The organism is Pseudomonas fragi (genome assembly GCF_900105835.1).
In the GTDB taxonomy this organism is placed as follows: Bacteria; Pseudomonadota; Gammaproteobacteria; order Pseudomonadales; family Pseudomonadaceae; genus Aquipseudomonas; species Aquipseudomonas fragi.
Window position 1 is genome coordinate 111,429 of sequence record NZ_LT629783.1, and the last position, 230,686, is coordinate 342,114.

Annotated in this window: 190 protein-coding genes, 4 tRNA genes and 3 pseudogenes (2 of these 197 only partly in view); 100 read left to right on the forward strand and 97 right to left on the reverse strand. The window is 59.5% G+C overall.

Annotated elements, in window-relative coordinates:
- Positions 1-413, forward strand: partial view of a hypothetical protein gene (locus BLU25_RS00570; RefSeq protein WP_016780405.1) — the 3' portion only. 37 nt of this gene lie to the left of the window's left edge; only the last 413 of its 450 coding nucleotides appear in the window; its start codon lies beyond the left edge, outside the window; its stop codon occupies positions 411-413.
- Here the strand turns inward: BLU25_RS00570 and BLU25_RS00575 are convergent.
- From BLU25_RS00575 to BLU25_RS00590, 4 genes are all read right to left on the reverse strand, one after another.
- On the reverse strand, positions 407-1,993 hold the full coding sequence (locus BLU25_RS00575; protein ID WP_016780407.1) for an aldehyde dehydrogenase (NADP(+)): 1,587 nt from the start codon (positions 1,991-1,993) through the stop codon (positions 407-409). The two genes, BLU25_RS00570 and BLU25_RS00575, sit on opposite strands and share 7 nt — an antisense overlap.
- 317 nt (positions 1,994-2,310) lie before the next feature.
- Positions 2,311-2,949: a pyroglutamyl-peptidase I gene (gene pcp / locus BLU25_RS00580; protein ID WP_016780408.1), complete on the reverse strand. Its 639-nt coding sequence runs from the start codon at positions 2,947-2,949 to the stop codon at positions 2,311-2,313.
- A 7-nt stretch (positions 2,950-2,956) separates the two neighbouring features.
- Positions 2,957-3,907, reverse strand: coding sequence for a DUF979 domain-containing protein (locus tag BLU25_RS00585; protein ID WP_016780409.1), 951 nt, complete (start codon positions 3,905-3,907; stop codon positions 2,957-2,959).
- Positions 3,904-4,635 (reverse strand): DUF969 domain-containing protein, encoded by a 732-nt coding sequence (locus BLU25_RS00590; protein ID WP_016780410.1) that lies wholly within the window; start codon positions 4,633-4,635, stop codon positions 3,904-3,906. The genes BLU25_RS00585 and BLU25_RS00590 overlap by 4 nt, the downstream gene beginning before the upstream one ends.
- Before the next feature lie 306 nt (positions 4,636-4,941).
- On the opposite strand from BLU25_RS00590, the gene BLU25_RS00595 reads away from it, so the two are divergent.
- Positions 4,942-5,862, forward strand: coding sequence for a LysR family transcriptional regulator (locus tag BLU25_RS00595; RefSeq protein ID WP_016780411.1), 921 nt, complete (start codon positions 4,942-4,944; stop codon positions 5,860-5,862).
- A gap of 457 nt (positions 5,863-6,319) precedes the next feature.
- On the opposite strand, the gene BLU25_RS00600 is transcribed toward BLU25_RS00595, so the two are convergent.
- The gene (locus BLU25_RS00600) at positions 6,320-7,507 is read right to left on the reverse strand and encodes a methionine gamma-lyase (RefSeq protein ID WP_016780412.1); all 1,188 of its coding nucleotides are present in this window, start codon (positions 7,505-7,507) and stop codon (positions 6,320-6,322) included.
- A 124-nt stretch (positions 7,508-7,631) separates the two neighbouring features.
- Here BLU25_RS00600 and BLU25_RS00605 point away from each other — a divergent pair, with 124 nt between their 5' ends.
- From BLU25_RS00605 to BLU25_RS00615, 3 genes are all read left to right on the forward strand, one after another.
- On the forward strand, positions 7,632-8,102 hold the full coding sequence (locus BLU25_RS00605; RefSeq protein WP_016780413.1) for an Lrp/AsnC family transcriptional regulator: 471 nt from the start codon (positions 7,632-7,634) through the stop codon (positions 8,100-8,102).
- Between the two features lie 503 nt (positions 8,103-8,605).
- Positions 8,606-9,286 (forward strand): glycoside hydrolase family 19 protein, encoded by a 681-nt coding sequence (locus tag BLU25_RS00610; protein WP_016780414.1) that lies wholly within the window; start codon positions 8,606-8,608, stop codon positions 9,284-9,286.
- A 64-nt stretch (positions 9,287-9,350) separates the two neighbouring features.
- Positions 9,351-9,884, forward strand: coding sequence for a DUF3087 domain-containing protein (locus BLU25_RS00615; RefSeq protein WP_016780415.1), 534 nt, complete (start codon positions 9,351-9,353; stop codon positions 9,882-9,884).
- A 76-nt stretch (positions 9,885-9,960) separates the two neighbouring features.
- Here the strand turns inward: BLU25_RS00615 and ppnN are convergent, their stop codons facing one another.
- Positions 9,961-11,334: a nucleotide 5'-monophosphate nucleosidase PpnN gene (gene ppnN / locus BLU25_RS00620; RefSeq protein WP_016780416.1), complete on the reverse strand. Its 1,374-nt coding sequence runs from the start codon at positions 11,332-11,334 to the stop codon at positions 9,961-9,963.
- A gap of 233 nt (positions 11,335-11,567) precedes the next feature.
- Here ppnN and BLU25_RS00625 point away from each other — a divergent pair, with 233 nt between their 5' ends.
- Entirely contained in the window at positions 11,568-11,888 is a 321-nt protein-coding gene (locus tag BLU25_RS00625) for a YbjQ family protein (protein ID WP_016780417.1), read from the forward strand.
- Between the two features lie 47 nt (positions 11,889-11,935).
- On the opposite strand, the gene BLU25_RS00630 is transcribed toward BLU25_RS00625, so the two are convergent.
- Positions 11,936-12,481, reverse strand: coding sequence for a DUF1269 domain-containing protein (locus tag BLU25_RS00630; protein ID WP_016780418.1), 546 nt, complete (start codon positions 12,479-12,481; stop codon positions 11,936-11,938).
- A 298-nt stretch (positions 12,482-12,779) separates the two neighbouring features.
- Positions 12,780-12,974: a carbon storage regulator CsrA gene (gene csrA / locus BLU25_RS00635; protein WP_016780419.1), complete on the reverse strand. Its 195-nt coding sequence runs from the start codon at positions 12,972-12,974 to the stop codon at positions 12,780-12,782.
- A 251-nt stretch (positions 12,975-13,225) separates the two neighbouring features.
- Between csrA and BLU25_RS00640 the strand changes: the two genes are divergently transcribed.
- Entirely contained in the window at positions 13,226-13,582 is a 357-nt protein-coding gene (locus tag BLU25_RS00640; protein ID WP_016780420.1) for a hypothetical protein, read from the forward strand.
- 122 nt (positions 13,583-13,704) lie between these two features.
- A complete protein-coding gene (locus BLU25_RS00645; protein ID WP_016780421.1) occupies positions 13,705-14,325 on the forward strand; it encodes a TetR/AcrR family transcriptional regulator in 621 nt (206 codons plus the stop codon).
- A 169-nt stretch (positions 14,326-14,494) separates the two neighbouring features.
- On the opposite strand, the gene preA is transcribed toward BLU25_RS00645, so the two are convergent.
- The 3 genes from preA to hydA are packed head-to-tail and all read right to left on the reverse strand — an operon-like array spanning position 14,495 to position 18,632.
- On the reverse strand, positions 14,495-15,766 hold the full coding sequence (preA, locus tag BLU25_RS00650) for an NAD-dependent dihydropyrimidine dehydrogenase subunit PreA (protein WP_016780422.1): 1,272 nt from the start codon (positions 15,764-15,766) through the stop codon (positions 14,495-14,497).
- Entirely contained in the window at positions 15,767-17,134 is a 1,368-nt protein-coding gene (locus tag BLU25_RS00655) for an NAD(P)-dependent oxidoreductase (RefSeq protein ID WP_016780423.1), read from the reverse strand.
- Positions 17,135-17,192: 58 nt separating this feature from the next.
- The gene (hydA, locus tag BLU25_RS00660; RefSeq protein ID WP_029611352.1) at positions 17,193-18,632 is read right to left on the reverse strand and encodes a dihydropyrimidinase; all 1,440 of its coding nucleotides are present in this window, start codon (positions 18,630-18,632) and stop codon (positions 17,193-17,195) included.
- A 597-nt stretch (positions 18,633-19,229) separates the two neighbouring features.
- Here hydA and BLU25_RS00665 point away from each other — a divergent pair.
- The 6 genes from BLU25_RS00665 (at position 19,230) to BLU25_RS00690 (ending at position 26,312) form a co-directional block, all read left to right on the forward strand.
- The gene (locus BLU25_RS00665) at positions 19,230-20,717 is read left to right on the forward strand and encodes an NCS1 family nucleobase:cation symporter-1 (protein WP_016780426.1); all 1,488 of its coding nucleotides are present in this window, start codon (positions 19,230-19,232) and stop codon (positions 20,715-20,717) included.
- Between the two features lie 36 nt (positions 20,718-20,753).
- On the forward strand, positions 20,754-22,025 hold the full coding sequence (locus tag BLU25_RS00670; protein ID WP_016780427.1) for a Zn-dependent hydrolase: 1,272 nt from the start codon (positions 20,754-20,756) through the stop codon (positions 22,023-22,025).
- Between the two features lie 541 nt (positions 22,026-22,566).
- Complete coding sequence (locus BLU25_RS00675; RefSeq protein ID WP_197676917.1) at positions 22,567-23,286, forward strand: cysteine synthase family protein; 720 nt, start codon at positions 22,567-22,569, stop codon at positions 23,284-23,286.
- 229 nt (positions 23,287-23,515) lie between these two features.
- On the forward strand, positions 23,516-24,079 hold the full coding sequence (locus tag BLU25_RS00680) for an adenine phosphoribosyltransferase (RefSeq protein WP_016780428.1): 564 nt from the start codon (positions 23,516-23,518) through the stop codon (positions 24,077-24,079).
- Between the two features lie 68 nt (positions 24,080-24,147).
- Positions 24,148-25,062, forward strand: a complete 915-nt coding sequence (locus BLU25_RS00685) for a DMT family transporter (protein ID WP_016780429.1) — start codon at positions 24,148-24,150, stop codon at positions 25,060-25,062.
- A complete protein-coding gene (locus tag BLU25_RS00690) occupies positions 25,059-26,312 on the forward strand; it encodes an ATP-grasp domain-containing protein (protein ID WP_016780430.1) in 1,254 nt (417 codons plus the stop codon). The genes BLU25_RS00685 and BLU25_RS00690 overlap by 4 nt, the downstream gene beginning before the upstream one ends.
- Positions 26,313-26,444: 132 nt before the next feature.
- Here BLU25_RS00690 and BLU25_RS00695 read toward each other — a convergent pair whose 3' ends face one another.
- The 3 genes from BLU25_RS00695 to BLU25_RS00705 are packed head-to-tail and all read right to left on the reverse strand — an operon-like array spanning position 26,445 to position 32,233.
- Positions 26,445-27,872: an efflux transporter outer membrane subunit gene (locus tag BLU25_RS00695; RefSeq protein WP_016780431.1), complete on the reverse strand. Its 1,428-nt coding sequence runs from the start codon at positions 27,870-27,872 to the stop codon at positions 26,445-26,447.
- Positions 27,856-29,022: an efflux RND transporter periplasmic adaptor subunit gene (locus BLU25_RS00700; RefSeq protein WP_016780432.1), complete on the reverse strand. Its 1,167-nt coding sequence runs from the start codon at positions 29,020-29,022 to the stop codon at positions 27,856-27,858. The genes BLU25_RS00695 and BLU25_RS00700 overlap by 17 nt, the downstream gene beginning before the upstream one ends.
- Complete coding sequence (locus tag BLU25_RS00705; RefSeq protein ID WP_016780433.1) at positions 29,012-32,233, reverse strand: efflux RND transporter permease subunit; 3,222 nt, start codon at positions 32,231-32,233, stop codon at positions 29,012-29,014. The genes BLU25_RS00700 and BLU25_RS00705 overlap by 11 nt, the downstream gene beginning before the upstream one ends.
- A gap of 189 nt (positions 32,234-32,422) precedes the next feature.
- Between BLU25_RS00705 and BLU25_RS00710 the strand changes: the two genes are divergently transcribed.
- Positions 32,423-32,833 (forward strand): PA0061/PA0062 family lipoprotein, encoded by a 411-nt coding sequence (locus tag BLU25_RS00710; RefSeq protein ID WP_016780434.1) that lies wholly within the window; start codon positions 32,423-32,425, stop codon positions 32,831-32,833.
- 182 nt (positions 32,834-33,015) lie between these two features.
- Here BLU25_RS00710 and mapR read toward each other — a convergent pair whose 3' ends face one another.
- The 3 genes from mapR to BLU25_RS23520 form a co-directional block, all read right to left on the reverse strand.
- A complete protein-coding gene (mapR, locus tag BLU25_RS00715) occupies positions 33,016-34,428 on the reverse strand; it encodes a GntR family transcriptional regulator MpaR (RefSeq protein ID WP_016780435.1) in 1,413 nt (470 codons plus the stop codon).
- A gap of 148 nt (positions 34,429-34,576) precedes the next feature.
- Positions 34,577-35,998 (reverse strand): cytochrome c oxidase accessory protein CcoG, encoded by a 1,422-nt coding sequence (gene ccoG / locus BLU25_RS00720; RefSeq protein WP_016780436.1) that lies wholly within the window; start codon positions 35,996-35,998, stop codon positions 34,577-34,579.
- A 248-nt stretch (positions 35,999-36,246) separates the two neighbouring features.
- Positions 36,247-36,393, reverse strand: a complete 147-nt coding sequence (locus BLU25_RS23520) for a hypothetical protein (protein WP_016780437.1) — start codon at positions 36,391-36,393, stop codon at positions 36,247-36,249.
- Between the two features lie 283 nt (positions 36,394-36,676).
- Here BLU25_RS23520 and glgB point away from each other — a divergent pair, with 283 nt between their 5' ends.
- Positions 36,677-38,896, forward strand: coding sequence for a 1,4-alpha-glucan branching protein GlgB (gene glgB, locus BLU25_RS00725; RefSeq protein WP_016780438.1), 2,220 nt, complete (start codon positions 36,677-36,679; stop codon positions 38,894-38,896).
- A gap of 128 nt (positions 38,897-39,024) precedes the next feature.
- On the opposite strand, the gene BLU25_RS00730 is transcribed toward glgB, so the two are convergent.
- The 7 genes from BLU25_RS00730 to BLU25_RS00760 all read right to left on the reverse strand — a co-directional run bounded on the left by BLU25_RS00730 (position 39,025) and on the right by BLU25_RS00760 (position 47,858).
- On the reverse strand, positions 39,025-39,828 hold the full coding sequence (locus BLU25_RS00730; protein WP_016780439.1) for an endonuclease/exonuclease/phosphatase family protein: 804 nt from the start codon (positions 39,826-39,828) through the stop codon (positions 39,025-39,027).
- 94 nt (positions 39,829-39,922) lie between these two features.
- Complete coding sequence (glgX, locus tag BLU25_RS00735; RefSeq protein WP_016780440.1) at positions 39,923-42,076, reverse strand: glycogen debranching protein GlgX; 2,154 nt, start codon at positions 42,074-42,076, stop codon at positions 39,923-39,925.
- A 143-nt stretch (positions 42,077-42,219) separates the two neighbouring features.
- Positions 42,220-42,447: a DUF2934 domain-containing protein gene (locus BLU25_RS00740; RefSeq protein ID WP_016780441.1), complete on the reverse strand. Its 228-nt coding sequence runs from the start codon at positions 42,445-42,447 to the stop codon at positions 42,220-42,222.
- A 26-nt stretch (positions 42,448-42,473) separates the two neighbouring features.
- Positions 42,474-44,555: a 4-alpha-glucanotransferase gene (gene malQ / locus BLU25_RS00745; RefSeq protein ID WP_016780442.1), complete on the reverse strand. Its 2,082-nt coding sequence runs from the start codon at positions 44,553-44,555 to the stop codon at positions 42,474-42,476.
- Between the two features lie 61 nt (positions 44,556-44,616).
- Positions 44,617-46,188, reverse strand: a complete 1,572-nt coding sequence (glgA, locus tag BLU25_RS00750) for a glycogen synthase GlgA (RefSeq protein ID WP_016780443.1) — start codon at positions 46,186-46,188, stop codon at positions 44,617-44,619.
- 590 nt (positions 46,189-46,778) lie between these two features.
- A complete protein-coding gene (locus tag BLU25_RS00755) occupies positions 46,779-47,225 on the reverse strand; it encodes a DUF411 domain-containing protein (RefSeq protein ID WP_083369467.1) in 447 nt (148 codons plus the stop codon).
- 102 nt (positions 47,226-47,327) lie between these two features.
- Positions 47,328-47,858: a DUF4946 domain-containing protein gene (locus BLU25_RS00760; RefSeq protein ID WP_016780445.1), complete on the reverse strand. Its 531-nt coding sequence runs from the start codon at positions 47,856-47,858 to the stop codon at positions 47,328-47,330.
- A gap of 228 nt (positions 47,859-48,086) precedes the next feature.
- Between BLU25_RS00760 and BLU25_RS00765 the strand changes: the two genes are divergently transcribed.
- The 6 genes from BLU25_RS00765 (at position 48,087) to rfaD (ending at position 55,649) form a co-directional block, all read left to right on the forward strand.
- The gene (locus BLU25_RS00765; RefSeq protein WP_016780446.1) at positions 48,087-49,364 is read left to right on the forward strand and encodes a serine/threonine transporter; all 1,278 of its coding nucleotides are present in this window, start codon (positions 48,087-48,089) and stop codon (positions 49,362-49,364) included.
- A 149-nt stretch (positions 49,365-49,513) separates the two neighbouring features.
- Positions 49,514-50,038: a sigma-70 family RNA polymerase sigma factor gene (locus tag BLU25_RS00770; RefSeq protein ID WP_016780447.1), complete on the forward strand. Its 525-nt coding sequence runs from the start codon at positions 49,514-49,516 to the stop codon at positions 50,036-50,038.
- On the forward strand, positions 50,035-51,018 hold the full coding sequence (locus tag BLU25_RS00775; RefSeq protein ID WP_016780448.1) for a FecR domain-containing protein: 984 nt from the start codon (positions 50,035-50,037) through the stop codon (positions 51,016-51,018). The genes BLU25_RS00770 and BLU25_RS00775 overlap by 4 nt, the downstream gene beginning before the upstream one ends.
- A gap of 273 nt (positions 51,019-51,291) precedes the next feature.
- Complete coding sequence (locus tag BLU25_RS00780; protein ID WP_083369468.1) at positions 51,292-53,736, forward strand: TonB-dependent siderophore receptor; 2,445 nt, start codon at positions 51,292-51,294, stop codon at positions 53,734-53,736.
- Positions 53,737-53,803: 67 nt separating this feature from the next.
- Entirely contained in the window at positions 53,804-54,580 is a 777-nt protein-coding gene (locus tag BLU25_RS00785) for a class I SAM-dependent methyltransferase (RefSeq protein WP_016780449.1), read from the forward strand.
- A 70-nt stretch (positions 54,581-54,650) separates the two neighbouring features.
- Entirely contained in the window at positions 54,651-55,649 is a 999-nt protein-coding gene (gene rfaD, locus BLU25_RS00790) for an ADP-glyceromanno-heptose 6-epimerase (protein WP_016780450.1), read from the forward strand.
- 142 nt (positions 55,650-55,791) lie between these two features.
- Here the strand turns inward: rfaD and tal are convergent, their stop codons facing one another.
- The 3 genes from tal to ccoN form a co-directional block, all read right to left on the reverse strand.
- Entirely contained in the window at positions 55,792-56,715 is a 924-nt protein-coding gene (gene tal, locus BLU25_RS00795) for a transaldolase (protein ID WP_016780451.1), read from the reverse strand.
- Between the two features lie 155 nt (positions 56,716-56,870).
- Positions 56,871-57,101 (reverse strand): hypothetical protein, encoded by a 231-nt coding sequence (locus BLU25_RS00800; protein ID WP_016780452.1) that lies wholly within the window; start codon positions 57,099-57,101, stop codon positions 56,871-56,873.
- Positions 57,102-57,157: 56 nt separating this feature from the next.
- Positions 57,158-58,585, reverse strand: coding sequence for a cytochrome-c oxidase, cbb3-type subunit I (gene ccoN / locus BLU25_RS00805; protein WP_020467784.1), 1,428 nt, complete (start codon positions 58,583-58,585; stop codon positions 57,158-57,160).
- 338 nt (positions 58,586-58,923) lie between these two features.
- Between ccoN and BLU25_RS00810 the strand changes: the two genes are divergently transcribed.
- On the forward strand, positions 58,924-59,592 hold the full coding sequence (locus BLU25_RS00810; protein ID WP_016780454.1) for a DUF3313 domain-containing protein: 669 nt from the start codon (positions 58,924-58,926) through the stop codon (positions 59,590-59,592).
- Between the two features lie 172 nt (positions 59,593-59,764).
- On the opposite strand, the gene BLU25_RS00815 is transcribed toward BLU25_RS00810, so the two are convergent.
- Both BLU25_RS00815 and BLU25_RS00820 read right to left on the reverse strand, forming a co-directional pair.
- Complete coding sequence (locus tag BLU25_RS00815) at positions 59,765-61,183, reverse strand: DUF1254 domain-containing protein (RefSeq protein WP_083369469.1); 1,419 nt, start codon at positions 61,181-61,183, stop codon at positions 59,765-59,767.
- Between the two features lie 9 nt (positions 61,184-61,192).
- Entirely contained in the window at positions 61,193-61,984 is a 792-nt protein-coding gene (locus BLU25_RS00820) for a hypothetical protein (RefSeq protein ID WP_016780455.1), read from the reverse strand.
- A gap of 273 nt (positions 61,985-62,257) precedes the next feature.
- On the opposite strand from BLU25_RS00820, the gene tpx reads away from it, so the two are divergent.
- The 5 genes from tpx to BLU25_RS00845 all read left to right on the forward strand — a co-directional run bounded on the left by tpx (position 62,258) and on the right by BLU25_RS00845 (position 71,926).
- Positions 62,258-62,758 carry a thiol peroxidase gene (gene tpx, locus BLU25_RS00825; RefSeq protein ID WP_016780456.1) on the forward strand — a complete coding sequence of 167 codons (501 nt, stop codon included), beginning with the start codon at positions 62,258-62,260 and terminating at the stop codon, positions 62,756-62,758.
- A gap of 228 nt (positions 62,759-62,986) precedes the next feature.
- Positions 62,987-64,291, forward strand: coding sequence for an MdtA/MuxA family multidrug efflux RND transporter periplasmic adaptor subunit (locus tag BLU25_RS00830; RefSeq protein WP_029611356.1), 1,305 nt, complete (start codon positions 62,987-62,989; stop codon positions 64,289-64,291).
- Complete coding sequence (locus tag BLU25_RS00835; protein ID WP_016780458.1) at positions 64,288-67,389, forward strand: MdtB/MuxB family multidrug efflux RND transporter permease subunit; 3,102 nt, start codon at positions 64,288-64,290, stop codon at positions 67,387-67,389. Before BLU25_RS00830 ends, BLU25_RS00835 begins: the two co-directional genes overlap by 4 nt.
- Complete coding sequence (locus BLU25_RS00840; protein ID WP_083369470.1) at positions 67,386-70,493, forward strand: efflux RND transporter permease subunit; 3,108 nt, start codon at positions 67,386-67,388, stop codon at positions 70,491-70,493. Before BLU25_RS00835 ends, BLU25_RS00840 begins: the two co-directional genes overlap by 4 nt.
- A complete protein-coding gene (locus BLU25_RS00845) occupies positions 70,490-71,926 on the forward strand; it encodes an efflux transporter outer membrane subunit (protein WP_016780460.1) in 1,437 nt (478 codons plus the stop codon). Before BLU25_RS00840 ends, BLU25_RS00845 begins: the two co-directional genes overlap by 4 nt.
- A 110-nt stretch (positions 71,927-72,036) precedes the next feature.
- Here BLU25_RS00845 and BLU25_RS00850 read toward each other — a convergent pair whose 3' ends face one another.
- The 3 genes from BLU25_RS00850 to BLU25_RS00860 all read right to left on the reverse strand — a co-directional run bounded on the left by BLU25_RS00850 (position 72,037) and on the right by BLU25_RS00860 (position 74,386).
- On the reverse strand, positions 72,037-73,113 hold the full coding sequence (locus BLU25_RS00850) for a GGDEF domain-containing protein (protein ID WP_016780461.1): 1,077 nt from the start codon (positions 73,111-73,113) through the stop codon (positions 72,037-72,039).
- 125 nt (positions 73,114-73,238) lie between these two features.
- Positions 73,239-73,955, reverse strand: a complete 717-nt coding sequence (locus tag BLU25_RS00855; protein WP_016780462.1) for an HPP family protein — start codon at positions 73,953-73,955, stop codon at positions 73,239-73,241.
- 161 nt (positions 73,956-74,116) lie between these two features.
- Positions 74,117-74,386: a hypothetical protein gene (locus BLU25_RS00860; protein ID WP_016780463.1), complete on the reverse strand. Its 270-nt coding sequence runs from the start codon at positions 74,384-74,386 to the stop codon at positions 74,117-74,119.
- 630 nt (positions 74,387-75,016) lie between these two features.
- Between BLU25_RS00860 and BLU25_RS00865 the strand changes: the two genes are divergently transcribed.
- The 3 genes from BLU25_RS00865 (at position 75,017) to BLU25_RS00875 (ending at position 77,282) form a co-directional block, all read left to right on the forward strand.
- On the forward strand, positions 75,017-75,421 hold the full coding sequence (locus BLU25_RS00865) for a TraR/DksA family transcriptional regulator (RefSeq protein WP_016780464.1): 405 nt from the start codon (positions 75,017-75,019) through the stop codon (positions 75,419-75,421).
- A gap of 170 nt (positions 75,422-75,591) precedes the next feature.
- Positions 75,592-76,932: a phospholipase effector Tle1 domain-containing protein gene (locus BLU25_RS00870; protein ID WP_029611357.1), complete on the forward strand. Its 1,341-nt coding sequence runs from the start codon at positions 75,592-75,594 to the stop codon at positions 76,930-76,932.
- Positions 76,933-77,063: 131 nt separating this feature from the next.
- Positions 77,064-77,282, forward strand: a complete 219-nt coding sequence (locus tag BLU25_RS00875) for a hypothetical protein (protein WP_016780466.1) — start codon at positions 77,064-77,066, stop codon at positions 77,280-77,282.
- Between the two features lie 9 nt (positions 77,283-77,291).
- On the opposite strand, the gene BLU25_RS00880 is transcribed toward BLU25_RS00875, so the two are convergent.
- Positions 77,292-77,525: a hypothetical protein gene (locus BLU25_RS00880; protein ID WP_016780467.1), complete on the reverse strand. Its 234-nt coding sequence runs from the start codon at positions 77,523-77,525 to the stop codon at positions 77,292-77,294.
- Positions 77,526-77,901: 376 nt separating this feature from the next.
- Between BLU25_RS00880 and BLU25_RS00885 the strand changes: the two genes are divergently transcribed.
- The 4 genes from BLU25_RS00885 to BLU25_RS00900 all read left to right on the forward strand — a co-directional run bounded on the left by BLU25_RS00885 (position 77,902) and on the right by BLU25_RS00900 (position 84,274).
- A complete protein-coding gene (locus BLU25_RS00885) occupies positions 77,902-78,372 on the forward strand; it encodes a hypothetical protein (protein ID WP_029611358.1) in 471 nt (156 codons plus the stop codon).
- A gap of 298 nt (positions 78,373-78,670) precedes the next feature.
- Positions 78,671-81,049 (forward strand): efflux RND transporter permease subunit, encoded by a 2,379-nt coding sequence (locus BLU25_RS00890; protein WP_016780469.1) that lies wholly within the window; start codon positions 78,671-78,673, stop codon positions 81,047-81,049.
- Positions 81,050-81,188: 139 nt separating this feature from the next.
- Positions 81,189-82,571 carry a DUF1329 domain-containing protein gene (locus BLU25_RS00895; protein WP_016780470.1) on the forward strand — a complete coding sequence of 461 codons (1,383 nt, stop codon included), beginning with the start codon at positions 81,189-81,191 and terminating at the stop codon, positions 82,569-82,571.
- Between the two features lie 89 nt (positions 82,572-82,660).
- On the forward strand, positions 82,661-84,274 hold the full coding sequence (locus BLU25_RS00900; RefSeq protein ID WP_016780471.1) for a DUF1302 domain-containing protein: 1,614 nt from the start codon (positions 82,661-82,663) through the stop codon (positions 84,272-84,274).
- Between the two features lie 127 nt (positions 84,275-84,401).
- Here the strand turns inward: BLU25_RS00900 and BLU25_RS00905 are convergent, their stop codons facing one another.
- The 6 genes from BLU25_RS00905 to BLU25_RS00930 all read right to left on the reverse strand — a co-directional run bounded on the left by BLU25_RS00905 (position 84,402) and on the right by BLU25_RS00930 (position 91,329).
- Positions 84,402-85,586, reverse strand: a complete 1,185-nt coding sequence (locus BLU25_RS00905) for an acyl-CoA dehydrogenase family protein (RefSeq protein WP_016780472.1) — start codon at positions 85,584-85,586, stop codon at positions 84,402-84,404.
- Positions 85,583-86,755: an acyl-CoA dehydrogenase family protein gene (locus BLU25_RS00910; protein WP_016780473.1), complete on the reverse strand. Its 1,173-nt coding sequence runs from the start codon at positions 86,753-86,755 to the stop codon at positions 85,583-85,585. The genes BLU25_RS00905 and BLU25_RS00910 overlap by 4 nt, the downstream gene beginning before the upstream one ends.
- Positions 86,756-86,875: 120 nt before the next feature.
- A complete protein-coding gene (locus BLU25_RS00915) occupies positions 86,876-87,367 on the reverse strand; it encodes a CS1 type fimbrial major subunit (RefSeq protein ID WP_016780474.1) in 492 nt (163 codons plus the stop codon).
- Complete coding sequence (locus BLU25_RS00920; RefSeq protein ID WP_016780475.1) at positions 87,364-88,107, reverse strand: hypothetical protein; 744 nt, start codon at positions 88,105-88,107, stop codon at positions 87,364-87,366. Before BLU25_RS00920 ends, BLU25_RS00915 begins: the two co-directional genes overlap by 4 nt.
- Before the next feature lie 93 nt (positions 88,108-88,200).
- Positions 88,201-90,729 carry a CS1-pili formation C-terminal domain-containing protein gene (locus BLU25_RS00925; protein ID WP_029611360.1) on the reverse strand — a complete coding sequence of 843 codons (2,529 nt, stop codon included), beginning with the start codon at positions 90,727-90,729 and terminating at the stop codon, positions 88,201-88,203.
- A 108-nt stretch (positions 90,730-90,837) separates the two neighbouring features.
- Positions 90,838-91,329 (reverse strand): CS1 type fimbrial major subunit, encoded by a 492-nt coding sequence (locus BLU25_RS00930; RefSeq protein WP_016780477.1) that lies wholly within the window; start codon positions 91,327-91,329, stop codon positions 90,838-90,840.
- A gap of 479 nt (positions 91,330-91,808) precedes the next feature.
- Here BLU25_RS00930 and BLU25_RS00935 point away from each other — a divergent pair, with 479 nt between their 5' ends.
- The 16 genes from BLU25_RS00935 (at position 91,809) to BLU25_RS23820 (ending at position 107,871) form a co-directional block, all read left to right on the forward strand.
- Entirely contained in the window at positions 91,809-92,363 is a 555-nt protein-coding gene (locus BLU25_RS00935) for a PadR family transcriptional regulator (protein ID WP_016780478.1), read from the forward strand.
- A 146-nt stretch (positions 92,364-92,509) separates the two neighbouring features.
- The gene (locus BLU25_RS00940; protein WP_016780479.1) at positions 92,510-93,274 is read left to right on the forward strand and encodes an enoyl-CoA hydratase family protein; all 765 of its coding nucleotides are present in this window, start codon (positions 92,510-92,512) and stop codon (positions 93,272-93,274) included.
- Between the two features lie 10 nt (positions 93,275-93,284).
- A complete protein-coding gene (locus tag BLU25_RS00945) occupies positions 93,285-94,439 on the forward strand; it encodes an acyl-CoA dehydrogenase family protein (RefSeq protein WP_016780480.1) in 1,155 nt (384 codons plus the stop codon).
- Between the two features lie 8 nt (positions 94,440-94,447).
- Positions 94,448-95,506, forward strand: a complete 1,059-nt coding sequence (locus BLU25_RS00950) for an acyl-CoA dehydrogenase family protein (RefSeq protein ID WP_016780481.1) — start codon at positions 94,448-94,450, stop codon at positions 95,504-95,506.
- 3 nt (positions 95,507-95,509) lie between these two features.
- Entirely contained in the window at positions 95,510-96,661 is a 1,152-nt protein-coding gene (locus BLU25_RS00955) for an acetyl-CoA C-acetyltransferase (RefSeq protein WP_016780482.1), read from the forward strand.
- 10 nt (positions 96,662-96,671) lie between these two features.
- A complete protein-coding gene (locus tag BLU25_RS00960; RefSeq protein ID WP_016780483.1) occupies positions 96,672-97,550 on the forward strand; it encodes an SDR family oxidoreductase in 879 nt (292 codons plus the stop codon).
- Positions 97,551-97,699: 149 nt separating this feature from the next.
- Entirely contained in the window at positions 97,700-98,485 is a 786-nt protein-coding gene (locus tag BLU25_RS00965) for an SDR family oxidoreductase (protein ID WP_016780484.1), read from the forward strand.
- Positions 98,486-98,495: 10 nt separating this feature from the next.
- On the forward strand, positions 98,496-98,966 hold the full coding sequence (locus BLU25_RS00970; protein ID WP_016780485.1) for a MaoC family dehydratase: 471 nt from the start codon (positions 98,496-98,498) through the stop codon (positions 98,964-98,966).
- A gap of 9 nt (positions 98,967-98,975) precedes the next feature.
- On the forward strand, positions 98,976-100,184 hold the full coding sequence (locus BLU25_RS00975) for an acetyl-CoA C-acyltransferase (RefSeq protein WP_016780486.1): 1,209 nt from the start codon (positions 98,976-98,978) through the stop codon (positions 100,182-100,184).
- 438 nt (positions 100,185-100,622) lie between these two features.
- The gene (locus BLU25_RS00980) at positions 100,623-102,719 is read left to right on the forward strand and encodes a putative bifunctional diguanylate cyclase/phosphodiesterase (protein ID WP_083369471.1); all 2,097 of its coding nucleotides are present in this window, start codon (positions 100,623-100,625) and stop codon (positions 102,717-102,719) included.
- A gap of 66 nt (positions 102,720-102,785) precedes the next feature.
- On the forward strand, positions 102,786-103,532 hold the full coding sequence (locus BLU25_RS00985; RefSeq protein ID WP_016780488.1) for an SDR family oxidoreductase: 747 nt from the start codon (positions 102,786-102,788) through the stop codon (positions 103,530-103,532).
- A 198-nt stretch (positions 103,533-103,730) separates the two neighbouring features.
- Entirely contained in the window at positions 103,731-104,231 is a 501-nt protein-coding gene (locus BLU25_RS00990) for a sigma-70 family RNA polymerase sigma factor (RefSeq protein WP_016780489.1), read from the forward strand.
- A complete protein-coding gene (locus BLU25_RS23665; RefSeq protein WP_016780490.1) occupies positions 104,228-104,368 on the forward strand; it encodes a FecR/PupR family sigma factor regulator in 141 nt (46 codons plus the stop codon). The genes BLU25_RS00990 and BLU25_RS23665 overlap by 4 nt, the downstream gene beginning before the upstream one ends.
- Positions 104,369-104,383: 15 nt before the next feature.
- Entirely contained in the window at positions 104,384-105,205 is an 822-nt protein-coding gene (locus BLU25_RS00995) for a FecR family protein (protein ID WP_016780491.1), read from the forward strand.
- 100 nt (positions 105,206-105,305) lie between these two features.
- Entirely contained in the window at positions 105,306-107,741 is a 2,436-nt protein-coding gene (locus BLU25_RS01000) for a TonB-dependent siderophore receptor (protein ID WP_083369472.1), read from the forward strand.
- Between the two features lies 1 nt (position 107,742).
- Positions 107,743-107,871, forward strand: coding sequence for a hypothetical protein (locus tag BLU25_RS23820; RefSeq protein ID WP_255311538.1), 129 nt, complete (start codon positions 107,743-107,745; stop codon positions 107,869-107,871).
- Between the two features lie 297 nt (positions 107,872-108,168).
- Here the strand turns inward: BLU25_RS23820 and BLU25_RS01005 are convergent, their stop codons facing one another.
- Positions 108,169-109,407 carry a D-mannose isomerase gene (locus BLU25_RS01005; RefSeq protein WP_016780493.1) on the reverse strand — a complete coding sequence of 413 codons (1,239 nt, stop codon included), beginning with the start codon at positions 109,405-109,407 and terminating at the stop codon, positions 108,169-108,171.
- A gap of 92 nt (positions 109,408-109,499) precedes the next feature.
- Complete coding sequence (locus tag BLU25_RS01010; RefSeq protein ID WP_016780494.1) at positions 109,500-110,363, reverse strand: LysR family transcriptional regulator; 864 nt, start codon at positions 110,361-110,363, stop codon at positions 109,500-109,502.
- A 176-nt stretch (positions 110,364-110,539) separates the two neighbouring features.
- Here BLU25_RS01010 and BLU25_RS01015 point away from each other — a divergent pair, with 176 nt between their 5' ends.
- The 3 genes from BLU25_RS01015 to hcnC are packed head-to-tail and all read left to right on the forward strand — an operon-like array spanning position 110,540 to position 113,509.
- A complete protein-coding gene (locus tag BLU25_RS01015) occupies positions 110,540-110,857 on the forward strand; it encodes a (2Fe-2S)-binding protein (protein WP_016780495.1) in 318 nt (105 codons plus the stop codon).
- The gene (hcnB, locus tag BLU25_RS01020; RefSeq protein ID WP_083369473.1) at positions 110,854-112,251 is read left to right on the forward strand and encodes a cyanide-forming glycine dehydrogenase subunit HcnB; all 1,398 of its coding nucleotides are present in this window, start codon (positions 110,854-110,856) and stop codon (positions 112,249-112,251) included. The genes BLU25_RS01015 and hcnB overlap by 4 nt, the downstream gene beginning before the upstream one ends.
- A gap of 1 nt (position 112,252) precedes the next feature.
- A complete protein-coding gene (gene hcnC, locus BLU25_RS01025) occupies positions 112,253-113,509 on the forward strand; it encodes a cyanide-forming glycine dehydrogenase subunit HcnC (protein WP_016780496.1) in 1,257 nt (418 codons plus the stop codon).
- An 85-nt stretch (positions 113,510-113,594) separates the two neighbouring features.
- Here hcnC and BLU25_RS01030 read toward each other — a convergent pair whose 3' ends face one another.
- On the reverse strand, positions 113,595-116,027 hold the full coding sequence (locus BLU25_RS01030; RefSeq protein ID WP_083369474.1) for a TonB-dependent siderophore receptor: 2,433 nt from the start codon (positions 116,025-116,027) through the stop codon (positions 113,595-113,597).
- Positions 116,028-116,275: 248 nt separating this feature from the next.
- Here BLU25_RS01030 and BLU25_RS01035 point away from each other — a divergent pair, with 248 nt between their 5' ends.
- Entirely contained in the window at positions 116,276-117,142 is an 867-nt protein-coding gene (locus BLU25_RS01035) for a pirin family protein (protein ID WP_083369475.1), read from the forward strand.
- A gap of 111 nt (positions 117,143-117,253) precedes the next feature.
- Here the strand turns inward: BLU25_RS01035 and BLU25_RS01040 are convergent, their stop codons facing one another.
- A complete protein-coding gene (locus BLU25_RS01040) occupies positions 117,254-118,435 on the reverse strand; it encodes an acetyl-CoA C-acyltransferase family protein (RefSeq protein ID WP_016780498.1) in 1,182 nt (393 codons plus the stop codon).
- A 39-nt stretch (positions 118,436-118,474) separates the two neighbouring features.
- On the reverse strand, positions 118,475-119,395 hold the full coding sequence (locus tag BLU25_RS01045) for a LysR family transcriptional regulator (RefSeq protein WP_083369476.1): 921 nt from the start codon (positions 119,393-119,395) through the stop codon (positions 118,475-118,477).
- Between the two features lie 133 nt (positions 119,396-119,528).
- Between BLU25_RS01045 and leuC the strand changes: the two genes are divergently transcribed.
- The 20 genes from leuC (at position 119,529) to BLU25_RS01145 (ending at position 139,781) form a co-directional block, all read left to right on the forward strand.
- Positions 119,529-120,962 (forward strand): 3-isopropylmalate dehydratase large subunit, encoded by a 1,434-nt coding sequence (gene leuC, locus BLU25_RS01050; protein WP_016780500.1) that lies wholly within the window; start codon positions 119,529-119,531, stop codon positions 120,960-120,962.
- Positions 120,959-121,603, forward strand: coding sequence for a 3-isopropylmalate dehydratase small subunit (gene leuD, locus BLU25_RS01055; RefSeq protein WP_016780501.1), 645 nt, complete (start codon positions 120,959-120,961; stop codon positions 121,601-121,603). Before leuC ends, leuD begins: the two co-directional genes overlap by 4 nt.
- A gap of 155 nt (positions 121,604-121,758) precedes the next feature.
- Entirely contained in the window at positions 121,759-122,526 is a 768-nt protein-coding gene (locus BLU25_RS01060) for a class I SAM-dependent methyltransferase (RefSeq protein ID WP_016780502.1), read from the forward strand.
- Positions 122,527-122,582: 56 nt separating this feature from the next.
- Positions 122,583-123,665, forward strand: coding sequence for a 3-isopropylmalate dehydrogenase (gene leuB, locus BLU25_RS01065; protein ID WP_016780503.1), 1,083 nt, complete (start codon positions 122,583-122,585; stop codon positions 123,663-123,665).
- Between the two features lie 68 nt (positions 123,666-123,733).
- The gene (gene asd / locus BLU25_RS01070) at positions 123,734-124,846 is read left to right on the forward strand and encodes an aspartate-semialdehyde dehydrogenase (RefSeq protein ID WP_016780504.1); all 1,113 of its coding nucleotides are present in this window, start codon (positions 123,734-123,736) and stop codon (positions 124,844-124,846) included.
- A 585-nt stretch (positions 124,847-125,431) separates the two neighbouring features.
- Positions 125,432-126,442, forward strand: coding sequence for an aspartate-semialdehyde dehydrogenase (locus BLU25_RS01075; RefSeq protein WP_016780507.1), 1,011 nt, complete (start codon positions 125,432-125,434; stop codon positions 126,440-126,442).
- A gap of 61 nt (positions 126,443-126,503) precedes the next feature.
- Positions 126,504-128,885: a FimV/HubP family polar landmark protein gene (locus BLU25_RS01080; protein ID WP_016780508.1), complete on the forward strand. Its 2,382-nt coding sequence runs from the start codon at positions 126,504-126,506 to the stop codon at positions 128,883-128,885.
- A gap of 427 nt (positions 128,886-129,312) precedes the next feature.
- Positions 129,313-130,137, forward strand: coding sequence for a tRNA pseudouridine(38-40) synthase TruA (gene truA, locus BLU25_RS01085; RefSeq protein ID WP_016780509.1), 825 nt, complete (start codon positions 129,313-129,315; stop codon positions 130,135-130,137).
- A gap of 56 nt (positions 130,138-130,193) precedes the next feature.
- Positions 130,194-130,817 carry a phosphoribosylanthranilate isomerase gene (locus BLU25_RS01090; protein WP_016780510.1) on the forward strand — a complete coding sequence of 208 codons (624 nt, stop codon included), beginning with the start codon at positions 130,194-130,196 and terminating at the stop codon, positions 130,815-130,817.
- Between the two features lie 269 nt (positions 130,818-131,086).
- On the forward strand, positions 131,087-132,007 hold the full coding sequence (gene accD / locus BLU25_RS01095) for an acetyl-CoA carboxylase, carboxyltransferase subunit beta (RefSeq protein WP_016780511.1): 921 nt from the start codon (positions 131,087-131,089) through the stop codon (positions 132,005-132,007).
- Positions 132,004-133,311: a bifunctional tetrahydrofolate synthase/dihydrofolate synthase gene (gene folC, locus BLU25_RS01100; RefSeq protein WP_083369477.1), complete on the forward strand. Its 1,308-nt coding sequence runs from the start codon at positions 132,004-132,006 to the stop codon at positions 133,309-133,311. Before accD ends, folC begins: the two co-directional genes overlap by 4 nt.
- Complete coding sequence (locus BLU25_RS01105; RefSeq protein ID WP_083369478.1) at positions 133,295-133,912, forward strand: SPOR domain-containing protein; 618 nt, start codon at positions 133,295-133,297, stop codon at positions 133,910-133,912. Before folC ends, BLU25_RS01105 begins: the two co-directional genes overlap by 17 nt.
- Before the next feature lie 106 nt (positions 133,913-134,018).
- Positions 134,019-134,576 carry a CvpA family protein gene (locus tag BLU25_RS01110; protein WP_016780514.1) on the forward strand — a complete coding sequence of 186 codons (558 nt, stop codon included), beginning with the start codon at positions 134,019-134,021 and terminating at the stop codon, positions 134,574-134,576.
- A gap of 41 nt (positions 134,577-134,617) precedes the next feature.
- Positions 134,618-136,123, forward strand: coding sequence for an amidophosphoribosyltransferase (purF, locus tag BLU25_RS01115; protein ID WP_016780515.1), 1,506 nt, complete (start codon positions 134,618-134,620; stop codon positions 136,121-136,123).
- 64 nt (positions 136,124-136,187) lie between these two features.
- Positions 136,188-137,399 (forward strand): O-succinylhomoserine sulfhydrylase, encoded by a 1,212-nt coding sequence (locus BLU25_RS01120; RefSeq protein ID WP_016780516.1) that lies wholly within the window; start codon positions 136,188-136,190, stop codon positions 137,397-137,399.
- Positions 137,400-137,407: 8 nt separating this feature from the next.
- Complete coding sequence (locus tag BLU25_RS01125; RefSeq protein WP_029611362.1) at positions 137,408-138,175, forward strand: SDR family oxidoreductase; 768 nt, start codon at positions 137,408-137,410, stop codon at positions 138,173-138,175.
- A gap of 98 nt (positions 138,176-138,273) precedes the next feature.
- Positions 138,274-138,349, forward strand: a tRNA-Val gene (locus BLU25_RS01130).
- Positions 138,350-138,404: 55 nt separating this feature from the next.
- A tRNA-Asp gene (locus BLU25_RS01135) sits at positions 138,405-138,481 on the forward strand.
- 101 nt (positions 138,482-138,582) lie between these two features.
- Positions 138,583-138,659 (forward strand) — tRNA-Asp (locus BLU25_RS01140).
- Positions 138,660-138,947: 288 nt separating this feature from the next.
- On the forward strand, positions 138,948-139,781 hold the full coding sequence (locus BLU25_RS01145; RefSeq protein ID WP_016780518.1) for a DUF2242 domain-containing protein: 834 nt from the start codon (positions 138,948-138,950) through the stop codon (positions 139,779-139,781).
- Positions 139,782-140,016: 235 nt separating this feature from the next.
- On the opposite strand, the gene BLU25_RS01150 is transcribed toward BLU25_RS01145, so the two are convergent.
- Positions 140,017-141,057, reverse strand: a complete 1,041-nt coding sequence (locus BLU25_RS01150) for an AraC family transcriptional regulator (RefSeq protein ID WP_016780520.1) — start codon at positions 141,055-141,057, stop codon at positions 140,017-140,019.
- Between the two features lie 4 nt (positions 141,058-141,061).
- Positions 141,062-142,192 carry a carbon-nitrogen hydrolase family protein gene (locus tag BLU25_RS01155; RefSeq protein WP_016780521.1) on the reverse strand — a complete coding sequence of 377 codons (1,131 nt, stop codon included), beginning with the start codon at positions 142,190-142,192 and terminating at the stop codon, positions 141,062-141,064.
- Positions 142,193-142,402: 210 nt separating this feature from the next.
- On the opposite strand from BLU25_RS01155, the gene BLU25_RS01160 reads away from it, so the two are divergent.
- A complete protein-coding gene (locus BLU25_RS01160) occupies positions 142,403-144,439 on the forward strand; it encodes an NADPH-dependent 2,4-dienoyl-CoA reductase (RefSeq protein WP_016780522.1) in 2,037 nt (678 codons plus the stop codon).
- 110 nt (positions 144,440-144,549) lie between these two features.
- Here the strand turns inward: BLU25_RS01160 and BLU25_RS01165 are convergent, their stop codons facing one another.
- The 6 genes from BLU25_RS01165 to BLU25_RS01190 form a co-directional block, all read right to left on the reverse strand.
- On the reverse strand, positions 144,550-145,335 hold the full coding sequence (locus tag BLU25_RS01165) for an amino acid ABC transporter ATP-binding protein (RefSeq protein WP_083369479.1): 786 nt from the start codon (positions 145,333-145,335) through the stop codon (positions 144,550-144,552).
- A gap of 16 nt (positions 145,336-145,351) precedes the next feature.
- Positions 145,352-146,593 (reverse strand): NAD(P)/FAD-dependent oxidoreductase, encoded by a 1,242-nt coding sequence (locus tag BLU25_RS01170; RefSeq protein WP_083369480.1) that lies wholly within the window; start codon positions 146,591-146,593, stop codon positions 145,352-145,354.
- A gap of 48 nt (positions 146,594-146,641) precedes the next feature.
- Positions 146,642-147,352: an ABC transporter permease gene (locus BLU25_RS01175; RefSeq protein ID WP_016780525.1), complete on the reverse strand. Its 711-nt coding sequence runs from the start codon at positions 147,350-147,352 to the stop codon at positions 146,642-146,644.
- Positions 147,349-148,068: an ABC transporter permease gene (locus BLU25_RS01180; RefSeq protein ID WP_016780526.1), complete on the reverse strand. Its 720-nt coding sequence runs from the start codon at positions 148,066-148,068 to the stop codon at positions 147,349-147,351. The genes BLU25_RS01175 and BLU25_RS01180 overlap by 4 nt, the downstream gene beginning before the upstream one ends.
- Positions 148,069-148,172: 104 nt before the next feature.
- On the reverse strand, positions 148,173-148,928 hold the full coding sequence (locus BLU25_RS01185) for a transporter substrate-binding domain-containing protein (RefSeq protein WP_016780527.1): 756 nt from the start codon (positions 148,926-148,928) through the stop codon (positions 148,173-148,175).
- Between the two features lie 13 nt (positions 148,929-148,941).
- Positions 148,942-149,817 (reverse strand): MurR/RpiR family transcriptional regulator, encoded by an 876-nt coding sequence (locus tag BLU25_RS01190; RefSeq protein ID WP_016780528.1) that lies wholly within the window; start codon positions 149,815-149,817, stop codon positions 148,942-148,944.
- A gap of 132 nt (positions 149,818-149,949) precedes the next feature.
- On the opposite strand from BLU25_RS01190, the gene BLU25_RS01195 reads away from it, so the two are divergent.
- Positions 149,950-150,960, forward strand: a complete 1,011-nt coding sequence (locus BLU25_RS01195) for an Ldh family oxidoreductase (protein ID WP_016780529.1) — start codon at positions 149,950-149,952, stop codon at positions 150,958-150,960.
- Positions 150,961-151,097: 137 nt separating this feature from the next.
- Here the strand turns inward: BLU25_RS01195 and BLU25_RS01200 are convergent, their stop codons facing one another.
- Positions 151,098-152,132 (reverse strand): AraC family transcriptional regulator, encoded by a 1,035-nt coding sequence (locus BLU25_RS01200; protein ID WP_016780530.1) that lies wholly within the window; start codon positions 152,130-152,132, stop codon positions 151,098-151,100.
- Positions 152,129-153,049 (reverse strand): GGDEF domain-containing protein, encoded by a 921-nt coding sequence (locus BLU25_RS01205; protein WP_016780531.1) that lies wholly within the window; start codon positions 153,047-153,049, stop codon positions 152,129-152,131. Before BLU25_RS01205 ends, BLU25_RS01200 begins: the two co-directional genes overlap by 4 nt.
- Before the next feature lie 469 nt (positions 153,050-153,518).
- On the opposite strand from BLU25_RS01205, the gene BLU25_RS01210 reads away from it, so the two are divergent.
- The 6 genes from BLU25_RS01210 to BLU25_RS01235 all read left to right on the forward strand — a co-directional run bounded on the left by BLU25_RS01210 (position 153,519) and on the right by BLU25_RS01235 (position 161,740).
- Entirely contained in the window at positions 153,519-156,053 is a 2,535-nt protein-coding gene (locus tag BLU25_RS01210; protein WP_016780532.1) for a TonB-dependent receptor, read from the forward strand.
- A gap of 83 nt (positions 156,054-156,136) precedes the next feature.
- Positions 156,137-158,053 (forward strand): phytase, encoded by a 1,917-nt coding sequence (locus tag BLU25_RS01215; protein ID WP_083369481.1) that lies wholly within the window; start codon positions 156,137-156,139, stop codon positions 158,051-158,053.
- A 48-nt stretch (positions 158,054-158,101) separates the two neighbouring features.
- Entirely contained in the window at positions 158,102-158,812 is a 711-nt protein-coding gene (gene tolQ / locus BLU25_RS01220; RefSeq protein WP_016780533.1) for a protein TolQ, read from the forward strand.
- A 14-nt stretch (positions 158,813-158,826) separates the two neighbouring features.
- Positions 158,827-159,273: a protein TolR gene (gene tolR / locus BLU25_RS01225; protein ID WP_016780534.1), complete on the forward strand. Its 447-nt coding sequence runs from the start codon at positions 158,827-158,829 to the stop codon at positions 159,271-159,273.
- Complete coding sequence (locus BLU25_RS01230; protein WP_016780535.1) at positions 159,270-160,055, forward strand: energy transducer TonB; 786 nt, start codon at positions 159,270-159,272, stop codon at positions 160,053-160,055. The genes tolR and BLU25_RS01230 overlap by 4 nt, the downstream gene beginning before the upstream one ends.
- Positions 160,056-160,249: 194 nt before the next feature.
- Positions 160,250-161,740 (forward strand): DASS family sodium-coupled anion symporter, encoded by a 1,491-nt coding sequence (locus BLU25_RS01235; protein WP_016780536.1) that lies wholly within the window; start codon positions 160,250-160,252, stop codon positions 161,738-161,740.
- Positions 161,741-161,850: 110 nt separating this feature from the next.
- Here BLU25_RS01235 and BLU25_RS01240 read toward each other — a convergent pair whose 3' ends face one another.
- The 7 genes from BLU25_RS01240 to BLU25_RS01270 all read right to left on the reverse strand — a co-directional run bounded on the left by BLU25_RS01240 (position 161,851) and on the right by BLU25_RS01270 (position 168,965).
- Positions 161,851-162,204, reverse strand: coding sequence for a Na+/H+ antiporter subunit G (locus BLU25_RS01240; RefSeq protein ID WP_016780537.1), 354 nt, complete (start codon positions 162,202-162,204; stop codon positions 161,851-161,853).
- Entirely contained in the window at positions 162,201-162,479 is a 279-nt protein-coding gene (locus BLU25_RS01245; RefSeq protein WP_016780538.1) for a K+/H+ antiporter subunit F, read from the reverse strand. The genes BLU25_RS01240 and BLU25_RS01245 overlap by 4 nt, the downstream gene beginning before the upstream one ends.
- Positions 162,476-162,964, reverse strand: coding sequence for a Na+/H+ antiporter subunit E (locus BLU25_RS01250; RefSeq protein ID WP_016780539.1), 489 nt, complete (start codon positions 162,962-162,964; stop codon positions 162,476-162,478). Before BLU25_RS01250 ends, BLU25_RS01245 begins: the two co-directional genes overlap by 4 nt.
- Entirely contained in the window at positions 162,961-164,646 is a 1,686-nt protein-coding gene (locus tag BLU25_RS01255; RefSeq protein ID WP_016780540.1) for a monovalent cation/H+ antiporter subunit D, read from the reverse strand. Before BLU25_RS01255 ends, BLU25_RS01250 begins: the two co-directional genes overlap by 4 nt.
- The gene (locus BLU25_RS01260) at positions 164,643-164,987 is read right to left on the reverse strand and encodes a Na+/H+ antiporter subunit C (protein ID WP_003446102.1); all 345 of its coding nucleotides are present in this window, start codon (positions 164,985-164,987) and stop codon (positions 164,643-164,645) included. Before BLU25_RS01260 ends, BLU25_RS01255 begins: the two co-directional genes overlap by 4 nt.
- Entirely contained in the window at positions 164,987-167,929 is a 2,943-nt protein-coding gene (locus BLU25_RS01265) for a monovalent cation/H+ antiporter subunit A (RefSeq protein WP_083369482.1), read from the reverse strand. The genes BLU25_RS01260 and BLU25_RS01265 overlap by 1 nt, the downstream gene beginning before the upstream one ends.
- A 178-nt stretch (positions 167,930-168,107) precedes the next feature.
- The gene (locus tag BLU25_RS01270) at positions 168,108-168,965 is read right to left on the reverse strand and encodes a DMT family transporter (protein ID WP_414860515.1); all 858 of its coding nucleotides are present in this window, start codon (positions 168,963-168,965) and stop codon (positions 168,108-168,110) included.
- A 165-nt stretch (positions 168,966-169,130) separates the two neighbouring features.
- On the opposite strand from BLU25_RS01270, the gene BLU25_RS01275 reads away from it, so the two are divergent.
- The 3 genes and pseudogenes from BLU25_RS01275 to BLU25_RS23525 all read left to right on the forward strand — a co-directional run.
- Positions 169,131-169,694, forward strand: a complete 564-nt coding sequence (locus tag BLU25_RS01275; RefSeq protein WP_016780543.1) for a helix-turn-helix domain-containing protein — start codon at positions 169,131-169,133, stop codon at positions 169,692-169,694.
- A 193-nt stretch (positions 169,695-169,887) separates the two neighbouring features.
- A tRNA-Cys gene (locus BLU25_RS01280) sits at positions 169,888-169,961 on the forward strand.
- 255 nt (positions 169,962-170,216) lie between these two features.
- Positions 170,217-170,507, forward strand: a pseudogene (locus BLU25_RS23525) (DNA adenine methylase); the annotation flags it as partial.
- A gap of 69 nt (positions 170,508-170,576) precedes the next feature.
- On the opposite strand, the gene BLU25_RS01290 reads toward BLU25_RS23525, so the two are convergent.
- Positions 170,577-170,906, reverse strand: a complete 330-nt coding sequence (locus BLU25_RS01290) for a hypothetical protein (protein WP_016780545.1) — start codon at positions 170,904-170,906, stop codon at positions 170,577-170,579.
- A gap of 44 nt (positions 170,907-170,950) precedes the next feature.
- The gene (locus BLU25_RS01295; RefSeq protein WP_016780546.1) at positions 170,951-171,517 is read right to left on the reverse strand and encodes a DJ-1/PfpI family protein; all 567 of its coding nucleotides are present in this window, start codon (positions 171,515-171,517) and stop codon (positions 170,951-170,953) included.
- 376 nt (positions 171,518-171,893) lie between these two features.
- Between BLU25_RS01295 and BLU25_RS23340 the strand changes: the two are divergent.
- A pseudogene (locus tag BLU25_RS23340) lies at positions 171,894-172,067 on the forward strand (nucleotidyltransferase family protein); the annotation flags it as partial.
- 79 nt (positions 172,068-172,146) lie between these two features.
- On the opposite strand, the gene BLU25_RS01300 reads toward BLU25_RS23340, so the two are convergent.
- The gene (locus tag BLU25_RS01300; RefSeq protein WP_016780547.1) at positions 172,147-172,986 is read right to left on the reverse strand and encodes a hypothetical protein; all 840 of its coding nucleotides are present in this window, start codon (positions 172,984-172,986) and stop codon (positions 172,147-172,149) included.
- A 1,072-nt stretch (positions 172,987-174,058) separates the two neighbouring features.
- Between BLU25_RS01300 and BLU25_RS01305 the strand changes: the two genes are divergently transcribed.
- Complete coding sequence (locus BLU25_RS01305; RefSeq protein ID WP_139803910.1) at positions 174,059-176,644, forward strand: right-handed parallel beta-helix repeat-containing protein; 2,586 nt, start codon at positions 174,059-174,061, stop codon at positions 176,642-176,644.
- Positions 176,645-177,739: 1,095 nt separating this feature from the next.
- On the opposite strand, the gene BLU25_RS01320 is transcribed toward BLU25_RS01305, so the two are convergent.
- The 4 genes from BLU25_RS01320 to BLU25_RS23675 all read right to left on the reverse strand — a co-directional run bounded on the left by BLU25_RS01320 (position 177,740) and on the right by BLU25_RS23675 (position 181,251).
- A complete protein-coding gene (locus BLU25_RS01320; RefSeq protein WP_016780552.1) occupies positions 177,740-179,056 on the reverse strand; it encodes an undecaprenyl-phosphate glucose phosphotransferase in 1,317 nt (438 codons plus the stop codon).
- Between the two features lie 345 nt (positions 179,057-179,401).
- On the reverse strand, positions 179,402-180,067 hold the full coding sequence (locus BLU25_RS23670) for a helix-turn-helix domain-containing protein (RefSeq protein ID WP_139803909.1): 666 nt from the start codon (positions 180,065-180,067) through the stop codon (positions 179,402-179,404).
- A 94-nt stretch (positions 180,068-180,161) separates the two neighbouring features.
- A complete protein-coding gene (locus tag BLU25_RS01330) occupies positions 180,162-180,866 on the reverse strand; it encodes a winged helix-turn-helix domain-containing protein (RefSeq protein ID WP_081481033.1) in 705 nt (234 codons plus the stop codon).
- A 109-nt stretch (positions 180,867-180,975) separates the two neighbouring features.
- The gene (locus BLU25_RS23675; RefSeq protein WP_228795870.1) at positions 180,976-181,251 is read right to left on the reverse strand and encodes a VanZ family protein; all 276 of its coding nucleotides are present in this window, start codon (positions 181,249-181,251) and stop codon (positions 180,976-180,978) included.
- Here BLU25_RS23675 and BLU25_RS23680 point away from each other — a divergent pair.
- On the forward strand, positions 181,246-181,470 hold the full coding sequence (locus BLU25_RS23680; RefSeq protein ID WP_156883328.1) for a hypothetical protein: 225 nt from the start codon (positions 181,246-181,248) through the stop codon (positions 181,468-181,470). The genes BLU25_RS23675 and BLU25_RS23680 overlap by 6 nt on opposite strands.
- On the opposite strand, the gene BLU25_RS01340 is transcribed toward BLU25_RS23680, so the two are convergent.
- From BLU25_RS01340 to BLU25_RS01405, 14 genes are all read right to left on the reverse strand, one after another.
- Complete coding sequence (locus BLU25_RS01340; RefSeq protein WP_029611365.1) at positions 181,440-183,527, reverse strand: YjbH domain-containing protein; 2,088 nt, start codon at positions 183,525-183,527, stop codon at positions 181,440-181,442. The genes BLU25_RS23680 and BLU25_RS01340 overlap by 31 nt on opposite strands.
- A complete protein-coding gene (locus BLU25_RS01345) occupies positions 183,524-184,291 on the reverse strand; it encodes a capsule biosynthesis GfcC family protein (protein WP_016780558.1) in 768 nt (255 codons plus the stop codon). The genes BLU25_RS01340 and BLU25_RS01345 overlap by 4 nt, the downstream gene beginning before the upstream one ends.
- Complete coding sequence (locus BLU25_RS01350) at positions 184,288-184,947, reverse strand: YjbF family lipoprotein (protein WP_081481034.1); 660 nt, start codon at positions 184,945-184,947, stop codon at positions 184,288-184,290. The genes BLU25_RS01345 and BLU25_RS01350 overlap by 4 nt, the downstream gene beginning before the upstream one ends.
- Positions 184,948-184,960: 13 nt before the next feature.
- Positions 184,961-186,073 carry a polysaccharide biosynthesis/export family protein gene (locus tag BLU25_RS01355; protein ID WP_029611366.1) on the reverse strand — a complete coding sequence of 371 codons (1,113 nt, stop codon included), beginning with the start codon at positions 186,071-186,073 and terminating at the stop codon, positions 184,961-184,963.
- Between the two features lie 86 nt (positions 186,074-186,159).
- The gene (locus BLU25_RS23685) at positions 186,160-186,342 is read right to left on the reverse strand and encodes a hypothetical protein (RefSeq protein WP_228795869.1); all 183 of its coding nucleotides are present in this window, start codon (positions 186,340-186,342) and stop codon (positions 186,160-186,162) included.
- 656 nt (positions 186,343-186,998) lie between these two features.
- The gene (murB, locus tag BLU25_RS01365) at positions 186,999-188,105 is read right to left on the reverse strand and encodes a UDP-N-acetylmuramate dehydrogenase (protein WP_050901285.1); all 1,107 of its coding nucleotides are present in this window, start codon (positions 188,103-188,105) and stop codon (positions 186,999-187,001) included.
- Between the two features lie 71 nt (positions 188,106-188,176).
- Positions 188,177-188,920, reverse strand: coding sequence for a WecB/TagA/CpsF family glycosyltransferase (locus BLU25_RS01370; protein WP_016780562.1), 744 nt, complete (start codon positions 188,918-188,920; stop codon positions 188,177-188,179).
- Positions 188,907-189,905, reverse strand: coding sequence for a glycosyltransferase (locus BLU25_RS01375; RefSeq protein WP_016780563.1), 999 nt, complete (start codon positions 189,903-189,905; stop codon positions 188,907-188,909). The genes BLU25_RS01370 and BLU25_RS01375 overlap by 14 nt, the downstream gene beginning before the upstream one ends.
- Entirely contained in the window at positions 189,886-191,154 is a 1,269-nt protein-coding gene (locus tag BLU25_RS01380) for a hypothetical protein (RefSeq protein ID WP_169716053.1), read from the reverse strand. Before BLU25_RS01380 ends, BLU25_RS01375 begins: the two co-directional genes overlap by 20 nt.
- 57 nt (positions 191,155-191,211) lie before the next feature.
- Positions 191,212-192,276: a polysaccharide pyruvyl transferase family protein gene (locus tag BLU25_RS01385; protein ID WP_016780565.1), complete on the reverse strand. Its 1,065-nt coding sequence runs from the start codon at positions 192,274-192,276 to the stop codon at positions 191,212-191,214.
- Positions 192,273-193,538, reverse strand: a complete 1,266-nt coding sequence (locus BLU25_RS01390; RefSeq protein WP_016780566.1) for an oligosaccharide flippase family protein — start codon at positions 193,536-193,538, stop codon at positions 192,273-192,275. Before BLU25_RS01390 ends, BLU25_RS01385 begins: the two co-directional genes overlap by 4 nt.
- A gap of 145 nt (positions 193,539-193,683) precedes the next feature.
- Positions 193,684-194,802, reverse strand: coding sequence for a non-hydrolyzing UDP-N-acetylglucosamine 2-epimerase (wecB, locus tag BLU25_RS01395; RefSeq protein ID WP_083369484.1), 1,119 nt, complete (start codon positions 194,800-194,802; stop codon positions 193,684-193,686).
- A gap of 315 nt (positions 194,803-195,117) precedes the next feature.
- The gene (locus BLU25_RS01400; protein ID WP_016780568.1) at positions 195,118-197,346 is read right to left on the reverse strand and encodes a polysaccharide biosynthesis tyrosine autokinase; all 2,229 of its coding nucleotides are present in this window, start codon (positions 197,344-197,346) and stop codon (positions 195,118-195,120) included.
- Between the two features lie 39 nt (positions 197,347-197,385).
- Complete coding sequence (locus tag BLU25_RS01405; RefSeq protein WP_016780569.1) at positions 197,386-197,826, reverse strand: low molecular weight protein-tyrosine-phosphatase; 441 nt, start codon at positions 197,824-197,826, stop codon at positions 197,386-197,388.
- Between the two features lie 1,311 nt (positions 197,827-199,137).
- Between BLU25_RS01405 and BLU25_RS01410 the strand changes: the two genes are divergently transcribed.
- The gene (locus tag BLU25_RS01410) at positions 199,138-201,342 is read left to right on the forward strand and encodes an OsmC domain/YcaO domain-containing protein (protein WP_016780571.1); all 2,205 of its coding nucleotides are present in this window, start codon (positions 199,138-199,140) and stop codon (positions 201,340-201,342) included.
- A 1-nt stretch (position 201,343) separates the two neighbouring features.
- Here BLU25_RS01410 and BLU25_RS01415 read toward each other — a convergent pair whose 3' ends face one another.
- Positions 201,344-201,865 (reverse strand): DUF2938 domain-containing protein, encoded by a 522-nt coding sequence (locus BLU25_RS01415; RefSeq protein ID WP_016780572.1) that lies wholly within the window; start codon positions 201,863-201,865, stop codon positions 201,344-201,346.
- Between the two features lie 79 nt (positions 201,866-201,944).
- On the opposite strand from BLU25_RS01415, the gene BLU25_RS01420 reads away from it, so the two are divergent.
- Entirely contained in the window at positions 201,945-202,373 is a 429-nt protein-coding gene (locus BLU25_RS01420) for a helix-turn-helix domain-containing protein (RefSeq protein ID WP_016780573.1), read from the forward strand.
- Positions 202,374-202,502: 129 nt separating this feature from the next.
- On the forward strand, positions 202,503-204,293 hold the full coding sequence (locus BLU25_RS01425; RefSeq protein ID WP_016780574.1) for a putative bifunctional diguanylate cyclase/phosphodiesterase: 1,791 nt from the start codon (positions 202,503-202,505) through the stop codon (positions 204,291-204,293).
- Positions 204,294-204,361: 68 nt separating this feature from the next.
- On the opposite strand, the gene pdxR is transcribed toward BLU25_RS01425, so the two are convergent.
- The gene (gene pdxR / locus BLU25_RS01430) at positions 204,362-205,759 is read right to left on the reverse strand and encodes a MocR-like pyridoxine biosynthesis transcription factor PdxR (protein WP_016780575.1); all 1,398 of its coding nucleotides are present in this window, start codon (positions 205,757-205,759) and stop codon (positions 204,362-204,364) included.
- Positions 205,760-205,870: 111 nt separating this feature from the next.
- Here pdxR and BLU25_RS01435 point away from each other — a divergent pair, with 111 nt between their 5' ends.
- The 6 genes and pseudogenes from BLU25_RS01435 (at position 205,871) to BLU25_RS23355 (ending at position 213,593) form a co-directional block, all read left to right on the forward strand.
- Positions 205,871-206,320, forward strand: a complete 450-nt coding sequence (locus tag BLU25_RS01435; RefSeq protein ID WP_016780576.1) for a carboxymuconolactone decarboxylase family protein — start codon at positions 205,871-205,873, stop codon at positions 206,318-206,320.
- 162 nt (positions 206,321-206,482) lie between these two features.
- Positions 206,483-208,195: a ShlB/FhaC/HecB family hemolysin secretion/activation protein gene (locus tag BLU25_RS01440; protein ID WP_016780577.1), complete on the forward strand. Its 1,713-nt coding sequence runs from the start codon at positions 206,483-206,485 to the stop codon at positions 208,193-208,195.
- An 84-nt stretch (positions 208,196-208,279) separates the two neighbouring features.
- A pseudogene (locus BLU25_RS01445) lies at positions 208,280-211,513 on the forward strand (hemagglutinin repeat-containing protein); the annotation flags it as partial.
- A 303-nt stretch (positions 211,514-211,816) separates the two neighbouring features.
- Positions 211,817-212,110, forward strand: coding sequence for a DUF5629 family protein (locus tag BLU25_RS01450; RefSeq protein WP_016780579.1), 294 nt, complete (start codon positions 211,817-211,819; stop codon positions 212,108-212,110).
- Between the two features lie 16 nt (positions 212,111-212,126).
- Positions 212,127-213,278 (forward strand): lactonase family protein, encoded by a 1,152-nt coding sequence (locus BLU25_RS01455; RefSeq protein WP_016780580.1) that lies wholly within the window; start codon positions 212,127-212,129, stop codon positions 213,276-213,278.
- Between the two features lie 66 nt (positions 213,279-213,344).
- The gene (locus BLU25_RS23355; RefSeq protein WP_139803974.1) at positions 213,345-213,593 is read left to right on the forward strand and encodes a hypothetical protein; all 249 of its coding nucleotides are present in this window, start codon (positions 213,345-213,347) and stop codon (positions 213,591-213,593) included.
- 176 nt (positions 213,594-213,769) lie between these two features.
- Here BLU25_RS23355 and BLU25_RS01460 read toward each other — a convergent pair whose 3' ends face one another.
- Together BLU25_RS01460 and BLU25_RS01465 are read right to left on the reverse strand one after the other, a co-directional pair.
- The gene (locus BLU25_RS01460) at positions 213,770-214,504 is read right to left on the reverse strand and encodes an anti-sigma factor family protein (RefSeq protein ID WP_016780582.1); all 735 of its coding nucleotides are present in this window, start codon (positions 214,502-214,504) and stop codon (positions 213,770-213,772) included.
- A complete protein-coding gene (locus tag BLU25_RS01465) occupies positions 214,501-215,007 on the reverse strand; it encodes a sigma-70 family RNA polymerase sigma factor (protein ID WP_016780583.1) in 507 nt (168 codons plus the stop codon). The genes BLU25_RS01460 and BLU25_RS01465 overlap by 4 nt, the downstream gene beginning before the upstream one ends.
- A gap of 162 nt (positions 215,008-215,169) precedes the next feature.
- On the opposite strand from BLU25_RS01465, the gene BLU25_RS01470 reads away from it, so the two are divergent.
- Positions 215,170-216,252 carry a catalase family peroxidase gene (locus tag BLU25_RS01470; RefSeq protein ID WP_016780584.1) on the forward strand — a complete coding sequence of 361 codons (1,083 nt, stop codon included), beginning with the start codon at positions 215,170-215,172 and terminating at the stop codon, positions 216,250-216,252.
- Positions 216,249-216,788, forward strand: a complete 540-nt coding sequence (locus BLU25_RS01475; RefSeq protein WP_016780585.1) for a cytochrome b — start codon at positions 216,249-216,251, stop codon at positions 216,786-216,788. Before BLU25_RS01470 ends, BLU25_RS01475 begins: the two co-directional genes overlap by 4 nt.
- Positions 216,789-216,904: 116 nt before the next feature.
- Here BLU25_RS01475 and BLU25_RS01480 read toward each other — a convergent pair whose 3' ends face one another.
- The 11 genes from BLU25_RS01480 to BLU25_RS01530 form a co-directional block, all read right to left on the reverse strand.
- The gene (locus BLU25_RS01480) at positions 216,905-217,492 is read right to left on the reverse strand and encodes a glutathione S-transferase (protein WP_016780586.1); all 588 of its coding nucleotides are present in this window, start codon (positions 217,490-217,492) and stop codon (positions 216,905-216,907) included.
- On the reverse strand, positions 217,489-221,130 hold the full coding sequence (locus tag BLU25_RS01485) for an AAA family ATPase (protein WP_016780587.1): 3,642 nt from the start codon (positions 221,128-221,130) through the stop codon (positions 217,489-217,491). The genes BLU25_RS01480 and BLU25_RS01485 overlap by 4 nt, the downstream gene beginning before the upstream one ends.
- Positions 221,127-222,368, reverse strand: a complete 1,242-nt coding sequence (locus BLU25_RS01490; protein WP_083369486.1) for an exonuclease SbcCD subunit D C-terminal domain-containing protein — start codon at positions 222,366-222,368, stop codon at positions 221,127-221,129. The genes BLU25_RS01485 and BLU25_RS01490 overlap by 4 nt, the downstream gene beginning before the upstream one ends.
- A gap of 66 nt (positions 222,369-222,434) precedes the next feature.
- Positions 222,435-224,069 carry a BatD family protein gene (locus BLU25_RS01495; protein WP_016780589.1) on the reverse strand — a complete coding sequence of 545 codons (1,635 nt, stop codon included), beginning with the start codon at positions 224,067-224,069 and terminating at the stop codon, positions 222,435-222,437.
- On the reverse strand, positions 224,066-225,799 hold the full coding sequence (locus BLU25_RS01500; protein WP_083369487.1) for a vWA domain-containing protein: 1,734 nt from the start codon (positions 225,797-225,799) through the stop codon (positions 224,066-224,068). The genes BLU25_RS01495 and BLU25_RS01500 overlap by 4 nt, the downstream gene beginning before the upstream one ends.
- Positions 225,796-226,872 carry a vWA domain-containing protein gene (locus BLU25_RS01505; RefSeq protein ID WP_016780591.1) on the reverse strand — a complete coding sequence of 359 codons (1,077 nt, stop codon included), beginning with the start codon at positions 226,870-226,872 and terminating at the stop codon, positions 225,796-225,798. Before BLU25_RS01505 ends, BLU25_RS01500 begins: the two co-directional genes overlap by 4 nt.
- Complete coding sequence (locus BLU25_RS01510) at positions 226,865-227,359, reverse strand: DUF4381 domain-containing protein (protein WP_016780592.1); 495 nt, start codon at positions 227,357-227,359, stop codon at positions 226,865-226,867. Before BLU25_RS01510 ends, BLU25_RS01505 begins: the two co-directional genes overlap by 8 nt.
- Positions 227,356-228,300, reverse strand: a complete 945-nt coding sequence (locus tag BLU25_RS01515) for a DUF58 domain-containing protein (RefSeq protein WP_016780593.1) — start codon at positions 228,298-228,300, stop codon at positions 227,356-227,358. The genes BLU25_RS01510 and BLU25_RS01515 overlap by 4 nt, the downstream gene beginning before the upstream one ends.
- A 3-nt stretch (positions 228,301-228,303) precedes the next feature.
- Positions 228,304-229,263: an AAA family ATPase gene (locus BLU25_RS01520; protein ID WP_016780594.1), complete on the reverse strand. Its 960-nt coding sequence runs from the start codon at positions 229,261-229,263 to the stop codon at positions 228,304-228,306.
- 356 nt (positions 229,264-229,619) lie between these two features.
- A complete protein-coding gene (locus tag BLU25_RS01525) occupies positions 229,620-230,366 on the reverse strand; it encodes an amidohydrolase family protein (RefSeq protein ID WP_016780595.1) in 747 nt (248 codons plus the stop codon).
- A 37-nt stretch (positions 230,367-230,403) separates the two neighbouring features.
- Positions 230,404-230,686 carry the 3' portion of a hypothetical protein gene (locus BLU25_RS01530; RefSeq protein ID WP_016780596.1) on the reverse strand. It continues 71 nt past the right edge of the window, so the window shows 283 of its 354 coding nt (coding positions 72-354); the start codon falls outside the window, past its right edge; the stop codon is at positions 230,404-230,406.

Consider the following 230,686-nt stretch of genomic DNA (forward strand, 5'->3'; position numbering starts at 1 on the left):
AGAAAATGGTCGATGGCCTGGTGCCTTACGACTTTTTCTGTGAAGACAATCCGGCTATCAACCTGTTTGTATTTACCGGTGCCGGAGCACTCGGTCAAACGGTTGAAGAACAGACGCTGTGGGGGTTTACCCGCCTTGAACGCTTTGAGGCGCTGACCAGTACCCTGGTGGCGAACAAAAAGAACCAGGGCTGGTTTCAAAGCGTCAATGTGCTCACCGGGCCCGCTCAGAACGGCACCCAGACAGTGAAGTTCCAGCAGGTGTCGAAAATCATCAAGCATGTCAGCGTCAACAATCGTGTCGCCAGCAAGGCCGGTTACGAGATCCTGACCGATGAAGGCGACACCTACTTCACCCTCAAGCAGGTGCCGGGTTACAGCGCCCAGACCGTGATTTACGCCGCTGATCAGTGATCCAGCGGGTTACGGCTGTGGCTGCCGTTGACCAGACGTTCGATCCCCAGCGGGTTGGCGTTTTTCAGCGCATCCGGCAGCAGGCTGTCAGGGTAGTTCTGGTAGCACACCGGGCGCAGAAAGCGATCGATGGCCAACGTTCCCACCGAGGTGCCACGCGCATCGGACGTCGCCGGGTATGGCCCGCCATGCACCATCGCGTCACACACCTCGACCCCGGTGGGGTAGCCATTGAGCAGCAGGCGCCCGGCCTTGTGTTCCAGCACTGGCACCACCTCGGCGAAGGCCTCAAGGTCGGCGGATTCAGCAATCAGTGTGGCTGTCAGCTGGCCATGCAGGCTGTGCAGCGCTTGCAGCAACTGTGCCTTGTCCGCGACCTCGACCACCAGGGTGGTCGGCCCGAATACTTCCTCCTGCAACACCTCGGCACCGCCGATCAACAGGCTGGCACTGGCCTGGAACAGCTGCGGGCTGGCCTGGTTGCCCTGTTGCGGCGCACCGGCAAGGTGGCGAATGCCATCGACCTGGGCCAGACGCTGGATGCCTTTGCTGTAACTGGCCAGGCCCCCGGCGTTGAGCAGTGTTTGCGCCGGTTGAGCGCTGAAGAACTGGCCTAGCGCGGTGATAAAACCACTGAATTCAGGGGAGCGGATACCCAGCACCAGACCCGGGCTGGTGCAGAACTGACCCGCGCCGAGCATCACGGAACCGCCCAGCTCCTTTGCGATCTGCTCGCCACGGGCCAGCAAAGCCTGTGGCAATACCAGCACCGGGTTGATGCTCGACATCTCGGCGAATACCGGAATTGGCTGGGGCCTGGCGGCGGCCATATCGCACAGGGCGCGGCCACCGGACAACGAACCGGTAAAGCCGACGGCCTGAATGGCCGGATGCTTGACCAGCGCTGCGCCCACACCCGCGCCGTAGATCATGTTGAATACACCGGCGGGCATTGCGGTGCGTTCGGCAGCGCGCACTATGGCCAGGGCCACCTGCTCAGCAGTTGCCATATGCCCGCTGTGTGCCTTGAATACCACCGGGCAACCTGCGGCCAGTGCCGAAGCGGTGTCACCGCCAGCGGTGGAGAACGCCAGCGGGAAGTTGCTGGCACCAAACACGGCGACCGGGCCTACGCCGATGCGGCACTGGCGCAAGTCTGCGCGAGGCAGGGGCTGACGGTCCGGCAGCGCCTGATCAATGCGCGCGCCATAAAAGTCGCCCCGGCGCAGTACGTTGGCGAACAGGCGCATTTGCCCGCTGGTGCGTCCGCGCTCGCCCTGGATACGGGCGGCAGGCAGGGCGGTTTCACGACAGACGATGGCGACAAAGTCGTCACCCAGGGCGTCGATTTCATCGGCGATGGCTTCCAGAAATTCGGCCCGGCGTGTGGCCGGCAAGCTGCGAAAGGCCGGGAAGGCGCTATTGGCGGCACCGACCGCCGCATTGACTTCGGCCTCGGTGGCCTGGACAAAGGTGTAAGGCAGTGTTTCGCCGGTGCTGGCGTCCACGCTGTGCAGATGAACGCTGCCAGCGCCGCTGCGCTGGCCGCCGATGAAATTCTGGCCGGTGATGGTGGGCATATGGATTTCCTTAGGGTGGACGTAGCAGCTGCCGAAGGAACGAGGCTGCGTCCGAGATGGTGCGCCACTGCGACGAAGCACTCGTAAATGCGGGTTGCAGGATTTAACTGGACTATCGCACAACCTGACTTTACGACGGCTTCGCCGCCGGACGCAGCCTCGTTCCTTCGGCAGCTGCTACAGGGGATGCTGCGCTGCAGCTATTCCGGCAACGAGCCTTCAAGGCCCCTTGTTGCGACCACTGTAGTTTTTGTCGCGGGCACTGCCCAATGACGAATGCTGATTGGCTGATAACCACCGGTCATCTCTCAGGCGCGTCAGCAGACTTGCCCGCCGCTTTCCTGCACATCGTGCTCGCTGTGCAGGGCCGTCACCACGGCAATGCGCAGCCCTTCGACCTGGGTCGAGAGGGCCATGGACGGCCCACCGGCGGCCACCGCCTGTTGCGGCAATGCTGGCACATGGATAAAACCGCTGCGCACCCCCGACCCGGCCAATGCATGTTGCAGGCAATAGAACACCTGATTGCAGACGAAAGTACCTGCCGTGTGCGACACCGACGCCGGAATGCCCGCCGCCCTCAGTGCACGCACCATTGCCTTGATCGCCAGGGTGCTGAAATACGCCGCAGGCCCTTGCTCCACCACCGCTATATCGATCGGCTGATAGCCCAGGTTGTCAGGGATGCGGGCGTCGTTGATATTGATCGCTACCCGCTCGAGGCTGATGTCTGTGCGGCCGGGGCCAAGCCCGACGGCGATCACCAGCGCCGGGGTGAACTCCTCCAGCAACTGATACAGGCGCTCGGGCGCTGCAGCAAACGCGCAGGGCAACTGCCGGGCGACGATGCGAGCATCGCCCTGCACGGTGCCGTCCAAAAGGCGCACGGCCTCCCAGGACGGGTTGACGGTGTCTTGGTCGAACGGTTCAAAACCGGTCAGCAGTACAGTGCGCATCAGGGCCTCACATCAGCGTATAAAGAAGCACAATATTGACCACCAGCATCATCAGCGCGGTGGGCATTTGCGCCTTGATCACCGCGTATTTGTCCGGCAGTTCCAGCAGGGCCACGGGCACGATATTGAAGTTGGCCGCCATCGGCGTCATCAGCGTGCCGCAGTAGCCGGAGAACATGCCGATCGCCGCCATCACCGCCGGGTTGGCATCGTACATGCCCACCAGCACCGGTACGCCGACACCGCCGGTCATCACCGGGAAGGCGGCAAAGCCGTTGCCCATGATCACGGTAAACAGCGCCATGCCCAGCACATAGACCATCACCGCGACCAGACGATAGTCCATGTTGATATAGGCGGTGGTGACGTGGGCAACTGCGGTACCGACCCCGGCGTCGTTGAACAGCAGGCCCAGCATGGCCAGCATTTGCGGCAGCACCATGGTCCAGCCCAGTGCTTCGGTCAAGCGGCGTGATTCACGCAAGCCTTGCAGCGGGGTGTCGCGGGTAAGAATGCAGGCCAGCACCAGGGCCACCATGCAGCCGATGCCCAGGGACACGAACGTGGTGTTTTTCGGGTCAAGCAGCGGTACGCCACCGATCTGGGTGTTTTTCAGCAGGATCGAACCAATCACTGTCACCAGAGGAATCGACAGTGCCGGGATAAACAGCTTGTGCCCCAGACGCCCGGCACTGGCCCGCGCAGCCTTGACATGCAACTCGGCGTGGGTGCCACGGCCAACGCCGCCAATGCCTGCAATGCCGGCCATGACCAGCACGCCGATACCTACCACGAACGGCGAAAGCCGATCGCCAATCAGGAACACCAGGGCGAACAACGCCCAGAACAGGCCACTGGTCCAGCGTTTGGGGTGGGTGCGGTCGGTCAGGATCATGCCCGCGGTGATCAGCAGCAGAACCCCGGCCAGCCAGTAGAAATATTCGATAGAGATAATCATCGTGCCAGCTCCTGAGCAGCGTCAGCGTCTTCGCGGGCTACTTCGGCCATGCTGCGCTCCAGCATCAGGTCAAAGCGATACAGGCGCAGGGCATGCACGATAAAGGCGCAAATCGCCGTCGGAATCCCCCAGAAAGCAATATGCAGCGGCTCGACATCCAGCCCGGAGCCGAGCAGGAAGGTGTGCATCAGCGCGATCGCACCAAAGGCCACAAACACGTCTTCGCCAAAAAACAAACCGATGTTGTCGGTGGCGGCGCACATGGCCAGCACTTTCTGGCGCACGGGGGCAGGCAGTTTGCCGTACTTGTTCTCGGCGGCGCCCTCGGCCATCGGAGCCAGCAGCGGACGGACCATTTGCGGGTGCCCGCCCAGGCTGGTCAAGCCAACGGCGGCGGTAGTCTCGCGCACAAACAGGTACATGATCAGCAAGCGCCCGACCGTGGCGCGCTGGAAACTGGCAATCCAGTTTTGCGCATGCAGGCGCAGGCCATGACGTTCCAGCAGGCCGATAACGGCCAGGGGCAACAACAGGATCAACTGCAGGGCACGGGTTTGCAGAAACCCTTCGCCCATTTCGCTGATGATTTTTTCCAGCGGGAAGTTGGCGGCAAGGCCGGTGACGATGGCGGCCGCGCTGACCACCAGCAACGGATTAAAGCGCAGCACAAAGCCAATGATGATGACGAACACGCCAATCAAGGGCCAGAGGTTTACGGCGGTTTGCATGAGGGGGCAATCCCTTTAGCTGGTTGCTGCAGCACCAGGGCAGGCTGGCGTGAGCAAGTCGAAAGCGGTCAGGCACACTTTCGAAAAATCGGTACGCTGCCGGACTCAGCGTGTTTTTTTATTGTTGAAACCCTATGGGCCTCATTGACCGATAGGGTTGGTGGTTTTGGGGTGTGCGTCCAGTCAATAAAAGTTGTCACCACTGAACAAAAAAGTTTTATCAATCACCTACTTAAGCCGACTGGCCTGCGACTGCGGCAAGGGTTTACAGTGATGCCCTGGTTTTGCTTGGGTGAGGCGTGCTCCATGAATATGCGATTTCTACTTACGTTTGTCTGGGTGGCGCGCCTGGGCAGTTTTCGTCTGACCGCCGAAAAGCTTTCAAGCACCCAGGCAGCCATCTCCAGTCGCATTTCGGTGCTTGAAACCGAGCTGGGCGTGCAGTTGTTCCAGCGCGACTCGCGCGGGGTCAACCTCACCCGCGAAGGCCATCAGGTACTGGGGTATGCCGAAGAAATGCTGGCCACCCAGCAACGCCTGCTGCAATCGCTGGGGCAGGCGGACAGCTTTGCCGGGCGCCTGCGCATCGGGGTGATGGACACCGTGATTCATAGCTGGCTGGGGGACCTGATCAGCGCCCTGAGCCGCGACTACTCTCAGGTTGAAGTCGAGCTGACCGCCGATACGGCGCTGAACCTTAATGAGCAATTGCTTAAAGGGCAGCTGGACCTGATTTTCCAGACTGACTTGCTGCGCGCCGACGGCGTGCGCAATGTGCAACTGGCCAGCTACCCGCTGAGCTGGATTGTCGCCAAGGGGGCTGCCCTGGACCGCAGTTACGTCGACCTGGCGGACCTCTGTGAGGAGCGCCTGCTGACCTTTTCGCGCTTGTCACGGCCGCATCAGGACATGCTCAACTTTCTGCACCAGCAAGGCATTGCCGCGCCGCGAATCAGCTGCATCAACTCGGTGGCGGCGATTATCAAACTGGTAGCCGACGGATTTGGTATCGGCGCCTTGCCGCCGGTGCTGGTCAGCCGCGAATTGCAGAGCGGGGCCATGATTGCCTTGCCGATCGAGACGGCGCCGGGCTTTGCGGTATACGCCAGTTGGCGCACAGGGGCGGGGTTGGAGCTTAATGAAGCGGTGGTCAGCCTGAGCCAGGCCGTGGTGGGCGAATACCAGCGCAGCGTTGTGCCTGAGCATTTTGTGCTGCCGGGCATCTGATCCGTATTTTTTCACTTTAACTGCGCCTGTTATGTATGCAGGCAGCGGCGCAAAATTCTCCTCAACCTTTCGAGACAGACAAGGACGCGAGTACACAGCAGCACCTGTGTGTGCCCGGTTGATGGTCTGCGCCTGTTTTATTACGAACGACTGACGGGAAAACATCATGAACAAGATGGCTTGGTTTTTGGGCGGTTTTTTGGTGCTGACCATTGGCATCGGTATTTTGGCGACCATTCCGCCGGGTTGATATTTCATCCTGTCCTCACACTGCGTTTAGCAGCTGACGAGCGGAGCGAGGCTGCGATCGACGACGCAGTCGTCGTAAACCCTGAGTGTCAGGGTTAACTGACACACCGCAGTGTCCGGTTTTGCGACGACTGCGTCGGGGTGCCGTATCACGCCGAACGCAGCCTCGCTCCGCTCGTCAGCTGCTACGGTCGGGATCAGCGCTGCCCTACAACGCCTGCTCTATATCCGCCAGCAAATCGGCAACATCCTCCAGGCCCACCGCCAGGCGTACCAACCCTTCACTGATCCCGTGCCGTGCCCGCTCCTCCAGGGTATAGGTGGAGTGAGTCATGCTCGCCGGATGCTGCGCCAGTGATTCGGCACCCCCCAGGCTCACAGCCCGGCTGAACAGCTGCAGGGCATTCATAAAGCGCTGGCCCGCGGTCATGCCGCCCTTGAGTTCAAAGGCAATCATCCCGCCCGGCAATTTCATTTGCCGGCACGCCAGTTCGTACTGTGCGAAGTTGGGCAGGCCAGGGTAGGCCACCCATTCCACGGCAGGGTGATCCTGCAACATCTGCGCAATGGTCTGGGCGCTGCTGCAATGGCGATCCATGCGCAAGGCCAGGGTTTTGATGCCGCGCATCAGCAGGTGTGCGTCATGGGGTGACAGTACTGCACCGGTCAAGTCCTTGAGGCCCTGCAGGCGGATCCGGTCGGCCAGCGCCTTGCGCGTGACCACGATGCCCGCGGTGATATCACTGTGCCCGCTCAGGTACTTGGTGGCTGAATGCACCACCACGTCGGCGCCCAGCTCCAGCGGGCGTTGCAGGTACGGGGTGCAATAGGTGTTGTCGATAACCACCAGGACGTCGCTGCGGCGCTGGGCAATGCTGCAGACCGCAGCGATATCCACCAGTTGCATGTTCGGGTTGGCCGGCGTTTCGAAGTAGATCATCCGCGTTGCGGGGCTGATCGCCGCTTCCAGCTCAGCCGGGTTGGCCATGTCCACATGCTTGACCACTACCCCGAACTCACCGATGCCGTGGTGCAGCAGGGCAAAGGTGCAGCCATACAGGGTACGGTTGACGATGATTTCATCGCCAGGGCGCAGCAGGGTCCAGAAGGTGGCGGCAATCGCACCCATGCCGGAGCTGAAGGCAACACCCGCTTCGCCGTTTTCCAGCGCCGCCATGCGTGTTTCCAGCAGGGCCAGGGTCGGGTTGGAGATACGCGTATAAAAATGCCCGTGCTCTTCACCGGAAAAACAGCCCGCACCATATTCAGCCGTGGCAAAGGCAAAAGTTGAGGTCATATAAACAGGGGGGATAACCGCACCGTGGTTTTCCAGCGGGTTGTAACCGTAATGGATAGCGCGGGTAGAAAAGCCGAAGTTGTTGTTTTTATCGTTCATGTTGAACTCTCCGATATTTCCTACAATGCTATGCTTTAAATGAACGCGGTAAATGCCCAATTTGCTGGTAAATACGGCACTTATTAGAACAAAAAACAGCCACGATCGAACCTGGAGGCAATTTATGCCAAACGCCCTGGACAGAAGCGACAAGGCCTTGCTCGTGGCATTGCAGGGCAATGCCCGGCTCACGGTGGCACAACTGGCCGAGAGCGTTGCATTGACCACCTCGCCCTGTTGGCGGCGGGTAAAAATGCTTGAGGACAGTGGTGTGATCACCGGTTACCAGGCGATTCTTTCGCCCAAGGCGTTGGGCTATGGGGTGACGGCATTTGTCAGCATCATGATGGCCTCCCATTCCCAGGAGGTGGCCAGAAGTTTTGAGCAGCGTTTGCTGGATATTCCAGAAATCGTGGCCTGCCACAACATTTCGGGGCGTTATGATTTTTTACTGGAAGTGGTGGCCAGGGATCTGGAGTCCTTCGGCGAGTTTGCCCGCGAAGTGTTGCAAACCTTGCCTGCGGTGAAGGAAATCTATTCGAGCTTTTCATACAAGTCGGTCAAGCCGCAGCGCATGATTCCGGTGGCAGGCTAAAGGTGCCGGGTTGTGGATGGAACACTTTGGCATTACAAATGCCTCGCGTAAGATCCCTGGGTCAACAGGCAAAATCGTTCGGTGAGGCGGGTGGAGTAAAGTGCCTCAAACGAATAGTTGAATGATGGTTGACCTTTATTCGTGGGGATGGAAGGTGTTTGACAGGTTGTGGGCCTCGCTTAGTCTTAATTTATAACAAGATGAAATTGTTAAGGGCGCAAATCATGAGTTTGCGTCTTGGGTGTCCATTGCCTTTTATTCGGCATATGCAGAGGCCTGTTCTACAAGCAGGTATGGGCTGTTTGAGTATAAAAATATCAGGGTGTTGTTTATCCGGTTCTCTATAAGTCAACGGCAGGGACGTTTCTATCAGTGCAGTTTAAGGGTGAGTTGTAAGTGTTTTCCGTAACTCAAGTCGTCTCGGTCTAATACTGTTGTTTATGGCCGCAGGGGCGGGTTTTGGGTGATTCACTTTCAAGTTCATTCAGCAAGAGTAAGTCATCATGTTAACCCGCGAAATCATGCTGCAACTGTTTCCCAAAAGTGCTGGCACCGTGGACCTGTACCTGCCCTTTGTGCAGGCCGCGACGCGCCGGCGACAGATCAACACCCCCCGGCGCCTTGCCGCATTTCTCGCCCAGGTGGGGCATGAAAGCGCAGGCTTCAGCACACTGGTGGAAAACCTCAACTACAGCGCCGATGGCCTGGCGGCCACCTGGGGCGCACGTTTTGCGCAAAAGAATGCGGACGGCAGCTACGTCATGAGCAGCCAGGGCAATCGCTCGCGACGGGTGCCCAATGCCGATGCGCTGGTGCTCCAGCGCAGGCCCGAGGCTATCGCCAATCGGGTCTACAGTGATCGCCTGGGCAATGGTTCGCAGGACTCGGGGGATGGCTGGCGGTATCGGGGGCGTGGCTTGATCCAGATCACCGGCAAGACCAATTACCGGCTGTGCAGCCTCGGGCTGTTTGGCGACATGCGCCTGTTGACCAACCCGCAATTGCTCCAGGAATGGCAATGGGCGGTGGAATCGGCGGGTTGGTACTGGGACTCGCGCAACGTTAATGCGCTGGCCGACGGGGATGACTTTGACCGGGTTACCCGGGCCATCAATGGCGGCCTCAACGGTCAGGCCCAGCGCCTGGCGCTGTATCACCAGGCGCTGGGTTTATTGCGCGCCTGAACACGTTTAACAGGCCATAATGCCGGCGCATGTTGCCCCGTCATTCTGGAGTCATAAAACAGTGATGTTTGAACTAAAACCGATAAACCCTGAAACCTATCGCCAGCAAACTCGCCGCAGCACACTGTATATCGCGCTGACCTTTATCGTGCTGGCGCTGCTGGTGTCCGGGCTGGCGGTGATGGTGCTGGGCGTGGCAGGTGGCGACAATTTTCGCCTGAACCTGGCCGGGGTCATTGTCGCCCTGATCGCGACGGCGTTGCTGGTGCGTTATCTGTTCTGGACACAACCCTGGATGGCCGCGGCGGTCTATGGCTGGCAACTCAAGCGCAGCCTGATGAAGGTGACCAATGTCATGCACCATGTAACGGCAGGGGTGATGGCGGGGAATGTGGCGGCGCTGAAACTGCTGCGCTTTTATCACCTGGGCGTAACCCAGATGTATCAACTGGATGCCAACTCCAGTGCATTAAGCCAGATGGTGCGCGAGATTGACTTGCACAAGGCGCGCCTTGAAGCACTGGGCATCGATCCCGGGCAGACCCGGCTTGACCCGCAGTGGATTGTTGAAGTGAAAAAGTATGCGCCACTGAAGTAACGCCTCAAGGGGCTGGCCAGGCGAGGTGCGCCCTGCGGCGACGCGTTTCGCTTGGCAAGCCCTGCAAGGGTGAAGGTCAGCTGACGACGCGATAGCACGGCTCATAGGCCGCGCCGCCTGGCAGTTTCATGCGGTGTTGCTCGACAAAGGCTTGCAGCAATTTGTCCAGCGGCTTCATCACGGCAGCGTCACCGTGGATCTCGTAAGGCCCGTATTGCTCGATCAGGTGGATGCCTTTCTCTTTGACGTTACCCGAGACAATCCCGGAAAAGGCCTGGCGCAGGTTGATGGCCAATTCATGCGCCGGCATGTCGCTGCGCAGTTTCAGGCTGGCCATATTGGCGTGGGTCGGGTCGAACGGGCGCTGGAAGCCTTCGTCGATTTTCAGTAGCCAGTTGAAGTGGAAAGCGTCGTTGCGCTCGCGACGGAACTGTTTTACTGCCTTGAGCCCGGCAATCATATGGCGAGCCACTTCGGCCGGGTTGTCGATGATGATCTGATACTGCTGTTGTGCTTCTTCACCCAGGGTCGCGCCGACGAACTCATGCAGTTGCTGCAGGTAAGGTTCGGCTTCCTTGGGGCCGGTGAGCACAACCGGGAAGGGTACATCCCTGTTCTCCGGATGCATCAGAATACCCAGCAGGTACAGGAACTCTTCCGCGGTGCCGGCACCGCCGGGGAAGATGATCACCCCGTGACCGACGCGGACAAAGGCTTCAAGCCGTTTTTCGATATCCGGCAGAATGACCAGCTCGTTGACGATGGGGTTCGGCGCTTCGGCCGCAATGATGCCCGGCTCGGTCAGACCCAGATAACGGCCCCCGGTCAGACGTTGTTTGGCGTGGGAAATAGTCGCGCCCTTCATCGGCCCTTTCATCACGCCGGGACCGCAACCGGTACAGATATCCAGGCTGCGCAGGCCCAGTTCGTGGCCGACCTTTTTGGTGTACTTGTATTCTTCGGTATTGATTGAGTGGCCGCCCCAGCACACCACGATTTTCGGTTCGACACCCGGGCGCAGCGTGCGGGCGTTGCGCAGCAGGTGGAAGACGTAGTCGGTGATGCCCGCAGAGCTGCTCAGGTCAATGCGCGGGCTGTCCAGGCCGCTCTGGGTATAGACGATATCGCGCAGGGCGCTGAAGAGCATCTCACGGGTACTGGCGATCATTTCGCCATCGACAAATGCATCGGCGGGGGCGTTGAGCAGCTCAAGGCGCACACCGCGGTCTTGCTGGTGGATCCGCACCTCGAAATCCTGGTAGGCCTCAAGGATGGTCTTGGCGTTATCGACGTGGGCGCCGGTGTTCAGGATGGCCAGTACGCACTGGCGGAAAAGCGTGTAGCTGGTGCCTGAGCCAACCTCACTCAGCTGTTGTACTTCACGTTGGGAAAGTGTTTCCAGACTGCCTTTCGGACTGACCGAGGCGTTGATGACTTGTCTTTGGACCATTGCGAGCTTCCTTGAGCGGGGTCGAAAAATTGCTTGGCGCAGCTTTTGAATTCAGGTCAGCAGCGAGCGAGGCGTCCCAACTCTTACGTCTTTTGGTTGTTCTACTTTAAGCATAGTAGCCCTGGCTGTGTAATTAAAAGCGCCTTCAGTTAACTCCGGTTACAGTAGCAGCAGTGAGCGCGGCAGCGATAAGGTAACCTCGCCCGTCACTGAAAAAGAAAAGGGACAGGCCCATGATCATCACGACCACACACAGCATTGACGGCAGAAAAGCCACTGAATACCTGGGGATTGTCAGTGCCGAATCGGTCCACGGCATTAATGTGGTGCGGGATTTTTTTACCGGAGTGCGCGACTTTTTTGGTGGGCGCTCCCAGACGCTGGAACGAGCACTGAAAGAAGCACGCGCAGAGGTCACGGACGAAATTCGTGACAGGGCAAAAGCCCTGGGGGCAGATGCGATCATGGGGCTGGACTTTGAAATCAGCATGCCATCAGGTCGTGGCGGCATGCTGGTGGTATTTGCCACGGGCACAGCGGTGCGCTTGAACTGAGGCCCGGGGTTTCGACCGCGCGGGGCGGTCGAATGGGCCTGCAGGGGTTAAACCGTTTTCGCCAAAGGCACGCCGGCCGTGGTTTTGGACAGCGCGTCCTGCAGCTTCTGCTCTTGTTCCGGGGACAGGGAGGTGCGCAGGACCTTGCCCTTGAAGTCCGAGTCTTCCAGTTCCTTCAACACTTTTTCCGGCTGGAACTTGCGCAGCAGTACGAACAGGGCCGAGGAGTCATTGGGAATGGTTTCGCTCAATGACTTGATGAAATCGTCATCGATCCCGTAATCGCTCAACGAACCTGACAGGGCGCCAGTGCCAGCACCCAGCGCGCCACCGATGGCAAAGCCTGCAAGGGGATTGAGAAACAGCAGCCCGACCAGCGCGCCCCACAGGCCGCCGGTGACCAGGCCTGAAGTGGCGCCGATCGCGGTCAGGTTGACGCTTTGCTTGATATGAATCTTGCCTTCGGCATTACGCACCACAATCACCGCATCTTCCAGCTCTACCAGGTGCTCTTTGCTTAGCGAAACCATCTTGGTGAGAGCACGGTCTGCTTTTTCGGTGTCTGAAAATCCCACTACGATTAAATCGGACATGTCTTTCATTCCTTGACGGTACAGGTCCAGCCCGACGAAGGGCTGAAGGGTGGAGGAGTTTCTCAAGGCGTCACAATGCAAACACCCTGGCGCGCAGTGGTTCAGCTGTCTGGAGCCTTCTGCGAGGAATGAGCGTGGTCGCTAACCGTGAAACGGTCAAGTCGGCAAGACATATCTCTTGAAAAGGAGAAGGGTGTGGCAAGGGGAGCAGTGCCGTGGCAGGTGCCGGGTGCAGATGCGTTGAGGAGGGCTGGCTGAGCAGCCCTGACCTCAAGCCTGGGGCTGATGCCTCACAGGCTTATGGCTGTTCGTTCTTTTCAGGTGCATTCAAGCCGGCCTGGATACGTTGGTAAATTTCTTCACGGTGAACGGCTACATCCTTCGGTGCATTGATGCCGATTCTGACCTGTTGTCCGCTGACACCTAAAATAGTGATCGTAATATCGTCACCGATGTTTATGCTTTCACCAACTTTGCGGGTGAGTATCAGCATTTTTTTCTCCTTGATGGCTTTGTAAGGCACGTCTCTGAGACGGTGCGGCTTCGGTCATGACTACAGAATACTGCTAAGTACGTATTTTTGCGCCGCTCATTACAGACGACATGGCCAGAGGTTTAATTCCCTTTACGGGGAAAATTCTCGCGCATAAGCCTTAAATTGGGGCGCTTTGGATTTGTTCAAGGAGAGCAAGGCCGCTGCCCCAGTGATAAAATCTACCCATTCAAACAGACAGGGGAAACGCAGTGCGTATAGTCATCGTGATGACAGCAATTTTGGCCTTGACGGCTTGCGGTCAGGAGTCTAACGATAAAATCCAGCGGGCTAAAGCAGCTTCTGAAGCAACAATGGCCCAAGCCCCTGTTGCGCACTGGGCTTTGGAGATTACCGAGGGCCAGAGAGCGACCATTCCTGACACCACCGGTAGGCTTCTTGACAACGGTTTTACTCCTTACATTTACGAGAGCGGCGGTGTGCAGCACTTCCTGATCGGGCCGTTTACCACCCAGGCCCAGGCGCTTGAGGCCCAGGAAAAGATGAAGCTCAAGCCCAAACTGGACGGCATTGAAACCAACGTGATCGAATTGCCCGCCGCGAAATAAACAGATGCAGCGTCGGGTAATCGCCTAAGCGTAGCTGCCACAGGGGTTATTCGGCGCTTTGTGCAGGATTTTTTTGCCCACTCGGCGTCCAACAGAGCAGCACGACGGTAAGGGCAATCGCCATGAGCAATCACAAGATCGAAATTCGACGCAGCAATGTCGAAAAAATCCTTCTGGGGGCCGAACAGGTTTTTGCCGAAAAAGGCTTTGCAGGTACGGCAATGGCGGATATTGCAGCGCATGTGCAGTTGCCGCGCTCCAACCTGCATTATTACTTCAGCACCAAGACTGATCTGTACAGCGCGGTATTGCTGGCGTTGCTCGAGGTGTGGAAGCAGGATGCACTGTGTTTCGAGACTTATGATGATCCGCGCCTGGTATTGAGCAGTTATATCCGCGCCAAGATGAACCACTCGCGTACCCGGCCGCACGGTTCTAAAGTCTGGGCCAATGAAATGATCCACGGCGCGCCGACCCTGGGCCTGGCGCTGGATGCCAGCCTGTACGACTGGGCCAAGATGAAGGAAGCGAAAATTCGCCAATGGGTGCAGGACAAGCGAATTCTGCCTGTGGAGCCGTCCAGTTTGCTGTACATGATCTGGGCATCAACCCAGCATTACGCTGACTTTGACCATCAAGTGATGATCATCAACGATCACCAGCCGTTGTCCGATATCCAGTTTGAGCGTGCGGTGCAGACCGTCACCAGCGTGATCCTGCGCGGGATCGGGCTGGAGCCGTAAGCAACATTGCTTATCGATCGTGTGGGAGCGGGCTTGCTCGCGATGCAGGCGATGCGGTGTGTCCGGTACACCGGGGTGATGCCATCGCGAGCAAGCCCGCTCCCACAATACCTGTGAGAGCTTGCTTGCCTGCGACAGGGGCACTGCGGTCAATCACGCCAGCCACATTTCAAACCACGCAATACGGGTTACGCGGATCATGGTTCCAGTCCAGAAATGGCAGGCCATTGTTATGCGGCACCATCTCGATACAGTCCTGCACCGGGCAGGTGATCTGGCACAGGTTGCAGCCCACGCATTCATCGTCGATTACTTCGTAACGGTGTGTGCCGTCAGCCTGCTTCAAACTGGCAATCGCCTGGTGCGAGGTGTCTTCACAGGCAATATGACAGCGTCCGCAACCAATACAGGTGTCCTGGTCGATCTTGGCGATAACCTGATAATTGATATCCAGATATTTCCAGTCAGTGGTATTGCCTACAGCACGGCCGGAGAAATCATCCAGGCTGGTATAGCCCTGACTGTCCATCCAGCGTGATAAACCATCCTTCATCTCGTCCACAATCCGAAATCCGTGGAGCATCGCGGCGGTACACACCTGAACAGCGCCACAACCCAGGGCGATAAATTCTGCTGCATCGCGCCAACTGCCAATGCCGCCGATACCGCAGATGGGCAGGCCTTTGGTCAGCGGGTCGCGGGCGATTTCGGCGACCATGTTCAGTGCAATCGGCTTGACTGCCGAGCCGCAATAACCGCCATGCGTGCTTTGGCTGCCCACCATCGGCAATGCCACCATGCGCTCCAGGTCGACGCTGGTGATCGAGTTGATGGTGTTGATCAACGACACCGCATCGGCCCCGCCACGGTGGGCGGCCCGGGCGCTAAGGCGAACATCGGTGATATTGGGTGTCAGCTTGACGATCACCGGCAGTGAACAGTAGGTCTTGCACCAGCGTGTGACCATTTCCACGTACTCGGGCACCTGGCCCACGGCCGCGCCCATGCCGCGTTCGGGCATGCCGTGGGGGCAGCCGAAGTTCAGCTCGATGCCGTCGGCACCCGTGGCTTCCACCAGTGGCAGGATATATTTCCACGACTCCTCTTCGCAGGGCACCATCAGGGACACGATCAGGGCCCGGTCCGGCCAGTCTTTCTTGACCTGGGTTATTTCGCGCAGGTTGATTTCAAGGGAGCGGTCGGTAATCAGTTCTATATTGTTGATGCCCATTACTTCGCGGTTGGGACCGAAGTGTGCCGAGTAGCGGGACGACACGTTGACCGCTGCAGGGTCTTCACCCAGGGTTTTCCAGACCACGCCACCCCAGCCCGCCTCATAGGCGCGCACCACGTTGTAGGCTTTATCGGTAGGTGGCGCGGAAGCCAGCCAGAAAGGGTTGGGCGCCTTGATGCCGGCGAAAACAATCGAAAGATCGGCCATTTACGCAGCCTCCTGATCAAGCATGAGTTGGGCATGCATGGCTTCTGCGGCCAGCTTGCCGTGTTGTACGGCCTGTACGGTCAGGTCTTGCCCCAGGGAGGTGCAGTCGCCCCCGGCATAGATTCCGGGCACGCTGGTGCGCAGTTGTTCGTCCACTTCGATGCGATCGCCCACGCGGATGAGCGCTTGCGCCAGTGGATCGCTGAGGGTGGCATCGTCAAAGGTCTGGCCGATGGCCTTGAACACCGCGTCTGCGGCCAGCTCGAAGGTTTCGCCGGTGGTCACCAGGTGCCCGTTCTCCAGACGTGTGCGGGCAAAGCGCATGCCGCGCACCTTGCCGGTGTTGTCCAGCAACACGTCTTGTGGCTGCGCCCAGGTCATCAGCCGCACCTGATTGGCCTTGGCAATGTCCTGCTCGTGCGCGGTGGCGCCCATGTCCTCAAGCCCGCGGCGATACACGAGGTTCACTTCCCGGGCGCCCAGCCGGGCCATTTGCACCGCCATGTCGATGGCCGTGTTGCCCGCGCCCAGCACAATGCAGCGCTCGGCCAGGGGTAATTGGGTCAAGTCGTCGCTCTGGCGCAGTTCGCGGATGTAGTCAGTGGCGGCCAGCAGCCCTGGCGCGTCTTCGTGGGGCAGGCCCAGCTGGCGACTGGCTGCCAGCCCCAGGCCGAGGAATACCGAATCGAATTGCGCATGCAGCTCGCTCAGGCTCAGGTTGTCGCCCAGGCGCTGGCCGTGGCGCACTTCAATGCCGCCGACCTGCAGCACGAAATCCACCTCTCGCTGGGCAAAATCGTCCACCAGCTTATATTTGGCAATCCCGTACTCATTGAGCCCGCCGGATTTTTCCCGGGCTTCGAAAATCACCACCTCATGGCCGTGTAGCGCCAGGCGATGAGCGCACGCCAGGCCAGCCGGCCCGGCACCGACCACGGCGATGCGTTTGCCGGTGGGCGCGGCGCGCTTGAAGGGGTGCTCGCTGAACTGTGCGTGGTCCACGGCATAGCGCTGTAACAAACCGATCAGCACCGGCGCGCACTCTTGCGTGTTGTTGCGCACGCAGGCTTGCTGGCACAGTACTTCGGTCGGGCATACCCGGGCACAACTGCCGCCGAGGATATTGGCCGAGAGAATTTTCTGCGCTGCACCCTGGACGTTTTCCTGCTGAATATTGCGAATAAACGACGGGATATCGATGTCGCTGGGGCAGGCGTTGACGCATGGCGCGTCGTAGCAGTACAGGCAGCGTGAGCTTTCCAGTACGGCCTGGCGAGCGCTGAGGGGAGGGGCCAGATCGGTAAAATGGCTGGCCAGCACCTGCGCATTTTCGTGCGGATGCGGTAAATGATTCAGGGACTTGATCACGGTGATTGCCTCACGGTTGTGGGGATCTTCCTGCCTCTGTCGGGCAGTGCCTTGTGGCTCAGCGCTTAACAGCCACCGGCTGCTGGTGCTCGGCGCGTTTTTTCAACAAGTCGAACACGGCGGGGTAGGCCGCACGTTCGATATAGCGCCCGGCGCCGCGCTCGGCCCGCAGGTCGCCATCGACCCACACCAGGCGACCCTGGCTGATGGTATGGCTGGGCACGCCACGCACGGTTTTACCTTCAAAAATATTGAAATCGACGTTCTGGTGGTGAGTCTTGGCGGAAATGGTGCGCGTGCCCAAAGGGTCCCACAGCACCAGATCGGCATCGGCTCCTACCCGGATCGTGCCTTTGCGCGGGTAGATATTGAAAATCTTCGCGGTGTTGGTGGAGGTCAGCGCGACGAACTCCTGCATCGACAAACGCCCGGTATTCACCCCTTCATCCCACAACAGCGCCATGCGGTCTTCGATCCCCGCGGTGCCGTTGGGGATCTTGCTGAAATCATCGCGCCCGGCGGCCTTTTGCTCGGCACAAAAGCAGCAATGGTCGGTGGCGGTGGTGTGCAGGTTGCCGGACTGCAGGCCGTGCCACAGGGCTTCCTGATGCCCGCGGGGGCGGAAGGGCGGGCTCATCACATAACCGGCCGCCGTTTGCCAGTCGGGGTGCTGGTACACGCTGTCATCCAGCAGCAAATGCCCGGCCAGTACTTCGCCATATACCGGTTGGCCCTGACTGCGGGCGTAGGTAATTTCGTCGAGTGCTTCACGGGTCGACACATGCACCAGATACAACGGCGTGCCAATGGTCTGGGCAATGCGGATCGCCCGGCTGGCAGCTTCGCCTTCCACCTGGGAAGGGCGCGACAGCGGGTGCGCTTCCGGCCCGGTCATGCCCTGGGCCATGAGTTTGCGTTGCAGGTGGTACACCAGTTCGCCGTTTTCGGCATGCACAGTGGGGACCGCGCCCAGTTCCAGGCAACGCTCGAAGCTGGCCACCAGGGTGTCGTCGGCGGCCATGATCGCGTTCTTGTAGGCCATGAAGTGCTTGAAGCTGTTGATGCCGTGATGGCTGACCAGCTCGGCCATCTCTTCGCGTACCTGCTCGCTCCACCAGGTGATGGCGACATGAAAGCCGTAGTCGGCTGCCGACTTTTCGGCCCAGCCGCGCCACTGATGAAAAGCCTCCAGCAGGGACTGCTGCGGGTTGGGAATGACAAAGTCGATAATCGATGTAGTACCGCCGGCCAGACCGGCTGCGGTGCCACTGAAAAAGTCTTCGCTGGCGACGGTGCCCATAAATGGCAATTGCATGTGAGTGTGGGGGTCAATACCACCCGGTATCAAATACTGGCCGCTGCCATCGAGCACTTCGCAGTCTGCAGGAACATCAAGATCAGTACCAATTGCGCGGACTAGACCGTCAGCACAATAAACATCCGCACAATAACTTTCATCATGGGTCACAAGCGTAGCGCCACGGATTAACAGCGACATACGGAGTTCCTCGCAGGCTGACCGGCTTGAGCCGGCTCTAAGTGTTGTTATTAAAATTAGTGGGGAGTTTGCATTCCTGCCACTGGTGACAGGAATAAAATCTAGAGGGTTGTTTGAAAATGATCAAACTTTATTTTTTAAGATGTACGTTTGAGTTAACTGATTGATCTATATATGTTTTTAAAACAAATCACCAAAATGATGCACGCAATCACCATTTTGACGCACTTGACAGGAATCAAATATAAGCGAAGTTTCTTATGCGAAATCAGGCGCTTGAGTGCGCAGGGCGAAGGGGATGAATCGATAAATTAAATAAGCACGCACCGAGTTGTTTCATTTGGCGATATCAAAAAAACAACACCAGGGGCAAACAGGAATGAGAGTCATTTGAATGCGAGGTTAAAACAGTTTTAAACCAGAGAGTTGCAAGTGATAAAAGCCAGTGTGCGGGGAAGGTGCAACTAACACGGCACAGTTCTTGATTGTCGCTGTCATGACCGCGCGGGCCGATGCAGACAAGTGAGTATCCAGGCAAGGGAAACGCTCTGTATCCATGTGCAGGGCCTGACAGCACAAATAAGAGAGTGATCGAACATGCAACCGAGCAGATCAAAAGTCACCGAACGTAACGGCTTGTACGAATTGGACGCCGGGCCTGAAGTCCTCGACAGCCCCCGCTATAACCCAGACATCGCCCCCACCCAGGTGCACGAACGCACCTGGAACAAATGGCATATCACCGCCCTGTGGGTCGGTATGTCCATTTGCGTGCCCACCTACACCCTGGGCGGGGTGCTCACGGCTTACTTCGGGCTGTCAGTCGGCGAGGCACTGCTGGCAATTTTGCTGGCCAATATCGTGGTATTGATCCCACTCACCCTCAACGCTTTTGCGGGCACCAAATACGGCATTCCCTTTCCGGTGTTGCTGCGCTCTTCCTTCGGCATTATCGGCTCCAACGTACCGTGCCTGATCCGCGCCCTGGTGGCGTGTGGTTGGTTCGGGATCCAGACGCTGTTCGGTGGCCTGGCCATTCACCTGTTTCTGGGCTCGGTGTTCGAGGGCTGGAAAAGCCTGGGGGGTACCGGTGAAGTGATCGGCTTCATGATTTTCTGGGCGCTCAACCTGTGGGTGGTGTTGCGCGGCGCCGAGTCGATCAAGTGGCTGGAAACCCTGTCGGCACCGCTGCTGGTGCTGGTCGGTCTGGGCCTGCTGGTGTGGGCGTTGCCCAACGTGTCGATGACCGAACTGCTGGCCCAGCCACCCAAACGCCCGGAAGGCGCCAGTGTGTATGGTTACTTCTTTGCCGGCCTGACCGCGATGGTGGGGTTCTGGGCCACCTTGTCCCTGAACATCCCGGACTTCAGCCGCTACGCCAAAAGCCAGAAAGACCAGATCCTGGGGCAGATTTTTGGCCTGCCGCTGACCATGTTCCTGTTTGCCGCCCTGGGTGTGGTGATGACCGCCGCGTCGGAAAAACTGGTCGGCGTTACCGTGTCCGACCCGGTCAGCCTGATCGGTCATATCCAGAGCCCGGGTTGGGTGGCACTGGCGATGGCATTGATCATCATTGCCACGCTGTCGACCAACACCGCGGCCAATATCGTATCGCCCACCAATGACTTCCAGAACATCGCCCCCAAGCTGATCAACCGCACCACGGCGGTGATATTGACCGGCCTGGTGGGGCTGGCGCTGATGGCCCATGAACTGCTGAAAAAACTCGGCCTGCTGGTCTCGGACGTGAGCCTGGAGACGGTGTATTCCAACTGGCTGCTGGGTTATTCCAGCCTGCTGGGCCCGATTGCCGGGATCATGGTGGTCGACTATTTCATCATTCGTCAGCAAAAACTCGACCTCGCCGGGCTGTACCGCGACGGCGTGTATCCGGCCTGGCACTGGAACGGTTTTATCGCTTTTGGCGTACCTGTGGTGCTGACCCTGCTGTCACTGGGCAGCAACGCTTTTAGCTGGTTCTACGATTTCGGCTGGTTTACCGGGTCGTTGCTCGGGGCCGGGATTTACTACGCGCTGCACCGTCTGGGCAGCCAGCAGGTCGAGACCGTCGAAGGCTCGGTTTGAAGCCGACTCCTATAAAAAATGCCTGAGGAAAACACCATGAACGCTGCACAAGAGCTGCAACAGCAACGCCCGCAATCGATCAACGGCGAGCGCCTGTGGGCCTCGCTGATGGAACTGGCCCAGCTTGGCGCCACGGTCAAAGGCGGCGTGTGCCGCCTGGCCCTGACCGACCTCGACCGTCAGGCCCGGGATATTTTCGTGCGCTGGTGCGAAGAGGCGGGCTGCACCGTCAGCGTGGATGCCGTGGGCAATATCTTTGCCCGCCGCGCCGGGCGCAACCCCGAGTTGCCACCGGTGATGACCGGTAGTCATATCGACACCCAGCCCACGGGCGGCAAGTTTGATGGCTGCTTCGGCGTGCTCGCCGGGGTTGAAGTGCTGCGTACCCTCAACGACCTCAACATCGAGACCGAGGCGCCGCTGGAAGTGGTGGTGTGGACCAACGAAGAGGGCTCGCGATTTGCGCCGTGCATGATGGGCTCCGGGGTGTTTGCAGAAAAATTCACCCTCGAAGAAACCCTGGCCAAAACCGATGCCCAGGGCGTAACCGTGGGTGAAGCCCTGGATGCGATCGGCTATGCCGGCAGCCGCAAGGTCAGCGGGCATCCGGTGGGGGCGTACTTTGAAGCCCATATCGAGCAAGGGCCGATCCTCGAAGACGAGCGCAAGACCATCGGTGTGGTGCTGGGTGCCCTGGGGCAGAAATGGTTCGACCTCAACTTGCGCGGCGTCGAAGCCCATGCCGGGCCGACGCCCATGCATCTGCGCAAGGACGCCCTGGTGGGCGCGGCGGCCGTGGTGGCTGCCGTCAACCAGGCTGCCCTCGGCCACCAGCCCCATGCCTGCGGCACCGTGGGTTGCCTGCAAGCCTACCCGGGTTCGCGCAACGTGATCCCTGGAGAAGTGCGCATGACCCTGGATTTCCGGCATTTGCTGCCCGAGCGCCTGGACTCGATGATCGAACAGGTGCGCGGGGTCATCGAGGCCACCTGCAAAGAGCATGGCCTGAGTTTTGAACTGACGCCCACGGCGGATTTTCCGCCTTTGTACTTCAACCCTGATTGCGTCAGCGCGGTACGCGATGCGGCCAATGAACTGGGCTTGTCGAACATGGATATCGTTAGCGGGGCAGGGCATGACGCCATCTTCCTGGCCGAGTTGGGCCCGGCGGGCATGATATTTGTGCCGTGCGAAGGTGGCATCAGCCACAACGAAATCGAAAACGCCGATCCCAAGGATCTCGCGGCGGGGTGTGCCGTGCTGCTCAAGGCGATGTTGGCGGCTTCGAAAACGGTGTGTAGCCGCTGAGGAGCACAGCGAGGCTGCGACGGGTTGCGCCGCGACCCTGTGCTTTGACCTGAAGCGAAGGGCCTGCGGCCCTTTTCGCAGCCTGCGGCAGCGGCTACAGGATTCGCATCTGAAGCACGCTCCCACCTGTAGATATTCTGTTGCCGGTCAATCCTCCCTGCTCGCTCCCACAGTTGCAGTTTCCTTTGGATCTTGTAGTCGCTGACGCAGCCTCGCTCCGCTCGTCAGTTGCTACAAGGAATCCGTGTCCGGCAGCAGATCCCGTGTTAGCCACTTTATTGGTTCGAACTCCCATGAAGTGGATATGTATTTCTGTTTATTTCATTATGTGAGATATGTCTGAATGGTCTGTATTGAAACTTGGTGAGTTAACAATGGCTTAGAGCTGTCTTAAGGTATGTCTGTAGGCTTGTGTAGGAAATATCCATATATAATTGTTTGAAAAATAGATTTGTACGGGTTTATTGTTTGCTTCGTGGCTTTTTAAGTGTTTGTTCTGCTTTGTCTTGTAAGTGTCGAGTTTTGTGATGTGGAGGTTGTTGTGAGTCTGGATGATATTGGGAATACGTCGTTAGTCGAATTGAAGAGGCTTGCTCGTAATGGGGGGCGTATGTTTTCGAAATGCGAGTTTATGAATCCCTCCGGCAGTCATAAGGATCGAACTTATTTGAATATTATTACCTCGCTAGAGCGCGAAGGTGTTATTCATAAAGGCATGACGCTGGTTGATTGTTCGACCGGTAATGGTGGAGCGGCGCTTGCGTGGATTGGCAAGGAAAAAGGTTACTCCATAAAAATATTCATGCCTGAAGGTATGACGCAAGAGCGCAAAGACCAAATAAGGTCTTATGGAGCACATGTGATTGAAACGCCGAAAGAGAGCTTTTTGGCAGGAGCTGTCGATGCTGCCAAGGAGTATATTAAAGATAATGATTCTCATAAGGTCTATTTTTTAGATCAGTCGAGTACGCTGCTTAACAAATTGGCGTGGCATGCATGTGGGAATGAAATTGTAGAAGCGCTTCGTGATTACGGTGTGGTGCCTGACTATTTTGTGTGTGCCCTCGGTACAGGAGGAACGTTCTCGGGTATTTCTGAAGTGCTGAAGCAGCAATATAAAAATATTCGAACCGTCGGTATTGAAGTGGAAAGTTCAGCTCCGCTGTATGCCGCAAGACAGGGGGGGAGTTCAAGCATTGCCCTCACAATCTCATGGGGTTGGGAGCGGGTGTGTTGTCGGTTAATACCCGGCCTGATTTGATCGACGAAGTTGTAGTTGTAAAGGGCGATGCAGCTTGGGATAGGATGAGGTTGTTTGTATCTGAGGATGAGTATGCTATAGGGCCAACGTGCGGCGCAAACTTGTTAGTCTGTGAGCAAATTGCGAGCATGGAAAGTGGTTTAAATATCCTTACGCTTTTTTTTGACAGTGCATGGAAGTACGAAAGCCGTTGGGATGGCATTTATCCGGAATATACGGAGGTCAAGTGATGCTGCTTAAAGAAGTGTACGAGAGCGCTAAAATAGTAAATATGGGTGCGACACGGATCACAGTAAATGAATTTACGGATCAGTTGCCAGCTTTGAGACCTGAGGTGCTCCTTGAAGCCGCCCGTGGTGTTATCGAAGTTATGGACTGGCATGTTGATAAAATTGTGACAGAAGAGGATAAGGGGGCGCCGCTGGCAACAGCAGTTTCCATATTGACGGGTATTCCGATGGCTATTGCTAGGTGGTACAGCTACAGCCTTGATGAAGTGAATGAGGTCTGTGTGGATTTTGAGTCGGAATATTATCAAGGGCAGCTTTATCTAAATGGTGTTGTCGCGGGTGATAGAGTGATTATTGTGGATGATACGCTTAGCACGGGAGGCGCGATTATTTCATTGGTGGAGGCTGTTCGGAAAAGTGGCGCTGACGTGGTTGATGTAGTGTGCGCAATTGAGAAAGTGCAAAATAAAGGCAAAAAGCATGTTTTTGAAAAAACGGGCATTGCAGTTAAAACGCTGGTCAGGATTGCTCTGTCCGAAGATAAAGTCTCAGTGTTGGACTGAGCGGGAGAGGTTTTGTGGTGTGTTGAGGTCTTGCAGTGTTGTGGGGTGAGAACTAAAAAGGGTTGCCTATGAGTCCTGAGAACTTGGGTGTTGTTTTAGGGTTGTTGTTCTGTTTTATCAGCGCCGCCTTTGATGTTTATGTGGCGTTTATGACGCAGACGCTCAATACTGCGGTGGTCATTTTCTATTGCTTTGTATCGTCTACCGCCCTGTTTTTCATGTATGGCCTCTGGGTGGGCAAGCACGCGTTGACAAGCAAATTTCAGCAAGACTGGTCGCTGGTGGCGTGGATCAATGTTTCGGTTTTATTGAATTGGGGCGGGCTGTTTTATGCCTTGCGCTTTCTCGAGCCGGCCGTAGTGGGAGTTGCTTCGGTGGCCTGCGGCCCGGCCTTGACGTTACTGGTGTCGAGCTTTGTAAAAGGCGCCGGCAAGGCCAACGCCATGGAAACCCTGATTGCAGGCCTGGTATTGCTATCAGTTGCCATGATGCTTTTTCAATCTTTTGTGGGGGTCAGTGGTATTTCGTCAACATCTGTCGAGCAAAGACTTATCGGTATTGTCAGTGTGGTGCTGTGCGCGTTGGGTACAGTGCTTTATACGATTATTTCCAAAAAGATGTTTGCTTGCCACTGGAAAACTTACGAGATCCTGGCTGTCAGGAACATACTGATGGTCGTGATATGCAGTTTGTTCATCCGCTTCGGTGACGCTTCATTCAGTCTCGCCACCCAGTGGGTCTTGCCGCTGTCAGTGCTGGTTGTGGTCGGGCATCTACTGCCTGTTTACCTGATTCAAAAAACGATCTTTCATCTCAGTCCTATAGCGGTGTCATTTATATTGCTGACCCTGCCGGTTTTCACTTTGGTACTTCAATACCTCGATTCGCGGGTGGCGTTTTCAATACCAAGTATTCTGGCGGTCGGTCTTATTGTTGTTCTGCTGGCCTGGCTGGCCATATCCAATAGGCGAGGTGCAAAATGATCAGGGTCGTCGTGGTGGACGGTTTTTCATCGGGCAAATTCTTGGCGAAAAAGTTACATGAAGACGGTTGCGTTCTATTTCATATTGCCTCCAGTCCTGATATCGATGGCTATTACTACGTCGGGTTTGATTCGGCTATTTATGAACGGTCCATCGTTCACACGCAGACAACGTGCACGTTGTTGGAACTTACGCATTTCGATCCCGATATTATTATTGCGGGTGCCGAAAGCGGGGTGCTGTTAGCCGATGTGTTGAATGAACAGTTGGGGCTGGATTACGCCAATGTTTTTTCCCGGAGCCTGGCGCTCAGAAACAAATACCAGATGATCCAGTGCATTACCGAAGCCGGCTTACCCGCCCCGGCCCAGTGCGCAGTTGATACATGGCGCGACGGCAAAATGTGGGTGGCTGCCCATGGCAAATATCCGGTCGTCGTAAAACCTCTGGAAAGCGCAGGGGCGGACGGCGTTTATATTTGCCGCGATCTGGCAGCGTGCAAGGGTGCATTCAAAGCGCTGATGGGTACGCGCAACAAATTGAATCTCGACAACAGCCAGGTGCTGTTTCAGGAGTATTTGGCGGGTACTGAGTATGTCGTCAACATGGTGTCCTTGCATGGGCATCCGTTGGTCACAGAGGTGGTGAAATACACCAAGCGTGTGCTGGAAACCGGCAGCATCGTATATGACATTGATCAACTGCTTGCTTGCACCGACGCGCCCTATGCTGAGTTGGTGGCTTACACCCGCGAGGTGGTGACGTGCCTGGGTATCCGCAACGGCCCCAGCCATGCCGAGGTCATGTACACCGAGGACGGGCCAAAACTGGTGGAAATTGCAGCGCGTACCGACGGGATTCTCAGGCCCGGTGTCTCGGCGCTGACCACCGGCCTGGGGCAGATCGATGCATGTGCACTGTCCATTACCCGGCCCCTTGAATTTGAGCAACTATTGGCGAGCAATCAGGACTACGCCCTGTTCAAGCACACTTACAACGTGTGCCTGATCAATTGCACTGAAGGTGTTTTCTGCGACGAGGCATTTGTGCAGCAACTGCGCACGCTGGCGTCATTTTTCGAGGTGGTGTTCTACGTTAAAAATGGGCAGCGTATTGCGCCGACCCGGGATGTGTTCAGCCAGCCCGGAACGGTGTATCTGATTCATGACGATCTTGCGCAAATTGAAGCGGATTACGCGCGTATCCGTGAAATGGAAGCAGCCGGAATCTACCTGCAAGAGAGCCAATAAAACACACGGTCCAACCCATGTGGGAGCCGGGCTTGCCCGCGTGGGCAACCCCGCGATTTGCCTGTCAGGCCGCAGTGTCGCTTTGACCCAAGGCGTAGGGTCTGCGGCCCTTTTCGCAGCCTGCGGCAGCGGCTACAGGTTTTGTACTGACTGATCCCAACCACCCCCTAGGGCCGTCAATAACCCTACGCTGGCCTGCAACTGCCGGGTGCGCAGGGCTTGTACCTGGCGCTGCGCCTGCAGGGCGGCGGTCTGGGCGGTGACGACGTCCAGGTAACTCACCGCGCCCGCTTCGTAGCTGTGGGTGGCAATGGCCCGGGTGTGTTCGGCCGCGTTGGCCGCGGCCTGTTCGTCGAGGCTTTGCTGTTGCAGGTCGCGCAGCTGGCCCAGGTTATCTTCAACTTCGCGCACCGCGTGCAACACCTGGCTGCGGTAGTGGGCCGAGGCTTCTGCAAATTCAGCCCTGGCCTGGCGCTCCTGAGCATCCAGCCTGCCACCGTCAAAAATCGGCAGGTTGACCAACGGCCCCAACGCCCAGAACCGATTACCGGCAGACAGCAAGTTGCCGCTGCCCTGGGTTTGCCCGCCCAGCAGGCCGGTCAGGCTGAAGTCCGGGTACCAGGCCGCTTTCGCCACGCCGATCCCGGCGTTGGCGGCAAATACCCGGCGTTCGGCTGCGGCAATGTCGGGGCGTCGCTGCAGCAGGGTGCTGGGCAAGGTGCGCGGCGGGTCGGGCAGGCCCAGGGTCTGCTTGCCTGGCGCCAGCTGGAAGCTGCTGGCGGGCTCGCCCACCAGTTCGCCAATGGCGTGTTCGGCCAGGTTACGCTGGCCGCGCACATCGTCCAGTTGCGCCTCGGCTTCAGCCAGTTGGCTCTGGGCGCGGGTCAGGTCAAGTTCGGAGGCGATTTGCCCTTCATAGCGCGAGCGGGTCAATGCCAGGGCCTGGCCGTAATCATCCAGCGAGCGGGACAGGATCTGCTGCTGGGCATCCAGCCCGTCAACTTGCACATACAGGCTGGCCAATTGGTGTTGCAGGCTAAGGCGCGCCACGGCCAGATCGTCCGCCGAGGCCTGGGCCTGGGCATCACCTGCCGCCACTTGATTGCGGATTTTGCCCCACAGGTCGAGGTCGAAATTCAGCGCAACCCCCGCCGTATTGCTGTTGTAGACGGAAGGTTGAGTACTGCCGCGCAACGGTCGGTTGTCTGATTGGCGCTGGCGCAGCGGCTGACCACTGGCGCTAACTTGTGGAAAGAGCCCGGCGTGCAACTGGCTGGCATAGGCCTGCGCCGCATCAAAGTGTGCCAGCGCCGCGGCCAGATCCGGGTTGGCCTTGAGCAACTGCTGTTGCAGGCTGTTCAGGCGTTCGTCCTGATACACCCGCCACCACTGCGGTGACAGCTGGTCGGCCGGTTGCGCGCTGTGCCACGGTCCGTCGCTGCTTTGCTCGCGGTAGTGCTCGGGCAGTTGCAGGTCGGGGGTCTTGTAGGTCGGTGCCAGCGAACAGCCCTGCAACGCCAGGGCCAGTAACAGGGCGCTGCGTTTAAGCCTTGGCTGCATGGGGGGCTCCTGCGTCGGCCAGTTTCACCGAATCACCTTCACGCAAGGCGTCAGGCGGGTTGTCGATGACCGTGTCGGCCGCCTTGAGGCCCTGGTCGATCACCAGTCGCTCACCCAGGTCAAGGCCGATATGGATGGTTTGCAAGTGCACATGCCGGGCGCTGTCGAGCACCGCCACCTGGGTGCCCTGGGCGCGGAAGATCAACGCGCTGGCCGGGATGCTGACGCCGTGGGTATCGGCCGGGATCGACAGCACCGCCTCGGCATAGTCGCCGGGCATCAGCGCGTCGCCGGGGTTTTGCGCGACAAACTGGGCCATCAGGGTGCCGGAACGCTGATCAATCGCGGTTGAGTTGCCGATCAGTGTTGCGTTGAACGTCTGCCCCGGATGTTCCGGTACGTTGAGCTGCACCTGCATGCCGGGGCGGATCACGCTGGCGTAGTTCTGCGGCACCGGCACATACAGGCGCAGCTGGTGGGTGTCGGCGATATCGAACAGCTCGGTATCGCTGTCGGTGTCGGCCTTGATCAACTGGCCAATATCGGTGTGGCGCGCGGTGATGGTGCCGGCGAACGGCGCGCGAATGGTCTTGTAGGCTTCCAGCGTCGACAGGCGTGCGTAATCAGCTTCGGCAGCCTGGGCATTGGCCCTGGCGGCGGCTTCATTGGACAGTTTTTCGTCGGCCTCCTGGCGCGATACCGAGTGGCTGGCCAGCAGGTTTTGCCAGCGCGTGGCCGTGGTGGCCGCCAGCCGGGCGTTGGCCTGCTCCTGGCGCATGTGCGCGCGGGTCTGGGCCAGTTGCTGATCCAGATCGGGACTGTCGATCACTGCCAGAATTTGCCCGGCCTTGACCTTGCTGCCGATATCGGTCTGCCAGCTTTGCAGGTAGCCGTTGACCCGGGCATGGATCGGCGCCTTGCTCCAGGCTTCCAGGTGCGCGGGCAGGCGCAGGGTGTCGCCGTGGGCGTTCTGCAGGGGCTGGAACACGCTGACAATCGGCAGTGCGGCCGCTTCGGTCCATTGGCTCACCGCCTGTTCGTGGCGACTGCGCGCGGCCAGGCCGTTGGCGACCAGCAACGCCGCCAGGGTCAGGCCACCGATGCCCAGGTACATCAAGCGCTTGCGCGAAGGTTTTTGATTAGACGACATGGGAAGTTTCTCCAGCAGCAGCGCGATTTTTTTCACGGCCGTGCACCAGGCTGAACACCACGGGCACGAACAGCAGGGTGGCAACGGTGGCCAACATCAGACCGCCAATAACGGCGCGTCCGAGGGGGGCGTTCTGTTCTTCTGACAAGGCCAGCGGGAGCATGCCGATCATCATCGCCAGTGCGGTCATGCACACCGGTCTGAAGCGTGTGTAGCCCGCTTCCAGCGCCGCCTTGAGGGCATCGCCATGCTCGGCCAGCCGTTCGCGGCAGAAGCTCACCACCAGAATCGAGTTGGCCGTGGCCACCCCCATGCACAGGATGGCGCCGGTCAGGGCGGGCACCGACAGCGAGGTGCCGCTGAGGAACAGCATCCACACAATCCCGGCCAGGGCTGCGGGCAGGGCGGTGATGATCACGAACGGGTCGACCCAGGACTGGAAGTTGACCACGATCAGCAGGTAGATCAGCACCACCGCGCCGAGCAGGCCAAAACTCAGGCCGCTGAAGGCTTCATGCAGGGCGTCGATCTGGCCATGCAGGCTGATGATTGCGCCTTTGGGCCGCAGGTCGGCCGCGCCGTCAATCACCTTTTGCACATCCGCCGCCACCGAGCCCAGATCGCGGCCCTGAATATTGGCGTACAGGTCCAGCGTCGGCTGAATGTTGTAGTGGCTGACCACGGCCGGGCTTTCTACGCGGCTGATGGTGGCCAGCCCGCCGAGGATTTGTGACTGGCCGTTGCTGCCTGTTACCGGCAACGCTTCCAGCGCCGGCAGGCTGTCCAGGCGGTATTGCGGTGTGGCCGCGACCACGCCATAGGACACACCGTTTTGCGGGTTGAGCCAGAACGTCGGCGCCACTTGGGAACTGCCTGCCAGCGATGCGACCATGCTGTTGGTTACGTCACGCTCGGTAATCCCCAGGCCATTGGCGCGCAGGCGATCGACCTTGACCTGCAGCGACGGGTAACCCACTGACTGCTGAATGCGCAGATCGGCAATGCCCGGCACATGTTGCAGGCGCCGTTGCAGTTCCAGCGCATAGGCGCGGTTGGCCTCGTCGTCATGCCCGGAGATCTTCACGTCCAGCGGTGCCGGGGCGCCGAAGTTGAGGATCTGGGTGCTGATATCCGCCGGTAAAAATGCGAACTGGCTGCCGGGAAAGCTCTCTGGCAGCGCTTCACGCAGGCGCTTTACATAGTCAGCGGTAGGGCTGTGGCCTTCCTTGAGGGTGACCTGAATATCGCCGTCCTGTGGGCCGATTGTGCCGCTGCTGCTGTAGGCCATATCGATGCCGCTAAGAGGAATGCCGATATTGTCGATCACGGTGTCCAACTGGTCGGCGGGGATGATTTCACGAATGCGCGATTCGATGCGGTCGAAGTCCGCAGCGCTTTCTTCGATGCGCGTCCCCAGCGGCAAGCGCACATGTAGGGCCAGGGCCCCGGCATCGGTGGCCGGGAAAAAGTCCTGGCCCAGGCTTGGCAGCAAGGCAAAGGAGGCCAGTACGCAGGCCATAAAACCCAGCAAAAAGCGCTTGCGGTTGGCCAGGGCCAACTCCAGCAGGGCGTAATAGGCATCGCGCACCGCCGAGAAACGCCGCTCGAAACCGGCTTGAAAGCTCAATAGCGCACGCACAGGTGCCGAATGCTGCTTGCTGTGCTGGTCGCCCTCGTGATGGTTGATGTAGCCGTCTTCCGGGTGATGCCCAGCACCTTGCTCCGGCACATGTGGCTTGAGCAGAAACAGCGCCAGGGTCGGCACCAGGGTGCGCGACAGAATAAACGAGCTGCCCATGGCGAAAATCACTGACAGCGCCATCGGGCGGAACAGGTAGCCGGCAATGCCTTGCAACATGAACATCGGCACAAACACGATGCAGATACACAGCAGCGACACGAAGGCCGGGCCGACGATCTGCTTGGCACCGTCGAGGATCGCGTCGCGCACCGACTTGCCCTGCTCAAGGTGCCAATTGATGTTTTCGATGGTGACGGTGGCATCGTCCACCAGAATCCCCACCGCCAGCGCCAGCCCGCCGAGGGTCATGACATTGAGGGTTTGCCCGCTCAGGGCCAGCAGTGCGATCGCAGACAGCACGGCCAGGGGGATCGACACGGCAATAATCAGGGTTGAACGCCAGCTACCGAGGAACAGCAGGATCATGGCGCTGGTCAGCAGGGCGGCAATGATGCCTTCCTGGGCCACACTGCCCACCGATTGCTTGACGAACACCGAGGCGTCGCCCAGCAACGAAGTTTTCAGGGAGGGCGGCAGGGTTTCGTTGATGCGCGGCAGCATCCCGCGAATGCCGTCGACAATGGACAGCGTCGAGATATTGCCGTTTTTCAGCGCCGGCATCAGCACCGCCCGGTGGCCGTCGACCCGCACGATATTGGTTTGCGGCGGCGAGCCATCACGCACATGGGCCACCTGGCCGATGGTGATCAGCGCGCCATCGACGGTCTTGATCGGCAGGTCATTGAGTTCGTCGATGGCCTTGGGGCTGTTGTTGAGCAGCACCGTGTACTCATAGGTACCGAGCTTGGCGGTGCCCACCGGGATGATCTGGTTCTGCGCCGCCAGGGCATTGCCCACGTCCTGTGCCGACAGGCCTTTGGCCGCCAGCGCCTGGGGGTCGAGGTCGAGGGTGATCTGGCGTTGCTTGCCGCCCATGGGGGTGGGCATGGCCAAGCCGGGCAGGGCACTCAGGGGCAGGCGGATATTGTTCTGCACCAGGTCGCGGATTTTCGCTTCCGACAAGGTAGGGCTGGAGAACGCCAGTTGCAGGATCGGTACGGTCGAGGCGCTGTAATTGAGGATCAGCGGTGGGGTAATACCCGGCGGCATTTGCTTGAGTACGGTTTGTGACACGGCCGTCACTTGCGCATTGGCGGTACGAATATCGACCCCGGGCTGGAAGAAAATTTTCACGATGCCCATGCCGGGCAGTGACTGCGACTCGATATGTTCGATGTCGTTGACCGTGGTACTGAGCGAGCGCTCGTAGGTGTAGATCACCCGGCCCGCCATATCCGCCGGGGCCAGCCCGGTGTATTGCCACACCACGGCCACCACCGGAATGCCGATATCGGGGAACACATCCGTGGGGGTGCGAACAGCCGCCAGCGGCCCGATGATGCAGATGAAAATCGCCAGCACGATAAACGTGTAGGGCTTGTGCAGTGCGGTCTTTACCAGCCCGAGCATGCCTGGACCTCCGGGGAGTGGAATTGCAAACCTCGGCAGTCTCACCGCTCAAACCTAACGATCCGCTTTCAGCAACGTGAAGGTTCCTTTAGTAACGGGCTGAATTTCCCTTCACTTTCATTCATTTGGCGCAAGGCGCGGGGCGCTGCAAGCTTGAGGCCTACTCCATTGTTTCGAGGCACGCCTGCGATGAACCTTAAACCGCTGTTGCTGATTCCCTCCCTGGGCCTGGTGCTCTTGCTGTCGGCCTGTGCCGGGCCGGTGCCCAAGCAAGACCCGGGCGAGGCGTGGATCGGTCTTAAAGAAGAGGGCAACAGTGACCTGATGGCCGAACGCGTGGATGGCAAAAACATCAACGATGGCCGCTACTTCGAAGTCACTCCCGGTGCCCACCGCCTTGACGTGACCTTGTTTGAAGGGGCCACGGGCGATGAAAACCAGGTGGATTGCCAGGGTAAGGTCAACTACACCGGATTCAAGGCCGGCGAGCGCTACCAACTGATCGAGTCGAGCCTGGGGCCTGAGATCAGCGCAAGGCTGGTGGATGGCCACGGCAAGGAAGTGGCGCACACGGCGGACTTCACCTGTATGCCGGGGTGAGATTGCCCCTGTAGCCGCTGCCGAAGGAACGAGGCTGCGTTCGGCGACGCAGTCGTCGTAAAGCCTGAACCTCGGTCTTTCAGTCAAATCACGGGTGAAGGTTTTACGAGCGCTTCGTCGCGGTGGCGCACCATCTCGAACGTAGCCTCGTTCCTTCGGCAACTGCTACAGGAATGTGGGCATCAACTGAACGACTTGACGATCTTGCCCAATGTTTCCATGGCCTTTTCGCAAGAAGCATCCCACGGGCTGCCATAGTTCAGGCGGATGCAGTTGCGAAAGCGCTGGGTGGCCGAGAAGATCGGCCCCGGTGCAATGCTGATCCCTTGCGCCAACGCCATCTGGAACAGTTTGAGCGAGTCCATCTGCTCGGGCAGCTCCAGCCACAGAAAGTAACCGCCCGACGGCTGGCTGACCCGTGTCTGCGCCGGAAAATACCGGGCAATGGCCGCCAGCATCGCGCTTTGCTGTTCTTCCAGGGCATAGCGCAACTTGCGCAGGTGCCGGTCGTAGCCGCCGTGTTGCAGGTAATCGGCAATGGCGGCCTGGGCCGGCATGGAGGCGCACAGCGAGGTCATCAGTTTCAGCCGTTCGATTTTCTGCGCGTAACGGCCCGCCGCCACCCAGCCAATGCGATAGCCCGGTGCCAGGCTTTTGGCAAACGAGCCGCAATGCATCACCAGCCCTTCGGTATCAAAGGCCTTGGCCGGCTTGGGCGGGTGCTGGCCGTAATACAGTTCGGCGTATACATCGTCCTCTATCAGCGGCACCTGATGCGTGCGCAGCAGCTCGACCAGCGCTTGTTTCTTGGCCTCGGGCATGGTCGCGCCAATCGGGTTCTGGAAGCTGGTCATGCACCACACGGCCTTGATCGGGTGGCGCTCCAGGGTTTGTGCCAGCACCCCGAGGTCGATGCCATCACGGGGGTGCACCGGGATTTCCACGGCCTTGAGCTTGAGCCGCTCCAGTACTTGCAGGCAGGCGTAGAACGCCGGGGCTTCGATGGCCACCAGGTCGCCGGGCTCGGTGACGGCCTGCAGGCACAGGTTGAGGGCCTCCAGCGCGCCATTGGTGATCAGCAGCTCTTCCATCGGCAGCATCAGCCCGCCGACCATGTAGCGCAGGGCTATTTGCCGGCGCAGTTGCGGGTTGCCGGGGGACATGTCGGTGACCACCATGCGCGGGTCCATCTCGCGGCTGGCGGTGGCCATCGAACGGGCCAGGCGCTGCAGAGGAAACAGCATCGGGCTGGGGAAGGCCGAGCCGAAGGGCACGGTGTGCGGGTCCTTGATGGAGTCCAGCACCGAAAACACCAGGGCGCTGACATCCACCTGGGTGGATTCGGTGACATGGCTGCTGAACACCGGTTCACAGAAGGCGCCGGGGGTGTGGGTGTTGACGAAATAGCCCGAGCGCGGCTTGGCCCGGATCAGCCCGCGGCGCTCCAGCAGGTAATAGGCCTGGAACACCGTCGAGGGGCTGACCCCATAGGTCTGGCTGGCATAGCGCACCGAAGGCACGCGCTGCCCGGGGCCGAGCACCCCGGAGCGGATCAGTTCGGCAATATCGTCGGCGAATTTTTCATAGCGTTTCATGGGGTAAGGCTCGGTCCGGCGTTGGGTTGCACGCAGTACAAATGTGTGGGAGCGGGCTTGCTCGCGATAGCCTCACCGCTATTGGTCTGACACACCGCAGCGATCCTGTCGCGAGCAAGCCCGCTCCCACACACAACATATTTGCAGATTAACGGTTCAGCGGTGCAACGAAACGGCTTTTGGCCACGCTGCGGATGTTCGGTTCATCGGTGTCGGTGACCACAAATTCGAGGGTCTGCGAGCTGCTTTTCGGGCGCTCGGCCAGCAATGCGACAGACACCGGCACATCGACAATCTCGCCGGGGGCCAGGGTCAGCTCGGTCTTGCCCTGCAACTGGAAGTCCTCGGCGTCCTGCAACGACACCCGATAGTGCTGCGGTTCCTGGGTCTTGTTGATGATTTTCAGGCTGTAGATGTTCTCGATCTGGCCCTGACTGTTCTCGCGGAACAGGCCACGGTCCTTGATCACGTCCAGGGACACCATGGTACGCATGTTCAGGGCCATCACCAGCGCGCCGATCATCACCACCAGCACCACGGCGTAGCCGATCAGGCGCGGGCGCAGCAGGTGGGTCTTGCCGCCTTGCAGTTCGTGCTCGGAGGTGTAGCGCACCAGGCCCGGGGCGTAACCCATTTTTTCCATCACCGAGTCGCAGGCATCGATGCAGGCTGCGCAGCCAATGCATTCCATTTGCAGGCCATCGCGGATATCGATGCCGGTGGGGCAGACCTGCACGCACATATGGCAATCGATGCAATCCCCCAGCCCGGCCTGCTTGGGCTCCACCCCGCGCTTGCGCGGGCCACGGTTTTCACCGCGGGCCACGTCATAGGAAATGGCCAGGGTGTCCTTGTCGAACATCACGCTCTGGAACCGTGCATACGGGCACATGTGCATGCACACCGCCTCGCGCAGCCAGCCGGCGCTGAGATAGGTGGCACCGGTGAAAAACAGCATCCAGAACAGGCTGATACCGGCGATTTCCAGGGTCAGCAATTCAATGGCCAACGGCCGTACCGGCGTGAAGTAGCCGACGAAGGTCAGCGCGGTAATCACGCTGATGGCCAGCCACAGCGAGTGCTTGGCCGTACGGCGCAAGATCTTGTTCAGGCGCCAGGGTGCGGCTTGCAGTTTTATGCGCTGGTTTCTGTCACCTTCGGTGATCTTTTCGCACCACATAAACAGCCAAGTCCAGGTGCTTTGCGGGCAGGTGTAGCCACACCACACCCGGCCGGCAAATACCGTGATCGCAAACAGGCCGAAGGCGGCAATGATTAGCAGTGCCGAGAGCAGGATAAAGTCCTGCGGCCAGAAGGTTGCGCCGAAGATATGGAATTTGCTTTCAGATAAATCCCAAAGGACCGCCTGGCGGCCGTCCCAATTCAGCCAGACCGTGCCAAAGAACAGCAAAAACAACAGGCCTGCGCCCAGGATCCGCAGGGTGCGGAACAGGCCGGTGAAACTGCGGGTGTGAATCAGGTTGTCGCTGGACTTGTTTTTGATTTTTGCGGCCCTTGGTCGGGGAGCCTCAAATGATTCAAGTATCTGGACGGGAATTTGTTCGCTCATGGTCTTTCGCTCATCAGCCTCCATCAGGCATGAGCACTATGCCCAGCGAACTGTTTGCAGAACAGGCTCAGGTATTTGATTTAAAACCGGATCAGATGCGCTCTGGCGACGGCCTGCGACAATCTGCTGCATCCGGGGCTGTGCCCCGGTTTTACAGGCTTTGCGCGCCTTTAACGCAGTTCTGTGGAACAGAGGGTGATCGGGGTCAAGCAAATCAGCGAATCACCCTCTGTCGTGGCCAGCCAGCTTCACACCTTTCGCGGCACTTGCTCACAAGGCGGGTCACCGATGGGCTGCGGGTCAGGCTCTTGCTCTGGCGGCGCCGGGGGAACGGGTGGCAAGGCTGGCTTGTCGATATTGGGGTCGGGGGTTTCAGGGGCAATGGGGATGCTCATCACGATGACCTCATGGTGGCGGGATGTGAGGGCTGTCGGGTGGTTGACCCGCCGTGGGCAGGTTTGATTCCGCTGATGTGACCGACGGCGCAAAACGCTGTGGGTGCCGCAATCTTTGCATGTGTTTTGCATAAACCAAGGGCAATTAGCCCTCACGGGGAGCCCCACAACAGCTAGTCTTGGTGGGTACTGTGGATTGTAGGACATAGGCCAAGTCGATGACTGAAAAGTATGCACATGCATACACAACCTTTACCGGACGGAGAGCAGCATGAGTTCGAGCATGGATACTGGTAAAGGTAAAGACTCGCTGTTACCCGCCCCTACGGATATCGACGCACTGACCAAGGCCGAGCACCCCGATCCGTTTGCGGTGCTGGGGGCACATGCCGATGGCGGCGGCGGGCAGTTTATCCGGGCTTATTTGCCCGGCGCGACAAATGTCAATGTACTGGCCAGGGATACCGGTGAGGTGCTGGGCCGTCTTGATGATGCAAACGTGCCCGGCCTGTTTGTCGGGCATTTCACACAGGCGCGGCCGTACTTGCTGCAGGTTGATTGGGGCAATGCGGTGCAGACCAGCGAAGATCCCTACAGCTTTGGCCCGCTGCTGGGTGAGATGGATCTGTATCTGTTTGCCGAAGGCAATCACCGCGATTTAAGTAGCTGCTTCGGGGCGCAATTGATGCATGTCGATGGCGTACCGGGGGTGCGCTTTGCCGTGTGGGCGCCGAATGCGCGGCGCGTCTCGGTGGTGGGTGATTTCAACGGCTGGGACGGCCGTCGCCACCCCATGCGCCTGCGCCATGCCAACGGCGTATGGGAGCTATTTGTGCCGCGCCTGCAAGCGGGCGAGGCCTACAAGTATGAAATCCTCGGCGCCAACGGCATCTTGCCGCTCAAGGCCGACCCCGTGGCCCTGGCCACGCAGTTGCCGCCGGATACCGCGTCCAGGGTTGCCGCGCCCCTGGCCATTGACTGGCAGGACGGCGAGTGGATGCAAGCCCGTGAGCAGCGCCAGCGCCATGATGCGCCGCTGTCGATCTATGAGTTGCATGCAGGCTCATGGCAATGTGAGGTCGATGATGTCGGTGATATCGCCCGCCAGTACACCTGGCCGGAGCTGGCCGAGCGCCTGATCCCTTATGTGCAGCAACTGGGCTTCACCCATATCGAGCTGATGCCGATCATGGAGCACCCGTTCGGTGGTTCCTGGGGTTATCAGCCCCTGTCGCAATTTGCGCCGACGGCCCGTTATGGCTCGCCAGATGATTTTGCCGCGTTCGTCAATGCCTGTCACATGGCCGGTATCGGCGTGATTCTGGACTGGGTGCCGGCGCATTTCCCCAACGATACCCACGGGCTGGCGCAGTTTGATGGCACGGCGCTGTACGAATACGCCAACCCGCTTGAAGGCTTTCATCAGGACTGGAATACCCTGATTTACAACCTGGGCCGCACTGAGGTGCATGGCTTTATGCTGGCTTCGGCGCTGCACTGGCTCAAGCATTTCCATATCGACGGGCTGCGCGTGGATGCGGTGGCCTCGATGCTGTACCGCGATTATTCGCGCAAGGCCGGGGAATGGGTGCCCAACCGTCATGGCGGGCGGGAAAACCTCGAAGCCATCGAGTTTTTGCGCCATCTCAACGATGTGGTTGCCTGCGAAGTGCCGGGCGCACTGGTGATTGCCGAAGAGTCCACGGCCTGGCCCGGCGTCAGCCAGAGCACCGATCAGGGCGGGCTGGGGTTTTCCTACAAATGGAACATGGGCTGGATGCACGATTCGCTGCACTACATCCAGCAAGACCCGGTGTACCGCGCCCACCATCACAACGAGCTGAGCTTTGGCTTGGTCTATGCCTGGACCGAGCGCTTTATCCTGCCGATTTCCCATGATGAAGTGGTGCATGGCAAGCACTCGCTGATCGACAAGATGCCCGGAGATCGCTGGCAGAAATTCGCCAACCTGCGTGCCTATTTGAGCTTTATGTGGGCGCATCCGGGCAAGAAATTGCTGTTTATGGGCTGCGAATTCGGCCAGTGGCGCGAATGGAACCATGATCAGCAGCTGGACTGGTATTTGCTGCAATACCCCGAGCACCGGGGCGTGCAGAAACTGGTGGGTGACTTGAACCGGTTGTACCGCGAGCAGCCTGCGCTGTATGAGCAGGATGATGTACCGCAGGGCTTCCAATGGTTGATTGGCGATGATGCGGCCAACAGCGTTTATGCCTGGCTGCGCTGGAGCAAGGATGGCCAGCCCTTGCTGGTGGTCACCAACTTTACCCCGGTACCGCGTGAGGGGTATCGCATTGGCGTGCCGTTTGCTGGCACCTGGCAGGAGGTGATCAACAGTGACTCGGCCATCTATGCCGGTTCTGACTATGGCAACGGCGGTGGGGTGGTGACCCAGCAGGTTACCAGCCACGGCCAGGATGTATCGCTGGCCTTGAACCTGCCGCCGCTGGGGGTGTTGATATTGCGGCCAGTGACAGGGTAAAGCCAAAGCCCCTCTCCCTAAGCCTCTCCCGAAGGGAGAGGGGACTGGCCGCACGCGGACTCAAGAACACCACCCATCAGCTCCCTCTCCCTCGGGAGAGGGTGAGGGCATGGCGGGCTTCCCCTGTATTACAAATGCACCTCAACCGCCAACGGCAAATGATCCGATAAATGGCTCCACGGTTTGTCGCCGAGGATCTTGGGGTCATGGCTGCTGGCATTGCGCAGGTAGATGCGGTCCAGGCGCAACACCGGCCAGCGGGCCGGGTAGGTTTTCGCCACCTTGCCATGATGGCGCTCAAACACTTCATGCAGGTCGTCGCGCTGGCGCAGGGCGGCATTGCCTTGCTGCTTCCAGTCGTTGAAATCACCGGCAATGATCACCGGCTCATGGGGCGGCAAGGATTTGAGCAACTGGTTAAGCAACACAATCTGTAGCTGACGATGGCTTTCCAGCAGGCTCAAGTGCACGCAAATGGCATGTACATTGTCATGCCCGGGCACGTCCAGCACGCAGTGCAGCAGGCCGCGCCGTTCAGGCCCGGTGATCGACACATCGAGATTGCGCGAGGCCTTGATCGGGAACTTGGACAGCAAGGCATTGCCGTGATGACCATCGGGGTAAACGGCATTCTGCCCGTAGGCAAAGTCGCTCCACATGCTGTCCGCGAGGAATTCATATTGTGAGGTGGCAGGCCAGTCTTCGTAGCGCGAGGCGTGTTTACCGTGCTCGCCAAGCACCTCCTGCAAAAACACCAGATCGGCACCGGTACTGCGCACCGCTTCGCGCAGCTCGGGCAGGATGAAGCGGCGGTTAAAGGCGGTAAAGCCCTTGTGCGTATTGACCGTCAGTACCTTGATTTGATGCACGGCAGGCGCTGTTGCCGGGGTGGCAGATAAAAGTGGGTTGCCGACAGCATATTCAGTGGGCATGGTCACTCCTCTGTCAGGGGCAGTTTCAAAGCGGCAAGCTCAAACAACAGCTTGCCGCTTTTTATGGGGGTGCACTTGATGTTTATCAATACTTCTACGACACCTCGGTGTGTTGCAGCTCGAACAACACCAGCGAGCGCCCGGTAACCTCGTAGGGCTTGTTGAAGGGCAGGTGCTGCGGGCCCTTGATGCTCGGGTCGGTGGTGTCGAGCCTGCATGACCAACTGATGCCGTGGGGCACTTTGGGCAGGGTGAAACTGACCGGGTCGTGGTTGGCATTGACCACGATCAGCAACGTGGCGTCAGCACCGGCGCGCTGCACTCCGGACACTTGCGCGCGGCCATCGAGCAGCATGCCCATGCAGCGGGCCTGGGCGTCTTCCCACTGCTCGGTGGTCATCTCGTTGCCGTCGGGGGCCAGCCAGGTCACGTCCTTGAACTCGGGCGTGTCGACAGAGTGACCGACCAGGAACAGGCCACGCCGCAGGATCGGGTACTGCAGGCGCAACTTGATCAGACGTTTGACAAAGGCCTGCAGGGATTTGCCGGCCTTGTCCAGTTCCCAGTTGATCCAGCCGATTTCGCTGTCCTGGCAATAGGCGTTGTTATTGCCGTGCTGGGTGCGGGCGAACTCGTCGCCCGCCACCAGCATCGGTGTGCCCTGGGCCAGGAACAGGGTGGCCATGAAATTGCGCATCTGGCGCTGGCGCAAGGCGTTGATTTCGGGATCGTCAGTAGGGCCTTCGACGCCGTGGTTCCAGGAAATATTGTTGTTGCTGCCGTCCTGGTTGTTTTCCTCGTTGGCTTCGTTGTGCTTGTCGTTGTAGGACACCAGGTCGTGCAGGGTGAAGCCGTCATGGGCGGTAATGAAGTTGACCGAGCTATAGGGCCTGCGGCCTCGCTGGTTGAACAGGTCGGCCGAGCCGGTCATGCGCCCGGCAAATTCAGCCAGCTTGCCTTCGTCGCCCTTCCAGAAGGCGCGCACGGTGTCGCGAAAGCGGTCGTTCCACTCTGCCCAGCCGGGCGGGAAACCGCCGACTTGATAGCCGCCGGGGCCACAGTCCCAGGGTTCGGCGATCATTTTTACCTGGCGCAGCAGGGGGTCCTGGCGGCAGGCCACCAGAAAGCTGTGACGCTCGTTGAAGCCGTCGTGGTAACGCCCGAGGATGGTCGCCAGGTCGAAGCGGAAACCGTCGACGTGCATTTCGCGCGCCCAGTAGCGCAGCGAGTCGGTGACCATCTGCAAGACGCACGGGTGGCTCAGGTCGAGGGTGTTGCCGGTGCCGGAGTCGTTGATGTAATAGCGTTTGTCATCGGGCATCAGGCGGTAGTACGAGGCGTTGTCGATGCCGCGCATGGACAGGGTGGGACCTTGCTCGTTGCCTTCGGCGGTGTGGTTGTAAACCACATCCAGAATCACCTCCAGCCCGGCCTTGTGCAGGTGCGCCACCGTTTCCTTGAACTCGGCAATCTTGCCGCTGGCCAGGTAGCGCGGGTCCGGGGCGAAAAAGGCGATGCTGTTGTAGCCCCAATAGTTGGTCATGCCTTTTTGCAGCAGGTGCTGGTCGTTGACGAAGGCATGCACCGGCAGCAGTTCGACACTGGTCACGCCAAGGTCGGTGATGTGCTCGACCACCTCGTCCACCATCAAACCGGCAAAGGTGCCGCGCAGCGCATCCGGCACGGCCGGGTGGCGCATGCTGATACCGCGCACATGGGCTTCATAGAAGATGGTGCGCTCCCACGGCACGCTCAGTCGGCGGTCATGGCCCCAGGTGTGCGCCGGGTCGACGACCTTGCACTTGGGCACGAAGGGCGCGCTGTCCCGTTCATCGAAACTCAGGTCGGCATCGGGGTGGCCGATGGTGTAGCCAAACAAGGCTTCGGACCATTTCAGCTCACCCACCAGTTGCTTGGCATAGGGGTCGATCAGCAATTTGTGGTGGTTGAAGCGGTGGCCGTTTTCCGGCTCGTAGGGGCCGTAGACGCGGTAACCGTAGACCTGCCCCGGGTGGGCATCGGGCAAATAACCATGAAAGGTTTCGTCGGTGTACTCGGGCAGTTCGATCCGTTCCAGTTCGACTTCACCCGCCGCGTCGAACAGGCACAGTTCGACTTTGCTGGCGTTGGCCGAGAACAGGGCGAAATTGACGCCCAGGCCATCCCAGGTGGCACCGAGGGGGAAGGGCAGCCCTTCGCGGATGCGCAAGGGGTCGCCAGTGGGCGGTGCTGACGTGTGTTTACTCATGACCTGCTCCTGCACAACCGGAATTTAAGACGTAGATGGCCCGTGGGAGCTGGCTTGCCTGCGATCAAGACACCTCGGCACATCAGGTTGGCCGGGTTGATCCAATCGCGGGCAAGCCCGCTCCCACAGGGGGTGGCGGCTACTCAAGACGAGGCAGGCTTGCGCGGTGCCCGGGGTTTTTTCTCGCCAGCAGGTTTTGCTGCGGCCTTGGCCTTGGTGGCCTTTGCCGGCGCCTTGGAGGGGGCCAGGGCTTGCGCCTGGGCCAGTTTGTGAGCCATTTCCCAGTGGCGGGCCTCCTGGCCCTGCGGACGGCCCTCGGATTCCCAGATCTGATAGGCAAATTCACGAATGTGTTTGTCGTCATTACTCATGGTAAAGCTCCTTGCTCTTGGGTGAGTTAGCGGTCTCGTTCGTGGGCTTGCAGGCGGGCGCAAGCCAGTAACTCGAAGCGTTGCGTGGCATCGATGGCGTCCAGCAACAGGCTGCAATCGCCCGGCAGCCTTCGGCACCAGTTGGGGTGGCCACTGACGGTGCCAGGCACATTGGCTTGTTCCTCAAGCCCCAGGGCATCCTCGATCGGCAGCAGCACCAGGGGCGCACGGGTGTGCCCCAGAAAACGGATGCTGGCGTCCAGTGTCGGGGCGTTGCCCTGGACTTCTTCCTGAAAATTCTGCGGGTCCAGGCGCAGGGCCCGATCCAGCCCTTCACATTCTCGCTGGCGCTCCTCGCGCCAGCGTTGCGCGGCAATCGGGTCGATCAGGTTGAGGCGTTCGTTCCAGTCGATATCACGCGCGCGCAGCCAGCCGGTGAGTGTTGGCAGGTCGTGGGTGCTGGTGGTGGCCAGGGCATCATCCGGCCAGTCCAGAATGGGTTTGAAGCGGGCACCGTAGTCCTGCTCGAACAGCAGTACGCGAATGCCCAGGATCGCCCGTTCGCTGAGCTTTTCCCGCAGGCCTTCCGGCACCGTACCGAGGTCTTCACCGAGGACGATGGCCTGATGGCGCACGGACTCCAGGCAGACCAGACGCAGCAAGTCATCGATGGGGTAATACAGGTACGCGCCTTGGTCGGGCGATGCCCCCAGGGGGATCACCCACAAGCGCTGCAAGCCCAGCACATGGTCGATGCGCAGGCCACCGGCGTGGGCAAAGTTGGCGCGCAGCATTTCAATAAACGCGCGAAAACCGCTGCGTTTGAGGCCTTCAGGCGAGAACGCAGAAATGCCCCAGCCCTGGCCTGCGCGGTTGAGGGCATCGGGTGGCGCACCAACGGTCAGTTGCGCGAGTAATTCGTCCTGACGGCACCAGGCCTGGCTGCCAGCGCCATCGGCACCCACCGCCAGATCGGCAATCAGGCCGATGGCCATGCCACTGGCGCGGGCCGTGGCCTGGGCGCGCTCCAGGCAACTGGTGATCAACCATTGGCAAAAAGCGTAATAGGCGATGGTCTGGCGATGCTCCTCGGCAAACTGCAGTAGCGCCGGGCTGTCCGGGTTGCGCCATTGTTCGGGCCAGTCGCGCCAGTCGAGGCTGTGTTGCTCTGCCACGCAGAGTTCCTGCAGGGCTTCAAAGCGGCAGTGATTTTCCAGGGCTTCGCCACCCCGTTGGCGAAAATGCTGGAAGTCAGCGTCAAGCGGATGCGCTTGGCGGATGAAGTCCTGGTAGAGCTGGCGCAGCAGGGTCTGCCTGGCCCGGGTGGCCGCGGGCCAATCGATCAGCGGCAGCTGTTCCAGGCGCTGCAACTCGTCTTGCAAGCCTGTGGCCTCGATGGCCCTGTGCAGCGCCTCCTCGCCGAGGATACTGGCCGGTGCGGCATACAGGCTGTTGAGGAACAGGCGGCTGGACGGAGAGTACGGGCTGTAGTGCTTGGGCGCGCTGCTGAACATGGCGTGTACAGGGCTGATGGCCAAAGCATCGGCCCCCCGTTCTGCCACCCCTTGCAGCAGGGTTTCCAGGGCCCGGGTGTCGCCAAAGCCGCCATCGCCATGACGGCGCAGCGAATACAGTTGCACGCTCAGCCCCCAGGCCCGCGGTGCCGATTGATGCAGGGCGTCGGCAATGCTGAAGCACCTGGCCGGGGCCACGGCCAGGGTGAATTGCTGATCGTCCAGATGCACCCGGTGATAACCGATGGGGATCATGCCCGGCAGCATGGCGTCGGCATCCAGCTGGATTGGCAGTGATTCACCGTTCTCCAGGTGAACGACGCACTGGCGATGGGGGTGGAAATAGCGTGACAGGTCCAGCGCCTTGCCGACATCAGCCGTCAGCAGGGGCGGCAGACGTTTGTTCTGTTGTTCCAGCTGCAGGTTGAGCAGGCTGGTTTCGATGGCCTCGGCACTGTCGGCAGGCAAACCCAGCCCCGCCAGAATGGCTTCCAGTACCTGGGGCGTGACGCGTTGCGGCTGGCCGTTGGCATCAATCCAGTCAACGGCCAGCCCGGCTCGGCCGGCGAGTACTTCTAGTTGCGCTTCACTCATTGGCGGTTCCCTTGCTGGCGATAAATGATCGAACGTCAGACAGATCCGCAGGTTGCATGGCTCATGGCTTTACGGCGCGGAGCAATGACTTGGCAACCAGTTGTTCATACAGCTCGGCATAGGGTTCTACGGCCTGGCACCAGTTGAATGGAGCGGCCATTGCGCGGCAGCGCATGGCATTGAGCAGTTTGGGGTAGCTGAACACCTTGAAGGCACGCTTGAGTGCTTCTTCATAGCTGGCCACGGTGGACTCGTCGAACAGAAACCCGGTCACGCCATTCTCGATGGTGTCGGCCAGGCCGCCGGTGTTGCGGGCCACCGGCAGCGAGCCGAAGCGTTGTGCATACATCTGGCTCAACCCGCAGGGTTCGTAGCGCGAGGGCATCAGCAAAAAGTCGCTGCCTGCGAACATGCGTCGCGCATCGGTTTCATTGAAACCGATGCGTACACCGATCTGACCCGGGAAACGCAGTGCCAGTTCACGCATGGCCTGTTCTTCTTCGGGCTCGCCGCGGCCGATGATGCAAATCTGCCCGCCCGACGCGACGATAAAGGCCGCCACGGCTTCGGTCAGGTCCAGGCCTTTCTGGTACACAAGGCGCGAAACCACGGCAAACAGCGGCCCCTTGGACGGCTTGAGGCCGAACAGGTTGCGCACATGGGCCGTGTTGATGGCGCGGGCGTCCCAGTCGCCGATGGCGAACGGGGCCACCAGGTGCGGGTCGGTGGTGGCTTCCCAGCTTTCATCGATGCCATTGGGGATGCCGCTGAGCAGGCCTTGCTGGGTTTTGCTGGCCAAAAAGCCGTCCAGCCCGCAGCCAAAGGCCGGGGTGGTGATTTCGGTGGCGTAGGTGGCGCTGACCGTAGTGATATGGCTGGAGTAAGCCATCCCGGCCTTGAGAAACGACAATTTGCCGTAGAATTCCATGCCGTCCTGTTGCAGGGCGTGGTGAGGGATGCCCAGCTCCGGGCAGCAGGCACGGCTGAATACGCCCTGGTAGGCCAGGTTATGGATGGTAAACAGCGTTGGCGTGCGTTGGCCGCGCCAGTGCATATAGGCGGGGGTCAGACCGGCAGGCCAGTCGTGGGCGTGGACCAGATCGGGCTGCCAGTGGATTTGCGCCAGGTTGGCAGCCATATCGGCAGCGGCCAGGCCCAGGCGTGCGAAGCGAATATGGTTGTCGGGCCAGTCGCGGCCATTGTTGGCGCCGTAGGGGGTGCCTTCGCGCTCATAAAGTTCGGGGCAAATCAGCACATAGATGACCAGGCCGTCTTTCAAGTCCATGCGCCCGATCTTGCAAGCGGGCAGGGCAGCATGGCCGCCCAGTTCGCCGATGATATGGATCGGGTTGTCGCTGTTGAGCACTTGCGGGTAACCGGGGATCAGCACGCGCACATCATGCAAGTGACGCATGGCCCGCGGCAGTGCGGCCGACACATCGCCCAGGCCACCGGTTTTCACCAGGTCGGCCAGTTCCGAGGTGACAAACAGCACCTTCTTTTTGTTGGGATTGGCGTTGATCACCGCCAGCGCGGGCCTCCCTGCAGGGGCCAGCTCGGGCAGTGAAATAAGCTCATTCACAACTTGCGGGGTCAGACGTTGTTCTTGATGTGGCGCAGCAGCACTGATCATGAATCTCTCCCGTTGTATTTATTGATCTGCCAACGGCCACTGGCGGGTACGCCTCCAATTGCTGATCGGCCCTGTCATCCGTGACAAACATGCTCAAAAGATGATTAGGGCATTGCAAGGAATGCACCAACTGCGGCAACCGGGTCTTGAGTGGACCTACCACGGGCAAATAAGATTTGATTATTCAAATACGACAATTACACGCCGTAGACGCGACAGCGTTGAGTGTAGGAGAGATGGGTCAAGGTGCTAGGTAAAGGCAATGAATTTTTGTAAGACAATGAGAATTGCCTTGTAGGAAAAATATCTAACACGAACAGTGCTTCAGTTTCGTAGCAGCTGACGAGCGGAGCGAGGCTGCGTCCGGCTGCGTAGTGGCCGTAAACCCTGGGAGCCGGGTTTAACTGATACACCGAGGCGTCTGATTTTGCGGCGGCTATGTCGTGGTGCTGCATCGCACCGAACGCAGCCTCGCTCCGCTCGTCAGCTGCTACGGGGATGTGGATGTGGATGTGGATGTGGATGTGGATTTTCGGTTATGCCAAAAAACAGGGCGAGCGCACCGGTTTGGTGCGCTCGCCCTTGACCTCTCAATGGCCAGGGTATTCGGCAATCACCTGGTCCTTGCCGTCGTTGCCCAGGCCGATCACCTGATAGGCGTCCTTGCGATCACCCATTTCCATGCCCGGCGAACCCATTGGCATGCCGGGTACGGCGATGCCCTTGAGGTCGTTGCGCTGGGTCAGGGCAACCACTTGCTCTGCAGGTACATGACCTTCAACGAATTTGCCGTTGATCACGCCGGTATGGCAGGAAGCCAGCCGTGGCTGCACGCCAAGGCGTTGCTTGACGCTGCTCATATCATCCTCTACATGGTCATTGACCTTGAAACCATTGGTTTCAAGGTGGGAAATCCAGGCTTTGCAGCAGCCACAATTGGCATCGCGGTGTACGTCAATGGTCAGCTGCTCAGCTGCTTGTGCCAGCGAGGTCAATAACAGTGCCGACAGAGCGGCAAGGCGCAATGGTGTTTTCATCGTGTACCTCTTTACGAAAAAGCCTCAGCCTGAGCGCCAGGGGCTGTCAGGCAGATGATCACAAGATGACAAAGCTGTCAGGTTGGGGCGCCGGGAGCCCGTTCAAGGGGTCAGGCGCAAGCTGGCGCGAATGCCATTGACCTGGGCTTCGTTGGCCTTGTAGCCCTCTGCGGGGCCGGCGTAGGACAGGGCGTAGGCATTGTTGCCCTGGGTGGCGGCCACTAACGTCTGGGTGATGACGTGGTTACCGTTCTGGGTGATCTTGCAGGTGGTCTGCAGGGCCTTGAGGCCACCCAGGGTACTGTCATGGATCTTGTTGCAGGCGCTCTGGTAGCCACCCTTGGCGAAGTTTTGCTGCAGGGTCTTGCGCATTTGCAGCAACACCGCGTCCATATTGACCTTGTGCTCGGGGGCCAGGGTCGACTGGGTCAGTTCCATGACCATTTGCGGGTCGCCGCTGGCGTCGTTCTTCACCGCTCGCTGGCGCACGCTGCTGTCGTCAGGCGCGGGCGGTACGGCCTGAACTTCCCAGCCACCGGGCCAGGTGATCATCAGACCGTCGGCGCTGGCCACGGGCACGGCAGCCAGCAGGCACAAGCCGATAAAAACAGGGAAACGTCGGGCAAAATGCATGGGTCTCGGGCCTTTTGAGCGATAAATGGATTGCAATAGTGTATCAATAGGTGTCGAAGTATTGCTTTGCAGCGTGACATCAATTTCAACCATTGCTCAGCTAAACCTTTGCTTCTTATGTCTAATCCCGGACAATCGCGCCCCTCTTATGGCCGGGGCGATGTCAGCAAGGTGTTTCTTGTCCGCCCCGGCTGCGTGGTAACGACCGGCTAGCGGAGATTCGACCGGATGAATGACCAGGCTAACAGCGTCGACGAACGCTTCGACGAGACACCAGCGACCCTCACTCGCTGGAACCGTCATGACACCACCTGGATGCTGGGCCTGTTCGGCACAGCGATTGGCGCAGGTACCTTGTTTTTGCCAATCAACGCAGGGCTCGGCGGCTTCTGGCCGCTACTGATCCTGGCGCTGCTGGCGTTCCCGATGACCTTTTATGCCCACCGTGGCCTGACCCGCTTCGTACTCTCCGGCCGCGAAGGTTCAGATATCACTGACGTGGTTGAAGAACATTTCGGCCTGCGCGCCGGTGCAGTGATTACCCTGCTGTACTTCCTGGCCATCTTCCCGATCCTGCTGATCTACAGCGTAGCGCTGACCAACACGGTCGGCAGCTTTATGCTCAACCAGATGCATATCACCCCGCCACCACGGGCGATCCTGTCGCTGGTGCTGATCCTGGGCCTGCTGATTGTGGTGCGTTGCGGCGAGCAGGTGATCGTCAAGGCCATGAGCATGCTGGTCTACCCGTTTATCGTGGCATTGCTGTTTTTGGCGGTGTTTTTGATTCCGCACTGGAACGGCGGCATCCTCAGTACCGCGACCACGCTGCCTGCACCTTCAGTGTTGCTGCATACCCTGTGGCTGGCGATTCCGGTGATGGTGTTTTCCTTTAACCACTCGCCGATCATCTCGGCCTTCGCCGTTGATCAAAAGCGCCGCTACGGTGCCAACGCCGATGAGCGCAGCTCGCAGATCCTGTCCCGCGCCCACCTGCTGATGGTGGTGATGGTGCTGTTCTTCGTGTTCAGTTGCGTGCTGACCCTGTCGCCAGAGCAACTGGCCGAGGCCAAGGCGCAGAACCTGTCGATCCTGTCCTACCTGGCCAACCACTTCAGCAACCCGACCATCGCCTTTGCCGCGCCATTGATTGCATTCGTGGCCATTGCCAAGTCCTTCCTGGGCCACTACATCGGCGCCAGCGAAGGCCTTAAAGGCCTGGTACTGAAAACCGGCAAACGCCCGGGTACGAAAAGCCTCGACCGCATGACGGCCGCCTTCATGCTGGTGGTGTGCTGGGCCGTGGCCACGCTTAACCCGAGCATCCTGGTCATGATCGAAACCCTGGGCGGGCCGGTGATTGCCGCCATCCTGTTCCTGATGCCGATGTATGCGATCCGTCGGGTACCGGCCATGCGCCAGTACTCGGGGCAGATCTCCAACGTGTTCGTGACGGTGATCGGCCTGATCGCGATCTCCTCGCTGGTGTATTCGCTGATCCCTTGATGCATGCCCCTGTCGCCGCCGTCCTGGCGGCGACAGGGCAATGATTGACCCGCGCAAGCCGTCCAGGGCTTGAGTCTGGCCAGTACTGCGAATATGATTGCGACCCATTCCTATTCGCAGTGTGCTGACCGCACGTCCCGAGGGTTCCCGTGTCGCCATCCCCGCCGAACCCACCGCTGCTGCACGCAGACGTGCATGGCCTTTACAGCGATCATCATGGCTGGCTGGTCAACTGGCTGCGCCGGCGCCTGCGCGATACCGACAATGCCGCCGACCTGGCCCAGGACACCTTTCTTTATGTGCTGGGCAAGCCTGAGCAGGTGACGCACTTGCGCGAGCCGCGGGCCTGGCTGAGCAGCATTGCCAAGGGCCTGTTGATAGACCGCTTTCGTCGGCACAAGGTCGAACAGGCCTACCTGCAAGCGTTGGCGCACCTGCCCGAGCAGCAGATGCCTGCCCCGGAAGAACGCTTGATCCTGCTTGAAACCCTGACCCGAATTGATGCGTTGCTCGATGGCCTGAAGCCCAATGTGCGCACTGCCTTTTTGCTCTCGCGCCTTGAAGGCCTTGGCTATCAGGCCATCGCCGAGCGCCTGGGCGTTAGCGTCAGCTCGGTGGAAAAGTACATGGCCACAGCCATCCGCCATTGTTTTTTGGCGCGTCAGGCCCTGTGAGCGCGGGTTCGTCACCGCCTGAATTTGCCCCCCATGTGCTGGACCAGGCGATTGACTGGCTGGTCAAAACCCGGTCCGGTGCAGCACCGCCGCAGGTGTTTGCGGCGTGTGAGCAATGGCGCGCCGCCGACGCCAGCCATGAAGCTGCCTGGCAAGCCCTGCAAATGACCGAGAGCACCTTGCGCCAGGCTTCGGCGCTGCCCGGGCGCGTGGCCCTGGACACCTTGGCCGGCAGTGGCCGCCTGCGTTCACGGCGCCAGGCCCTCAAGGTACTGGGGTTGGGCATGCTGGGGTCGGGAGCGGGGGGCCTGCTGCTGCAACAGCAGCCCTGGCGTAGCTTTGGCGCAGACTATGCGACAGGCGTGGGGGAACGACGCTCCTTCAACCTGCTCGATGGCACGCGATTGCAGCTCAATACCGACAGTGCTGCTGACGTGCTGTTCACGGAGCAACAGCGCCTGATCGTATTGCGCGATGGCGAGATTTTTGTCCGCACGGGTTTGGACCCTGCCGCTGCCAGCGGGCGCCGGCCGTTTTGGGTACACACCCGCGAGGCGCGGTTGCAGGCTATTGGCACCGCATTCGATGTCCGTCAGGAGTCGGGGCGTACTCGATTGATGGTCGAGGAGGGCGTAGTAGCGATTCACTTGCCCGATGCCCGGCCAGTGCTGGTACAGGCGGGCAGCGAGTACCTGATCGAGCCGGGCTCGGCGCAGTTGCAGCCGGCGTCTGTGTTTAATGCTAATGGCTGGGTCAGCGGTGTGCTGGTGGCCAGGCAGATGCGCCTGCAGGATCTCGTGCAAGAGCTGGCGCGCTATCGCCACGGCTGGTTGCAGTGCGATCCGGCGGTCGCTCAATTACGGGTTTCCGGGGTGTTTCAACTCGACCGCATTGACCACGCGCTGGACGGGTTGAGCCAGTCACTGGCGGTACGTGTTGAGCGCCGGACACGGTTCTGGACGCGGATTGTGCAAGCTTAAACCGTAGCAGCTGCCGAAGGAACGAGGCTGCGTTCGGCGGCGAAGCCGTCGTAAAACCTCATAGTCGGGTTTAACTGATACACCGCAGAATCTGATTTTGCGACGACTACGTCGGGGTGCCGCATCACGCCGAACGCAGCCTCGTTCCTATGGCAGCTGCTACGAGGTTTTGCGCAGTTACAAATACGAATAATTATCACATTTCTTTGCGGGTTTTCGGCTGGCCTTCGACAGATAGGCATAAGACTTATCCATTGCAGGAGCCCCGCGCCAATGTCCCGTGTTTTTCCCATCCCTTCATTGCCTCCCCGCAGCCGCCTGGCCATTGCCTTGCATATCGTTTTGCTGGGCTCCGTCGTGCAGCCATTGGCGCAGGTCAGCGCTGCGCCCTTGAGCGTCCAGCGCAGCTTCGATGTACCCGCCAGCAATCTGCAGGATGCACTGAACCGCTTCGCCCAGCAGGCCAATATCTCCCTGCCTTATGATCCGGCGCTGGTGCAAGACAAGCAGGCGTCAGCTCTCAAGGGCAGTTTTGAGGTGGCTCAGGGCTTGCAGCAACTGCTCAGGGGCAGCGGCTTGACCGCCACCGAAGGCGCCGGCGGAGTCTGGACCCTGTACTCGCTGACCTCCGGCAATGCGCAGGGGCAGTTGCAACTGCAAGCTACCAGCGTCACGGGTATGGCGTTGGGCAGCACCACTGAGGGTAGTCACTCCTACACCACGGGTGAAACCAGTACAGCAACCAAATTGCCGCTTTCGCTGCGCGAAACGCCGCAATCGGTCACGGTCATTACCCGTCAGCAAATGACTGACCAGGGCTTGGGCAGTATCGCTCAGGTATTGTCGCAAACGCCCGGTATCACCGTGGTGCATGACGACAGCGAGCGCTACAACTTTTACTCACGGGGTTTCACCCTCGATAACTTCCAGTACGACGGCGTACCGACCTCGGACTTCACCACCAATACCAACGGCCTGGGCATGCGCGACATGGCCATTTACGATCGCGTAGAGGTGGTGCGCGGTGCCACCGGTTTGATGAGCGGTGTGGGTAGCCCGTCGGGGGCGGTGAATCTGGTGCGAAAACGCCCGACCAAGGAATTTCAGGGATATATATCGGGCAGCGGCGGCTCATGGGACCGCTATCGCAGTGAGCTGGACGTGTCCGGGCCGCTGACGGAAAACGCTGCACTGCGCGGGCGTGTGGTGGCCGCCCACGAAGATGGCCGCTCCTTTATCGATCGCTATTCCTCGACCAAGGACGTGTTCTACGGTATCGGCGAAGCGGATTTGACCGACGACACCACTCTTTACGCCGGTATCGACTACCAGCGGATCAATTCCAACGGCTCAAGTTTTGGCCAGTTGCCGCTGTATTACAGCGACGGCAGCCGCACCCACTTCAAGCGCTCGATGAATCCCGCAGCCAAGTGGGCCTATGCCGACAGTGAAAGCACCAAGTACTTCGCCGGTGTTGAACAGCGGTTTGCCAACGACTGGCTGCTCAAGGTCGAGGCCAGCCACTGGAAGGGCAACACCGAGCAGTTGCAGGGCAACCTTGTGGGCTGGGGGCCTTTCCCGGACAAGGCCACCGGCGAAGCGCAGTTTATGAGCGGGACCAAAACCTTCAAGATCAATACCGACACGCTGGACGCCTATGCAACCGGGCCGTTTGAGTTGTTGGGACGTACCCATGATCTGGTGGTGGGGATGAACGTCAGTGACCGGCGCACGGACTATCTGGCGATGAATGCCGATGACCTGACCGTCAATTACCAGAACTGGAACAACGACGCGCCGCGCCCTACAGATTTGAGCCAGGGCTTGAAGCAAAAGTACACGACCAAAGAGTCGGCAGCCTACGCAGCATTGCGCCTTAAACCTGTAGACGATCTGTCGATCATCCTTGGAACCAGGGTGGTGGACTACGATCGCAAGGGCACAATGACCTATAACGCGGCGCAAACTGTGCCAACCACGGATAACAGCAAAAAAACCGGGAAGATGATTCCTTATGCCGGGATCGTCTACGACTTGAGCGAAAACCACTCGGTCTATGCCAGCTATACGGATATCTTCACCCCGCAAAGCTACTTCGACCGCGACGACAAGGTTCTGCCGCCGATGACCGGCCAAAGTTATGAGGCCGGTCTGAAGTCCGAGTATTTCGGCGGTGCGCTGAACACCAGTTTCGCCCTGTTCATGATCAAGCAGGACAACTACGCCGAATACGATGGTGTACGCGATGACGGCCAGGATGCCTACAAGGCAATCAGCGGAACCAAAACCAAGGGTTTGGAGGCCGAAATATCCGGTGAAATCATGACCGGCTGGCAATTGCTGGCGGGCTACACCTACGCCCAGCCACGGGACAAGGACGGCAAGCGGATCAACAGCAACCACCCGGAGCAATTGTTCAAACTGGCCACCAGCTATCAATTGACCGGCGACCTCAAAGACCTCAACGTGGGCGGCAACCTGACCTGGCAGGGCTCGACCTACAGCGAGCTGGATTCCTCGATCAAGACCGAGGCCAAGGAGGGCAGCTTTGCCGTGGTCGGCCTGATGGCCCGCTATGACATCAGTAAAAACCTCAGTGCGTCGGTCAATCTGAACAACGTCTTCGATCGTGAGTACCTCAGCGGTTACGGCCTCTACTCGACTTATTACTACGGTGACCCGCGCAACCTGATGCTGGGTATGAAGTACCGTTTCTGACGAGGTTTTCATCTCGCGTTTGCCCTGCGTCGGCTATGGTTAAAAACCACGAAAACGGAGGCTGGCAATGAGCGATCCCACCATCCATCAGGCAGCAGCAGACGGTTACAAGCAAGGCGCCGACACCTATGTGCGCGGGCGCCCGGATTACCCGGCGGGTGTAACTGCATGGCTGTGCGAAACCCTTGGCCTGGGCCCCGGGCAAACCGTGCTTGAAGTCGGCGCCGGTACCGGCAAGTTCACCACGCGCCTGTTGCAGACGGGCGCGCGGGTGATTGTGGTAGAGCCGGTGCAGGCCATGCTCGACAAGCTCTCGGGCAGCTACCCCGAAGTCGAAACCCATCAAGGCACCGCCCAGGCCATACCCCTGGCCGATGCCAGTGTCGATGTGGTGGTGTGCGCGCAAGCTTTTCACTGGTTTGCCACCTCTGCCGCGCTGACCGAGATGTATCGCGTGCTCAAGCCAGGTGGGCAACTGGGGCTGATCTGGAACCTGCGCGATGCCAGTGTGCCGTGGGTGGCGCAACTGGATGCGCTGGTCAATCAGTGGGAAGGCGATGCGCCGCGCTTTTATACCGGCGCATGGCGTCAGGCATTTCCTCATCCGGGCTTTGGCCCTTTGCGCGAGCAGCAGTTGAGCCATTCCCACGACGGACCGGTAGAGGACGTGATCTTCAATCGGGTGCGTTCGACCAGTTTTATCTCGGCGCTGGCACCGGCCGAGCGTGATCGGCTGGAACAGCAACTGACGGCTTTTGTCGCCTCGCACAGTGTGTTGAATCACGGTGCCACCGTCAGCGTGCCGTATGTCACATCGGCATTTGTCACCCGCAAGGAGCCTTGACCTGCATCAATGCGCCTGACTTGCACAGGCATAGCCTGAGCTCCATCCATGTTCCAGGAGGTTGCCACAGATGAGCATCATCGTGACCGGGGCTGCCGGGTTTATCGGCAGCAATCTGGTGAAGGCGCTTAACCGGCGCGGCGAGCGCGACATCATCGCCGTCGACGACCTGACTGACGGCGACAAGTGCCGTAACCTGGCGGACTGCGATATCGCCGATTACTTCGACAAGCGCGAATTCGTACAGCGTTTTGCTACCCATCAACTGGGCGATGTACGCGCCGTGTTCCATCAGGGGGCGTGTTCCAGCACGGTCGAAAGCGATGGGCGGCTGATGATGGACAACAACTACCGTTACAGCTGCGATGTGCTTCAAGCCTGTGTGCAGCAGACCGTACCCTTGCTGTATGCCTCTTCGGCGGCGGTGTACGGGGCTGGGCGGGACTTTCGCGAAGCCCGCGAATGCGAGCGGCCGTTGAACGTGTATGCGTATTCAAAATTTCTCTTCGACCAGCGGGTCCGTCAGTTGCTGCCCAGGGCGCGCAGCCAGATCGTCGGCTTGCGCTACTTCAATGTGTATGGCCCGCGCGAGCAGCATAAAGGGCGTATGGCGTCGATGGTCTGGCACTGTTTCAACCAGTACCGGGAGCGTGGCCATGTCGAGCTGTTTGGTGAGTACGGGGGTTACCCGGCGGGCGGGCATGAGCGCGATTTTGTTTCGGTGGAGGATGTGGTCAAGGTCAATCTGCACTGGCTGGACCACCCGCAGACCAGCGGCATTTTCAACCTGGGCACGGGGCAGGCGCGGTCATTCAATGATCTGGCGCTGGCGACCATCAACAGCGTGCGCTGTGCCGAGGATCGCCCCCCCCTGACCCTGGAAACGGCCTTGCTGGACGGTGTGTTGCGGTATTGCGAGTTCCCCGAGGGGCTCAAGCACAAGTACCAGGTGTACACCTGCGCTGATCTCGGCCAGTTGCGTGAGGCGGGTTATCGCGAGCCGATGCTGGGGCTGGAGGAGGGCGTGCAGCGCTATTGCGCACAGTTGCTTGGCCGCTGTGACCGCTGATACGGTCGACCTGTTTGGGGGCGGGATCTGTGAGCACATGTTTACTTTGTGGGAGCGGGCTTGCTCGCGATGGCATCGACGCGGTTCAACTGAAACACCGCGCCGCCTGCATCGCGAGCAAGCCCGCTCCCACAGGATGAAGTTATTTAGCTGACAATAGTGCTTCCAGTTTTTCCTGGTCACGGGCGAACTGGCGAATGCCTTCGGCCAGTTTTTCGGTGGCCATTGCATCTTCGTTGGAGGCCCAGCGGAATTGCGCTTCGTTGAGGCTCAGGCGTGGCTCGCCTTTGTGGCCAGGGGCCAGTTTGCGCTCCAGCTTGCCGTCGTCCAGTGCCAGTTTTTCCAGCAGGTCGGGGCTGATGGTCAGGCGGTCGCAACCGGCCAGTTGCTCGATCTGGTTAAGGTTGCGGAAGCTCGCACCCATCACCACGGTGTTGTAGCCATTGGCTTTGTAGTAGTTGTAGATGCGGGTAACGGACTGCACGCCCGGATCATCGGAGCCTACATAATCAATACCGGTGGACTTCTTGTACCAGTCGTAGATCCGGCCCACGAACGGCGAGATCAGGAACACTCCGGCATCGGCACAGGCAGCTGCCTGGGCAAACGAGAACAGCAGGGTCAGGTTGGTTTGAATGCCGTCCTTTTCCAGCTTCTCGGCCGCGCGAATGCCTTCCCAGGTCGATGCCAGCTTGATCAGCACGCGGTCGCGGCCTACGCCGGCCTTGTCGTAAAGCTCGATCAACTGGTGGGCTTTTTGCAGCAGGGCCGGTTCGTCGAACGACAGGCGGGCGTCGACTTCAGTGGAAATGCGCCCCGGAATCACGTTCAAGATACCGCTACCCACGGAGACCGCGAAGTGGTCGCAGGCCTGGCCTACATCGCCTTTGGCGTGGCTAATGGCGTTTTGCAGCAGTTCTGCGTAGCCGGGCATCGCTGCAGCCTTGAGCAGCAGCGACGGGTTGGTGGTTGCATCCACGGGTTTGAGGCGGGTAATCGCGTCGAGGTCGCCGGTGTCTGCGACCACGGTGGTGAACTGCTTGAGTTGTTCCAGCTTGGAAGTCATGAGCGTCTCTGTCGGAAAGGTATTAATGGCAGTACAGATTGAGTGCGTTATCGATCAATAGTTCGTTGAACCCAGAGTGGCAGAATGCCGCTGAATGCGTTCCCAGTGCAACTAATGGTGCGGATTTAATCTGTCGCAGTGCCATTCTCCCGATTTTACAGTTCCAGCTTGCCCCAACCCGGCTTGGGCGGCTCTGGCTCGGCAGTCTGCACGGCATTGACGGTTTTGCCGGTGGCCAGTTCGACCCGGCGCGCCACTTCCGGGTCGTCGGCAAAGGGCATCAGGCTGGCTTCGTCGATATCCTTTGCGGTTTTGTGCTTCAGGCACCAGCCCACCGCGAAGTACAGGCTGATCACGGCGGCGCTGTTGAGGGCGAGGTCGAGCATGGGCAAGGCTCCTTGCGCAAAGGCAACGCAGGCCCTTGGCCTGCGTTGCAGGGGGCTCAGGCGATCCGGGCAGTCAGTTCGGCCTGTTTGAGGTTGCCTACGCGCACCGTGCGCCAGACGTTGTAGGCCATAAGCAGCATGCCGCAGAGGAAAAACACACCGCCCACCAGGCGCACGACGAAGCCAGGGTGGCTGGCCTGCAGTGACTCCACAAACGAGTAGGTCAGCGTGCCGTCATCGTTGATTGCGCGCCACATCAGGCCCTGGGTGATGCCGTTGACCCACATCGAGGCGATATAAAGCACGGTGCCAATGGTGGCCAGCCAGAAGTGCAGGTTGATCAGCGGGGTGCTGTACATCTGCTCGCGGCCGAAGATTTTCGGGATCATGTGGTACAGCGCGCCGAAGGTGATCATCGCCACCCAGCCCAGGGCCCCGGCGTGAACGTGGCCGATGGTCCAGTCGGTGTAGTGGGAGAGGGCGTTAACGGTCTTGATCGCCATCATCGGGCCTTCAAAGGTCGACATGCCGTAGAACGCCAGCGACAGCACCAGAAACCGCAGGATCGGGTCGGTGCGCAATTTATGCCAGGCGCCCGAAAGGGTCATCATGCCGTTGATCATGCCGCCCCAGCTGGGGGCCAGCAGGATGATCGACATCGCCATGCCCAAGGACTGGGCCCAGTCCGGCAGCGCGGTGTAGTGCAAGTGGTGGGGGCCGGCCCAGATATACAGGGTGATCAGTGCCCAAAAATGTACGATGGACAGGCGATAAGAGTAAATCGGCTTGCCGACTTGTTTGGGCACGAAGTAGTACATCATCCCCAGAAAGCCCGTAGTCAGGAAGAAGCCGACGGCGTTATGCCCGTACCACCACTGCACCATGGCATCGGTGGCGCCGGCATACACCGGGTATGACTTGAACCAGTCCACGGGGATCGCCAGGTGGTTGACCACATGGAGCATGGCGATCACCAGGATAAAGGCGCCGAAAAACCAGTTGCCGACATAGATATGCTTTGTCTTGCGTTGCACCACGGTGGTGAAAAACACGATGGCGTAGGCCACCCACACCACGGTCAGCCAGACAGCGCCGGTAAACTCGATTTCGGCGTATTCCTTGGTGGTGGTGTAGCCCAGGGGCAGGGTGACCAGCATGATCACGATCACCGACTGCCAGCCCCAGAAAGTAAAGGCCGCGAGTTTGTCCGAGTACAGCCGTACCCCGCAGGTACGTTGTACGGCGTAATAGCTGGCGGCAAATTGCGCGCTGCCGGCAAAGCCGAAAATCACCAGGCTGGTGTGCAACGGTCGCAGGCGGCCGAAGGTGGTCCAGGGCAGGTCGAGGTTCATCTGTGGCCAGGCCAGTTGTGAGGCGATCCACACGCCCATGGCCATGCCGACTACGCCCCACACTACGGTCATGATGGCGAATTGGCGGACGACCTTATAGTTATAGGCCTGCCCGTTCAGTGCTGTGCTCATGCTCAAGTCTTCCACGGTTCAAAGTCCTGCCAGGCCTCGTGGTCTGGCGCAGGGTGAACTTTAGGAAGTGGGGCAAAAACAAAACAGATGCAGAAAACAAGAATTAATACGGCGCACAAATTTGCGCAGGTTCAGGCGTATTTTGATCAATCTGATCTGGTTTTCGAGTGTTTTATAATCACCATCTATAACTGAGCTGTAAGGCTCATGCCGATATGTATTGAGTATTCGATCACAATCATCGTCGGATAAAACCGGGTTCTGCGGTGATTATTCTATGCTTGGCTATACCTATAGGGGCGCGTTCCTACGGCTGCGCCCCCTACAGGAGCTACAGAATGAAGCTTGGCTTAATGATCGGTACGTTGTGCATCGCATCAATCGGGATGGTCGGTTGTGCGAGCAAGGTCCAGCAGCCGGATGAATATTCCGGTTTTTTAAAGGATTACAGCCGCCTCAAAGAGGCCAAGTCGCCTTCTGGCGCTGAGGTGATGCGCTGGGTCGATCCCAAACTGAAGCCAAAACAGTACACCAGCGTCTATATCGAACCGACCCAGCTGTACCCGGCGCCCAAGCCAACCGAAAAAATCCCGCAAAGCACCCTCAATGGCATCACCCAATACTACGACCAGGCGCTCAAGCGTGAGCTGAGCAAATCATTGCCATTGGCCAGTGCCCCGGGGCCGGGCGTGATTGTGGTGCGTGCGGCCATCACCGCAGTGAGCAGCGAGACCGAAAGCCTGGCGCCGTATGAATACATTCCGGTAGCACTGGTAGCGGCGGCAGTGAGCACCGCGTCGGGGATTCGCGACCAGGAAACCCAACTGGCCACCGAGGCGGTGTTTATCGACGGGAAAAGCCAGGATGTAGTGGCCCAGGTAGTGCGCAAGGGCACCGGCAAGCCATTGGCCAATGCCAGCCAGGCAATGAAGGCCGATGACGTGAAAAACGTGATTGATACCTGGGCCTCGGACTTGCACCAGTCTTATTTGAAGCTCAACAAGTAAGGGTACCCGGTGTAGCCGCCAGACCCCGGATATTGCGTAGCAGCTGACGAGCGGAGCGAGGCTGCGTTCGGCGGCGTAGCCGTCGTAGAACCTGAATCCAAGGTTCTACGACCATACCGTGCACTCTGGCATTACCAAGGCTGCACTACGCGGACGCAGCCTTCGGCAGCTGCTACGGAGGTGTTTGGCTAACCACCGGCGTCAGCAAGGGCATTTTCCATTCTCCGCTGGCAACCTCGGGCTTGGGCATGTAAATGCGCAATACACCATAAAACGGCCCGTCAGGTGCTGGCAGCCAGTTGTTTTGCCGCTCGCTGGCGGGCGCCTTGTGCTGCACATACAGCGTCAAGCTGCCATCGGTATTGCGCTTAAGGTCCGGCAACATGCGTGAGTTGATCAGGTAGCGGTTGATCGGGTTGTCGACCAGCAATTTGTTTTTGCCGTCATACATCGTCAGCGACCAGAACGCATTGGCGGGCGGCAGCGCATCCTTGTTGAAATGCAGGGTGTAGCTGTGTTTTGAGGCGTCGACGGGGTGCTGCTGGTTGTCGACGAAGTAGCCGATGTAATTGGCCTCCGCGGCCGAGTTGCCGAATATCCCCATGTTGGCGCCCGCGTAGCGATACAGGTAGTTGTTGTGCAGGTGTTCGCGGGAACCGAACAGGTCGCCGCTGCTGATTTCATGGGTGTCGACTTTGTCTTTTTTGAACTGCGCGAATTCGGCCTTGCCTGCCGCAATTCCGTCCTCCAGTGCCTTGCGCTGTTCAGCTGTCAGCTCGGTCAGGTTGTAGGGCTGGCCCGGTTCAATGCCGATTTTCTTGAAGCGCTCGCGCAACGCCGTTTCGCTGGGTTGAGGCTGGGCAAATGCGAGCATGAAGTTGAGGTACTTGAACAGTTCGGGGCTGTCACTCATGTCGGCAACGGGCGCAGGCCAGTCCACGGCTGGGGCTGCTGCGGGCTCGGATTTGCCGAGAAACTGGCTCAGGGGCTGGACCTTGTAACCGCGTTGTATCTGCTTGACCTTGGCCAGGTCTTTATCATCGAACAGTTGCGTTCGATACAAGCCGTAGGCAATGGCGCTCTCACTGGGGATCACGGCATCGATACCGGCGGGTTTTTCCCCGCTCCAGCCGGGCCCGCTGATCATGAAATTGCCGCCTTTATTACCTGTTGTACGGGTGCCCAGGTAGGCGAAGTTTTGCGTGTACAGATCGATCAGTTGGGTGGAGTAGTAGCGGCCGTCCTCAATGGCAGGCAGGGTCAGCACCAGCGGTTCTGTGCGCAGGTCCATCCACAGGAACGAGTAGGGCGTGTCCGAGTTGGGGGTTACGAACGCCGTATCCCGGGGGGTGAACACCATCGCGGTGTTGCCGATTTGGTTGAACGGCGCCTTGAAATTATTGCCCTGTGTATCCACGGCCTGGGTGTAGAGGGTTTTGTACATCTCCACCACCGGGAAGCCATACAGGTAGGCTTCCCTGGCGATGGTCGTGGCCTCGGCGGGGGTGGCGCTGAAGTTGATGGCCGCGGCGTTGCCTGCCGCGATGGACAGGCAGACAGCGAGCAGGCTGCAGGGGGGCTTGATGTGCATGGCGGTTCCCTATTTCCCGAAGGTGACGTTGATCCCGGCGAACAGGGTGAACTGGGGCAGGTCGTCGCCCTTGCGTTCCACGGTCCATTGCGGCTCAACGAAGGCATTGAGGATGTTGCTGCCGGCTTTCCAGGCCTTGCCCACACCCAGGCCAATGGGGATGTAGTGGGTGTTGTTTTTCAGGTCGTAAGTCCAGGTGCCGGTAGAGCGCAGGTACCAGCCCTTGGGCAGGTTGTGGATGATAAATGGCTGGAAGGTGGCGCTTTCGACATGCTGGCGGTCGCTGTCCCCGGCAAACGAGCTCTGATACTGCACCAGTGCGCCCAGCAGGCCCCGGGGTGAAGCGTCGATGGCAATGGCCGCGAGGCCGGCTTGCCACTTGCCGGTGCCCAGTTCGTCATGCTCGGCGGTGGGCGCGGTGATTTGCGGGCCGATGCCCAATTGCACGCCTTCGGTCTTGAGCAGGAATATATCGAACAGGTTGAGGTCGCCCATGCCGGTGCTGTAGCCGCCGTGCGGGTCGGGGCGGGTGCTGACCGGCAGCGTGACGCGCAGCAGTTGCGGCACGCCGATAAAGTCATTGGGCGCCACGGGCAGGGCGCCGCGCAACAGGGCGTCGTTGGTGTGGATATTGCTGTCGTAGACCTGCGGTGTGTAGTAGTCCTGCAGGTTGATGCCGGGGGCCAGGTTGAGCGGGTTGTTGCTTTTGTTGGCGGTCTCGGCATTGTCCGCCCATGCATCGGCAATGGGGCACAGGGCGAGGCTGAACAACAGACCTGAGGCAAGGCGAGTGATGGGCATGGCGATCCTGTTCCTTGGGCGCTAGCCGTGAACGCTAGCAGCAGGTCAAGATTTGGCTCATTGCATGTAGGGTTTTTTGGTTGTTTTGCGCACGGGTATACAGAAATACCTGCCTGGGGGCGAAATAGTTAACCTGGGCGCTGGAAGGGTGGATGTAGGAATAGTCTTTTTGTAATGAGAAGCATGAGATTTTATGTTCAGCCCATAGGTGAGCCCGGCTGATTCATGTTTAACTTCGGCCTCTTCAACAACCTGTCAAAAAGGATATCGTTCATGGCTCAAGTGACGCTTAAAGGCAACCCTGTTCAAGTCAATGGCGAACTGCCTGCAGTGGGTTCCATCGCCGCCGCATTTTCGCTGGTTGCCGGTAATCTGTCCGATGTAACGCTGGCCGACTTTGCCGGCAAGCGCAAAGTGCTGAATATCTTCCCAAGCGTAGACACCCCGACCTGCGCCGCTTCGGTACGCAAGTTCAACGCTGAAGCCAATGCGTTGCCAAACACTGTTGTACTGAACATCTCGGCTGACCTGCCGTTCGCCCAAGCCCGTTTCTGCGGCGCTGAAGGCCTGGAAAACGTACAAAACCTGTCGACCCTGCGCGGCCGCGAGTTCCTGGAGAACTACGGCGTGGCAATCGCCGATGGCCCGCTGGCTGGCCTGACTGCGCGTGCGGTGGTGGTACTGGACGAAAACAACAACGTGCTGCACAGCGAGCTGGTTCAAGAAATCGCTGAAGAGCCGAACTACGAAGCAGCCCTGGCTGTTTTGAAGTAAGTCCCAGCGCAAGCCCGAAACGGCCTGGCACTTGAAGTGCCGGGCCGTTTTTTTTTCGTACTACCTGCCCGACCCCGTTGCTCGCGATGATATCGCTGCGGTTTACCTGAAAATCCGCCCATCTTCATCTCAGTGACACGTCTATAACGTAAATAGCGGGTAAAGAACCTTTTCATAACGGTCTGCACTGCTTATCGTTCCACTTCCTGAAAATTCTCGCTCGCGCTAATGGTTGATCACTCCATGCAATCCTCTGTTTCCCACAAATCCCGTTTCTGGCTGTTTGGCCTGCTGGTCTTGCTGATTGTCGTTGGCCTGTGCTGGTGGCTATGGCCGTCTGCCGCTAACAAGGCTGCGACCGATCAGCCCGCCGGGCACGCCGGTCGCTCGGGCATGATGCGCCCGGGCTTTGGCGGCTCGACGCAGCCTGTACCGGTGCGGGTGTCGGAAGTGAAACAGGGTGATTTCCCGATTTACTACAAGGCGCTGGGCACAGTCACTGCGCTCAACACCATCAATGTGCGCAGCCGTGTAGCAGGGGAGCTGGTCAAGGTCTATTTCAAGGAAGGGCAGATGGTCAAGGCTGGCGACCTGCTGGCTGAAATCGACCCACGCAGCTATCAGAATGCCCTGCTGCAGGCCGAAGGCACGCTGCTGCAGAATCAGGCCCAGCTGAAAAACGCCCAGGTCGATGTGCAGCGCTATCGCGGCCTGTACGCCGAGGACAGTATCGCCAAGCAGACCCTGGACACCGCCGAAGCGCTGGTCAGTCAGTATCAGGGCACGGTCAAGACCAATCAGGCGGCGGTCAATGACGCCAAGCTGAATCTGGAATTCACCAAGATCCGTGCCCCGATCAGTGGCCGTGTCGGCTTGCGCCAGCTGGACGTTGGCAACCTGGTGGCGGCCAACGATGCCACGGCGCTGGTGGTGATCACCCAGACCGAGCCCATCGTAGTCAGCTTCACCCTGCCCGAAACCAACCTGGCGCTGGTGCTTGAGCGTTATCGCAGTGGCGCGAAAATGCCGGTGCAGGCCTGGAATCGTGGCGACACCCAGGAACTGGCAGTCGGCGTGTTGAGCAGCATCGACAATCAGATTGATATCACCACCGGCACCCTGAAATTCAAGGCGTTGTTCGAGAACCGCGATCAGGCGCTGTTTCCCAACCAGTTCGTCAATGTACGCCTGCTGGCCGACACCCTGAAAAACGTGGTGCTGGCCCCGACTGCGGCTATTCAGTACGGCACCAACGGCTCGTTCGTGTATGCGATGGACGGCGACAACAAGGTCAAGATTCGCAGCATCAAAGTGGGTGCCACCGATGGCGATGTGACCGTGATCGAAGACGGCCTCAAGCCGGGTGATCGCGTGGTGCTTGAAGGTACTGACCGTCTGCGTGATGGCGGCGCGGTGGAAGTGGTCAACGACACTGCCGAAGTACCTGCCACCCCGGTGCAGCATCTGCAGGGCGGCCCTGAAGCCGATGCCGCACCTGTCGCCGACAAAACCAAGTCCAAGGCCCGCGAATGAACCTGTCGCGCCTGTTTATCCTGCGCCCGGTTGCAACCACGCTGTGCATGCTGGCCATCGTGCTGTCCGGGATCATCGCCTATCGCTTGCTGCCGGTATCGGCCTTGCCCCAGGTCGACTACCCGACTATTCGCGTGATGACCCTGTATCCGGGGGCCAGCCCGGATGTGATGACCAGCGCGGTGACGGCGCCGCTTGAGCGTCAGTTCGGGCAAATGCCGGGGCTGACGCAAATGGCCTCCACCAGTTCCGGCGGCGCGTCGGTGCTGACCCTGCGTTTCAACCTCGACATCAATATGGATGTTGCCGAGCAACAGGTGCAGGCCGCGATCAACGCCGCCAGCAACCTGCTGCCCAAGGATTTGCCGGCACCGCCGGTGTACAACAAGGTCAACCCGGCGGATACCCCGGTGCTGACCCTGGCCATCAGCTCCAAGACCATGCTGTTGCCCAAGCTCAATGATCTGGTCGATACGCGCATGGCGCAGAAAATCGCCCAGATCAGCGGCGTGGGCATGGTCAGTATTGCCGGCGGTCAACGCCAGGCGGTGCGGATCAAGGTCAACCCCGAGGCGCTGGCCGCCAACGGCCTGAACCTGGCCGACGTGCGCACCCTGATCGGTGCGTCCAACGTCAACCAGCCCAAGGGCAACTTCGACGGCCCGACCCGGGTGTCGATGCTGGACGCCAACGACCAGTTGAAAACCCCGCAGGAATACGCCGAGCTGATCCTTGCCTACAACAACGGTGCGCCGTTGCGGCTCAAGGACGTGGCCGAGATTGTCGACGGCGCCGAGAACGAACGCCTGGCGGCATGGGCCAACGAAAACCAGGCCGTGTTGCTCAATATCCAGCGCCAGCCCGGCGCCAACGTGATTGAAGTGGTGGACCGGATCAAGGCGCTGCTGCCGAGCATCACCGATAACCTGCCTGCCGGTATCGATGTCACGGTGCTCACCGACCGAACGCAAACCATCCGTGCCTCGGTGCGTGATGTGCAACACGAATTGCTGATCGCCATCGCCCTGGTGGTGATGGTGACGTTCCTGTTTCTGCGCCGCGCCAGCGCCACCATTATCCCGTCGATTGCCGTGCCGCTGTCGCTGGTCGGCACCTTTGGCGTGATGTACCTGGCCGGGTTCTCGATCAACAACCTGACGCTGATGGCCCTGACCATCGCCACCGGTTTTGTGGTCGATGACGCCATCGTCATGCTGGAAAACATCTCGCGCTATATCGAGGAAGGCGACAGCCCGATGCAGGCGGCGCTCAAGGGCGCCAAGCAGATCGGCTTTACCCTGATCTCGCTGACCCTGTCGCTGATTGCGGTGTTGATCCCGCTGCTGTTTATGGCCGATGTGGTCGGGCGCCTGTTCCGTGAGTTCGCCATCACCCTGGCGGTGGCGATCCTGATCTCGCTGGTGGTCTCGCTGACCCTGACCCCGATGATGTGCGCGCGCCTGCTCAAGGCCGAACCCAAGCCCGAAGAGCAGGGGCGCTTTTACCGTGCCAGCGGCGCGTTTATCGACTGGATGATCGCCGAATACGGGCGCATGTTGCAGTGGGTGCTCAAGCACCAGCCGCTGACGTTGCTGGTGGCCATCGGCACACTGGCGCTGACCGTGTTCCTGTACATGGTGGTGCCCAAGGGCTTTTTCCCGGTGCAGGACACCGGGGTGATCCAGGGCATTTCCGAGGCGCCGCAGTCAATTTCGTTCAGCGCCATGAGCCAGCGTCAGCAGGAGCTGGGCAAGATCATCCTGCAAGACCCGGATGTCGAGAGCCTGTCGTCTTACATCGGTGTGGACGGGGATAACCCGACGCTCAACAGCGGCCGTATGCTGATCAACCTCAAGCCCCACAGCGAACGCAGTGACAGCGCCACCGAAGTGATTGCACGGCTGCAGCCGCAACTGGACAAGCTGTCGGGTATTCGCCTGTTTATGCAGCCGGTGCAGGACCTGACCATCGAAGACCGCGTCAGCCGTACCCAGTACCAGTTCAGCCTGTCGTCCCCGGATGCCGACATGCTCAGCACCTGGACGCAAAAGCTGGTCACCGCGCTGTCCAATCAGCCCGAGCTGGTGGATGTGGCCAGTGACCTGCAGGACAAGGGCCTGCAGGTGTACCTGGTGATCGACCGCGATGCGGCTTCGCGCCTGGGCGTGTCGGTGGCCAATATCACCGATGCCTTGTATGACGCTTTCGGCCAGCGGCAGATTTCGACCATTTACACCCAGGCCAGCCAGTACCGGGTGGTCTTGCAGGCCAAGGACGGCGAAAAAATCGGCCCGCAGGCGCTGGACCAGATCCACGTCAAAACCACTGACGGCGGCCAGGTGCGCTTGTCGAGTCTGGCCAGGGTCGAGGAGCGTCAGGCGCAACTGGCGATTTCCCATATCGGCCAGTTCCCTTCGGTGATGGTGTCGTTCAACCTCGCGCCCGGCGTGGCGTTGGGCCAGGCCGTGGAACTGATCGACCAGGTGCAGAAGGACATCGGCATGCCGGTGGGGGTCAAGACCGAGTTCCAGGGCGCCGCACAAGCATTCCAGGCGTCGCTGTCGAGCACCTTGCTGCTGATTCTGGCGGCGGTGGTGACCATGTATATCGTGCTGGGTGTGCTCTACGAGAGCTATATCCACCCGATCACCATTCTCTCGACCCTGCCGTCGGCGGCGGTCGGTGCCTTGCTGGCGTTGATCCTCAGCGGCAATGACCTGGGCATGATTGCGATCATCGGCATCATCTTGCTGATCGGCATCGTCAAGAAAAACGCGATCATGATGATCGACTTCGCCCTCGACGCCGAGCGCAACCAGGGCATGGCGCCCGAGCAGGCGATCTATCAGGCGGCGCTGCTGCGCTTCAGACCGATCCTGATGACCACCCTGGCTGCGCTGTTCGGTGCGGTGCCGCTGATGCTGGCCACCGGCTCCGGTGCTGAATTGCGCCAGCCGCTGGGCCTGGTGATGGTCGGCGGTTTGCTGGTGAGTCAGGTATTGACCCTGTTTACCACGCCGGTGATCTATCTGTACTTCGATCGTTTGGGCCGTCGCTGGCGCGGCAGTGCGGCCCAGGCTGAGCAGGCGTCGGTATGAACCTGTCCGGCCCGTTTATCAAGCGCCCGGTAGCCACCATGCTGCTGAGCCTGGCAATCATGTTGCTGGGCGGGGTGAGCTTTGGCTTGCTGCCGGTGTCGCCGTTGCCGCAAATGGACTTCCCGGTGATCGTGGTGTCGGCCAGCTTGCCCGGGGCTAGCCCCGAGGTCATGGCCTCCACCGTAGCCACGCCGCTGGAGCGGGCCTTCGGTGCGATTGCCGGGGTCAATACCATGAGCAGTAATTCGAGCCAGGGTTCGACCCGGGTGATTTTGCAGTTTGATCAGGATCGCGACATCAACGGCGCGGCGCGGGAGGTGCAGGCGGCAATCAACGCCTCGCGCAACCTGCTGCCCAGCGGCATGAAAAGCATGCCCACCTACAAGAAGATTAACCCGTCGCAAGCGCCGATCATGGTGCTGTCGCTGACCTCCGAGGTGTTGTCCAAGGGCCAGCTCTATGATCTGGCCTCGACCATCCTCTCGCAAAGCCTGTCCCAGGTGCCGGGTGTGGGTGAAGTGCAGATTGGCGGCAGTTCGCTGCCCGCCGTGCGCATCGAACTGGAACCGCAACTGCTCAACCAGTACGGCGTGTCGCTGGATGACGTGCGCAGCACCATTGCCAATGCCAACGTGCGCCGGCCCAAGGGCGCGGTGTCCGATGGCGAGCGCAACTGGCAGATCCAGGCCAACGACCAGTTGGAACAAGCCAAGGACTACGAGCCGCTGATCATCCGTTACCAGGACGGTGCGGCGCTGCGCCTGAGCCATGTAGCCAAGGTCAAGGACAGCGTGGAAGACCGTTACAACAGCGGGTTTTTCAATAACGATGCGGCGGTGTTGCTGGTGGTCAACCGCCAGGCCGGGGCCAATATCATCGAGACTGTGAACGCGATCAAGGCCCAGTTGCCGGCGCTGCAGGCAGTGCTGCCGGCCAGCGTGCAGTTGAACCTGGCCATGGACCGCTCGCCGGTGATCAAGGCCACGTTGCATGAAGCGGAAATGACCCTGCTGATCGCCGTGGCGCTGGTGATCCTGGTGGTGTTCCTGTTTCTCGGCAATTTCCGCGCGTCGCTGATTCCGACGCTGGCGGTGCCGGTGTCGTTGGTGGGCACCTTTGCCATCATGTACCTGTATGGTTTTTCGCTGAACAACCTGTCGCTGATGGCGCTGATTCTGGCCACCGGGCTGGTGGTGGACGACGCCATCGTGGTGCTGGAGAACATCTCGCGGCATATCGATGCCGGTATTGCACCGATGAAAGCAGCGATGCTGGGGGCCAAGGAAGTCGGTTTTACCCTGCTGTCGATGAACGTGTCGCTGGTGGCGGTGTTCCTCTCGATCCTGTTTATGGGCGGGATTGTCGAGAGCCTGTTCCGCGAGTTCTCTATCACCCTGGCCGCCTCGATCATCGTGTCGCTGGTGGTGTCCCTGACCCTGACGCCGATGCTCTGTGCGCGCTGGCTCAAGCCCCATGTGCCGGGCACCGAGAACGCCATGCAACGCTGGAGCATCCGCCTTAACCAGCGCATGGTCAGTGGCTACGCCCGCAGCCTGGACTGGGTGCTGCGGCACAAGCGCCTGACCCTGCTCAGCCTGCTGGTGACCATCGGGGTCAACGTGGCGCTGTATGTGGTGGTACCGAAAACCTTTATGCCGCAGCAGGACACCGGGCAACTGATCGGTTTTGTGCGCGGTGACGATGGGCTGTCGTTCAGCGTGATGCAGCCGAAGATGGAGATCTTCCGCAAGGCAGTGCTGGCCGACCCTGCGGTAGAGAGCGTCGCCGGTTTTATTGGCGGCAATGGCGGCACCAACAATGCCTTTATGATCGTGCGCTTGAAGCCGATCTCGGAGCGCAAGGTGTCGGCGCAAAAAGTCATCGAACGCCTGCGCGAAAACATGCCCAAGGTGCCCGGCGGCCGCCTGATGCTGATGGCCGACCAGGACCTGCAGTTTGGTGGCGGGCGTGACCAGACCAGCTCGCAGTACTCCTACATCCTGCAAAGTGGCGATCTTGGCGAGTTGCGCACCTGGTACCCGAAAGTGGTCGCTGCGTTCAAGGCATTGCCGGAGTTGACGGCCATTGATGCGCGTGAAGGCCGCGGTGCCCAGCAGGTGACGCTGGTGGTCGACCGCGACCAGGCCAAGCGCCTGGGGGTGGACATGGACATGGTGACCGCCGTGCTCAACAACGCCTACAGCCAGCGGCAGATTTCCACCATCTACGACAGCCTGAACCAGTATCAGGTGGTGATGGAGGTCAACCCCAAATACGCCCAGGACCCGGAAACCCTGAATCAGGTGCAGGTGATTACTGTCGATGGCCAGCGGATTCCGTTGTCGGCCATTGCCCACTATGAAAACAGCCTGCAGAACGACCGTGTTTCCCACGAAGGCCAGTTCGCTTCGGAGAGCATTGCCTTTGATCTGGCCCCCGGTGTGACCCTGGAGCAGGGTACGGCAGCCATTGAACGGGCGGTGGCCAAGCTCGGCCTGCCGGAAGAGGTCATCGTGAAAATGGCAGGTACGGGTGATGCCTTTGCCGCCACGCAAAAAAGCCAGCCGTTCATGATTCTCGGGGCGCTGGTGGCGGTGTATCTGGTGCTGGGGATTCTCTATGAGAGCTATATCCACCCGCTGACCATTCTGTCGACCTTGCCGTCGGCCGGGGTGGGCGCGCTGCTGAGCATTTACCTGACCGGGGGCGAGTTCAGCCTGATCTCGTTGCTGGGGCTGTTCCTGTTGATCGGCGTGGTGAAGAAGAACGCCATTTTGATGATCGACCTGGCGCTGCAACTGGAGCGGCATTCAGGCCTCGACCCGCAAGCCTCGATCCGCAGTGCCTGCCTGCAGCGCTTGCGGCCGATCCTGATGACCACCCTGGCGGCCATTCTCGGTGCCTTGCCATTGATGCTCAGCAGCGCCGAAGGTGCGGAGATGCGCCAGCCCCTGGGCCTGACCATCATCGGCGGGTTGATCTTCAGCCAGATCCTGACCCTTTACACCACTCCGGTGGTTTACCTCTATCTCGACCGCCTGCGCCATCGCTTCAACAAGTGGCGTGGCGTGCGCACTGATGCTGCTCTGGAAACTCCGCTATGACCTCTCGTTTGTTTCTCCTTGCCCCGGCGATTTCCATTGCGTTGCTCAGCGGCTGTGCAATTGGCCCGGACTACCAGCGCCCGCAAACGGCGGCGCCCCTTGAGTTCAAGCAGGCGGCCGGCTGGACCCAGGCCAACCCGAGCGATTCATTGGCCCGTGGCGCATGGTGGGAACTGTATGGCGACCAGCAGCTCAACGCCCTGGTCGAAAAACTCAACAGTGCCAACCAGAGCGTGGCCCAGTCCGAAGCCCAGTTCCGTCAGGCCCAGGCTCTGGTGCGCAGTGCGCGCGGAGCGTTCTTGCCCAGCGCCGACCTGAGCGTGGGCAAGACCCGCTCCAGCCAGGGTACCGGCAGTTCCAACTCCAGCCTGACCAGCTCCAGCAGCGGCATTCGCGACACCTTGAATGCCCAGGTCGGGGTCAGTTGGGAGGCCGATGTGTGGGGCAAATTGCGTCGTGGCCTGGAAGCCAACGAGGCGAGCGCCGAAGCCAGCCTGGCCGATCTCGCGGCCATGCGTCTGAGCCAGCAGTCGGAGCTGGTGCAGAACTACCTGCAATTGCGGGTTATCGATGAGCAGAAGCGCTTGCTCGAAGCCACGGTCGAGGCCTATCAGCGCTCGCTGAAAATGAGCGAAAACCAGTACCGGGCGGGGATTTCCGGCAAGGATGCGGTGGCCCAGGCGCAAACCCAGCTGCGCAACACCCAGGCCAGCCTGATCGACCTGATCTGGCAGCGGGCGCAGTTTGAAAACGCGATCGCGGTGCTCACCGGGCAGGCGCCAGCGGGGTTCAACCTGGCGGAAATAAAAGACGTGCCGAAACTGCCGCAGATCCCGGTCAGCCTGCCGTCGCAACTGCTGGAGCGGCGTCCTGACATCGCCTCGGCGGAGCGTTCGGTGATTGCCGCCAACGCCAATATCGGCGTGGCCAAGGCGGCCTACTACCCCGATTTCAGTTTGAGCCTGTCGGGCGGCTACAGCAGCAGCCAGTACCAGGACTGGATCAGCGTACCCAACCGCTTCTGGTCGGTGGGGCCGAAAATCTCCCTGCCGTTGTTCGACGGTGGCCAGCGTTCGGCAGAAGTGGATCGCAACGAAGCCGTGTATGACCAGACGGTGGCCAAGTATCGCCAGACCGTACTCGACGGTTTGCGCGAAGTGGAAAACTACATGGTGCAGTTGAAAGTGCTGGGGGATGAAACGGTAGTGCAGGAACAGGCACTGGACTCGGCCCGCGAGTCGTTGCGCCTGACCACCAACCAGTACAAGGCCGGGCTGATAGCCTACCTTGACGTGGTATCGGTGCAGACCACCGCATTGAGCACCGAGCGCAGCGTACTGAACCTGCTGCAAAGCCGGTTGATCGCCAGCGTGCAGTTGATCGCGGCGCTGGGCGGTGGCTGGGATGGCAATACCGACCTGAGCGACAAGTAACATCTCCTGTGGGAGCGGGCTCGCCCGCGATGAAGTCCCCGTGGCTTGCCTGGGAGGCCGCGTTGTTTGCATCGCAGGCAAGCCTGCTCCCACAGGTTAGCGGTGTCTTTCTATGAGTAAAAACTGAACCGGTCCTTGCCGCTGTTCTTGGCCCTGTACAGGGCCTTGTCGGCCTTGGCCAGCGCCTGGTTGAGCGTGTCGGCGTCTTCGACCCGAGCCAGGCCGATGCTCACTGTCACCGGGTGCTCATCGGGGTCTTCGCGCACCTGGCGACACAAGCTGGTCATCAGCCCCTCAACGTCTTCGCGGCGTACGCCTGACAGGTACACGGCAAACTCCTCGCCGCCCAGGCGCGCAAACTCATGCCCGACCATCACCGCCTTGATGCTGGCGGCTGTGCGCTTGAGCACCTCATCACCCATATCATGGCCGTAGCGGTCGTTGACCTTCTTGAAGTTGTCGATGTCGATCATTGCCAGGTAATGATCGTGTTCACGCGGCATGGCCCCCAGGAGCAGGCCTGCATGCAGCATAAAGGAGCGCCGATTGGGGATCTCGGTCAGGGCGTCGATATAGGCCTGCACCGACAGCCGCTTGGACATGATGTAGTTGTGCAGCTTGATGCGGCGCAACTTAAAAAAGCTGTAGATCGTCAGGCTGCACAAAAAAGTGAAATAGCACAGGATCAGCAGGCCGCGCAGGTCCATGATCGAGGCTTGAGTCATCAGGAACGGGTTGAGCAGCAGGCAGGTGATCGCGGCAACGCCCAGGAAGGCCCAGCGGCTCAGGGGCAGGACCGAGGCACTGTAAAGGATGCTGGAACTGGCCAGTGCCAGCCAGATGGGCTGCGTTTCGGCCGGCAGGCCAAAGGTGACCAGGCGCAAGCCCAGGGTAATGACCGCGACGAACATCAGGTTGAGTACGTCGAAATGCCGGTAACTGGGAATAAAGCCAAGAATGATGGTGAGCACCGCCATTACGCTGATAAACAGCAAAGACAGACCGGTAAAGCCCTGGCCGCCCTTGAAGCTGACAATCAGGTTGAACAGCAACCAGATGGCAATGCTGGTGATATAGGTCAGGCGGCAAAATTTGCGCAGTTTTTCGAAGTCATGTTGGGCAAATTCAGCTTGCAAGGCAGGTGGCGCAGATTGTTTGGAGATCTCGGATTCAATGGTTTTGAGCATCGCGCGCCTTGGACACTGTCGGATGACGGACTCCGGGCAAAACGAGTTTAAACATCTCCCGCCCGGGTTACACCTGTAACCCTAGCAGGAGTTGGCTGCATATCGAAACGCGCCCGGCGTGCGGTTCAGCCGTTGTGGCTGAACACTTCGCCGATGCTGCGACGGCGCGCCTGTTGCTCACTGGCCCGGATCAGTTCTTCAAGGTCTTCGGGGGTCACGTCTATAAACGCATCCATTTGTTGCAGTGCGTGGTGCAAGTCCTCGGCGGTAATGCCCGGGTCGGTCGGGGCCTGCCCGGTTACCACTACAGGGCTGGGCTCGGCGGGCTTTTTTGGGTAACGCACGCGGGTCAGGTTGTTGTAGGCCAGCGCCGCGAGCAGCATGCACACGGCGCTGAGCATCACCGGCGCCAGCACACCCCAGCCCAGGCTGGCGCTGTCGGGGTCAGCCAGGACCACCAGCAATGCCAGGGCTCCGGCAGGCGGGTGCAGGCAGCGCAGCGGGCACATGCACAGCAGGGCAGCACCGACGGCCAGGCAGGCGCTGTCCAGGCCGCGGCCAAAAAAGTACACCACGCCCAGTGATACCACCGTGGCGCACAGGTAGCCGCCGACAATCGACCAGGGTTGCGCCAGTGCCCCGGAGGACACCGCAAACAGCAAAATGGCCGAGGCACCCAGCGGGCCGATCAGGTGCATGGCCACGGGCAGGCCGAAAAATTGGCTGCATACCCAGACACTGAACAACGTGCCAAGTGATACGCCAATGGCAGCGCGGCTCCATTCGGAGGGACGGGTGTTCGTAGCCGCAGGCAACAGGCGGCTGATCCAGCGGGTTGGCATGGTCAGGGGGATCCGGTTTTGTGGAACGGGCGGGTAAAAAAAGGGCTTGGCGGGTTTACCGGCAAGCCCTGGAAAATGTTCCTTCATTTGGGGGAGGAACCGGTGCAGTCTGCACGCTGAACAAGCAATCAACAAATGCATAATAATGCTTATTAACTGCATTATTTTTGATGATTGACGCTATGGGGGGGTGGCCAGTCGCTGGCGAGCTTGCCCAGTACGCGCTCATAGACGTCATTGTTCAACAGCCGCTGCTCCATGATGCTGCGCACCTCGGGGCTATTGGCCAGCGGGCCTTTCAACACGATCAATGCATCCCGCAGTTTTATCAGTTTGCACAGTTCCAGCAGGCAGGTATCCGCTGCGTGAGCCTGGGCATTGGCGTTTGACTCCGGGCAGGGGGTGGCTTTGGCAATCACTGAGTGACTCATCACGTTGTGCTCCCTATATAAGGGTATGGAAGCCTGTGGCTGATAGCCGCGGTCACGATACAAACAGTGACATCTCGGCCATTTACTCGGCTGGCGATCTAGGCTTGGGGCAGTGATTGTAAGGTGACCCAACAGCGCGGTATTGTCAGGAATTACGCTGCTGTGCAGTAGATTTACGCAGATACTCGCAGGATTGTTCGATAGGCAGAGTGAGTAATTTGAACGCGTCGGTTAACGCTCATATTTGGATATCAAAATCCTGTTGTCGGTTACGCCCTGCGCAAATCGGCATCCGCCTTCACTGTTGAAACGGTCGGGCGAGCAGCGCGTGGTCGGGTGATCGGGTTTTCGCGCGTGAGGTGTGCATTTTCAGCCGGAACATGGAATTTCTTGCTATAAACGCACTCCATTAGCCCCTGTCGAACACGTTTTTCGTCACTTTCCAGGTTTTGCTGGACAAATAGGTGCGTTTTCAGTTGCTGAGTCGATAACTCGGCCTTAGACTGCCGCCCCTCGTAAATTGAGTGCCGGGTGGCGCTTGAAATAGATGGCACCTAACTGGTTGGGATGAAGATCGGTCAGAACGCTCCCTAATTCGCCTTAATGCACGTATTTTTTATAGAGAAATCAATGACAAAGGATAAGTTGCTGGCCATGCCGGCGGATGACTACATGAATGCCGAGCAACATGCTTTTTTCAGCGAGCTGTTGCAGAACATGAAGGTCGAAACCCACGAGCGTATCGAGCAGAACCGCATCGCGATCGAGAGCCTGGACACTCCGGCCGATCCGGCCGACGCCGCTTCGGTTGAAGAAGAGCGCACCTGGCTGGTAAACGCCATCGACCGCGACCAGCGCATGCTGCCCCAACTGGAGCAGGCGCTGGAACGTATCAAGGACGACAGCTTCGGCTGGTGTGACGACAGTGGCGACGCAATCGGCCTCAAGCGCCTGCTGATCAGCCCGACCACCAAGTACTGCATCGAAGCTCAAGAGCGTCACGAACAGATCGACAAGCATCAGCGTCAAGCCTAAGCGCCTGACCTTGCCGCAGCCGCGCCATGCGGCTGCGGCAGCTTTGCTCCCCCCCGTTGTAATTCCCCGCTAAAATTAAAAGTAGACGTTGAGCCAAGTGTTCCGGTTGTGTGCCTTTATATTTGGCACGGCGTATTTACGCCAATTTGCATCAATCGAGGGCCTGGGTCATGAGTCGCTCAAGCAATACGGGACACGTATTGCGTGTCGGTATTTTTTTCGATGGCACCGCCAATAATCAGTACAACAGCCAGCTGGGGCTGGAGCGTCAGGCGCAGGGCCTGAAGGTCGATCCGGGCAGCAGTTATGCCGGTGCCCCGACCAATATCGCTCGCCTGCACCAGCACTATCCCGTGCAAACAACCTTCAGCGATGGCCAGGCGGTGACCTCGCTCTATATCAGCGGTATCGGCACCACCACCGGCGCGGCCGACAGCCCGTTTCCGGGCCTTAGCTATGGTCGTGGCCGTACCGGGGTGCTGGGCAAGGCCGACGAGGCCAGCGCGCTGCTGAGCCAGAGCTTGGGGCGGTTTGTCCATTTGCTGGCGCCCAACACCCTGAACCGCTTGCAACTTGACCTGTTTGGCTTCAGTCGCGGTGCGGCGGCGGCCCGGCATTTTGCCAATCAGGTGCGCACCATGGCCTTGCGCCAACAGTTTGCCCTGGCTCCTGATTTCAAGTGTTCCATTGAATTTATTGGCCTGTTCGACACTGTCGCGGCAATGGGCGGGCTGGAGGACCTGGGGAATGTGGCCGATGAGATCAACCCGGGGCTCAACCTGTATCTGGCGCCTGACTGCGCGCAACAGGTGGTGCAGCTGTGCGCGCGGGACGAATACCGGCGCAACTTTGCCCTGACCCGCATCGCCCCTCAATGGCCGCTGGATATTGCACTGCCAGGTGCCCATGCCGATCTGGGCGGCGGTTACCCGATCGAGATGCTGGAGCAGGTGCAGTTGAGCCGTTGGCAAAGCAATCTGGTCAGCCCTTCCACCCCCGTGCGCCTGACCCAGGCCTGGAAGCTGGCCCAGGCGCAGTTGCAGTTGTGGCAGGACAAGGACCTGATCGACCCGCAGGCAATCGATGATGGTGTGCAGGTGCGCATCGAGGAGCACAAGGCGGGCACCCGCCAGGATCCAATGAAGCGGGTCCAGGCGGCGGTCTTTATGCAGCGCCACCTGCGTGGTCATCTGTCCAGGGTGTACTTGCGTCTTATGCATGCCCTGGCCCGGCAACACGGGGTCCCGTTTACCGCGCTCAGCGATGCCCAGGATGCATTGCCTGCCGAGCTAAGGCCCATCGCCGCCAGGTTACAGGAGCAGTTGGCCAGCCCGGCCAATGGAATAAAGCTGACCCCGACCCAAGAGCGCTTGCTGCGCCAGCGCTATGTGCATCAGTCAGCTAATTTCAATGCCAATGTGGGGGAGGGCCTGGGGGTGCTGGACAAGGCGTTTTTCAATATACCGCAAGAAGGCGGGCGCTTTGTCTACGAGCAACAGCCCCCCGCTTGAGCACGAATAACGGCAGCATTGTTACCGCTGATGCAATGCAGCTATGCAGGGCATAGCTTTTTCCAGCGACCCTAACTCTTTAAGATGGCCGACATCGTTAGGTGACTAACTAAATAGGTGGAGTAACCATCATGTCCAATCGGGTTGATGTTGCCGTGATGATCGGCACGGGCGTGCCTCAGGGGTTGCGGGCCACGGGGCAGAAGGTCTGCTGGGTTGTGCTGGTCAACGGTGAGCAGCGCGGAACGGCGTTCTCCAGCCGCAGTGAAGCTGAAGAGTGTCGCGCTGCCTGGCTGGCGCAGCTGAGCGCCAACGCGTGCGCAATGCAGGTTCGGGCCCAGCGTGCTTGAAAGGGGGTTTCAGGATGGGTTCAGGGCGCCTGCGTCCACGGCGAGTTTCAATTCCTGAGCCGAACCCTTGGCGGCCATTTCAGCCTGCTCGGCTGTCTTGAACCAGCGGTCTTTCTCGACCTGATGGTAAGTCACGGTTTTCAACGGTGGCTTGGCGCGCATCACAATCACGGCCTGAAACTCACCATCGACTTCTTTGGACTCGCCGCGGATAAAAAATTCGCCAATATCAAATTCCGTCACGTGTCGCTTTCCCTTCGAGGTAATGAAGCCGGACAACCCGGCGGCATGGGCCAGGCCGATTTTTCGGGCAGTATGGCAGTTGTTGACAGCCAGCGGCGCAGTTAACGACGAAAGCCTTGTGGAAGCTGGCGCCAATCAAGAAAAAATCAGCGATTCCCTGACCGCAATGCGGATGTGTATACCCAACTTTGGGCATGAGCCGGTAGAATGGTGCTCCGGTTGTATATTTTAGTCTTGATGCCACATGCCACTTCTGACTCGAGCAGTCAGGAGATTTTGTTGTACCCGGTTTTTTAAAATAAGTGGGCCAAGGCCTTTATTCTGCTGCCTGTTATTTGTTCTGGCAGCACCACTTCACGTTTTCGAGGGTTTTTCGTTGGCAGTCAGCAATCTGGAAATGCATGCGTTGTTTGTTCTGGGTGATTTGCGGGCACGTTTGGTAAAACTGTTCCAATCCCGTTTTGTGTACGTCACCGAGCAGAACGCCGAAGGGATTTACATCGCTGAAATCGACACTGAAGAAGCGCTGGTGGTAGATGACAAGCCTGGCCTTGGGCTCAAGGTGGGTGACCACTTTCGCGCTGCCGTCCTGCCCAGCCGTGAAGGTGGCAAGCTCGATATAAAATTCCGCGATATCAAGATGACGATCTACGGCATTGGTGATTACGCCTATGTCAGCTCCCCTCTGGGCGAAGGTATCGTCTTCAAGGAAGGCCAGACCGTGATGCTGATTTTCGCCGCTCACGACCAGCTCAAGGAAGGCCTGAGCAAAACCCTCAAGGCGGTGACCGCCAAAGCGGCCAAATGGCCCAAGGGCGAGCTGACGTTCAAGGCCAGTAAAGAGTGAAACGGCCCGTAGCCGCCTGTAGCCGCTGAGGTGTGCAGCGAGGCTGCGATCGGCTGCGAAGCGGCCGTAAACCCGGAGCACTCGATGTGTCTGGAGTACCGATGTACCAGATTCCACGGCCGCTGCGCGCCCGATCGCAGCCTCGCTGCGCTCCTCAGCGGCTAAAATTTTCGGCGTTTGTATAACGCCCACCTGCTCTCCATCCCTCAAACAGCCTAACCCTTACGGACGATGTTCCAGGCCAGGCCCCGTTTGATGATCGCGATCACTTTCAACCAGTGTGCGAGGGACCGCGAGCATGGGCGCTTTTGTCTTGTCATCGGCTGTGCAGCGCTGCGCCGAGCAATTAATGGCCCGGCGCAAAGTGTTGCTCGGCTTTTTTATGCTGGTGACCCTGGCCCTTGGTTACAGCGCCACCCATGTTCGGCTGGACCCCGGCTTCAACAAGCAGATCCCGGTGCGTCATGCCTACATGCTCAACTTTCTGGATTTCAGCCGCATTTTTACCGGTGCCAACCGCTTGCTGGTCAGCGTGCACTGGAAAGGCGAGGGGGACATTTATAACCCCGAATTCCTCGAAACCCTGCAACACGTCACCGACGATGTGTTCTATATCTCCGGGGTCAGTCGCCCCAGCGTAACATCGCTGTTTACGCCCAACGTGCGCTATATCGAAATCACCGAAGACGGTTATGTCGGTGATCTGGTGGTGCCGCCGCAATACGCCGCCACGCCCGCCGACTTGCAGCAGGTGCGCAGCAATGCCGCGCGCTCGGGGCAGATCGGCCGTTTGCTGGCCAATGACCTGAAGTCAGCGCTGGTGCGCGCCGACCTGCAGGACATCGATCCCAAAACCGGGCAGCCGGTCAGCTATGTGCAAATCGCCCAGCGCCTGGAGGATATCCGCGCCAAATACAGCAGCGCCGACATTGAAATCAATATCGTCGGGTTTGCCAAGCTGGTCGGTGACGTGGTCGAAGGGCTCAATACGGTGATGGGTTTTTTTGCCATCGCGTTCCTGATCACCGGCGTGTTGCTGTGGCTGTACTCGCGCTCGTTGCGCCTGACCCTGGTGGCGCTGTTTGTCGCCTTGCTGCCAGTCGTGTGGTTACTCGGCCTGCTGCCATTGCTGGGCCTGGGTATCGACCCGATGTCGATCCTGGTGCCGTTCCTGATCTTTTCCATCGGTGTGTCCCATGCCGTGCAGATGACCAATGCCTGGAAGCAGGAAGTACTGGCCGGAAGTGATTCCGTGAGTGCGGCCAAGGCGGCGTTCAGCAAGATTTTTATCCCCGGCGCGCTGGCGCTGCTGATGAACGCCCTGGGCTTCGGGGTGATCATGCTGATCGATATCCCCATCGTGCATGAGTTGGGTGTTACGGCCTGCATCGGCGTGATGCTGATGATCATCACCAACAAAATCATGCTGCCGCTGATCATCGCCCACCTGACGCTGGAGCCGCGCTTGCTAACGGCTCAGGCGCGCATTGCCCGTTCACGCCACCCGCTGTGGTGGCGGCTGTCGGCGCTGGCCACGCCCGGCCCGGCACTTTGGGTATTTGCGATTAGTTTGTTGTTGCTGGTGGCCGGCGCGTACAAGGCCCGTGAGCTGGCGACCGGTGATATCGGTTCCGGCGCGCCGGAGTTGCGTGCCGACTCGCGCTACAACCAGGACAACCAGAAAATCATCAGCAATTACGCGATTGGTCTTGATGTGCTGTCGGTGTTCCTGACCATTCGCGATCGCAGCGAGGCCTGCCTGGACCCGGCCGTGATGCGGGCGGTGGAAACCTTCGATTTCAAGATGCGCGAAGTGCCCGGTGTGCAATCGGTGCAAAGCGTGGCGGGGATGAGCAAGCAAGTGATTGCCGGCAACAACGAAGGCAACCCGCGCTGGGCGGCCATCCCCGGTTCCGCCCAGGGTTTGCAGCAGGGCGCCTACGCCTATTCGCCGGACTCGGGACTGGTAACGGACGGCTGCCAGCAAATGCAGATTCTGGTGTTCCTGACCGACCACGAAGGCGCCACCGTGGCCCATGTGCTGGCTGAGGCCAAACGTATCATCGCCAGCATCCATGTGCCCGGTGTGGAGTTCAAGCTGGCGGGGGGCAATATCGGCGTTATGGCGGCCTCCAACGAAGCGGTCAAGCAGGCCGAACTGGTGATGCTGGCGGCGCTGTTCTTCTCGGTGGCGCTGTTCTGCCTGCTGACCTTTCGTTCGGTGCGCGCGGTGCTGTGCATTCTGGTGCCCCTGGCAATTGTCGCGGTGCTGTGCAATGCGTTGATGGCCTTGCTGGGCATTGGCCTCAAGGTTGCGACGTTGCCGGTGATGGCGCTGGGTGTGGGGGTCGGGGTGGACTACGGCATCTACCTGTACGAACGCATCGAGCATGAAATGGCAGCGGGGCATGACCTGCGCGAAGCGTTCTACCGGGCCATGTGCCAGCGCGGCACGGCGGCGGTTTTCACCGCGCTGACCATGTCATTGGGGGTGTGCACCTGGGTGTTTGCGCCGCTCAAGTTTCAGGCCGATATGGGCGTGCTGCTGGCCTTCATGTTTATGGTCAACGTGCTGGGGGCGATCTTCCTGCTGCCGGCACTGGCCGCATGGTTCAACCTGGGCAAGCCGTTGGTGCAGCCCGGGATGCTCACGATTGCGCAACCAGCCAGAGCTTGAGTGGGCGCCGGGTTTCAGGTGGGAGCGGGCTTGCTCGCGATTCAGGCGCCGCGATGTATCAGCCAGACCACGTCGATCCAATCGCGGGCAAGCCCGCTCCCACACGTAAATGTGCAAGACCAATAAAAAGGAGAACTCCATGGGACGCATCACCCACATGGGCGGCTGGCTGTCAGTCGCCCTGGTATTGCAGGGTTACAGTGCGCTGGCGCTGGCCCAGGCCCCGGTCGATCAAATCGCCCGGCTGGGCAAGGATCTGACCTGCGTCGGCGCTGAAAAAGCGGGCAACGCCGCAGGCACTATCCCGGCATTTGGCGGGCAATGGCTGGGCGCGGCCCCGGGGATGAAATTCGAGGGCACGGGCAAACACCCGGTAGACCCCTATCCCAATGAAAAACCGCTGTTTGTGATTACCGCGCAAAACCTCGGTCAGTACGACGCGCACTTGTCCGAGGGGCAAAAGGCCCTGTTCAAGCTCTACCCGCAAACCTTCCGCATGCCGGTTTACCCTGCGCATCGTGACTTTCGTTTTTCTGACACCGTATGCAAGGCCACCCTGGAAAACGCCTCGGTCGCCAAGCTGGTCGACGATGGTGAAGGGGTGGTGGCCCGCACTGGCGGCGTGGCATTCCCCATTCCGCAAAACGGGATCGAGCTGCTGAAAAATGCCTCGCTGTTCACCGTGCGCGCCTGGACCGAGGAATACACCTCGGACAATGCCTATGTGCTCAAGGACGGCAATATCAACTGGGGCCGCGTGCACTCGCGCAACATGGCACCGGGGCTGGAACCGGGCAAGATCGGCGACACGGTGGGCAACTCGTCTTTCTACCTTAACGAAACCCTGCTGCCACAGCGCGACAAGGGTGAAATTAATACCGGTACCGAGTACTGGAACGACAAGACCGAACCGCGCCAGAGCTGGCGCTACGACCCGGGTACGCGGCGTGTGCGGCAGTCGCCGGGCTACGGTTTCGACATGGCTTTCCCGGGTTCCGGCGGTTCGATCACCGTCGACGAAGTGCGCATCTTCAACGGCTCTGCCCAGCGCTACAACTGGAACATCGTCGGCAAAAAAGAGCTGTATATCCCGTACAACACCGCGCGCCTGCATGCCAATGACCTCAAGTACGCGAGCATGCTCACCCCCGGCCATATCAACCCGGACAACATGCGTTACGAACTGCACCGCGTGTGGGTGCTTGAAGGTGTGCTCAAGCCGGGCAACCGCCATTTATATGGCAAGCGCACGCTGTATATCGACGAAGACAGCTGGTTCCCGATCATGGGTGACAACTACGACAACCGTGGCGAGCTGTGGCGCACCTCGATGGTCAATTACTTCTACGCCCCGGAAACGCAAACCTGGCAGGCCGGTGTTGGTCTTTACCACGACTTGAATGCCGGCAGTTACCTGGCCTTCAACCTGATCAACGAACAACGCAACGGTTATGTGCTGAACAAAGGCGGTTTTGCTGCAGGCGACTTCGGCCCTGAAGCGGCACGCCGGGCCGGCAAGTAACGCCCTGACTCCACTCCGCTGTCTGCCACGGGCCTCGCCTGTGCGCAGGTGGCCGGGCGGAGCAAAACAACAATAACAAGGAGCAAGGCATGTTCAAGCACTACTCGCGTTTTGTCGGCACCGGTTTGCTCTCGGGGCTAAGCGGTCTGGCCTTGGCTGCGCCGACCATCGAGCTGGGTGAAAACACCACCCTGGACTCGTCGCTGACCGTCAACTACACGGCCTCGATGCGTACCGAAAAACCGGATCATGAGTACCTCAACAACATCAACTACGACGATGCCACGCGCAACTTCAAGCGCGGTTCACTGATCAACAATCGGGTCAGCGTATTCGGCGAATTGATGCTCAAGCACGACAACCTCGGTGCGGTGATGCGCGCCAGCCATTTCTATGACGAGGTCTACCATCAGCGCAACGACAACGACTCGCCGGACACGGTGAACAAGACCGGGCGCTACAACGACTTCAGCCGGGACACACGCAAACTCAGCGGCAGCAAGGCGCGGCTGCTGGATGCTTATGTGTATGGCGACTTTACCGTCAATGATGACCAGTACCTGTCGCTCAAGGCCGGGCGGCATCTGGTGGCATGGGGCGAGAGCCTGTTCTGGCCCAACATCAGCCAGGGCCAGGCACCGGTGGACTCGACCAAGTTCAACGTGCCAGGTACCGAAGCCAAGGATGCCTACCTGCCGGTGGGGCAGGTATCGGGTTCGTGGTCGGTCAATGAGGATCTGGCCCTGCTGGGCTTCTACCAATACAAATGGGAAGAAACCCAGCTCAACCCGGTGGGTGACTATTTTGGCAGCGACACCTTTGGCCCGGGGGCGGAGTTTTTCCGCTTGGCGCCGGGCATCGTCGACAATCTGCCCAACGGCGCAGCGGTCGGCTACGGTGGCTCGGTCAAGCCGGGCGACAGCGGCGAGTGGGGGTTGGGCACGCGTTACCGGTTGACGCAAAACACCGAGATCGGCCTGTTCCATTACCGTTATCACGACCGTGTGCCGGCGCTGTTTTTCGACTTTACCGGGCAGACCCACTATTCCTCGCTGAGCAAGGCGGGGGGCAGCGGCAATGGCCCGAGCTACCAGCTGGGCTACTTTGACAACATCAAGCTCACGGGCGTGAGCTTCACCACCAAGGCCGGGGACTCGGTGCAATTTGCCGGGGACCTGAGCTACCGCGACGGTGCGGCGGTGTACCTGAGCAACGGTGCCCCGGCGCGCGGGCAGGTGTGGCAGGGCAACTTGAATGCCGTGTACATGATCGGCCCGACGTTTATGGCGCAGCAGACCACGTTGATGACCGAAGTGGTGCACCAGCGCATCCAGGGTGTGGATGATCTGACCATTACCGGTGGCGGGGCGGGTACGGACGGGACTTTCAACAAGTATGTGTACGACGGGCAAACACGGGGCTCAAGCCTGCTGGGGATCGGCGCGTATTTTGATCACCCCAATGTGTTCAATGGCTGGGACCTGACCACCAAGGCGACCTGGACGCAGAATATCGATGGCAGCGCCTATTCGGGGCTGGGCCGTGCTGAAAAGCGCCTGACATTGGGCGGTGATTTCAAGTACCTGGGCAACTTCCAGATGGGGCTGACCTATGTGGCGTACCTGAGTTCGGCCGATATTGCCCAGGGGCGGACAATGGCGGATCGGGATTACCTGTCGTTTAACGGCAAGTACACGTTCTGACCCTGGCCCTCACCCCAACCCTCTCCCGAAGGGAGAGGGAGCTGGTCAGTGGAGATTTTGAAGCCGCGCGCGGTCAGTTCCCTCTCCCTCCGGGAGAGGGTTAGGGTGCTTTTGATTCTCAGCCCGTCTACCGCGCCTCCCGCGGCATTCCCAAGGCCCGTTCGGCAATGATATTGCGCTGGATTTCGCTGCTGCCGCCGTAAATGGTGTCCGCCCGGGTATACAGAAACAACGCCTGCAGCCGGGTCAGTTCATAAGGCCCCCCCGCCAGCAGTTCCGCATCAGGGCCCAACACGTCCATTGCCAACTTGCCCAGCTCGACATGCCAGTTCGACCACGCCAGCTTGTAGATCGTCGCCTCGGGTCGCAGGCTGCCGTCCTGCACGCCTGACAACATGCGCAACGAGTTGTAGCGCAAGACCCGTAGGCCGCTCCAGGCCTGGGCGATGCGCTGGCGCAGCAGCGGGTTCTGTGCCGCACCATTGGCCTTGGCGATATGGATCACTTCGTCCAGCTCATTCTGGAACTGCATCTGCTGGCCCAGGGTCGACACCCCGCGTTCAAAACCCAGCAGGGCCATGGCGATTTTCCAGCCATCGCCCGGCTGGCCAATCAGGTTGTCGGCTGCAGTGGTGGCCTGATCGAAAAATACCTCGTTGAATTCACACGAGCCGGTCAGTTGCCGGATCGGCTGCACCTGTATGCCACTTTGCTGCATGGGTACCAGTAAAAACGACAACCCGCGATGGCCCACGCTGCCTGGCTCGGTGCGGGCCAGTACAAAACACCAGTCCGCTTCGTGAGCCAGGGAGGTCCAGACCTTTTGCCCGCTGATCAACCACTGCCCGCTGTCGCTGTCGAAGCTGGCGCGGGTCTTGATATTGCCCAGGTCCGAGCCGGCCCCTGGTTCTGAGTAGCCCTGGCACCAGAAAGCCTGGCCGGCCAGTATCGGCGGCAAAAACCGTTGCTGCTGCTCTGGCGTGCCAAACACCGCAACCGTTGGCCCCACCAACCCTTCGCCAATATGGCCCATGCGACCGGGGCCGCCAGCGCGGGCGTACTCTTCAAAAAAGATCACCTGGCGGTTGATGCTCAAACCGCGACCGCCGTGCTCCGCAGCCCAGCCTGCGCCAATCCATTGGCCGGTGCCCAACACCTGCTCCCAGGCCTTGCGCAAGGCCGGGGCGAAGTCTTCATCCCCCGGTCCGCCGCGAAAACGCAGTGGCGCGAAATCGCCTGTCAGGTGTTGCTGCATCCACTGGGCCACCTGCTGGCGGAATTGTTCATCAGCCGCACTGAATCCAATGTTCATGACAGTTCTCCGAAGATCTGCTTGGCCAGTTGCTCACGGTGAAAGGCGGGGGAACCCAGTAGCTGTTCGCTGGCACGGGCCCGTTTGAAATACAGGTGCGGGTCATATTCCCAGGTAAACCCCACGCCGCCATGCAACTGGATCGACTCTGCGGCGCAGTGAAAAAAACCTTCACTGGCGTGGATCTTCGCCGTGGCTGCCGCTTCGCCCAGTTGTTGTTGCGCTGCCGGGTCGCCGTCGATGTCCAGGCATTGAGCGGCGATGCAGGCGGCGTAGTAACTGGCCGATCTCGCGCATTCCAGCGCCAGCATCAGATCGGCGCAGCGGTGCTTGATGGCCTGGAAACTGGCGATGCGCCGGCCAAACTGCTCACGGCCGTTGATATAGCTCAGGGTCATGTCCATTGACTGTTGCGCGCCACCCGTCTGTTCGGCGGCCAGGCCGATACAGCCAATGCGCAGCACGTCCCGCAACATTGGCCAACCCTGGCCGGGTTCGCTGAGCAGGTGTTCATCGTGCAACTGCACATCGTTGAGGCTGACAGTGGCTATGCGCCGGGTCTGGTCGAGAGTGGGTTGAGAGTGACGCTCCACCCCGGGGGTGTCGGCGGCTATGGCAAACAGCCTGATCCCAGCCTCACCGACACTGCCCGGGGTGCGGGCAGCGATAATCAGCACATCGCAGTCGGCCCCATCGATCACATGCAGGTACTGACCGTTGAGCCGGTAGCCGCCAGCGCAGCTTTGTGCGTACACCTGCACGGCGGTGTCATCCCAGCGTGGAGCGCTGGCGTAAGCCAGGCTGGCTGTCACTTCACCCGCCGCAATCAATGGCAGCCAATGTGCCTTGAGGGGTTCGTTGCGGCTCAGCAACAACGCGGGCAGGGCGAGGCAGCAGGTGGCGTAGAACGCCGAAGGCAGCAAGCGCCGGCCCAATTGTTCCTGCAGCAGGCACACTTCGACAAAGCTCAGCCCCAGGCCACCATAGGCCTCGGGGATGGCCAGAGCAGGCCAGTACAGCTCACCTGCAATGCGCGCCCAGGTAGCCGGGTTGTAACCCTGTTCGCTGGCCATGGCCGCACGCACTTCGGCGGAACTGGCCACCTGGGCCAGAAAGCGTTCGGCAGACGCTTGAATCATTCGCTGCTCGTCAGACAGGGCAAGCTCCATAGGGCGGCGCTCCTCGCAGGATTACGGATCATGCCGCCAGCATGAAAGCGTGCTGCATGGGTGCAATCCCTGACTCGGACTAGTCCCTTTGAGGGCTTGTGCTGTCGCCTTGCCGGTCGATCAAGGCGCCAGGGTCTCGAACAGGATCAGGACATTGCCGTAATACTTGCCCGCCTCGTACCCTTGAGCCGGTTTGACGGCATCAATGCGCAATGGCACCCGCAGACCGTAGCGCGCTTGCTGATCATTGGCGATGACGCTATCGGTCAGGGTCAACAGCTGGTTGTTGAGCTTGACCTGTAGCGGGATCTCGAACTTGGTACTGGACAGCTTTGGCTCGTAGCCCAACCGTGCGGTTATAGCGCCACCGCTGCTGAGTACGTCGAAGAATGCCTTGATCGGTACAAGGTCCAAATGCTGTGGATTCCAGCCCATTTGATGTTCACGCTCAAGAAAACCCGGGTCAGCAGGCAGGGCATAGAACTCCTGGGTCGGGATAGATACCGTGACCTCAAAATCATGCACTTCGCGCACGGCATGCGCTGTGTAATGAGTCGCCAGTAACCCAGCCGCCAGTGCATAGCTCAGGGTGAGCTTGGCGAGCAGTTTCATCGGCCTTGTACCTCGATGTTTTTCTTAACATGGCCCTCTATCAGATTGAAGCGATAGTGGCGGTCTGCCTCTTTGGTAAATGTCATGAAGCGGCCGGGCAGGACATGATGCAAGGTGACGGGTTTGCAGTCCTGTGCATCCTTGAGCGAGCAGTCCTTGAACGCTTCGAGCACCACCACCGTGTTGCCGTTGTTGCGCAGGGTATACTGCAGCGGGGTGTCTTCTATTCGGGTATCAAACCTGGCGTTTGAAGGTCTGACGATAAAAATCGTGCCGTAGCCAGCCATCACATTGACGCCGGCCGACAGGCTTTTTTTGTACTCACTGACTTCACCCTCGCTGATGGCGAACTGATCTTCCTTTTCAGGCACTACGGGCACAAAACGAACCCGGTAATAGCGCTCTTTGTCGCGGGTGCCCTTGAACAACAGTCGTGTGCCCTGATTGCCCTTGGCTGGCACGATCAGGCGGGCCGGGCTGGCGATCAAGCCATCGCGTGTGGGGGAGTTGCCCTTGCTATTGAGCGGCACTTCTTCGTGTGTGCCGTCCGGCTTGTAGACGATTTCCAGAATTGAAATACGCACAAACGCCGTGCTGCTGCCACCGTTGTACACCCGCTTTAAATACGAGCTGTGCCCGGCGTCCATATAGTCGAAAACGCTTCCGATGTTGATGTTGGGGCTCGCCATTGCGCCCAGTGAGTAAAGGCACAGGCCCAATAACGTAATGACAAGTTTCATGGTTGTTTCCCGCTTTGTGTTTGCTGCCTGGCAGCATTGAATTTCTGAACCCGATGAACTGTTGCAACCCCAGCGCTACTAACCCGTTGTCGCCTACAAGCCTGCTACGTTGTCACCCGTGACCGACCTGGTCAGCGTCTCGGGGATGCAGCGCACGTCGCCAATTTCCAGAACGTTGGCCTGCATTGCTGTTGTGCTCATGTCGATTGCCAGTTGGCAGAGCAATGCTTCGCCCTTGCGCACTTCGAGCGTGGGCGCTCCAGCGTTCATTTCCATCGAGAAGAACCCGTCCACTTCACTGACCCCACGGCTGGCATGGTTGATGATGTGATGGCCCTTGAGCGGTTTGCCCTGCGGGTCCAGCAGGCGCCCAAGCACGGTGACGGTTTTGGCCACATTAATCTTGCGATAGCCCACGCCGCCCTTATTAAGATGATAGCGCGTGCGCGGTGGCTGGATGGCAGCAGCAGGGACGTCGGTGCCCTGGAAGTCGAAGCTGACCGAACTGTTCTTGTAGGCGGTAATGGGGATAAAATTGCGGCCCGGGCGCAGTACCGTACTGCTGCCGCTCAGGTCATCGGCGCGCAGGTCGATATCGGCGACATCGGACTCCACATCAACGATCAGACCGGCCCCCTGGCCCCCGGGCTGGCTGGTCATGGCCAGTTTTGAGCCGCTCAAGGCCACGGTGCTGTCCAGGTTCAGGCCGCCACTGAAGTTGCCGTTGTAGGAGGAACGTTGCAGGAACAGGTCGCCGCCAAAGGCATCGAGCTGGAAGCTGGTGCGCCCGTTGAGCCCTATGCCATACGCATCGATGTTAGCCGTAGCTGCCACGCTTTGCAGGGTATGGTCCTTGAGGTCCTTGCTGTAGCTGAGTGAAGCGTTGTTGTTGCGTTCACCGTCGCGGCTGGTACGCGAGCCCAGGCTGGCTGACCAGCGCTCGCCCGGCCCGCCGAGGGCAAGGCTGAAACTGAGGTCGAAGCCACGGTTTCGCGTGTTGGCGCTGCTGAGGCTAGCCGGGCGGTCAAATACCGACAAACGCCAGTTGCCATCGCTGCCAAACAGATGGGTCATTTGCGTCCAACCTAGATCCAGGCCGTATCCTTGTGTGTAACCATCGCTATGGGACAGACGCGCGCTGAAGGTGTTTCTGACCCCGAAGCGATGGTTCAAGGACGCCGAAGAGCGGCTGACCTGCCCCAAATAAGCCGTCTTTGGGCGCAGATAGGTGCCATCCGGCAGCGTTTCATAGGTGTCGCGGGTATCGAGCCAACTGCGGTTGTGCGTGAAGATGATGCTGCCCGTGCCATAGTTATATTGGCTGTTGAGGTCGACACCCGTGCCGTGGTTTTTGGTCTGGTAGAGGTTGGCGTAAAAGCCGACAGCGCCGCTCAGCGTCCAGTCAATGGAGGTACCCCATTGCACGTTACCCTTGACCTGGCGCCCTGAGACACCCAGTACCACGCGCGGATGCAGCAGGTAATTAACGGCGCCGCCGGCGGTCATCTCGCCGCTGGCCTTATCGTCCCAGTTGCTCAGCAACGTACTCTCACGGCCGGCAAACAGGTTATAGCGCCAGGGGTTGTCGAGGTTGCGCCAGTTGCTCGGCTTGTACACCAATTCCGTGGTGGTACTGCTGACCTGGTCATCCTCGACCAGGCGCACTTGCACTTCGTAGATCCCGCCTGGCAGGGGGCGGGTGTCCAGACTTTGCAAGCCAGCAGCGACCGGTTGGGTGTTGATCAACACGCCGTTACGATAGATTTGCGCCGTCGCCTGCCGGTTGGGCGTGACATAAATGGGGTAGATGCTGGGTTTGGGCAGAGTAATGCTCAAGCTGTCTGAGCTGCCGTACATCACGCCAAACGCCGTATCAGGGTTGTCCCCGAGTGTGCGGATCTGGCGGGTCAGGCCTTCTGACCCGGGGATAAAGTAACCCAGGCGCAGGAAGCTGCCTGGCAGTTCGCGCTGGGTGTAGGCCGAATACACTGCGTGCCTGATCTGGTTCTCTTGCGGGCCGCCGATGCGATTCAGTTGCAGGTTGAGTGTCTGGGTCCATTTTCCCAGGCTGCTGCTGGCCTCCAGACCATAACGGCCGCCCAGGTATTCCTGCTGGCCACCGGTGAGGTTCAACTGGTTACGCAGGATCAATCCGGTGCTGCCATCGATGGGCAGGTCGTAGTATTGGCTTTGCTGGAATTGTTGTTCGGCTTTTTCGGTCAGCAACGAGACCATTGAGTTCTCAAGGTTGTAGTGAATGGCAAGCAACTGTTCGGGGCATTTGCTCGTGCAGGCCCCCAGCGGGGTACCCTGTTTGAGATGATCCGCCCATATGTCCCGTTCATTGGGGGATATCTGGCTTTCGTTGTAGTCCGTGAACTCGAGCAGCGTGATACGGTCATCCCGTGACAGCACAATAAGGGCTTCTCCGACCAGTTGACTGTCACGCTCCACTTGTACGGCCAGCGGCACATCGAAAAGATGCTCTTCAAAGTCTGCCGGCAGCCCCTTGGCCTGCTCCAGCAAACGTTTAGGCGTGATGCTGTTGCCTGCAGCCACTGCAAGAGTCGCAAAACACATCAATGAAGCAAGTGTTGCCGCGATGCATGTCATCGGGAACATGTTCACCATACTCTGCTATCAAACCAATAGTTTATTTGTGGTGCCCGTTCAGCGAGTGCACTGAACGGGCACCAAGTGCTACCGAATCAAAGGGCCATAGCCGAATTGTTATGGTGCCGTGCTTTCAAAAATCACAGTGAATGACGCGTCATAATTACCTGAAGCGCCGCTTGGAATAGGACCAGGGCTAATTGTCAGGTCGGCTGATCCCCCGCTATTGGCAAGGGTTTGCTCCACTACTTCCTGAGTAGTGCCAGTCAGGACTACGTTATTGAATTTGGTGGTTAGCGGAATATTTTGAGCGCTGTTGCCGTTGTAGAGATTTGAGGCGCCGCCCTCAATAAAAGCCTTGATCGCGCCCGTCGTGCTTTTGTATGTGTAACGCTGGCTCAGGCCTCCCAGGCTGGAGTTGGTCGGGTTGTAAGCCAGCACTTCTGCTTGTCCGAAGTTTGGATTGGTTGGCAGTGCTTGAAACTCGGTGCTTGGAACGATTGCGCTGATGTTGATTGAGGTTGAAGAGGTGTTGGCAACTGCCATGCTTGCCGTCGATGTACCAATGATCAGGGTGCCAAGAATTACAGCGATTTTGCTTTTGAACATAATTTAAGTACCAGTAGGTCAATAAGACTCTCAGTGAGGGTGAGGCTTTCAGCTTTATACGGGACGAGAGCGAAATCTCTAAACTCCGTTTGTAGCGCCAAATCAGATTAAAGGAAAATAATGGACAGGTAAGTAGTCATAGCCCCAAGCTTTTGTAGTCTTTTTCAGACATGACTAGAGCGATATATCTGATATTTGGATTTGGGCTGTTTTCCGGTTGTGAAATTATTAGATATAAAATTTTCGGCAGGCGTGCCTGGCTGTATTTTGTTGTGCGTGCGTATGGGGGGATGGTTGTGATGCGGGGTGGGTAAGTAAGTTATATCATTAATAGAAGTTTAGTTGTGTCGTAGTTACGGGGTGTGTTGTATTTTTTATTAGTGTGTAACTGTATTTTTGTCAGGGTTGTGTTAATGGCTTGAGTTGAAAATTAAGTTGTGTTTTAACGTGGGCTCTGTTGAATGAAATGGAGTGCGAACATGAGTGGCCAATATAAGTATCCACGTGAGAACGATTTTGGCGAGGGAATGGAAAAGCGCTCAGTGCGCGAGCGCGGCAGCCGGAACCCGAGGGTTTTTGCCGCCGGTGACTTGAAGTTGTTGTTGCTGTCGATGGTACGCGATCAACCGCGCCACGGTTATGACTTGATCCAGCAAGTTGAGGCTCTTTTCGATGGCGCCTACAGCCCCAGCCCGGGGGTAATTTATCCAACAATGGCGTTTCTGGAGGCCGGCCATCTGGTTGTGGCCTGCATGGAAGGGGAGAAAAAGTGCTACAGCATTACTGAGGCTGGATGCACTTATTTGACCCAGCAACACGTTGCCCTCAATGGGGTGCGCATGCGCATCGATGTCAGCAGGCGCTCGCTGCGCAGCCAGGGCCGGCCCGAAGAAATCCACGAGGCCGTGCATAACCTGCGTCATGCCCTGCAATTGCATCAGGGGCTCTGGAGCCCGGCCGAGATCCAGCGAGTGCATGACTTGCTCAATAACACCGCCAAAGCCATCGTTGACGGCCCGTCCGGGTTTGAGTAAGGCAGCACATGACGCCTCGCGGCCGCTGATGAACCGGTGCCACCCGGTGCGTCAGCGGCTGCACTCGCGTTAGTCTCAACGGACGATGATCGCGCCGCAGCGCATTCCCATACTGCTCCCATGCCTTTGCCAACCCGGGAGCACCTGTGAACAGCGCAACTCATACCGCATTTCACACCAGCATCGACGCAGGCGTCGCTGAGCTGGTGATCGACCGGCCACCGGTCAATGCCCTCGACAGCCAGGAATGGCTGGACCTGGCGCATACCCTCGAAGCCCTGGGCCAGAACCCGCAAGTGCGCGTCATCGTGATCCGCTCCGAGGGTCGTGGTTTTTGTGCCGGGGTCGATATCAAGGAGCTGGACGCCCACCCCGAGCGCATCGTGACCGTCAACGCCGGTAACTACGCCACCTTCAAGGCGGTGCATCGCAACCCGGTGCCGGTGATTGTTGCAGTACATGGTTTTGTACTGGGTGGCGGAATCGGCATTACCGGCGCAGCGGATATCGTCGTGGCCTCCGACTGCGCAACGTTTGCCCTGCCGGAAGTGGACCGTGGCGCGATGGGCGGCGGAGCGCACTTGCAGCGTTTGTTCCCGGTGCAAAAAGTCCGTTACCTGTTCCTGACCGGCGACAAAATCAGCGCCGTAGACGCCCAGCAGTACGGCTTTATCGAGCGCGTGGTGCCCCGCGAGCAACTGCGCGAAACCGCCCTGGAAATCGCCCGCAAGATCGCCAGTAAAAGCCCGGAGATGATCCGTATCGCCAAGGAGGCGCTCAACGGTATCGAAGACGGCAACCTGGAAGACAAATATCGCTGGGAGCAGGGTTTTACGCTGCAGGCCTACAACTGCGCGGACTCCGCTGAAACCCGCCGCGCGTTCGTTGAAAAACGCGACGCCACGTTCTGAGGAGTTGAAGATGGATCTGACTTACTCCCCCAAGCAGAAAGCTTTCCGTCAGGAGGTGCGCCAATGGCTGGCGGACAACCTGCCGGCCACGCCGCTGGCCAGCTACGACACCCGTGAAGGATTCGAACAGCACCGCCAGTGGGAAGCCAAGCTGTTCGAAAGCCGGCTGTCGATGGTCATGTGGCCTACCGAGCTGGGCGGGCGCGGCTGCGATCTGATCGAGTGGCTGATTTTCGAAGAAGAATATTACGGTGCCGGCGCGCCGATGCGGGTCAATCAGAACGGCCAGCTGTTGCTGGGCCCGACCTTGATGGAGTTCGGTACCGAGGCGCAGAAAAAACGTTTCTTGCCACGCATGGCGGCCAGTGCCGACATGTGGGCCCAGGGCTGGTCGGAACCCAACGCCGGTTCCGATATGGCAGCGATCACCAGCAAGGCCAGCCGTGACGGTGACAGCTATGTGCTTAACGGTCAGAAAACCTGGTCGACACGGGCGATTTTTGCCGACTGGCTGTTCGGCCTGTTCCGCAGCGACCCTGGTTCAAGCCGTCACCACGGCCTGTCCTTTGTGATGGTGCCGCTCAACGCGCCGGGGGTCACGGTACGTCCGATCAAGGCCTTGAACGGCAAGGATGCGTTTGCCGAAGTGTTCTTCGACGACGTGCGTATACCGCTGGAAAACCGTATCGGTGACGAAGGGCAGGGCTGGCATGTAGCAATGGCCACTGCCGGTTTCGAACGCGGTTTGCTGCTGCGATCGCCGGCGCGCTTTCAGTACACGGCGCGCAAGCTGGTGGAGCTGTATCAGGCCAACCGCGCCAGCGCCGACCGCGACCCGAGCCTGGGCGATGCGGTGTGCAAGGCCTGGATGGATGCGCAGGCGTACGCCCTGTCTTCCTACCACACCGTGGGGCGTTTGAGTCAGGGTGCGCAGATTGGCGCCGAGTCGAGCACCAACAAGATTTTCTGGTCGGAGCTGGATTTGCGCATGCACGAAACCGCCATGCGCATTCTCGGCGCCAGTGGCGAACTGACCGGTAAATCGGCGGATGGTCACGACTGGCTGGAGGGCTTTCTGTTTGCCCAGGCCGGGCCCATCTACGCCGGCACCAACGAGATCCAGCGCAATATCATTGCCGAGCGCATGCTCGGTCTGCCGAAGTGAGGCCGGGCATGGACTTTACCTTTACCGAAGACCAGATCACCTTCCGCGAGGCCATCAGCCGTTTTCTGATGACCGAAGCCGCCCCCGAGATGCTCCGTGAAATCTGGGAAACCGATGTCGGCCGCTCCCCGGATCTGCGCAACAAGATTGCCGAGCAGGGCCTCACCGCGCTGTCGATCCCCGAGGCCTTTGGCGGCCTGGGCATGGATGATGTGGCCTGGGCTCTGATGACCCAGGAGTTGGGTTACTACGCCATTCCTGACTCGCTGGCTGACACCGCCTATGTGGCCAGCGCCCTGATTGCCGGGCTGGATGACAGCGTTGCCCGGCGCGGCGAATGGCTGGAGCGCATTGCCGACGGCAGTTTGCGGGTGGCCATCGGGCACCCGGTCAATCCGTTGGTGGCTGATGCCGCCCACGCTGACTTGCTGCTGCTGGCCCATGGCGATGAAGTCCACGCCGTGCCGCGCAGCCAGGTGGATGTGCAAAACCACGCCAGCATCGATGCCTCGCGGCGCCTGGCGCAGATAAGTTGGCAACCCGCTGCGGCCACCCTGGTGGCGCAGGGCGAGCGGGGCCGTGAACTGTGGGTGCAAACCCTGAATCGTGGCGCGCTGTCGGTGGCCGGGCAGTTGCTCGGGCTGGCCCAGCGCATGCTCGATCTGTCGGTGGATTACGCCGCGCAACGCAAACAATTTGGCAAGCCCATCGGCAGCTTTCAAGCGGTCAAGCACCACCTGGCCGATGTCGCCACGGCGCTGGAGTTCGCCAAGCCGGTGCTGTATCGCGCCGCTTATGCCCTGGCGCACAACGAGCCGAATGCCGCGGTGTGGGTATCCCAGGCACGCCTGGCCAGTTGTGAAGCCAGTTGGCTGGCGGCCCGCCACGGCATCCAGGTGCACGGCGCGATGGGTTACACCTGGGAAGTCGACCTGCAAATGTTTATGAAACGCGCCTGGGCGCTGGACAACGCCTGGGGCGACCGCGCGCTGCACAAGACCCGTGTGGCCGAGTATGTATTAAGTGGCGCGGCGCCTTTGGGCTGCGGTTACACGTTTGAGGATTGACCGATGCCTGAAGCCTATATTGTTGATGCATTGCGCAGCCCCACCGGCAAACGCAAGGGCGGCCTGGCCCATGTGCATGCCATCGACCTCGGCGCCCATGTGCTCAAGGCACTGGTGGAGCGCAACGCAATTCCGGCCGACGAATATGACGACGTGATTTTTGGGTGTGTCGACACCATCGGCTCCCAGGCCGGTGATATCGCCCGTACCAGCTGGCTGGCCGCCGGTTTGCCGCTGAACGTGCCCGGCACAACCATCGACCGCCAGTGCGGTTCATCACAACAGGCGCTGCACTTCGCCGCACAGGCGGTGATGAGTGGCACTCAGGATGTGATTGCTGTGGGCGGCGTGCAGACCATGACCCAGATTCCGATTTCCTCGGCGATGCTGGCCGGTCAGCCGCTGGGTTTTGCCGATCCGTTCTCCGGCAGCAAGGGCTGGAAAGCGCGTTTTGGCGAGCAGCCGGTCAACCAGTTCTATGCCGCCCAACGTATTGCCGACCACTGGAATATCAGCCGCCAGGACATGGAAGCCTATGCCCTGGAGAGCCATCGTCGGGCGCTGGCCGCCATGGCCGCCGGTCGTTTCGTCAACGAAATCGTGCCCTGTGAAGGGCTGCGGGACGACGAAACACCGCGCCATACCAGCCTGGCGAAAATGGCCGAGCTGGAGCCGGTGTTTGCCGAGTTTGCGTCGATCACCGCTGCGGTATCCAGCCAGACCTGCGATGCCTCGGCCGCCTTGCTGGTGGTCTCCGAGGCTGCGCTCAAGCGCTACAACCTCACGCCACGGGCGCGGATCCATCACCTCTCGGTGCTCGGCGACGACCCGATCTGGCACCTCACCGCACCGATCGCCGCCACCCGTGCCGCGCTGAAAAAAGCCGGCATGGGCATGCAGGACATTGACCTGGTCGAGATCAACGAAGCCTTTGCCTCGGTGGTCATGGCCTGGGCCAAGGAGCTGGATTTCGACCCGGCCCGCACCAACGCCAACGGCGGCGCGATTGCCCTCGGCCATCCGCTGGGGGCCAGCGGCGCGCGGTTGATGACCAGCCTGCTCAACCAGCTTGAGCACAGCGGTGGCCGCTATGGTTTGCAGACCATGTGCGAAGGCGGCGGACAAGCCAACGTGACGATTATTGAGCGCCTCTAGGAGTAACGACATGGCAATTTGTGCAGGACGTACCGTCATCATTACCGGCGCGGGCGGCGGTTTGGGCCGCGCCTACGCGCTGGCGTTCGCCGGGCAGGGCGCCAATGTGGTGGTCAACGACATTCGTCGCGAAGCCGCAGAAGAGGTGGTGGCCGAAATACGCGAGGCGGGCGGGCAGGCCATCGCCAATGCCGATGACATCACCACCCTCGCCACGGCGCAGCACATCGTCGACGCTGCGCTGGCGGCGTTTGGCGAAGTACATGTGCTGGTCAACAACGCCGGGATCTTGCGCGACCGCATGTTTATCAGCCTGGGTGAAGAGGACTGGGATGCGGTGATGCGTGTGCACTTGAAGGGGCATTTTTGCCTGGCCAATATCCTCGGTAAACGCTGGCGCGACCTGGCCAAGGCGGGTAAACCGGTGGCGGCGCGCATCATCAATACCAGCTCCGGCGCGGGCCTGCAGGGTTCGGTGGGGCAGTCCAATTACAGCGCGGCCAAAGGCGGGATTGCCGCACTGACCCTGGTCCAGGCAGCCGAGCTGGCGCGCTACGGCGTGACCGCCAATGCCCTGGCCCCGGCGGCGCGTACTTCGATGACTGAGAGTGCGATGCCGGACATGGTGAAAAAACCTGAAGACGGCGGCTTTGATGCCTGGGCTCCGGAAAACGTCGCACCGCTGGTGGTGTGGCTGGGCAGTGAATTGTCGGGGGAGGTGAGTGGGCAGATCATCGAAAGCCAGGGTGGGCGATTGTCCCTGGGCGATGGCTGGCGCACCGGGGTGACCCGCGACAAGGGCGCGCAATGGCAGCCTGAAGAGGTGGGCGTTGCCCTGGGCCAGATCCTGGCTGAAGCACCTGCGCCGCAGCGGGTGTGGGGTAGCTGATAGCGCTGGCCCTCACCCCAACCCTCTCCCGGAGGGAGAGGGGGCTGATTTGTGGTGTTCTCGAAACCGCGTGCGGTCAGTCCCCTCTCCCTTGGGAGAGGGTTAGGGTGAGGGGCTTTTGATTTTTGATTAAAAAAGAGCATTCAACCATGAGACAAGCACCCCCTTATGTTCCCGGCCACCAGTTGCTGGCGGGCAAGTCGATTTTGATCACCGCCGCAGCCGGCGCCGGTATCGGTTACGCCGCCGCCAAGCGCTGCGCCGAAGAGGGCTGCCGCGCCCTGATGATTTCCGATATCCACCCACGCCGCCTCGAAGAAGCCGTCGAGCGGCTCAAGGCTGAAACCGGCTTGCAGGCGGTCTACGGCCAGCTGTGCAACGTCACCGTCGAAGCCGATGTGCAAGCCCTGATCGCAGCTGCTGAAGATGCGCTGGGCGGTGTCGATGTGCTGATCAACAACGCCGGGCTTGGCGGGCAGGTGCGCCTGACCGAGATGACGGATGAGCAGTGGTCGTCGGTGCTGGATATCACCCTCACCGGCACCATGCGCATGACCCGCGCCATGCTCCCGCATATGGAGCGCCGAGGTGCCGGGGCCATCGTCAACAACGCCTCGGTATTGGGCTGGCGTGCGCAAAAGGAGCAGGCCCATTACGCCGCCGCCAAGGCGGGGGTCATGGCCCTGACCCGTTGCAGCGCCCTGGAAGCTGCCGAAAGCGGTGTACGGATCAACGCCGTCGCGCCGTCGATTGCCCTGCATGACTTCCTGAAAAAAGCCGCCAGCAGCGAGTTGCTCGACCAGCTCACCAGCCGCGAAGCCTTTGGTCGCGCCGCCGAAGTCTGGGAAGTGGCCAATGTCATGGTGTTTCTGGCCAGTGACTACGCCTCGTATATGGTCGGCGAAGTGCTGCCTGTCAGCTCGCAACAAGCGTGAGGCACAGAGTATGAGCACGACTTTCAGCAGTGCCGCGCAGTTGCTGGCGGCCGAGGGCATGGATCTGGGGCGCACCGACTGGTTGTTGCTGACCCAGGAGCGGATCAACCTGTTTGCCGAGGCCACCGGCGATCATCAGTGGATCCATGTCGACCCTGAGCGCGCCGCCAGCGGGCCGTTCGGTGCCTGCATCGCCCACGGCTACCTGACTCTGGCGTTGGCCAATCTGTTTATGCCGCAACTGATGCAGTTCGAAAACCTGGCCATGGGCGTCAACTGTGGCACTGACCGGCTGCGCTTCCCGGCAGCGGTCAAGGTCGGTTCGCGAATTCGCGGCCATGGCCAGGTGATGCGGGTCGAAACACTGGGCCAGGCCGTGCAGGCAGTGGTGCGCATGAGCGTCGAAATCGAAGGCAGCGAACGCCCCGGCTGTGTGGTGGACACCATCAGTCGCTACACCTTCAACCCTCTTGAACAGTGAGCCTTGAATATGAATTTGAATGACGTTGTGATCGTATCCACCGCCCGCACGGCCCTGACAAAGTCCTTCCGTGGCTCGTTCAACGATACCGAAGCGCCGGTGCTGGGCGGCCATGTGGTGCGTGCCGTCGTCGAGCGCGCGGGTATCGAGCCGGGCTCGGTGGAAGACGTGATCATGGGCGCCGCTGCCCAGCAGGGCACCCAGAGCTACAATATCGGGCGCCTGTGTGCCTATACCGGCGGCTTGCCCGATACCGTGCCGGGCATGGCGCTCGATCGCATGTGCGCTTCGGGCCTGATGAGTATCGGCGTGGCAGCCAACGGCATCATGACCGGCGAAATGAAGATAGCCGTAGCCGGTGGCGTGGAGTCGCTATCGCTGACCCAGAACAAGTACAAAAACACTTACCGCGCCCAGTCTGAGGCCGTGCTTGAGTGCATGCCGACGGCGTATATCCCGATGCTCGAAACCGCCGAAATCGTCTCCCGGCGCTACAACATCAGCCGCGAAGTGCAGGATCAGTATGCTCTGCAGAGCCAGCAGCGCACGGCCGCGGCCCAGGCTGAAGGCCTGTTTGCCGATGAGATCGTGCCACTGGCAGCGCGCAAGCTGTGCTTTGACAAGGAAGGCAAGCCCAGCGGTCATCAGGAGGTAATCGCGGACCGTGACGAGTGCAACCGTCCCTCCACCACCCTTGAAGATCTGTCGAGCCTCAAGCCGGTGTGGAAAGACGGCAAGTGGATTGAACAGGGTGAGTTCATTACGGCAGGCAACGCCTCGCAGTTTTCCGATGGCGCCGCTGCGGTCTTGCTGATGAGCCGTGGCGAAGCCAGACAACGTGGAATCGAAGCCCTGGGTGTGTATCGCGGGATTGCCGTGAGTGGCTGCGCGCCGGAAGAAATGGGCATTGGCCCGGTGTATGCGATTCCCAAGTTGCTCAAGCGCTTTGGCCTGACGGTGTCGGATATTGACCTGTGGGAAATCAACGAAGCGTTCGCCTGCCAGGTGGTGCATTGCCGTGACTTTCTGCAGATTCCCAATGACCGACTGAACGTTAATGGCGGGGCGATTGCCATCGGTCACCCGTTCGGCATGTCGGGTGCGCGAATGGTGGGCCACAGCCTGCTTGAAGGTCGCCGCCGTGGCGCGCGGTTTGTGGTGGTTGCCATGTGCATCGGCGGCGGCATGGGGGCAGCAGGGTTGTTTGAGTTGAACTGAAGGCAGGGGGAGCAGTTTCTTTGTGGGAGCGGGCTTGCCCGCGATTGAGGCGCCGCGGTCAGTCAGACATACCGCGGTGCGGCCATCGCGGGCAAGCCCGGCTCCCACAGGCATTGCGCCGACCTTGTGGGAGCGGGCTTGCCCGCGATTCAGGCGATGGGGTCAGTCAGGCATACCGCAGCGCTGTCATCGCGGGCAAGCCCGGCTCCCACAGAAATTGCGCCGATCTTGTGGGAGCAGGCTTGCTCGCGATTGAGGCGATACGGTCAATCAGGCATACCGCAGCGCTGTCATCGCGGGCAAGCCCGGCTCCCACAGGGAGGGCATGGGGCTTAAGGATTTAGTCGCGCGGATAGGTGCGTAAAAGCAGGGAAGCAGTACAATTGCGCTTCTTTACCGGGCATGGACGCTGTTCGGCATCTGTTCACGAGAAGGCCCATGGTTTCTGCTAGTTACTCCCCCGCGCTGGTTCTGATTTCCCTGTGTGTCGCCATCCTGGCGTCGTACACCGCCCTTGACCTTAGCGGTCGCATCGCCACGGCGCGGGGGCGTACCGTGTATCTGTGGATCGGCGGCGGAGCGCTGGCAATGGGCTTTGGCGTGTGGTCGATGCACTTTATCGGCATGCTCGCCCTGCAGTTGCCCCTTGAACTGGGCTACGACCTGGGGCTGACCCTGTGGTCGTTGCTGGTAGCCATTTTGTCTTCGGGTTTTGCCTTGTGGCTGGTCAGTCAGCCACGGTTGCCGGCCCTGCAGTTGCTGTTCGGTGCCCTGATCATGGGCGCAGGGATCAGTGCCATGCATTACAGCGGCATGGCCGCGTTGCGCATGCAGCCGGGTATCGACTACGACCCGACGCTGTTCGGCCTGTCGCTGGTGATTGCCGTGGGGGCTTCGGCGGCCGCATTGGCGATCGCCTTTCGCTTGCGCAGGCAAACCCCCTATGTACGGCTGATGCGCGGTGGCGCTGCGGTGATCATGGGCCTGGCGATTGTCGGCATGCACTACACCGGCATGGCCGCTGCCAATTTTCCCATCGGCAGTTTTTGCGGTGCCGCCATCGACGGCTTGAGCGGAAACGGCCTGGACAATCTGGTGCTGGTGTCCAGCCTGGCGGTACTGGTGATCGCCTTGCTGACCTCGATTTTCGATGCCCGCCTCGATGCGCGTACTGCCGCCCTGGCAGATTCCCTGACCCTGGCCAACGAAGAACTGACCCAGTTGGCGCTGCACGACACCCTCACCGGGCTGCCCAATCGCATCCTGCTGGCCGACCGCATCGGCCAGGCGATGAACAAGGTGGCGGAGCAGGGCGGCTGTTTTTCGCTGATGTTTATCGACCTCGATGGCTTCAAACCGGTCAACGATGCTTTTGGTCATCACCTGGGCGACCGCCTGCTGCGCGAGGTCGCCTTGCGCTTGCGCGAGCAGCTGCGCAGCCAGGACACCCTGGCGCGCATTGGCGGTGACGAATTCGTGCTGCTGGTGCGCCTGCTTGAGCCTGACGATGCCCCGCAAGTGGCGGCGCGTCAGGTCAGCCTGCTGTCCCGGGCGTTTCGCGTCGATGAGCATGAGTTGCTGATTTCCGCCAGTGTCGGCATCGCGCTGTACCCCGGCAATGGCTTGACCGCCGAGGAGCTGCTGATGAACGCCGACGCGGCGATGTACCACGCCAAGGGCACCGGCAAGAACGGCTACAGCTTTTTCGACGCCTCGATGAACACCAATGCGCGCAAGCAATTGCAACTGCTGCAGGACTTGCGCCAGGCCCTGGAGCTGCAGCAGTTTCGTCTGCATTACCAGCCCAAGTTCGACGCCAGCAACAGCCAGCCGGTGGGGGCTGAAGCGCTGTTGCGCTGGGAGCACCCGCAGCAGGGGTTGCTGCTGCCGGAACACTTTATCGACCTGGCGGAAAAAACCGGCCTGATCATCCCCATCGGCGACTGGGTGCTCAATGAAGCGTGCCGGCAGATGCGCGCCTGGTTCGACCAGGGCTATAGCCACTGGCGCATTGCGGTCAATCTGTCGGCATTGCAGTTCTGTTATTCCGGCCTGGTCGACAGCGTGGTCGCCGCGCTGGAGCGCCATCAGTTGCCCGCCAACAGCTTGACCCTGGAAATCACCGAAACCACCGCCATGAGCGATGCCGACGCGAGCATGGTGGTGTTGCAGCGCTTGTCGCAAATGGGCGTGGACCTGTCCATCGATGACTTTGGTACCGGCTACTCCAGCCTGATGTACCTCAAGCGCCTGCCCGCCAATGAACTGAAGATCGACCGCGGCTTTGTGCGCGACCTGGAGCACGACAGCGACGATGCGGCGATTGTCTCGGCCATTGTCGCGCTGGGCCAGGCCCTGGGTTTGCGCATCGTTGCCGAAGGGGTGGAGACCGATACCCAGCAAAGCTTTTTGACTACCCTTGGCTGTGACGCCCTGCAGGGTTTTCTACTGGGCGAGCCCTTGCCGGCGGAACAGTTTATGGCGGATATCCACAGTGCCAGGCCCGTCGAGCCAGACAACAAGACGGCGACCTGACAAAACCGCGCCTTCGCGGTTATTCTGGCAGCCAGATTTGGATCGGTGTAAGGGGAACACGTATTTATGGATAAAGTCATCGTGATCACCGGCGGCAGCCGCGGTATAGGCGCTGCCACTGCCTTGCTGGCTGCCAGGCAGGGTTATCGGATTTGCATTAACTACCTGACCGATGATGCCGCCGCCCATGAGGTGCTGGCACAGGTTCGCGCCCTCGGTGCCAAGGCCATTGCCGTGCGTGCCGATGTCAGTGACGAAGAAGAAATCATTCGCCTGTTTCTTGACGTCGATGAACAACTGGGGCCGGTGACGGCGCTGGTCAACAATGCTGGCACCGTGGGGCTGAAGTCGCGGGTCGACGAGTTGACCGACCTGCGCATCATGCACACCCTAAAGACCAACGTGCTGGGGCCGATCCTGTGCGCCAAACATGCGGTGCTGCGCATGTCGCCGCGCTACGGCGGGCAGGGCGGAAATATCGTCAATGTGTCATCGGTGGCTGCACGCCTGGGCTCGCCCGGCGAATATGTCGACTATGCCGCTTCCAAGGGCGCGCTGGACACCTTCACCCTGGGCTTGTCCAAGGAACTGGCGGGGGAAGGGATCCGCGTCAATGCCGTGCGCCCGGGCTATATCTTCACCGACTTCCACGCCCTGAGTGGCGACCCGGGGCGAGTCAGCAAACTTGAACCGCTGATCCCGATGGGCCGTGGCGGGCGCCCCGAAGAAGTGGCAGAAGCCATTGTGTGGCTGCTCTCGGACAAGGCCTCCTACACAACGGGCACCTTCCTGGACCTGGGCGGCGGTCGCTGAAGGCCCTGCTCCCACAAGGTCGACGCAATTCCTGTGGGAGCCGGGCTTGCCCGCGATGGTAGCGCCACGGTGTGCCTGACTGACCGCATCGCCTTAATCGCGAGCAAGCCCGCTCCCACACGGCTTGCATTTAGGCTTGATCCGACGATAATGCGACTTATTGCTATTTAAGTATGGTTATCTATCGTGTCTAGCCCTGTGGATCCCAAAAGCCTGCTGGCGAACCTGTATCACGACAATCATGCGTGGCTGCGCGGCTGGTTGTCGCGACAGGTGCGTTGCCCGCAGGATGCGGCTGATCTGGCCCAGGACACCTTCTTGCGCGCCTGGGACGCCCGGCAACTGGAGCGTATCCGGGAACCTCGCGCCTACCTGAGCACCGTGGCCCGGCGCCTGCTGTGTTCGCTGTGGCGGCGGCGCAAGCTGGAGCAGTCCTACCTCGAGCAATTGGCCGAGCTGCCCCCAGCCTTCGCCCCCTCCGCCGAAGACATTGCCCTGGTGCGCGAGGCGATCGAAGCCATCGACCGCGTGCTGGAAGGCTTGCCGTCGCGGGTCAAGCGCGCCTTTTTGCTCAATCGCCTCGAAGGCATGCCCCAGCAGGCCATCGCCGAGTTGCTGGGCGTGTCGCTGGCCACGGTGGAGCGCGATTTGCGCCGCGCCTTTGTTCATTGCCTGTCGCAGACGGCGGAGTGCCCATGAGTACAGCCAAGGTAGATCCGGTCACCCGTGCCGCCATTGACTGGATGCTGCGTCTGGAGTCCGGCCAGGCCTGCCCGTCGGAGCGCCAGGTGTTCAAGGCCTGGCTGGCCGAGAACCCCGCGCACCTGGCAGCCTGACAGCGGGTCGCGGGGGTGCTGAAAACCCCGGTGGCTGACCTGCATGCGGTGGAGCGGCGCAGCCCCGGGCAGTTGCAAGCCGCGCGCCGGGCCCTGCTGGCCAGCACTGTAACGCCCGGTAAAAAGACCCTGCAAGGTGGCCTGCTGCTGTTGCTGCTGGGCCTGGCTGGAGCAGGCCTGGTGGACCGCGTCACGCCCCTGGCAGGCCTGACGGCCGATTACCAGACGGCCACCGGCGAGCGCAAGACGGTCGAACTGGCCGATGGTAGCCTGCTGACGCTCAATGCCCGCAGCGCGGTGGATATCCAGTTCAGCAACGGCCAGCGCCGCGTGCGCCTGCGTGAAGGCGAGCTGCAGGTGGAGGTGGCCGCCGATGCCAAGCGGCCGTTTGTGGTCACCACCGCCCAGGGCCAGGTGCAGGCGCTGGGTACTCGCTTTATGGTGCGCCAGGGCAGCGATGAAAGCCTGGCCAGCGTGCAGCAACACAGCGTGCTACTGGACACCCTGGGCGGTCAGCAGCGGCGCATCGAAACCGGTCAGGCGGTGTCGTTCACCGCCACCCAGATCGACCCGCAAACCCCGACCTCGCGCAGCCAGACCGACTGGCTGCAGGGCCGCGTCGAACTGCATGATGAACCGTTGTCGGCCCTGGTCGAGGCATTGCGGCCCTACCAGACCGGCATGCTGCGCATCAGCCCTGAAGCGGCGCGGGTGCGGGTGTTCGGCGTATTCGCGCTGGACAATACCGCGCAAACCCTCAATACGCTGGCGCAAACCCTGCCGATCAAGGTCACGCGGTACGGACCGTGGCTGACCCTGATCGAGGTGCGCCGGTAAAAACATCCGAATGCGAATTAATTGCAAATAGGGTGAGGGGAACGCCTTTCTCGTTGGTCAAGGTTACAACTGCCTACCTTGCAACGAGAAAGGACGCCCCATGCCGTACGCTCAACCGAAAACCTGCCTGCTGGCGCTGGCCATCACCCTGAGCATTGCCTGCCATCCGCAAGGCGCGCGTGCTGAGGTCATGCCCGGCGAACAAAGCGCCACGCGCTTTTTTGACCTGCCTGCCGCGCCCCTGGGCGTGACCCTGAGCCGCATCGCCCGGGACAGCAACCTGACCCTGTCGGTGGCGCCGGCCTTGTTGCAGGGCAAGACCTCTGCGCCGGTCAATGGCATGTACACCCCGCAACAGGCCGCTGAACGTGCGCTGGCGGGCAGTGGCCTGGGCTTGAGCGTGACCGACAGCGGCGCCCTGAGTGTGTACCCGCATGCCGAGGCCGGGGCGTTGAATCTGGGCGCGACCAACGTATCGGCGCGTGTTGGCGAGGATGGCCGTGGCCACGTCGACGGCTTTGTCGCCACCCGCTCGGCCACCGCCACCAAGACCGACACGCCGATCCTGGAAATCCCGCAGACCATCAACGTGGTCACCGCCGACCAGGTTCAAGAGCAAGGCGCCCGCGACCTGACCCAGGCGCTGCGCTACACCCCGGGGCTGAGCACCAACGGCTACACCGACCGTAACACCATTGCCGATGAAATCACCAGCCGCGGCTTTGCCCCGACGTTGCTCTACCTTGACGGTGCCTATCTGCCTTCGGCGGGCAGCCTGGGCGGCACCCCGCAAATAGACCCCTATACCCTGGAACGCATCGAAGTGCTTAAGGGCCCGTCTTCGGTGCTTTACGGGCAAAACCAGCCGGGGGGCATGATCAATATGGTGTCCAAGCGCCCGAGCACCGAGGCCAAACATCAGGTCAAGGTCGGTACCGGCAGTTTTGACCGCTACAACCTGGCCTTCGACACCACCGGCCCGCTGGACGACGCCAAAACCTTGAGCTACCGGCTGATCGGCGTCGGCAACACCGGCAGCGAACAAATCGACTACACCGAAGATTCGCGCATGCTGCTGGCGCCCAGTTTTACCTGGGCGCCCGATGACAGCACCGAGCTGACGGTGTACGCGCAATTGCAACGGGATGATGCCCTGGCCGACTATCAGTCATTGCCGGCCGTGGGCAGCCTGTACCGCAACTCCCAGGGCAACAAGATCGATCGTGACTTCTTTTCGGGCGACTCGAAATGGAACGACTACAAGCGCGACCAGTATGTGCTCGGCTACCAGTTTTCCCATGCCTTCAACGAGGTCATGACCTACAGGCAGAGCTTGAGCTACATCGACGTCAATGACCGCTACAAGGGTTTCTACCTCAACCGTTTTGTCACTGCCCCGGACGGTGCCACCGACACCCATGCCAGCCGCACCAAGCTGGACTGGCGCCAGCAGAACAGCTCGTACAGCTTCGACAACCACCTGCAGGGCGACTTCGTCACCGGCCCCTTGCAGCACACCTTGCTGGTGGGCCTGGACTACCGTGATTTCACTCGCAAGTATCAGGGTTACAACTTGTCCGGCAGCGAAATTATCGACCTCTACAACCCCACCAACTACCGCACCCTGGGCGTGCCGACCCTGACCACCCAATGGGACAACAAGGTCAAGCAGACCGGCCTGTATGTGCAGGACCAGATCAAGCTGGACAACGTGATCCTCACCATTGGCGGGCGCCAGGACTGGGCCAGGGTGGAGAACAACGACCTGCTGGCCAACTCCCGGGAGAGTCAGGACGACAACAAGTTCACCGCGCGTGTGGGCCTGACCTATGTCACCTCGTTCGGCCTGGCGCCGTATATCAGCTACACCGAATCCTTCCTGCCGTCGGTGGGCACTGCGGCGCCGGCCCGGGGTGGCAAGGCGTTCGCGCCGATGACGGGCAAGCAATATGAAGTGGGGGTCAAATACCAGCCCAACGACTCCAGCCTGCTCACTGCCTCGGTGTTCGAGATCACCCAGCAGAACGTCCTGACCGGTGACCTTGAGTATCTGGAGTATCAGGTTCAGGCAGGTGAGGTCAGGTCGCGAGGCATTGAAGTTGAAGGTAAAAGCAGCTTCAACAACATTGACCTGATTGCGTCGGTGTCATATCTGGACGTGTTCTACACCAAGTCCAACTACGGCAATGAAGGCAACCGCAGCGAGGCGCAATCGCCGTGGGCGGCCAGCGTGTGGGCGGACTACCACTTTACCGGCCAGGCGCTGGCAGGCGTGACCCTGGGCGGTGGTGCGCGGTATACCGGGAAAAACTTCGGGGATTCGGACAACACCTTCAAGACGCCGTCGTTTGTGGTGTATGACGCCACGCTCAACTACGACCTGGCGGCGCTGGATGCGAGCTTCAAGGGTGTGAGCACCCGTCTGAACGTGCAGAACCTGTTTGATCGCGAGTATGTGTCCTCGTGCAACTACAGCTTCGGCTGCTACTACGGCCAGCAGCGCACGGCATCGCTGGAGGTTCAATACGACTGGTGATGTGCCTGATGCACCGCATCGCCTGAATCGCGAGCAAGCCCGCTCCCACAAGATCGGCGCAATGCCTGTGGGAGCCGGGCTTGCCCGCGATGGCCGCGCCGCGGTGTGCCTGACTGACCGCATCGCCTGAATCGCGAGCAAGCCCGCTCCCACAAGGTCGGCGCAATGCCTGTGGGAGCCGGGCTTGCCCGCGATGGCCGCGCCGCGGTGTGCCTGACTGATCGTATCGCCTGAATCGCGAGCAAGCCCGCTCCCACAAGGTCGGCGCAATGCCTGTGGGGGCCGGGCTTGCCCGCGATGGCTGCGCCGCGGTATGCCTGACTGACCGCATCGCCTGAATCGCGAGCAAGCCCGCTCCCACAAGATCGGCGCAATGCCTGTGGGAGCCGGGCTTGCCCGCGATGGCTTCGCCGCGGTGTGCCAGCTTTCAGCGCCGCAGCTTGAGCGCGCTGGCCAGGCTGATGGCCAGCGGCAAGCGGGGTAGCAAGGTGGCCTGGTAGGCATGGTAAAGGTCCGGCTTGCCGGGCCAGATGGTCTGCGATGGCAGGTTGTCGGCCCCCAGTTCGTGATGCCAGCTGCCATTCACACGATCGATCATGTGCAGGTCGATATAGTCCCAGAACTGCTGATACCACACCTCATACCCAGGCTCGTCGGTGCGTTGCAACAACGCGGCCGCCGCAGCCGCCGCTTCGGCTACAACCCAGTGCAGCCGCTCGCGCACCAACGGTTGATGATTCCAGTCCAGGGTGTAGACGATTCCGCCATTGCCAGCCCAGCCATGCTGGCAGGCGCTGGCGAACAGTTGACGCGCGTCTGCCAGCAACCACTCGGGCGCCGGCAGCCCGCGTTGTTTGCGCGCTGCCTCCAGGTGCAGCAACAGGCGCGCCCACTCAAAGGCATGGCCCGGGGTTTTGCCGAAAGGGCGAAAGCCGTCTGACGGGTTGTCGCGGTTGTAGTCGGGCAGCGGCTGCCAGTTGTGATCGAAATGCTCCACCGGCAGGTAGCCGGACTGCGCCGCCTGCTGGTGGATCAGCCGCTCGGTAATGCGCAGGGCGCGATCGAGCCACAGGTCTTCGTCGAGGACATCAGCCAGGGCCAGAAACGCCTCAACACCATGCATATTGCTGTTGGCTCCGCGATACGCCTCGCAGTCACTCCAGTCGCGGGCAAAGCTTTCCAGCAGGGCGCCTTGCGGCTCGGACCAGAACCGGCCTTCAACAATGGCCACCGCATCACCCAGCAACTCGGCCGAGCCACCGCGCCCGGCCACCGCTGCCGAGCTGGCGGCCAGCGCGACAAAGGCATGCAGGTATGCAGCCTTGCGGCTGTTGCCGTCCTGCGCGCCAGGGCTGGCAAACCAGCCGCCATGCTCGCTGTCGCGCAGCGGGCCGGCCAGTGCCGCCAGGCCGTGGTCGATCAGCGGCGCGCATCCAGGCAGGCCTTGAATATGGGCGAGGGCAAAACTGTGGACCATGCGCGCCGTGGTGAGGGTGTCGGCGGGTGCATCGTCCGCTCGGCGGCCATACCGGTCGAGTTGGGCGAAGCCTGATGGCACGCGGGCGGCCTTGGCGAAATCCACCAGCGCCTGGCCCTGGTCGCGCAGCCACTGTTGATGGGAGGCCGAAGTCAGCCAGCTGTCGTGGGTCCGGGTAAGGTCGGTCATGTGCCACCTGTATTGTTTTTATGCGTTGCTCAGCGCTCGCAGCCTAAGGGATTGGCCCTCGGGCTGAAAGCATTCATCGGTGGCCGATCGTCTTAAATTTCCGGCTCCCACTGCTGCGACCAGTCGCTGTCCTGCTTGACGATCTCGCGCAGCAACGCGATGCCTTCCTGCAAGGCGGCGCAGTCACGCTCGCGGGAGTACACCAGGTAGGTGGGGTAGCTGAATTCCGGGGCCTTGGGCACCCGTTCCAGGGCGCCGCTATCCAGGTAACTCTTGACCACGCGGGTGCGGAAGTAGCCGCTGCCGCCGTTGTCCAGAATGTAATGCAGGGCCACCGGCCCCAGGTTGAAACTGATGGCGGCTCGCGCTTTGTCGGGCAGGGCGGCGTCATGCTGACGACGAAAGCCTTCGCCCCATTCAACATACACATAAGGCTCGGGCTGCTCGGGGCGGCGGATCTGGATCAGTTTTTCTTCCAGCAACTGCTCCACCTGCACCCCGGGCCAGTAGGCGGGCTGATAGACCAGGGCGGCGTCCAGCAGGCCCATTTCAATCTGGCGCAGCAGTTGCCCGGCATCGCTGATCTGGATGCGCAGGGCATGGGTGGTCAGGTGCTGGCGCAGGGCTTTGGCCCAGTTGAGGATCAGCGGGTTGCACAGGCTGACCTCACCGCCGATATGCAGCAACTGATCCAGCCCTTCGGGCCGTGGCAGGTCGCGGCGGGCGGCCTCCCAGGTTTGCAGCAGCTGGTTGGCGTACACCACGAAGGCCTCGCCTTCGGGGGTGAGCTTGGCCCCCGCGCGGTTGCGGATAAACAGGGTCACGCCCAGCAGGCTTTCCAGCTTGTGAACCCGGGCAGTGACAGCCGTCTGGGTGACATGGAGTTTTTCCGCCGCGCCCACCAGGCTGCCGTAGCGGACGATTTCAAGGAAGGTACGGGCCAGGTCGAGGTCCATAAGCGCGCCAGTGTGCAAGGGGCCTTCAGTGTAAGGGCAATGGCTGAAAAACACATGAAACGCGCCCTTTATTGGCACGCATCAATGTTTGTTTTCAGAAGCAGGCTAAGGTCACCGGTCCTGGCACAAGGTGCCAGTGATTGACCGAGCGACACCCACAAAAAGGAATGACAGACATGGATGACTTGAAGCGACAGTACGATATCCAACCCTTGAAGCAGGCCGACATGTCCATTCTGGTCAATGGCCAGGCCGTCAATGCCGCGCAGGGCGAGACCGTACTCAGCGTGTTGAACTCAGTGGGCATGCGGCAATTGGCCCCCAATGATCACGGGCGCATGACGGGCGCTTATTGCGGCATGGGCGTGTGCTACTGCTGCCTGGTGAATATCGATGGCAGGCACAAGCGTCGCGCCTGCCAGACCGTGGTCAAGCCCGGCATGCAAGTCGAGACGGGTATCAACCGTGTCGCCAGCCAGGAGCTGGTGCTATGAACGCGCGTACGGTGATTGTCGGGGGTGGCCCGGCGGGCCTGTCGGCGGCGATAGAGCTGGCGCAGCATGGCGTACAAAGCACCTTGCTTGAAGAAGCGTCGCGCCTGGGCGGTGTGGTTTACCGCGGGCCTTTGCGTGACGGTGTTGAACTCGACTACCTGGGCGAGCGCTACAAGGCGGCGCTGCAAAAATTGCACGGCGAGTTTTCGGCCATTGCCCACCTGGTGGATGTACGCCTCAACCATCGCGTGGTCGGCGGGCAGGGACAGCAAAGCCTGCAAGTGCTGGACGAGCATGAACAATTGCAGCAAGTCGGTTTCGATCAACTGTTGCTGTGCGCCGGTTGCCATGAACGCAGCGTGCCGTTTCCGGGCTGGACCACGCCAGGGGTGATCATGCTGGGTGGCCTGCAATTGCAGATCAAAAGTGGCGTCGTCAAGCCCAAGGGGCCGACGCTGATCGCGGGCACCGGGCCCTTGCTGATGCTGGTGGCGTGCCAGTTGCACGCGGCGGGTGTGGAAGTGGCTGGGGTGTATGAGGCGTGCGAGTTTGGCCGCATTGCCAAGGAAAGCCTGGCGCTGCTCAACCAGCCGCAGTTGTTCCTCGACGGCCTGAGCATGCTGGTTTACCTCAAGCGTCATGGCGTGGCCGTGCATTACGGCTGGGGCGTGGTGGAGGCGTTTGGGGAAGGGGAGCTGAGCGAAGTGGTCGTCGCCCCCTATTCCAGCACCTGGCAGGCCGACCTAAGCCAGGCGCAGGCGGTGAAGGCCAATACCCTGGCGGTGGGCTATGGCTTTATTCCGCGCACTCAGCTCAGCCAGCAGATGGGCCTGGAGCACGCCTACAACGTCGACGGTTACCTGGCGGCCAAAGCCGACAGCTGGCAGCAGAGCAGCCAGGCATCCATTCACCTGGCCGGCGATGTCACGGGCATGCGCGGGGGCGAGGCGGCGATGCTCACGGGGCGGATCGCCGCGTTGTCGATCCTGCTGCAGCGTGGGGTCCTGAGTGAGAAACAGGCGCTTGAACAACGCCGCGAGTACCTGTCCAGGCTCAATACCCTGATGCGCTTTCGCAGCGGGATTGATCGGTATACCCGCCGCGGTACACGCCAGATTGACCTGCCGCAGGCCGACACCGTGGTCTGCCGCTGCGAGCATGTGACCCGCGCCGATATCGACCTGGCCCTCAGCCAGGGCGTGCAGGACATGGCCGGCCTGAAAATGCGCACCCGGGTGAGCATGGGCGACTGCCAGGGGCGCATGTGTGTCGGCTATTGCAGTGACCGCCTGCGTGAAGCCACCGGGCGCCAGGATGTGGGCTGGTTGCGCCCGCGTTTTCCGCTGGAACCCGTGCCATTTTCGGCGTTTACCAATGCGTGCAAGGATGCCTGACATGATCAAGACTTATGACGTTGTCATCGCCGGTGGCGGAGTAATTGGCGCCTCCTGTGCCTATCACCTGTCCCGGCGCAAGGACCTGAAAATCGCCCTGATCGACTGCAAGCGCCCCGGCAATGCCAGCCGCGCGTCGGCAGGCGGGCTGTGGGCCATTGGCGAGTCCGTGGGGCTAGGCTGCGGGGTGATCTTTTTCCGCATGATGTCGGCCGAACGCAAGCGTGAGGCCCAGGGCTCGGCGGTGATAGTCGACGCCACCACCCCGCATATCCTGCCGGAGTGTTTTTTTGATTTCGCCCTGCAGTCCAATGCGCTGTACCCCGGCCTGCACAAGGAGCTGCTGGAAAACCACGGGATGGATTTCAAGTTCGAGCGCACCGGGCTCAAGTATGTGATTTATGACGATGAAGATCGCCTGTATGCCGAGCATATTGTCGCCAATATCCCCCATCTGGCCGATGAGGTGCGCTGGCTCGACCAGGCGGCGCTGCGCGAAGCAGAGCCAAGCGTGAGCCATGATGCGCAAGGTGCGCTGGAGTTCCTGTGCGATCACCAGGTGAGCCCGTTCCGCCTGACCGATGCGTACGCCGAAGGGGCTCGGCAAAATGGTGTCGATCTGTACTTCAACACCAACGTGACCGAGGTCATGCGCCAGGGCAGCAAGGTGACCGGTGTGCGCACTGACAACCAGGACGCGTTCCACAGCACAACCCTGATCAACGCGGCGGGTGCCTGGGCGGCAGAACTCAGTGTGATGGCCACCGACCTGAGCATCCCTGTGGCGCCGGTCAAGGGCCAGATTGTGCTGACCGAGCGGATGCCCAAGTTGCTCAACGGCTGCCTGACCACCAGCGATTGCTACCTGGCGCAAAAAGATAACGGTGAAATCCTGATTGGCAGCACCACCGAAGACAAGGGCTTCGACGTGACCACCACCTTCCCTGAAATCACCGGGCTGGTACAGGGGGCGATGCGCTGCATTCCCCAGCTCAAGGACGCCAACCTCAAGCGCACCTGGGCCGGGCTGCGGCCCGGTTCTCCCGATGAGTTGCCGATCCTGGGGCCGATGCAGGGGGTAGAGGGGTATCTGAATGCGTGCGGGCATTTTCGCACCGGCATCCTGACGTCGGCGATCACCGGTGTCATGCTCGATGCACTGGTGCGCCACGAGCCGCTGCCGCTGGATGTCACGCCGTTTCTGGCAGACCGCTTTGACTTGCAGCCGGTGGGGGTGAAAAAAGCCGTGGGTGCTTGATACAGGTTGCTCGCGATGGCACTGGCCTTTCGCGAGCAAGCCCGCTCCCACAGTGTCGATGCATGCCCTGTGGGAGATCTGTTGATTAAAAGGTGTACCTGGATGTCAGCATCAGGCTGCGCGGTTCGCCGTAGTAGGTGGTGCTGAAGTTGCCCAGGCCCGACAGGTACTTTTTATCGAACACGTTGTTGGCGTTGAGGTTGAACGTCAGGTGTTCGTTGTACTCGTAGCGGGTCATCAGGTTGACCAGCGCGTAGCTCTGCTGCTCGATGATGTCGTAGTCACCCTTGGCATCGTTGTAGATCTTGCCGTAGAACGGGCTCTGCCAGTTCACGCCACCGCCCACGGTGACCTTGTTCAGCACCCCCGGCAGGCGGTAGGTGGTGAACACCCGCGCCACGTCCTCGGGCTTGGTGGTTTCCAGCGGGTAGCCGTAGACACGTTCGCCATCGTCGGCGCGGGTCCGGGCGTAGGTGTAGCCGGCCATCAGGTTCCAGTCCGGCATCAGCTCACCGGCCAGCTCCAGCTCGATGCCGTTGGTGGTGGCACCATCCAGGGACTCAAAGATGCCCAGGTTGGTCTCTGCGTTGGTGCCAATCTGGATGGGTACGTTTTTCTGTTCGGTGCGAAACACCGCCGCACTGGCATTCAGACGCCCGCCGAAGTATTCAGCCTTTACCCCGAGTTCGTAGCTGTTGCCTTCAGTGGGCGCCAGCGTGGTGCCCGAGCTGCTGCGCTCGACAAGCGGCTTGTAGATCGAGGTGTAGCTGCCATAGACCGAGTAGGTATCGTTGATGTCATACACCACCCCGGCGTAGGGCGTGACCTTGCCGTGTTGCTTGGACGTGGTCTTGTTGTCCTGGAACGAGCTGGACTGCAGGTAGTAGGTGTAGGTGCTGTTGTACTGGAAGTCGCTCAGGCGACTGCCGAGGATGATCGACCAGTCGTCTGCTGGCTTGAAGCGTGCGGCGATATAGGCGCTGTTCTGGTTCTGGTTGGTTTCGTACTTGCCGTTTTTCGGGAAGTCCGGCTGCGGATATTTGCCGTTCCAGTCAAAGATGCTCCCCGGCACCAGGCCAAACTGGGTGCCGTCAAAGGTGGCGCCGGTCTGGCGCGACGATTGTGACGTGGCGCCCACCACCAGTTCGTGTTCACGGCCGAACAGGCTGAAGGGGCCGCTGGCATTGATGTCGAAGGTGTTCTGTACACGATGGCCTTCCCATTTGCCCCAATAGAAGAACATGCCGTCCCCCGTGACCGGATCAGGCTGGCCGCCGCTGGCCGAGGCGAGCAGGGTGTCGTGGTCGTTGGTTTGCTGGGTGAGGGTGCCTTTGACCTTCCAGTCATTGGCAAAGCGGTGTTCCAGGGAGGCGAAGGTGGACTGGATCTGCACGTCACGCCGGCTCCAGTCGGTGGCCGGGTTGAACGAACGGCTGAAGTCGGTCTTGGTGTAGTTCGAAAAGTAGTAGGGGTTGCCGGTCCAGGACGCGCCGCGCGGCTTGATGTTCTGGTAGTCCATGCCGAAAGTGAACAGGGTGTCGGGGGTGAGGTCGGCCTGGATGATGCCGTAGAACACATCGTTTTTCTTCGAGGCGTGATCGCGGTACGAGTCAGCATCCTGATACACCGCCACCAGGCGCCCGCGCACGCTACCGTCTTCATTCAACGGCCCGGAAATATCGCCTTCGGTGCGGTAGTTGTCCCACGAGCCCGCGCTGGCCGTGATCGAGGCCTTGAACTCGCGGGTCGGCTTTTTGCGGATCAGGTTGACCGTGGCCGAGGGCTCGCCGGAGCCCGAGAGCAGGCCGGTGGCACCCTTGACGATATCGACGCGGTCATAGAGGGCCATGTCGACCTTGGTCGCGCCTTCATCGAACACTCCGTCATACAGGGTATTGACCCCGTCGTACTGGAAGTTGGTAATGGCATAGCCGCGAGCGGAATACTCCATGCGTTCGCTGTCGTAGGCCTGGGTGGACACCCCGGGAGCATTGCGCAGCACATCGCCAATGCTCTGGGCGGCCTGATCGTCCATCAGTTGGCGGGTTACTACGGTGACGGTCTGCGGGGTTTCGCGAAGCGACAGCGGCAGTTTGGTCGAGCTGTTGCTGGCGCCGGTGGTATAGGCATGGGTGTCTTCGGTGGTCAGCAAGTCGCCCTGGCCCTGACCGGTAATGTTGGTCGCGCCCAGCTCCAGGCCTTTGCCCTGGGGCGCGTTCAAAATCACCGTATCGCCATTGAGCTGCCAGGCAATGCCGCTGCCTTGCAACAGGGACTCCAGTGCCTTGACCGGTTCCAGCGAACCGCTGACCGAACGCGACTTGATGCCCTGTACCTGATCCGGGCTGTAGAGGATTTGCAGGTTGGCCTGCTTGCCCAGTTCATTCAGCGCACTGGCCAGCGCTTGCGCCGGGATGTTCAAGGCCACTGGCGCGGCCTGGGCAATGGAAGTGGCCAGCAGCATCGAGGCCACCAGGGCGATCGAAAGAGGGGTTCGGCTCAAGTTGGGTTGTTGCATCGCGTGCCTAGGCTCCGAAGTAGGAAAAGTCTTTTTGTTAATGGGAATAGTTATTAGACGCAGCGCGATTGAGAAACCAGAAACAGGTTTCTTAAATAGTTGGTTTTCAGCTTCAGGCCGCAGTGGCGAGCCCTTGTGGGAGCGGGCTGCATTGTTCTATTTGTGGAACGAACAGTGCCAAAAAGCCTATCTAGTCTTGTGGGTGAAGCGAATCTATAGTGGTGCTCATGATTTACAGGAGGTGCAACATGAAAAAGATTCTGGGTGTTTACCAAGCGCCCCGCCCTCATTGGGTCGGCGATGGCTTTCCGGTTCGCACGATGTTTTCCTACGACAGCATGGGCAAACACATCAGCCCATTTTTGCTGCTGGATTACGCTGGGCCAGCCGAGTTCACGCCTACTACAGAGCGTCGTGGGGTAGGCCAGCATCCGCACCGTGGTTTTGAAACGGTGACCATTGTCTACAAGGGCGAAGTCGAGCACCGCGACTCCACTGGCAACGGCGGGGTGATCGGGCCGGGTGATGTGCAGTGGATGACGGCCGCATCGGGGATCCTGCATGAGGAGTTCCATTCCGAGGCGTTTGCCCGCAGTGGCGGCCCGCTGGAGATGGTGCAGCTATGGGTCAACTTGCCTGCAAAGGACAAAATGGCTGCGCCGGGTTATCAGGGCATTGTCGACAGGGATATCCCTGACCTGGCGCTCAAGGACGATGCCGGCCGGTTGCGCCTGATTGCCGGTGAATTCGACGGCCAGCGCGGCCCGGCGCGCACCTTTACCGACATCGACGTGTGGGATATCCGTCTGCACGCAGGCAAGTCGGCCGCCTTCGATCTGCATCAAGGGCGCAACACGGCGCTGGTGGTGTTGCACGGTGCGGTGACGGTCAATGACCAGGACGTTGTACGTGAAGGCCAGCTGGCGCTGTTCGAGCGTGACGGTTCGCAGATCCGCCTGCAGGCCACCGACGATGCGGTGCTGCTGATTTTGAGCGGCGAACCGATCGATGAGCCGATTGTCGGGCACGGCCCATTTGTGATGAACACCGATGCCGAGATCCATCAGGCGTTCGTGGACTTCCAGTCGGGCAAGTTCGGCCGCATGCCGGCGTAACGACGCTGTCTGTGGGAGCCGGGCTTGCCCGCGATGGCCTCGCCGCGGTTTGCCTGCCAGACCGCGGTGCCTCAATCGCGAGCAAGCCCGCTCCCACCAGCGAGTGCATTATCAAACCCGCTCGAAGATCACCGCTATGCCCTGGCCGCCACCAATGCACATGGTCGCCAGGGCGTAGCGGCCTTTGATCCGGTGCAGCTCATGGATGGCCTTGGTCGCGATGATTGCCCCCGTGGCGCCCACCGGGTGGCCCAGGGCGATGCCCGAGCCGTTGGGGTTGACCTTGGCCGGGTCCATGCCCAGTTCCTGCATCACGGCGCAAGCCTGGGCGGCGAAGGCGATATTGGCTTCGATCACGTCCATATCCTCGATCTTCAACCCCGCCCGTTTCAACGCCAGCCGCGTCGCCGGTATCGGCCCCAAGCCCATCAACTCTGGCTCTACCCCCGCATGGGCGTAGGCCACCAACCGCGCCATCGGCGCAAGATTGCCCGCCTGTACCGCCGCACCAGTGGCCAGCACCAGCGCCGCCGCACCATCATTGAGCCCCGATGCATTGCCCGCGGTCACGCTGCCGTCTTTCTTGAAGGCCGGTTTCATCTGCGCCAGCTGCTCCAGGGTGGTGGCGCGCGGGTGCTCATCGTGCTGGAACAACACACTGCCTTTGCGGCTACGTACCTCGACGACGGCGATCTGGTTGTCGAAGTAACCTTGGGCGATGGCCTGGGCGGCACGCTGCTGGTCTTCAAGCGCCAGCGCATCCTGGGTCTGGCGGCTGATATTGTTGCGCTGCGCAATGTTCTCGGCGGTGATGCCCATATGAATGCCGTGGAACGGGTCGTGCAGGATGCCCAACATGTAATCGAGCATCTGCGTATCACCCATGCGCGCGCCCCAACGGGCAGCGGGCATCAGGTACGGGCCGCGGCTCATGGCTTCGGCCCCGGCGCCAATGGCGAATTCGGCGTCGCCGAGCATCAGGGTATGGGCCGCTGAAATGATCGCCTGCAAACCCGAGCCGCACAGGCGGTTGACGTTGTAGGCCGGTGTCTCCTTGGGAATCCCGGCATTCATCGCCGCAACCCGCGCCAGATAGGCATCCTGGGGCTCGGTGGGAATAACGTTGCCCATCACCACATGGCCGATACGCTCGGGGTCGACCTGGCTGCTTTGCAGCGCGGCTTTTACCGCAGTGCTGGCCAGATTGCACAGGGGCACGTCCTTGAGCGAGCCACCAAAGGTGCCAATGGCCGTGCGCCGGGCGCTGAGGATGAAAATTTCAGAAGCGTGCATGGCGAGTCCTTATTGTTTTATCGGGCCAAATGCGCGGGATTATTTCACCCGAATAGGGGGTTGAGCGTCGTCCGTTTGTGCGGGCAGGGTATCTACCTGGCTGTCGAGCAGGGTCATAAAGGCATGGGCGGCATTGGACAGGGTGCGCTCGGTATGCAGGATATACCCCAGCTGGCGGGTCAGCTGGATACCCGGCAGGGCAATCGAGGCCACTTGCTCATCGAGCATGGTGCGCGGCAACACGCTCCAGGCCAGGCCGATGGACACCATCATCTTGATGGTCTCCAGGTAGTTGGTGCTCATCGCGATGTTGGGTGTCAGGCCCTGGGCTTCGAACAGACGATGGACGATATGGTGGGTAAAGGTATTACCGCCGGGGAACACCGCCGGGTGGCGGGCAATATCGGCCATGCTCACGGCTTTTTGCCGGGTCAGGCTGTGCTCCGGGGCCACCACGAAGTCCAGCGGGTCATCCCATACAGGTACGGCGCGAATCAGTGAGTGAGGCTCAGGGGCGAGGGTGATCACCGCCAGTTCTGCACGACCGTGGAGAATTTCGTCGTAGGCCACTTCTGAATCGAGGAACTGAATATCCAGCGCGACCTTGGGGTAAGTGCGGGTGAATTCACGCAGCAACGGTGGTAGGCGGTGCAGGCCGATGTGATGGCTGGTGGCCAGGGTCAGGCGCCCGCTGACTTCGCCATTGAGGTTGTTGAGCGCACGGCGGGTGTCATCCAGCACGTTGAGGATCTGGTAAGCGCGGGGCAGCAAGGCCCGGCCCGCCTCGGTCAGGCTGACTTCGCGGCCCAGGCGGTCGAACAGCCTGAGCTTGAGTTGCTGCTCGATGCTGGCGATGCGTTTGCTGATGGCCGGCTGGGTCAGGAACAGCCGTTCGGCGGCACCGGAAAAGCTGCCGGTTTCGGCAATGGCGATAAACGCGTTGAGATTCGCGAGATCCATCTATTCGAATTCCTGTTGGTTATCCAAAGCATAAAAATTATGAATTTGAGTTATTCACTGTAACCTCATAGGATCGACCTCACAAGCCAAGTGGTTATTGGCACAGAAAAGAAGCTGATGAGGAAACCGTCTGATGGCCGGCAAAACGCTCTACGACAAGCTCTGGGATTCGCATTTGGTCAAGCAGCGCGACGATGGCTCGGCGCTGATCTACATCGACCGTCACATCATCCACGAAGTGACGTCGCCGCAAGCCTTTGAAGGCCTGCGACTGGCCGGGCGCAAGCCTTGGCGCATCGATGCCAACATCGCGACCCCGGACCACAACGTACCGACCACGCCGGAGCGCAAGGGCGGGATCGAAGCGATTGCCGACCAGGTTTCCCGTCTGCAGGTGCAAACCCTCGACGACAACTGTGACGAATACGGCATCACCGAATTCAAGATGAATGACGTGCGCCAGGGCATCGTCCATGTGATCGGCCCGGAGCAGGGCGCCACCTTGCCGGGCATGACCGTGGTCTGCGGCGACTCGCACACTTCGACCCACGGCGCCTTCGGTGCACTGGCCCACGGCATCGGCACTTCCGAGGTCGAGCATGTGCTTGCCACCCAGTGCCTCGTCGCGAAAAAAATGAAGAACATGCTGGTCTCGGTCGAGGGTCAATTGCCGTTCGGCGTGACCGCCAAGGACATCGTGCTGGCCGTGATCGGCAAGATCGGCACTGCGGGCGGCAATGGCCACGCCATCGAATTCGCCGGCAGCGCGATTCGCGACCTGTCGGTTGAAGGCCGCATGACCATCTGCAACATGTCCATCGAAGCCGGTGCCCGTGTAGGCCTGGTGGCTGCGGACCAGAAGACGGTCGATTATGTGAAGGGCCGTCCGTTCTCGCCGAAAGGCGTTGAATGGGACCTGGCGGTAGAAGCCTGGAAAGACCTGGTGTCCGATGCCGATGCCAAATTTGACACCGTGGTTGAACTCGACGCCGCGCAGATCAAGCCGCAAGTCAGCTGGGGCACCTCGCCCGAGATGGTCCTGGCCGTTGACCAGAACGTGCCGGACCCGGCTCAGGAAGCCGATCTGGTCAAGCGTGGCTCGATTGAACGTGCGTTGAAGTACATGGGGTTGACCGCCAATCAGGCGATCACCGATATCCAGCTCGATCGCGTGTTTATCGGTTCGTGCACCAACTCACGGATCGAAGACTTGCGCGCTGCGGCCGTGATTGCCAAGGGTCGCAAGGTGGCGTCCACCATCAAGCAGGCGATCGTGGTACCGGGTTCGGGGCTGGTCAAGGCACAGGCTGAAGCAGAAGGCCTGGACAAGATTTTCCTGGAGGCGGGCTTTGAATGGCGTGAGCCGGGTTGCTCGATGTGCCTGGCGATGAACCCTGACCGCCTGGAGTCTGGCGAGCATTGTGCATCCACCTCCAACCGTAACTTCGAAGGCCGTCAGGGCGCCGGTGGCCGTACCCACCTGGTGAGCCCGGCAATGGCCGCCGCCGCCGCTGTAAACGGTCGTTTTATCGACGTCCGCGAATTGATCGAAGGGAGCGCAGCATGAAGGCTTTTACTCAGCACACCGGTCTGGTTGCTCCGTTGGATCGTGCCAACGTCGACACCGACCAGATCATCCCCAAGCAGTTCTTGAAGTCGATCAAGCGCACCGGCTTTGGCCCGAACCTGTTTGATGAATGGCGCTACCTGGATGTAGGGCAGCCGTATCAGGACAATTCCAAACGCCCGTTGAACAAGGATTTCGTGCTCAACGCCGAGCGCTACCAGGGCGCCAGCGTGTTGCTGGCCCGGGAAAACTTCGGTTGCGGCTCCAGCCGCGAGCACGCGCCGTGGGCGCTGGAAGAGTACGGCTTTCGCAGCATCATCGCGCCGAGCTACGCCGACATCTTCTTCAACAACAGCTTCAAGAACGGCCTGTTGCCGATCATCTTGAGCGACGCCGAAGTGGATGAGTTGTTTGCCCAGGTTGAAGCCGAGCCGGGTTACCAGCTCAAGATCGACCTTGAGGCGCAAACCGTGACCCGCCCGGATGGCAAGGTGTTGAGCTTCGAGATTGATGCGTTCCGCAAGCATTGCCTGCTCAACGGCCTGGACGATATCGGCCTGACCTTGCAGGACGGTGATGCGATTGCCGCGTTCGAGAGCAAGCACCGCGCAAGCCAGCCGTGGTTGTTTCGCGACGCTTGATCGAAGAACTGTGGGAGCGGGCTTGCTCGCGATGGCATCACCTCGATTAGCCAGATGCACCGAGTTGTCTGTATCGCGAGCAAGCCCGCTCCCACAGTTGTAATGCGTTGCCCTGTGGAAGCTGCATCTATCTTGAGCATTAAAAGGACGTTTTCATGACCAGCACCGCCCGGCACAACCAGGTTGTACAAAAGCAATTCGGTGAGCAGGCCTCGGCTTATCTGAGCAGCGCCGTGCATGCGCAAGGTGCTGAATTCGCCTTGCTGCAGGCCGAACTGGCGGGCAAGTCGCAGGCGCGGGTGCTGGACCTGGGTTGCGGTGCCGGCCATGTGAGCTTTCATGTAGCAGGGCTGGTCAAGGATGTGGTGGCCTACGACTTGTCGCAGCAAATGCTCGATGTAGTCAGTGCTGCCGCAACCGCTCGCGAACTGGGCAATATCAGCACCGTTTGCGGCGCGGCAGAACGCTTGCCGTTTGCCGACGGCGAATTCGACTATGTGCTCAGCCGTTATTCGGCGCACCACTGGAGTGATCTGGGCGTGGCCCTGCGCGAAGTGCGCCGGGTGCTCAAACCGGGTGGTGTGGCGGCCTTTATCGATGTGATCTCACCCGGCAGCCCGTTGTTCGACACCTATCTGCAAAGTGTCGAGGTGCTGCGTGACACCAGCCATGTGCGCGATTATTCAACCGCCGAGTGGCTGCGTCAGGTCAGTGAAGCCGGTTTGCATACCCGTAGCACACAGCGTCAGCGTTTGCGTTTAGAGTTCAGCTCCTGGATCGAGCGCATGCGTACGCCACAGGTAATGAGCGCGGCCATCCGCCAGTTGCAGCAGTCGATGGGCGCCGAAGTACGCGATTATTTTGAAATTGAAGCCGATGGCACGTTCAGCACCGATGTGCTGGTGCTGTGGGCCGAGAAGTAACCTGAATATTTCCGGGTGCGCCTGCGGGGGCATCAACAGACAAGAAAGAGGAACCCATGAGCAAGCAGATTCTGATTCTCCCAGGCGACGGTATCGGTCCGGAAATCATGGCCGAAGCGGTCAAGGTGCTGGAGCTGGCCAGTGACAAGTTCAACCTGGGCTTCGAGCTGACCCACGACCTGATCGGCGGCGCAGCCATCGACCAGCATGGCGTGCCGCTGGCCGACGAAACCCTGGAGCGCGCCCGTGCGGCCGACGCTGTGTTGCTGGGCGCCGTGGGTGGCCCGAAATGGGACAAGATCGAGCGCGACATTCGCCCCGAGCGCGGCCTGCTGAAAATCCGTGCGCAACTGGGCCTGTTCGGCAACTTGCGCCCGGCGATCCTGTATCCGCAATTGGCTGATGCATCGAGCCTCAAGCCGGAAATCGTTGCGGGCCTGGATATCCTCATCGTCCGTGAATTGACCGGCGGCATTTACTTCGGCGCCCCGCGCGGCACCCGTGAGCTGGAAAACGGCGAGCGTCAGGCCTATGACACCCTGCCGTACAGCGAAAGCGAAATCCGTCGCATTGCCCGCGTCGGTTTCGACATGGCCCGTGTACGTGGCAAAAAGCTGTGTTCGGTGGACAAGGCCAACGTATTGGCTTCCAGCCAGCTGTGGCGCGAAGTGGTCGAACAAGTGGCCAAGGATTACCCGGACGTCGAACTGAGCCACATGTACGTCGACAACGCCGCGATGCAACTGGTGCGCGCACCCAAGCAATTTGACGTGATCGTGACCGAGAACATGTTCGGCGATATCCTGTCCGACCAGGCGTCGATGCTCACCGGGTCTATCGGCATGCTGCCTTCGGCGTCCCTGGACACCAACAACAAGGGCATGTACGAGCCTTGCCACGGTTCGGCGCCGGATATCGCGGGGCAGGGCATTGCCAACCCGCTGGCGACCATTTTGTCGGTGTCGATGATGCTGCGTTACAGCTTCAATCAGACCGCCGCTGCCGATGCCATCGAACAGGCCGTCAGCCTGGTTCTGGACCAGGGTTTGCGTACCGGTGACATCTGGTCGGCGGGTTGCACCAAGGTCGGTACACAGGAAATGGGCAATGCAGTAGTCGCGGCGCTGCAGAATCTGTAATCTCTCGGGCCCGTTACTTCCTGTTGGTGGAAGTAACGACCCCACTTTTTGTTAAAGGTGTAGTTGCGATGAAACGTGTAGGTCTGGTCGGTTGGCGCGGTATGGTTGGTTCCGTGCTCATGCAGCGGATGCTGGAAGAGCAGGATTTCGATCTGATCGAGCCGGTGTTTTTCACGACTTCCAATGTCGGTGGACAAGGTCCGTCCGTGGGCAAGGATATTGCTCCGCTCAAGGATGCTTACAACATTGAAGAGCTGAAAACCCTCGATGTAATCCTGACCTGCCAGGGCGGCGACTACACCAGCGAGGTATTTCCCAAGCTGCGTGAGGCGGGCTGGCAAGGTTACTGGATCGATGCGGCGTCGACCCTGCGCATGCAGGATGATGCGGTCATTATTCTGGATCCGGTCAACCGCAAGGTTATCGACCAGCAGCTGGATGCCGGCACCAAGAACTATATTGGCGGCAACTGCACCGTCAGCCTGATGCTGATGGGCCTGGGTGGCCTGTTTGAAGCGGGTCTGGTGGAGTGGATGAGCGCCATGACCTACCAGGCGGCCTCGGGCGCCGGTGCGCAGAACATGCGTGAGCTGATCAAGCAGATGGGTACAACCCATGCTGCGGTCGCCGATCAACTGGCCGACCCGGCCAGCGCGATTCTGGATATCGACCGTCGTGTGGCCGAAGCCATGCGCAGCGATGCCTATCCGACTGAAAACTTCGGCGTGCCATTGGCCGGCAGCTTGATCCCGTGGATCGACAAGGAGCTGCCAAACGGTCAAAGCCGCGAAGAGTGGAAGGCGCAGGCCGAAACCAACAAGATCCTGGGTCGCTTCAAGAACCCGGTCCCGGTGGACGGTATCTGCGTGCGTATCGGTGCGATGCGTTGCCACAGTCAGGCCTTGACCATCAAGCTGAACAAGGACGTGCCGATTGCGGATATCGAAGCCCTGATCAGCCAGCATAACCCTTGGGTCAAGCTGGTACCGAACCAGCGTGAAGCGAGCATCCAGGAACTGAGCCCGACCAAGGTGACAGGTACCCTGAATGTGCCGGTAGGGCGCCTGCGCAAGTTGAACATGGGTTCGCAGTTCCTCGGTGCATTCACCGTGGGCGACCAGTTGCTGTGGGGCGCGGCCGAGCCGCTGCGCCGCATGCTGCGGATCTTGCTGGAGCGCTGATTCGCTCCCGGCAGGCTAAAGCCCGCATCCCGCAAGGGACGCGGGCTTTTTATTGGGCGGGCTTGCCCGCGATGGTATCGAAGCGGTCTACCTGGACGGACTGCGCCGCCTGCATCGCAGGCAAGCCAGCTCCCACAGGTAGTGCTGTGCCACATTAAACGGCGGCATGCAGGATCATTGTGGGAGCGGGCTTGCCCGCGATGGTATCGAAGTGGTCTACCTGGACGGACTGCGCCGCCTGCATCGCAGGCAAGCCAGCTCCCACAGGCAGTGCTGAGCCACATCAAGCTGCGGCATGCAGGATCATTGTGGGAGCGGGCTTGCCCGCGATGGCAACGACGCGGTCTGCCTGAACGGACTGCATCGCCTGCATCGCAGGCAAGCCTGCTCCCACAGTTATTGCGGCGCCACATCAAGCTGCGGCATACAGGATCATTGTGGGAGCGGGCTTGCCCGCGATGGCAGCGACGCGGTCTGCCTGAACAGACTGCGCCGACCTGGCAGGATCAAATCGGCCGGGCGCGTTGCCTGTCGCGGTTGTGCCGGGTAAAGTGCCGCTCCCCACGTTTCGCCTGAGGTAGACCCATGACCCCGTCCTTTGATATCGCCGTTGTTGGCGCCACCGGCACTGTCGGTGAAACCATCGTACAAATGCTCGAAGAACGGGAGTTCCCGGTCGGCAAGCTGCATTTGCTGGCCAGCAGTGAGTCTGACGGGCAGTCGGTGCCGTTTCGCGGCAAGAACGTGCGGGTGCGCGATGTCGATGCATTCGATTTCAGCAGCGTACAACTGGCCTTCTTCGCCGCAGGCCCTGCGGTTACCCTGAGCTTTGCCGCCAAGGCCAGTGCAGCCGGTTGCATGGTGATCGACCTGTCTGGCGCATTGCCTTCAGCACAAGCGCCGCATGTAGTGCCTGAAGCCAACGCCCAGGTGCTCGACAGTTTGAAAAAACCGCTGCAGGTCAGCAGCCCGAGCCCTTCTGCGACCGCTCTGGCCGTGGTGTTGACGCCCTTGCGTGGATTGATGGACATCCAGCGGGTGAACGTCACCGCCTGTATGGCGGTCTCGACTCAAGGCCGTGAAGCGGTCTCGGAACTGGCGCGCCAAACCACTGCACTGTTGAATCTGCACCCGCTGGAAACCAGCTTCTTTGATCGTCAGATGGCGTTCAATGTGCTGGCCCAGGTTGGCAAGCCGGACGCTCAGGGGCATGTACCCCTGGAAAAACGTTTGGTTCATGAGCTGCGCGAAGTGCTGGGTATGCCTACGCTGAAGGTGTCGGCCAGCAGTGTGCAAGTGCCGGTGTTTTTTGGCGACAGCTTCAGCGTGTCGTTGCAACTGGCCGGGCCGGTGGATCTGGAGGCGGTCAATGCTGCGCTGGAAGCGGGCGCCGGGATCGAGCTGGTCGACGCGGATGATTACCCGACCGCCGTGGGCGATGCCGTAGGCCAGGACGTCGTGTATGTCGGCCGGGTGCGCCACGGTGTGGACGACACCACGGAACTTAATCTGTGGTTGACGTCAGATAATGTGCGCAAGGGTGGCGCACTCAATGCCGTGCAGTTGGCTGAGTTGTTGATAAAAGACCAGCTGTAAAAGATACTTGGCTGCTATACAGGTCTCGTAGGACGAGGTCTGTACCAATAAGGAAGAGGCTATGGTTCAGGTTCGCAAATTGGTGTTGGCAATCGCTGCCGCTTCGGCGCTGTCATCCGGCATGGCACAGGCGCTTGAGCTCGGGGAGCTGACGCTCAAGTCGACTCAGAACCAGCCGCTGCTGGCAGAAATCGAGCTGCTTGATGTCAAGGACCTGACTGCCGCGCAAGTGGTGCCAAGCCTGGCCCCCGAGCAGGAATTCAGCAAGGCCGGGGTGCCGCGCCCAGCCTATCTGGAGGATCTGCGTTTCACGCCGGTGATCAATGCCGACGGCAAGAGCGTGTTGCGTGTCACGTCCAGCCTGCCGCTGTCCGAACCTTTCGTAAAATTCCTGGTGCAGGTGATGTGGCCCAACGGCCGCTTGATGCGCGACTACAGCGTGTTGTTCGATCCGGCCAAGTTCTCGCCGCAAACGGCTGCCGCAGCATCGGCCTCGGCTCCTGGTGCCACAGAACCTGCGCAATACACCACTACCGCCCGTGACACCCTGTGGGAAATTGCCGCCAAGGCGCGCAATGGTGGCTCGGTGCAGCAGACCATGCTGGCCATTCAGGCACTAAACCCTGATGCCTTTATCAACGGCAATATCAACCGCCTTAAAATCGGTCAGGTGCTGCGCTTGCCCAGCGCCGAGCAAAGTGTGCAATTGCCTCAGGCCAAGGCGATCAACGAGGTCGCGGCGCAAAACGCCGACTGGCGCAATGGCCGGCGAACCGTACCGTTGGCGCAGCAGTTGGATGCCACCGGGCGCAAGCCCGTGCCGATCCCGGCTGCCAAAACCGTGCATGCGGATGCCCTGAGTCTGGTTTCAGGCCAGGCAGGCAAGGGCGCTGCCGGTGATGCGAAGCGTTTGAGCGACAAGCTGGCGATGACTCAGGAAGGGCTGGACTCCAGCCGCCGTGAAAATGCCGAGCTGCAAAGCCGGATGCAGGATTTGCAAAGCCAGTTGGACAAGTTGCAACGCTTGATTCAATTGAAGAACGATCAGTTGGCCAGGCTGGAGGCCGACAAAGGCACGCCTGTTGACCCGACCATTGCGATGCCGGCACAGCTTGCGGCACCGGCAGAAGACGCCCCTGAAGCCGATATTGCCCCCGCCAGCGAAGGTGCGCCTGCTACGGCAGTGGCGCCAAGCCCGGTTGAAAACGCGGCAGCGCCCGGTAGCGAGCGCAAGCTCCAGGACTTGCTGGGCAGCCCGCTGCTGCTGGGCCTGATCGGCGGCGGGGCGATCTTGCTGTTGTTGCTGCTATTGCTGCTTGTGCGCCGTCGCAATGCCTTGCAAGAAGCACAGAAGCACGCGCGGATGGCCCGCGAACTTGAGCATGAAACCGAATTTTCGGCTGATCTGGACATGCCGCAGAGCAGTTTCGAAGGGCTTGAAACACCCTCGCGCAGCGTCAAGCTTGACTCGGCACCAGCACCAGCACCAGCACCAGCACCAGCACCGGCACCTGTGGTTGAGACCGTGGCGCCTGTGGTTGCTGCCGTCTCCCTGGCCAAGCCTGCTGCAGATGTGCTGGACGAGGCTGAGCGATTGATCGGCCAGCGCCAACTGAGCCAGGCCGAAGCACTGCTCAAGGCGGCAATCGAGCAGGAGCCGCAGCGCAGCGATCTTCGTTTGAAGCTGATGCAGGTTTACGGCGAGCAAGGCGCGCGCGAAGACTTTGTTGCCCAGGAGCGGCAACTGGTTGCCAATGGCAAGAATCACGCCCAGGTCGAGCAGCTTAAGCAGCGTTACCCGGGCATGGTAGCGGCTGCGGCAGCGGGCATCGCCACGGCAGCAGTTGCCACCCAGCTACAGGCGCAGTTTGTCCAGGACATGATGCGTGACGATCGCCAGGTCGAGGCTGAGCCTGAACTGATTCCGCCAGTCGAAGCGTTTGATCACGATTTTGACCTGAGCCTTGATGAGCTCGAAGCTGCTTCGCCCACCGTGCTGGCGACCGAGCCGAGCCCCGACAAACCAGCGGCCGACAGCTTTGAAGCGGTGCTCGAGCAACAGGCCCAGGCGGCGCAAGAGCAAGCGTCGAACCCTGATCTGGAGCTGCCATCGGACTTCGATTTGTCCCTGGCACCCGAGAGTGAACCGCCCGCAGCACAGCCAGACAGCTTTTCCCTGGAGCTGGACAAGGTCAATGCCGAGTTGCATCGTCTGTCGCAAAGCCTTGAGCAGTCATCGCTGGAGCAGCCCTTTGCCGATGATGAGCCGGAGTTCGACTTCCTGTCGGGCGCCGATGAGACCGCCACCAAACTCGATCTGGCCCAGGCCTATATCGATATGGGTGACGACGAGGGTGCGCGGGATATTCTTACCGAAGTCATGGAAGAGGGTAATCCACAGCAACAGGCTGAAGCCCTGGAAATGATGGCGCGCCTGACCTGAGTGCAATGCATGTAGAGACTCTGTTGCCGGTCAATGGCTCTTTGTAGCAGCTGACTCGCGCAGCGAGGCTGCGTCCGGCTTTGCGCTTCGCACTCGGACGTAGCCTCGTTCTACTCGTCAACTGCTACAGGTGCAGCGTGATCCAGGTGTGAATTCTGTAGCAGCTGCCGAGGAACGAAGGCAGCGTCCGGTGACGAAGTCGCCGTAAAACCAGAATGCACGGACCGGCAAGAAGATCGTTCACTCAGGTTTTACGAGCGCTTCGCGCTCGGAGCAGCCTCGTTCCTTCGGCAGCTGCTACGCGGTATTGCGCGCCTCAGCGTGAAATGTTTCATGGCGTCTTGCCGGGTGCGCCTTATAATGGCCGCCTTTGCGTTATTGAGCAGGCTGCAAGTCCTTGGCAAATATAGATAACCCGGCCGCTGAAATGGCCGCGGAAGGTTTTTACCGAATCGCCCTTGGCGTGGAATACAAAGGTTCGCGCTACAGCGGCTGGCAGCGCCAGGCCAATGGGGTGCTGACCGTCCAGGAAACCCTGGAAAACGCCTTGTCCAAAGTGGCCGCTTCGCCGGTTTCATTGATGTGCGCCGGACGTACCGATGCCGGTGTGCACGCCTGCGGGCAGGTGGTGCATTTTGACACCCAGGCCGAGCGCTCACTGAAAGCCTGGGTCATGGGCGCCAATATCAATTTGCCCCATGACATCAGCGTAACCTGGGCTCAGGTCATGCCTGCGCATTTTCACGCGCGCTTCAAGGCCATCGCCAGGCGCTACCGCTATGTGATCTACAACGACCAGATCCGGCCTGCGCACCTGAATCAGGAAATCACCTGGAACCACCGCCCGCTGGACGTCGAGCGTATGGCCGAGGCGGCCCGCTACCTGTTGGGTGTGCACGACTTCAGCGCCTTTCGCGCCGGCCAGTGCCAGGCCAAATCGCCGATCAAGGAAATGCACCATCTGCGCGTAACCCGTCACGGCAACATGATCGTGCTGGATATTCGTGCCAGTGCCTTTCTGCACCATATGGTGCGCAATATCGCCGGCGTGCTGATGACCATCGGTACGGGCGAGCGCCCGGTGGAGTGGATCAAAGAAGTGCTGGAGAGTCGCGAGCGCCGCTCCGGTGGTGTCACGGCCCACCCTTACGGGCTGTATCTGGTGCAAGTTGAATACCGCGATGAGTTCCAATTGCCGCAACGTTACATTGGTCCACATTTCTTGACCGGTTTTAGCGGCCTGGACGGCTGACGTCCGGATAAGCATTTGTTACCATCCGGGGCTTTCGCGTCCGGGGTGTTATCGAGATGTCCGTTGTTCGCAGCAAGATCTGCGGTATTACCCGCATAGAAGATGCACTGGCTGCGGTCGAGGCCGGTGCTGATGCCATAGGCTTCGTGTTCTACGCCAAAAGCCCGCGGGCAGTCACGGCATTGCAGGCCCGGGCCATCATTGCTGCATTGCCGCCGTTCGTGACCACGGTGGGGTTGTTCGTCAACGCCAGTGCCTGTGAATTGAACGAAACCCTGGATGCCGTGCCGCTGGACCTGTTGCAGTTCCATGGTGATGAAACCCCGGAGCAGTGCGAAGGCTATCACCGTCCTTATATCAAGGCCCTGCGGGTCAAGGCTGGTGATGACATCGCCGGCGCCTGCAAGGCGTATGCAGGGGCCAGCGGTATTTTGCTCGATGCCTATGTTGAAGGTGTGCCGGGCGGAACTGGTCAGGCATTTGACTGGTCTTTGATACCACAGGATCTGAGCAAGCCGATTATCCTGGCCGGTGGCCTGACGGTCGACAACGTCGCCGATGCCATCGCCCGGGTAAGGCCCTATGCCGTGGATGTCAGTGGCGGGGTGGAAAAGAGCAAGGGCATCAAGGATCACGACAGGATTCGTGCCTTTATGCAGGCCGTGCGCTCAACAAACTGATGCCGATGTGACGGCTGGCACTCTGCCGCCGTCCATCAATACCGTTCTGCGAAGCAGGCGGGCCCGGTGAGAAGACGGGCAGAAATTAAAGTGGCGGCCGCTCTGGTGCGTGCTGTCGGGAAGGCTGAGGGTTGCAGGGTTTTTGCTGGTTTGCCGAGTGCGGACCGCGGCCCCGGCAATCATCGCCACACACCTGAATAATTTAGCTCAAGGGCATACACGGGGCCTGAACTCTACTGTTCTGGCCACCGGTACTGGAGAAAGAAAGCATGAGCAACTGGTTGGTAGACAAGCTGATTCCTTCGATCATGCGTTCCGAGGTCAAAAAGAGCTCGGTACCTGAAGGCCTGTGGCACAAATGCCCGTCTTGCGACGCTGTACTTTATCGTCCTGAGCTGGAAAAGACCCTGGACGTTTGCCCTAAATGCAATCACCACATGCGCATTGGCGCCCGCGCGCGCATTGACATTTTCCTGGATGCCGACGGCCGTGCCGAGCTGGGTGCAGACCTGGAGCCGGTTGACCGCCTCAAGTTCCGCGACAGCAAGAAGTACAAGGATCGCCTGGTTGGCGCGCAGAAGCAGACCGGTGAAAAAGACGCCCTGATCTCCATGAGCGGCACCTTGCTGGGCATGCCGGTGGTGGTATCGGCGTTCGAGTTCTCCTTTATGGGTGGTTCGATGGGCGCCATCGTTGGCGAGCGCTTTGTGCGTGCCGCCAACTACGCACTGGAAAACCGCTGCCCGATGATCTGCTTTGCCGCCTCCGGTGGTGCGCGGATGCAGGAAGCCCTGATCTCCCTGATGCAAATGGCCAAGACCTCGGCGGTGCTGGCGCGTCTGCGTGAAGAAGGCATCCCGTTTATCTCGGTTCTGACCGATCCGGTGTATGGCGGTGTTTCGGCCAGCCTGGCGATGCTCGGTGACGTGATCGTGGCTGAACCCAAGGCGCTGATCGGTTTTGCCGGCCCGCGCGTGATCGAGCAGACCGTTCGTGAAAAACTGCCCGAAGGCTTCCAGCGCAGCGAGTTCCTGCTGGAGCACGGCGCGATCGACCTGATCGTAGCGCGTCAGGAACTGCGTCCACGCCTGGGCAACCTGCTGGCACAGATGATGGGCTTGCCAACCCCTGTGTTCGTAGCTGCGCCTGTTGAAACCATCGTTGTTCCGCCGGCACCTGCAAACCTATGACCCAGCGCACCCTTGGCGAGTGGCTCGCCTATCTTGAACAGCTGCATCCAGCCGCCATTGACATGGGGCTGGATCGCGCACGCGAGGTAACGAACCGCATGGGGCTGCAAAAGCCTGCGCCTCGGGTGGTGACGGTAACGGGTACCAATGGCAAGGGCTCGACCTGTGCGTTTGTGGCCGCATTGCTGCAGGCGCAAGGGCTCAAGGTGGGGGTTTACAGTTCGCCCCACCTGCTGCGCTATAACGAGCGCGTACAAATTGACGGGGCTGAAGTCAGCGATGAACTGCTCTGTGAGGCTTTTGCGGCCCTGGACGCAGGGCGTGGCGATACGTCCCTGACTTATTTTGAAATGGGTACGCTGGCCGCCTTCTGGCTGTTTGAGCGTGCCCAGCTGGATGCCGTAGTGCTGGAAGTCGGGCTGGGCGGGCGACTGGATGCGGTCAATCTGGTGGATGCCGATCTGGCACTGGTGACCAGTATCGGTGTCGATCATGTTGAATACCTGGGTAATACCCGCGAATCCGTGGCCTTTGAAAAGGCCGGGATCTTCCGTGCGGGCAAGCCGGCCCTGTGTGGTGATCTCAATCCGCCACATACCTTGCTCGACAGGGCAGCCGAACTGGATTGCCCGCTGTTTTTGCGCGGTCGTGACTTTGACTTGAGCAGTACCGATCAGGTCTGGCATTGGCGGGGTCTGGATGCCCAGGGGCAATTGCTCGAGCTGCGCGATATTCCGCTGCTGGATCTGCCGATGGAAAACGCGGCGCTGGCCGTGCAGGCCTACGCGCTGAGCGGTCTGCCCTGGCAGCCCGAGCGGATTTTGGCAGCACTGGCCGCTACTCGAATCACCGGGCGGCTGGATCGTCGCCAGTTCAACTGGAAGGGTAAAACCCTGAACGTGCTGCTGGATGTGGGCCACAACCCCCATGCTGCCGAGTACCTGGCGCGCCGCCTGGCGCAGCGGCCGGTTGCCGGCAAGCGCCTGGCGGTGTTTGGTTTGCTGGCGGACAAGGACCTGGATGGCGTAGTGTCACAGCTGACCGGGTCGGTCGTGCATTGGGCCGTTGCGCCGCTGGACACCCCGCGCACGCGCCCGGGGACTGAGGTCGAGGCCGCCCTGCAAGGTTTGGGCGCTTCGGTTTTGGCTTATGCCAGTGTGGCGCAGGCGCTTGAGGCGCAGTGCGAGCGCGCCACGGCCGAAGACGAAATCCTGTTGTTCGGATCATTTTATTGTGTTGCGCAGGCGCTCGAGTGGTTGGAGCAGCGTGCCACGCAGGAGGCTGCACATGGCTTTGCTGGATAAGGCGTACAAACAACGGATGGTCGGTGCCCTGGTGCTGGTGGCGCTGGCGGTTATTTTTCTGCCGATGTTGTTCTCCCGGCAGGACGAGCAGCGTCAGATCCAGGTCGATGCGCCGAGCGCTCCTGAAATGCCAGTAATGCCGCAGGTCAAGGTCGAGCCGGTTGCCGTGCCTGAACCACAGGTTATCCCTGAGGAGCCGGCTCCGGTTCAGCAGCCGGTAGTCGAACAGCTGGCGCCAGCAGCGGTTGTGGCCAAGCCTGCAGTGGCTGCGCCCAAGCCGCCAGCCGTCACGCCGGCACAGACGGTTGCCCAGGCTCCTGCCAAACTCGATACCACGCAAAAACGGGTTGACCCCAACGGCTTGCCGATCAGTTGGTCGGTCCAGTTGGTGAGCCTGTCCAATCGTGCCAGTGCCGACAACTTGCAAAAAACCCTTCGCAATCAAGGCTATAACGCTTATGTGCGATCTTCGGGCGGGATGAACCGAGTTTTTGTCGGCCCGTTGCTGGAGCGTGCAGAGGCGGACCGCCTGCGTGATTTGCTCGGCAAGCAGCAAAACCTCAAGGGTTTTGTGGTGCGCTTTCAGCCTGAACGTGGCTGACAGGGTAAAAAGGTGCAATCTGATTGCACCGGCACGGATAAATCGCCTTACCTGAGCGGCGGCGCTCTGCTAAAATGCGCCGCCTCATCTATCCGTAGGCTGAACTGTGCCATTTACCTGGGTTGACTGGGCGATCGTTGCAATCATCGCCATCTCCGCTTTGATCAGCTTGAAGCGCGGCTTCGTAAAAGAAGCATTGTCGCTGTGCACCTGGATCATTGCCGGGGTCGTTGCCTGGATGTTCGGCGGTTCGCTGTCGCAATACCTCTCCGGATACATCGAAACACCTTCCGCCCGCGTCATCGCCGGGTGCACCATCCTGTTTGTCGCCACCTTGCTGGTAGGCGCAATGATCAATTTTCTTATCGGCGAACTGATTCGCGTCACCGGCCTGTCCGGGACCGATCGTTTTCTCGGCATGGCCTTCGGCGCTGCGCGTGGCGCGTTGCTGGTGGTCACTGCCGTCGGGCTGTTGAGCCTGGGGCCGGTACAGCAAGACTCATGGTGGCAAGAGTCGCGGCTCGTGCCACAATTTCTATTGGTTGCCGACTGGTCCAAAAACCTCATTCTGGGGTGGAGCAGTCAGTGGCTGGCCAGCGGAATCAGCGTACCCGCTGATATTCCGTTCAAGGAGCACCTCTTGCCGGCTACCCAGCCCAAGTGAGCGGTGTTCAGTTCAGATCCATTAAGTAGGGGTTGCGTCGCATGTGTGGCATCGTCGGTATCGTCGGTAAGTCGAACGTCAATCAGGCGCTGTATGACGCGCTAACCGTCCTCCAGCACCGCGGCCAGGATGCTGCCGGTATTGTGACCAGCCATAATGGCCGGTTATTTCTGCGCAAGGACAACGGGCTGGTTCGTGACGTGTTTCATCAGCGTCACATGCAGCGTCTGGTCGGCAACGTGGGCATTGGCCATGTGCGCTATCCAACCGCTGGCAGCTCGACTTCAGCTGAAGCCCAGCCGTTTTACGTCAACTCGCCCTATGGCATCACCCTGGCGCATAACGGTAACCTGACCAACGTTGAACAGCTGGCCAAGGAGATTTACGAATCTGACTTGCGTCACGTCAACACCAACTCCGATTCGGAAGTGTTGCTTAACGTCTTCGCCCACGAGCTGGCGCAGCGCGGCAAGTTGCAGCCCACTGAAGAAGACGTGTTCGCGGCTGTGGCTGATGTCCACAACCGTTGCCTCGGCGGCTACGCCGTGGTGGCAATGATCACCGGTTACGGCATTGTCGGTTTCCGCGATCCGAACGGCATTCGTCCGATCGTCTTCGGTCAGCGTCATACCGACGAAGGCGTCGAGTACATGATTGCCTCCGAAAGCGTGTCCCTTGATGTACTGGGCTTTACCCTGATCCGCGACCTGGCACCGGGCGAAGCGGTGTACATCACTGAAGACGGCAAGCTGCACACCCGTCAGTGCGCGGCCAACCCGAAACTGACCCCGTGCATCTTCGAGCATGTGTACCTGGCGCGTCCGGATTCGATCATCGACGGTGTGTCGGTGTACAAGGCCCGTCTGCGCATGGGTGAGAAACTGGCCGAGAAGATCCTGCGTGAGCGTCCTGAGCACGACATCGATGTGGTTATCCCGATTCCGGACACCAGCCGTTGTGCTGCGCTGGAGCTGGCCAACCACCTGGGCGTCAAGTTCCGCGAAGGCTTTGTGAAAAACCGCTACATCGGCCGTACCTTCATCATGCCGGGCCAGGCTGCGCGTAAAAAATCCGTGCGTCAGAAGCTCAATGCCATCGAGCTTGAGTTCCGTGGCAAGAACGTGATGCTGGTGGACGACTCGATCGTGCGCGGTACTACCTGCAAGCAGATCATTCAGATGGCTCGTGAAGCCGGTGCCAAGAACGTCTACTTCTGCTCGGCCGCTCCGGCCGTGCGCTACCCGAACGTGTATGGCATTGACATGCCAAGCGCCCATGAGCTGATCGCGCACAACCGCAGCACCCAGGAAGTGGCCGAGCTGATCGGGGCCGACTGGCTGATCTATCAGGACCTGCCTGACCTGATCGATGCGGTGGGGGGCGGCAAGATCAAGATCGATGCGTTCGATTGCGCGGTGTTTGACGGCAAGTACGTCACCGGCGATATTGATGACAACTACCTGGAGCGTATCGAGCGTGCGCGCAACGATGCATCCAAGGTGGTTGCCCAGGGTGTGGGTGCCACCATCGGCATATACAACAACTAGGATTTCACCAAACCGGCCCTGATGGGCCGGTTTGCGTTTCTCTAATACAGCAAGGAGTGGCAGCATGAGTCAGGATTGGGATGCAGGTCGGCTGGACAGCGACCTCGACGGCGTAGCGTTCGACACCCTGGCGGTGCGCGCAGGCCAGCACCGTACGCCAGAAGGCGAGCACGGCGATGCGATGTTCCTGACCTCCAGCTATGTGTTCCGCACGGCCGCCGACGCGGCAGCGCGGTTTTCGGGCGAGGTGGCGGGCAACGTTTATTCGCGTTACACCAACCCTACGGTCCGTGCCTTCGAAGAGCGCATTGCCGCCCTTGAAGGTGCCGAGCAGGCCGTAGCCACGGCGACGGGCATGGCAGCCATCCTGTCGGTGGTCATGAGCCTGTGCAGCGCCGGTGACCATATCCTGGTGTCGCGCAGCGTATTCGGTTCGACCATCAGCCTGTTTGAAAAGTATTTCAAGCGTTTTGGCGTGCAGGTCGATTATGTACCTCTGGCCGAGCTGGCTGGCTGGGATGCGGCAATCAAGCCCAACACCAAACTGCTGTTTGTTGAGTCGCCGTCCAACCCCCTGGCCGAGCTGGTTGATATCGCCGCACTGGCAGAAATCGCCCATGCCAAGGGGGCCTTGCTGGTAGTCGACAACTGCTTCTGCACGCCAGCCTTGCAGCAGCCGCTGAAGCTGGGCGCAGACATCGTGGTGCATTCGGCAACCAAGTTTATCGATGGTCAGGGCCGTTGCATGGGCGGCGTGGTTGCCGGTCGTGGCGAGCTGATGAAAGAAATCGTCGGTTTCCTGCGCACTGCGGGGCCGACCCTGAGCCCGTTCAATGCGTGGATCTTCCTCAAGGGGTTGGAGACCCTCAACCTGCGTATGCGCGCTCACTGCGCCAGTGCCCAGGCCCTGGCCGAGTGGCTGGAGCAGCAGGATGGCGTGGAGAAGGTTCACTACGCCGGCCTCAAGAGCCATCCACAGTACGAATTGGCCCAGCGCCAGCAGCGCGGCTTTGGCGCCGTGGTCAGTTTTGAGGTCAAGGGTGGCAAGGAGGGCGCCTGGCGCTTTATCGATGCCACCCGCCTGATCTCGATCACCGCCAACTTGGGCGACAGCAAAACCACAATTACCCATCCTGCGACCACTTCCCATGGTCGCCTGGCACCGCAGGAGCGTGAAGCGGCCGGTATTCGTGACAGCCTGATCCGCATTGCCGTGGGTCTGGAAGATGTTGCCGACCTGCAGGCCGACCTTGCACGAGGCCTGGCTGCGCTGTGACCGACTGGATGCTCGAAGCACCGGTTGGCGGTAATGGTCGTGTAGCGCTGGTGACCGGCGCTGCGCGCGGCATTGGCCTGGGGATTGCGGCCTGGCTGGTCAGTGAAGGCTGGCAAGTGGTGTTGACCGATATTGACCGTGCCCGGGGCGCCAGGGTGGCCAAGGCGCTGGGTGAAAGTGCCTGGTTTGTGACGATGGATGTATCGGTTGAGGTCGATGTCATCCAGTGTGTCGCCCAGGTGCTGGGGCAGTTCGGCCGCCTCGACGGGCTGGTGTGCAACGCCGCGATTGCGGATCCGCACAATACGCCCCTCGAAAGCCTCGACCTGCAACACTGGAACCGCGTCCTGGCGGTCAATCTCACCGGGCCGATGTTGCTGGCCAAGCATTGCGCGCCGTATCTGCGTGCGCACTGTGGTGCGATCGTTAACCTGGCTTCTACCCGCGCCCGTCAGTCGGAGCCTGATACCGAGGCTTATGTGGCGAGCAAGGGCGGTTTGCTGGCATTGACCCACGCACTGGCCATCAGCCTTGGCCCGCAGATCAGGGTCAATGCCGTCAGCCCGGGCTGGATCGATGCCCGGGATCCCTCTGTGAGGCGTTCAGCTCCGCTGACAGAGGCTGATCATGCCCAGCACCCGGCGGGCCGGGCAGGGGCCGTGGAAGACGTGGCAGCGATGGTGGCGTGGTTGTTGTCGCGCAATGCTGGTTTTGTCACGGGGCAGGAGTTTGTGGTGGACGGCGGCATGAGCAAGAAGATGATCTACGGCGAGTAAGGCCAGACCACTATTTTTGCATATTTCGAAAAAAACCCAATCTCGTCCTTGACTTAGCTTCGATAGGTGCGTAAATTTCGCGGCCTCAACGAAGCAAAGGGTGATTAGCTCAGCTGGGAGAGCATCTGCCTTACAAGCAGAGGGTCGGCGGTTCGATCCCGTCATCACCCACCACTTCTTGAGATTCTCGCAAGAGAAAGGTCGTTCCGAAAGGAGCTGCCACCGACGCGCAGCGGTAGTTCAGTCGGTTAGAATACCGGCCTGTCACGCCGGGGGTCGCGGGTTCGAGTCCCGTCCGCTGCGCCATATTTGTACAAATCAGGTTCGCCTGGTTTGCGATTGAAAAGCACCGAAGCTGTTCAGTCACAGGTTTAAAAGTTTCAAACGGGCGCAAGTCCGAGCGATACGCAGCGGTAGTTCAGTCGGTTAGAATACCGGCCTGTCACGCCGGGGGTCGCGGGTTCGAGTCCCGTCCGCTGCGCCATATTTGCTCCAGAGCCCTTGAACTCTCTGGAACTACAAAGAAAGCGACCTTAGGGTCGCTTTTTTTGTGCCCGGGATTTGGCTCGGGATGCTGCAAAAACTCTGTAGGAGCTGGCTTGCCTGCGATACACGCGGCGCGGTGCTTCTGATGGATCGCGCTGATGCCATCGCGAGCAAGCCCGCTCCCACAGGCTCTGCGCAGTTTAACGGGGGATGAGCCAATCAAACCCACGCAAAAAACACCACTTGATGCACAATACGTCCCGTACCGTTCTCTTCAGGATCTTCAATGCTTATGTCATTTCCCGTGCGTGCCGTTGTAGTCGCCCTCGTGCTGGCTGGTCTCGCAGGTTGTTCGTCGAAGAAAACAGCCATCTATGAACATGAAAACTTCGATGACTCCGGTACGTTCTCGCGCAATTACCCGGTGACCGACAAGTCAGCCTGCGAAGCAGCACGCCGCGCCTTGCTCAGCCAGGGCTATATCATCACCAGCAACGACCCAAAGATGATCAGCGGCCACAAGAGCTTCCAGCAAACCGGCGAAAGCCATCTGGAAATCAGCTTCAACATTGTGTGTGCTGACGATGGCGGTTCTGAGCATCACGCCACCATGTTCGCTAACGCGCTGCAGGACCGATACGCACTGAAGAAAGTCAACAACTCTGCCAGCCTGGGTGTCGGTGTACTGGGTTCGGTGTCGATGCCGATTGGTTCGACCGATGACTCGATGGTCAAGGTCGCCAGCGAGACGGTGTCTTCGGCGCAGTTCTATGACCGTTTCTTTGGCCTGGTGGAAGTGTTCCTGCCTAAGCCCAAGGAAGAAAAGAAAGCGCAGCACGCCCCGCAACAACCCAAGCCTGAACTGGGGGTGCCGGAACCCGCGCCGGTGAAGGCTGAAGTCGTTGTGCCTGCAGCTGTGCCGGTTATCGTGCCCGAGCCAGTGGTGGCGCCAGTCAGCGAGCCGGTGGTGCCACCGGCAACCGTTGAGCCTGTGCTGCCTGTTGAGGTGCCTGTAACGGTGCCAGCAGTTGTGGCACCGGTCACGCCTGTGGTCGAGCCTGCAGCCGAGCCTGCCATCACCCCCGTACCTGCCGCCGTAGAGCCCTCCACCGTTCAATAACTGTGCAGTAAATCTCAAAAGCTCTGCTACGTTTATCAATGGGTATTGACAGTGCGCGCGAAGGTGTCATTTTTCCTTCATGCGGGCACTTTATGCTCAGGCATGACTTAACACAGACTGAAAAGGGATGCTGCAATGGACGACTATCAGGAAGAGCTGCTTGAGTACCAGGCCTTTGAACTGGACCCGCTGGACCCTGCCGATGACGCGACAGAGCTTTGAGCCCTGCATCGCTTCAGGCAGATTGGCGCTGACGCCGCCGGTACTCCCCCGGCGTCTGCGCATTCCAGCGCTTGAAGGCCCGCTGAAACGCCTCGGCTGAGGCAAACCCCAACAAGTAAGCGATTTCGCCGAAGGCCAGCTCCGTATCGCGGATATAGGTCATGGCGAGGTCGCGTCGTGTGTCATTGAGAATGGCGCGAAACTGCGTGCCTTCTTCTGTCAGCTTGCGGCGCAGGGTCCAGGTTGGCAGCTTCAGGCGTGCCGCCACTTCTTCCAGGTCGGGTTCGCGACCGCCATTGAGCAAAGGCCCCAGCAATTGCGTGATGCGCTCGCGCAGGCTGCGGGTACGGGTCAGTTGCTCCAGTTCCCGTTCGCACAATTGCAGCAGGTACGCCCAGGTGCTGGGGCAGTGCTGGGGGTTACGCAGGTCGAGGGTGGCGTGATTGAGGCGCAGCTGATTGGTGTCGGCGCGAAAGTGGATTGCGGCACTGCCCAGCTCGCTGTAGTGCTGCGCGTAATCCGGCTCGCTGAATTCAATATCGATCTGTTCGCAGCTCAAGGGTTGCGCCGCGACCGTTGACAGGTGCTGCAACCAGCCAGCGATGATCGAGTCCACCACAAAGCGGTTGTAGGCGTTGTACGGGCTGATGGAGTAAAACCGCAGCCAGGCGCCCCGGGCGTCTTCGTGCAGGCTCGATTGCCCGCGGTAGTTGGAGCCGTACAAGGGCTCGAAGCGGATCAGAGTGCGTGCCGCTTCGCGCACGGTGGGGGCCTCGGCTGCGGTAACCCCGGCCAGCCCCACCTGGCTCAGGCGGCTAAGCTGGCCCATGCGCAGGCCCAGGGCCGGGTTGCCGGTCAGGGCAATCGCGGCGTGGCCCAGGCGCATATAGCGGGGGATCGACAGGCGTGCCAGCGGCTGGGCCAGACGGGCCGGGTCCAGGCCAAACTGTTCGAGCAGGGGGGCCGGGTCGTGGGCGCAACTGCGTACGGCGTCAGCCAGGGCCTGGACAAAGCCGACCGAAAGATCGCCCAGACGCATCGGCAGCGGCTTCATGGCATTACAACCAGAGATTGAGCAACCGGGCGCCGCTCACCGGCTGGTCCGGGCTGGTCTGGCCGTTGCGGCTGATAAAGCCCTGGCCGGTGCTGTGCTTGTCCCAGAACTTGCCGCGCAGGAACACGGTCATGCCCGCTTCGGCGGTGCTGCTGGGCAGGCTGCTGATCAGGGTCAGGCGATGCCAGGCATCGCCTTCGGTCACTTCGCCGGGCTTGAGGCTGATTTCGCTGGGTGTCGATACGCTTTTATAGCCGCCCCAGGGCTTGTCCCAAGTGGTCTTGCCGACGATAAACGCTGGCACGGCTATCAATTGCACACCTTTTTCGTTGAGGGTGCGGTAGTTCTCGGGGTACCAGCTGTCGCTGCCGATCAGGATGCCCAGGCGCCCGGCCGGGGTATCCACCACATTCAACTCATGGTCGGGGCCTGGCTGGATATAGCTTTGCTCTTCATAGGTGGGCAGTAACTGAAGCTGGGGTTTGCCGAGCGCTGCGCCGGTGCGGTCAAACACCACGCTGCTGTTGTACAGCGGGCCGCTGCCGGGTAGCAGTTTGCCGTTTTCGATACGCGGCTCGGGCAGGGCAATGCTACCGGCCACCAGGGTCACGCCAAACTCTTTGGCCAGGCCACCGAACAGCGTCTGGTAATCAGCGGCCATGCTGGAGGCCTTCATGCGCAGGTGGGCATCGTTGGTCCGGCTTTCGCCGTCGGCCCGTAACCAGGCACCGGCGAAGGCCAAGGGGTTGCTGATGGCCAGCCAGTGCATGGCTTCATTGAGGTTGGCCGCCTGGTACAGCTGGCTTTTTTCGCCACGGAACATCAGCCACGAGCCGATATGTTCCGGCAGTACCACCACGGTTTTGTCGTTGATCAGGCCGGCGTCGCGGGCGCTGTTGAGGTACGCCGCGAGCTTGAGGTGAACCAGTGCCAGGCTTTGATAATCCCGTGGTGACAGATCGGGTTCGATGCCCAGCAGGTTGCCACGGTCGTTATTGACGCCGTCGTTGATGGCCAGCTCGATACGCAGGTCAGACAGGTAGTGGCCAACGTCCCTTTGCGTGGTCCACCAGGCATAGCTGCCGGCAGCGGCGAGAAGGGCAATCAGTAAGGTGCAGCCAATGAGTTTGCGCATAGAGATAGAGCGGACAGCTTTCAGCGGAATTCGGCCTCTAGGGTAGGTGGCGCGCGCCGGCTTGCCAAGGGGTGCTGCGCATTAGGGTTAATAATTTGTAACTTTGGGTCATTGAGTGGGGCCGGTTGAGTCTTTACTGTGCCTCACATCAACGACGGGAGCCGCAGAGCATCCCGCGTTCCGTGATTTCGCCCGTTGTGGAGCTTTTCGATGACCGCCACCCGCTACCCGCATTTGCTCGCCCCCCTGGACCTGGGTTTTACCACCTTGCGCAACCGCAGCCTGATGGGCTCGATGCACACCGGCCTGGAAGAAAAGCCCGGTGGCTTTGAGCGCATGGCCGCCTACTTTGCCGAGCGGGCCCGCGGCGGTGTCGGCCTGATCGTCACTGGCGGCATTGCGCCCAACGATGAGGGCGGGGTGTACAGCGGTGCAGCCAAGCTGAGCACCGTCGAAGAAGCCGAAAAACATGTGGTCGTGACCCGCGCGGTACACGATGCCGGCGGCAAGATCTGCCTGCAGATCCTTCACGCCGGGCGCTATGCCTACAGCCCGCGCCAGGTCGCGCCGAGTGCGATCCAGGCGCCGATCAACCCGTTCAAGCCAAAGGAGCTGAACGAGGAGGGCATCGAAAAGCAGATCAGCGACTTCGTTACCTGCGCCAGGCTGGCCCAGAGCGCGGGCTATGACGGTGTCGAGATCATGGGCTCGGAAGGCTACCTGATTAATCAGTTCCTGGCGGCGCACACCAACCAGCGTACCGACCGTTGGGGTGGCAGTTACGAAAACCGCATGCGCCTGCCGGTGGAAATCGTGCGTCGCGTGCGCGAAGCCGTTGGCCCGAATTTCATCATCATTTACCGCCTGTCGATGCTCGATCTGGTGGAAGGCGGCAGCGTCTGGGAAGAAATCGTGCAACTGGCCAAGGCTGTCGAATCGGTCGGTGCGACCCTGATCAACACCGGTATCGGCTGGCACGAAGCGCGTATCCCGACCATCGCTACCAAGGTGCCCCGTGCCGCGTTCAGCAAGGTCACGGCCAAGCTGCGCGGCTCGGTTAACGTGCCGCTGATTACCACCAACCGCATCAACACCCCGGAAATCGCCGAGCAGATCCTGGCCGAAGGCGATGCCGATATGGTGTCGATGGCGCGTCCGTTCCTGGCCGACCCCGAGTTCGTCAACAAGGCGGCTGCCGGGCGCAGCGACGAGATCAATACCTGCATCGGTTGCAACCAGGCATGCCTTGACCACACCTTTGGCGGCAAACTGACCAGTTGCCTGGTCAATCCGCGTGCCTGCCATGAAACCGAACTCAATTATTTGCCGACCATTGCCGTGAAAAAAATCGCCGTGGTGGGTGCCGGCCCGGCCGGGTTGGCTGCTGCCACCGTGGCCGCCGAGCGCGGGCATGAGGTGATGCTGTTTGACTCGGCCAGCGAAATCGGTGGTCAGTTCAACGTGGCCAAGCGCGTGCCGGGCAAGGAAGAGTTTTTCGAAACCCTGCGTTACTTCAAGCGCAAGCTGCAAACCACCGGCGTCGAGCTGTGCCTGAATACCCGGGTGGATGTGCAGCAATTGGTCGATGGCGGTTTTGACGAGATCATTCTGGCCACTGGCATCGCGCCGCGGACTCCGGCGATTCCGGGCATCGATCACCCCAAGGTGCTCAGCTACCTGGATGTGATTCTGCAGCGTAAGCCGGTGGGCGCCAAAGTGGCGGTGATTGGTGCGGGCGGGATTGGTTTTGATGTGTCGGAGTTTCTCGTGCACCAGGGCGTTGCCACCAGCCAGGATCGTGAAGCGTTCTGGAAGGAATGGGGCATCGACAGTGCGCTTGAAGCTCGTGGCGGTGTGGCGGGGATCAAGCCCGAGGTGCATGCCCCGGCTCGCCAGGTGTACCTGCTGCAACGTAAGAAAACCAAGGTAGGCGACGGCCTGGGCAAAACCACCGGCTGGATTCATCGCGCGGGTCTGAAAAACAAGCAGGTGCAGATGCTCAACAGTGTCGAGTACCTGGGCATCGACGATGCAGGGCTTCATATCCGCATTGGCGAAGGCGAGCCGCAGGTGTTGGCAGTGGACAACATTGTCATCTGCGCCGGGCAGGACCCGTTGCGTGAGTTGCAGGACGGTCTGGTGGCAGCGGGGCAGAACGTGCACTTGATTGGCGGCGCGGATGTGGCGGCGGAGCTGGATGCCAAGCGGGCCATTGATCAGGGGTCGAGATTGGCGGCGCAGCTGTAAAGCGCCCTCACCCTAACCCTCTCCCTGAGGGAGAGGGGACTAAAAGCAAAAGCAGCTATTCGCAACGTCACAAATCATTCCCTTCACCCTCTGGGTGAGGGACTTTGTTCTTAATGCACGATCTGCGCTAAAAACGCCTTGGCCCGTGGGCTTTTCGGGGCGTTGAAAAACTCTTCGGGTGGCGAGTCCTCGATCACCATGCCGCCATCCAGGAACAACACCCGCTCCGCCACCTGCCGGGCAAAGCCCATTTCATGGGTCACGCACAACATGGTCATGCCACTGCCGGCCAGGTTGACCATCACGTCCAGCACTTCGCTGACCATTTCCGGATCCAGTGCCGAAGTCGGCTCATCGAACAGCATGATTTTCGGTTCCATGCACAACGCCCGGGCAATGGCCACACGCTGCTGCTGGCCGCCGGACAACTGGCTCGGGTATTTATCAGCCTGGCTGGCAATGCCGACCTTGGTCAAAAAATGCTGGGCCAGTTCAATGGCTTTTTTGCGCGACAAACCGCGCACCGACATCGGCGCCAGGATGCAGTTGTCCAGCACACTCATATGCGGGAACAGGTTGAAATGCTGAAACACCATGCCGATTTCACTGCGCACCTTGCTCGCCTCGCGGGTAGGCAGCGACAGGTCGGTGTCGTTGATCAGGATGCGCCCCTGCTCGGCGATTTCAAGGCGGTTGATGCAGCGGATCAGCGTCGACTTGCCGGAGCCGGACGGGCCGCACAGCACGATGCGTTCGCCTTCGCGCACTTTCAGGTCGATGCCCTTGAGTACATGAAAAGCGCTGTAGTACTTGTTCAGCCCGGCGATATCCACGACTACCTTGCGGGTGTCAGTGACTGGCGACACGGGGTGTACGTAAGCAGGTTGTGCAAGCATGGTGTGTCTCCAGTAATCAGTGAAAACGCTCGGCGCTGTAGGGCGCAGGGTCGGTGAAGGGTTTTTCCCCGGTCATCATTTCGGCCAGCAGGCGCCCGCTCACCGGGCCCAGGGTCAGGCCATGGTGGGCGTGGCCAAAGTTGAACCACAGGCCTTTGTGGCGGCTGCCAGGGCCAATCACCGGGCACATGTCCGGCAGGCACGGGCGCCGGCCCAGCCAGGGTTCGGCATCCACGCGCTCACCCAGCGGGTACAGGCGTTGGGCGCGTTCTTCGCAGCGGCGCAGCTGGATTTCATTGATCGGGTCATCGCTGTCGGCAAATTCGATCCCGGTGGTCAGGCGAATGCCTCCGACCATCGGTGCCAGTACATAACCGCCCACCGAATCGAGAATCGGGTGCTGCATGGTCTGGCCGTCTTTGGCGGCGTAGTGCATGTGGTAACCGCGCTTGATCGCCAGGGGAATGCGATAACCCAGGGGTTCGAAAATCGCCCGCGCTTGCGGGCCGAGGGCAACCACTACTTCATTACCGACGATCAGGCCCTTCTGGCTTTCGACCTGCCATTGCCCGGCGGTAGCTCGCAGGCTGGTGGCATCGCCTGTGACAAAGGTGCCGCCACGCTTTACAAACAGTTCGGCATAACCACGGGTCAGGCCGCCGGGATCGCTGACGGTCTTGGGGTCAAGCCAGTGGATGCCGCCGATCACATCGGTATGCAGGCCCGGCTCCAGGGCGTGCACCTGCTGCTCGCCCAGCACCCGGTAGTTGAGTTTGTACTCGCCCAGGGCTGCGGCATCGCGCTGGGCCTTGTCGAAGTCGGCCGGGGTGCGATAGACCTCGATCCAGCCGCTGTCATCTATCAGCGCCGTGACGCCGGCCGGTTCGGCCAGCAGGTCGTGTTCGCTGACGCATTTTTCAATCAGCGGCAGCATGGCGCGGGTGGCCTTGGCCAGCTCCTTGGGCGCGGATTGCTGCCAGTACTTCAACAGCCACGGCCCGGCCTTGGGCAGGTGCTTGAGGCTGTAGCGCACGTCCGATTGCTGGTTGAGGCCATAGCGCAGCAGGCGCGAGATCTCCCGCGGGAACGAGTAGGGGATGACGCTGGCGCGCTCGATCAGCCCGGCATTGCCGTGGCTGGTGCCGCTGCCCGGCATTGCGCGGTCAAGCAGCACCACGCTGCGCCCGCGGGCCTGGAGTTGCAACGCTGTACTGACGCCGACAATGCCGGCGCCCAGAACGATAGTGTCGCAGTGCATAAACAAATCCTTAAAACAGGGGCCGTGTTCGCAGCCCGGACAATGGGCTTACTGCAAGTGACGGCCGAGGCGGCCTTCGATCAGCTTCAGGCTGCGGCGCACCACTTCCACGATCAGCAGGTAGAGCACGGCGGCCCACAGGTAGACCTGGAAGTCGAAACTGCGCGAGAACGCCATCTTGGTCACGCCCATCAGGTCGTATATGGTCACCAGCGAGGCAATCGCACTGGCCTTGATCATCAGGATCAGCTCGTTGCCCAGCGGGCCGATGGCCACCAGCAGCGATTGCGGCAGGATGATTTTGCGAAAGGCGGTCCAGCGCGACAGGTTCAGGGCCTTGCAGGCTTCACGCTGGCCCTGGGCCACGGAGAGGATGCTGCCGCGCAGGATCTCGGCCTGATACGCCGCCGTGTTGAGGGTAAAGGCCAGCAGGGTGCAGAACCACGCATCGCGGAAAAACCACCACAGCCCAACGTCCTGCCAGAAGCCCTTGAATGAGCCCAGGCCGTAGTAGAGCAAAAACAGTTGTGCCAGCAGCGGCGAGCCGCGAAAGAAATACACATAGGCGCCGGTGAAGCTGCGCAAGAAACGGTTGCTGGACAAACGCCCCAGGGCGATCAGCAAGCCCAGCAAGGCGCCGAGGGTGAAGGAAATCGCCACCAGCTTGCCCGTGACCAGCAGCCCGTCGATAAAGCGCGGGCCGTAGCGTTCCAGCAAATCGGGGTTGAGAAACATGTTTTGCAGGTCCGCCAGGCTCATGGCTGCACGCTCCGTTGGTGGCGGCTGAAGTAGCGCTCAAGGAAGGCGAACAGGCGCCCCGAGATCGCCGAGAAAAACAGATAACCCAGGCAAGCGACGGTGTAGAACAGCATCGGCTCTTTGGTCACGCTCACCGCCAGGTTGGTCTGGCGCATCAGGTCCACCAGGGAAATGGTCGACACCAGCGAGGTGTCCTTGAGCAGCGACAACCAGTTGTTAGACAGGCCGGGCAGGGCGATGCGTGCCAGTTGCGGCAGTACCACCTTGCGAAAGGTGGTGAATTTGCTCAGGCCCAGGGCCGAGGCCGCTTCGAACTGGCCCTTGGGGATGGTCTTGAATGCGCCCAGCCAGATCTCGCTGGAGAAGGCGGCAAATACCAGGCTAAAAGCCACCATCGCGGCGACGAAGGTATTGATCGTCACCTGGGCGTCGTAGCCCATCATGGCGAGGATTTTTTGCGCAGCGATCTGGCAGCCGTAATAAATGATCAGCAGGGTCAGCAGTTCCGGCAGACCACGAAATACTGTAGAAAAAGTGGTCGCCCACGCCCGCAGCCAGCGGTTTTTCGAGCGTGCCGCCACCGCTACGGCCAGGCCCAGGGGCAAGCCGATGGGCAGGCAGCTCAAGGCCAGGGCAATGGTCACCAGCGCACCGGCGAGCAGCGCCGAGCCCCAGCCGCCACTGGCAAAAGAAAGGAGTGAGAGTTGATCGAGCATGCTCGAGTCCCCGGGCAAAATTGGGCCGAAATTCAGCCGCCGCGCACTTCAGGTGCGCAGGGCCGGGTCAATGGCAGGGAGGCCCTCAAACGAGGGCAGGCGACTCAGTAAATGTCGAAGTCGAAGTACTTGCTGCTGATCTTCTTGTAAGTGCCGTCAGCCACGATTTCGTCCAGCGCCTTGTTGAAGCGCTCGCGCAGCACGGTGTCGCTCTGGCGTACGGCAATGGCCGCGTCGGCATTGGTGCCGTTGACGTCACCGATGATCTTGCAGCAGTCGTCGCTGGCCTTGTTGATCCACTCCAGCAGCGGGAATTTGTCGGCAATTACCGCATCGACGCGGCCGTTTTTCAGCTCGGCATTGGCTTCGTCCAAGGTCGGGTACAGGTTGAGCTTGGCCCCGGCTTTTTCGTAATGGTCTTCGGCGTAGATGCCCTGGGTTGCAGCACCCTGGGCACCGATGGTGCGGCCCTTGAAGTCGATCTGGGCATCGGTGATGTCAGAGTCTTTAGGTACGGCAATGGACAGAGGCGTGCGGTAGTAGTGATTGGTGAACGCGATTTTCTTCTTGCGTTCATCGGTCACGATCATCGAAGCCACGATAGCGTCGTACTTTTTCGCCATCAGCCCCGGGATGATGCCGTCCCAGTCCTGGGCAACGATCTTGCACTGCGCATTCATGCGTTCGCACAGGGCATTGGTGATATCGACGTCAAAGCCGGACACCGTGCCGTCAGAATTGGTGGTGTTGAAAGGAGGGTAGGCGCCTTCGGTGGCGATAGTCAGCGTATCGGCGTGAGCGTTGGCTGCAACGGCGGCCACCAGGGCGCATGCACTTGCAAAGCGAATGACGTATTTCATCTAGCACCTCGTTTTATTGTTTTGATCCGGGTGAGGATGTGTAGCCCACGAACTCATTGTGTAAGGCCGCGGTTGCCTCAAGACGCTTTTCAACGTCAGGCCCCAGTTGTTTGCACACTTCGTTGATCAGCAGATGCACCAGCGACAGCATGGCCGCGGTGGATTCCCAGAACAGGTTGAATTCGGTGGGCACGCGGAACACTTCACTGGCGCTCTGGTCGGCCCAGTCACAGAAGGTGTCGGTGATCAACGTGACCTCGATCCCGGCCTCGCGCGCCTTGCGGCACAGCAGCTGGGCGTGGCGTGAATAGCGGCGGGCTTCAAACACCACCAGGGCACAGTCGGCGGGCGGGCACAGCAGTACGTCGGCGTAATGCCCGGCGGCACCGTCCACCAGTTGCACGCCGTCGCGCAGGTATTGCAGCAAATGCACCATCGAGGCGGCGATCCCGCGCTCGGTCTGGAACCCTGCGACAAACACCTTGCGCCGTGTGGCCAGGCGCTGGCTGACGGCCTGCCACTGCGGCGTGAGGCTGTATTCGTAGACCTTGACCAGCGCCCCGACTTCCAGCTCGAAGCTGCGCGGCAAGGCCTGCGGGCTCTGGCTCGATTGCTGGCGGAATTCTTGCAGGCGATCACCGACCAGCCACGGGCCGTCGCCCAGGTCGTCCTTGAGATCGTTTTTCAAATCCTTGAAATGGCTGTAGCCCAGGGAGCGGCAAAAGCGCCCGACACTGGATTCGCTGACTCCCAGTTTGCTGGCGATGTCGGCGGCGGTCTGAAAGGGCAGTTCGTAAAGATTGGCCAGCATGTAGCTGGCAATCGCTCGACCCGAAGGTGCGGCGGTTGACAGACTGCTTTCAAGGCGTTGTTTAATCGGCTGGCTCACGACTGCTTCCTGTTTTTATTTCAGCGCGTTGCAGAAAGTGAATGTTTTCTGTCATTAAGTCAACAATTGACAGAGAACTGTCATCGAAGGATAGTTTGCCTCAGACAAAAATAATCAGATTGGAGCGCCAGAATGTCTTCCACGCAGTCGCTTTCCCTCGCCGAATTGACCGCTTTGCTGCAGCGGATTTTCGAGCGTCATGGCACATCCCGGCAGGTTGCCGGGGTATTGGCCGATAACTGCGCACGGGCACAGCGGGATGGCTCCTACAGTCATGGCGTGTTTCGCATTCCGGGCTATCTGTCGTCGCTGGCCAGCAACTGGGTCAATGGCCAGGCGGTGCCGGTGGTTGAAGACGTCGCCGCGGGGTTTATTCGCGTGGATGCGGCGGGGGGCTTTGCCCAGCCTGCGTTGGCAGCCGCCCGCGAGTTGCTGGTGGAAAAAGCCCGCAGTGCCGGGATTGCGGTGCTGGCGATTCGTAACTCCCATCACTTCGCGGCACTCTGGCCGGATGTCGAGCCGTTTGCCGAAGAAGGCCTGGTGGCCTTGAGCGTGGTCAACAGCATGACCTGCGTGGTGCCCCACGGCGCGCAAAAACCCCTGTTTGGCACTAACCCGATTGCCTTTGCCGCACCGTGCGCTGATGGCAACCCCATCGTATTCGACCTGGCCACCAGTGCGATTGCTCATGGCGACGTACAAATTGCCGCACGCAAGGGGCACTCGTTGCCTGCCGGCATGGGCGTGGACAAGCAGGGCGAGCCGACCGAAGACCCGAAAGCCATTCTCGACGGTGGCGCCTTGCTGCCTTTTGGCGGGCACAAGGGTTCGGCACTGTCGATGATGGTCGAGTTGCTGGCGGCGGCGTTGACGGGAGGTAACTTCTCGTTCGAATTTGACTGGTCGCAACACCCAGGGGCGCAGACGCCCTGGACCGGGCAATTGCTGATCGTGATAGACCCGAGCAAATCCGGCGGCAACAGCTTTGCCCAGCGCAGCGCCGAACTGGTGCGGCAGATGCATGCGGTGGGGCTGGAGCGCATGCCAGGTGATCGACGCTTTATCGAACGTGCCAAATCGTTGGACGAAGGAATTCCGCTGGGGGCTGAAGAACTGGCCAAATTGCGCGAACTGGCAGGTTAACTGAACACCGCAAAACCTGTGGGAGCGGGCTTGCTCGCGATTGCATCGCCGCGGTTCGCCAGATAACCCGCGTAGCCTGCATCGCGAGCAAGCCCGCTCCCACAATCCATCTGCGCGCATCAGGTTTTGGTGGTGGCTTACAACGCCAAAAACTGCCGTATCAGGTTGGGCGTACACCCCGTCCAGCGCTTCAGGGCCCGGCGAAAGTTCGCCGGGTCGTTGAAGTTCAGGTATTCGGCCACGGCTTCGTTGCTCAGGCCCTTGATCTGATACAGGTACAGCGCCATATGCTTGCGCGCCTGATCCTGCTGGGCCTGAAAATGGGTGCCGTGCTTGTTCAGCTTGCGCTTGAGGGTGGCCTGGCTCACCGAAAAATGTTGCGCAGCCTGCTCAAGGCCTGGCGCCTGTTGGGCGTTGTTGCGCAAGTACACATACAAGCGGTCAAGCAGGCTGGCGCGAAACCCCAGGCTGTGCAACTGATCCTGCGCCTGTTGATGGGCCACTTGCCGGGCAATGGCCGAAGCGTTGGGCCAGGGTCGGGTCAGGTATTCGCGGGGCAGGCGCATCATGTCCAGCTGGCAACCGAACTGGGTGTTCTCGCCCAGATGCACCCAGTACTGCTCGATATAGCGCGGCTGCGGGTGGCTAAAGCTGCATTCCCACGGCAGGCGCTCGCCGCTGAGCCACTGACTCATGGCCTTCAGCGCCGTCATGCTGGCCTCCAGCACAAAACGCAATTGCTCCCCGGCTCCGCAACTGTCGAGCCAGTACACATAGCAGTACTTGTCGTCCAGGAGTAGGCGCGGGGTGAGCAAGGGGCTGAGCAGGGCGCGGTGATGGATCAGGGTTTCCAGGGCTTGATGCAGGTTCTGCGCCTGTTGCAGGGCATGGCTGGCCGGACCGTAATGCCCCGGCCACAGGCGCTGGCCAAACAGAAAACTGCTGTCATCGGCTTCAAGCAAACGTTGCGCGTTGGCGATCAGGGCGAAGCACTGTTGCGGGCTGAGGCGGGTGTGCCCGGCAACGATATCCTCGTAAAACAGCCCGGTGCCGCGCAGCAGGCGATGGCTGTCGATATCCCGTGACAAGGCAAGGTCGATCAGGGTCGCAGGTTGATAGTGGCCGGCAATAAATCGGCTGTCGGCTTCGTACCAGCGGCTGTCCAGGGTCATGCGCGTTTGCTCCGTGGCGGCTTTGCCCGCACCAGCGTCAGGTTGAGGCGCTTGAGCAGCTCATCGGGCGCTTCGTCGAAAGCCATCACCACCGCGGTACTGGTCGACAGATACACCCGTTCGCCATGTTGACGGGTTTTGTGGGCCAGACTCTGTACGGCCTGTTGCAGCTCCAGGGCCAGCAGCCGGGCCTGGCTCTCGCCGGTATTGGGCAGCAACACCACAAAACGGTCACCGGCCAGCCGGCACAGCAGGTCGTGGCGGCGCAGGTTGAGCAGCAGCAACTGGCTCAGGGCTTGCAGCACGGCGTCGCCTTCGGCGTGGCCGTAGCTTTGATTGATGGCTGTGAAGTCGTCGATATCCAGTGCCAGCAACGACAGCGGCTGTTGCTGCTCGACGCTTTGCGCCAGACAGTCGCTGACCTGGCGCTTGAGGTATTCGGCGCCGCCCAGGGGGGTCAGTTTGTCGAACAGGCGGTGTTCGCGAAACACCCGCTCGCGCTTCTCCATCTGCTGGTTAATGGCCTGTTGCTCGCGATGCCAGTGGAACAGGCCAATGGTCAGCAGGATCATGCCGATGGGCATGGGGGCCGACTCCATCCAGTGATCCCAGCCGATGTGCTTGGGCAGGCGGATAAATTCGTCGAGCACATCCACCCACCAGGAAAAAAACATAAAGCACAGGCCGTACGCCAGGTAGTTGGTGACCCTGCCGGTGGGTCGGCTTTTAATCACCAGCCCCAGCCAGAACAGCATAAACAGGGCGGTGCCGCCTTCGCCGAAAATATCCAGCCAGTGCCACTCGCTGAAGGTTTTGGGGGTGCCGAATGCCAGGTTCAGCAGCACCGCGGCATTGGCAGCCAGCAGCAGTAAACCAAGCTTGTAGCGGTGGTGTTTAAGCACGTTTAACCAAGTCATCACAGTTCTACCCAAACCTATTGCTGGTCAGCAGAGCAGAGCGGTGTGACAACTGTATGACGGGGCTTGCGGGTCGAATCAGCTCAGGTGTGTGGTGAAAAAAAAGTGAAACGCAAGCCCGTGGTTCCCCCCGATTTCGTAGCAGCTGCCGAAGGAACGAGGCTGCGTTCGGCGGCGAAGCCGTCGTAAAGTCAGGTTGTGCGGTGTTTCAGGTAAATCCGACAACCCGCATTTACGAGCGCTTCGCACTCGGACGCAGCCTCGTTCCTTCGGCAGCTGCTACGGGGGCCGATCTCTTGGCAATCAGGTCAAATCAGCTCATTTACCCCTTTTCCACCGCTAAAAAGCCTCTGTTTCGGGGTTTTAGCCAAACGCTGTCACAGCTCTGTCATCCACCGACCCTAGCTTTCGCTCCCAAGTTGTCGGGCCATTTGCCCGGCCTGACGGGCGATTTTGGGGGAGGACAAGCATGTACAAGTGTCGCAGCAAGGCGCAGTGGGTCGGCTTTACGGTCAGTGCATTGGCCCTGGCAATCGCCAGCGAGCGTTTGAGCGCCGCCGAAACATCGGCCATCGGTGCCACCGAGCACGTTGAAGTGGTCGGTCAGGCCGTCAGCCTGGACAAGGCACTCAGGCAACAACGCAACTCGGACACCATCGAAAGCGTGGTGCATGCCGATGGCGTGGCGCAGTTGCCCGACGCCAACGTCGCCGAGGCCGTGCAGCGCCTGCCCGGCATCAGCATCGAGCGCGACCAGGGCGAAGGCCGCTTTGTCAGCGTGCGCGGCCTGGGCCCGGACCTCAACAGCGTGACCATCAACGGCACGCTGGTGCCGTCCCCGGAAAGCGCCCGCCGCGCCGTGGCCCTGGATGTCTTGCCCTCGGAACTGGTGCAATCGCTGTCGGTGATCAAGACCCTGACCCCGGATATGGACGCCAACTCCCTGGGCGGTACGGTGGACGTGCAAAGCCTTTCGGCCTTCGACCATGACGGCCTGTTCTTCACAGGCAGCACGGAGGCCGGCTACAACAAGAACAGCCACAAGACCAGCCCCAAGGTATCGGGGGCCATCAGCGACCGTTTCAGCCTGGGCGACGGCGTCGACAACTTCGGTGTGGCCGCAGCGCTGAGCTGGAACAAGCGTGACTTTCGCTCCGACAACGTCGAAACCGGCGGCGACTGGGATTTCACCGATGGCGCGCGCCTCAACAGTTTTGAACAGCGTGTTTATGAAATCAGCCGCGAGCGTGCCGGTGGCGGCCTGAACTTCGACTACAAGCCCGACGACGACACCAGCCTGTACCTGCGCACGCTGTACAGCCGCTTTGAAGACAACGAAACCCGCAACTCCACCGCCTTTGAGTTCTCCGACCCCCAGGCCGAAGACGAAGTGGGCAAAACCAAAACCAAGCGCAAGCTCAAGCAGCGCGAGGAAACCCAGGAAATCCAGTCCTATGTATTCGGCGGCGAACGCACCATGGGCCTGTGGACCCTGAGCGGCCAGGCCGGTTACAGCGAGTCCAGCGAAGACAATCCGGGGGGCATTGCCGGGGCAACGTTCAAGGGCAGCTCCAGCATTGGCGACGGCGGCTTCTACGACACCGAAAAACCGCGGCCGATCATCGGCGCAGGCTTTTATGACCCCAACAACTTCAGCCTCGACAAGGTGGACTGGCAAGAACAGCACACCAAGGACATCGAGAAAAACATCCGCCTGGACCTGGCCCGCGATTACGACGTGCAGGGCTACGCCTCCCAGGTCAAGTTCGGCGGCAAGGTCAGCCGGCGCAACAAGGACAACGACCTCAATGCCTGGACCTACAAGGACTTCTCCGACCTGGGCTTCAGCGACGAGCAACTGAGCCTTAATGCTTTCAACAAGGGCAACCTGCACTACAACCTCGGCCAGTACGGCCCGGGCATTAGCGGCGGCGGAATCAAGGACCTGATCGGTGGCCTGAACCGCGACGACTTCTACAACGAGCAGGACTCGCGGGCCAATGACTTCAAGATGCGCGAAGACATCAACGCCGCGTATCTGATGAATACCGTGGATATCGATGACTGGCGCTTTATCGCCGGCCTGCGCTACGAGGGCACCGAGTTCGAGGCCAAGGGCACGGGCGTGCGCGATGGCGTATTTGAAGACCAGGACACCCAGCGCGATTACCACCACTGGCTGCCAGGGCTGCATGCCCGTTACCAGTTGGCGAAAAACACCCAGGTACGTGCGGCCTGGACCAATACCGTAGTGCGCCCGACCTTTGGCCAGTTGGCCCCGGGTTTTGTGATCGAAGACGACAAGGCCGAGTTCGGCAACCCTAACCTCAAGCCGCTGGAATCGAGCAACTTCGACCTTGGCATCGAGCACTTTATGGGGCAGGCGGGCACGGTGTCAGCGTTCCTGTTCTACAAGGACATCAAGAACTTCGTCTATAACAACGACCTGGCGGGTAGCGGCGAGTGGGTCGACTTCACCGAAGCCCACAGCTACGCCAACGGCGACAGCGCCAAGCTCTATGGCCTGGAACTGGCCTACTCGCAGAAGTTCGACTGGCTGCCATCACCCTGGAACGGTTTGATCCTGGGCGCCAACAGCACCTTCAGCCGCTCCAATGCCAGCATCAGGGGCGTTGACGCTGCCACCGGAGCCAGCCTCAAGCGCGATATCGACTTGCCCAACCAGTCCAAGACCGTTGGCAACCTGATGCTTGGCTGGGAAGACGACAAGTTGAGCCTGCGCCTGTCAGCCAACTACAAGTCGGACTACCTCTACGAACTGGCCGGGGTCAACGACAAGGCCCATGACACCTATGTCGATGCGCAGACCTTTGTTGATTTCAGCGCCCGCTACTCGCTGACCAAGAACCTGCAGCTCAAGTTCGACGCCCAGAACCTCACGGATCAGCCGTACTTCATGTACAGCGGCAACAGTCGCTTCAACAACCAGTACGAAGAATACGGCCCGACCTACTCGCTGGGCCTGACCTACACCCATTTTTAAGCGCTGGATGCCCCCTGTGGGAGCGGGCTTGCTCGCGATACAGGCAACTCGGTCTTTCATCCATTTACGGACTGGCATTACCCATGACTCATTTGTTCACACGCAAACCCCGCTTCCTGCCCTTGCTGGCCTGCCTGACCGCAGGCAGCGTCCAGGCTGCCCCCGATATCGCCGCCCCGGCCTTGCAGCAATGGTCCACCGGCAAGGCCCAGGCCCTGGGCTTCCTGCCCAGTGGCACGGGTGACGAACGCCTGGCAGTGAGCAAGCGCGAGGGCCTGATGCTGCTCGACAAACAGGGCAAAACCCTGAGCCGGGTACAGGGCGCCTTTGCCGGGCTGGACAGCCGCGCCCTGGGCGATCAGGTGCTGGTGGCCAGTAACGACAAGGACAAGCAGCAAGTTGCGCTGTTCAACCTCGACCCCAAGAGCCATCAATGGCAAGCGCCGTCCTATCTGCCTGCCCGTGACTATGCGGTGAACGGCGTGTGCCTGTACCAGGATGACGCGAGCAATATCTACCTGTTTACCGTGGGTGAAGAGGGCAAGGGTGAGCAGTGGCTGGTGGCGGCCGACAACCGCCGTCTGCCGACGCCGCTGCTGGTGCGCAGCCTGCCACTGCCACCGCAGGCCAAGTTCTGCAAGGTCGATGACGCCGCGCAGAACCTGTTCGTCAACGAAGAGAATGTCGGTTGGTGGGCCTACCCGGCCCATGCCGAGGCCGACGTCGAGCGCGTGCCGGTGGCGATGGTCGAGCCATTTGGCAACCTGAAAAAATCCGCCGGGGATATGGCCCTGGTGCCGGGCGGCTTGCTTGGCCTCGATCCCGAGGCGGCACAACTGAACCTGTATCAGCAGCAGGGCAAGGCCTGGGCGCCGGTGGCTAGCCTGCTGCTGGCCGGGGTCACCGAGCCCGAGCATCTGGCCCTGCGCCAGACGCCGCAAGGCCTGCAACTGCTGGTGCAGGACGGTGCCAGCAACAAGTTGTACGAAGGCGCATTGGCCTGGAAAGCCACACCGGCCAGCCTGCCCCCTGTGCTGGTCAGCGTAAAACCTGCGGTGCAAACCGAAGTGGTGATGAGCCAGGGCGATGCGGCCGATGACCCGGCCATCTGGGTTCACCCGCAAACCCCGGCCCTGAGCCGGGTGCTGGGCACCAACAAGCAGCAGGGCCTTGAGGTGTACGACCTGCAGGGTAAACGCGTGCAGCATCTGCCGGTTGGGCGGCTGAACAACGTCGATGTGCGCCCGGGCTTCGAGCTGGGCGGGCGTACTGTGGATCTGGCGGTGGCGACCAATCGCGATCACAACAGCCTCAGTGTGTTCAGCATAGACCGCGCCACCGGCACAGTGCAGGCCGCGGGCGAGATTGCCACGCCGGTTACCGATATCTACGGCCTGTGCCTGTTCAAGGCACCGTCGGGCGAGATCTACAGCTTTGCCAACGACAAAGACGGCACCTTTGTGCAACACCGCTTGTACGCCAAGGGTGACAAGGTTGAGGGCGAACTGGTGCGCCAGTTCAAGGTCGCGACCCAGCCTGAAGGCTGCGTGGCAGACGATCGCAATCAGCGCCTGTTTATCGGTGAAGAGGATGTGGCGGTGTGGGCAGTGGACGCCCGACCGGATCAACCGGCCACGCTGACCAGCGTGATCAAGGTGGGCGGCCCGGTGCATGACGATATCGAAGGCATGGGCCTGTACCAGACCGAAAAAGACAACTACCTGGTGATCTCCAGCCAGGGCAACGACAGCTATGTGGTGGTCGATGCCGAGCCGCCCTATGCCCTGCGTGGTGCGTTCCGGGTAGGGGTCAATGCCGCTGCGGGCATCGATGGCGCGTCGGAAACCGATGGCCTGGAAGTGACCTCGGCCAACCTCGGCGGCCCGTGGAGCAAAGGCATGCTGGTGGTGCAGGACGGTCGCAAGCGCATGCCCGAGCAGGCGCAGAACTTCAAGTACATTCCCTGGAGCGAAGTGGCCAAGGCGTTGCGCCTGCCATAACCCGGTCATTTAAGCCGTTTATAAATACCCCCTTACTGGAGCAACAACATGCACGCAACCATGGAACATATGACGATCTGGGGCCTGATCAGCGACGCGAGTCTGCTGGTCAAGGGCGTGATGCTGACCCTGCTGCTGGCTTCGCTGCTGAGCTGGTTCCTGATTGTGCGCCGCAGCGCCATCCTGCGCCGCAGCGAGCGCGACATGGACAGCTTTGCCCGGCGCTTGCGTGGCCAGGGTGAGCTCAATGCCCTGTACCGCGAAAGCCGCGATACCAGCCATGAAGATGCCGGTGCCGAGCAAGTCTTCGCCGCCGCCTACAGTGAATACGCCCAGCTCAAGCAGCAGCCGGGGGTGGATGCCGATGGTGTGATGCAAGGGGTGGAGCGGGCGCTGTATGTGGCTATCAGCGAGCAGGAAGTTCGCCTGGAGAAAGGCCTGCAGTTTTTGGCGACCGTGGGTTCGGTAAGCCCCTATATCGGCCTGTTCGGTACCGTATGGGGGATCATGAACTCCTTTATCGGTCTGTCCCAGGTACAACAGGCAACCCTGTCCACCGTGGCGCCTGGCATCGCCGAAGCCCTGATCGCCACGGCCATCGGCCTGTTTGCGGCGATCCCGGCGGTCATCGCTTATAACCGCTTCTCGGCCCGTGGCCAGACCCTGCTGACCCGTTACTACAGCCTCGGCAACGAAGTGCAGATGCGCTTGTACCGCAGCCTGCATGCCGGTTCGCGGAACATGTCCGCCGTCGCTTGAAAGGGAGTTTGAATATGCTTGCTCGACCACAGCGCAAACACGGGCCCAAGGCCGAAATGAACGTAGTGCCTTACATCGACGTGATGTTGGTGCTGCTGGTGATCTTTATGGTGACCGCGCCGATGTTGACCCAAGGGGTGAAAATCGAGCTGCCCAAGGTTGCGAGCGAAGCTCTGGTCAATGACAGCCAGCAAAAAATCCTCACCTTGTCGGTCAAGGCTGAAGGCGGCTACTACTGGAACCTGGGCAGTGAACTGGACACCAAAAACCAGACCGACAGCGCCGTAAGCCTTGAAGAGTTGCAGGCCAAGGTTGGGCAGGTGGTGGCCCAGGACAGCAACACTCAGGTGTATATCCGCGCCGACAACGAGGCAGGTTATGGCAGCGTGGTCAAGGCGATGGCGGCCCTGCAGCAAGGTGGCGTGAGCAACCTGGGGCTGGTGACCGAGGCGCCGCAATGAGTGCCGCGTTGATGCATGGCTCGATGGTGCCGGCGCAGCCGTTGCCGTGGACGCGGGTATGGCGTGACAGCCAGGCGCTGGTGGTCAGCGTGGCCCTGCACAGCGCCGTGGTGGCGTTCCTGGTGCTTGGCTGGAGCATGGAGCAATCACTGCCGGAACCTGCGCCCTCGACCCTGAAAACCCGGCTGGTGATGCTGCCGGCCGAGCCGGTCGCCGCGCCGCCTGCTCCGGAGCCGTTGCCGGTGGTGGCGCCGGCGCCGGTGGTCGAGGCAAAACCTGAGGTGGTAAAACCCAAAGTGGACCCGCAGATACAGGCGCGCAAACTGGAACAGGCGGCGCTGGCGCGCAAACGCGTCGAGGAGCAGAAGCTGGCGCAAGTGGCGCAACAAAAAGCTGCGCAGCAGCGCGCCGAGCAGGTTGAGGCCCAGCGTCAACAGGCCGTGGCTGAACAGGCCCGGGTTGCAGCGGCGGACAACGCCCGTCGGGCGCAACAGGCCGCAGCGGCAGCGGATGTGCGCCAGTACCTGCCAATCAGCAAGCAGGCCCCGGACTACCCGCAACGGGCACTGGACAAGGGCATTGAAGGCGATTGCACAGTCGAGTATTCGGTGACGCCGCAGGGCAAGGTCGACAACCCCAAAGTGGTGGGCAACTGCCATCCGGCGTTTATCCGGCCGTCACTGGTGGCGGCGGCAACATTCCGCTACCAGCCGCGCATGGTCGACGGCCAGCCAGTGACAGTGCCGGGGGTGCGCAATACCTTTCACTACAAGATCCAGTGACCCTGTGAGCTCTGGCCTATTGTGGGAGCGGGCTTGCCCGCGATGCAGGCGCTGCGGTGGTTCAGTTACACCGGGTTGATGCAATCGCGAGCAAGCCCGCTCCCACAAGGTTTGCAGCGCACCTGACGAGTATCAACATCCCTCAGGCAGCCTTGACCTATGCTCCACGGGTTTTCAAGTTCAAGGAGATGGCCATGAGTGCCCCTGCAACCAGCCCCACGCCTGCTGCGGCAAAAGTAAAACTCCCCATAGGTCTGGTGATTGCTGTGCTGGTGATGATCGGCATTCTGCTGCTGCCATTGCCCGCCGACCTGCCCGTGGCCGGGCACCGCATGCTGGCGATCCTGGCGTTTGCCGTGGTGGTGTGGATCACCGAAGCGGTGTCATACGAAGCCAGTGCCATCATGATCACCTCGCTGATGGCGTTCCTGATCGGCATGGCGCCCACCCTGGATGATCCGTCCAGGCTCTACGGCACTTCCGCCGGCATCACCATGGCCCTGACCGGGTTTTCCAATGCTGCCCTGGCGCTGGTGGCGGGCGCTCTGTTCATCGCCGCGGCCATGACCCACACCGGCCTTGACCGGCGCATTGCTCTGGTCACTTTGTCGCGTATCGGTACCAGCACCCGGCGCATCCTGCTGGGGGCAATTGCGGTGACCATCCTGCTCAGTCTGGTGGTGCCCAGCGCCACAGCGCGCAGTGCCTGCGTGGTGCCGATCATGATGGGGGTGATCCTGGCCTTTGGCGTGGACAAGCGCTCAAACATCGCCGCCGGGATCATGATTGTGGTCGCCCAGGGCACCAGTATCTGGAACGTCGGCATTCAGACGGCGGCCGCGCAAAACCTGCTGACCGTAGGCTTTATGGACAAGATGCTCGGTGCCCGGGTGAATTGGCTCGACTGGCTGATCGCCGGTGCGCCGTGGGCGATCATCATGTCGGTGGTGCTGCTGTTCGTGGTGCTCAAAATGCTCCCGCCGGAAAGCGACAGCATCCCCGGCGGCAAAGAGGCGGTAGAAAAATCACTGGCCGAACTGGGGCCCATGACCGGCCCGCAGAAGCGCCTGATGGGTGTATCGATCGCCTTGCTGCTGGCCTGGGCCACCGAGGGCAAGCTGCACAGCTTTGACACCACCTCGACCACTTACGCCGGGCTGGTGTTTTTACTGCTGCCGCGATTTGGCGTGATGACCTGGAAAGATGTGCAGTCGCGTATTCCGTGGGGCACGGTGATTGTGTTCGGGGTTGGTATCAGCCTGGGCACGGCCTTGCTGACTACCCAGGCCGGGCAGTGGCTGGGCGGGCAGGTGGTGGCCAATACCGGGCTGGATCAGGTCGGGCCGCTGGGGATCTTTGCGATTCTGGGGGCGTTTTTGATTTTGATTCATCTGGGCTTTGCCAGTGCCACGGCGTTGACCTCGGCGCTGTTGCCGATCCTGATCGCGGTGCTGCAAACCTTGCCGGGTGAATTCAACCGCCTGGGCATGACCATGTTGCTGGGCTTTGTGGTCAGCTACGGTTTTATCCTGCCGATCAACGCCCCGCAGAACATGGTGTGCCTGGGCACGCAGACCTTTACAGCCAAACAGTTCGCCAAGGTCGGGTTGATTGTGACGGCGGTGGGGTACTTGCTGATGCTGCTGTTTGGCGCCACGTACTGGAGTTGGTTGGGCTGGATGTAGCTCGGTGGGATCGCGCTTGTTGTGGGAGCGGGCTTGCCCGCGATGGGCGCACTGCGGTCTGGCAGACACACCGCGTCGTTCCTATCGCGAGCAAGCCCGCTCCCACAGGTTCAGTTAGCGTTTTCGCTACGCCCGCCGCTGCTGACTTCTGCCGGTACATCCTCACCCGCCATGCGCTTGCGGAACAGCGATGTGCGGGCCAGCAGCAAGGTGGTCACCGGCACGGTGATCGACAGCAGGATCGGCATCAGCCAGGCGTGCAGCACCGGCGTCGACTTGAGCGCCGAGAAGTACAGGATCGACGCCAGCGCCACGCCCCACGCACCAATGGTCGAGGCCAGTGCAGGCGGGTGCATGCGCTGGAAAAAATCCTTGAGGCGCAACAACCCGATCGCCCCGCACAGGGCAAACAGGCTGCTAAGCACCAGCAGCACGGCCACCGGTATTTCAATCCAGAGACTCATTCGATCACCTCGCCACGCAGCAGGAATTTGGCCAGCGCAAACGAACCGACAAAGCCGAACAGGGCAATCAGCAGCGCGCCTTCAAAATAGGTGTCACTGGCATAGCGGATACCCAGCACCAGCATCATCAGCATGGCCAGGATATACAGGTAGTCCAGCGCCAGTACCCGGTCCTGGGCCGACGGGCCCTTGAACAGGCGGATCACGGTCAGGACCATCGCCAGGCTGAAGATGAACAGGCTGAGCAGGATGGCATTGCTGAGCAGGGCACTCATTCAAAGATCTCCATCAGTGGGCGCTCATAAGCGGTTTTAAAGTGTTCGATAAACGCTGCCTCGTCGTCCAGGTCGAACACGTGCAGCAACAACACACTGCGGTCCAGGGCCAGCTCCGACCAGATGGTGCCGGGCACTACGGTGGTAATCATCGACAAGGCAGCAAGGCCGTTGGCATCACGCAAGTCCAGGGGGATCTTGATAAACCGCGAGCGTGGCGGATTTTTGCCCGCGCGCAGTACACCCCAGGCCACGGCGATGTTGGAGGCCACCACATCACGGCCCACCAGAAAGAACAGCTTGAGAATCACCCCGGGGCGGCGAATACGTACCGGCAGCGGGCGCAGTGGCGCGAACATGACCGGGGCCAGGATGGCCAGTGCCGCGCCCAGTAACAGGTTGCCGGCACTCAGTGACAGGTTGAGCAGCAGCCACAGCGCCCACAGTGCCAGCGACAGCCAGGGAGCAGGGAAGAGGCGTTTCATGGCTGCACCTCCTGCAGCGCCGCCCTGGCTTGCGGGCTCGGCACCGGGCGCGTAGCGATCACGGCCATCACATAACGCTCGGGGTTGTTCAGGGTGTCGGCGGCGGCCTGGGTATAACGCAATACCGGCTCGGCCTTGAAGGTCAGCACCACGCACAGCCCGAGCAGCAGCACGATGGGCAGGCACTCGATGCGCCGCAGGATCGGCGACGGACGCTCAAGGGGGGTCCAGAAGCGCTGAATGCCCATGCGCGAAAAAGCAATCAACGAGGCCAGGCCCGAGAGAATCAACAACGCCAGCAGGCTCCAGGCTGCCGTTGAAATCGGCGCATCCGTTGCATTGCCCAGGCCCAGCGGGTTGAGCAGGGCGTTGAGCAACCCGAGCTTGCCGATAAACCCGGACAGCGGCGGCATGCCGATAATCAACAGCGCGCAGGCGATAAAGCTCAGGCCCAGAAAGGCCATGGTCCAGGGAATGATCAGGCCGACGACGACTTTCTGGTCGTCGTCCAGGTTGCTGCCCCGCGGTGGGGGTATCGACTCGCTCAGGCTAGGCTGCGGCTCAACATCGTCTTCAAGCACCAGGTCGGCGGAAGAGCGCGAGCGTTCGATTAGCTCGGCCAGCAGGAACAGCGCACTCAATGCCAGGGTGGAACTGACCAGATAGAACAGCGCCGCGGAGGTCAGGTTGGGCTGGGCGAAACCGACAGCCGACAACAGGATGCCGGCAGACACCAGAATGCTCAGGCTGGCCATGCGCTCCAGCCGCTGGGCGGCGAGGATGGCGATGGCGGCGCAGACAATGGTGGCCATGCCACCGTAGATCAGCCAGTCACCGGCAAAGTACGCCGAAGCCCCGGCTTGCCCGGAAAACAGCAGGGTCCACAGGCGCAGCACGGTGTAGATACCGACCTTGGTCATGATTGCAAACAGCGCAGCCACTGGCGCGCTGGCCGATGAGTAGGCCGGTACCAGCCAGAAGTTCAGCGGCCACATGCCGGCCTTGGCCAGGAAGGCCACTGCCAGAATGGCCGCGCCAGCATGCAGCAAGCCGCGATCGGCCTCGGGCACCAACGGGATTTTCAGTGCCAGGTCAGCCATGTTCAGGGTGCCGGTCACGCCATAAATCAGCGCTGCACCGATCAGGAACAGCGACGAGGCCAGCAGGTTGATCGAGATGTAATGCAGCCCCGCCGACACCCGCGCCTTGCCCGAGCCGTGGAGCATCAAGCCATAGGAAGCGGCCAGCAGCACTTCGAAAAACACGAACAGGTTGAACAGGTCGGCGGTCAGAAAGGCCCCGTACAGGCCCATCAGCTGGATCTGGAACAAGGCATGGAAGCTGGCCCCGGCACGGTCCCAGCGGGCCATGGCGAAGAGCAGGGCGCAACTGGCGATAATGCCGGTCAGTACCAGCATCAAGGCGCTCAAGTGGTCGACCACCAGGGCAATCCCGAACGGCACTTGCCAGTTGCTCGGCAGGTATACGCCAATCGAAGCCGGGATCGCTTGCTCACGCGTCCACAGCAACAGCATCACCGAGATACCCAGGCCGAGCAGGGTCGAGATCAGGTTGATCCGCGCTTTCAGCGGACGGTGTTTCTCCCCCAGCAACAACATGCAGGCTGCGGTCAGCAGCGGCAGCAGAATGGGCGCGACAATCAGGTGCGGCATCAAATTCATTCTTTCGGCTCCCGGCCATCAACGTGGTCGGTACCGGTCAGGCCCCGAGAGGCCAGCAAGACCACCAGAAACAGTGCGGTCATGGCGAAACTGATGACGATTGCAGTGAGAACCAGCGCCTGGGGCAGCGGGTCGGTGTAGTTGAGCAAGTCCTGGGGCACACCGTCCTTGATCACCGGCTCCTTGCCGATAAACAGGCTGCCCATGCTGAAGATGAACAGGTTGACCCCGTAAGACAGCAGGCACAGGCCCATGACCACCTGAAAGGTTCGCGGACGCAGAACCAGCCAGGTGCCCGATGCGGCCAAAACTCCTATAGCGATGGCAATGACTTCTTCCATCAGGCGGCTCCTTCTTTGTTGGCAGGCGCGGGTTGCAGGGCGGGCAGAGGGGCAAGCTGATTGCTCGGGCGATGGGCGCGTACCGACTGGTGCGCCAGCGCCGTCAGGATCAGCAGGGTTGCCCCGACCACCACGGCATACACGCCAATATCGAAGAACAGGGCGCTGGCCACATGGATATCGCCCAGCAGCGGCAGGCTGAAGTGCACTGTATGGGTGGTCAGGAATGGATAACCCAGCGGGATCGAACCCAGCCCGGTCAGGGTTGCGCACAGCAGCCCGGTACCCATCCAGCGCAGCGGTCGCAGGCTCATCTGCGCTTCGACCCACTGCGTGCCGGCCACCATGTACTGCAGGATAAACGCCACACTCATCACCAGACCCGCGACGAAACCGCCGCCGGGCTGGTTGTGCCCGCGCATGAACAGGTACATGGACACCACGAAGGCGATCGGCAGCAACAGGCGCACCAGCACCGCCGGCACCATCATAAAGCCCAGTGCGGTGTCGCTGGCGCTGCGCGGGTTGACCAGATCGGTCATCACGTCCTTGGCCAGCAGGCGCTGCTGGGCAGGCAACTGCATGCTCTCTTTCGAAGGGCGGAAGCGGCGCAGCAGGGCAAATACAGTCAGGGCCACGGCGGCCAGTACGGTGATTTCCCCCAGGGTGTCGAAGCCACGGAAGTCCACCAGCATCACATTCACCACATTGCTGCCACCGCCTTCAGGCAAGGCCCGGCTGAGGTAGAACGAGGAGATGTCGTTGGGGGTCTGGCGGGTCAGCATCGCGTAGGACAGCAACGCCATGCCGCCACCCACTGCCGTGGACAGCAGCAAGTCGCGCAAACGACGGACCTGGGCCTTGCGCAAGGTGCCCGGCAGTGGCGAGACTTCCTCGATACGCCGTGGCAGCCAGCGCAGGCCCAGCAAGATCAGCACCGTGGTCACCACCTCCACCACCAGCTGGGTCAGGGCCAGATCAGGCGCCGAGAACCATACAAAGGTCACGCAGGTCATCAGGCCGCAGACGCTGACCATGGTCAGGGCTGCCAGACGGTGATACTTGGCTTGCCAGGCGGCGCCCAGGGCGCAGGCAATCGCGATCAGCCACAGGGTGATAAACACGATCGAGCCGGGGATTTTCGGCCGATCGCCCCAGCCCAGCCCGCTGTACAGCATCGGGATCAGCCCGGCGATCACGGCGACCAGAATCAACAAAAACAGCTGGGTTTGCAGGCGCTGAGTGCTGATGCGGCGTTCCAGGCGCCGCGCGCCGCGCATGATCACCACCAGGCTGCGTTCGAAGAAGCGTTTGCCATTGAAGTACTGGATCAACGGCGGCAGCGGGAAACGGTCGAGCTTGAGCTGCTTGCGCAACAGCACATACAGCAGGATACCGCCGGACATGGCGATCAAACTCATGATCATCGGCGCATTCAGGCCGTGCCAGATGGCCAGGCTGTACTCGGGCAGCTCGCCGCCTACCACTGGCTGCGCCGCTGCGGCAAGCAGCGGGCCGACGGTTTGCGCCGGGAAAATCCCCACCGTCAGGCACGTCAGTACCAGCAGTTCAACCGGTGCACGCATCCAGCGTGGTGGCTCGTGAGGGGTATGGGGCAAGTTGGTCGCGGGCGGGCCGAAGAACACATCCACCGTAAAGCGCAGGGCATAAGCCACGCTGAAGGTACCGGCGATGGTCGCAATCACCGGCAGGGCGATTTCGACCCAGGCGGTTGAATTGATAAATACGGTTTCGGCAAAGAACATCTCTTTGGACAGGAACCCGTTGAGCAGCGGCACCCCGGCCATCGAGGCACTGGCGACCATTGCCAGCGTCGCGGTGTATGGCATGAGCTTGAACAGGCCGCTGAGCTTGCGGATATCTCGCGTGCCGGTCTCGTGGTCGATGATCCCGGCCGCCATAAACAGCGAAGCCTTTAAGGTGGCGTGGTTAAGAATGTGGAACACTGCAGCCACAGCGGCCAGCGGGCTGTTGAGGCCCAGCAGCAGGGTAATCAGGCCCAGATGGCTGATGGTCGAGTAGGCCAGCAAGCCTTTAAGGTCATTTTGAAACATTGCGCAATACGCGCCCAGCACCAGGGTGCAGGCACCGGCGCCGCTGACAATCCAGAACCACTCCTCGCTGCCTGACAGCGAAGGCCACAGGCGGGCGAGCAGAAACACCCCGGCCTTGACCATCGTTGCCGAGTGTAGATAAGCCGAGACGGGGGTTGGCGCCGCCATGGCGTGGGGTAACCAGAAATGAAACGGGAACTGCGCGCTTTTGCTCAGGGCGCCGATCAGGATCAGCGGCAGCAGGATCGGATACAGGCTGTGGGCGCGGATCTTGTCGCCGGCAGCCAGCACTGCATCCAGATCATAGCTGCCGACAACATGGCCGAGCAGCATGACCCCCGCCAGCAGGCACAGCCCCCCGGCACCCGTGACCATCAGCGCCATATAAGCGCCGCGGCGGGCATCCGAGCGGTGGTGCCAATAACCAATCAGCAAGAATGAGAAGAGGCTGGTCAGCTCCCAGAAAAATACGATCTGGATCAAATTACCTGACAACACCAGGCCCAGCATGGCCCCCATAAACGCCAGGAAAAACGCAAAAAAGCGCGGCACCGGGTCCTCGGGTGACATGTAATAACGGGCGTACAGCGACACCAGCGTGCCGATGCCCAGCACCAGCATCGAGAACAACCAGGCGAACCCGTCCAGACGCAGGACAAAATTCAGGCCGAGACTGGGCAGCCACATGAACTCTTCACGAATAACGCCACCGTGGGCGATCTGTGGGTAGAGCAGGGCTACTTGTACAGTGCCGATCAATGCAATCAGACCGGCCAACAGTGATTCACTGTTACGTGCGTTATGCGGCAAAACAGCCGCCAGACAGCTGCCGACAAAGGGCAGAAGCAGTAGAACTATCAGGGACATAGGCTTCTAATCTGCAGGAGTTTGTAAGCGATCATACGGGGCGAGCTGCAGATCACCAACAGCAAACCTGTGGCTGAATCCTACAAAGACTGTCAGTAACCTGTCAGGTTTCCTACAGTTCTATCCCTGTATAAACGCTTCTGAGTGAAAATTCTTACCGCATCTCAGGCTTGCCGCTTTAATCGCAGGCTTGATCGCCTGGCTTGTCTTCAAGCGCCTCGGGCTTTTTACCCTTTGTTTTTAACTCACTGACGATCACCGCTGCAACAATCAATACCGCGCCAAGCAAGGCAATGGCTGGCAAGCGCTCACCCGCCAGGCGCCCGGCAATGCCTGCCCACACAGGCTCACCGGCATAAATAAGAGTGGCGCGGGTGGGTGAAACGCTTTTCTGTGCCCAATTCATCGCCACCTGAATCACCGCACTGGCGGCACCAAGGCCTACAGCACTGGCTAACAATAGCCACGAAAAGTCAGGAATGGCCTCTTGTGTAGGAATAATCATGAAAAAGGCCAGAATTGACGCCGTACTGAGTTGCACCACCGTGACGCGGCGTACGTCGACTTTGCCTGCATAGGCACTGATCAGAATGATCTCGGCAGCTATGGCAATGGCGCTGATCAGCGTGGCGATCTCCCCCGGGCTGAAATCCAGAGATGCACCGCCGGGGCCGGACAGCAGCATAAGGCCAGTAAAGGCCAGCATGATCCCCAGGCTCGGCATCAACCCGGGCCTGCGCCCCAGCACCAGCCATTGCAGCAGCGGAACGAAAGGGACGTAGAGCGCGGTAATAAAGGCAGACTGGCTGCTTGGGATAGTTTGCAGGCCAATGGTCTGCAAGCCATAGCCGAGCATGATCGAAACACCGATAAACATGCCGGCCTTGAGTTCGAACAGGGTGATACCGGCCAGGCTGCGAATTGAAAACGCGGCGACGATTATGGCGGCCGCAGCAAAGCGCAGCCCTACAAAAAACATCGGCCCACTTGCCGTCAAGGCATGCTGCACCAATAGAAAGGTGATGCCCCAGACCATGGTGATCAGGATCAGCACACACTCCGCTTTACTGAAACGGGAAGTCAATGACAGCAATCCGGGAATTTTCAATGGCGTTGCAACCTTGCGTGTTACGGGAATGGAGACGCACAATGCGCCAAAGCTGGGCAGTATACTGCGCAGCCCCACAAGGTGAGCAATATAGTGCCCAAAGAAAATTCACAACGCGCATCGGTTTTGCAGCATGTAAGCCAAAACGTGCGCCGCCTCAGGCTGCTCGCGCATCTGAGCCAGAGCGCGCTGGCAGAACTGTCCGGTGTGAGCCGCCGGATGCTGGTGGCTATAGAAGCGGGCGAAAAGAACGTCAGCCTGAGCACCCTGGACCGTGTGGCAGAGGCGTTGAACGTTGCCTTTAGCGACCTGATCCAGGCCCCGGGCTCGCCGGACCCGAGCCGCATCAACGAAGTGGCCTGGACAGGCACCCATGCGGGGAGCAAAGCAGTACTGCTGTCCAAGGCCACGGCCAGCCGCGAAGTTGAACTGTGGGAATGGACCTTGGAGCCGGGCGAGGAATACCACTCACAAGCGGATGCTGAAGGCTGGAGTGAACAGCTGTATGTGTTTGAGGGTTGCCTGACCCTGGAGATGGACGAACAGGTGCTGCACATAGCCGCGGGCGAGTTCCACATGTACGCCAGCAACCGCCCCCATGCCTACCGTAATGATGGTGACGGGATACTGCGCTTTGTGCGCAACGTCGTGATCTGAAAACGGGTGGTATGAAAATAACTAAAAATTATTAGAATTCAGGGGGTTGCCAGCTTCCAGCTTCTAGTACATAATGCGCGCCATCAGCCCGGGGCAACAACCTGAAGTGCTGAAGAATCAAATGCTTGTAGCGATTAGATCGCAGTAACAAACTCTTGTTTTTGATGTTTCCAACGAAATTTCAAGCACAATTGGCCGAATAGCAAAATGGTTATGCAGCGGATTGCAAATCCGCCCACGCCGGTTCGATTCCGGCTTCGGCCTCCACCTTCGAAAGCCCCGCAGACTCACGTCTGCGGGGTTTTTTTATGACTGCGGAAAAGGGGGGATGTATTCCGCAAAATGAAGCTGCGGGCTGCGGGCTGCGGGCTGCGGGCTGCGGGCTGTCGGCTGGTGTACAAGGTCATTGATGAGCGAATCATTGTGTCGGTGAATACCGTCGGCAAACAAGAACACAGCGCCGTTTACAATCAGGCCAAAAAGCGTTGAATTGCTCCGGGAAAGAGCGGCCAGCCCGTCATTTTTCTGCGGATTAAAGAAAAGCTGTAAGCAGCATGGCAGCGGCTGGCTGGGGTCCATATCGAGAACCGGCCTTGGCTTGCATGCGCTGAACGCTACGACCGGCCACATACGTTTCACTACATGGACCCGCTGTATTGGCAGGTGGCGGGGGTATGGTGTCGTATCGGGTTCGAGAATGAGGAGCGAATGGCGGAGTTTATGCGCGGGTGTCAGGGGAGGGTAATGGTTAGCATCAATGACCAGACGGAGATTCGTCGGGTTTTTGGTGGGTTTCATTTTGAGCGCCAGGATTCAGGTGTCGAATGATCCAGCGCGCCTATACAGTAAACGCCCCAAAACAGTCGACTTGGGCAGCGTGGCTCAACTTAAAAATCCTATCGCTCCCAGAGCCTCAATCAAACGCAACAAGGCTGGTTTTTCGGCGGGTTTCTCGCCGATGCAACACACGTCCGGGTCGCCGAGAGAGCACCAAACCGACACAGGGTCGCCTACCTTCAGCCCGTATGAGGCTTTACGCAGAGTTGCGCTTGACCAAGCGTCAACGGTTTCGTTGAGAGACTTGTGAAAGCGCTTTCCATTGACGCTATAACTGAAGCACATGAACTGCGCTCCAATCCACGGCCCCTCACTCCCGACAAAGGTTACGTAGCCTTGTACCACTTGCCCCACAGGTACATCGCCAGCGCTCATCAATTATCTCCTGAGAATGTGCCCGACATACCCGGACGATGCGATCACCCATGTTCCGCTGCCAACATTGCCCTGAACTGAGAAATGCTCTCTGAAGATAGCCCGGCACCTTCAAACACTGCGCAGGTGAAGCTAACGGGAGCGGTGCCTGGAGCAGTAATGATGTGATCTGCCATCACCGCTGTTGAGCTGCTTCGGTAAAGCATGCTGCCTTTATAACTGTCGGCATTCTGTAAGAAGTCAGCGCTGTTCGAGGTATGAGGAACCGTGTCTAGAAGCCCGGCCCTCGCAAGTGCCAGTGTTCCTCCACAGATACCGGCAACAGTTGCTCCACTTGAACGACTGGCATGAAGAAAGTCGCGAATATCCGGGGCTTCAGCACTTTCCCAGACCACTCCTCCAATGACGACGACAACGTCCGGTTTCCAGTCCAGACATTGTTGCAAGCTGTTATCGACCGTTACAGTCAATCCACCCTGCGAACGAAACTGCCCCGTAGCAGGAGCGAAAAACCTGACGTCGATCCCGTAAAACGGGGACGCCGTACCAGCAATGAAAGCATATTCCCAGTCCGCAAAACCGGGTGTCAGTATCAAGCCCACGCGTGCCATCAGTCAGAATCCTCCATGAAAGCCGACAACATATGACGACAACAAACAGACATCAAGGGCTGCTTAGGGGCGGTTAGCGACGACCTGACTCCGACCGTCGCTCCACATGGAGGGGCAGTTCAGTGAGGATCTGCCACTGTTCGCCGTCAAACGAATGAATGTGGCAGCTGTACGCAGGTTGACGGACCGGGCATGCAGGTCCCCGGCAGATTCAAAGGTCCCCCACGCACAAACGCCATAACACGGATATACGGACGCAAAGTAGAGGTGTCTGCTTTATCCTGGATGCCCTTTAAGGGACAGCGTGCCGTGTCGAATCCCGAGGGCTTGAAGTGAATTTGACTCCTGAGCGCCTGGTCACGATAGCGATGACCAATCGGGTACCTGCATTGGCCTGGACCCTGGCACGGGTGAGGTATATGCGCCTTACGGATTGGATGATGTTGCACTGGGGTATCTGCGGCCCAACAGCAAAAATCTTCAGCCTGACTTGTTCCATCAAAAGGCTACAAGCTATCAATCACGCTGGCCGTGGTTGCGGATCGTTTAGTCCAGTGCATATGGCTAGAGCATGAATACTGCGGATCAATGTAGACGTCTCGCTGCGCCAGGCCGTACGTAGCCATCCGCTACGACAGCATGATGATGGGAGTACTTTCGAGCAACACGGGTCGTACCAGGATCTTGTAGCAGTCAGCATCGAATGCTTGCCCGGTCAGCTTGGGTGCCAGTCGGGCTTCTGCTTCGCAGGCATAGGTTCCGATATAACGCCAGCTGTCCACGACGTGGTACTCCTCGATCTCGCCGTGGCGCTCGTGCAATGCGATTGCGCCTGGATACGGCCAGTGATGCACGGCCCAGCGTTCTAGAGCACTCAACAAGCGCTGTGTATGCGCCTCATGGCTTTCTGCGCCTTTGCAGGCCCCGGCACACTTGCCGATTTGAGCCCTGAAGCAGCTACGTCCGGTTGATTTATCAAGACCCAGCAGCGTGTGGCAGAGCCGGTGCTCGTCCGCCATCAGCATCAGGGCCTCGGTGGCCATGCGCCGGTTACGGAACAACCCGTACAACTGCGGCCCTTCGCAGATCGCGGTGGTGTCGATGATCTCCAGCACCCCGTCGCGAATTCGTAGTGAGCACAGACGTTGCTGGCGCCGAAGCCGCTTGTTCTTCAACGGCTGCAGTTCTTTGATCAATCGGGACTCCAGCAGGAGGGCGCCGATTTCTCCAGCGGTTTGCCGGTACTCGATCCGTTGCGCCTGGCGCAGCATCCGGGCTTCTTCCGGTGAGCGCAGGTGAGAAAGCAGTCGGCTGCGGATATCGATGCTTTTACCGATGTAGAGCGGGATCGAGTCGCCCTCAGCGTAGAAGAAATACACCCCGGGTGCTCGCGGAGCGGCCTCGACCTGAGCGCGCAGGTGCGCCGGGTATTCATACACTAGGTCGGGGCGGGCTGTGGGGGCGGGCATGCGGGTGCCTTCGTGGTTGATCTGGGGATATAGAGAATGAGCACTTCCAATTTCAACCCGGACACTTTATCAAATGGGCAGCGCTGACATAGGTCCGTACTATTCGAGGTACTGGTTGCTATCCATTGCTCGATACCCGTGGCTGACCCGTATGGCAGTTAAACCGGGTTATAACTTCCTAGACATGGCTCGAGGCGGATAATTCCAATGGCAACAATCAACTTCGATATCTAGAAGGGTTAGACGGTTGAACTGAGTCAATCCTTTTAGGCCGCCCGGTGCCTAAAAAGCGTTTGCGCATTCAAAAATTCGGATGGCTCTAAATCAGGTATTCCAGCCTGCCTGTAAAACCTGAGTGCGGCTTCGCAGCTATGGTAACCATATGAAAGGCAATGGCTTTTTTGCCATAAATTACGAGATTGCCCACGCCGGTCCGATTTCGCCTCCGAAAGCTGCGCAGATTATGGTCTACGGAGTATTTTAATGCCTGCGAAAAAGTGGCGATAAGCCCCGCATATTTGGGAGGTGTTACGCGTATTGGCTTTAGTCAGTGAGACAACTTCGCCGCCCCGTCGATACACCCTGCGCGTACTTTCCTCCTTGGAGTGCCCCTACAGTTGACGGGGATGTTCCAGCACAATCTACGGGGTGCTTCAGGCCGACTATCCCTGAATTGAAATTGTCGAATAGTTGCTGCCAGCTCACTCCTCAGGGGGGGAGCAAAACAACGACGGCGATTCACCTCTGTTCCCATCGAAGCGTCAGTGACCAGGTTGATGGATGTCACAGAGGCGCAACTGTCTGAGGGGGAGGGTGAGCACGTTCTGCTGTTTGGCAGTCCAAGCATAGGCTGAAGATGTCTAGGGTGTCAGGGGCCGTCCAGCCCCGAACTGCATCTCAATGGCTGACATCTTTGATGCCGCCATGAATCAAAAGTGGCCGCGCCAACATGAAACTTGATTCATTCCAGTAATGGCCAGTCTGGCCATTACATCTGTACGAAATTTCCACCGGTATACTGCCGACTTTTCCTGTTTTCTGAGGTTTGGTCGTCATGGTAAGTCGCCGGCACTTGTTAAAACTCAGCGCCCTCGGCACCGCATCCTTCGCGGCGCCGCTGGCGTATTCTGCGAGCAACATCACCATGACCCATAACACCGGCAATCCGATTGGCTCTACCTCGCCAACAGATTTATCCGATAACGCCCGGAACCTGGACTACTTGTCCTTGGGGCCCAATCCGTCCTATCCCGATCGAAAAGGCGTGGCACGAAAATCGTGGTCGGGCATGGAGAGCGAGTTCAGGGCTGGTCAGGTTGAGCGTGACGCGCAGTTCTCTGCATTCATGGATGCCAGCGGATATGAACCACCTGTTCCCTATGCACCAGGAATCAAGCTAGTCCGCTTAACTCAAACGGTTACTTATCAAGGTAGCCAATACCGAGTCCGAACCCAGTTCCTGCCGTTGACAACAACTGTCTGGGCGGCTGACGAGCAGAAGCTGAAGTTGATTGGCGATGACTCGCTTCGTCAGGATATGGCTAACTCGACAGACCCAACCAAGGGGGCCGCAATTCTTGGTCGCGGTGGCGTAGTGGTTGCCAGCATTGTGGGCTTGTCTACATGCCCCAAAAGGGCTGATATCGCAGTTATCGTCAAGGACTACCATCCCAGCATTCACACTGACGGTGGGGGGCGTTTTCACTATGACCCCATCATGCCGAAAAGCGCTCATGACGGAGGCACTGTTTTCAGCCCGACAGTTCCCTGGAACGGGACTAAAGCGACCCTGCCTGGCTACCTGGTGCGAGCCGGGGAAACGGATCCATCAGGCATTGGTTGCTGGGTCCGCCGCGTAGAAGATCAGTACCTGATCACCATGTTTGGTGCTGTGCCTGATTGGAGTGTCGAGGCGAATACGGGTTTTGATAATCGCCCGTCAATTGAAGCTTCGATGCGCAGTGTTTATCACACCGTCATCCCGAAAGGGCATTTCGGAGTTGCGGCTGGTGGATCAATTTTTGCGCAAGGCTTGATCGGAAAACGCATCAGTGGCGGCGGTGAGCTGCACAAGATGGGCGCCAAAGGGATCTTCTCATTTAAAGATTGCATAGACATCAAGCTGTCAGGGATCATTCTTGATGGTCAGATCGTTCGAGACGAAGCTGAAAACGGCAACATCTGGGATGGTTCTCGTCTATCAGAGAGCTTTGCTTTTGCTGTGTCCTTCGTCAACTGCACCGACTGCGAAGTCCGGGCGGTTGAAGTGTATGACTTCGCATGGGATGGCTTGCGTGCAACAGGCACTGTTGCTCCAGGTGGGGCAACGGCTGTTCAATCCAGCAGCATCTACTTTATTGAAAACAAACTGCGAAACATTCGCGGCTCGCAGCTGTGGTTCAAAGCAATCAGCGGCGGGAAAATCAATGGTAACCGCCAGCGCAACGACGTCACTTTCGCGCAAAAAGGCAACGCGATCTTCATTGTCGAGTGGTGCGCAGACATTGAGGTCGCGCATAACCGGCAGTATTCCAGCGGGGACAACGGTGTAGGCATCGGCGAGCCAGACAACAACAACGTCGCGGCCCGCAACAAGCGGATCAACACTCACAACAACTCTATTTTCATGACCCGTTATCACGCGATCCTCATCGCGCAGGCTGAAGATTCGCTGACACATAACAACCTGATCCACAGGGCAGGTGCCAAATCTGAAATGGCGGGCAAATCGGGCGCCGTGGTGTGTGGGGCTATTACCTTGCTTGGGGGCGGTTCTGCTCCTGCCAACTTGCGGAATAAAGTCTACAGCAACGTCATTGTTGATCCGTATGAGCACGGCATTTATGCCCGTGATCGCATGGAAACCCTTTTCGCTAACGCTTCGTCGGGGCTGGAACTCTACGACAACACCATCTCCGGCTTTGGCAAGCTGGCAACGGCAACTCGCCTGAGCAGCAGTGGTATCACCACGCAATTGCAGATCGCTCCAATTCTTCGCGGCAACATTACCCAGGATGGAGTTGGTGATGGCCTGCGGGTATTTGGCGACGCAGATATTTCGGAGCACAGGGCGTTTCGCATCATCGGTAAAGGCATTCATATTCCTACCGATACTTTGCTGGGGAACACACGTTTGTCCTCGCCGCTGACTAACTGTGAGACCGCTGATACCACCGAAACAGGTATCAGTATCTGGACGAAAGATCGTGTCCAGCTTATCGGCTGCAAAGCCCTGCGCGCAGGGCGTGGCGGTTCTGAGCCGTCTGCAGAGGACACAGTGAATGCATTGCAGCATGCAGGCATCGCATTACGAAGTGTCAAAACGGCAAGTCTGGTCGGTTGCGGTGCGCGAGAGTGCGGCGCTGCGGGGTTGGTGACCCAGTTCTGTCCAGTCGTCAAAGATACCGATGGCGAGTGGTCAAAGAACGGGCATATGTACAAGGCCACTTACTTGAAGGCTGGCGTGTACGCCGAGGGCGATGAGAAGTCCGCTGTGAAGTTGACGCTGATTAACCCTGTTATGGAAGGGGGCGCCACTCAATATCAGCCTGTACGTGTGCTTTATGGCCACACCGACAGCGTAGCTCTTGACCCTGAGTTCTCGAATCACACAAGTGTTAGCATTGGTTTGGCCATCAAGAAGCTGATTAATATTTAAGGGGGAGGGGATATGCTGGTCAAAAGTTTGTTTGAATTTGAGAAGGGCCAGCCTATACCCAAATGGCGTTATTTTGTTCGGGTCGAGATAGCCGGAAGGGACGTGCCTTGCAGCTTTGACACGAGCGGACGCTGTGCGCTTATGCGCGTCACCCTGGGTCAGGCTGGCAGAGGCTTGTAATTAGTGCATGCTTGGGGGATCCATCAAGGTAGCTCAAGTACAAGGCCGCAACACCAGCCCCGATCTGAATGCTGAGCGTTTCGAGCACAAGCACACCTTTGGGCGCATTGGCCCCGTACCCGGGAGCACCGGAATCGCCAGCAAGGCCCAGGTGGCGAACCAGGCCAGCAGGCCGGCAAGCAAGGTTCTGAACAGCATTTTATAAGGGCTTCTGATTGCGCGATTGCGCAGCACGCTGTGCTCTTGGCCGGCAGGCCGTACAGCGGCTATGACCAACGCTTTATTGAATCCGGGGGCGTAAAACCAGACCCGGCTTTTGGCACTGCGGTCAGCGCCCATCAGGTGGTGATAAAGGTCATGGGTTATGGCCAGGCGCTTGGCCGTGCGCCCATTGATTCGGGCAGTGATCTCGTTACTGTGAAGGTCTATTTGTTTCAGATCGGTTATTACGCAGTCCGTATAAAAGTACGTCGGCACACAAAACATGCTGTTTGAGTGAGATTGGATTATCGGAATGATAGCGTATTGCCATATGTGTTTGCAGTCGAGACGATAAGGTTGTTTTGTTGAGTGGTTAGAGTGGGTTAATTAGAGGGTATATTGACGTCAATTTAATGGCTGGCAACTTTGGCGAAACTTGAATCTATAAAAGGAAATTTGAGGTCAGTGCGAGAGGGGTTGTTTTTGCTGCGCGGGATGGGGTGAGCTACGGCGGTATTGAGGCGAGGGGATATTTTGCTCTGAAACGGAAAAGTCCACGGGAAACAGCAACGCTGCTCAGTGTGGGAGCGGGCTTGCTCGCGAGGGTCTTTAGAACGCCGCACTGATTCAGTTAATAGGCGTCATCGTTAACTACCATCGCGAGCAAGCCCGCTCCCACAGTTTTGTTGCGTGGCACGCTGGAGTTTCGTGCTGTCAGTAAATATCTTTCGAGATCAAGGTAAGCGGAGTCTTGATCATGATTTTTATATCGAGCCACAGCGACCAGTTGTTGATGTAGTCGAGATCGATTTCAACACGCTTTTGCATCTTCTCGATGGTGTCGGTTTCACCGCGGCAACCGCTGATTTGTGCCAGGCCGGTAATGCCGGGCTTGATGCGGTGACGGGCCATATAAGCGTGGATCTTGCCGGTGTAATAGTCGTTATGGGCCACCGCGTGTGGACGTGGTCCCACCAGTGCCATATCACCATGTAGCACATTAAACAGTTGTGGCAGTTCGTCCAGCGAAGTGCGGCGGATAAAGCGACCAACAGCGGTAACACGCGAGTCGTTACGGCTGGCTTGTTTGACTTGTTTGTCATCATGAACTTGCATGGAGCGGAACTTCCACACCTTGATGACCTTGCCGTTCCAGCCATGGCGATGCTGTTTGAACAGGATCGGGCCTGGGGACGACAACTTTACGGCCATGGCAATCACTGCAAGTACCGGGCTGAGGCAAACAATGGCGACCAGTGACAGCGAACGCTCCATCAATGCCTTGCTCAAGGCTGCAGTCGGATAGCTTGTAAGCGGGCTTTCATTCAAATGGATGGCTGGACGGCCGCCAATTTCACTGACCGAATGGTTAAGCAGCATCATGCTGTCCAGATCGGGAACCCAGACGACATCGACATTCAAGTCCAGCAGGTCGATATAAAGCGCTTCAATACGTTGAGCTTCTTGCAGGGACAAGGAAATATAAAGTCGACGGATATTATGCTCGGTAATCAGTGAGCGTAACTGGGCTAGTTCACCCACAATAAGTGGGGAATTGGTGGCATCTTCAAATGGAGAGGCGCTGACCACGCCGACCAGCGGGAAATGATTTTGTTGAATAAAGCTGTCGGCCAGTTTCAACGCTACACCATCAGAGCCGATAATCAGGCTGTTGTAATGGTGGTTATTGCGCTGATGATAAAATCTGGACAGTCGATGCAGTATCAGATATGGCGGCACTTGAATCAGAAAACCCAGCGCGGCCCAGCTGATCAGGGTTTCGCGAGAGAACAGTTCGCCGGATTTGGTCACGAAGCCAATGGTACACAAGCATGCCAGGGTCAGCATCCAGCCCAGAAACAGGCGGACGCAACCGTTAAAAGCATTGTGCCTTTTATAGTAAACATGTGTGGCGGAATAGGCGGGCACTGATACCAGCAGGGTCAGAACAGCGAGGATTCGGTAATGGAAGTCGACGCTGCCGAATTTGGTATAGACCAGTGCCATTAACAAGGCGACGACAAAGGCCATGGCCACAGACCACTGGCCCCAAAAAGTCAGCCCTCTGGCCACGGTTTTTCGATCTAGACGTGTATGAATCAAGGGAGCAGCCTTGTGATAAGTACTTGACTATAGGGGAGCAACTGACAGAAATAAATCACAGCACTCTTCCATGTGCAGGCGTTGAGTGGCGCCATAGCTGAAACAGTTAGTGGCCACACGAAACGTTAATAATAAAGGTAATCAGTAGCAAGGGTTCGACGTTTTATAACAATCTGTGGGTTGGTTGTTATTTTCAATGGATCAGAAAATTATGACTTAGAGTGATGTCGATATAATAGCTAAATGCCTGTATCTGTCGGTTGCGTGATTGCTTTATGCCACTTTTTCGGCAGCCTTCACATCTTGCACCAGGCAATAGCCACGATTACGTACCGAGCGAAAAAGACGCTCACCAAACATGCCTCTGAACTTGCTCTGAAGTCGACTCAGGCACATTTCCAGGCCGCTATAACTGTAGACGTCTTTATTGATGCCGATAATAAGTTCTTGTTTGCTGCAAATGCGTTCGTCTGTTTGGGACAGCGTCTTGATCAGCAACGATTCAATGGCGGTTAACTGAATGCAGGCGGTGTTATTGCACAGGTATTGTGCTGCAGAGCAAAACAACCAAGTATCAGGGCTATCGGAATAGTGTGCCTTGGATTTAGGGGGTTGGGGAGATGTCGGGATAGTTTTCAAGGTAGGGATAACAGTCAGGCCCAGGGAGTAGGGGTAGGTTTTAAGCAAGTAAGGTGTTCTTGCCGTTATCAGGCTGGCTACTTCAGGGGTGTACTGATGTGCAGATACCACGCCGTGTTGCTCATTGATCCGGCAGCCCCAGGGCGCCAAGTGTGGTGTACGCCATTGGCGGGTGCGTTCGCAGGTCGGCAGGCTTGCGGAGCGTGGCACAAGGGTTGCGCAGAGCAAACCGGAAGAGTCGGCAGGCGGGTTATTGTTTGTTGAGGGTATATAAGTAGAAAAACTGAGTGTTACCTTCATGTTTCAACGTCTCCATTCGTCGGTATAAGGCTGATGCCAATTGGCAATTACAGCGGTCTGCAGTTCAGCACATGAAGTAATTATAGATGATCGGTTATGCTGTGATTGTGCCCCGACGCAAACGATAACCGAATGCGCGAACACTAAAGATTAACTCCAGATTATAGGCTTTTTTGATCTTTGTTCTTAAGCGGCTAATGGTTTTTTCCAGTGCGCGCGGATCATAAAATACAATGTTGGGGTCTAGTGTTTTTGCAATACTGTCTTGGCTCAATACATGCTGCGGCGCTTTAGCAAGGGCGTCGATAATAGTCATTTCAGTGTATGAGATTTCAATCTTGCTGGTGGCACTGCACAATAAAAGCCGTGTCCGGTCAAGGGTCAGTCGGGTATTGGTTGCCCAGTGCGACTCTTCGAAAGTGCGAGACAGGAGTGCCTGCTTTTCCAGGGGATCAACCGGTAGCTTTATGCAGTGATCAGCGCCTGCAAGATAATGATTGATGCTGGTAAATGACTTGTTATGGGTCACCAGTATAAAGATGCAGGCGGCCTGGTTGAACAGGCGAATATGTTTGAGCAACTCCAGGCTATCGTTGATGGCGTCGGGCGCATTGACCTCAATAAAGACCGCTTCTGTGTTGCGGAAATCGCAAGCCAGGTTAGCCAAAGTATTGCAGGCGTCAAGATGCCTCACCTCAGAAGTGATGAGTTGTTCTATATCGTTGACCAACGCTTGGCTGTGTACAAAATTAAGCGCTTTGGGGGCCTGTATATCGGTATTGCATCCTGCGACAAGCATATCACCTAACCCAAGTACTTAGAGGCTTTGGGATTTTGCCATATAAGCCGGTTTTGAATCCGACATTTTATAACATTTGATACATTTGGTGTTATTTCCGCTGGCATTTTTACAGATTGTGAATATCGAAGGTCGATTTCTCGAAACAAACAGTGTTAAAGGCCTCGAAAAAGGTACGGGATTGACCTGCGCTACCACGCTTTATCTGTTTTGCCAATCTTTCTTCGTATGGCGCGAACACTGCCATGCTACTGGCGACGCCGGCAGTGTTGGCAAGAGCGTCATAAAACGATGCGGTGCGCAACGGCATAAGGGCCTGGGCATATTCAATCAGTACCCCTGCCAGCACGCAGCCAATGGCGGGCCAAAGTAGCCTGATGTGCAAAAAGGCAAGGCGGCAACTGAACGACAGGGCAAAAAAGCCAATAAAATGATGGTGCTTGTCTTACTGGGCAAAAAACTGCGGAATTGGCCGAGTGCGCAAACCGGTAAACAACAGCCCTGCGCACACTGCCAAAAAAAGCAGTGCGCGCAGCCAGAAGGGCAGAGCAACCAGGCGTTGAATCAGTTGGCTCACTCGGTGATCTTCTCGAAGTTCTCGTAAAACGCGTCACGATTACGCCCATCGGTCATGGTATGCAGCGAGTACTGGCGATGCAGCATGGCGCCACCGTCTCGAGTCAGCGGTGCCCAGGCGATATTGGCGCGGCTCATGGTCGACACACTCATCATCTCGTCGAACGGAATCGAGATATAGATACCTTTATCGAAACTACCTTCGCCGTATTCTTCTGAAGAGGCGGTGGTGCGTGTTACCCAGCCACCGAACTTCACTCCATTGGTGAATTCTCGGGAGATATCGATGGTGGTACCCCAGTCGCGGGCCAGATAGCGGCCGACGCTTACTGCGGCGTCCAGATCGAACGGAAGCTTGGTGTAAGTGGTGACATGACCGGTTACTGTCCGGTAATCACGTAGGCCAAAGCCCTGGTCAAATTCCCGTTGGCGCACATAGTTCAGATCGGCACCGATTGACCAGCGTTCACCCATTGGTCGATAGAGCATTTCGCCACCCACACCGGCGTACATGGGTTCCAGATAACCGCCATAGACCATACCGTACAAGTCCTGATCCAAGCGCTTTGCCTTGTTAAGTTGTAAGGCTGGCATGGTGACATCGGAGGTTGTGACATATTGGCGTACATCAGTGCGTACACGTGGCAGGTTGCTTGGTGCGTCGTATTTGAATTTGTCGTAGTTGTTCAGTAAGTTGACGCTGACGCCGCCACTTGCCCATGTATTAGGCGTAAAGCGATATTGCCCTTCGGCATAGGCGCTAATCTGGTAAAGCAGGAAGCCGTCAGGGCCACCCAGATTCTGCTGGTAACCCAGACCAAACCCGTAGGTAAATGGGTCAGGTTTGTGTTGGTACAGGGTTTTATCATAATGGGCCGTGGCTCGATTGACCTCGGTGGTACGATGCAGATCGATCAGATCTTGTTCGTTATTTACCACATTGCGGAAGGTCGAGCGCGGCACGCTGGTTTCCTCCACAGGCATGTCATAGCGCTTATTGACCAAGGTGAACCACTGGATCTCATCGTTGGCGGTATTGTCCAGAATTCGGCTGGCTCGACCTACGCCCTTGGCGGAATAGAAGTACTTGGACTGCTCGCCATATACCATCAACTCGGAATCGCGCTGGGCAATACGCTCCACTTTATAGCCGGCGTTGCTTTCCAACTTTTTCGACACGTCAGCCCAGTCAACCTGGTCCAGCCCTACCCTTGGTGTATTGGTTGGGAGCGGTTGTGCTGGCGGGTCGAAGCTTTTAGCTGGGGCCTTGCGGCTGACAAAGTTGGTATGCAGGGTAATGCCGAACAAGGCGGTATTGCCGCGCTCCCAGCCTGCAGTCAGGTCGATATTTTCATTAAGTTTGTAGACAGCACCGATGTTAATTGGTGAGTCCTGAGCGTGGCTGCTGTTTAGAGGCTCGTGTTTGTAGTCGTTTCCGTCAAACTCTAATTTCAAGCTCAAAGGCGCCCAAGGAGTTTGGTAGGCTACTCCGCCGAAAAGGCCAGGGGAACCACGGAAATACGAATTGGCGTTGACATTGCCCGCATTGCTGGCATCAATTGAAGGCCGGGTATCGAAACGGTCATCAAGATAACCTAGCGGGTTATCAAGATCTCCGCGATTACCTATATACCCCCAAGCTATACCTAAGCTGAAATCAAGGTTTTTATAGCGTTTATTTGCAACAAAATACTCGCTGGAAAAGAGGCCGGTACCACCAACATCTCGGAAACCTAATGCAACTTCTGGCAGCCAATGGCTTTCTTGCCAGAGTCGGGCTTTAATATCGACTGCTTTGTCTTTATAGCTCTGTTTGCCACTTAAATAATCAAATCCGTACAAGCGGTCGGTAATAGCAGTGTAGCGAAATGTCCCCTCAAGCCAGTCGAGAGGCTGTAAAGAAAGGCTATACCGAGAATATGGCTCTGTACGGTTAGCATTAAGACTTAGCTCGCCCACAGGAGCCATACGAGCCGTAGGCGTTTGAAGCAATCCAACGCCACCAAAGTCATTCTGTGTGTAGCGTGGCTCCGCATGGGCCAAGCTATAAGGTAACAAGGCGACAACAACAAAACGTAACTTCAAGGTGCAACCTCAGCCAGCGGTTGGGTGGCGAGGAACTGCGCCAACTGCTCGTTCAAATCGGGTGTAGGCAAATCGGCGTTATCGTTGCGCACGGGCACCAGAATCCTGCTGCCAGCGACCGCATAGACGCCGTCCTCGCGGTTCCAGGCAGCAATCGCAACACGCTTGTAGGTGCCATCAGGGTGAATCAACCACAAGAAATCCACTTCTGCTTCTTTCAGTCGCGGGCAGCTGTCGAGGTAGTCACGTACTTCCAGCAGGGGCTGATAGGGCAGAGTGCAGTCATGTTCAACTGCGCCTACCACGGACACACTATTAGTGCGCGTCGGGTAAGTTACCTTGTCGCCATCACTGAGCAGATAGTTGTGGGCAAAGCCGACTTCCAGCGCGACCGGGTCAAGGCTTACCACTTTGCGGCCAGTAACCGGTAATTGGCTGATGTCCTGGTGCAGGCGCGCCGCCACAGCCGCGAGGCCGCCGTTGTTATTAAGCAAGGCGCCGCGTTGCAGCATTTTCAGGTCGAACAGCACACCAGCCTTGAGCCGTATCTGCTTTTCAACTTCTGGTTGATGCAGCCATGCGGCTGCCAGCCAATAGCTTTCCGGGTTGGGCTGGGCCTGGCTGATCACATCCAGCAAGCGCATGCCTGGCTTGAATGCCACGCTTACCGGCTTGAGCACATCACCGCTGACGGACACGGCGGCCTGACTGATTGCGGCATGACTAAGCAATACGCACAGCGCCAGTTTTTTCAAAGAGATCACTGGGCAGCCTCCCAGTCAGGTCGCAGATGCACAATGCGCAGCTCAAGCCCCGGCGTGACGTACTGCTCGCTTTGCAGGATCACGCCATCTGCGGGCCTGACCCAAAAATGGTTGGTGCCGCTAAAGCCAAGGGCCGGAATTTCAAATTTTTCATCGATACGCTGCAGTACATAAGGCTTGTCGAGAATGGTCACGGTTTCCAGGCCTTTACGCACAAAGCGGCTGTTAACCGCCAGGCCGACCTGCTCACCCTGATACATATCGATCCAGCGCGTGCTGCGTTCGCCGTCCGCCACCAGATGCAGGCCGCGCTTGAACGGTGACTGCCCGTCGAAACGGGTACCGTCCAGGGCGGGTTGCAGCCCGGTGGTACGAACCACCAGGCCGTTACGCATCAGCAACACTTGCTTGCCCGAGGCGACCCAGTACTGCAAGTCCCCTTGCTGACGAAGTTTGGCCATCACACCTTCGCTCGAAGGTGTGGTCACCAGGATTTGCGCATAAGGTACCGCCGCGACGTCGGCCGCGGTCAATTCCAGCGGCACGGGGCCTTGAACGGCGGCCTTGAAGGTATCGAGCGAGCCCTGCATCAGCGGGCTACAGCCACACAGCAACAGGCACGCCACCAGGCATGAGCGGTTACGAAGAGTTTTCAAAACGGCTCAAACCTTATCGGCTGCTGGCTTCACTGAGGTTGTTGCCTGCGGCAGCACCGGTACCCAAAATAGTTGCTGATGGCAGCAACTGGCTGATCAGGCGATTCCAGCGGGTAACCTGAGCAGGGCCAACGTACACGATGTCTTGTGGTTTCAATTCAAAATGGCTGGCAACCGCGAAGGACACTGGCGACTCTCCATCCAGCTGGAAGACTTTAACCGGTTGCGTCTCCAGGTTTTCAGCGCCACGAATCACATACAGTGCGTTACCGTTGGAGGTGGTTTGGTTCAAACCACCCACGGAGCCGACTACATCGGCAAGGCTCATATTTTTGGTTTTGAAGCGTATTGCCTGGGGGGAAAGCACTTCACCCATGACATAAATCTTTTTGCGGTCATTGTAAGGCAGGTACAGCTGATCACCGTCTTTCAAGAACACATTGTGCAATTGCGAGCCGCTGTTGTTCAGGGCATCTATGTCCAACACATATTCGTGACCATCGCGGGTAAGTATCAACCCGGACAGATCTGCAACAGAGGGCTGAATGCCAGCAGCGCCGAGGGCCTCGATCACACTTAGTGGCGAGGTTGTGATAGGCATTGGCCCGGCCTTGGATACGGCACCGGCAAGAATTGCCTTTTGGCTGGCAAAACGCAGCACGTTCAGATCCACCTGAGGGCTGTCTACATACTGCCTCAGGCGGTCGGAAATTGCTGTACGAAGCTCCTCAATGGTTTTCCCCGCTGCATCGAGTTGGCCAATGTAGGGGTAAAAGATTGTACCGTCCGGGCGCACCAAGCGACCGTTGGAATCAATCTGTTGTTGCGGGCCCGAAGGTGCCGTCAACTCGGGATGATCCCAAACGGTGATATACAGCACATCGTTGGCGCCGATTCGGTAGGCTGCAGGCTTGAATGCCAGCAATTCTGCTGGCACCGAGCTTGAGACGTATGTCGCCGCGTTTTGCGCAATCAGCTTGGGAGTGATAGGGATTAACTCGACCCGACTGCTTTCTGGCGAGCCTTCAGTCCCGATTTCACTGGTATCCAGGTACTGACCGGGCGCAAACATACAACCTTGCAGGGCGAACCCTGCAAGTACCGCGAGCGACAAACTACGAATCATCATTGAGGACACTTGTAAAGGAAACACATCAAAATCAAATGCCTGGAGTTTTCCAGGTGGTTTAGTCCTTTCGACCTGGCGGGTACTTACTTGGTACCGGTAGTGCCAGTAGTGCCAGTAGTGCCCGTGGTGCCAGTAGTACCACCATTGCTGCCGCCACCGCCGCCGCCACCCGAAGCAGCGGCTGCAATGCCAGCAGCAGCTGCAACACCAAGGCCTACTGCGGTAGTTGTGCTAACGCCACCCAGTACGCCAGTGGTGGTAGCCAAGGAGGTGCCTGAGGTAGTACCTGCAGCGCCTGCTTCGGCAGCAGGGGCTGAGTCAGTCGCAGGAGCAGGAGCTGCCACAGGCTCAGCTGCAAATGCAGAAGCGCTCAAAGCGAGGGTGAAGGCGGAAACGATAAATTTATTCATGGGAAATCCTTTTGGTAAAGAGTCTGTATTGGTGCAAGACACAACAAGCATGATACACAAGTATGTCGACTAATATCAGTTTCAGAGTGCCTGTGCTGAACCAGTATGAGGCTGACCTTTTATAACGCTTGGTCCGGCTTGATCACTGTACAGGCGGCAGGCTACTCCTGCATCTGCGTGATTGACTGAGTAGTGACTGCGCACGATTCCGTAGTTTGCACTACAAACATTATGCTGAATATCATGATTTGGCAAGTTTTCTGCGAATGTGATTGGTAGAGATAGATCTGGTGAACAGAGCCCCGTATCAAAGATGAAGTAACTGCGCTTTCAACATGATTTTCGAAAGCCGTGAGTAAAAGCACTCTGCGCATAACAATATAGAGTCTGGCGCTCAGTGTTCCAGGCAGGGCGTGTGAACAATCACCTTTAATATGAACGGGGTGGAGTTACTTTGGAAAATACTCGGATTGCATTGGGTGTTCAAAAGAAAGGGGGGGCATAGAGATAGACTACAATACCACAATTTCAGCCTCTAAAGAGATATTGAATTTGTTTTTCACGTCTTGTTGTATTTTGTCCATTACATGTAATACATCTTCACCGGTCGCATCTCCTGCGTTCATTAGAACCACAGGTCGTTTGCTTTCAATACGGACGTTGTTGAATGTTTTTCCTGACCAGTTGGTGTTTTTCATTAGCCAGCATGCAGATATTTTTACAGAGTTACTGTCGTGCTCAAACCACTCGACGTCAGGGTATATGTCTTTAAGTGTCCGAAAGGAAGCGGAAGGTAATATGGGGCATTTAAAAAAACATCCACAATTCCCTATCTTGTCAGGGCTATGCAATGTGCGAGTTCTGATGTAAATGACAAGCTTGCGCTTTATTCTGGCAGGTATAATGCAAAGTTTTAAAATGTCCCGAACGCAATTGAAGCTGAATTTTATTTTTGGTTTTGGGAGTAGTTTTAAATTGATACTTTTGAATGATAGCTGTATTAGGCGCGCTGAGTCCTTTAAGAACTCCAGTTTGTTGTAGTGTGCGGAATTGGCTAGCTCTTTTACTAAAAGATTAGACTTGCAGAGTCTGAAGGTAACATGGGTAATGAAAAGTTCAGGCCTGGATTTGAAAATGCTGGACCTGTAGCCTAGAGCGCACTGCTCATTAGTCAGATCTAAAAATGTACCTGTGTCTAAATTGAAACAGTGAACAGTATGTATAAAGGTTGAAGCTTCAACGCCATATGCACCGATGTTTTGCACCGGAGCTGCGCCAACAGAGCCAGGTATGAGAGAAAGATTCTCAAGGCCAAGGTACCCTTGCATGACTGTAAAGCCTACAAAATCATCCCACACTACACCTGAGCCGGCCTTTATTAAAATATAGTCTTTGGTGTCTAGAGTTATCTCTATCGTCTTTAAATCAGACTTAATGACTATGCCATCAATGAAGCTTCTCGGTATGATATTATAGCCGCCGCCAATGATGGATGTATGACTGTTTAGAGTACCATCGTTTGATTTTTCAATCAGGCTTTCGAGAGAGGTTATGTGATGAAGTTCTGTGCACTGAGACTTTACTTTGAATGAGTTTTTAATTTCATTTGAAGTGTTCATGATGTATTGGAGGCCTAAGGGCAGGTGGTTGAGTCGCTTAACTTGCAAGACAAGGCCACGAATGGAGGTCTTCAGTTTGTTTTTTGACCTAATTTTGCCTGTATCAGCATCTTTAAGAAAACAGAATTTGACTTTACATAGCGTTTCCACATTCTACGCGGTTCTTGATAAATTCTGAAAGCCCACTCAAGTCCGGATTTTTGCATCCACTGTGGCGCACGCTTGACCTTGCCCGAAATCACATCAAATGTTCCTCCTACACCCATAATGAACTGGACGTTAAGTTTAGAAGACCACTCGTGAATGAACGTCTCTTTTTCTGGGGACTTAATGCCTATAAAAAGCATGTTTGCGCCAGAAGCATTAATGTTGGCAACTACTTCCTCTTCTTTTCCCCAGAAATATCCGTCATGGTACCCGGCAATGTTGAGATTGGGTACGTTGTACTTTAAATTTTGAATCATTTTCGTTAGAACTGAATCTGTGGCGCCAAGGAAATAAACGGAGTAGTTTTTTTGCTCGGCAGTTGCAAGAAGGTCCGAAAACAGGTCGACCCCTGTAACCCGCTCTGGAACAGCCAGGTTTAAAAACTTCGCTCCCCAGATAGCACCCATTCCATCTATATTGATAAGGTCTGAGCTATTGACAGCCTCTCTAAGTGCGGCGTCATGCTGACAGCTTACAATGGTGGCTACGTTTAGGTCACTTCGAATGAATTGTTTTTCTCCGCTATCGATAGCTGAGCAAATTCTAGAGATGGTTTCTTTTTTTGAGAAGAGTTCGTAGCGAAGGCCGAAAATATTATGCTTGTTCATTAGGAGTACTTTCTAAGAAGGTTTTGTAGTTAGATAACATATCGTCAGTAGTAAGAAAATCATGTCGCTTTAATGGAGATCCTGCAGTGATCCAAAGATCTTGCTTGTCACGACAGTTTGCCATTTTATGTGCTAAGTCGGTCGCATCGTTTTGGATAAAGAACTCAACCCCTAAGTCGTCAGTTTTTTTCCTAAAAACTGGAAGGTTAGAAGCAAGTACCATATGGCCTCGTTCTAGTGCTTCGTAGTAAACCAGGCCGAATCCTTCAAATTGAGAGGGGACAACTAACAGGTCTACATGTTTAAGCAGTGTAAAAGGGGCGTCAGAGTAGCCGTGAAAGGTTATTTTATTTGATAAATCAGAAAGAGCTGCATTTTCAAGCTGCTGCGGGTCAAGCTCGCCTGAACCAACAATATGAAGCTCCGTGTTAACGTGTTGGTTATCTGTTATAAAAGCTCTGAATGCTTCTAGCAGCAGGTAAATTCCTTTTTCTTTAGCAAGCCGACCAATGAAACCAATTTTAAAAGTGCCGTTATCATTACGCTCAAAGTTTTCTGCTTCATTCACTGAAACCCCGTTGGGTATGACAGTGATGTTGAGCTTAGGATTGACGGTATGGAGGTAGTCTTTGACCTCTGAAGATACAGCAATGATTTTAAGGTGAGTCAGGTGCTTGAATATAAAGTTTTTGCTTGGGAAGATGTTGTGGCAAATAAATATTGAATTTGAATTCCGCATGAATATGAAAGGAATTAGAAAGATGCGGTGATGAATGATAAAGGTGTTCCTATGCTTTCTGATCAGGTCGGAAAAAAAAGCGAGGGCAGCATATAAGTAGTTTGAGCGACGTTGTCTTGATTTGTCTTTGATATAATCAAATGAGATGATTTTGGAGTGTTCTTCATTGTCATCGTAGATGAGCTTGAGTATTTTTTGTGCTCCGCCTAAATTTTCTGCGGAATGGTTAATTAAGTGTACGAGCATTCTGCTGTCCTCTAAAAATCTCGCATCTAATGACCATTAGTGGGATGAGGTACATAATAAAACCATATATTGGGTAGAATAAAGAAGATAGGTATATGCAAGCTACAAATATTGGCAGCGGGAGATATTTCGATTTTTTTCCGATGACAAGCAAGTCATATGCGAAAATTGCGAAAGCAATCGCTCCCATTTCGAATAGATATACATATATTTCAGCGTTATCGCGCCGGGTAAGGGGCTGTTCGTATGTAAAGTTACTTCTGCTGAACTCCAGGCTGTTGGAGAAGTAACCCCAGTTGGACAGCCCGTGACCTATAAGTTTGGTCAGTGGGTTGTCGGCAAACCACATGTTTATAATATTGGCGGCGGTGTAGGTTCGCGCAATTGCTGATCTGTCGCTGAAATCGGTTTCTGATATAGAGAAATAAAAGTAGACAAAAGCGGCCAGCCCTACTGTAACTATAGGTATGAGCCTGCGGAATGACTTTATGTAAGGCTCTGTATGGATGCTCAGTGCGCAAATGATCAGAAGAATGAATATGGTTCTGTTTTCACTCAGGTAAAGGCATGCTATGGCAAGAGCTATTAATGCGTAATCCGTCCATTTTTTATATTGTTGCTTGTAGTAATACAAAAAAAGCCAAGAAAATAGCGCGAGACCATACCAGTTAGGCTCCAAGAAAAAACCACGCATGCGTGTGCCTAAGTTTCCTTTGTCTACATAGTAGCTAGAATCTATTCCTCTAAGTTCAAGTTGGACGCCGAGTGCGTTGATGAAAATATATTGAATAAGTCCAGTTGCAATCAGCAGCGTGACAGCTAATTTGGAGACCTTGCGCCAGTTTACGTACTTGTATGAATAGCTAACAAGAGTATACATGGCCGCGTAAATCAGCAGGTAGGAAAGGATCGCAAAATAGACATCTATGTTTTTGGCCAGCGCTATATGGAGTATGGCATAAAGCAGTAAAATCATTGTTGGCTTGTCAGGCAGGTTCTTGGATATAGAAGATTGCCCTGAATTTGCTTTGGTCAAAAAGATCATCAGTAATGCAAACAGTCCTAAAAGGATACCTGACTGTATGAAAATTGGGCCGGCTGGGATTTTGAGCACGCTATCAAAGCACATCAAGAAAACTATGACGTACATTAGCTGTCCCAGTTTTAACTTGCGAGTGGTGCTTTGTGTAAAACTGACTCCGCTATTCATTGGCTTGCCTGGGTGTTGTTGCTGTTTTGTTGCGCGCATGATAAATATTTTCAGTGAGCCTGTTTGTGCAGGACATCAATTAATCTCATGGCTACGTTAGTTTTTAAGGGCGTTATCCAAAAAATCTTGAGATTGTTTGATGAATTCAGCAAGTTTTGTTTTATTTGGTTTTTGCCAGATGTCTCGATTGCTTAATTCATCAATGTGGTCGTATACAACATGGTTTAAATCAGTTTTATCTAGAAGGCTCAGTGCGCGAGCATTTTTTTCGTTTTCTATGTGTTTTACAAATACTAGAGGCTTGCTGAAATTCAGTGAAAATGCGGTCCCATGAAACGAGTTCGTGCATACCATAGCGGCTGACTGAACCAGCCCTATCCAGTCACTTGGTGAAATACCCAATAAGCATTGATCCGCTGCGCTAATCGGCTTGTCACCTATGTGGTATACCGGCAGCCCAGTCATCACTTTTAGTGCGGCAACAAATTCATTAAGCTTGCTGCGTGTTTCGTCGGTGCTCACTTCATATGAAACTATATACTTTCCGTTGGGTACATGTTTGCGACTCATGATTTTACTGTAGTCACTAATTAAGAATGTTGGATCAATAACCAGTTCAGGATCGTTGTGTAGCTTATGTTCAATCATGTCTGTTTTAAGGTGTTGTTCTCGAACACCCATGCTGTTAAATGACTGAGTGTATTCCTTCGGTTGAGGATCTTGCGATAAGATATTTCCTCCAGCACTCGCGGCATATGCGATTTTACGAGCCTTATTAGATACAAAGTTTAGGAAAAAAGCTGGGTCGTATTTTTTTCCTGTAATAGATTTATTCCATATTTGGTCACTGCCACATACGACAGCGTGGTATTCACCTAATTTAAGCCAGTCTTGAGGGGTTGTAATGCTGTGCTTGTTTAAGGCTAGATATTTAGTTGAGAACTTCTTGAATAGATAAAGGCGTTTGTACTTCAGTATTGTCTTTCCAATACCTTTGGCAGGGCGCAGAACTTGGTACGTCAGGTACCAAGGCTTATAGTTGATAAGCTCGCTAGAGTAGCCTTTGTTTAGGATGTATGCTTGTAGTGCGTAAGCTTGGAGTACGGCCCCATGATTCAATACGCCATGAAATGTCAGTGTGTATACAGTTTTAGAATTCATTTTTTAATATTCCTGAATAGCACAGCATCGCATTGCAGGTGCCATATGTAATTGTATTTTCTAATGAGAATGTTAGATAGTACGTTGCTCAGTAGCATCGCAACAAGTGTTGATACTGCTGCGCCAGCGATGCCGAGCAGTGGGATCAAAGTAATGTTTAAAGTGATCCCCAAGGTTAATGCCATCAATGCTTTGTAAAAAACTATATTTGAGTTGTTGTCTGCAATTATGATTTGTGTGCTTGCGGCACCTAAAGCTATGATCAGCGGGGTTGCAAACGATATTTTCAATATCGTGCCGGCTTTTGAATAAGCTTCACCGTACAAAGTGCTTATTATGAAGTCGCTACAAGCTAACAAGGTAAGGGATAAAGCTATGCCCATGAGTGCGATATTTTGTATGTATTTGACGCGTATTGCGTGAAAGTTTGGGTTGTCCTTAGTGAGCTTGTATATAGCAGGAGAATTAGTCTGGCTAAAGAGCATTGGTGCGATTGAAAATACTGTTAATATATTCGCCGCAGCACTGTAGATACCAAGCTCATAGTTTCCTAGGATGTATTTTATCATTATTTGATCTATCTTTTGTAGTAGGATAACCACAAACCCGGAGAGCACAAGCGGTGTAGATTCTATGAGGATCGCCTTGATGCTTAAAAGATCTGGTTTGGTGATTTTAAACTGATAAGCTGTTTTGTATAAAATAAGCCCTAGTGCGGAGACCATTGCAGCGTCAAATATTCTTATATATATATATGAGCTGATAGTTATCTTTGTGCCAAAAAACCAGATAAAAAATACTGTCGTGATGGCCAGGGAGGTTGCTTCGATAGCGCAATTGGCTATGTTGTTCATCTTCGCTATCAACGCATATTTAAAAACTTTCAAGCTTGAGGCGATGAAGATTATAGAGTACAGGGCGAGGTAAGTTTCCCAGTCAGAGGTTACGCTGGTAAATTCCGCAAGCCCAGTTGTTGCAAGAAAGCCGAGTGTGCTGAAAAAAAGACAGATGATAATGGAGTTGGCAATGATCGAGTTTTCACTTTCTCCGCGAGAGATCTTTTTAATCATTACATCCTGGACTCGAAACTCCGTCAAGACACCCATTATCGTTGCGATGGATATAATAAATGAAAGTGTTCCGAAGTCTTCGGCGCCCAAGGACCGTGCGCTAATTACATTGAGGACAAAGATTTTGCCTAATTCAATACCTTTAGATGCTAGTGAGCTAATTTGATTGATGAGGCGTTTGCCGATTAACATGTGTTGGCTAGCTCTTTAGGTTTTGGCTTGGCAAAGAGGTAGTTGCCGGGATGTTGAAAGCTCAATTAAATAAAGCTATTGATTCTATATGCTTCTATTCTTTGGCTTGGCAGTGCGCCCACGCGTTAGCTGTGGGCGCATGGTTTTAGTACTGAAGTAGTGCCTCAGTAATTCGTTTGCATGCATTCCCATCGCCATACGGATTGTGCGCATAACTCATAGCTTGGTAGGCGCTTGTGTCCACCAGTAAACGATTTAGCTCGCGCACAATATCGGTTGTGCTCGTTCCAACCAACTTAACTGTGCCTGCTGAAACTGCCTCTGGTCGTTCTGTAGTGTCGCGCATCACGAGCACGGGCTTGCCAAGTGATGGCGCTTCCTCCTGAATCCCTCCAGAGTCTGTCAAAATGATATGTGCGCGAGTCATCATGTGCACAAAGGGAAGGTAGTCTAGCGGCGCAATCAGGTGGACATTGTCAATGCCTTTCAGCAAGCGATTAACAGGTTCGCGTACGTTAGGATTCAGATGTACCGGGTAAACAATATCTACATCAGGGTGTTGTTGAGCAACCTCCATTAGTGCCTGACAAATACGCTCGAAACCGTCACCAAAGCTTTCACGACGATGGCCAGTAACAAGAATCAACTTGCGTGTAGGGTCGAGAAATGCTGCAGGTGCAGAGGCTTGAGCCAAAAGTTGCGGGTCTTGATCCAGGCGTTTCACCACGTCCAGTAGGGCATCAATTACGGTATTGCCCGTAACAATTATGCTGTCTGGGTTAACGCCTTCGCGCAGCAGATTGTTTTGCGAGGTTTCAGTAGGGGCAAAGTGTAGATTGGCCAAGGCGCCTGTAAGCTTGCGGTTACCTTCTTCGGGCCAGGGTGAGTAAAGGTTGCCCGTACGCAAACCAGCTTCGACATGGGCTACAGGAATCTGCTGGTAGTACGCAGCAAGGCTTGCTGCGAATGTGGTTGCAGTGTCGCCGTGTACCAGCACGATATCCGGCTTAAATTCGTTCAGTACGGTCTTCAGCCCCTGCAAAATGGCAGTGGTCACATCAGTCAAGTCTTGGCCTGGCTTCATGATTTGCAAATCAAATTCTGGACTGATGGCAAACAAGTCCAGTACCTGGTCAAGCATTTCACGGTGTTGGCCGGTGACGCAGACTTTTGCTTCAAAACGTTCGTCAGCCGCCAGTGCCAGTACCAATGGGGCCATTTTAATGGCTTCTGGGCGAGTACCAAAAATACACAGGGTCTTCATTGAACGTTCCTTTATATGTCCGTAAATAAATGACGAAATATCTTCGATCTAAAATAGGCTTTAATAACTAAAGCTCACGAGTTAGTGAGTGGTATCAAAGTGCTACAATTAATCGATTTTAGTGGTCTATATAGATCCCCAGGTGTCCATTATTCATGCTGTTCGATGATTTAGCACGCTACCGCCCCAGGATTGCGCGCCGGTCCCTGAAAGCGGATGAATGGGTTTTCATGTGGGGTTGTATGTGAATGTTGTTGGGCAAGAGCACCCTTAAACTATCCCGGGCGCTCTATAAATATTAAAGGCAGTACTGTTTTAAACGCTATCCGACTTATATTCGTAGTTGTAATAACCATATGCACCATAACCGTATTTGGCGGATGCACGTTTTTCTACGCCATTGAAAATGGCGCCTTTAAGTTCGATGCCGTTCTGCGCAAAGCGACGCATGGTCAGCTCTACTTCACGGGCAGGGTTCAGCTCAAAGCGGGTCACAATCAGGTTGGTGCCTGACTGACGACCTACAATGGCCGCATCTGCCACGGCCAGGAATGGCGGGGTATCGAGAATGACCTGGTCGTAGCGGGCGCTGATTTCCTCAAGGAAGTCGCTGAAGTTTTTATGCATCAACAACTCAGATGGATTAGGCGGGATTTGTCCACGGCCAATGACATCGAGGTTTTCAACTTCTGTTTTATGAATGGCTGTATCGAGGTCACAACGCTTGGCCAGCAAGTCAGACAAGCCGTTCTCTACTGGAATGCCAAACATTTTATGGATATAGCCTTTGCGCATATCCACGTCGACCAACAGTACTTTCTGGCCAGATTGTGCAATCACTGCCGCAAGGTTGGCGGAAACGAATGATTTACCAACTTTGGGACTAGGGCCGGAAATCATCAGGCGGTTGTTGGTGGCTTCCAGCATCGCAAAGTGCAGGCTGGTCCGCAGGCTGCGCAACCCTTCAATTGCCAGATCTGTTGGATGGCTACTTGCCAGTAGTGGTGTTACACGAGTTCCACGACCCCCTGGGCTCTTTTCATCTTCGACTTTTTGCAGGGAGCTGAACGGAATGGACGCATAGACTGGCAAGCCCAGCTTCTCAATATCGTCTGGATTTTCCACGCCGCGGTTAAGAGCTTTGCGAAACAGTACATAAGCGATCGAGAGGAATGCGCCGAGCAGGGTGGCGATCAAAACGATCAACGCCTTCTTCGGTTTCACTGGATAGCGCAGATCTACATCGGCGGTATCGATCAGCAACACGTTACCCACTGCACCGGCGCGCATTACGTCCAGCTCTTGGGATTTGTTCAGCAGTTGGGTGTAGATTTCGGTACTGACTTTAAGGTCGCGGGTCAAACTCAGCAATTCTTGCTGGGTCGTTGGCAGGTTCTCAACTTGCTTGGCCAGACGCTGTTGCTTACTGGTCAGTTCTGCCAGTTGGCCCATCAGTGCGCGGTAAGCGGGATGCTGTGGGGTGAACTTGCGGTCCATTTCGGCTTGTTGCAGTTTCAGGGTCGAAATGCTGGTGTCCAGCGCCACGATCTGGTCGAGAATGGCTTTGGCTTCAAGGCTGATATCAATCGACTTGCTGCGGATCTGGAAAGCATTCAGCGCGTTTTCAGCTTTTTCCAGATCTTTGCGTACTTGCGGCAATTGATCTTTCAGGAAGCCCAAGCTTTGCGCAGCTTCGGCGGAAGTACGCTCAATATTTTGCTGAACGTACAGGCGGGCGATTTCATTCAGGGTGCGAATTGCAGTTTCAGGCTCGGGACTTTCCAGTGCCAATGCCACCATGCCTGACTCTTTGCCACGCTCTGAAACATCAAGATCTTTTTGGTAGTTGAGGATAGTGGTCAGGCGAGGGTAACGGACTACTTCAAAGGTAGTGCCAGGGTTGGCTTGCAGAGACTCGACCTGCACTTTTACGCCATTCTGCTCGTAGGCTTGGCCGACCTGGCCCTTGACCAAGACATTGCTGTCTTCATCAAGCAGGGTAAAACTGCCTCCCTCACCAGCAACCAGTGTCAGGTCTGTACCCAGCAGTTCTTGAGGCAGTTGCAAGTCGGCCAGCTTCAGGTGCTCACCACCCCAGGCGAAGCTGTTCATGCCCAGTAGCGGGCTGGCTACAGGATTTTCTGCGTCTGGCTTGAAGCGACGGGCTACAAACTCACCGATCAACGGGAAGTAGTTGGGCTCTACTTCAATATCCAGCTTGAGGTTATCAACGGCAGCGCCAATATTTCTACGCGACTTGATCAGCTCGATTTCTGTTGCAGAAGGCGACTCTTTGCCCAGCATGCTGCCGATATCGGAGAAGCCCAGCATGTCATTCTTCTTGGCTTCCACCTGAATCAACGCATTCGCCTGGTACACCGGCGTGGCCAGCAGGGCATAGGCAACGCCTGCCGCCATAAACACGCCCGTGACGCCGGCAATCAGCCATTTATGGTCGATCAGCGTGCCCAACAACCCCATCAGGTCGATTTCGTCGTTATCGTCATCTTGTTCATGGGGCTTTGTCACGGGTGCTTGCTGCATAAGTCGGTTTCTTATCTTCACGGTAATTCGAGGGATGACTCAGCGTTTGATCCGCTGGGCCCATGCATTTACAGCGGTATCAATCAGTGCGTACGCATGCACAAAAGCAGGCTTGCCCTGGCGGTACGGGTCGTTGATTTCGCGGTTGTCTTGCCATTTGCCCAGCAGGAATACTTTCCCCCGTGCCTCTGGAGCGAGGCTTAGGACACCATTAATATGATGTTGTTCCATGACCAAAATAAGATCGGCTTCATTTATCTTGGCAGCGGTCAGCTGGGTGGAGATGTGTTCGGGCACGGCGTGGCCATGTTCTTCTAGAACAGCAGCAGCAGTGGCTTCGATGGGCTTGCTTTTTACGGCGCTCAGGCCTGCGGAGCTCACGACGATGTCGGTGGGCGCAAGGGCGACCCGCAAGAGGTGTTCGGCGGTAGGGCTGCGGCAAATATTGCCAATGCAGACAATCAAGATTCGTTTAAACAAGGCAGCTTCCTTTGTGCCATACATGCTCAGCCGGCGAGAGCACTTAACGAATCGTCACGACCAATACTCCCTGTCCAGGGAGTGGCAGTGCCTATCAATAAAGGCTGCCGGCATCAGTATGATGTGGCGATGGCCTGGGCGGGAGCACAGTTGCTCCGGCTTTATTACAGATAAAGGGTCGGTACGAAGTTGAACGGGCAAAATATTAACTGCGAACCGATTGCAATATCAACCTTTAAATCAGCAGATGATTTTATTTGAGCTATATAGGCGTATTTCAATATTTATTGGCCGACAATAAATAACATTTCGGCCGTTACCGACCAAAAATAACTCCGCCCAATGGCAGGTGTCTTGAGCAGGGCCCTGTGCTAGCGGGCGCTGCCCCGGACTTTGGGGGCGGCCCTTGCCGGGGCCGTGTACGGGCAGGAGGTGATGTGCAGGCCGGTATTTTTGGCCTGGAAGCCGCTGCTCTGGCAGCAGGTTGGCTGCGCACCGGGCGCTTGGGTGTCGGTGTGTCGCAATGATGGCACTATGATATGGCTGTGTAAATGGTCTTTTTATTGGTGGTGTTACTGGCCAGTTAGTTGTTTGGAAGTGCGTGGGTTAGTTATGGTTATAAGTGGTGCATATATAGATTTAATGTGAGTTTGTGCATCAAGTTCGTGCCGATATATAGGGGATGTGTGAGTTGCACCATGATGGTGACTGGAATGTTGTTTGTGGTCACGGTTGGGGGGCGCTGTGGGGGGGCAGGTAAATCCCGGGTTCAGGTTTGACGGTCGCTGCGCAACCGGACGCAGCCTCGCTTCGTTCGTCAGCGGCTACAGGGGGGTTGGGGCTGCTCTTTGAGTGTGTCGCCGGACTCGGCGGGGTTTCAGGCAAATCGTGGGTTCAGGTTTGACGGTCGCTGCGCAACCGGACGCAGCCTCGCGTTGCTCGTCAGCGGCTACAGGGGTTTGGGGCTGCTCTTTGAGTGTGTCGCCGGACTCGGCGGGGTTTCAGACAAATCGTGGGTTCAGGTTTGACGGTCGCTTCGCAACCGGACGCAGCCTCGCTTCGCTCGTCAGCGGCTACAGGGGTTTGGGGCTGCTCTTTGAGTGTGTCGCCGGACTCGGCGGGGTTTCAGGCAAATCGTGGGTTCAGGTTTGACGGTCGCTGCGCAACCGGACGCAGCCTCGCTTCGCTCGTCAGCGACTACGCGGTTTTATGTTTGTCCGGTCGGCGGCCGTTGCGCGAAAGCACAACACTTGCCGGCGAAAAACCGGATAATGGCCGCCATTATTTGTCTGGCAATTCTGGTAATCCCGCATGGAAATCAAGGTCAACTTTCTCGACAACCTCCGACTTGAAGCCAAGTTCGATGACTTCACCGTGGTTGCCGATCAGCCCATCCGCTACAAGGGCGATGGTTCGGCTCCTGGTCCGTTCGATTACTTTCTGGCGTCGTCGGCGCTGTGCGCGGCCTACTTTGTGAAGTTGTACTGCTCGACGCGCAATATTCCTACCGAGAATATTCGCCTGTCGCAGAACAATATTGTCGACCCCGAAAACCGCTACAACCAGATTTTCAAGATTCAGGTCGAGTTGCCTGCGGATATTTCCGAGAAGGACCGCCAGGGCATTCTGCGCTCCATCGATCGCTGTACGGTGAAGAAGGTGGTGCAGGCCGGCCCCGAGTTTGTCATTGAAGAGGTGGAGAACCTCGACGCCGATGCCCAGGCCCTGTTGATGCCGGCATCCGGTTCAGAAGGCGGTACCTTTATCGCCGGCAAAGACCTGCCACTGGAGCAGACCATCGCCAATATGTCGGCCATTCTGGCTGGCCTGGGGATGAAGATCGAAATCGCTTCGTGGCGCAATATCGTGCCCAATGTGTGGTCGCTGCATATCCGCGATGCGCAGTCGCCGATGTGCTTCACCAACGGCAAGGGCGCGACCAAGGAGGGCGCCCTGGCGTCGGCGTTGGGCGAGTTTATCGAGCGCCTGAACTGCAACTTCTTCTACAACGATCAGTTCTGGGGCGAAGAGATTGCCAATGCCGAGTTTGTCCATTACCCGGACGAGCGCTGGTTCCAGCCGGGGCCCAACGACGAGCTGCCGGGCGAGATTCTCGACCCGTACTGCCTCAAGGCGTTTAACCGCGAAGGTGAGTTGCGCGGCTCCCATCTGATCGATACCAATTCGGGTAATGAAGCGCGCGGTATCTGTTCGCTGCCTTTCGTGCGCCAGTCGGATGGCGAGGTGGTGTATTTCCCCTCCAATCTGATCGAGAACCTGTTCCTGAGCAACGGCATGAGCGCGGGCAATACCCTGGCCGAAGCCCAGGTGCAGTGCCTGTCGGAGATTTTCGAGCGGGCGGTCAAGCGTGAAATCATCGAGGGTGAATTCGCCCTGCCGGATGTGCCGCAGGCCGTGCTGGCCAGGTACCCGTCGATTCTGGCCGGGATCCAGGCGCTGGAAGAGCAGGGCTTCCCGGTGCTGGTCAAGGATGCCTCCTTGGGCGGCGAGTTCCCGGTGATGTGCGTGACCTTGATGAACCCGCGCACCGGTGGTGTGTTTGCGTCGTTCGGTGCCCACCCGAGCCTGGAAGTGGCGCTGGAGCGCAGCCTCACCGAGTTGCTGCAGGGGCGCAGTTTTGAAGGGCTTAACGATCTGCCGCAGCCGACCTTTGAAGGGCAGGCGGTGACCGAGCCGAACAATTTCGTCGAGCACTTTATCGATTCCAGCGGTGTGGTGTCCTGGCGCTTTTTCAGCTCAAAATCCGATTACGAGTTTGTCGACTGGGATTTCACCAGTCAGGGCGAAAACGCCAATGCCGAGGAAGCCGCGACCTTGTTCGGCATTCTCGAAGGCATGGGCAAGCAGGTGTATATGGCGGTGTACGAGCATATCGGCGCCAAGGCGTGCCGTATCCTGGTGCCGGATTATTCGGAAATCTACCCGGCTGATGACCTGATCTGGGACAACACCAACAAGGCTCTGTTTTTCCGTGCCGATATCCTCAACCTGCATCGTCTTGACGAAGAAGAGTTGCAGGGGCTGGTCGAGCGGCTGGTGGAAAGCGAGCTGGATGATTACACCGATATCACCACGTTGATCGGCATCGAGTTTGATGACAATACCGCCTGGGGCCAGTTGACCATCCTGGAGTTGAAGCTGCTGATCTGGCTCGCCCTTGAGCAGTATGAAGAGGCGAAAGAGGCGGTGGAGATGTTCCTGCAGTACAACGACAACACGGTGGAGCGCGGTTTGTTCTACCAGGCCGTGAATGCGGTGCTGGAGATGAAGCTGGATGAAGACCTGGAGCTGGAAGACTACGAAGCCAACTTCCGCCGCATGTTTGGCAACGAGCGCATGGATGCGGCTATCGGGTCGGTGGACAGCAGCGTGCGCTTCTATGGTCTGACGCCGACCAGCATCAAGCTCGAAGGGCTGGACAAGCATCTGCGCCTGATCGACAGCTATAAAAAGCTGCATGCGGCGCGGGCCCGGGCGGCGGGGCTGGTGGGTTAAATCACTGCGTTGCTTGCGCGCCCACGCTGTCCTTTATCCGCAGGCTGCCCCGCGCCGTGATATACAGCCCCAGGCCAAAGGTCAGGTGGGTGGTCAGGCTTTTTTGCCGCACCACCCAGGGCTTGGGGGTGCGTGCGCCGGCCATTCCCATGCCCCACGCCGGTTGCATCAGCAGCCAGGGTGCGGCGACGCTGATCAGGCCTGTTAACAGGGCCGGCAGCAAGGTTGGCCGGGCCAGCCATGCACTGCCGGCACTGGCCACCAGCAGGGTCGCAAAGACCATGCCGGTAAGGTAATGGAACCCCCAGCCGATCAGTTGTTCATATCGGGTGGGGCTGGCAGCGGCAATCGAGCGGTGGCTGAAGCGGCCCTGGCACATATGGCCCAGCCAGCGGCCGACCAGTCTGTAATCCAGCGACGCGATGCCTGCCAGACGCTGTTTGCCAACGGCCACGGCGTCCATAAACAGGGTTGCGCCTGTGCCGATAGCGGCGCCGTTGACCATGACTTCCACGATATTCATCTCAATTGCCCCTTGCCTGGTGTGTGTCTGGTTGCTTGAATCAGTGAGTGTGCAAGTTCAAGTCGACTTGAGGTCAAGCATGAAAGAGCTGGTCATCGGTGAAGTGGTACGACGCTCGGGGGTCGCGGCGTCGACCTTGCGTTATTACGAGGACAAGGGGTTGATTCGCTCCGTGGGCCGCCGTGGCCTGAGCCGGGTCTTTCGCGCCGATGTGCTGGATAAACTGGCGCTGATAGCGTTGGCCCAGTCGCTGATGTTTTCCCTGGATGATATTGCCCCGATGGTGCAGGGCGATGGCCTTACCGATCTGGACCGCACCCGGTTACTGCACAAGGCTGCCGAGCTGGACGGCCTGATCGGCAGGCTCTGTGCGGCCCGGGATGAACTGCGCCGGGCGGCGGCATGCCCTGCACCGCGGCATGCGGACTGCCCCAGCTTTCAAAACCTGCTCGATACGGCCGCTGGCAGAGGGCCCGCCGGCCGCCGTTTTATCCGCCCTGCGGATTGAGCGACTGGCGTGGTGAAGGGTTCAGATCGGTGCTTTACTGAATCTTTAAACGGGCACGAAACGCTGCGCAGGGATGCCGGCAGATCAGGCACTTAGCTGTCTTAACAGCCTCTTATTTGAGCGCTATCCATGTCCAATACACCTGCCACACTGTTGATCGTTGACGATGATGTTCATGTGCGCCAGCTGTTGGAGTCCCTGCTGCAAGATCAGGGCTACCGCACGCTGACGGCCGATTCGGGGGAGCAGGCGCTGGCTACGGTGGCGCAACAACCACCGGACCTGATCCTGCTTGACGCCATGATGCCGGGCACGGACGGCTACCAGGTGGCACGCAGGCTCAAGGCCAATACCTCGACGGCCAATATCCCGATCATCATGCTGTCGGGGCAGGGCGAGCATAGCGCCCGTCTTTTGGGGCTGGAGGCCGGGGCCGAGGATTTCCTCCTCAAGCCCGTGGCCAGTGACGAGCTGTGGTTGCGGGTACGCAATCTGTTGCGGCTCAAGGCCTTCGGTGACTACCAGGCCGTACACACCATGATGCTGGAGCAGCAACTGCAAAAACGCACCATCGACCTGGAGGGCTTTCGCACGGCGATGGGGGCCGATGAGCGGCTGCTGAAAATGGCCAATTACGACCCGCTGACCGGTTTGCCCAATCGCGACCTGTTTTACACCACGCTGCAGATGGGCCTGACCCAGGCGGCGCTGCGGGGTTGGCAATTGGCCGTGGTGACGGTGGGGCTCAATGATTTTAAAAATATCAACCTGACCTGGGGCCATTTGATGGGCGATCAGGTGCTGGCCGAGTTCAGCCAGCGCCTGTCCAACTGCCTGAATGTCAGTGACACCCTGGGGCGCATGGACGGTGATGAGCTGGCCCTGATCCTGATGATCCGCAAGGGTCAGGCCGGGCCGCGGCAGATGGTTGACCGGATCCGCGAAGTGCTGCGCGAGCCGTTCAAGCTGCATGGCCATGATACGCCGATGACGGCCAGTTACGGGATTGCCCTGTACCCGGACGATGGCGCCGAGGCGCACCGCCTTATCAAGCATGCCAATACGGCGATGGGCCTGGCCAAGCAGGCGGGCAAGGATACGTACCGTTTTTACACGGCGCAGATGAACGTCGAGGTGCTGGCCCGCCAGGAGCTGGAAACCGCGCTGCGTGATGCTGTGCGCAAGCAGGCCTTCGAGGTGTATTACCAGCCCAAGATCAACCTGGCGGACGGGCGCATCAGCGGGGTTGAGGCGCTGTTGCGCTGGCACCGACCGGGGCATGCCACGGTGTCTCCGGCGGTATTTGTGCCGCTGCTGGAAAGCCTGGGGCTGATTTCGAAGGTGGGCCAGTGGGTGATTGACCGGGTTTGCAGCCAGATCGCCCAGTGGCAGAGTTCGGGCCTTGGTGGGGTGGAGGTCGCGGTGAACGTGTCGGCCCTGCAGATTTGCGAGGGGGATCTGGTCGATGATATCGAGCGCTCGCTCAAGGCCCATCAACTCGACCCGCAATTGCTTGAAGTGGAGCTGACCGAAGGGTCGTTGATGGAGAACACGCCGCATACCGTGGCCAGCCTGCTGACGCTGCGTGATATCGGGGTGAAGATTTCCATTGATGACTTTGGCACGGGGTATTCGAGCCTTGCGTATTTGAGCCGCTTTCCGATCGACAAGTTGAAAATCGATATCGCGTTTATTCGCGAGGTGACCTTCAGCCCGCAGGATGCGGCCATTGCCCGGACGATTATCGAGTTGGCGCACAGCCTTGATTTGCAGGTGATCGCCGAAGGCGTGGAGACCCGTGAGCAACTGGAGTTTTTGACCCGTAACGGCTGCGACCAGGTGCAAGGTTATCTGTTTTGCCGGCCCCTGCCAGCGGTGGAGCTGGAGGCCTTGTTGCGCGAGCCGCGCAGTTTTATCTGAGATCTAGCCGCTCAAGTGCGGTGCGCGGCTGCGCTCGTCAGCCGCTACGGGGTACATGGGGTTGCGTCTCACATCAGCGCCAATATCTGCCTGCCCAGCGCTTCGGCGCTGGCTTGCGAATCGATGTTGGCAAACCCCAGCAGCAGCCCCGAAGGCTTTTCCCCCAGGTGGCTCCACTCGCTCAGGGCCTCTGCAAACAAGCCTGCCTTGTGCATGCGCCGGGCCAGTTCGACGTCTGATTGCTGCCCGCCAAGGCGCAGGATCAAGTGCATGCCCCCCGGGCTGCTGTCGATGCGCACATGCTCACCCAACACATTTTGCAGGCCGGTGCGGGTAAACGCCCGGCGCTCGCCATAGAGTTTGCGCATGCGCAGGATATGCCGGGCAAAATGGCCTTGGGTCATAAAGCTCGCGACGATGGCCTGGGTCAGTTGCGGGCAACTGCTGCGAACGTTCCGGCTGGCGTGTTCAAAGCGTTCGATCCGGGCCTGAGGCACCACGACATAAGCCAGGCGCAGCCCCGGAAACAGGACTTTGCTGAAGGTGCCGCTGTAGATCACTCGACCTTCACGGTCCAGGCTTTTCAGGGCCGGCAGCGGGCGGCTGATATAGCGGTATTCACCGTCGTAGTCGTCTTCAATGATCCACGCCTGTTGCCGGTTGGCCCAGGCCAGCAGCTCCAGCCTGCGCGGCAGGGACAGCGACACGCACAGCGGGCTTTGATGGGCCGGGGTGACCACGGCGGCCTGGGCGCGGGTGTGTGCTGCGGGCAAGCGCATGCCCTCGTGGTCGACGGCCAGGGCCACGGTTTGTATCTGCAGGTGCTGTAGCAACTGGCGGGTCGGCGGGTAGCCGGGGTCTTCGATCAGTACCCGGTCGCCGGGCTTGAGCAGGGCATGGGTGATCAGCGCCAGGCTGTCCTGGTAGCCCGCGGTGATAAACACTTGCTCGGGCACGCAGCTGATGCCCCGGGAAACCTGCAGATAGCTGGCAAGGGCCGTGCGCAATGCCTGCAGGCCATAGGCTGAAGGGTTGGCCATGTCCTGGGCGCAGGTGCTGCGCACGCAGCGTGCACCGATTTGGGCCCAGAGCTTTTTCGGGAAGGCGTCCAGTGCCGGTACGCCGAGCTGAAAAGGCAGGGGCTGGGCGGTGTGCCTGATCGCCGGGCTGGCCTGGGGGCTGCGGCTGGCGGGCAGGGGATTAGTGCCGATATCGGGCGCAACGATGGTACCGGCCTGGCCACGGGCTTGCAGGTAACCTTCGCAGGTCAGCAGCGAATACGCGGTGTCGATGGTGCCCCGGGCCAGGCCCAGTTCCCTGGCCAGTGCCCGCGCTGCAGGCACACGTTCGCCGGGGCGCAGCAAGCCATTGGCGATGGCCTCGCGAAAACGCCAGTAGAGCTGTCGGTAGATGGGTTCGCTGGCGTTGCGGTCGAGGTCGGGGAAGGGCGGCGGCGGGGTTTGCATGGGGGTCCTTGCTGAACATGGCCTGGTAATAAAGGCCAATCATGGCTCTTTTTGGCAAGGCCATAAAGCCGCACTATGGCGCCACTTAAACAGCCAATGCAAGGGCACGTCATGACGCAGCGTATCGATTATTCCAAGGCAGCACCCGAGGGCTACAAGGCGTTTGGCGGGGTGTATGCGTATCTGCAGGGCAGCGGGCTGGCCAAGGGGCTGATTGATCTGGTGTACCTGCGGGTGTCACAAATCAACGGCTGCGCGTACTGCATCGACATGCACTCGCGGGATTTGCTCAAGGCCGGCCTGGCCGTGGAAAAGCTGGTGCTGGTGCCGGTGTGGCACGAAGCAGGTGGCTTGTTCAGCCCCCGCGAGCAGGTGGCCCTGGCCTGGGCGGAACGCGTGACCCGAGTGGCCGAGCGCGGTATCGCAGAGGCGGATTACCAGGCCGCTGCCAGCGAGTTCAGCGACAAGGAGTTGACGGACCTGACCTATGCCATCGGCCTGATGAACGCCTACAACCGTTTTGGCGTGGCTTTTGGTTTGCGGCCAGCGGCTGCGGTGTAAGCAAAGGGGGGGGAGACGGCTACAGATTTATTACGATTTGTAATATTGTTTTTCGGGATGTAATAATACACATTGGTAGGTGTCACTATGGCATATGCCCTGAACCTGGCAGTGGGTTCGGGGGCCTGACTCGCCTTCGAGGCGCTCTGAGGATGTCTTGCGATGAACCGGCATTGTGGTACACCCCGGCGCTTTACCCCGAGGCGAATCCTGTGTTCGCTGTGTCTTTATTCATCGGCGCTGGTCGCCGCCGAAGGTCTGCAGCCCGGTCAGGAAAGCCTGCGCCTGCAGCAGCAACAGCAACGGGAGTTGCAACGCCTGCAACTGGAGCAACGCCGCCGGCAGTTGCAGCGCGGTGGCGCGCAGGCCCCGGCGTCAGCCCCGGCGCTACCCGGGCAAGCCGCCCAGGACGAGTACTGCTGGCCCCTGCAAGGGCTGCGTCTGGCCGGGGTGACGCTGTTGCCAGCCTCGGTCCTGGAGGCCGGTATCAAGGTCCATATGGCGCCCTGCATGGGTGTCCACCAAATCAACCGCCTGCTGGCCGAAATCACCCGTGCGTATGTGGCCGCCGGGTTTATCGCCGTGCGCCCTTACTTGCGGCATATGCCAGCGGCCGGGCGCACGCTTGATATCACGGTTGACGAGGGCTATGTCGAGGCCATCGAGCTGGCCGACCAGCGCCTGCCGTTGAGCTTGCGCGGGGCGTTTCCCGGCATGCTGGGTGCGCCCCTGAACCTGCGCGACCTGGAGCAAGGGCTGGACCAGCTCAACCGTCTGCGCTCGGTGGACATGACCACCGATATCGTGCCCGGCAGCCGCCAGGGCGCTTCGCGGATCATCCTTCGCGCGGCCGCCAGCGCCGCTCACTGGAGCCTGGACCTGGGCCTGGACAACACCGGCAATGCCGGCACCGGGCCTGAGCGGCGCACGCTGGGCCTGACTCTGGACAGCCCGTTGCAGCTCAATGACGCGCTCAGCCTGAGCGCAAGCAACACCCTCAACCACGGCCCACGCTTGAGCAGCAGCACGGGCCTGTTCTACTCCGTGCCTTATGGCTACTGGACCCTCAGCGCATTCGCCAGCCATATCGAATACCGCGCCCCGCTCAAGCTCACCACGACCACCCTGTATGGCAGCGGCCGCACCGACCAGTTTGGCCTGCGCACCGACCGGGTGTTGTGGCGCAACCAGGACCATCAACTGAGCGCTCACTTGCAACTGGCCCACAAGGATGTCGACGCTTATCTGCAAAAAGCCCGCCTGGGCATCCAGAGCCCGACCCTGACCCTGGCCGAGGCCGGCTTCAACCTGTTCTGGCATGACGCGGCGGTCTGGAGCCTGGACCTTAATTACACCAGGGGCCTGACGTGGCTGGGGGCCGACCGCGATAGCGATCGGGTATTGCCCAACCTGCCCAGGGCGCAGTCGCAGACCTACCGGGCCAGCCTGGTGCAGTGGCGCAGCAGCCAGCTCGGCGGGCAGCCCTTGCAGTGGCAAAGCCAGTTGTCGCTGCAGTACAGCCCGGACCCATTACCCGCCATCGAACAACTGCTGGGCACCGATGATTCCGCCGTGCGCGGTTATCGCCGCAACAGTGCCTCGGGTGCCATTGGCGCGCTCTGGCGCAACACTCTTTATATGCCCGTGCGCAGCAACCGGGCCGTCACCCTCACGGCGCGGCTGGGGCTGGACCACGGCTGGGTCAAGCCTGAGCACGGTGTACCGGGGCTGTACCTGAGCGGCGCCAGTGTCGGCCTCAACCTGAGTTGGCACAGGCTGCAACTGGACCTCGATTACCAGCACGCGCTGAATCTTGCCAAGGGTTTTAGCCATGAACCTCCGGTCTGGCTGGCACGCCTGAGCGTGCAGATATAACGCCTGCAGGGGCCACGGCAAGCTCCTGCAGCGTTACTTGGGGCGACGTTTGTCGCCTCGTTACTCACGCAAAGGAAGACTTTTATGTCGACTCGAAAAAAACGCTTTCATCTGTCTGCCCAGGGGCAATTGCGCTGGGCCATTGCCGGCTTGTGCGTACTACCGCACTGGGCGCTGGCCAATGGCATTACCGTGGCCGACGGCCCGGGTGGCACGGCGCAGCTGCTCAACCAGGGCGGGGTGCCGATCGTCAATATCGTGGCGCCCAATGCCGGGGGGCTGTCACACAATCAGTTCCTCGATTACAACGTCGATCGCCAGGGTGCGGTGCTCAACAATGCCCTGCAGGCTGGTCAGTCCCAGCTGGCCGGGCAACTGGCGGGCAACCCGCAGTTTCACGGCCAGGCTGCCAGCGTGATCCTTAATGAAGTGGTCGGCGCCAAGGCCTCGGCCCTCAACGGCCGCCAGGAGGCGTTCGGGCGCCAGGCCGATTATGTATTGGCCAACCCCAACGGGATTTCGGTCAATGGGGGTGGGTTTATCAATGCTGGCAACGCCAGCCTGGTGGTGGGCCGCCCTGACGTGGCCAATGGCACCTTGCAAGCCCTGGACAGCGGTGCGGCGCGTGGGCAGCTGCAGGTGCAGGGGGGTGGCCTGAGCAACCCGGACGGGGCCATCAGGCTGATTGCCCCACAGATCGACAGCCAGGGGTCTGTCACTGCGCGTGACCGCTTGGATCTGGTGGTGGGGCGCAATCGCGTGGACGCGGCCAGCGGCCAGGTGAGCAAGGTTTATCCGCCGGCAGATGCCGGCCCTGCGCGTATCGACGCCAGCCTGTTCGGCGCGATGAAAGCTGGGCGCATCAATATCGTCAGCACTGCCGAGGGCGCGGGAGTGCATATCGGCCCGGGGCAAGTGTCGGGCACCGAGGGGGTCAGTGTCAGTTCGGCCGGTGATCTGGTGGTCAGCGGCCAGGCCCACGCCAACAGCCTGGACGCCAGCCGCGCCGTGGTGCAGAGCCATCAGGGCGATGTCGAACTGCACGGTGCTCGTGACTTGAGCCTGGCCGGGGCCGATATCAGCGGCGGCAACGTGCGCCTTGATGCCGGTCGCAACCTGACCCTGAGCAGCCTGGAAAGCACGGCCCTGCAGGAGAAACACGAACAGTGGCAGAACAAGGCCCTGTTTGTGACCTACGAGACCTTTGACCGCACCACCCGTGATCGCGATTCGCGCCAGCATGGCACCCGGGTCGAGGCCCGGCACGATGCGCGGCTGTCTTCGGCGGGCGACACCCTGGTCAAGGCCAGCAGTGTCGAGGCGGGCGATCAGTTGCGCATCGACAGCGGCGCCAGCCTGCGCTTGACGGCTGCCACCGAGACCCATGAAACCCGCGATCAGGGCAGCCATCGCAAACACCTGTGGAAGGAGAACTGGGACAACAGCCGCCACGATGAGCGCAGTGTTACCAGCAGCCTCAAGGCGGGCAAGGGCCTGGAACTGACCAGCCGTGACACGCTGCAGCTGGCAGGCGCCGAACTGACAAGCCCCGGGGATATCCGTCTCAAGGCGCGGGATGTGGCGATCGGCAGTGCCAGCCGCAGCCAGAGCAGCAGCGGCAACCATTACTCCGGCGACCTGGTGGGCGGCAGCTTTTTCGGCCGCCAGGGTGATGCTGACCAGGGCCAGACCCTGCATACGGGTAGCCGGGTGAATGCCGACGGCAAGCTGGTTGTCCAGGCCGACTCGGTGCATGTCAGCGCCAGCCAGGTGCGTGGCGGCACCCAGGCCAGCGTGATCAGCGACAGCGGCGCGCTGGTGATCGACGGCGTGCAGGACACCTTGCGCAGCAACACGCATGACAAGGACAGCAAGTTCTTCTCGCTGATCAACGACGAGCGTCATCAGGTGCGCAGTGACAGCAACCTGGTCGCCAGCGACCTGCATTCGGACAGCAACCTTGAACTGCAAAGCGCCGGGGACATCACCGTCAGCGGCTCGCGGGTGTCGGCCAACGGGCAGAACACGCTGGCAGCCAAGGGCGATATCCACCTGGTGGCTGGCGAAAGCAGCGTGCAGGACGACACCCGCACCCACTCGCGCGGCTTTACGGCCGGGGCCGGCGAGACCACACCCGGCAGCCATGAGTATCGGCTGGCTGTGGGCTTGAAGGATCAACAGCAACAGCGCATCAGCGACAATCGCCAGCAGCAGGGCGCGAGCGTCAGTGGCGCGAATCTGGCCGTGAGCGCAGGGGGCGACCTCAGCGTCAAGGGCTCCGACCTCGCGGCCACTGCCGGCGATGTGCGCCTCAGCGGTCAGCATATCGACCTGCTGGCAGTCCACGACACGGCTGACAGCCGCACTGATACCCTGGTCAATGCCGGTGGTGTGGTCTGGACTGCCAGCCTGGACAAGGTCAGCAGTGGCCTTGAGTACCAGCGCCAGCACCAGCAGGACAGTCGCAACCAGAGCACCGCCAGGCCCACCGGCGTCACGGCCACGCACAATGTGCTGTTGCAGGCGGCGGATGCACTGGTCAACCAGGGCACCCAAATCGAAGCGGGCAAGCAGTTGCGGGTGGAGGCTGGCCGGGTCGATAACCAGGCTGCCCACACGACTGACAGCACCAGCCACAGCGAGCAAGGCTGGCAGGCCGGGCTTGGAGTCAGTGCCGAGATCAAGGGCCTGAGCCGGCCGCTGGAAAAAGTCGTCAAGGGCCTGGGCCAGGGCAAGCTGCCCGAGGGCGAATGGCTCAAGGGGATCGAGCTGGCCGGTGTGGGGCTCGACGGGCTGGTGGGCTATAACTCCAAGCAGCAAACCCGGCAGGACAGCACGGCGGTTGTCAGCCAGCTCAATGCTGGCGCGGTACAGCTCAATGTTCGCGGTGCACTGCAGGATGAAGGCACGCGCTACCGTGCTGGCGACGGCGCATTGAACATCAAGGCCGCCAGCCACAACGCCATTGCTGCCAGCGACAGCCACCAGCGCAGCGAGCAGGGGGTTGAGGCCCGGCTCGGCCTGCGTGTTTACACCACCACCGGTGAGGACGTGAACCTGCGCGCCAATGGCGCCGGCAAGTACCAGCGAGCCGAGGAGACCCGCAGCAGCGCTCAGGTGGGACGCTACGCTGGCAGCCAGGGCGTGAGTATCCAGACGCGCAACGATGCCCGCTACGCCGGTGGCGAGTTTGACGGCGGTGCCGGCGATGTCAGTCTCAAGGCGGGCGGCACGCTGGCGCTCAACCAGGCCACGGATAGCCACAGCGGCAGGTCAAGCACCCTGGGGGCCACGGCATCGCTGAAGCTGGAAACCGCCAAGGACGGTGGTTTCACCCCGGGCGGCGAGCTGAAACCGCAGATCCAGTACCAGAACGAGCAGGGCAGCGAGGCCCGGATTGCCTCCGTGCAGGGCCAGGGGCGCCTGCAACTGGCAGGTGCCACCGTTGACGGTGAGGTGCTCAAGGGCGATGAACCTCAGCGGTTACAGGCGGGCATTGATCAACCGATAAACTAAAAGAGGCAGCAGGCTGCACCCATAAGCGTGCATTCACGTGTCGCGCTTATGGGTTGCACCGCGGATTTAACCTATCATTACGCCTTTCCAACAGGTGATTGATTAATGAGCGATTCAAACCAGACCTTGCGCACAGCCCTTGAAACCAGCGATATGCTGGTGATTGACGGGCTGCATGCCTGGGATTTTTCTCTGGACGATGTGCAATTGCTCATCAAGTGCATGGACGGGCGTGCTGAAAAACGCTGGCACTTCACCGCGCCGCAGATTGACGCGGCGGTATTTGACCAGGGCCTGCAAAGCTGGACCCTGACCGGCGACTCGGGTGAGCATCGCCTGGTTTGCCTCAGCGCTCTGAGCGCAAACAACGATGACGATGACACCGAGGTGACGGATTAAGTTTAAAAACCTGCCGATGCTGATGGCGTTGAGCGTGGGCGCCATGTCGGCCCAGGCCGAATCGCGCAATGAAGTGGAGCTGCTGGTGGGTTCCTACACCCAGGGCAAGAGCCAGGGCATCTACCGCCTGCAGTTTGACAGCGACAAGGGCCGCATTGCCCCCGAGCCGCTGCAAGTGTTCAAGGCCGCCAACCCTTCGTGGCTGACCCTGTCCAGGGACCAGACCCGCCTGTTTGTGGTCAATGAAAACGGCAAGGGCCAAGCCGACGTGGTGGGGCGTGCCAGCAGCGTGGCGATTGACCCGAAAACCAACGCGCTGACCCTGATCAACCAGGTCAAGACCCTGGGTGAAGAGCCGACCCATTCCAGCCTCAGTGCCGACGAGCGTTACCTGTTTGTTGCCAACTACGGCGTACACGCCGACCCGGGCGGCAGCCTGGCGGTATTGCCGATCAATGCCGAAGGCCAGTTGCAGCCGGTGACGCAGATGAGCAGCCACCCGGCCAGCAAGGTCAACCCCGAGCGGCAGATGTCGGCCCATGTGCATTCGGTGGTGTCCTCGCCGGACGGCAAGTTTGTCTACGCCAGTGACCTGGGGGCGGACAAGGTATTTGTCTACCGCTACGACCCGGCTGCCAACCCGGAGCATCCGCTGGTGGCGGCCGAGCCTGCCTTCATTGAACTGCCGCCAGGCAGCGGGCCGCGTCACCTGCTGTTTTCCAAGGACGGCAAGCATGCGTACCTGACCACGGAAATGAGTGCCCAGGTGTTTGTGTTCGACTATGACAATGGTCGCCTCAAGCAGCGCCAGGCGCTGGAGCTGGCCAAGGGCATGCCGGCGCAAAACCGCGCGGCGGGTGCGGTGCATGCCTCGGCGGACGGCAAGTTCCTGTATGTCAGCAACCGTGGCAAGGCCAATGAAATCCTGGTGTTTGCGATCAACCCGGACAATGGTGAGCTGAGTGAAATCCAGCGTCGCTCGGTGGATGGCGATCACCCGCGTGAATTTGCCCTGAGCCCCAACGGCAAGTTCCTGCTGATTGCCAACCAGATGAGCAATGCCATCGTGGTGCTGGAGCGCGACCCGGCAACCGGCAAGCTGGGCAAGACTGTGCAGACCCTGGCGATGGATGCACCGTCTGATGTGAAATTCATCAACCGCCCGTAATCATGGGCATGCAGCCTTGTATCAATCGCACTGATAGACGCTAGTGCTGCAATGAATTTCTGCACGATGACCCTTGGCGTTAAGTTGGTTTCACGGCCTGAAAAGGCAAGCAAGCCAACTGAATCGTCGAGGGTTAGTGCCATGAACTTCAATCTTTTCTCCGTTATTGCGGCTTCCGCCATCTCCGCCACCGTGGCCCTGCCTGCCAGTGCAAGCATTGTGGTGAGCGACAAGAAATCCGCGTCCTACACGCAAAAATACCTGCAACAAAGCGCCAATTTTTATGCGGCGCTGGATCATAAAACCCGCTCTTGAGAGCACGCTATCCGTAGCAGCTGCCGAAGGAACGAGGCTGCGTTCGGCGGCGAAGCCGTCGTAAAATCAGGCGCTTCAGTGTGTCAGACAAATTGAGTGCTCAGGTTTCGCGACGGCTTCGCCGCCGAACGCAGCCTCGTTCCTTCGGCAGCTGCTACTTGATCGTTGTGCACCGTTCACAGCCCCACCGTTTCCAGCAGCCCGGCCGGGCCGACCACGGCGTAGTTGTAGCCAGGGCCCGACCAGTACTGGGCCTGCAACTCACCATCCTGGCGGCTACCCCGTGGCAGCAGGCTGTTGTGCGGACCGGGCGGGCGGATATAGAAGCTGATCTGCCGACCTTGCCGGTCCTGGTACAGCACCATCGCCGCACCGCCCTGGTCGGTGCTCAGCAAGCGACTGCTGACGGGCTGGAAGCCTGCGCCGGTCAAGTCCGGCAAGCGTTCGGCACGGCTGAAATAACGGTCAAGCCAACCTTGCATCTCACTGCCTTGGGCAACGTGATAGTCCGCGGGCAAAAATCCTTTTTCGGCAAACATGCGATGGGCCGCCAGTGCGTCGCTCATGGGCAAGCTGCTGCCTGCCTGGGTCATTTGCCTGGCCTGCCAGCCGCCTATGCCACCGATGCCCACGGCCAACAGCAATACCGCTGCACTGGCCCAATGGCGCCGTGCCTGGCGGCGCTGGCGCTGGCGTATGGCCGCAGGGTCGAGGGCCGGGTTGGCAGCTTGCAGCAAGCCTTGATGCAGTGCGCTGCGCAGGTTTTGCGCGTCGCGCTGCCAGGCCTCGACCTGCGCGGCGATTAGCGGGTTGGCCTGCAGATATCGCTCGATTTCAAGGCGTTCGGCGGCGCTGAGTGCGTGATCGACGTAAGCGTGAAGGTCGTGCTCACTGGGTGGGGTGGTGATCATTTGAGTCTCCGCAGGGCCGGGCGGGTGATTTCGCCCTCGCTGAGTTGGCGCAAGGCAGTACGCGCCCTGGACAGGCGCGACATGACGGTGCCGATGGGCACATCAAGGATTTCAGCGACTTGCTTGTAGCTCAAGCCTTCAACCGACACCCAGAGCAGCAGGGCGCGTTGTTCGCTGTTCAACTGTTCAAAGGCTTCGAGGGTCGATTGCGCAAGCACCGTGCGCTCGGTGGAGGGCTGGGTGTCATCGCGGCCGGTAAAAAACTCCAGCATGCGCGCATAGCGCCGGGAACGGCGGTGTTGGTCGACAAACTGGCGGTACAGGATGGTGAACAGCCAGGCCCGCAAGTCGCCCTCTGGGCGTTTCTCGGCAACGCTGCCCAGGGCGCGCTCCAGGCAGGTTTGCACCAGGTCATCGGCATTGCTGGCATGACGGGTCAGCGACAGCGCAAACCGGCGCAGGCGCGGGATCAGTTCGCGCAGTTGCTCATCAAATGAGGTCATGGTCGGGCCAATTGGCTGGGTGGGTGCAATGCAGACGCTTATGAATAAACCTTATTCCCGCAGGTGTGCAAAAAAACAATCTTCCGCGAGGCGGGAATAGACCCCAGGGGCGTGCGTCTTATAGGCCATTCACCTCACGGTCTTGTGGCCCCGGAGTTTTTTATGGTCGATCAATTGCCGCCTGTGCGGCCCGTTCAACCCCCGTTGAGCCCTGCCAGCGTGCTGCTGCGTCTGACGGCGATTGGCGGGGTGGTGGCGGTTATCCTGGGCGGTTTTTACTACGTCAATGGCACGCTGGACCCCCAGCGGTTGAGGCCCGCCAAGTTGGTCAATGCACTGGAGCACAACAACGGCGTTTACCCCGGTTACCGGCGCAATCATGCCAAGGGCGTGTGCGTGGTGGGGTATTTCCAGGGCAGTGGTGCGGCGCAGGGCTTGTCCGTGGCCCAAGTGTTCGGCACCCAGCGCACCCCGGTGGTCGGACGGTTTGCCTTGCCCAGTGGCAACCCTTATGCGCCTGACAGCAGCGTGCCGATCCGCAGTTTTGCCCTGCGTTTTACCCAAGCCAACGGTCAGCAGTGGCGCACCGGGATGAACAGCATGCCGGTGTTCCCGGTGGGCACGCCCGAGGCGTTCTACCAGATGCTGCAAGCCGGTGCGCCAGAAGCGGCCACGGGCAAGCCTGCACCCGGGGCGATGCCTGCGTTTTTTGCGGCGCACCCTGAAACGGCGGCATTTTTGCAGTGGGTCAAGACGGCAAAACCGTCGGCCAGTTATGCCACTGAAAACTATAACGGGATCAATGCGTTTTATCTGGTCAACGCCGCCGGGCAACGTCAGGCGGTGCGCTGGGGAGTGGTGCCATTGGGGCAGGATGCGCCAGGGGCAGCGGCGCCCGGCGATGCCGATTATCTGCAGCGGGACCTGGAAAAGCGTCTGGCGCAAGGGCCGTTGAAATGGCAGCTCAACCTGACATTGGCCGCGGCGGGTGACCCAATCAATGATGCCAGCCAGGCCTGGCCTGCGGGGCGCGAGGTGGTGAACGCGGGGACTTTGGTGCTGGAAAAGGCCCAGGCGCAAAACGACGGCGAATGCCGCGATATCAATTACGACCCGCTGATTTTGCCCAGTGGCATCGAGGGCTCGGCTGATCCGTTGCTGGCGGCACGTTCGGCGGCCTATGCCAGTTCCTATGTACGGCGTACCCGTGAAGTTGACCAGCTACCCAAGGAGCCACAACCATGAGCGCACCCACTTCGCATTTCGCCCCGCTGGCGCGCCTGCTGCACTGGCTGATGGCGCTGATGATTATTGCCATGCTGCTTATTGGCGCGGGCATGGCGGCTTCGGTGTCGCAGCGCCATGAGTGGCTGCTGGGTTTGCACAAGCCGTTGGGGATCGCCATTTTGTTGCTGGTGGTGGTGCGTTTGTTTGTGCGTTTTGCGACTCGTCAGCCGCCGTTGCCGGCGGATTTGCCTGCGGTGCAGGTGCTGGCGGCGAAGCTGTCGCATGTGTTGCTGTATGCCTTGATGTTTATTTTGCCGCTGGTGGGGTGGGCGATGATATCGGCGGCGGGGGATCCGGTGATGTTGGGCAGTTCATGGCAGTTGCCGGGGGTTTTGCCTGCCAATGCGACGACGTTTGCCTTTTTGCGCAGAGCGCATACCTATCTGGCGTATTTGCTGTTTTTTACCGTGCTGGCGCATTTGGCGGCCGCGCTGTTTCATGGCTGGGTCAGGCGCGACGGGGTGCTGCAGAGCATGGTGCGCGGCAAGGACTGAGCTAAAGGCTCATTGTGGGAGCGGGCTTGCTCGCGATGGCATCACCACGGTTGGCCGGACAGACCGTAGCGCTTGCATCGCGAGCAAGCCCGCTCCCACAGGGGGAGTGAGTGGGTTCAGGTTTTTTTCATCACCGAGCCAAACAACTCCGACGCCAAAAACCGCTCCAGCCAGGCATTCAAATGCGGCAACGGCGCTTGCGCAAACCACTCGCGATCAACATGGGCAAACTGCCGCACAAACGGCGCCAGGGCCACATCCACCAGGCTCAGCGCAGGCCCCGCAAGGTAAGGCGTATGCGCCAGCAAATCTTCCAGCCGCTGCAAATACCCGACACCCTGTGCCCGGTAGTGCTCCATCGGCTGCTCGGGGTAGCGGATGGCATATTTGTAGCGGTCCAGCAGCACCTTGAAGACGCTGTCATTCGCCTCGATCAGCCCTGCGTGATCTGCTTGCAACCAGTTGTCCGGGTCATGTTGGCGCAATGCCCAGTGCATGATCTCCAGGCTTTGCTCGATCACCCGACCATCAGCACACACCAGCACCGGCACCGTGCCCTTGGGCGAGGCAGCGAGCATTTCGGCCGGTTTGGCCTTGAGGCTGACCTCGACGATAGACAGCGGCACGCCGCTGTAACGCAAGGCCATGCGCGCTCGCATGGCATAGGGGCAGCGGCGGAAGGAATACAGTACGTGTTCGTTCATTTCACCTCCACGGTGCTCAAACCGTTGCCCTGGCGCTGCACCTGGATTTGCACCGGAATACGCTCGTGCATTTCCTGCACATGGGAAATCACCCCGACCTTGCGCCCTTGGGCCTGCAAGCCGTCCAGGGCATCCATCGCCAGTTGCAGCGACTCGGGGTCAAGGCTGCCAAAGCCCTCGTCGATAAACAGCGATTCGATTTTCAGGGTGCTGGAGGCCATCGACGCCAGCCCCAGGGCCAGGGCCAGCGATACCAGGAAAGTTTCGCCCCCCGACAGTGAATGCACCGAGCGCAGTTCGTCGCCCATTTCGGTGTCCATCACCAGCAGGCCCAGCATGCTGCCGCCGCGCTTGAGGCGGTAGCGACGGACCAGCTGGCGCAGTTGCGCATTGGCGTGATGCACCAGCAGGTCGAGGTTGTAGGCCTGGGCGATTTTGCGGAATTTGTCGCCTGTGCCCGAACCGATCAGTTCACTGAGGCGCGCCCAGCGCTGCCATTGGTCATAGGTCTGGCTGATGCGTTGGCTCAGGGCCTGATTGGCCTGCTGGCGACGCTGGTCTTCGCTTTGCCGGGCGCGCAGTTCGGCACACAGTTGCTCGCTGGCGGCCAGTTGGGCGTGCACTGCCACAAGGGCGCTGTCGAGGGCTTCGGCGTCCAGGTTGCCGTTGGCCAGTGCTTGATGCCGGGCCAGGCGCTCTTCGCGCTCTTGCAGCAGTACACGGCCCTGTTCGACCGCTTTTTCACTGTGTTGCAGCTGCAGGCGCAGTTTGCGAACCTGTTCGTCATCCTGGGCCAGCAGCTGTTGCAAGCGCTGGTCATCAAGCTCGCCGTGTTGCGCGCGCCAATGTTGGAGCAGGGCGCTGAGGTTGCCGTGTTCCTGTTGCAGGGCCTGCAGGCGGGCTTGCCCGGCCTTGAGTTCGGCAGCCAGTTGCAGCTGCTGGTTGGCGCAGGCTTGCAGGGCTTGCTCGGCCCGGGCCTGGGCTGTACGCGTGTGTTCGAGCGCATGCTCCAGGGCCTGCTGCCAGTGTTCGGCGCTGGGGAAGTCGCCCAGTAACTGCTTGAGGGTGTGCTGGCTGGCCTGGTGCTGTGCGCTCAGTTCGCCAAGCGAGCTTTGCAGGGTCTCCAGTTCCTTGCGGCGGCTGGCTTGCTGGTACTGCTCACGCTCGATGCTGCTGGTTCGCTCCAGCTGTTCGGCCTGTTCGTCGCGCTGCTGGTCGAGTTGGGCCACGCGCTCAGCCACTTGCTGGTCGAGGGCCATAAAGCAGGCCGAGGCGTTATCGCGCAGGGCCGTGAGGGTGGCCGCGGGCAAGAGGCTGGCAAACGCGGTGAGTTCGTCCTCAAGGCGCTGGCTGTCGGCATTCAGATGGGCTTGCTGCTCGCTCAGCTGTTGGCTCGCAAGTGTGCTGGCTTCGGTGCAGCGCTGCACTTGCTGTTGCAGGTGGGCCGCTTCCTTTTGCAGGGCCAGCAGCGCGTTCTGGCGTTGCTCGTCCTGGGTAATGCTGTGTTGCAGCTGGCTCAGGCGCAGGGCCAGCCACGGCTCGCGCTTGTCCGGCGCCTGGGCCAGCCATTGTGGGTACAGCGGGTGGGCTTCAAGGCTCGGGGCCAGGGCCTGTTGCTCTTGATGGATACGCTCCTGCTGCTGCAAAAACTCTTTTTGCTGGGCAATCAGGCCGCCGACTTTTTCCCGCAACTGGGCCAGGGTTTCCTTGAGCCCGTCGACCACTGCGCGGGCATTGGTCTCTTCCTGTTCATCGTGACGGCTGAGGCTGTGCAGCAAGGCTTCGGGCTGATGATAGGGGTGCTCGGCACTGCCGCACACCGGGCAGGGCTGGTCGTCCTGCAACTGCCCGCGCAGTTCTTCGACGCTGGCACTGCGGGCCAGGCGCTGGCGCTCCAGCAGTTGGCGGGTGACCTGCAAGGTTTGCTCGGCCTTCTCAAGTTCGGCCTTGGCCTGAATGCCTTGCTGGCTCAGGCGCTCGCGTTCCTGCTGCACGCTGTGTTGCTTGGCTTGCAGCTCCTGCAGGCGCGTATCGAGGGCCTGCTGGCTGCTGCACAAACGCTGTAAGTCTTCAAAGGCGCGCTGTTGCTGGCGGTTGTCGTTGAGCAGGCTGCCCAGGGTCTGGATCTGTTCGTTGACCGCATGGGGTTCGGCGCCGGCTTCCTGAAACAGGATTTCCAGGCTGTTGCGCAGTTCGGTGAGTTGTTGCGCAGCCTGTTGGGCACGCTGCTCAAGGCCGGGCAGTTCCTTGCGCCCGGTGCTGAGGTTATTGCTTAGCCGCACCAGTTGCTGAAGCCTTGGCCGGTAGGCATCCCAGGCGCTGGCCAGGGGGGCCAGTTCGCTGCTGCGTTCAAGCTGCGCGGCAATGTGCGCAAGGCGTTGGCTGCCTTGTTGCTGGCGCTCGAGCAGGGCGTTGAGGGCCTGCTGCCCCTGGTTGCAGGCCTGCTCGGCCTGCTGCTGCAGGGCTTGCTGGGTGTTGAGGGTTTGGGTCAGGCGCGCGAGGTTGGCCTGCTCCAGCAGGGCTTGCTGCACCCGCGGTGCCGCTTCCCGTTGCTCGGCCTGCGCCTGGGTGGCCGCCAGTTTGGCCTGGTGCAGTTCGGCTTCCAGCTGGGCCTGGTGCTGGCCCAGTTCGGTTTGTAGCTGCAAATACCCGTTGATCTGCTCTGCCAGCGGGCTCAGTTGCGCATTGAGTTCGGCGAGGCGGGCGAACTGATGGCGCTGCGGCGCCAGTTGCTCCAGCAGATGCAGGGTCTGGCGCTGTTCGGCCTGGCTGTCGTACAGGGCTTGGGCCTGCTGCAACTGGTCGGCTGCATGCTGTCGTTGTTCTTGCAGCTCGTTCAGGGTCTTGAGCCAGCTGTGTTGTTGTTCCAGCTGCTTGAGCTGGCCTTGCTGGTCTTTTAATTGCTGCTGCGCCAGGGTGAAGCGCTGATCCAGTTCGGCGCGGGCCTCGGGCTCCAGAGGGGTGACGCCGACGGCCTGGTCCTGCAGCAGCTTGTGCGCGTCCTTGGCTTCCTTGGCCTTGTCGAATGCGCGCTTGCCCAGGCGGGTGTAGAGGGCGGTGTCAGTGAGTTTCTCCAGCAGTTCGCTGCGTTCGTTGTCATCGGCTTTGAGAAAGGCGCTGAACTCGCTCTGGGCCAGCATCACGGCACGGGTGAACTGTTCGAAGTTCAAGCCCAGGCGTGCTTCGAGCTGGACCTTGTAATCCCCTTTCTGGCTGGCCAGCAGTTGGTCGCTGTCCAGGTCACGCAGGCTCTGGCGGCTGGCCTGCAGTTTGCCGGTGGCCTTTTCGCGGGCGCGGTTGGCTTCCCAGCGGGCGCGGTAGCGGCGCCCGTCGATGCCGACAAAGTCGACTTCGGCATAGCCCTCACCGGTGCCACGGCGCAGCAGGGTGCGCGGGTCGCCGGTGGCAATCTCGCCGTCAGCATCCGGAACCTTGGCATCGCGGCCGGTGTTGTTCAGCCGTGGCACGGCGCCAAACAGGGCCAGGCACAGGGCGTCGAGCAGGGTGCTTTTGCCGGCGCCGGTGGGGCCGGTGATGGCGAACAGCCCGGCGCTGGCCAGGGGCTCGGCGGTAAAGTCCAGCTCGAAGGGGCCGGCCAGGGAGGCGAGGTTTTTCAGGCGGATGGCGAGGATTTTCATGGCTGTTCACCTTCCTGCTGGACTTCCTGCAGCAGCACGGCAAAGTCCTTGAGGGTCTGTTCGTCGGCTTCGCTGCCGTAGTTTTCCTGCCAGGCGCGGCTGAACAGCTCCTGGGGGCTGAGCTGGTCGAGTTCGATCAGGCGCGTGCCGTCGTCATCGTCGCGGCCGGCGCTGCCGGCGTACTCGGCGCCAATGCGGACCAGGCGCACGGATTTACCCTGCAAGGCGGTTTCGATCTGCTGGCGCAGGTCAGGCTGCGGCTCATCGAGCTTGACCCGCACCTCCAGCCAGGGCTGGCGCTGCAGGTCGGCAAGCAGGTCGATATCCGCCAGTTCAGCCAGTTGCGCAAGCACGTCGGCCAGGGGCAGCGGGCCGATGCGCTGCAGGTTGACTGCGCGGGGGATCAGGCGCGATTCAACGCTGACCAGGGTTTCGCCCTTGAGGGTGACATCGAGGATCTGGTGCTGGTAGCCGATTTCCGAGAAGGACAACGGGATCGGCGAGCCGCAATAGCGGATGCGTTCTTCGCCATTGACCCGCTGCGGCTTGTGCAAATGGCCCAGGGCGACGTAGCTGATATCGGGGCCAAACAGGCTGGCGGGCAGGGCCTCGGCATTGCCGATAATCAGGCTGCGTTCGGAATCTTCGCTGACAGAGCCACCGGCCATATGGGCGTGGCTGATGGCAATCAGCGCCTGGCCCTTCTTGCGCTTGGCATTGGCGGCCTCGATCAGCCACTCATGGACCTGGCCGATACCGCGCAGGTAGTCATCCCCCAGGTGCGCGCCGGTGACTTCGGCCGGGCGCAAAAACGGCAGCGCCAGGCACCAGGCGGCAATCTTGCCCTTGGCGTCGGGCAGGGGGATGAGCAGGCGTTCGGCATCGAGCTGGCCGTCGTCAAGCCACAATACCCGGCCCAGGGCATGGGTGCGCAAACGGCGCATCAAGGGCCCGGGCAGTTCGATCCGTGAGCCGGAGTCGTGGTTGCCGGCGATCATCACGATGGTCAGCTTGGGCTGTTGTTCGTGAGCACTGACGATAAAGTCGTAGAGCCGCTCCTGGGCCTTCACCGGCGGGTTGACGGTGTCGAAGATGTCCCCGGCAATCAGTAGCACATCGGGTTGCTCGCTGGCCAGTTGGGCCAGCAGCCAAGTGAGAAAACAGGCGTGCTCGAAGTCGCGGTCCTGGCCGTGGAGGTTTTGCCCCAGGTGCCAGTCGGAAGTGTGAAACAGGCGCATAACAGGATCCGTTTGAAAATGGGCTGGCAACCCGCTCGCTCGGGCGGGCACGGGTTGCCTGGGCAATTATTTGGGGTAGAGCGGCGGCAGGCTGCTGGGTTCGCTGGCGGCGTCTTGCTCACGCTCGGTGGCAGGAATGCTGCGAATGGCTTTCCACAGCTCCTCGCCTTGCCAGTACTGGCCGGTTTCGCTGTAGAGCGCGCCATTGAGGCCGTCGAGGGCATCGGACAGCGGCACAAAGCGCGCCGCCATGTCGGCCAGGGTTTCCGGCTGTTGCCGCGCCCAGGCATCCAGGGCCTGGCGGGTGGCCTGGGGGTCGTTGGCCAGGCTGGCGCGCTTGAGGTCGTCGAGCAAGCTGCGCGGGCTTGGCCCGGTTTGCGCGGCACGCGAGATCGCCGGTTGCCAGCGCGCACGCCACCACAGGGCCAGGCTCGCCAGGGTGGTACAGGCGAGCAGCAGGGTGCTGAGCTGCCAGAGCCACAGCGATGACGCTTCGTTGAATGCCGTCGGCGTACCGCTGGCGGGGGTGTCCACGGTCTGGTTGGGGTTGGCCGCTGCCAGCAGGGTACGGGCCGGCAGGTAGGTGTGCTCCAGATGGTCTTCGTGGGTGTTCCACCACACCACTTCGACGGCGGGCAGTTCGATTTGCCCGACCCGGGTCGGCACCAGGGCTTCACGCTCCTCGCGACTGCCGATCAGGCCATTTTCGGTTACCTGGTTGCTCAATTGCGGCAAGTCGGGGTAGCGCCGCAGGCCGTTGACGTCGGTGGCGGGCAGGGGCGGTAACTGGGCGCTGGACAGGCCTTCGGCCTTGAGGGTCAGGGTGCGGGTCAGGGACTCCCCGACCATGGTGTGGTCAGGCTCGGGGTTCCAGGTTTCGCTCAGGCTCAGGCTGCGCGCCGGCAACCAGGGGGCATTGGCCGGCCAGGTGTCGGGTTTGGGCAAGACGCTCAACGGTATTTCGGCGGATGTCACATGCACCATCTTGCCCGGTTTCGGCCCAAGGGGGGCCGGGGCGCTGGCTTGCTGGCTGTCAACCTGGGTGGCGCTGAAGGTTTGCGCCGGGATGATCAGCTCGCCGCTGCGCTGCGGGTAAATACCGTAGCGGCGTTCGATTACACCGTGGCGTACGCCGTTGATCAGTTTTTCATAGGTGCGCGACTCGCCCAGTTGCTCGACGATGGCGTCGTCCAGGTGCAGGGTGGTCAGGCTGCTGTCGTCGTACAGCGCCACGGAGTGGTAGATGCGCAGGGTCAGCAAGGCCTGGGCCTGCACATAAACACTGGGCTGGTCGAGGCTGGCTTCGATAAATACCGGGGCCAGTGCGTTGTCGCTGGCCACGCTCTGGGTCACGGTGAGGGTGATCGGCTGGCTGTGGTAGTCGCCGACTTGCAGCGACGGGATGATCACCGTGCCGGTCTGTTTGGGTTGCAGGGTGATCATCCAGCGCGTGGTGCCCTTGTTGTCGTCGCTGAGGCTGTTGAGCTGGTTGACCTGGCGGGTGCCGCGCACTTCAAACAGGCCGTCCAGCGGCGCCAGGTCGGGTTTGCCGAACTGGGTGACGTCGTCGGATTCCAGGGTCAGTTCAACGGTTTCCCCGGAGTTGAGCTGGTCGCGGTCAACGCTGGCGACCAGGCCCAGGGCGTGCGCCGGCAAGGTCCAGCAACACAGCAAAAGAAGCAAAACACAGAGGCGGTTCATTTGGGCGTGTCCTGATGGAGCTGCTGTTCGTACCAGAATTTGCGCCGCAACAATTCGCCGGGGTTGTCGGGGATCTGTCTGAGCCATTGTTCAAGGGCCTGGCGTTGTTCTTCTGCGGTCTGGTTGGCGGTGGGTACAGGTGCCCGCGTGGTCTGCTCGTCGCCAGGTTCGCCATCGGCGTGCGGGGCGGGTTCGGGGTCGAGCTGCTCGTCGGGCACAGGCTCGGTGGCGGGGTTGCTGGCCGAGCTGTGCTCTTCATTATTGTGCGTGGTGCTGCTGGCGGAGCTCTGGGCGCTGGAGCTGAGCGGGGTTTCAGACTCGGCAGGCGCAGGTGGCTCGGCGGGCTGCTCGCTTTGGGCTGCGGCGCGTTGCTGCTCCAGCAGTTTTTCAACCAGGGCTTTGTTTTGCGCGGCGGCCTCAAGCTCCGGTTGCAGCTCCAGTGCTTGCTCCCAGGCGTCGATGGCCGCCTCCAGTTCGCCATTCATGGCTAGGGCATTGCCGCGATTATAGTGGGCGCTGGCGCTGTTGACCTCGGCAAAACGCTGGGCTGCGCCGGCATAGTCGCCCGCGCGGTACAGGGCCACACCTTGCCAGAGCGGGTCACTGAAGTGCTCCACGGCCAGCAGCGGCTTGTTTTGCTGCAGCAGGCGCAGGCCCTGTTGGTCGGGGCGCAGCCACAGGTCGGTAAAGCTCATGGCCTGGGCTGGCTGCGGTTGCAGGATAAACACCAGGGGCAGGCAGAACAGCCAGCCACGGCGGCCCGCGCAGGCCACCAGCAGCAGAAGCGGCAGCAACAGCCAGTAACCCTGGTCGGCCCAGCTGTCCAGTTGCAGGGTCTGGCCGTTATCGCGCAGGTGGCGCGGGTCGTCGAGCAGGCCCAGGCCACGCAGGTCGTTGTCATCCAGGCGCGCCTGGCGATAGCGGCCGCCCACATCCAGGGCAAAGGCGCGCAGGCTCGGGCTGTCGAGGCGCGGCAGGAGAATGGCACCCTGATCGTCCTTGAGGAACTGCCCGCTTTCATCGACCACCGGCGCGCCCTCGCGGCTGCCAATGCCCAGGATCAGCAATTGCGGGGCGTGGCCCTGCAAGGCCTGGCGGATGCCGCTGCGTTCCTGTTCGCTGAGCGATGAGGTGATCAGCAGCAGGCGGCCCTGGCCCAGTGCGCCCTGGTCCAGCAGCGTCAGGGCCTTGTCGATGGCCAGGTCGGCGCGATGCCCCGGCTGCGGCATGATCGACGGCTTGAGGGCTTCGAGCAGGTTGCGGCTGGTGCCCATGTCATCAGACAGCGGCACCAGAGTGTGGGCACTGCCGGCGTAGACGATCACCGCGGTTTGCGCGTCGCTGCGATTTTGCAGCAAGTCGTAGAGCTTGCGCCGTGCCTGCTCCAGGCGGTTGGGCGAGCTGTCGGTGGCGAGCATTTCGGGTGTCAGTTCGAGCATCACCACCAGCGGGTCTTCGGGCTTTTGCGTGGCTTGCTCAACACGTTGCCAGCTGGGGCCGAGCAATGCCAGCAGGGCCAGCAGCCAGCCAAGCCCGAGGGCGATCCATGGCAATTTGCTGCTGCGGCCAGTGCCGCCGCTGAGCAACACCCGATGAAAGGCCACGGGCAGGATTTTTTGCCAGCGGCCAGCACGTTTTTCCCGGTGCCAGCGTTGCCACAGCAGCCAGCCGAGCAGGGGCAGGGCCAGCAGCCATTCGGGGCGCAACCAGTGCGGCCAGAGCATGCTCATCGGCGCCTGCGCAGACGCAGGCGCTTGAGGCGCGCCCGCCAGTCAGGGTGTTGTTGCAGAAAATGCTCCTTGCTCAGCCAGCGTTGCACGCGGTTGTTGGGCCACAGCTCGCGGATCACCAGCAGCACGCTGAGCAACAGCGCCGCAGCCAGCGGCCAGCTGTAGAGTGCCTGTGCCGGGCGCGCCTGGGTTGGTTGCTGGGCCACGGGTTCCAGTTGGTCGAGGGTGTCCTTGATGGCCGCCAGTTCGCCGCCGTTGCGGGCGCGGAAGTAGCGGCCACCGGTGACCTGGGCGATCTCTTCGAGTGCCGGCTCGTCAAGGTCGACCCCGGGGTTGATGGTGAACATGCCCTTGCTGCTGCTTTCTTCAGGGTCGGCGCCGATACCGATCGGGTAGATCTTGACCCCCTCTTCAGCGGCCAGGCGGGCGGCGGTCAGCGGGTCGATCTGCCCGCCGTTGTTGGCGCCATCGGTAATCAGGATCAGCACCCGGCTCTGCGCCGGACGCTGGCGCAGGCGCTTGAGGGCCAGGCCAATAGCGTCGCCAATGGCTGTGTTCTTGCCGGCGATGCCGATACGCGCTTCGTCGAGCCAGGTGTGTACGGTGTGGCGGTCGAAGGTCAAGGGGGCCTGCAGATAGGCCTGGCTGCCGAACAGGATCAGGCCGACGCGGTCGCCTTCGCGGTTTTCCAGAAACTCGCCGAGCAGGTTCTTCACTAGGTCCAGGCGGGTGACATCTTCGCCCTGCCATTGCATGTCGGGGTAGTCCATCGACCCCGACACATCCACCGCCACCAGCAAGTCACGCCCACTGGCGGCAATCGGCAGCGGCTCGCCCAGCCATTGCGGGCGGGCGGCGGCGCTCAACAACAGCAGCCAGAGCAGCACAAAGGGGATTTGCTGACGCCAGGAAGGCAGGGTGGTGCGGGCCTTGCGCCGGGCCAGTTGTTCGAGGTCACTGAGAAAACTGACCTGCAGCGCCGCCTCGCCGCTGTCGGCAGGCGGCAGCACCAGGCGCATCAGCCAGGGCAGGGGCAGCAGGGCGAAGAGCCACGGCCAGGCAAATTCAAACATGTTTTCGAATCCAGGTTTCAACCGCCTGATTGAGCCCGGCGATGGCCTTGTCGTCGAGTTTGCATTCAGGTTTGTAAGCGCCTTCGACCAGCACCATCCAGCGGGTCAGGCCGGCAGCCGGGCAGCGGTTATCCAGGAATGCCAGCCACTTGCGGCCATTGAGAGTGTGGCTCTGGCTGTAGGGATAGTGGTTGCGGCACAGGCGCTTGAGCAGGCCGTTGAGTTGCTGCAGCCAGGCGCCGGCGGGCGCGCCGTCGTAGGGCTTGGGAAAACGCGCCAGTTCTTCCAGGGCGGCCAGGCGCACCGGGTCCAGCGGTTGTTCGGCACGAGCCGGCTGGCGCTTGGCGGGCAGGTAGCGGCGCAGCCACCACAGGCCCCAGCCCAGCGCAGGCAGCACGATCAGCAGCAGCCACCAGCCCGGCGCTGGCGGCCACAGGCCGACCGCGGGCGGGGTGATCAGCGGTTGCAGTTGTTCGAGTTCTTTCATGAGGCTTTGCCGGGGCGTTTGGCGTTGAGGTATTCGCGCAGCTGTTCGACCATTTCGCTTTGCGTGCTCAGCGGCATGAGCAACACCCGTAATTTTTGCGCCAACAGTTCCCAGCGTGCAATACGGGCCTCGGCCTGGGCCCGGTAGGCCTGGCGCAGATCATAGTTGAGGGTGTCCAGCTCCAGCTGTGCACCGCGCTCGGCAAAGCGCAGCAGCCCGGCGGCGGGCAGGGCATGGTCGAGGGGGTCGGACAACGGCAGCAGCATCAGATCGCAATGGCGCGACAGCAGGCTCAGTTGCTGTTCGGCGGCGTCCGTGAGGGCGCGCTCATCGCAGATCACGATCACCAGGCTGCCGGGGCGCAACACTTCGCGGGCGCGGATCAGGGCCATGCCCAGGGCATCGCGGTCCGATTGCACCTCGGTATGCAGGGACTGGTTGACCCGCACCAGGCGGTTGAGCAGTTGCAGCAGGCTTTGTTTGCTGCGCCGAGGCTTGATTTCATAGTGTTCATGGTCGCCAAACACCAACCCGCCGACACGGTCGTTATGGCCCAGCGCGGCCCAGCCGATCAGGCTGGCGGCCTGGGCGGCGAGCACCGACTTGAACATCAGCCCCGAACCGAAAAACAGCCGGCGGCTTTGTTCGGCGAGGATAAAGATCGGCCGCTCGCGCTCCTCATGGAACATCTTGGTATGAGGTTCCTGGGTGCGGGCGGTGACGCGCCAGTCGATGGTGCGTACATCGTCGCCGGCCTGATAGACCCGTACCTGGTCGAAGTCGACCCCGCGCCCGCGCAGCTTGGAGTGATGCAAGCCCACCAGCGGGCTGCGCTGGCTTGGCGAAGAAAACAGCTGCACCTCGCGCACCCGGTGACGCATCTCGATGAGTTGCGCCAGGGTGATGCGGATACCGGGCTCGGCGGGCAGGGGGGTGTTCATCGGTCAGGCAACGGCAACGACGTCGAGGATGCGCTGCACCACGCGGTCCTGGTCGATACCGGCGGCCTCGGCTTCGAACGACAGGATGATGCGGTGGCGCAGCACGTCAAACAACACGGCCTGGATGTCTTCGGGGCTGACAAAGTCGCGCCCGGCCAGCCAGGCATGGGCCCGTGCGCAGCGGTCCAGGGCAATCGAGCCACGCGGGCTGGCGCCGTAGGCGATCCATTCGGCCATTTCCGGGTCGAACTTGCCCGGAGTACGGGTGGCCATCACCAGTTGCACCAGGTACTCCTCCACCGCATCGGCCATGTACAGGCCGAGGATCTCCTTGCGTGCGGCGAAGATGGCCTGCTGGCTGACCCGGCGCTCGGGTTTGGTTTCGCCATTGAGCGCCTCGCCACGGGCCTGCTGCAGGATGCGGCGCTCGACGGCGGCGTCCGGGAAGCCGATTTTTACATGCATCAGAAAACGGTCGAGCTGGGCCTCGGGCAGCGGGTAGGTGCCTTCCTGCTCGATGGGGTTTTGCGTGGCCATCACCAAAAACAGCGGCGACAGCTCGTAGGTGCTGCGCCCGACGCTCACCTGGCGTTCGGCCATGGCTTCGAGCAGCGCCGATTGCACCTTGGCCGGGGCACGGTTGATTTCATCCGCCAGCACCAGGTTATGAAAGATCGGCCCTTGTTGAAACACGAAACTGCCGGTTTCGGGGCGATAGATCTCGGTGCCGGTGATGTCGGCGGGCAGCAGGTCGGGGGTGAACTGGATTCGATGGAACTGCGCTTCAATGCCTTCCGCCAGTTCCTTGATGGCCTTGGTCTTGGCCAGCCCGGGGGCGCCTTCGACCAGCATGTGACCGTCGGCAAGCAACGCGATCAGCAGGCGGTCGATCAACTTTTCCTGACCGAGGATCTGGGTTGAAAGAAAGGTTCGCAGCGCTAGCAGCGCTTCACGATGTTCCATCGAATACTGTTCCTGAAAAGGACACCGGCGGCGCAAGAATTACGTCGGGGCTGGGGGCGTTACTTTAATCCATTGGAGGCCTTGCGGACTAATAGCGGTGGGGCTTTTTACGGAAAAAACTGAAATGAGCCGTGTTGTTGAGAATGGTGCTCATCTGCATGGGGTATGGCGGATAAAAAGGAGGGGATGTTGCGTAGCAGCTGCCGTAGGAACGAGGCTGCGTCCGGCGGCGAAGCCGTCGTAAATCCTGAGAACCAGGTTTAACTGACACACCGCTGTGCCTGGTCTTACGACGGCTTCGCCGCCGGACGCAGCCTCGTTCCTTCGGCAGCTGCTACGGTTTAGAGCGGTTGCAATTACAGGCCGTAGAACGTCCGGGCGTTCTGCCATAAAGCTTTGTGCGCACCTTCCTCCCCCAATGCCTCAACCAGCAGGTTGATATCACTGTCCTCAAATGCACGTGGTGCGCGGGTCGAGGGCAGGTCGGTGCCAAATATCAGCACATCGGGGTTGATGCCGTGGATCTGTTGCAGCACAGGCGCTACGGCGAAATCAACCCGGCCAAAGCCGCAGGCCTTGATCCGTACACCGTGCTCCGCCAGGCGCAGCAGGCTGGGCAGGCCGTCCTGGCTCAGGCCCAGATGATCGATGCTCAGCGCAGGCAGGCGCCGCAACCGCTGCTCAAGCCCCGCCAGCTCTCGCGAGTCGATATACAGCTCTGCATGCCAGCCCACTTGCTCATGCACGCGCATGGCCAATGATTCGAGCTGGTCAAGCTGCCCGGAACCGCCGCGTTTGAGATTGAAACGCAGGGCCCGCACGCCGTGGCCATGCAGGCTTGCCAGTTCGGCATCGGTGACACTGGCGGGCAACTGGGTCACGCCCACAAACTCCGGCCCCAGGCGTTTGAGTGCCGCGATCAGGTAGCTTTGGTCATAGCCCTGGAAAGAGCCCGATACCACCGCGCCGCCAACGACCCCCAAGGGTGTGACCCGGGTCAGGTAATCATCGGCACTGAAAAACTCGGGCACATAGCCGTTGTTGGCAATCAGCGGGTAAGCGCTGTCGATGATATGGCAGTGGGCATCGAAGATCGGGGGCATGGGCACATACCTCTGGGTGGGTGCAGGAGCGGGCTTGTTACAGTTCGCTGACGTAGGTACCGGTGCCCTTGAGGATATTCTGCAGGGTCAGTTCAACTTCAGCCAGGTCTGCGGCGGCGGTGCTGTGCAGGATTTCCAGGTGGTCATCGCCCTTGAGCACATCCGTATCGCCCGCGCCGATTTCAATCAGCAGGCGGGTAGGGCTCAGGGTCACCTTGATGCCGTCCAGGGTCGAAGGCTCGTCTTCCAGGGTGATTTCCAGCTCGTCCTCGTCCGGGTAGCGGGTCATCAGGAACATCTCGCCCGTATTGGTGTGGCAA

What these genes read in the sequence shown, in the direction of transcription:
- BLU25_RS00575 (WP_016780407.1), bottom strand. Translation starts at nt 1,993, where the DNA reads ATGCCCACCATCACCGGCCAGAATTTCATCGGCGGCCAGCGCAGCGGC.
- pcp (WP_016780408.1), bottom strand. Translation starts at nt 2,949, where the DNA reads ATGCGCACTGTACTGCTGACCGGTTTTGAACCGTTCGACCAAGACACC.
- BLU25_RS00585 (WP_016780409.1), bottom strand. Translation starts at nt 3,907, where the DNA reads ATGATTATCTCTATCGAATATTTCTACTGGCTGGCCGGGGTTCTGCTG.
- BLU25_RS00590 (WP_016780410.1), bottom strand. Translation starts at nt 4,635, where the DNA reads ATGCAAACCGCCGTAAACCTCTGGCCCTTGATTGGCGTGTTCGTCATC.
- BLU25_RS00595 (WP_016780411.1), top strand. Translation starts at nt 4,942, where the DNA reads ATGAATATGCGATTTCTACTTACGTTTGTCTGGGTGGCGCGCCTGGGC.
- BLU25_RS00600 (WP_016780412.1), bottom strand. Translation starts at nt 7,507, where the DNA reads ATGAACGATAAAAACAACAACTTCGGCTTTTCTACCCGCGCTATCCAT.
- BLU25_RS00605 (WP_016780413.1), top strand. Translation starts at nt 7,632, where the DNA reads ATGCCAAACGCCCTGGACAGAAGCGACAAGGCCTTGCTCGTGGCATTG.
- BLU25_RS00610 (WP_016780414.1), top strand. Translation starts at nt 8,606, where the DNA reads ATGTTAACCCGCGAAATCATGCTGCAACTGTTTCCCAAAAGTGCTGGC.
- BLU25_RS00615 (WP_016780415.1), top strand. Translation starts at nt 9,351, where the DNA reads ATGTTTGAACTAAAACCGATAAACCCTGAAACCTATCGCCAGCAAACT.
- ppnN (WP_016780416.1), bottom strand. Translation starts at nt 11,334, where the DNA reads ATGGTCCAAAGACAAGTCATCAACGCCTCGGTCAGTCCGAAAGGCAGT.
- BLU25_RS00625 (WP_016780417.1), top strand. Translation starts at nt 11,568, where the DNA reads ATGATCATCACGACCACACACAGCATTGACGGCAGAAAAGCCACTGAA.
- BLU25_RS00630 (WP_016780418.1), bottom strand. Translation starts at nt 12,481, where the DNA reads ATGTCCGATTTAATCGTAGTGGGATTTTCAGACACCGAAAAAGCAGAC.
- csrA (WP_016780419.1), bottom strand. Translation starts at nt 12,974, where the DNA reads ATGCTGATACTCACCCGCAAAGTTGGTGAAAGCATAAACATCGGTGAC.
- BLU25_RS00645 (WP_016780421.1), top strand. Translation starts at nt 13,705, where the DNA reads ATGAGCAATCACAAGATCGAAATTCGACGCAGCAATGTCGAAAAAATC.
- preA (WP_016780422.1), bottom strand. Translation starts at nt 15,766, where the DNA reads ATGGCCGATCTTTCGATTGTTTTCGCCGGCATCAAGGCGCCCAACCCT.
- hydA (WP_029611352.1), bottom strand. Translation starts at nt 18,632, where the DNA reads ATGTCGCTGTTAATCCGTGGCGCTACGCTTGTGACCCATGATGAAAGT.
- BLU25_RS00665 (WP_016780426.1), top strand. Translation starts at nt 19,230, where the DNA reads ATGCAACCGAGCAGATCAAAAGTCACCGAACGTAACGGCTTGTACGAA.
- BLU25_RS00670 (WP_016780427.1), top strand. Translation starts at nt 20,754, where the DNA reads ATGAACGCTGCACAAGAGCTGCAACAGCAACGCCCGCAATCGATCAAC.
- BLU25_RS00680 (WP_016780428.1), top strand. Translation starts at nt 23,516, where the DNA reads ATGCTGCTTAAAGAAGTGTACGAGAGCGCTAAAATAGTAAATATGGGT.
- BLU25_RS00685 (WP_016780429.1), top strand. Translation starts at nt 24,148, where the DNA reads ATGAGTCCTGAGAACTTGGGTGTTGTTTTAGGGTTGTTGTTCTGTTTT.
- BLU25_RS00690 (WP_016780430.1), top strand. Translation starts at nt 25,059, where the DNA reads ATGATCAGGGTCGTCGTGGTGGACGGTTTTTCATCGGGCAAATTCTTG.
- BLU25_RS00695 (WP_016780431.1), bottom strand. Translation starts at nt 27,872, where the DNA reads ATGCAGCCAAGGCTTAAACGCAGCGCCCTGTTACTGGCCCTGGCGTTG.
- BLU25_RS00700 (WP_016780432.1), bottom strand. Translation starts at nt 29,022, where the DNA reads ATGTCGTCTAATCAAAAACCTTCGCGCAAGCGCTTGATGTACCTGGGC.
- BLU25_RS00705 (WP_016780433.1), bottom strand. Translation starts at nt 32,233, where the DNA reads ATGCTCGGGCTGGTAAAGACCGCACTGCACAAGCCCTACACGTTTATC.
- BLU25_RS00710 (WP_016780434.1), top strand. Translation starts at nt 32,423, where the DNA reads ATGAACCTTAAACCGCTGTTGCTGATTCCCTCCCTGGGCCTGGTGCTC.
- mapR (WP_016780435.1), bottom strand. Translation starts at nt 34,428, where the DNA reads ATGAAACGCTATGAAAAATTCGCCGACGATATTGCCGAACTGATCCGC.
- ccoG (WP_016780436.1), bottom strand. Translation starts at nt 35,998, where the DNA reads ATGAGCGAACAAATTCCCGTCCAGATACTTGAATCATTTGAGGCTCCC.
- BLU25_RS23520 (WP_016780437.1), bottom strand. Translation starts at nt 36,393, where the DNA reads ATGAGCATCCCCATTGCCCCTGAAACCCCCGACCCCAATATCGACAAG.
- glgB (WP_016780438.1), top strand. Translation starts at nt 36,677, where the DNA reads ATGGATACTGGTAAAGGTAAAGACTCGCTGTTACCCGCCCCTACGGAT.
- BLU25_RS00730 (WP_016780439.1), bottom strand. Translation starts at nt 39,828, where the DNA reads ATGCCCACTGAATATGCTGTCGGCAACCCACTTTTATCTGCCACCCCG.
- glgX (WP_016780440.1), bottom strand. Translation starts at nt 42,076, where the DNA reads ATGAGTAAACACACGTCAGCACCGCCCACTGGCGACCCCTTGCGCATC.
- BLU25_RS00740 (WP_016780441.1), bottom strand. Translation starts at nt 42,447, where the DNA reads ATGAGTAATGACGACAAACACATTCGTGAATTTGCCTATCAGATCTGG.
- malQ (WP_016780442.1), bottom strand. Translation starts at nt 44,555, where the DNA reads ATGAGTGAAGCGCAACTAGAAGTACTCGCCGGCCGAGCCGGGCTGGCC.
- glgA (WP_016780443.1), bottom strand. Translation starts at nt 46,188, where the DNA reads ATGATCAGTGCTGCTGCGCCACATCAAGAACAACGTCTGACCCCGCAA.
- BLU25_RS00755 (WP_083369467.1), bottom strand. Translation starts at nt 47,225, where the DNA reads ATGAAAACACCATTGCGCCTTGCCGCTCTGTCGGCACTGTTATTGACC.
- BLU25_RS00760 (WP_016780445.1), bottom strand. Translation starts at nt 47,858, where the DNA reads ATGCATTTTGCCCGACGTTTCCCTGTTTTTATCGGCTTGTGCCTGCTG.
- BLU25_RS00765 (WP_016780446.1), top strand. Translation starts at nt 48,087, where the DNA reads ATGAATGACCAGGCTAACAGCGTCGACGAACGCTTCGACGAGACACCA.
- BLU25_RS00780 (WP_083369468.1), top strand. Translation starts at nt 51,292, where the DNA reads ATGTCCCGTGTTTTTCCCATCCCTTCATTGCCTCCCCGCAGCCGCCTG.
- BLU25_RS00785 (WP_016780449.1), top strand. Translation starts at nt 53,804, where the DNA reads ATGAGCGATCCCACCATCCATCAGGCAGCAGCAGACGGTTACAAGCAA.
- rfaD (WP_016780450.1), top strand. Translation starts at nt 54,651, where the DNA reads ATGAGCATCATCGTGACCGGGGCTGCCGGGTTTATCGGCAGCAATCTG.
- tal (WP_016780451.1), bottom strand. Translation starts at nt 56,715, where the DNA reads ATGACTTCCAAGCTGGAACAACTCAAGCAGTTCACCACCGTGGTCGCA.
- BLU25_RS00800 (WP_016780452.1), bottom strand. Translation starts at nt 57,101, where the DNA reads ATGCTCGACCTCGCCCTCAACAGCGCCGCCGTGATCAGCCTGTACTTC.
- ccoN (WP_020467784.1), bottom strand. Translation starts at nt 58,585, where the DNA reads ATGAGCACAGCACTGAACGGGCAGGCCTATAACTATAAGGTCGTCCGC.
- BLU25_RS00810 (WP_016780454.1), top strand. Translation starts at nt 58,924, where the DNA reads ATGAAGCTTGGCTTAATGATCGGTACGTTGTGCATCGCATCAATCGGG.
- BLU25_RS00815 (WP_083369469.1), bottom strand. Translation starts at nt 61,183, where the DNA reads ATGCACATCAAGCCCCCCTGCAGCCTGCTCGCTGTCTGCCTGTCCATC.
- BLU25_RS00820 (WP_016780455.1), bottom strand. Translation starts at nt 61,984, where the DNA reads ATGCCCATCACTCGCCTTGCCTCAGGTCTGTTGTTCAGCCTCGCCCTG.
- tpx (WP_016780456.1), top strand. Translation starts at nt 62,258, where the DNA reads ATGGCTCAAGTGACGCTTAAAGGCAACCCTGTTCAAGTCAATGGCGAA.
- BLU25_RS00830 (WP_029611356.1), top strand. Translation starts at nt 62,987, where the DNA reads ATGGTTGATCACTCCATGCAATCCTCTGTTTCCCACAAATCCCGTTTC.
- BLU25_RS00835 (WP_016780458.1), top strand. Translation starts at nt 64,288, where the DNA reads ATGAACCTGTCGCGCCTGTTTATCCTGCGCCCGGTTGCAACCACGCTG.
- BLU25_RS00840 (WP_083369470.1), top strand. Translation starts at nt 67,386, where the DNA reads ATGAACCTGTCCGGCCCGTTTATCAAGCGCCCGGTAGCCACCATGCTG.
- BLU25_RS00845 (WP_016780460.1), top strand. Translation starts at nt 70,490, where the DNA reads ATGACCTCTCGTTTGTTTCTCCTTGCCCCGGCGATTTCCATTGCGTTG.
- BLU25_RS00850 (WP_016780461.1), bottom strand. Translation starts at nt 73,113, where the DNA reads ATGCTCAAAACCATTGAATCCGAGATCTCCAAACAATCTGCGCCACCT.
- BLU25_RS00855 (WP_016780462.1), bottom strand. Translation starts at nt 73,955, where the DNA reads ATGCCAACCCGCTGGATCAGCCGCCTGTTGCCTGCGGCTACGAACACC.
- BLU25_RS00860 (WP_016780463.1), bottom strand. Translation starts at nt 74,386, where the DNA reads ATGAGTCACTCAGTGATTGCCAAAGCCACCCCCTGCCCGGAGTCAAAC.
- BLU25_RS00865 (WP_016780464.1), top strand. Translation starts at nt 75,017, where the DNA reads ATGACAAAGGATAAGTTGCTGGCCATGCCGGCGGATGACTACATGAAT.
- BLU25_RS00870 (WP_029611357.1), top strand. Translation starts at nt 75,592, where the DNA reads ATGAGTCGCTCAAGCAATACGGGACACGTATTGCGTGTCGGTATTTTT.
- BLU25_RS00875 (WP_016780466.1), top strand. Translation starts at nt 77,064, where the DNA reads ATGTCCAATCGGGTTGATGTTGCCGTGATGATCGGCACGGGCGTGCCT.
- BLU25_RS00890 (WP_016780469.1), top strand. Translation starts at nt 78,671, where the DNA reads ATGGGCGCTTTTGTCTTGTCATCGGCTGTGCAGCGCTGCGCCGAGCAA.
- BLU25_RS00895 (WP_016780470.1), top strand. Translation starts at nt 81,189, where the DNA reads ATGGGACGCATCACCCACATGGGCGGCTGGCTGTCAGTCGCCCTGGTA.
- BLU25_RS00900 (WP_016780471.1), top strand. Translation starts at nt 82,661, where the DNA reads ATGTTCAAGCACTACTCGCGTTTTGTCGGCACCGGTTTGCTCTCGGGG.
- BLU25_RS00905 (WP_016780472.1), bottom strand. Translation starts at nt 85,586, where the DNA reads ATGAACATTGGATTCAGTGCGGCTGATGAACAATTCCGCCAGCAGGTG.
- BLU25_RS00910 (WP_016780473.1), bottom strand. Translation starts at nt 86,755, where the DNA reads ATGGAGCTTGCCCTGTCTGACGAGCAGCGAATGATTCAAGCGTCTGCC.
- BLU25_RS00915 (WP_016780474.1), bottom strand. Translation starts at nt 87,367, where the DNA reads ATGAAACTGCTCGCCAAGCTCACCCTGAGCTATGCACTGGCGGCTGGG.
- BLU25_RS00920 (WP_016780475.1), bottom strand. Translation starts at nt 88,107, where the DNA reads ATGAAACTTGTCATTACGTTATTGGGCCTGTGCCTTTACTCACTGGGC.
- BLU25_RS00925 (WP_029611360.1), bottom strand. Translation starts at nt 90,729, where the DNA reads ATGTTCCCGATGACATGCATCGCGGCAACACTTGCTTCATTGATGTGT.
- BLU25_RS00930 (WP_016780477.1), bottom strand. Translation starts at nt 91,329, where the DNA reads ATGTTCAAAAGCAAAATCGCTGTAATTCTTGGCACCCTGATCATTGGT.
- BLU25_RS00935 (WP_016780478.1), top strand. Translation starts at nt 91,809, where the DNA reads ATGAGTGGCCAATATAAGTATCCACGTGAGAACGATTTTGGCGAGGGA.
- BLU25_RS00945 (WP_016780480.1), top strand. Translation starts at nt 93,285, where the DNA reads ATGGATCTGACTTACTCCCCCAAGCAGAAAGCTTTCCGTCAGGAGGTG.
- BLU25_RS00950 (WP_016780481.1), top strand. Translation starts at nt 94,448, where the DNA reads ATGGACTTTACCTTTACCGAAGACCAGATCACCTTCCGCGAGGCCATC.
- BLU25_RS00955 (WP_016780482.1), top strand. Translation starts at nt 95,510, where the DNA reads ATGCCTGAAGCCTATATTGTTGATGCATTGCGCAGCCCCACCGGCAAA.
- BLU25_RS00960 (WP_016780483.1), top strand. Translation starts at nt 96,672, where the DNA reads ATGGCAATTTGTGCAGGACGTACCGTCATCATTACCGGCGCGGGCGGC.
- BLU25_RS00965 (WP_016780484.1), top strand. Translation starts at nt 97,700, where the DNA reads ATGAGACAAGCACCCCCTTATGTTCCCGGCCACCAGTTGCTGGCGGGC.
- BLU25_RS00970 (WP_016780485.1), top strand. Translation starts at nt 98,496, where the DNA reads ATGAGCACGACTTTCAGCAGTGCCGCGCAGTTGCTGGCGGCCGAGGGC.
- BLU25_RS00975 (WP_016780486.1), top strand. Translation starts at nt 98,976, where the DNA reads ATGAATTTGAATGACGTTGTGATCGTATCCACCGCCCGCACGGCCCTG.
- BLU25_RS00980 (WP_083369471.1), top strand. Translation starts at nt 100,623, where the DNA reads ATGGTTTCTGCTAGTTACTCCCCCGCGCTGGTTCTGATTTCCCTGTGT.
- BLU25_RS00985 (WP_016780488.1), top strand. Translation starts at nt 102,786, where the DNA reads ATGGATAAAGTCATCGTGATCACCGGCGGCAGCCGCGGTATAGGCGCT.
- BLU25_RS23665 (WP_016780490.1), top strand. Translation starts at nt 104,228, where the DNA reads ATGAGTACAGCCAAGGTAGATCCGGTCACCCGTGCCGCCATTGACTGG.
- BLU25_RS01000 (WP_083369472.1), top strand. Translation starts at nt 105,306, where the DNA reads ATGCCGTACGCTCAACCGAAAACCTGCCTGCTGGCGCTGGCCATCACC.
- BLU25_RS01005 (WP_016780493.1), bottom strand. Translation starts at nt 109,407, where the DNA reads ATGACCGACCTTACCCGGACCCACGACAGCTGGCTGACTTCGGCCTCC.
- BLU25_RS01010 (WP_016780494.1), bottom strand. Translation starts at nt 110,363, where the DNA reads ATGGACCTCGACCTGGCCCGTACCTTCCTTGAAATCGTCCGCTACGGC.
- BLU25_RS01015 (WP_016780495.1), top strand. Translation starts at nt 110,540, where the DNA reads ATGGATGACTTGAAGCGACAGTACGATATCCAACCCTTGAAGCAGGCC.
- hcnB (WP_083369473.1), top strand. Translation starts at nt 110,854, where the DNA reads ATGAACGCGCGTACGGTGATTGTCGGGGGTGGCCCGGCGGGCCTGTCG.
- hcnC (WP_016780496.1), top strand. Translation starts at nt 112,253, where the DNA reads ATGATCAAGACTTATGACGTTGTCATCGCCGGTGGCGGAGTAATTGGC.
- BLU25_RS01030 (WP_083369474.1), bottom strand. Translation starts at nt 116,027, where the DNA reads ATGCAACAACCCAACTTGAGCCGAACCCCTCTTTCGATCGCCCTGGTG.
- BLU25_RS01035 (WP_083369475.1), top strand. Translation starts at nt 116,276, where the DNA reads ATGAAAAAGATTCTGGGTGTTTACCAAGCGCCCCGCCCTCATTGGGTC.
- BLU25_RS01040 (WP_016780498.1), bottom strand. Translation starts at nt 118,435, where the DNA reads ATGCACGCTTCTGAAATTTTCATCCTCAGCGCCCGGCGCACGGCCATT.
- BLU25_RS01045 (WP_083369476.1), bottom strand. Translation starts at nt 119,395, where the DNA reads ATGGATCTCGCGAATCTCAACGCGTTTATCGCCATTGCCGAAACCGGC.
- leuC (WP_016780500.1), top strand. Translation starts at nt 119,529, where the DNA reads ATGGCCGGCAAAACGCTCTACGACAAGCTCTGGGATTCGCATTTGGTC.
- leuD (WP_016780501.1), top strand. Translation starts at nt 120,959, where the DNA reads ATGAAGGCTTTTACTCAGCACACCGGTCTGGTTGCTCCGTTGGATCGT.
- BLU25_RS01060 (WP_016780502.1), top strand. Translation starts at nt 121,759, where the DNA reads ATGACCAGCACCGCCCGGCACAACCAGGTTGTACAAAAGCAATTCGGT.
- leuB (WP_016780503.1), top strand. Translation starts at nt 122,583, where the DNA reads ATGAGCAAGCAGATTCTGATTCTCCCAGGCGACGGTATCGGTCCGGAA.
- asd (WP_016780504.1), top strand. Translation starts at nt 123,734, where the DNA reads ATGAAACGTGTAGGTCTGGTCGGTTGGCGCGGTATGGTTGGTTCCGTG.
- BLU25_RS01075 (WP_016780507.1), top strand. Translation starts at nt 125,432, where the DNA reads ATGACCCCGTCCTTTGATATCGCCGTTGTTGGCGCCACCGGCACTGTC.
- BLU25_RS01080 (WP_016780508.1), top strand. Translation starts at nt 126,504, where the DNA reads ATGGTTCAGGTTCGCAAATTGGTGTTGGCAATCGCTGCCGCTTCGGCG.
- truA (WP_016780509.1), top strand. Translation starts at nt 129,313, where the DNA reads ATGGCCGCGGAAGGTTTTTACCGAATCGCCCTTGGCGTGGAATACAAA.
- BLU25_RS01090 (WP_016780510.1), top strand. Translation starts at nt 130,194, where the DNA reads ATGTCCGTTGTTCGCAGCAAGATCTGCGGTATTACCCGCATAGAAGAT.
- accD (WP_016780511.1), top strand. Translation starts at nt 131,087, where the DNA reads ATGAGCAACTGGTTGGTAGACAAGCTGATTCCTTCGATCATGCGTTCC.
- folC (WP_083369477.1), top strand. Translation starts at nt 132,004, where the DNA reads ATGACCCAGCGCACCCTTGGCGAGTGGCTCGCCTATCTTGAACAGCTG.
- BLU25_RS01105 (WP_083369478.1), top strand. Translation starts at nt 133,295, where the DNA reads ATGGCTTTGCTGGATAAGGCGTACAAACAACGGATGGTCGGTGCCCTG.
- purF (WP_016780515.1), top strand. Translation starts at nt 134,618, where the DNA reads ATGTGTGGCATCGTCGGTATCGTCGGTAAGTCGAACGTCAATCAGGCG.
- BLU25_RS01120 (WP_016780516.1), top strand. Translation starts at nt 136,188, where the DNA reads ATGAGTCAGGATTGGGATGCAGGTCGGCTGGACAGCGACCTCGACGGC.
- BLU25_RS01125 (WP_029611362.1), top strand. Translation starts at nt 137,408, where the DNA reads ATGCTCGAAGCACCGGTTGGCGGTAATGGTCGTGTAGCGCTGGTGACC.
- BLU25_RS01145 (WP_016780518.1), top strand. Translation starts at nt 138,948, where the DNA reads ATGCTTATGTCATTTCCCGTGCGTGCCGTTGTAGTCGCCCTCGTGCTG.
- BLU25_RS01150 (WP_016780520.1), bottom strand. Translation starts at nt 141,057, where the DNA reads ATGAAGCCGCTGCCGATGCGTCTGGGCGATCTTTCGGTCGGCTTTGTC.
- BLU25_RS01155 (WP_016780521.1), bottom strand. Translation starts at nt 142,192, where the DNA reads ATGCGCAAACTCATTGGCTGCACCTTACTGATTGCCCTTCTCGCCGCT.
- BLU25_RS01160 (WP_016780522.1), top strand. Translation starts at nt 142,403, where the DNA reads ATGACCGCCACCCGCTACCCGCATTTGCTCGCCCCCCTGGACCTGGGT.
- BLU25_RS01165 (WP_083369479.1), bottom strand. Translation starts at nt 145,335, where the DNA reads ATGCTTGCACAACCTGCTTACGTACACCCCGTGTCGCCAGTCACTGAC.
- BLU25_RS01170 (WP_083369480.1), bottom strand. Translation starts at nt 146,593, where the DNA reads ATGCACTGCGACACTATCGTTCTGGGCGCCGGCATTGTCGGCGTCAGT.
- BLU25_RS01175 (WP_016780525.1), bottom strand. Translation starts at nt 147,352, where the DNA reads ATGAGCCTGGCGGACCTGCAAAACATGTTTCTCAACCCCGATTTGCTG.
- BLU25_RS01180 (WP_016780526.1), bottom strand. Translation starts at nt 148,068, where the DNA reads ATGCTCGATCAACTCTCACTCCTTTCTTTTGCCAGTGGCGGCTGGGGC.
- BLU25_RS01185 (WP_016780527.1), bottom strand. Translation starts at nt 148,928, where the DNA reads ATGAAATACGTCATTCGCTTTGCAAGTGCATGCGCCCTGGTGGCCGCC.
- BLU25_RS01195 (WP_016780529.1), top strand. Translation starts at nt 149,950, where the DNA reads ATGTCTTCCACGCAGTCGCTTTCCCTCGCCGAATTGACCGCTTTGCTG.
- BLU25_RS01200 (WP_016780530.1), bottom strand. Translation starts at nt 152,132, where the DNA reads ATGACCCTGGACAGCCGCTGGTACGAAGCCGACAGCCGATTTATTGCC.
- BLU25_RS01205 (WP_016780531.1), bottom strand. Translation starts at nt 153,049, where the DNA reads ATGACTTGGTTAAACGTGCTTAAACACCACCGCTACAAGCTTGGTTTA.
- BLU25_RS01210 (WP_016780532.1), top strand. Translation starts at nt 153,519, where the DNA reads ATGTACAAGTGTCGCAGCAAGGCGCAGTGGGTCGGCTTTACGGTCAGT.
- BLU25_RS01215 (WP_083369481.1), top strand. Translation starts at nt 156,137, where the DNA reads ATGACTCATTTGTTCACACGCAAACCCCGCTTCCTGCCCTTGCTGGCC.
- tolQ (WP_016780533.1), top strand. Translation starts at nt 158,102, where the DNA reads ATGCACGCAACCATGGAACATATGACGATCTGGGGCCTGATCAGCGAC.
- tolR (WP_016780534.1), top strand. Translation starts at nt 158,827, where the DNA reads ATGCTTGCTCGACCACAGCGCAAACACGGGCCCAAGGCCGAAATGAAC.
- BLU25_RS01230 (WP_016780535.1), top strand. Translation starts at nt 159,270, where the DNA reads ATGAGTGCCGCGTTGATGCATGGCTCGATGGTGCCGGCGCAGCCGTTG.
- BLU25_RS01235 (WP_016780536.1), top strand. Translation starts at nt 160,250, where the DNA reads ATGAGTGCCCCTGCAACCAGCCCCACGCCTGCTGCGGCAAAAGTAAAA.
- BLU25_RS01240 (WP_016780537.1), bottom strand. Translation starts at nt 162,204, where the DNA reads ATGAGTCTCTGGATTGAAATACCGGTGGCCGTGCTGCTGGTGCTTAGC.
- BLU25_RS01245 (WP_016780538.1), bottom strand. Translation starts at nt 162,479, where the DNA reads ATGAGTGCCCTGCTCAGCAATGCCATCCTGCTCAGCCTGTTCATCTTC.
- BLU25_RS01250 (WP_016780539.1), bottom strand. Translation starts at nt 162,964, where the DNA reads ATGAAACGCCTCTTCCCTGCTCCCTGGCTGTCGCTGGCACTGTGGGCG.
- BLU25_RS01255 (WP_016780540.1), bottom strand. Translation starts at nt 164,646, where the DNA reads ATGAATTTGATGCCGCACCTGATTGTCGCGCCCATTCTGCTGCCGCTG.
- BLU25_RS01260 (WP_003446102.1), bottom strand. Translation starts at nt 164,987, where the DNA reads ATGGAAGAAGTCATTGCCATCGCTATAGGAGTTTTGGCCGCATCGGGC.
- BLU25_RS01265 (WP_083369482.1), bottom strand. Translation starts at nt 167,929, where the DNA reads ATGTCCCTGATAGTTCTACTGCTTCTGCCCTTTGTCGGCAGCTGTCTG.
- BLU25_RS01270 (WP_414860515.1), bottom strand. Translation starts at nt 168,965, where the DNA reads ATGGTCTGGGGCATCACCTTTCTATTGGTGCAGCATGCCTTGACGGCA.
- BLU25_RS01290 (WP_016780545.1), bottom strand. Translation starts at nt 170,906, where the DNA reads ATGAGCGCTGGCGATGTACCTGTGGGGCAAGTGGTACAAGGCTACGTA.
- BLU25_RS01295 (WP_016780546.1), bottom strand. Translation starts at nt 171,517, where the DNA reads ATGGCACGCGTGGGCTTGATACTGACACCCGGTTTTGCGGACTGGGAA.
- BLU25_RS01300 (WP_016780547.1), bottom strand. Translation starts at nt 172,986, where the DNA reads ATGCCCGCCCCCACAGCCCGCCCCGACCTAGTGTATGAATACCCGGCG.
- BLU25_RS01320 (WP_016780552.1), bottom strand. Translation starts at nt 179,056, where the DNA reads ATGGCCTTTGTCGTCGCCTTGTTAATGGCACTGGTCTATACCAAATTC.
- BLU25_RS23670 (WP_139803909.1), bottom strand. Translation starts at nt 180,067, where the DNA reads ATGAAGGTAACACTCAGTTTTTCTACTTATATACCCTCAACAAACAAT.
- BLU25_RS01330 (WP_081481033.1), bottom strand. Translation starts at nt 180,866, where the DNA reads ATGCTTGTCGCAGGATGCAATACCGATATACAGGCCCCCAAAGCGCTT.
- BLU25_RS01355 (WP_029611366.1), bottom strand. Translation starts at nt 186,073, where the DNA reads ATGATTCGTAGTTTGTCGCTCGCGGTACTTGCAGGGTTCGCCCTGCAA.
- murB (WP_050901285.1), bottom strand. Translation starts at nt 188,105, where the DNA reads ATGAACACTTCAAATGAAATTAAAAACTCATTCAAAGTAAAGTCTCAG.
- BLU25_RS01370 (WP_016780562.1), bottom strand. Translation starts at nt 188,920, where the DNA reads ATGAACAAGCATAATATTTTCGGCCTTCGCTACGAACTCTTCTCAAAA.
- BLU25_RS01375 (WP_016780563.1), bottom strand. Translation starts at nt 189,905, where the DNA reads ATGCTCGTACACTTAATTAACCATTCCGCAGAAAATTTAGGCGGAGCA.
- BLU25_RS01380 (WP_169716053.1), bottom strand. Translation starts at nt 191,154, where the DNA reads ATGCGCGCAACAAAACAGCAACAACACCCAGGCAAGCCAATGAATAGC.
- BLU25_RS01385 (WP_016780565.1), bottom strand. Translation starts at nt 192,276, where the DNA reads ATGAATTCTAAAACTGTATACACACTGACATTTCATGGCGTATTGAAT.
- BLU25_RS01390 (WP_016780566.1), bottom strand. Translation starts at nt 193,538, where the DNA reads ATGTTAATCGGCAAACGCCTCATCAATCAAATTAGCTCACTAGCATCT.
- wecB (WP_083369484.1), bottom strand. Translation starts at nt 194,802, where the DNA reads ATGAAGACCCTGTGTATTTTTGGTACTCGCCCAGAAGCCATTAAAATG.
- BLU25_RS01400 (WP_016780568.1), bottom strand. Translation starts at nt 197,346, where the DNA reads ATGCAGCAAGCACCCGTGACAAAGCCCCATGAACAAGATGACGATAAC.
- BLU25_RS01410 (WP_016780571.1), top strand. Translation starts at nt 199,138, where the DNA reads ATGGAAATCAAGGTCAACTTTCTCGACAACCTCCGACTTGAAGCCAAG.
- BLU25_RS01415 (WP_016780572.1), bottom strand. Translation starts at nt 201,865, where the DNA reads ATGAATATCGTGGAAGTCATGGTCAACGGCGCCGCTATCGGCACAGGC.
- BLU25_RS01420 (WP_016780573.1), top strand. Translation starts at nt 201,945, where the DNA reads ATGAAAGAGCTGGTCATCGGTGAAGTGGTACGACGCTCGGGGGTCGCG.
- BLU25_RS01425 (WP_016780574.1), top strand. Translation starts at nt 202,503, where the DNA reads ATGTCCAATACACCTGCCACACTGTTGATCGTTGACGATGATGTTCAT.
- pdxR (WP_016780575.1), bottom strand. Translation starts at nt 205,759, where the DNA reads ATGCAAACCCCGCCGCCGCCCTTCCCCGACCTCGACCGCAACGCCAGC.
- BLU25_RS01435 (WP_016780576.1), top strand. Translation starts at nt 205,871, where the DNA reads ATGACGCAGCGTATCGATTATTCCAAGGCAGCACCCGAGGGCTACAAG.
- BLU25_RS01440 (WP_016780577.1), top strand. Translation starts at nt 206,483, where the DNA reads ATGAACCGGCATTGTGGTACACCCCGGCGCTTTACCCCGAGGCGAATC.
- BLU25_RS01450 (WP_016780579.1), top strand. Translation starts at nt 211,817, where the DNA reads ATGAGCGATTCAAACCAGACCTTGCGCACAGCCCTTGAAACCAGCGAT.
- BLU25_RS01455 (WP_016780580.1), top strand. Translation starts at nt 212,127, where the DNA reads ATGCTGATGGCGTTGAGCGTGGGCGCCATGTCGGCCCAGGCCGAATCG.
- BLU25_RS23355 (WP_139803974.1), top strand. Translation starts at nt 213,345, where the DNA reads ATGACCCTTGGCGTTAAGTTGGTTTCACGGCCTGAAAAGGCAAGCAAG.
- BLU25_RS01460 (WP_016780582.1), bottom strand. Translation starts at nt 214,504, where the DNA reads ATGATCACCACCCCACCCAGTGAGCACGACCTTCACGCTTACGTCGAT.
- BLU25_RS01465 (WP_016780583.1), bottom strand. Translation starts at nt 215,007, where the DNA reads ATGACCTCATTTGATGAGCAACTGCGCGAACTGATCCCGCGCCTGCGC.
- BLU25_RS01470 (WP_016780584.1), top strand. Translation starts at nt 215,170, where the DNA reads ATGGTCGATCAATTGCCGCCTGTGCGGCCCGTTCAACCCCCGTTGAGC.
- BLU25_RS01475 (WP_016780585.1), top strand. Translation starts at nt 216,249, where the DNA reads ATGAGCGCACCCACTTCGCATTTCGCCCCGCTGGCGCGCCTGCTGCAC.
- BLU25_RS01480 (WP_016780586.1), bottom strand. Translation starts at nt 217,492, where the DNA reads ATGAACGAACACGTACTGTATTCCTTCCGCCGCTGCCCCTATGCCATG.
- BLU25_RS01485 (WP_016780587.1), bottom strand. Translation starts at nt 221,130, where the DNA reads ATGAAAATCCTCGCCATCCGCCTGAAAAACCTCGCCTCCCTGGCCGGC.
- BLU25_RS01490 (WP_083369486.1), bottom strand. Translation starts at nt 222,368, where the DNA reads ATGCGCCTGTTTCACACTTCCGACTGGCACCTGGGGCAAAACCTCCAC.
- BLU25_RS01495 (WP_016780589.1), bottom strand. Translation starts at nt 224,069, where the DNA reads ATGAACCGCCTCTGTGTTTTGCTTCTTTTGCTGTGTTGCTGGACCTTG.
- BLU25_RS01500 (WP_083369487.1), bottom strand. Translation starts at nt 225,799, where the DNA reads ATGAGCATGCTCTGGCCGCACTGGTTGCGCCCCGAATGGCTGCTGGCC.
- BLU25_RS01505 (WP_016780591.1), bottom strand. Translation starts at nt 226,872, where the DNA reads ATGTTTGAATTTGCCTGGCCGTGGCTCTTCGCCCTGCTGCCCCTGCCC.
- BLU25_RS01510 (WP_016780592.1), bottom strand. Translation starts at nt 227,359, where the DNA reads ATGAAAGAACTCGAACAACTGCAACCGCTGATCACCCCGCCCGCGGTC.
- BLU25_RS01515 (WP_016780593.1), bottom strand. Translation starts at nt 228,300, where the DNA reads ATGAACACCCCCCTGCCCGCCGAGCCCGGTATCCGCATCACCCTGGCG.
- BLU25_RS01520 (WP_016780594.1), bottom strand. Translation starts at nt 229,263, where the DNA reads ATGGAACATCGTGAAGCGCTGCTAGCGCTGCGAACCTTTCTTTCAACC.
- BLU25_RS01525 (WP_016780595.1), bottom strand. Translation starts at nt 230,366, where the DNA reads ATGCCCCCGATCTTCGATGCCCACTGCCATATCATCGACAGCGCTTAC.